Genomic DNA, 223062 nt, shown 5'->3' with positions numbered 1-223062 from the left:
CGACCAGCGCTACCAAGCCGCGATGGCCGACGGCACGCTGCTGCTCTTCGAAATTCACCTGTTGCAACGCAGTGTCGACGGCGAACTCGACGCCGCCGACACCCGGTGGGCGTTCGAAACGTTCAATTGGATGACGGCCTGGCAGCGCCTGGAACTGCCCGTTGCATTGATGCAAACCCTGGAATACCAACAACGCACCGCATTGCAAAAACCTCTGTACGAGGCCCTTGAGCAACAACACGACGGTGCATTCCTCGCCGCCTATGCCGCACGGAACGAGCGCACGTGGGTGAGCAAATACCCCCACGCCGACTGGTTCAACGAATGGCTGGCCAGGCTGCTGGCAAACAACCGTTATTGGTCGAGCGCGGTGTTTGACGCGGTCTGCGTCGGCCAGGGCTGGCACGGTGGCGCGGACCACAACTGCCCTGCCGATGAGTGGGCGTTGCTGCTGCGCCGCCAGCAGGCACCGCTGTTCCTGGCCCAGCAGCGTGCACTGGCCGTACAGCCGCCCTACAGCCCCCAGCAACGCGCCGCCCGCTTGCTGTTGGCACCGATGACACTCGGTCAGCGTCGGGCATTTGCCCAGCGCTTGGATGAAGACGACTGGCAGGCTTGCCAGGCACTCAGCGCGGACATCTACGCCGAACACGTCGCCGTGGCCGAAGCGATGCCCGGTGGCACCGTGTATTTCTGGCAAGGTTGGGACAAGAGCCTGGACACCTGGCCATGGTTGGTGGCGCTGCTGTTGGCGTGTGTGGTCGGCACCTTCGGGCAGGCCGACACCTTGCACGGCAACGTCGTCCCGACTGTCGGCCTAGGGCTGCTGTGGTCGCTGGCCTTTGCAATAGGCGCGGGTGTGGCATGGCAGGTCTGGCGGCCGCTGGCGCATCAATATCGCTTGCAGGACGAGCGCCTGAGCCAGCGCCTGCCGCGCTGGCTCAGCCCCACTCACCTGCCCTTGCTGCCGCTTCGTGATCTGCTGCCCGGTGGGGTGCTCGTCGCCGTCCTCGGTTACTGGTTCGGCCCCCTCGCCAGCCTGACCCTGGTGCTGGCACTGGCGTTGATCGGTGCAGTCAAGCGGCCGTTCATGAACCAACACACGCCGTGGTCCGTGCGCAACCCGCGCAAGACCAACCTCGCTATTGCGCTGTGCGTCGTCGGCGGCATCGCGCTGTACGGCGGCTTGAAGGTGCTCGACAACCACTACCTGGTCACTCGCAATCAAGGCCTGCAACAGTGGACCGAGCGTTTGTGCAGCCGCATGCCGCGCACCGCCGAACACTGCCAGGCCCCTGCGACGCAGGAGCAGTGGTATGGCCAGGAGGCTGCACAATGAATTCCAATTGGTTTATTGCCCTCGGCATTGCGCTGGTCATGGGCCTGTTTGGCCTCGCCGGTGCCGCCAGGCAAGTGCAACTGGTGGGGTTATGGTGGGACCAACGCGATGGCGCCGACACGGCAATGGCCAGCGCGCTGGCACCGCTCATCGATTGCGTCAACCGCGTCGACCGCGATACGCGGCTGGTGTACTACCGCCGCGCCAACCCGAACCTCAGCGATGGGCAGTCAACACTGTACCCCGCCGGCTATCCGCACAACCGCAGCGAATTCGGCGATACCACCGAGCCCGAGGCGCGGGTGATCCAGAAAGATGTCTGCGGTGAAAACATCGCGCTCAAACTCAAGAGCCAGCAACCCGGTAGCCGCTTGATCGGCGTAGCCGAGCGGTTCGTGCCGAGCCTGAATGCCATCACCGGGTTGATCTACGCGTCCAAGTCGTCCCAGCCACAGTCGGCGGCCTACGAACGATTGTTCAACGACAACATGTTGGCGCTGCTCAGGGAGAACATGCTCAAAGAAGGCGCGGCCTACACGTCGATCTCCGCCGAGCTGCGCCGCGCGCTGGAACGCGAGGAACAGCGCTTGCGACCCGCGCAACTGACCCTGCTAAAAGCTCGTTTCGGCGAGGACCTGCACTGGCACGTGCTCAATTACATGATCACAGCGCGCCAGGCAATCAACCAGGTCGACCAGGGCATGCGCAACGCCAGCCTCACGCCCCAAGCGCTGGCGACGCTGGCGGCCGCCGTACAAGTGGCTGGCGAGAACACTGAACGCTTCGCCAAAGGTGTCCCGCGCACCGCCCGCGACGAGGACGCGGCCTACCTCTGGTACAGCGTCAAACCGAGCGTCGACGCCTACCTTGAGGCGATGCATGCGTTGCTCAACGATTGGCTTGATCACGCGTCGCCGCAGCAACTGAGCGACGACTATTACGTCGTCGCCCGCCGCTATGACAGCCTGCTCAGCTACTACAATCGCCAGGCGCGCAACACGTTCTAGGGTCTTTTCAGCTTTAGATAAGATTGATGCAGGTCTGATGCCCAGCCATCGATCACACTCTTGACGTCATCGGCCTTCATTACCTGCGCGTCGTTGGCCAGCGGCTTGCCGGTGCCTTTGCGCACCACTTGGGCAAGCACCTTGCCGCTGGCCCCGTCGAGAAACTGTGCCTCAGTGCCCAACGTGGTTTCCTGGTCACGGATACCCGCGCCGGTACTCACCGCCGCCACGGCCAGCGCCACCGGAATGTACTCGTAAGGCTTGAGCGCTTCGGTCTTGCTGCTGACGGCGGTTATCGCTGCGCGTACCACGACCACCCCGGGGCCTGGGGCCTTGGCCAGCGGCAGGGATTTCTCCAGTTCACGCTTGAGCGCCTGGTTGTAGTAGGCGTTGATGCCATTGAGGGTGCTGTCGGGAATTTTTGCGCTGGCTTGGGGCTTGGGGTAGAACTGGGTCGGCTCGATAAACACCGCGTGGTAGCGGCTCAGGTCGAGCTTGGGATCGACCCAGCGCATCACTTCGGCGCCCGACGGCGACTTGGCCTCCTTGAGCTGGCTGTAGTCGGAAAGAAACCCGGAATATTCATCCGGTTGCGTGATTTTGCTGGCGCAGCCTGCCATTGCGATGGAGGCAACGCACAGCGCGCTGAGCATTAGTCTTGGTTTCATCACGGCACTCCTTGGCGATCATCACTGAAACATCGAGCTGTAGGTATAGCCAACTCTGGAGAAATAGCCGGCTCAGCTGCGTTCACGTGGAATCAGGCCCTGTAACTGCGAGGCCAGGAAATTCGCATCAAAGCCAAAGGTGTCCGGGTCTTTGAGGCCGTTGGTTTTCTTCCATAACCAGTCGTTTTTATCCGCCGGCAACACCAGCGAGACACTGCCGTGACGCGCGGCCGTCAGGCCCATTACCGCCACCGAGATCAAGCCGCCCGCACCCATGACATCCGGTACAAACTCCACGGTCTTGCCGGTGATCTGCACGTTCAACTTCTCGGTCTTGAAGGTCGAGGTCTCCACCGGGACGCTCGGGCCGCTCGCCACATAAGCTTCTCGGTGGACTTCAAGCAACCCGACTGTCTTGACCGGCTCCAGCCACTGCTCAATCTGCCCGAACAACTCGCCTAGCTTTTGCGCCCAACGGGCCGACTGCACATCAAATTGCTGTTTTTTGTGCGCTTCGGTGTTGGCGTAATGACGAAGCATCTCGCCCAGTTGCTGTACATCGTCCATTGCGGAACTCCTTGGGTGAGCCAGGTCGCGAGGGCTGATCATGGCAGATGCCGTCACACACCGTACGATTAAAGCCCGGGGCCATTGCGGTGCAGTGGGATAAAAGCGCAGGTCCCGCGATAAATAGCGGATCAGCGCCGCCAGTGGCCTTGTTTTCATAGCAAACAAACTGATCCGCATTAATGAGCTTTTACTGAGGCTGTTTTGTTTTTGTCACTCTTCCTACAGTGCCCGCCACTTGGAACCGTGGGAGGACTGAGCATGAGCACAGCAACAATCGGGCAGGCCTATAACTATAAAGTCGTCCGTCAATTCGTCATTGCCACCATCGCCTGGGGTGTTGTCGGCATGGCCATGGGCGTGTGGATCGCTTCGCAGCTGGTCTGGCCGCAAATGAACCTTGATCTGCCCTGGACCACCTTTGGCCGCCTGCGGCCCTTGCACACCAGCCTGGTGATTTTTGGCTTCGCCGGCAGCGCACAGTTTGCCGCCAGCTATTACGCGGTGCAGCGCACTTGCCAGGTGCGGCTGTTTTCCGACCGCTTGGCCGCGTTTACCTTTTGGGGTTGGCAGTCGGTCATCGTGATCATGCTGGTCAGCCTGCCGCTGGGCTACACCACCACCAAGGAGTACGCCGAAATCGAGTTCTCCGGTGCGGTGTGGATGGCGGTGGTGTGGGTAGCCTACGCGGTGGTGTTTTTCACCACCGTGGTACGGCGCAAAACCCGGCATATCTACGTGGGCAACTGGTTTTTCGGCGCGTTTATCCTGGTGATCGCCATGTTGCACGTGGTCAATCACCTGGCGATCCCGGTGGATTGGTTCAAGTCCTACCCGGTGTATTCCGGGGCGACCGATGCGATGGTGCAATGGTGGTACGGACATAACGCCGTAGGGTTTTTCCTGACGACGGGCTTCCTTGGGATGATGTACTACTTCGTGCCGAAACAAGTCGGGCGGCCGGTGTATTCCTATCGCCTGTCCATCGTGCACTTCTGGGCATTGATCACCCTGTATATCTGGGCAGGGCCCCACCATTTGCACTACACCGCGCTGCCGGACTGGGCGCAGTCACTGGGCATGGCAATGTCGCTGATCCTGCTGGCGCCGAGTTGGGGCGGGATGATCAACGGCATGATGACCTTGTCCGGCGGTTGGCATCAGTTGCGCACCGACCCGATCCTGCGCTTTTTGGTGTTGTCGCTGGCGTTCTACGGCATGTCCACGTTCGAGGGCCCGATGATGGCGATCAAGACCGTCAACGCCCTGTCCCACTACACCGACTGGACCATCGGCCACGTGCACGCCGGCGCGCTCGGTTGGGTGGCGATGATCACGTTCGGCTCGCTGTACCACATGGTCCCCAAGGTGTTCGGCCGCGAACAGATGCACAGTGTGCCGCTGATCAACCTGCACTTCTGGCTGGCGACCATCGGCACGGTGCTGTACATCGCCTCGATGTGGGTCAACGGTATTACCCAGGGCCTGATGTGGCGGGCGGTGAACGACGACGGCACCCTCACCTACTCGTTTGTCGAAGCCTTGCAGGCCAGCCATCCGGGGTTTGTCGTACGTTTCGCCGGTGGCGTGTTTTTCCTGACGGGCATGCTGCTGATGGCTTACAACACCTGGCGGACGGTGCGCAGCGCCGACGTGCGCATGGCCCAGCTAGATGCGCGAATCGCCTGATGTGGGGCTGGTTGCTGTTGATGTGCCTGTATGGCGCCGTGGAGTACTGCTTGCGCGGGCAATCCGAGCAGAGTCTGGATGACGCCAGCCTGCTCCCCTTCGCCGACGATCCCGAGGTGGCACAACGGGTGGAGCAGGCCACCGGCAAACAGGTCAACGCGGTTGCACCGGAACATGCCAAACCGGGCTGGATCAACCTCGACATGTGAAACTGCACCGGCGATTTGGTGGACAACTGCGTATGACTAATCCGTGGTCGATGGGTAAGGTGGGCCGACTACCCCTGTCAGGAGCATCGCATGCGCACCATCGGCCTTATCGGCGGCATGAGCTGGGAGTCCAGCGCCGAATACTACCGCCTCATCAACCAGCAGGTGCGTGAGCAACTGGGCCCGCTGCGCTCGGCGCAACTGTTGATGTACAGCGTGGATTTCGGCCCGGTGGCGCAGGCACAACACGCCGGGCGTTGGGACGACGCCGCGCTGATCCTCGAAGAGGCTGCGCGGCGCCTGCAAGCCGGCGGGGCCGACTGCGTCGTGCTGTGTACCAACACCATGCATCTGGTGGCGCCGCGTATCGAGGCGGCAGTGTCGATTCCGTTTCTGCACATCGCCGATGCGGCGGGGTTGGCCGCTGTTGCAGCAGGCACCTTGACCGTGGGTTTGCTGGGCACGGCGTTCACCATGGAACAGGACTTTCTCAAGTCACGCCTGGCCGACCACGGTTTGAGCGTGCTGGTGCCCGACGCGGACGAGCGCCAAGCGGTGCACCGGATCATTTACGAGGAGTTGTGTGTCGGCGTGATCAGCGAAGCCTCGCGCCAGGTCTACCAACGGGTGATCGAGTCCCTGGCCGCGCGCGGCGCCCAGGCGATCATTCTCGGATGTACGGAAATCGGCCTGCTGATCAAGCCGCAGCACAGCAAGTTGCCGCTGTTGGACACCACCGAGCTGCATGCGCAGGCTGCGGTAGTGTTCGCGTTGCAGGACTAGGCGGATTGGCGCAGGCGCGCCATGCTCACGGTGTCGACGAACGCGCCGTCACGCACGGCGTAATCGCGCATGCGCCCTTCCACCTCGAAACCGAACTTGCGGTACAACTGCTGCGCGGCTTCGTTGTCGGCGTACACCGTCAGCTCTACCCGGCGCAGGTTCATCCAGTTGTCGGCCACGTCCAGCGCGGCCGCCAGCAGGCGCGAGCCCACGCCCTTGCCCTGCCAGGCCGGGGCCACACCCATGCCGAACGATCCGACATGGCTGCGGCGCACACGCAGTTGTTGTTCCAGGCCGAGTTGGCCGATCACTTCCCCGCCATGCACCGCCACCAGCTGTAGGCGCCGCTCGTTGTCCATTTCCAGCTTGTTGCGCCACGCCTCAATCGATTGGAAAGGCATTTGCAGCACCTGACGGCACACGGCCGGTTCGTTATAGAGCGCGGCGACGCCCTCCAGGTGGGCCTCGGTAAAACGCTGGATGACGATATGGGGTTCAGGCGTGTGCATTGTGTTTCATCCTTTGAAAGACAAGTGGCCGCCCAGTGTAGAGGCCACGCCCGCCCGCTGGCTAGGGTGCCGGCTGAGTCGTCCACAACGACGGCCAATCGCCATAAGCCACGCCGGTGCAGCGCGGCATCACATGAAACTCGCTGAGCTGGAACGCCTTGCCGTCAAACACCCAGACGCCACCGCCACCGCAGTCTCCGATCCCACGCTGCTTGTAGAAGTAACTGAGGGTGCCGGTGCTTTCGTCGTAGCCAACCGAGCCTTGCAGTTCCGCCGCGTCCAGCGGCAATGGCTGCAGTTTCAACTGAGTTTGTTTGTAGGGCGCTTGTCGTTCACGGCGGCTGACATCGAACTCGCAGTTGTAGGCTGCGCAGTCATAACGCGTGACAGTCATCGCTTCCTTCTCTGACAGCGCGCCCACGTTGGCTTCGGCTTCACCCTCCTCCGGCGTGACCGCCTGCAATGCGGCGGCGACCAGCCCGGCTTGTTCTGTCGCGCTCAGCGGTGGCGCGGTTTGGAACCTACGCAGCACGGGGGGCGGCAAGCGCGGCGGCACTTCACTCGCGGCCCCCTTGCCCGGCCGTGCGAGTGCGGTAACGTTATCCACCCGCCCTTGTACCGCATCCATCAACAGCAACGCTGCACTCAGCCCGCTCAGCGATACGTGGGCCTCGTCTTCACCCGGCAACTGCAAGCGCTGGCCATTGCGCAAACGCTGCAACAGACGCCGCGCCGCGGCCTCTTCGATCACGCCGTAGGACTGCATGTCGGGATCGCCGCCCTGATCGTCCAGCTCGACGTGCAAGTCGCGGGTCAGGTCCGGCCCCAGCGGCTGACCGTCCAGCCGCAGGGTGGAAAGGTCCACGGCCTGGCCGCGATGGTCAAAGCGCAAACGCAGATAGCCTTCAGGCCCGGCCTGATGCCAGAGATGCAAGGTCAGCGAGCTGTAGTCCTCTTCGTCGACGCCGCTGGGCGCGCTGAGGGCGTGGCAATTGCGCAGGTTGTCGCAACCGATGACCCACTGCTTGATTTCCCGCACCAATGGCACGGTTTCCACAGGCGGTTGAGCCAAGGCTTGAGGGGTGATAGCGGCCAGCAACAGGGCCGGAAGTAAGCGGCGCAGCATGGGGACTCTCCGTGTCGAAAAGGCGCGGATTGTCCCATGTCTGGGGCGTTGCGTCAGCGTCGAGCGGCAGTGCGCCACACCCGCGCAATATCCGCGGCCCGTTCGCGCAACAACCGTGGTGCCTCGCTGCACGCCTGTTCCAGGCTCATCGGACCGGACGGCAAGGCGAACGCGGCATCGACACCGTGGGCATACATTTGCGCATAACCGTCGCCAAGGGTGCCCGCGATGACGATCACCGGCACATTGTGCCGCTGGGCGATACGCGCCACGCCAAACGGAGTTTTGCCGCGCAGGGTCTGGGCGTCGAAGCGGCCTTCGCCGGTGATCACCAGGTCGGCACCGCGTACGGCGGCGTCGAGGCCGACCAGGTCGGCGACGACTTCCACACCGGCGCGAAACTGTGCGCCGAGGAAAGCTTTGGCGGCGAAACCGAGGCCACCGGCCGCACCACTGCCGGGTTCGTCGCGTACGTCTTTGCGCAGGACTTGGGCGCAGTGGTCGGCGTAGTGACTGAGTGCGGCATCCAGTTGTTGCACTTGCGTGGGATCGGCACCTTTTTGCGGGCCAAAGATGGTCGAGGCGCCATGAGGGCCACACAGTGGGTTATTGACGTCGGCAGCGATTTCAAAGCGCACCTCGGCCAGGCGTGGGTCAAGCCGCTCGAGATTGATCCGCGCCAGGCGCGACAAGGCCAGGCCACCCGGTGGCAACGGCTGGTCCTGGGCGTCGAACAACTGCATGCCAAGCGCCTGCATCGCGCCGCCGCCACCGTCATTGGTGGCGCTGCCGCCAATCGCCAGGATGATGCGCTGTGCACCCAGGTCGAGTGCGGCGCGAATCAGTTCGCCGGTGCCGAATGTGGTGCTGCAACAGGCGTCGCGCTGCCCCGGTGGTACCCGTTGCAGGCCGCTGGCTTCGGCCATTTCGATGATCGCTGTGTGGCTGTCGGCCAGCCAGCCCCAACGCGCGTCAACCGTACCGCGCAGTGGCCCCTGCACTGTTTGGCTGCGCAGTTCGCCGTTACAGGCGGCGAGTACCGATTCCACCGTGCCTTCACCCCCATCCGCCATTGGGCACTGGAGCAACTGCGCATCCGGCCAGACGTCGGCCAAGCCTTGGGCAATAGCCTGGGCGACGCCTTCGGCACTCAGGCTGTCCTTGAACGAGTCGGGGGCGATGATGATCTTCATGGGCTTTCTCCGGTTTTTATAACGCCCATGCTGCCAGTTGGCAGCGCCGATGACGCCGGTCCGATGCACAAGTACGGCTGGGCTTTGTTGTTCATTCCGACAAAGCCTGGGGCAACAACTGAACACCGAGGTAGAGCGCGAGCATGCCGTCCAGGGTCAGTGGGTCGACGCCACTGAGTTCGGCGATGCGCTCCATGCGGTAACGCAAACTGTTGCGATGGATGCCCAGGGCATCGGCGCAGGCCTGGCTCTGGCCGTCGTGCTCGCACCAACTGCGCAGGGTTGCCTGCAATTGGCCGTTGGCGTCCTTGGCCAGCACCTTGCGCAGGGGGTTGAGCAACTCGTCGAGGGCATCATCGTTGCGGTGGCGCCAGAGCATGACCGGCAGGCGAAAGCGGTTGAGGGTCAGCAGCCGTGTGTGCGGCAGGACATCGCGGCCATAGGCGAGCAAATCGCCGACACGGCGGTAGCAACGGCGCAGCCCGGGCAAACCGTCGGCTTGCCCGCCGACGGCGACGCGCAGGATGTTCCAGCCCTGGCCTTCGAGCTTTTCCAGCAACCGTGGGTTATCCACCGGCAGGGCTGCCGGGCGGCACCAGAGCAGGGAAAACTGCGCCGAGCTGACACACCAGCTGTCGGGGTAGCGCGAGGTCAGCCAGGCATTCAAGGCTTCTGCCGATTGGCCCGGGCCCAGTTCAAACAGGTACGGCGTGCGTGCCAGTTGCGGTTTGAGCCCCAGTTGCTGGGCTTCGTCCACCAGACGGGGGGAGTCGCCGGTTTCGGCCAGCAGCAACGCCAGCAGATCGTCGCAACGCTGGCGCCGCCATTGTTGCTCGGCCTGCTGATGGCGATGGCTGACCAGCATTTCAGCGGTCATGCGCACCAGCTCGGCGTAGGTGCGCAAGCCTTCCGGTTCGCCGGTGATGCCGAGTACGCCGATCAGGCGCTGGTCATGCAGCAGCGGCAGGTTGATCCCCGGCTGCACGCCCTTGAGGTGCTTGGCGGTCTGCCCATCGATTTCCACCACACGCCCATTGGCCAGCACCAGTTGCGCGCCTTCATGACGGGTATTGATGCGCTCCGGCTCGCCGCTGCCGAGAATCAGCCCCTGACTGTCCATGACGTTGACGTTGTAGGGCAGGATGGCCATGGTGCGATCGACAATATCCTGCGCCAAGTCATGATCCAGCTCGAACATGGGGCTATTTTCCTGAAAAAGCGGGTTGTTCACCGGCACAGCGCAAAGGGAGGTTCACTGTGCGCGAGCACAAAGACAGTACCCCGTCACGTCACCGAGACTGTTTAGGCGATCAACGTTACCCTCGCATCGCGAAAAATCATAATAAAGAGAGACTGCCATGTCACAGAGCGCCACTGCCGCACTGGCTACCGATGACGATAAAAACGCCATCTACAAACGCATCACCCTGCGCCTGATCCCCTTCATTTTCATCTGCTATCTGTTCAATTACCTCGACCGGGTAAACGTTGGCTTTGCCAAGTTGCAGATGCTCGATGCCTTGAAGTTCAGCGAAACCGTGTACGGCCTGGGTGCCGGGATCTTCTTTATCGGTTACGTGCTGTGCGGCGTGCCGAGCAACCTGGCACTGACCAGGTTCGGGCCGCGGCGCTGGATTGCGCTGATGATGATCGTGTGGGGCACCTTGTCTACGTGCCTGCTGTTCGTCACCACGCCGACGCACTTCTATACCCTGCGTCTGTTTACCGGGGCTGCCGAGGCCGGGTTCTTTCCGGGGGTGGTGCTGTATCTCTCGCAGTGGTTCCCGACGTTCCGACGTGGGCGGATCATGGCGCTGTTCATGTCGGCGATTCCGGTCTCGGGCTTGCTGGGCAGCCCGTTCTCCGGCTGGATCCTCAATCACTTCGCCGCCGGCCAGGGTGGCCTCGCCGGCTGGCAATGGATGTTCCTGCTGCAAGGCATCCCGACCGTGATCCTTGGTGGCCTGGCTTACTTCCTGCTCAGTGACAGTTTCGCCAACGCCAAGTGGCTCAAGCCCCACGAGCGTGCGGTACTGGAGGCCGATCAGGCGACTGACCTGGCCAATAAGCCCAAGACCACCACCGACTCCCTCGCCGAAGTGTTCAAGAACCCGGCGATCTGGGCGTTTGGCCTGATTTATTTCTGCATTCAGAGCGGTGTCTACGCGATCAACTTCTGGCTGCCGTCGATCATCAAGAACCTGGGCTTCAGCGATAACCTGGTAATCGGCTGGCTCAGTGCAATCCCGTATCTGTTGGCGGCGGTCTTCATGCTGCTGGTGGGGCGCTCCGCCGACTTGCGCAAGGAGCGTCGTTGGCACCTGGTGGTGCCGATGTTGATGGGGGCGATAGGTCTGGTGATTGCGGTGAACTTTGCCACGACGCCAGCCATTGCGATTCTTGGCCTGACCATCGCAACGATGGGCGCCCTCACTGGCTTGCCGATGTTCTGGCCAGTACCGACCGCCATGCTCAGCGCAGGCGCGGCGGCAGGTGGCTTGGCGTTGATCAACTCCATGGGACAGATGGCCGGGTTCCTCAGCCCCTATATCGTCGGCTTTGTGAAGGATGCCACCGGGTCGACGGACATGGCGTTGTACCTGCTGGCGGCGGTGATTGTGGCCGGTAGCGTGCTGGCCCTGCGCATGACCCGCAGCCTCAAGGTTTAACGCGGCCTCTGTAGGAGATGGCGTGTGTGGGAGTGGGCTTGCTCACGAAAGCGGTGGATCAGTGAATACACCTTTGACTGATACACCGCTTTCGCGAGCAAGCCCGCTCCCACACAAGCCCACTCCCACAGGCCTATTGCGCAGTTACAACAGGCCGCCGCCGTCGATGTCGATGACACTGCCGGTGATGTAGCCGTTTTCCATGGCCAGCACGTAACCTGCCGCCACTTCTTCCGCCTGCCCTACCCGACCAACCGGCAACGCGCTGCCCGCCTTGGCGAACATCGCCAGTCGCTGCTCTTCGGCCAAGCCTGCATACGCGGGCGTATCAATCACCCCCGGGCTGATCACATTGACCCGACGCGGCGCCAGCTCCTTGGCCAATTGTTTGCCCAGTGCCTCTGTCGCGGCATTGATGCCGATCTTGATGAACTGCCCCGGCACCACTTTGCGGCCCAACTGCCCGGAAGTCAGGCTGATGCTGCCGTGCGCGTCAAGGAATGGCAGCGCCAGTTGGATCGCACGCAACGAGCCCCAGAGTTTGACGTTGAAATTGTCCTGGGCCTCGTGCAGATCGGTGTCTGTCAGGGCCTTGGCGCGTACGTTCGGTCCCGAGGTGTAGACCAGGTGATCAAAATGCCCGACGTTTTCGAACAGGCGCTGTAGCGAGGCTGCGTCGGTGACATCCACCGGCTCGCTGCGCAGGCCGTGTTCGGCGCTCGACGTCAGGCGGCGGCCAGCCAATACCACGTGGGCGCCTCGGGCGGCGGCGGCCTTGGCCACGGCCGCGCCTATACCGCTGCTGCCACCAATGACGATCACGGTTTTGCCGTTCAGGGGAGAAGTCATGAAGAACTGTCCTGGTTGAGAAAGTGAGCGTTCATCTTCTCAGCTTGGTAATCGGCGAAAAATCCCGGTAAAACGACAAGATCTTTAAAGGATTTTTATAAATGAGCTCGATCCTTGATCTGGAAGTCTTCGTGCGCACCGCCGACACCGGCAGCCTTTCGGCGGCTGCGCGAGGCCTGAACCTGACGCCTGCGGCCGCGAGCATCGCCCTCAAGCGCCTGGAGACGCGCCTGGGTTTTCGTCTGCTGGCCCGTTCTACACGCAGCATGCGCCTGACCGAAGAAGGCCGGCGCTACCTCGACAGCGTGCGCGTGGCGCTGGCCGCCTTGTCGGAGGGCGAGCAGGCGCTGAAGCAGCAAAACCAAGGCCTGAGCGGCCTGCTGCAAGTGGCCGCGCCATCGGACTTCGGGCGCAATGTGGTGCTCGGTTGGCTGGATGAGTTCAAGGCCCAACACCCCAATATCCGCCTGCAACTGATGCTCAACGACAGCAATGCCGACCTGTTCCGCGAAACCATCGACATCGCCCTGCGCTTTGGCGTGCCCCAGGACTCCAGCCTGGTGGCGCTGCCGATCGCCCCCGCGCATTGCCGCGTCGCCGTCGCCAGCCCCGCGTACCTTGCACGCCACGGTACGCCCCAGGCGCCCCTGGAGCTGTCGCAGCACAGCGCGCTGCGGTACATGCGCCAAGGCCAGATCAGCAAGACCTGGCGTTTTCGCCGCGCCAACGAGCTGCAAGACGTCGACGTGAGCGGAGATTTCCTCAGTGATGACGGCGAAATCGTACGCCGCTGGGCATTGGCCGGGCACGGTATTGCCTACAAGGCCAGGCTGGATGTCATCGGCGATATTCGCGCTGGCCGGCTGCTGGCGCTGTTCGAGGATTGGCAGGGAGAGCCCGCCCCCTTGAACCTGATGTGCCCACATCGGCTGCAAGTGTCGGAGCGGGTGAAGGTGCTGCATCGATTTCTCCAGGAGCGTTGCCAGGCCTTGCTGAGCACATGAAGAAACGCGTGCGGGGCTTGTTCCAGAGCCTGCGAGTCTGGTATTGCATAACCCACGTTTCACCGCCAGAAAGGAGCTATCCATGATCTACCGCACATTGGGCCAGTCCGGCTTGAAGGTCAGTGCCTTGACCCTGGGCACCATGATGTTTGGCGAGCAGACCAACACCGAGGACTCGCTGCGCATCATCGACAAGGCCTGGGACCAGGGCATCAATTTTATCGACACCGCTGACGTCTATACCGGTGGGCGCTCCGAGGAAATCGTCGGCGAGGCCATCGCCCGTCATCGTGACGATTGGATCGTCGCCTCCAAAGTCGCGATCGGCCCCACCGATGGCCTGCCCAACCGCAGCGGCCTGAGCCGCAAGCGCATCTTCAATGCCCTGGAAGCCAGCCTGACCCGCCTCGATACCGACTACCTGGACATCTATTACCTGCACCGCGAAGACCATGACACGCCGCTGGAAGTGACCATCTCGGCGATCGGCGACCTGATCCGCCAGGGCAAGATCCGTTACTGGGGGCTGTCCAACTACCGTGGCTGGCGCATTGCCGAAGTGATCCGGGTGGCCGAGCGCCTGGGTGTCGACAAGCCGGTGATCAGCCAGCCGCTGTACAACATCGTCAACCGTCAGGCCGAGGTCGAGCAACTCACGGCAGCGGCGGCCTATGGCTTGGGCGTGGTGCCTTACAGCCCACTGGCGCGGGGGGTGCTCAGCGGCAAGTACGCGCCGGATGTCACGCCCGAAGCCGGCAGCCGCGCCGCGCGCCAGGACAAGCGCATCCTCGAAACCGAATGGCGCGTGGAGTCGCTGCGCATCGCCCAGCAGATCCAGCAATACACCCAGGGACGTGGCGTGGGAATCGTCGAATTTGCGATCGCGTGGGTGTTGAACAACACCGCGGTGAGCTCGGCGATTGTCGGACCGCGTACCGAAGCACAGTGGGATGCCTACATTGGGGCGCTGGAGGTGAAGGTCACGGCAGCGGATGAGGCGTTTATTGATTCGCTGGTGACGCCGGGGCATTCGTCTACGCCGGGGTTCAATGATGTCGGGCATTTTGTGTCGGGCCGAGTCGCACGGACGTAACCGCACTGTGGTGACCAGGGCGCTTGCTGTGGCGAGCGCCCTTGGGACAGATTGGACGGGCGGGAGATTTTCCTGGAAAACGCCCCAAAACAGCGCACCTCTTTCACGCCAAAAGCACCATAATCCCCTCCTCTCTTGTCTCAATCGGTTTTCGCGAGGACTGCGTGTCTAAAGGTGTGGTGTTATCGGTGTTGGCCTCGGTGTTGTTTGCCGTGATGTATTACTTCACATCACTGCTCACGCCATTGAGCGGCCTGGAGATTTTCGGCTGGCGCATGCTGCTGACCGTGCCGTGCATGACGGTGTTCATGATCATCAGCGGCGAATGGCGACGGGTGTGGGAATTGCTGCAGATGCTTGCACACAAGCCGCGGCTGATCGGTGGTGTGCTGCTGTCTTCGGCGTTGCTGGGCGTGCAGTTATGGCTGTTCATGTGGGCGCCGCTCAATGGGCGCAGCCTGGATGTATCGGTGGGGTATTTCCTGTTGCCGCTGACCATGGTGCTGACCGGACGCCTGGTGTACGGCGAGCGCTTGTCGCGCCTGCAGCAGATCGCAGTGCTTTTTGCCGGGCTCGGGGTGTTGAACGAGCTGTATCAGGCCGGTGGTTTTTCCTGGGCGACCTTGGTGGTGATCATCGGTTACCCCGTCTATTTCATCGTGCGCAAGTACCTGACCACCGACCACTTGGGCGGGCTGTGGCTGGATATGGCGTTGATGCTGCCCGTGGCATGGTGGTTCGTGCAGCACGGCGAGCAAGGGTTTGCGGTGATGGACAGCCACCCCAAGTTGTATGGGTTGATTCCCATGCTCGGGGTCATCAGTGCATCAGCGCTGGTGAGTTACATCATTGCCAGCCGCTTGCTGGCATTCAGTTTGTTCGGGCTGCTCAGTTATGTGGAACCGGTGCTACTGCTGGGCGTGGCGCTGATCCTGGGTGAAGGGATCAAGGGCGGCGAATGGCTGACCTATATCCCCATCTGGCTGGCGGTGATGGTGCTGGTGTACGAGGGCTTCAAGCATCTGGTACGCCAGCGCAAGGCATGAATGACAGGCCTGAAAAAACCCGGTGAATACCGGGTTTTTTATTTTTCGAGGACGTCAGTCGGTGGCCAACACGCCACGACGCACCTGATCCCGCTCAATCGACTCGAACAATGCCTTGAAGTTGCCTTCGCCGAATCCATCGTCGCCCTTGCGCTGGATGAACTCGAAGAACACCGGGCCCATCAGGGTTTCCGAGAAGATCTGCAGCAGTAGGCGCTTGTCGCCTTCGATGGACGAACCGTCCAGCAGAATGCCACGGGCTTGCAGTTGGTCTACCGGCTCGCCGTGGTTCGGCAGGCGGCCTTCGAGCATTTCGTAGTAGGTGTCCGGCGGTGCGGTCATGAAGCGCATGCCGATATTCTTCAGCTTGTCCCAGGTCTTGACCAGGTCGTCGGTGAGGAATGCCACGTGCTGGATGCCCTCGCCGTTGAACTGCATCAGGAACTCTTCGATCTGCCCGGCGCCCTTGGAGGACTCTTCGTTCAGCGGGATGCGGATCATGCCGTCCGGGGCGCTCATGGCCTTGGACGTCAGGCCGGTGTACTCGCCCTTGATGTCGAAGTAGCGCGCTTCGCGGAAATTGAACAGTTTTTCGTAGAAGTTCGCCCAATAGGCCATGCGCCCACGGTAGACGTTGTGGGTCAGGTGGTCGATGACCTTGAGGCCGGCGCCTTGGGGGTTGCGGTCCACGCCATCGAGGAAAACGAAGTCGATGTCGTAGATCGAGCTGCCTTCGCCGAAACGGTCGATCAGATACAGCGGCGCACCGCCGATGCCTTTGATGGCCGGCAGGTTCAGTTCCATCGGGCCGGTCTCGATATGGATCGGCTGCGCGCCCAGCTCAAGGGCGCGGTTATAGGCTTGTTGCGAGTCCTTGACGCGAAACGCCATGCCGCATACCGACGGGCCGTGTTCGGCCGCGAAGTAGGACGCGATGCTGTGGGGTTCGTTGTTGAGGATCAGGTTGATTTCGCCCTGGCGATACAGGTGCACGTTCTTCGAACGGTGGGTCGCCACTTTGCTGAAGCCCATGATCTCGAAGATCGGCTCCAGGACGCCCGGCGTTGGTGATGCGAATTCGATGAATTCAAAGCCCATCAGGCCCATTGGGTTTTCGTATAGATCTGCCATGATTTGGCGCCTCATCATTTCTTGTCATTAACCATCGAGTTAGGTGCGAGCAAGGATGAGGTCTGACGGTGGCGCGCAGGAAAGGCCTCGCACACTGCGGGCGAGGAAGTCACCAAAGATGAGGGGGGAGCCGAGTAGCTTCATGGTTACATCAGTCTCTGACGGCCGAGGCTTGCGTGAGCGCAAGTCCATATTCTTGTATGCGTAAATCGATTCTACACAGCGTAACAGTATTTGTCCGTACTCTTATCAAATCCCCATTGCCCTGGGCTGCGCAAGGGGTTTGTTGCACAGGTAGATGCCCAGCAGGATCACTGCGCCGCCCAGCAGCATGGGCGACGTCAGTTGCTCGTCGAGCAGTAGTGCGCCGCAGATCACCGCGGTCAGTGGGTTGAGTGCAATAAAGACCCCGGCGCGGGTTGCACCGATGCGGCGGATACCGTCGTACCAGGCGATGTAGGCCAGTGCCGAGCCCAATACGCCGAGGTACAGCAGGCTTAGCCATTGCGGCAGATGGATCGCGGCCACCGCGGCCAGCGTGAGTTTGCCGCTGACGGCCGTGACGGTCGCGAGCATGGCGGTACCCAGCAGGATGGACCACGTTACTGTTTGCAACGGCCCCAGGCTTTGGTTGAGGGTTCGTGAATACAGGGAGTACACGCCCCACCCCACCACGCAGCCGAACACCAGCACGTCGCCCAGCCAGGCCTGGTCGGTGCTGATGAGTAGCTGTGGATTACGGCTGATGATGACCACACCCGCCCCGCCCAGGCACAAGGCAATCCCCAGGCATTTGCCGGCGCCCAAGCGTTCTTTGAACAGCAGCCACGCGGCCAGACCGATAACCGCCGGGTTCAGTGCAACGATCAGGGATGCCCGCGACGCATTGATGTAGTGCAGGCCGTAGAAAAAACACAAGTTGTAGAAAAAAATCCCGAAGAACCCCAGCACGGCCAACTGCAACAGTTGCCCACCGCGTGGCCGCACCAGGCGCACGCGGGTAGCGCCCATGAAGCCCAGCAGCGCGGCGCTGGCCAACATAAACCGCAGGGTCGCCGCCAGCAGCGGGTCGACGCCGGTAGCCAGGTAACGTCCGGCAACGAAAGTGGCGCCCCAGATCATGGTCACGGCGCAAAGCTTCAGGTAGGTCAGGCGGTCAGTCATCAACGGGGCTCTTTACGGTGGATATTGGCGTATCCTCCGGGTAATGACCGATCATCGTAAAATGAGTAAATACTCATGACACTCACGCAACTGGAAATTTTTTCGCGGGTGGCGGAGCTGCACAGCTTCACCAGCGCAGCGCATCGTCTGGGTATCAGCCAATCGGCGGTATCCCATGCCATCAAGGCCCTTGAGCAGGAACTGGGCGTCGAATTGTTTCGGCGGCATCAGGCCCAGATCGAACTCAGCGATATCGGCCAGCAACTGGTCATGCGCGCCCGCACGCTGCTGGGCGTGGCCAATACCCTACAACAGGAAGCTTCCGATGCCCGCGGCATGAAACGTGGCACGTTGCGCATCGGCTCTTTCGGCCCCACTGCGTCCAACCGCTTGCTGCCGCCCATCCTCACGCAGTTTCGCCACGAACATCCGGGGATTGAAGTGCACGTGGATGAAGGGCCGGACCGCCAGGTCCTGCAATGGCTGGACGAGCGGCGTGTCGATGTGGGTTTCGTGGTGCTCGAACAGGAGCGCCTCGATACCTTTGCGTTGTTCAAAGACCAGATGGTCGCCTTGCTGCCGGCGGCACATCCGCTGACTGCGCAGCCTAGCGTGGCGTTGAAGGCGCTGTGCAACGACCCGTTCATACTGACTGAGGCCGGTTCCTTGGAGTTGGTCTCACGGCTATTCAGCACTGCACGACTGACACCCAAAGTACGCTACCGCTGCGCGCAATTGCTCAGTACGCTGGAGGCGGTCAGTCGCGGTGATGGCCTGAGCGTGGTGGCCGAGGCTTCATTGCCGCCAACGCCGGACCCGCGTTATGTCGTGCGCGCCCTATCCCCACCGGTCGTACGCGAAATCGGCCTGGGGGTGCTGGATCAACGCCAGGCGAGCCCGGCGACCCTGGCGTTCATTCAGATTGCACAACGGATTTATGGGTAGGCGCCTACTGGCCGAACGGCCAGGTACAGCGAGCTTAATTGCGCCGCGCCATCTATCATCGATTTAATCTGAATTGCCATTCGGCGCTTTTCCCACCTTGCAACAGGCCGTTTCTTCCATGCCCCTGACCCTCAACGGCCCGCGAAAACGCGCCACCCGCTCTATGATCACCGTGCTCAGCGGGCTATTACCGATGGTTTTAGGCGGGGTCATTCTGTACTGGCAAGCCGAACGCACCCTACAGCAGAGTACTGCTCAGACCGCCCTTGAAGCGGTGCGTCAATTCGACCTGATGCTCGACAACACCGCCCTCGCCGCCCAGGCCCTGATTCCATTGGCCGGGCAGCCCTGTGATAACGCCGCGCAATTGGCCTTGCGTGAACAAGTCACGCGCCGCCCGTTTGTGCGTGCCACGACGCTGTCCTGGCAGAGAAACATCTATTGCAGCTCACTGTTCGGCGGTGAGTACGCGTCGCCGGTGAACCCGGATGACTACGTTGAGGGCAATCTGTGGTTGATGAACGGCAACCCGGTGACCCCCGATACGGCGCTCCTGGTGTATCGCCTGGTCGATGGCGACAAAGCCGCGTTTGCCTCGATTGACGGCTACCACCTGACCAACGCCCTGCGCCTGATCAGCCGCTACGCGCTGCTGGTCCTGCAAGTGGGGCCCAACTGGCTGGACGCCAGCGGCAAGGTGCATGACAGCGCCGTGCCGGAATTTGCCGTGGCGCATCATCATTTGGCCTCCACGCGCTATCACTACAGCGTCGAGGCCGGCATGCCGTCCGGTGAAGTGTGGCGCTACATGGAAGCCCGCTACCCGGCGTTGTTCAGCCTGCTGGTGTTCTTCGGGATACTGGCCGGCGTCCTCGCGCATTGGCTGCAAAAACGCTCCTGCGCGCCGACCCATGAGCTGCAACGGGCGTTGGGCGCCAACGAGTTCATACCGTATTTCCAACCCGTGGTGCGCGGCGATACCCGTGCGTGGGCCGGTTGTGAAGTGCTGATGCGTTGGCAGCATCCGAAGGAAGGCCTGGTGCGCCCGGACTTGTTCATTCCCCTGGCCGAGCACTCAGGCCTGATCGTGCCGATGACCCGCGCCCTGCTGCGCCAGACCGCCGCGCAGTTGGCACCGCACGCCGAGCGCTTCAGCCCGGGCTTCCATATCGGCGTGAACATCACCGCACGCCATTGCGAAGACCTGGCGCTGGTTGAGGACTGTCGCGAATTCCTCGGCGCCTTCGCGCCTGGCCAGGTCACGCTGGTGCTCGAATTGACCGAACGCGAGCTGATCAAGCCGACCGATACAACCCGACGCTTGTTCGACGCCCTGCATGGATTAGGGGTGATGATCGCCATTGATGACTTCGGTACTGGGCATTCCAGCTTGGGCTACTTGCGCAACTTCAATGTCGACTACTTGAAGATTGATCAAAGCTTTGTCGCCATGATCGGTGCGGATGCGCTCTCGCGGCATATTCTCGACAGCATCATAGAACTGTCCGGCAAGCTCGACCTGGGCATCGTTGCCGAAGGCGTGGAAACAGTCGAGCAATGCGAATACCTGGCGGCACAAGGTGTGGACTTCCTGCAAGGTTACCTGTTCGGGCGGCCGTTACCCTGTGATGAATTCATTAAATCGCTGGGCAGCCATTGAATAGCCGGCCACTAACAAGCTGAAATAATGTTGTTTACACAAAAGACGTGATTTACTCGTGGCGGATTAACTACTACAATTTTTCATGCCTGTGCAGAACTCGCAAAAAGCGCCACTTTCTTTAAGTCACCTTAAAGCCGTTGGCTCATAGCTTTGTCTGCAGTTGTATCCGCCAACTACACTATTGGAGTACAGATTTTGTCCAGACTCGCCGAATTTCGCGCAGCAGAAAAAGCCCTTCAAGAGCAGCTGGCCCAGCTGGAGTCGCTGAAGAACGACGCTGGCCTGAAGAAAGAAATCGAATTCGAAGAAAAGCTTCAAGCGCTGATGAAAAGCTACGGCAAAGGCCTGCGCGACATCATCTCCATCCTTGACCCGAACCCGGGCAAGGCCAGCGCTGCAACCGCCAGCGCCCCGAAACAGCGCCGTGCACGTGTGGTCAAGGTCTACCAGAACCCGCACACCGGCGAACTGATCGAGACCAAAGGCGGTAACCACCGCGGCCTGAAAGCCTGGAAAGAACAGTACGGCGCCGCCACTGTAGATTCCTGGCTTCGCGGCTGATCAACACGCACTAACAAAGAGCCCCGCACTTGCGGGGCTTTTTTTGCTTCAGGGTTCGAAAACGAACTTAACTAACATTTCATATTGTTCAAACGCGTTCGGTGTATCGCGCTCAAAGTTTCAAGCTGTCACGTACCGAACTGACTTCGTCCTTACTGGCGTCGTACGCTTGGGCTTGGCCTGCGTATGAAAAAACATACGCCTTATCCGCATCAATCGCGCCCACCAATGTTTGCGAAATCACGCGCCGGCCATTCTCGGTAATCACACAAGTAGTTTCCAGGGCGTCGAGGCGGCTCAAGGTCGTCGTGTGCATCTTGCTGCACACGCTTTGATAGCCGCTGCGGGCGAAATCTTTCTGGATGGATTTACGCATTTCCATCAATACGCCCTCAAGATTAACTTTATGCCCCTCTTCAATCGGTGTGCCGGTCAATTCCATGACCATCAGCGTCAAGCCATTTTCATCATTCTTGATCGCGCGCTGGCGCGACACTGCCTGAGGAGGAACGGGCGCTTCGCCGTCGGGTGTGACTTCCTCGACTTGCCAACCACTGGGCCAATGGATTTGCGGCTCGGTCGCCAATGCAAAGGGGCTGACCAGCAGCAAACACACAGCGCTCAACAACGCTTTACGTAATTCGATCATTGCAAAAAACACCAGAGGGCCAAGCGTTAAAGTTTGAGCCCCGCCCCTGCTGGTCGCAAGGCCTGCGTGGGCTTTTTAATTTGGCGCCGGGGTCGGGGCTTGCGTATCATGGCCCGGCTGCACGGATGCCGGCCGCAAGCCAAGGAACCGCTCCTTATAGGAGTTGCGTTTGCCCCATTTTTTTCTGGAGGGCCCATGAGCCTGCACGAACTGAACACCTTCCCGGGCGTCACCGCCCAACCTGATACCGCGACCGCGAACTTCGTGTTCAATCACACCATGTTGCGGGTCAAAGACATCACCAAGTCGCTGGATTTCTATACGCGCGTCCTGGGTTTCTCGCTGGTTGAGAAGCGTGACTTCCCGGAAGCCGAATTCAGCCTGTACTTCCTGGCCCTGGTGGACAAGTCCCAGATTCCAGCCGACGCGGCTGAGCGCACGCAGTGGATGAAGTCGATCCCGGGCATCCTGGAACTGACCCACAACCACGGCACCGAAAACGACGCCGACTTCGCCTACCACAACGGCAATACCGACCCGCGCGGCTTTGGCCACATCTGCATCTCGGTGCCGGATATTGTTGCCGCCTGCGAACGTTTCGAGGCCCTGGGCTGTGATTTCCAGAAACGCCTGAACGATGGCCGCATGAAGAGCCTGGCGTTCATCAAGGACCCGGATGCGTACTGGGTCGAAATTATTCAGCCAGCACCGCTGTAAACAAAAAACCCCATGATCACTCATGGGGTTTTTCATTTCAGCCAGGCAACTTACGACGTGCGGATCAAGTGATCAAAAGCACTCAGGGAAGCCTTGGCGCCCTCGCCTACGGCAATCACGATCTGCTTGTACGGCACAGTCGTTACATCACCGGCGGCGAACACCCCTGGCAGTGACGTCTCGCCACGGGCATCGACGATGATCTCGCCACGGGGCGACAGTTCGACAGTGCCTTTGAGCCAGTCGGTGTTGGGCAGCAAACCGATCTGTACGAAAATGCCTTCCAGATCGACCGTCTTGAACTCGCCGCTGTCGCGATCCTTGTAGGCCAGGCCGGTCACTTTCTGGCCATCGCCTTTGACCTCGCTGGTCAGCGCGCTGGTAATCACATCCACGTTGGGCAGGCTGTGCAGCTTGCGTTGCAACACCGCGTCGGCGCGCAGCTTGCTGTCGAATTCCAGCAAGGTTACGTGGCTGACGATACCGGCCAGGTCGATGGCCGCTTCCACGCCAGAGTTACCGCCGCCAATCACCGCTACGCGTTTGCCCTTGAACAGCGGACCATCACAGTGCGGGCAGAAGCACACGCCCTTGGCTTTGTATTCCTGCTCGCCCGGCACACCCATTTCACGCCAACGGGCGCCGGTGGCCAGGATTACGGTCTTGGACTTGAGGGTCGCACCGCTTTCGAAGCGGATTTCGTGCAGTTCACCGGGGTTCTTCGCCGGGATCAGGGCACTGGCGCGCTGCAAGTTCATGATGTCTACGTCGTACTGGCGCACATGCGCCTCAAGGGCACTGGCCAGTTTCGGCCCTTCGGTTTCCTGTACCGAGATAAAGTTCTCGATGGACATGGTGTCCAGCACTTGGCCACCAAACCGCTCGGCGGCGACACCCGTGCGGATGCCTTTACGCGCAGCGTAGATCGCAGCGGACGAACCGGCCGGACCGCCACCCACGACGAGCACATCAAACGCGTCTTTGGCGCTGATCTTCTCGGCGGCTTTTTCGAGGCCGCTGGTATCGAGCTTGGCGAGGATTTCTTCCAGGCCCATGCGGCCCTGACCGAAGTTCACACCGTTGAGGTAAACGCTTGGCACCGCCATGATCTGGCGCTCATCCACTTCTGCCTGGAACAGCGCGCCGTCGATGGCGACGTGGCGGATATTCGGGTTGAGCACGGCCATCAGGTTCAGCGCCTGGACCACATCCGGGCAGTTCTGGCAGGACAGCGAGAAGTACGTCTCGAAGTTGAACTCGCCTTTCAGGGCGCGGATCTGTTCAATCACCTCGACACTGGCCTTCGACGGGTGGCCACCGACTTGCAGCAGGGCCAGCACCAGCGAAGTGAACTCATGGCCCATCGGGATGCCGGCAAAACGCAGGCTGATTTCGGCACCCGGACGATTGATCGAAAACGATGGTTTGCGCGCATCATTGCCATCGGTTTTCAGGCTGATCAGCGTGGTGAGGCTGGTAACGTCCTGCAACAGGGCCAGCATTTCCTGGGATTTCGCGCCGTCATCGAGGGAGGCGACGATCTCAATCGGCTGGGTGACCCGTTCCAGGTATGACTTCAACTGAGCTTTAAGATTGGCGTCCAACATACGGGCGATTTCCTTTAATTCTGGGTAAAAAAAACGCCCGAGCGAATCTCGCCCGGGCGTTTTTGAGGGCGGTTGCAGCTGACTTAAGGTGCGGATACCCGCCCTGGATACTTCATTGACTTAGATCTTGCCGACCAGGTCCAGGGACGGAGCCAGGGTGGCCTCGCCTTCTTTCCACTTGGCTGGGCACACTTCGCCCGGGTGGGCAGCGACATACTGGGCAGCCTTGATTTTGCGCAACAGCTCGGAAGCGTCACGGCCAACACCGCCGTCGTTCAGCTCAACGATCTTGATCTGACCTTCTGGGTTGATCACGAAAGTACCGCGGTCAGCCAGGCCTGCCTCTTCGATCAGGACGTCGAAGTTGCGGGAGATGGTCAGGGTCGGGTCGCCGATCATGGTGTACTGGATCTTGCCGATGGCTGGCGAGGTGTTGTGCCAGGCAGCGTGGGCAAAGTGGGTGTCGGTGGAAACGCTGTAGATTTCGACGCCCAGTTTCTGGAATTCGGCGTAGTTGTCAGCCAGGTCTTCCAGCTCGGTTGGGCAAACGAAGGTGAAGTCGGCTGGGTAGAAGAACACGACGGACCATTTGCCTTTCAGGTCAGCGTCAGACACATCTACGAAGTTGCCGTTTTTGTATGCGGTAGCTTTGAACGGTTTTACTTGGCTGTTGATGATAGGCATCGTTGACTCTCCGTCAGGGGTTAAGAAGTTGATGAAGTGAATCCTACCCAGTCTCTGGGCCGATGGCTCATTGGCAAACCTGATGCTCGCGATTGGCTTTGTCTATCAGCTAACCGTATTAATAGAAGAAATCTTAAAGCAGCGGCTGCGTTGCCAGGGTCATCCCGAGAAAGGGTGTCGCTTCAACATAGCGCATGGCGGATTTCATGTCGCTCCAGCCGACGTAACTCATCAACGACTTCAAATCCCAGCCGCTGCGATGGGCCCAGGTCGCAAAGCCACGGCGCAATGAGTGGCTGGTGTACGCGTCGGCTGCAATACCCGCACGCTCCAACGCCTGGCGCAACAATGGAATTACGCTGTTGGGGTGCAACCCCTCCTCGCTCAGGTTGCCCCAGCGATCAATCCCGCGAAAAACCGGGCCACGCACCAGCGCCGAAGCGCTGAGCCACTCGCTGTAGGCCTGCACCGGGCATAGGCGCAGCAACGCTGGGGTCTGATAGGTCTTGCCAAGGTTGTCGCGATCACTTTTGCTGCGCGGCAGATACAGGCTGATGCCGGCGCCGGGGGTGGCCTGCACGTGTTCGATCGCCAGGCGGCAGAGTTCATCACTGCGAAAGCCACGCCAGAAGCCCAACAGAATCAGCGCGGTGTCGCGTTTGGCGCGTAACAGCCGTGGTTGATCGTGGTCTTGAGCGGCGGCTTGCGCTTGAGTCGCCAGGGACGCCACCACCTGTTCCAGGTGCTTTAGTTGCAGTGGCTCGGCCTGTTTCTCTTGTGCCGGATGCACAGCACGGATCCCCTTGAGCACCTTGCGAACCACCGGCGCTTTTGTCGGGTCAGGAAAGCCCTGGCTCGTATGCCACTGCGCCAATGCCGAGAGGCGCAGCTTCAAGGTGTTGATCGCCAGCACACCGGCATGCGCGACCAGGTAGCGCGCCACGCTGTCACTGGTGGCTGGCAGGAATCCGCCCCAGCTCACTTCGAAATGCTCGATGGCTGCGCGATAGCTGCGCCGCGTGTTGTCGCGGGTGGCGGCATTTAGATAACGGTCCAGATCGCTCATGGGAAGCCTATTCGTACCGCTTGCGTATGTACGCGCGGCTAAAACGTCGATGACACGGGATAATACGCCAATATCCCATCTGTTAATTGATGAATTTCAACAGGTTTTTATTCGTGATAAGGTATGTATCTACATACTACGTACCACAGTACTAAATCGACGGAGACCCCATGGCGCGCGGCGGCATTAATAAGGCAGTAGTTCAAACGGCACGCTTGGCGATTCTGGCTCGCGGCGAGAACCCCAGCATCGACGCTGTGCGCATCGAGATGGGCAATACCGGCTCGAAAACCACGATTCATCGTTATCTGAAGGAGCTGGACGAAAGCGAAAGCCGCCAGACCATCACCCAGGCCCCTATCGACGATGAGCTGGGCGAACTGGTGGCACGCCTGGCCCAGCGCCTGAAAGAAAAAGCCCAGGAGCCCATCGACCTGGCCCAGGCCCAGTTCGAGCAGCAGAAAACCGCCCTGCTCGCCCAGCTGGAAGCACTGGAAGAGGCCCACAGCCAGCTCAAGCAACAATTCGACATCCAAGCGGCCGCCCTGGCCGAAGAAAGCGCCGCGCTGCAAACCGCCAGTAGCAGCCTGCAGACCGAGCAGACCCGCAATGCCGGCCTTAGCCAGGCGTGTAGCGATTACGAGTTGCGCATTAACGACAAGGACGAGCAGATCCGCTCACTGGAAGACAAGCACCTGCACGCGCGCGATGCGTTGGAGCATTACCGCAATGCGGTCAAGGATCAGCGCGAACAGGAACAGCGGCGCCATGAAGGTCAACTGCAACAGGTCCAGGCTGAATTGCGCCAGGCCCAGCAGAGCGCCATGGTGCGCCAGGATGAAATCACTCAACTGCATCGGGACAATGAGCGCCTATTGATTGAGCAGCGCGTCATAACAAAGGAACTGGCGGCACTGCAGGAGCAAGCGCGCAAAGACCAGGTCCAGCAACTAAAACTGAGCGAGCAGGTGAGCGTGATAGAGAGTGAGCGCACCCTGCTTCAGGAGCGCCTGCGCGTTGCTGTGCTGGATAGCCAGTCCCGCCAGGAGGCCCTGACCGGATACCAGCACGCCAATAAGGCCCTGGAACTGGACCTTATCAAGGCCCAGGCGAGTATCGAGGCATTGCGCCTGGCGGCCGCCGTTGCAACGACCCCAGAGGCAACGCCAAACGCCTGATCAGTCCGCCACAGGCGTGCGCATGGTGACGAATTCTTCCGCCGCCGTAGGATGCACGCCGATGGTCTCATCGAAATGCCGCTTGGTCGCGCCAGCCTTGAGCGCGATCGCCAAGCCTTGCACGATCTCGCCGGCATCCGGGCCGACCATATGGCAGCCCAGCACCTTGTCGGTGTCGGCGTCGACCACCAGTTTCATCAAGGTTTTCTCCTGGCACTCGGTCAGGGTCAATTTCATCGGCCGGAAGCGGCTTTCGAAGACTTGCACCTTGTGGCCGTTTTGCTTCGCCTCTTCTTCCGTCAACCCTACGGTGCCAATGTTCGGCAGGCTGAACACTGCCGTCGGAATCATTGCGTAATCCACCGCGCGGTACTGCTCCGGCTTGAACAAGCGCCGTGCGACTGCCATGCCTTCAGCCAAGGCCACCGGCGTCAGTTGCACACGGCCGATCACATCGCCAATAGCCAGGATTGAAGGGTCGGCGGTCTGGTACAGGTCATCCACTTCGACGAAGCCACGCTTGTCGAGTTTGACGCCGGTGTTTTCCAGGCCCAGGTTGTCCAGCATCGGGCGACGACCAGTGGCATAGAACACACAATCGGCTTCCAGTACGCGCCCGTCTTTCAGGGTGGCCTTGAGGCTGCCATCGGCTTGCTTGTCGATGCGCTCGATGTCGGCATTGAACTGCAGATCCAGGCCGCGCCTGGTCAGTTCTTCCTTCAAGTGCGTACGCACTGCGCCGTCAAAGCCGCGCAAGAACAGGTCGCCGCGATACAGCAGCGAAGTTTTCGCACCCAGACCGTGGAAAATGCCCGCGAATTCAACGGCGATATAACCACCGCCAACGACCAACACGCGCTTGGGCAGCTCTTTGAGGAAGAACGCTTCATTGGAGCCAATGGCATGCTCGCGCCCCGGGATTTCCGGGATCTGCGGCCAGCCGCCCGTGGCGATCAGGATGTGCTTGGCGGTGAAGCGCTCGCCATTTATTTCCACCTGATGCGGATCAATCAGTCGCGCATGCCCTTCATGCAAGGTCACGCCACTGTTGACCAGCAGGTTGCGGTAGATGCCATTGAGGCGATTGATCTCGCGATCTTTATTCGCGATCAGTGTCGCCCAATCAAAATTTGCTTCGCCCAACGACCAGCCAAAACCACTGGCCTGCTCGAAGTCCTCGGAAAAATGCGCGCCGTACACCAACAGTTTTTTCGGCACGCAGCCCACGTTTACGCAGGTGCCACCCAGGTAGCGGCTTTCCGCAACGGCCACTTTGGCGCCAAACCCCGCAGCAAAACGCGCAGCGCGAACACCGCCGGAACCGGCACCAATTACATACAGATCAAAATCGTAGGCCATTTCACTCTCCTCGGCAGGCAATCAGCATACCGACTTACATGGGACTGAAAAACGAAAAAGCCACCCTAAGGTGGCTTTCTCTTGAAACAGGTTTGGCAACCGTGGATCAGTAAGCCTTGCCAGTCTTGTAGAAGTGCTCGTAGCAGAAGTTGGTTGCTTCGATGTAGCCTTCAGCACCACCGCAGTCGAAACGACGACCTTTGAACTTGTAGGCAATCACGCAACCGTCTTTGGCTTGCTTGAGCAAGGCGTCAGTGATCTGGATTTCGCCGCCCTTACCTGGCTCGGTTTCTTCGATCAGCTTGAAGATATCCGGAGTCAGGATGTAACGGCCGATGATCGCCAGGTTCGACGGGGCATCTTCCGGCGCTGGTTTTTCAACCATGTCGCGTACGCGGATCAGGCCATCACCAATGTCGTCGCCGGCGATTACACCGTACTTGTTGGTTTCTTGAGGATCAACCGCTTGAACGGCAACGATGGTGCAGCGGTACTTCTGATAAAGCTTGACCATCTGGGTCAGCACGCCATCGCCTTCCAGGTTGACGCACAGGTCATCCGCCAGGACCACGGCGAACGGTTCGTCACCGATCAGCGGGCGGCCGGTCAGGATGGCGTGGCCGAGGCCTTTCATCTGGGTCTGACGGGTGTAGGAGAACGAGCACTCATCCAGCAGCTTACGGATACCAACCAGGTATTTTTCCTTGTCGGTGCCTTTGATCTGGTTTTCCAGCTCGTAGCTGATGTCGAAGTGGTCTTCCAGTGCGCGTTTGCCGCGACCGGTCACGATGGAGATTTCGTTCAGGCCGGCATCCAGTGCCTCTTCGACGCCGTACTGAATCAGTGGCTTGTTCACCACCGGCAGCATCTCTTTAGGCATGGCTTTGGTCGCTGGCAGGAAGCGAGTGCCGTAACCGGCTGCTGGGAACAAGCATTTCTTGATCATATAAGTCCTTACAAAGGGCTGTGCGTACGGAATTCGGCGCAGTCTAATCAGGCCGCAGCCACCTTACAATGGGTCCTGCTGGCGTTGCGATGTCATCATAGAGAAAAAATCCCGACGTAAGTTCCACTTATCTTACAAAGAGCCCCCTCACCAGCAGTGAAAAAGCGGCTGGCGCCCCAGTATTTCTTGGGCCTGCATCCTATTTAGCACGTTTTTGCCCCTTGGACACTGACCGGCAATAACATGCGCGGCCCCGCGACATTTGGCGCTATCATTAGGCCCTTGAACCATACCCCCGAGATTGATAGATGTCAGAACCAAAAGGCGTAAACGGCTACCTGATCACCCAACGTGCGGACGGCTGGCACTTGATCAACTTTCATGGCGACAGCGTCGCGGGCGCATTTGCCACCGAAAGCCAAGCGATCGCGGTAGCGGAAGTGTTTGTGGATGAAGCGGGCCATGCGTCCAGCAAGCGACCGAAGGGCAAGTAAGCTGCAAGGCCCTGCACAAAAAAGCCCCGCTGAGCGGGGCTTTTTTGTGCGCATTCATTTTTCACAATCCAAGAATTTTATCACTCACGGCCTAGCGTCAGTTTGATAAAACTGCATGAGCCATTATTGTTTTCACAAGTCCGTAATCCCAGTCTTACAGCCAACGAAAAAAACAAAACGCCCTCACCAATTGCAATGTAGTAAAAATCCTACAGATGGATTTTAAGTTTTGGCAAATAGCCACATCCCTCTTACACATTCCGACATATTCAGGCCACGCCATTAGGCGAATCGGGCGACTTACTTTTTCAAGTGCAGCTCCAATAATTGCCGTGCTTTGAACAAACCCAGAACTGGCAATGCAATTAGTTGAAAAAAGCAATTTTTCATACTGATGCCGAGGGATGGCCCGAAGCAGTAACACCCGTTTGACAATGGCGCTGACCATTGTTTCAAGCCTGGAAGGTCCTGCCCGCAACTGCGAAAGGATTTATTCATGACACTTACTAATAGATGGGTCTTTGCAAATGAAAATTGAAATGAGAACTACGTTGTTGGCAATCAGTCTGCTCGCAGGTTCGATCGCCACTGCTCAAGCGGCGGATGGAACCGTTACATTTTACGGCTCTGTTCACTCCGGCGCCTGCTCTATCAAGCCTGAGTCCGTAGATCAATCCGTGAACTTGGGTGCCATTGCCAAGCACCAATTGCAAGATGGTGGAAGATCCAATGCCCGTCCTGTGTTGATCGAACTTGAAGGCTGCGATTTGACCGGCCTTACCGACAACACCGTGACCACGACGTTCACGGCTGCGCCATCAACCGCAGTGCCGGGAGCGATCGGTACAGTCGGGGGAGCGGGCAACATTGGCATCATGATGACACATGGTGGCGACGTTATTGAACTGGGCAAGCCAACTACCCCGCAGGCCATTGTCGCTGGTGATAACACGTTGCAATTCGGTGCCTATGTACAAGGTGCAGCTACGGGCGCCATCGTCCCTGGTGATTTCACCGCAGTCACCAATTTCACCCTGGCTTACCAGTAAGTGTTTCCCCCGCTACTTATATGTATGTGGCGGGGGTATTTGGCGGGAGATTACGGTGAACACATTCATACACCGCGCTATTGCCACTTCACTGCTGATGTTCATCTGCCCTGTTGTCTTTGCACAAGGTCAAGGCGATGGGATCGTCACATTAGGTGGAAACGTTGTTGATTCTGCCTGCGGGTTGGAATTGTCCAGTATCGATCAAACGATTGACATGCCAGCGGAACCCATCGGCCGACTCTTGAGAAATTCGCTGGGCGCGCCACACCCCTTCCAACTGCGCTTGGTCAACTGTTCACTGACTCGCCCTGATCCCAATCGCCCCGGTGCAACGTTGCCTGACTGGGAGCATATGCGCGTGACGTTTGACGGAGACCGCGACAGAGACGGCCGTTCCTTCGCCACGTCAGGCTTATCCCAAGGCGTGGCCTTGCATATTTGGGATTCCTTGGGTCAAGAGAGCGTGCCAGGCGAGCGGATGCCTCCACATCCGTTGAAAGAAGGCGACATGACGCTGAACTACACGCTTCGCCTGGTCGGCAACGGACTGCAGGTTTTGCCTGGCGCCCACACGGCTGCGGTGCGGTTCAAGTTGGAATACTTTTGAACATTGATGGATTGCTTTCATGTTGAATGCGTCGAAGGTCATAAATGCACTACGCCCAAGTTTACTCTTCGGCGGTTTACTCTCTGTGGCGGGAACTGCGTTGGGTGCCGGAGATATCGAGTTCAACACTGATGTTCTTGATCTCAGTGATCGTTCCAACATTGACTTGTCCCGTTTTGCCCGCAGTGGCTTTATTCTGCCGGGCACTTATTCAATGGTTATACAAATAAATAACCAGCCTACATCTGAATACTCGGTGGCATTTTACCCTCCCGATAACGACCCTAAAGGAAGCCTGGCTTGTTTATCGCAAGGTCTTGTATCGCAGTTGGGCTTGAAGGCGTCCAGCACCGCCAAACTGACGTGGTGGAAAGATGGACAATGCCTGGACATACAGAGCCTGCCTGGGATGGCAGTCAGTGGTGACTTGGCCACTTCCACGCTGAGCATCAACCTGCCTCAAGCTTACCTTGAATATAACGCGACCAATTGGGACCCGCCCTCACGCTGGGACGAAGGGGTGTCCGGGCTGCTGATTGACTACAACATGACGGCGCAAACCGGCCAGCAGAGAAATGACCGGGCGCGCAGCAACATCAGTGGTAACGGCACGATCGGGGCCAATGCCGGCGCGTGGCGCTTGAGGGCTGACTGGCAAGGCCGTGTCGACCAGGATCGCGAAGACTCGTCCGGGCGCGGGCAGCAGTTGGAGTGGAGCCGTTACTACGCTTACCGCGCAATACCGCAACTGCAAGCACGGTTGGTAGTGGGCGAAAACTATCTTTATTCGGACGTGTTTGACAGCTTCCGTTTCACCGGAGCCGCGATCAATTCGGACGAAAGCCAATTGCCGCCCAACCTGCGTGGCTATGCCCCGGAAGTGGTCGGGGTGGCCAAGACCAACGCCAAGGTCACCATCAGCCAGCAAGGGCGCGTGCTTTATGAAACGCTGGTCGCAGCGGGGCCATTTCGCATTCAAGACCTCAACGACGCGGTCACTGGCAGGCTGGATGTAAGGGTGGAAGAGCAGGATGGTTCGGTACATAGCTACCAGTTCGATACGGCTGGCGTGCCCTACCTGACGCGGCCTGGGCACGTTCGTTACAAAGTGGCGACGGGGCGACCGTCCAATCTCCAATATGGCGCCGATGGCGACTTTTTTGGAACGGGGGAGTTTTCCTGGGGGATCAACAACGGCTGGTCGCTGTATGGCGGCGGCATCGCGGATAACAACTATCGCGCATTATCTGTCGGGGTAGGCCGTGACCTGCTGGCCTTCGGCGCGCTCTCGCTGGACGTCACTCAAGCGCGCGCTGAGGTGTGGGGTGAAACGCTCTCGGGTAAATCATACCGACTTCAATACTCCAAACACTTCGAAGAATACGACAGCCAAATCACGTTTGCCGGTTACCGCTTTTCCGAGAAGAACTACCTGAGTATGAGTGAATACCTGGACGCTCGTCATTACGGCCTGAATGGCGAACTTGCCGAGCGTGACGCCAACGGTGATCTCTTAAGGAGCTGGCGACCTATCGGTGATAGCAAGGCGCTGTATACCGCGACCATCAATAAACAGTTTCGTGATTTAGGGGCCAGCGTGTACGCCAGCTACAACAAACAAACTTATTGGGGCCGTCCCGCCACGCAGCGTTGGAACTTGTCGGCGTCGCGCTATTTCAATATCGGAACCGTCAAAAACATGAACGCCTCCCTGAACGTGTATCGAACCCTGGATTACAACTATCGGGATAACGGCGTATCGCTGACGGTCAGCCTGCCGTTTGGGCACACCGGTACACTGTCGATGGACGCCAATAGAGCCGCAGGGAAGAACGGCTTGGGCACGCGCTACAGCGATCGCCTTGATGAGCGCAACAGTTACCAGCTCAGTGCCAGCGACAAAGGCGCCAGTGGTTATTTGAATCATACCGGCGACCAGGCTGACATCGACCTTGCCGCCAGCAGGCAGGAAGGCGGTTACTCCACGCTCAGCGTGTCGGCTCGCGGTGGTGGCACGCTCACGCGCTATGGCGCAGCACTGCATCGCACCAACAGCACCGGCGGAACCCGCCTGATGGTTGACACGGGTGGGGTCGCCGATGTGCCCGTGCGCGGTTACGGCGCACCGACCCGTAGCAATGTGTTCGGTAAAGCGGTGATTGCCGATGTCGGCAGCTATCTGCGCACAGCTGCCAGTGTCGACCTGGAAAGCTTGCCGAGCAATATCGAAGCCACCCAATCCGTCACGCAGCTGACACTCACCGAAGGTGCTATCGGTTATCGGTCCCTGTCCGTGATTGCCGGCGAAAAAGCCATGGCCGTTCTGCGCCTGCCCGATGGCAGCTCACCGCCCTTCGGCGCGACGGTGAAAAACGCGAAACAGCAGGATACCGGCATTGTGAATGACGGCGGCAATGTGTACCTGAGCGGCATCCAGGCCGGTCAACACATGATCGTCAGTTGGGGTGGCACCGAACGCTGCATCCTGACCTTGCCCAACGTCCTGCCTGCTGATGGTTTGACCGATGCCCTGCAACTGGGCTGCCGGATGGTAGCCACCGACCCCTCCTCGCCTGAGCCCGCCACCTTGACCGGCCAGCGCGCCGATACGGAGAAAACATCCTCATGAGGCTGAATACGCCACTCACCACGCTGTTGGCCCTGACCTTGAGTCATAACGCCAACGCCGCCGTTGGCCTAGACCGTACCCGAGTGATTTTCGATGGTGGCAAAGAAGCAACCAGCGTCAATATCACCAACAACAACACCCAGCTACCGTATTTGGCTCAAGGCTGGATTGAGGATGAAGAAGGCAAAAAAATCACTTCGCCCTTGATCGTGCTACCGCCGGTTCAACGCCTGGAACCTGGAAAACAGAGCCAGTTGAAAGTACAGGCATTACCGGCGGCCAAGTCGCTACCGCAGGATCGAGAGACGGTCTACTACTTCAACTTGAGAGAGATTCCGCCGCGCAGCGATAAACCCAACACCCTGCAGATTGCGCTGCAGACGCGGATCAAATTGTTCTACCGGCCGAAAGCTATTGCGCCCAGCCAGCAAGATCTCTCCAACCCCTGGCAGGAAAAGCTCACGCTGATCCGTGAGGGTGAACGCTACCAAGTCAACAACCCAACGCCTTATTACGTGACTCTGGTGGATGCGCGCACCACCAAGGACGGCAAAACCGTACCGGGTTTTGAACCGCTGATGATCCCCCCAAAAGGTTCGATGACCTTGGGGCCAACGGCCAAGTCGCTCGGTACAACTCCGCATTTGGCCTACGTGAACGATTACGGCGGTCGCCCACTGATGGCTTTCACCTGTGCTGGCAACACGTGCAAAGTCGACGCGCAAGCAGCAACGCCCAATGAATAACGCTTGTTGCCGGAGGAAGTCATGAAGTCGCACAACGTGAAGATCCTGGGTGCACTGCTGCTGGCCTCTATTGGGAGGGCACACGCTCAGGATGATGATGTTGAAGGCATGAGCGGCCTGCTGAACATCAACGGGTCCATGCATGAAACCCCCTGCATTCTGGAAATGACATCGATGCATCAAACGATCGATCTCGGGGCCATCTCGACTAGCCAATTACGACGCCCTGGTGACCAGGCAAGCCCGGTCGCCTTTCAACTGCGCTTTGCCGATTGCCAACGCAAAGCCGGTGGCATCCGCAGTGAACGCACGGGCAACCTGGTGTGGAGTGCCTTTCAACCCGTGGTGTCAGTGGCGTTTTACGCACCCGCCGATGCTGATGACCCCCGCTTGGTCAAGGTACAAGGCATCACGGGAATGGGCTTGCACCTGACCGACGCCTTGGGGCGCGATGTACAGCTGGGCTCCAGGGGCGAACCCTTGTTTTTGCCCCTGGGCAGCAATACCCAGACCTGGAATGTTCAAGCCACTCGCACCTCAGCATCCTTATCCAGCGGGGCGTTTCGGGCAGTAGTGGATTTCCGGCTCAATTATGAGTAAGCCCACAATGATAGTGAAGACAACCGGTCTTTGGGCCGTTCTGATAGGAGGTGGCCTGCAGTGGGCCGCCAGTCCAGGTGTGCAGGCTGAAACCAGCCTGGCTATCCGCGCAGTCATCATCGCGCCTCCGCCCTGTGTGATTAACGGCGGTATTACGTTGGATGTGCCTTTTGGCAACGACTTGCTGACGTCGCGGGTGGATGGGGTCAATTACCGGCGAAATGTGCCTTATACCGTCACCTGTGACTCCCCGTTCAGCAACGCGCTGAAACTGGAGCTCAAGGGCACGGCGGCCGGGTTTGACAATCGCGTGCTGAGCACTCGCAAAGCAGACCTGGGGGTAAAACTGTTCGTCAATGGCGGCGACTGGCCGCTGAATACTGCCGTGAATTTCACTTATCCGAACTTTCCAATGGTGCAAGCGGTGCCTGTCAAGCGTGTGGGCAGCAAACTGACCGGAGGGGCATTTGATGCGACCGCCACCCTGGTGGTCGATTATCAATGAAGAGGAATGATCAATGAGATGCTGGCAGCAGCGAGCGTTGCTCGCCTTGTGTTCCATCGGCCTGTGCAGCAGTGCGTTGGCCAACCTGACGTTCAGCGGAACCTTGAACGAGCCTCCGCCTTGCACCATTGATGCAGGCAACACGATTGAAGTCGACTTTGGCGATGTAGGCGTAAAGCGCGTAGACGGAGTGGAGTACCGCAAGGGAGTCCCGTACACCATCAACTGCAGCGCGGCTACCCTCCCCTGGATGCTGAAGTTGAGTGTCAACGGAACCCCCACGGCATTCGATGGTGCGGCGGTGCAAACCAGCGTGCCGGCGCTGGGTATTCGGATCTTTCAGAATGACGCGCCGTTTCCACTCAACACACCCATGGACATCGTCCTGTCGGCCCCGCCTACATTGGAAGTCGTGCCCGTCAAACAACCCGGCGCAACGCTGGCCCCCGCAAGCTTTGCGGCGGTGGCCACGCTGTTGGCTGAATACCAATAGGAGCCGTCCATGGGACATGCAAGGGAAAACAAAGGATGGACATGTGCCTGGCTGATCCTACTGCTGGCCTTCGCGCTGACACCCAAGGGGAATGCCGCGGACAACCTGCGTTTCAAGGGAAACCTGGTTGAAGAGGCTTGCACGATTCGTCCGGGTGATGAAGCAATCACGCTGGAACTTTGGGATGTGACCAGCAAGCACCTCTACATCAATACGCGCACTCAAGGTAAGGGGTTCAAGGTGCATCTGGAGAACTGTGATACCTCGATTGGAGACACGGTCAGCATCATGCTGGGCGGCACAGAAAACAGGAACCTGCCAGGACTGTTCGCACTGGATGGTAGCAGCGGCGCCACGGGCATCGGGCTCGGCATAGAGACACCGAATAACAAGCCGTTACCCGTGAACACCGTCAGCGACAAACAGGTGTTGAACAATGGCAGTAACGTCATTGAGCTCAAAGCCTACGTGCAGGGCGAACCGGACGCAATCAAGGACCAAACCATCGGGCACGGCAGGTACACAGTGACCTCCACGTTCACGCTGGACTATCCGTAACGACCTCAGATAAACCTCATCTCTCCCCGGTCGGCCTTAAAGAACGGACGGCGTGCTCGCCGAGCGAACCCCGGGTAGAGGGGCAAAAGAGAAGTACACATGAAACGACTATACGGAGCCATTGCGCTCCTCATCTTGACGGGCATTACGACGACGGTGAGCGCCGCAGACTGCCGCGTAAATAGTGGCGCTTGGCAGCATGTAGGCGCAGGCGGAACTTTAAACCTGCAGGTCCCCGTCACCGTCCGGGTGAGCGCTGACAGTGCCCGTCTGCTCCTTGAGGGGGCTAGGCTGGAGTGCCGATTCACGCCCGGCCAGCCATTTCCGACATTTTTAGACCTGTGGAGAACCTCGGCACTGGCCGGCGCGCCTTGGACACCCGGCCCCAAATTTGTCAGCCAAGGTACGGGCTTGCGAATAAATGGCACGCACTATAACACCCCAGTCCCCTATGAATTGTACTTGGCATCAATGCTCAATAACGGCATAGGTGTGCCAATCGACGTAACGCCCTATATCTTGATCCGCAACAACCCGACGAACCCTATCGACATTCGAATAGGGGACACCCTTGGGGTATTACGCTTGCGCCAGACAAACAACTACAACACTACGAGTACACTGCTGGTTGTCACATACACCGCAGCCAACAACTTTACCGTTTCCCCATCAACCTGCACGATCAACAACAATAATCCGATCGAAATCAACTTTGGCACCGTCAACCAGAGGGAAATCGGCACCGACCCATTGACCACGCCGATCCGCAGCAATCGCAGACTGACCTACTCATGCCCGGCCGGCGGGATTACCTCCCCCATCACCATTACCTATAAAGGTACGCCCTCTTCGTTTGATTCGCGGCTGCTGAGGATGACCAATACGGACGTCGGCACAGCGTTGATCCGGGCGGGATCAGCGGTGCAAGTCAACGGTAGATTCCTGACGCAGATCACCAACAGTGTCGGAGGGGACGATGTGACGTTCACGCTGGTTCGCCGAGCGGGTTCACTGCCTGCCGCTGGGGCCATTTCCGGTAGCGGCGTACTCGTGATGGGCGTGCCATGAGGCGCACAAAACGTTGAGCCACGATCATTCTGGTGCTTGCCGAGGGCGTGCAGTCGCAGCGTTTATTCTGTGACTGCGTGCCAGGTGGCAGTCCGCTATAATCTCGCCTCAACGCCCCACGACTGTGTCAGCGTCCCCTCCAACACCCTCAATGATGAGCCTCTATGAACAAGTTTCTGGCACTGATTGCAGTCCTGGCGCTCGCCGGGTGCACCACCACTTCTGACGTCTATCTGAAAAACGGCGAGCAAGGCCTGACCGTCGATTGCTCGGGCGAGGCCAACTCGTGGGCCAGTTGCTACGAAAAGGCCGACGCCTCGTGTGCAGGCACCGGCTACCGCATCGTCGGCACCGAGGGCACGCCGGCCTTGAGTGAAGACGACAAAACCCTAGGCAAAGACGTCGGCAACTATAAAAGCCGCAGCGTCGTGGTGGTGTGCAAATAGGCTACAGGTGAATCTCGGCGAACTTGATACCTAGCCCGCGCAGGGTTTCGGTCAGGTCATCGAGGCTGGCAAAGGACTCGACTTCATCGTGTTCGTCCACCAGAAAAAAACTGCGCCCGCCGCTTTTCTTGAAGAAGACGATCCACTCGCCAAGGTCGGCGGGATTCTGGATGACATGGGTGGCCGAGATCTGACCCTCGGCGTGACGGGCGGTGACGTGTTCACGTTTCATATCGAATATTCCGTAACGGCATCAGCCAGAAATGCAATCTTCCCCAGCCTTTTTCACATCACCCGGACGGATCGGCACATTGGACATGCTCTCGTAGAGCTTGATGCTACTGCCGCTGGAGCGTTCTTCAATTTCAAAAATCGCGGAAGGGTCGGCGGAAAACTTCTGCGGTACGATCACCCGTACACCATCCTTGTGCGGCTCGATCTGCGGCGGACGACGGGTGGTCGATAGTTTGCGCACCACACAAGCGGCATATTCCTGCGGCTTCTTGCCGGAAATGACCGCAAGGGTGGGCGGGGTCTGCTTGATATCGGCAACCGAAGCACAGCCACCTATCGCCAGGGCCAAAACCAACACACTCCACTTCATACAAAACCTCCGATAAAGATCCTACGACAGCGGGGATGGTAATTTTCTCCCGCCCACGTAGGATTTATCCCTGATAACTCGAGAAATAACTGTTTTAAATTGTCGATGTCATCGACAACGGCCCGATAATAAAAGCGCTGGGGCTGATAAACTCTATCTTAACCTACGTATCGTTCTGATTTTTCAGAAAAAGTCCTTCTGGAGACGCCCCCCATGAAATTCATCCACCAGCGCGAGCACCTCAATGAGGGAGACATTGTCGTCATCGAATGCTCACAGACTTGTAATATCCGTCTGATGAGCGACGCAAATTTCCGCAGCTTCAAGAATGGCGGCCGCCACACCTACCACGGCGGCGCGTTCGACAAGTTCCCAGCCAAGATCACCGCACCGAGCACCGGTTTCTGGAACATCACGCTGGATGTGGTCACCCGCCGCGCCATCAGCGTGACCCGCAAACCAGCGCTGTCCCACAAGATCCGTATCGTCCGTCGTACCAGCACCAAACTGAGCTGATCCGGGCCCTTCACAGGAAACAAGCAGTGACCACCACCAAATACGTCATCAAGTACAAACTCAACGGCGAGCGCCGTTTCGAGTTCGCCCAACTGCACAGCAACAGCGTGGAAGAAGCCAAGCAAGCCCTGGCCAAGATTCACGATGCCAGTGATGAAATTACCGACATCACTGTGAGCAAGGCGCTGTAAGCCGATGTCCGGCCCCACTGCTGACCTGTTTGCCGATGACGCCCTGCAACAACCCGCAGGGCGTGAACAAATCGGCGATGAGTCCTACGTGCTAAGGGGCTATGCCCTGCCCTGGATCGATCGCCTTCTGCCCGCGCTACGCGGCATTCTGGCGCAATCCCCGTTTCGGCAAATGGTGACCCCTGGCGGCTTTACCATGTCGGCAGCACTGAGCAGTTGTGGTGCGCTGGGCTGGACCAGCGCGCACCACGGCTACCGCTACACCTCGTTGGACCCGCGCAGCCAGCAGCCTTGGCCAGCGATGCCCGATGAGTTGCGTGAACTGGCCGTGCTGGCCGCGGCAGATGCCGGTTTCATCGACTTCAGCCCCGACGCCTGCCTGATCAACCGCTACGTTGCGGGTGCGAAAATGTCCCTGCACCAGGACAAGAATGAGCGGCGCTTCGACGCGCCCGTGGTATCGGTGTCCCTCGGTTTGCCGGCGATTTTCCTGTTTGGTGGCCATGAACGCAGTGACAAGACGCAAAAAATTTCGCTGTTTCATGGTGACGTGGTGGTGTGGGGCGGCGTTGACCGCCTGCGTTTTCACGGCGTGATGCCAATCAAGGAAGGCCTGCACCCGATCATGGGCCCGCAACGCATCAACCTGACGTTTCGCACGGCAGGATAATTCGAGCGCAAGCTTCAGAGTGTCAGGCCGGTGCGCTGCGTTTAATCTGCGCATCTCCATTCAGAGTGCAGAGGCCATGAAAACCGAACAAGACCCGCGCTGGGCCGCCGTCGTCGCCCGCGACCCCAAGGCCGATACGCTGTTCGTCTATGCGGTCAAAACCACCGGTGTGTATTGCCGCCCCAGCAGCGCCTCGCGGTTGCCACGCCCGGAAAATATCCAGTTCTTCGACACTCCGGCGCAAGCCGAGGCCGCAGGCTATCGCGCGAGTAAACGCGCGGCCGGCGATCAGACCCAATTGGCGGAACACCACGCGCACCTGGTGGCCGAGGCATGCCGCCAGATTGAGCAGGCCGACGCCCCGCCCAGCCTCAGCACGCTGGCCGCGCACGCCGGGCTCAGCCCCTACCATTTTCATCGCGTGTTCAAAGCCGTCACCGGCCTGACGCCCAAGGCGTACGCCAACGCCCGGCGCTCACGCAAAGTGCGCGAGGCGCTCAAGGGCCAGCATTCGGTCACAGATGCGCTGTATGACGCTGGCTTCAACTCCAACAGCCGCTTTTATGAATCTGCCGACCAACTGCTCGGCATGACGCCCAGCGACTACAAGGCCGGCGGTACCAACAGCGCAATGTTGTTTGCCGTCGGCCAATGCTCGTTGGGGGCGATTCTGGTCGCACAAAGTCGCCGTGGCGTCTGCGCGATCCTGCTGGGCGATGACCCGGACGCGCTGGTGCGTGATCTACAGGATCAGTTCCCCAAGGCCGAACTGGTGGGCGCTGACCGCGGCTTTGAACAGTTGATCGCGCAAGTCGTGGGTTTTATCGAAACCCCCGCCCTGGGCCTGGACTTGCCGCTGGACCTGCGTGGCACGGCCTTTCAGCAACGGGTATGGCAAGCCTTGCGGGACATTCCGCTGGGCAGCACCGCCAGCTATGCGCAGATCGCCGAGCGTATCGGCGCGCCCAAGTCGTACCGCGCGGTGGCCCAGGCGTGTGGGGCAAACAACCTGGCGGTGGCCATTCCCTGTCACCGCGTTGTGCGCAGCAACGGTGAGCTATCGGGTTACCGCTGGGGGGTGGAACGCAAGCGGCGCTTGCTGGAGCGCGAAGGCCAGCCTTGAGCATCACGAAAATGTACCTGCGTCCAGTGAATAAAACAGACTGGCCGACCGCCAAGGGCCCTGCTAAAACAGCGAAAAATCCTACTAAAGCTGGAGACGCACCCCATGAGCACCTGGCCAGACACCCGCCTTCTTGACCTGCTGGGCATTGAAGTGCCGATCATTCAAGCGCCGATGGCCGGGGCGACGACCGTTGCCATGGTCATCGACGCCAATGCGGCCGGCGCGCTCGGCTCGCTGCCGGCGGCAACCCTGAGCATCGAACAACTGCGTGAAGCCTTGACCACTATCCGCCAAGGCAGCACGCGCCCGATCAACGTCAACTTCTTCTGCCACCAACCGCCCGAACCGGATGAAGCCGGCGATCAGCGCTGGAAAGCACTGCTGGAACCCTACTACCGCGAGCTGGGCGCTGACTTCGAGGCGCCTACGCCGGTATCCAATCGTGCGCCGTTCAACGACGCCGCCTGCCAAGTGGTTGAAGAGTTCCGCCCCGAAGTCGTCAGTTTCCACTTCGGCCTGCCGGAAAAAGCCTTGCTGGAGCGTGTGAAAGCTACCGGGGCGAAGGTACTGTCATCGGCCACGACTGTCGAAGAAGCAATCTGGCTGGAACAACACGGCTGCGACGCGATCATTGCCATGGGCATTGAAGCTGGCGGGCATCGTGGGATGTTCCTGAGCGACGACCTCAACACTCAAATCGGTTTGTTCGCGCTGCTGCCGCAGATCGTCGACGCCGTGAATGTACCGGTGATTGCCGCCGGAGGTATTGCCGACGCGCGTGGGATTGTGGCGGCGTTCGCCTTGGGCGCTTCGGCCGTGCAGGTAGGAACGGCGTATCTATTTACGCCCCAAGCCAGCGTCAGCGCAGCCCACCGCCATGCACTGCGCCATGCCCAGGCAAGTGAAACCGCGCTGACCAACCTGTTCACCGGCCGGCCGGCACGCGGCATCCTCAACCGGGTCATGCGCGAGTTGGGCCCGATCAATATCCTGGCGCCGGCCTTTCCAAGGTCCGGGGGCGCGCTGATGCCGCTCAAGGCCAAGGATGAAGCGGGTTTCAGCAACCTGTGGTCAGGCCAGGCGTTGCGCCTGGGCAAAGAGCTGTCCACCTATGACCTGACGCGCCAATTGGCCGAACAGACCCTGGCCAAACTCAAGAAGAACTGACACCTGGGGCAACTTGGCACTGTACCGGCAATGGCCAACCGCTATATATTCCCGTAGATAGCGGTAAAGCCTTCTCCCTATAACAAGCCGTACACCCTTTAAGGAGCTGCTCTATGAAGATTCGGGTCTCACGCCTGGCCGCGTTGGTCGCCGCCCTCACCGTTGGTGCGGCCCACGCCGACGAAGTGCAAGTCGCCGTCGCCGCCAACTTCACCGCACCGATCCAGGCAATTGCCGCCGATTTCGAAAAAGACACCGGCCACAAACTGGTCGCGGCCTACGGCGCCACCGGCCAGTTCTACACCCAGATCAAGAACGGCGCGCCATTCGAAGTGTTCCTTGCCGCCGATGACACCACCCCGCAAAAACTGGAAACCGAAGGCGACGCCGTCAAAGGCTCGCGCTTCACCTACGCCGTCGGCACCCTGGCGCTGTGGTCGGCCAAAGACGGTTATGTAGACGCCAAGGGTGAAGTCTTGAAGAAGAACGAATTCAAGCACCTGTCCATCGCCAACCCGAAAGCTGCGCCATACGGCCTGGCCGCGACCCAAGTGCTGGCCAAAGAAGGCCTGACCGACAAGGTCAAGGACAAGCTCGTCGAAGGCCAGAACATCACCCAGGCCTATCAGTTCGTCTCCACCGGGAATGCCGAAGTGGGCTTCGTGGCCTTGTCGCAGATCTATAAAGACGGCAAAGTCACCAGCGGTTCGGCGTGGATTGTCCCTTCGTCCCTGCATGACCCGATCAAACAGGACGCGGTGATCCTCAACAAGGGCAAGGACAGCGTGGCTGCCAAGGCCTTGGTTGAATACCTGAAAGGGCCGAAGGCCGCGGCCGTTATCAAGTCCTACGGTTACGAGCTCTAAATGCCGCTAACGAGTGCCGATTTTTCCGCCATCTGGTTGACCATCAAGCTGGCGTCACTGACCACAGTGATCCTACTGGTCATCGGCACTCCGATTGCCCTGTGGCTGTCGCGCACCCGTTCCTGGTGGCGCGGCCCCATCGGTGCAATCGTCGCCTTGCCATTGGTGTTGCCACCGACGGTCATCGGTTTCTACCTGCTGTTGACCATGGGCCCCAACGGTTACTTCGGCCAGTTCACCCAATGGCTGGGCCTGGGTACCCTGACTTTCAGTTTCTCCGGGCTGGTGATCGGTTCGGTGATCTATTCCATGCCATTCGTGGTGCAACCGCTGCAAAACGCGTTCTGCGCTATCGGCACACGTCCTTTGGAAGTCGCCGCGACATTGCGTGCCAATCCTTGGGACACCTTCTTCAGCGTAATCCTGCCCCTGGCTCGCCCCGGCTTTATCACCGCTGCGATCCTCGGCTTTGCCCACACCGTGGGTGAGTTCGGCGTGGTACTGATGATCGGTGGCAATATCCCGGACAAGACCCGCGTGGTCTCGGTGCAGATCTACGACCATGTCGAAGCCATGGAATATGCCCAGGCCCATTGGCTGGCGGGCTCCATGGTGGTGTTCGCGTTCCTCGTGTTGCTGGCGCTCTACTCAAGCCGTAAAACCAAGATGGGTTGGAGCTGACCACGATGATTGATGCACGCCTGCAATTGAACTACTCGGGCTTTGCCCTCGACGTGAACCTGCAACTGCCCGGTCGTGGCGTGACGGCGTTGTTCGGGCATTCCGGCTCCGGCAAGACCACCTGCCTGCGTGCCATCGCCGGGCTGGAACGGGCCGAACACGGCTTTGTGAAGGTCAACGATGAAGTCTGGCAAGACAGCGCCAAGGGCCTGTTCGTACCGCCGCACAAACGCGCGCTGGGTTATGTGTTTCAAGAGGCGAGTCTGTTCCCGCATTTGTCGGTGCGCGCCAACCTGGAATTCGGCCTCAAGCGCATTGCACGTCAGCAACGTCGCGTAGACATGGGCCACGCCACCGCACTGCTGGGCATCGGCCACTTGCTCGAGCGCCACCCCCAGCACTTGTCCGGCGGCGAGCGCCAACGCGTCGGCATCGCCCGAGCCCTGCTCACCAGCCCCCGGTTGTTGTTGATGGATGAACCCCTGGCGGCCCTCGACAGCAAGCGCAAAGGCGAAATCCTGCCGTATCTCGAACGCCTGCACGATGAGCTGGACATCCCGGTGCTGTACGTCAGCCATGCCCAGGATGAAGTCGCCCGCCTGGCCGATCACCTTGTCTTGCTCAGTGACGGCAAGGCCCTGGCCGGTGGCCCCATCGGTGAAACCCTGGCACGGCTCGATCTGCCCATGGCCTCGGGCGACGACGCCGGCGTGGTGATCAATGGCACGGTCAGCGCCTATGACACACATTACCAACTGCTGACCCTGCAACTGCCCGCCAGTGCCTTGCACATGCGCGTGGCCCATGCGCCGCTGGCGGTGGGCAAGGCGCTGCGGATCAAGGTGCAGGCGCGTGACGTGAGCCTCAGCCTGCAGGCGGAAGAACACAGCAGCATCCTCAATCGCCTGCCAGTGACGGTCACCCAGGAAATCGGCGCCGACAATAACGCCCACGTGCTGGTACGCCTGGATGCCGCAGGCACACCGCTGCTGGCGCGCATCACGCGTTTTTCCCGCGACCAGTTGCAACTGCATCCCGGCCAGACGCTGTGGGCGCAGATCAAGGCGGTGGCGGTCCTCGCCTGAGCAAGCTTTTGGCACGACTGCACACGGCTGCGGTCAATCAGGCATACCGGCCTGATTGTTGCCAAGGAACCGCACCATGCCTGACACCGACCTCCCCAATGACCTGCATTACGTCGACGACACCCAGCCCGGCATCCGCCGCAAGACGCTGCGGGGCAAGTTCCAGTACTTCGATCCCCGCGGGGTACGCATCCGCGACGCCGATGAGATCCAGCGCCTGAACGCCCTGGCCGTGCCGCCCGCCTATACCGACGTATGGATCTGCGCCGACCCGCGTGGACATCTCCAGGCCACCGGTCGGGATGCCCGCGGGCGCAAGCAGTATCGCTACCACGCACGCTGGCGCGAAGTGCGCGACAGTGACAAGTATTCGCGCCTGCAGGCATTCGGCAAGGCCCTGCCCAAGCTGCGCAAGCAACTGCAAGCGCAAATCGCCGCGCCGGGATTCACCCGCGAAAAGGTCCTGGCCACGGTGGTGATGCTGCTCGACGCCACACTGATTCGCGTCGGCAACACCCAATACGCACGGGACAACAAATCCTACGGACTGACGACCCTGCGCAACCGCCATGTGGGTATCAAGGGCAGCGAGATCCGCTTCCAGTTCCGTGGCAAAAGCGGCGTCGAACATCAGGTCAGCGTCAAGGACCGGCGCCTGGCCACGGTGGTCAAGCGCTGCCTGGAGTTGCCGGGACAAAACCTGTTCCAGTACCTGGACGAAGACGGCGAGCGCCATACCGTCAGCTCCCAGGATGTGAACGCGTACCTGCACAGCCTCACCGGCGCCGACTTCACCGCCAAGGACTACCGCACCTGGGCCGGCACCGCACTGGCACTCGCGGTATTGCGTGAGTTGGAGTGGCAGCCGGAATCCGACGCCAAGCGCCACGTGGTGGCGACGGTCAAGGACGTCGCCAAGCAACTGGGCAACACCCCGGCGGTGTGCCGCAAATGTTATATCCACCCGGCTGTGCTGGAGCATTTCAGCCTGGGTGAACTGTCCAGGCTGCCCAAGCCGCGGGTACGCAAAGGGCTCAAGGCGGAAGAGGTGGCGCTTGCGATGTTTCTGGAGCAGCTAGCCGCAGACTTGCCGAAAAAAGCCCAGCCGGGTTAGGCTTTGCATCCCTTCTGACTCCCAGGGCGACCGCCGACGTGAACAACTAAGCCTTCCAAAATGTATCTGCAACAAGCCGCCCGGCGCGCTTGTTGGCCTGTTCGACATTTTTCTGGAGGTGCTGATGACTGACGTCAAACGCCTGCCCGCATTGGTTTCCCTGCAACACCTGTGCTTTCAGTTCGCCAATGGCGAAACATTGCTGCAAGACCTGACCCTGTCCATCGACCACACGCCAACCGGCATCGTCGGGCGCAACGGACGGGGCAAAAGTATCCTCGCCAAATTGATTGCCGGGCGGCTGCAGCCCTCCACTGGCACACTGAATCGTACGGCCAGCGTGGCCTACGTGCCGCAAAGCCTGGATGTCGCCCAAGGCGACACCATCGCCCATCTGACAGGCACAGCACTGACCTTGGCTGCACTTGAACGCATGGCCGAGGGCACTGCGCAGCTGCATGATCTAGAGCTGATCGATGATCGCTGGGACCTGCACGAACGCCTGCGCAGCGCGCTGGATAGCGCAGGGTTGGCGCACCTCGCGCCGCAAAGCCCGGCCGCTCAGCTCAGCGGTGGCCAATTGGCACGGGTCGCGCTGATCGGCGCGTTGCTGGCGGCCCCACAACTATTAGTGCTCGATGAGCCCACCAACCACCTCGACAGCAGCGGCCGCGACTGGCTGCTGCAACAGTTGGCGGGTTGGCGCGGCGGCCTGGTGGTGGTCAGCCACGACCGGCAACTGCTCAACAGCCTGGGGCGCATCATCGAACTCTCACCCCTTGGCGCCCAGGTCTATGGCGGCAACTACGATGCCTACCGCCTGCAACGCGACGCCGAACAGCAGGCGGCGGCCGCAGCCCTGGAACATGCCCGCCTGGCCCGCAGCCGCGAAAGACGGCGCCTGCAAACCGAGCATGACAGCCTGCAACGCCATGCCGCGCGCGCGCGCAAACAAGCCGAAACGGCTAACGTGGACCGCTTCACCAAGGCACGCTGGAAAAGTACCGCCAGCGAAATCGTCAGCACCGTGCGCAGCGCGCACTCGGTCCACAAGCACGAGCTCGACGCCCAGGTGCGTCAGGCCTACGAGCGGGTGCAAGATGAAACGCCGACCTTGCTGGCGCTGCCCGCCTCGACCGTGCCCAAGCGGCGACAGGTGCTGGACCTGGTGGATGTTCAACTGCCGTGGCTGCCGCACACCCGCCTCAACCTTCATCTTGCGGGCGCCGTTCGCGTCGCCGTGCGCGGGCCGAATGGCTGCGGCAAGTCCACGTTGCTCGCGCTGCTGGCGGGCGGTCAGTGGGGTCTGCCGCGTACATGTGCCCTGCGCCTATATTGATCAACACCTCGCGTTACTCGACGATCAACGCTCCGTCATCGAGCAGCTCCAACTACTCGGCACGCCGATGGCCGAAGCCGAACTGCGTAGCCGTTTGGCGCTGTTGCAACTGGACGCCTTGCGGGTGACTCAACCGCTTGGGCAGCTCAGTGGCGGCGAACGCATAAAGGCGGCGATGGCGGTTGCCTTATGGCGCGCAACGCCGGCACAGTTGCTGCTGTTGGACGAGCCGACCAACCATTTGGATCTGGAGTCGATACTCGCGTTTGAACGGGCGTTACACGGTTTTACCGGCGCAATGTTGGTGGCGTCCCACGATCAAGCGTTCATGCGTGCAATCCGGCCGACGCACTGCTTGACCTGGGAAAACGAGGGCTGGCGCCTGGAGTGTGTCTGAGGTCATTGCGCGGGGTGTCAAAGCGTCCTACCGTAGTGGCCGAATAATTTCACCCAGGAGCCCGGCCCCATGCTGCCTTCGTCCCCCAAGCCATACGTGAATGCTGCACTTGCCCACCGCCAGCGCTGGCGCGGTCGGGTCGGGATGATGCTGGTGGCCAGCCTTTCGGTGTTGGCGGGCATGACCGATGCGATTGGCTTTATGGCCAGTGGTGATTTTGTTTCGTTCATGAGCGGCAACACCACGCGTCTGGCGGTGGCAATCAGTGCGGGAGATCTGGGCTTGACGGGACGCTTGCTGTTGCTCGTCGCTACCTTTGTCATCGGCAACGCGTTGGGCGTGGTGGTCAGCCGCTTCAGCCGTCGGCATGCCCTGCCGCTGCTGCTGTGTATTGCTGCCTTGTTGTGCGTTGGCGCCTGGTTGCCGATGGTCGATGCACTACCCGCCCTGCTGGCGGCAATCCTGGCGATGGGCATGCTCAATGCAGCGGTCGAAGAGGTCAATGGTTTGCCGGTGGGGCTGACGTACGTAACGGGTGCGCTGTCGCGCTTTGGCCGCGGCCTGGGGCGCTGGTTGCTGGGAGAACGCCGCAATGGCTGGCGTGTGCAACTGATTCCGTGGACTGGAATGTTTGTCGGCGCGGTGATCGGGGCGGTGCTGGAGCAGCAGATGGGCCTCAAGGCGCTGCTGGTCAGCGGCGGATTGGCGGCGGCGTTAGGGGTATTGTCGCTGAAGATTCCCCGGCGCTGGCATTTGGGTTATATGCCCCGCTAGAGGAAAAAGATGCTCGTCCGACGCTTCGGCCTCGACGTCCGTGTACTGGTAAAGAGCCATCACGCCGAACGAGCGGGGGGAATGATAAGCCAATGTCCGGCGGCTGTCCCGCCGGGCAATTCCTAAATCCGCTAAGGCAATGGATTACAGGCAAGTCGCGAGTGCTGCCAGGCGACGCTTGGCAGGCATGTTGTCTTCAATGGCGTAATACTTGACGCTGGCACCCGCGCCCGCGCTTTGCACGTCGACAAAGTAGTCGCCACCGGTGGTGTACACGGTAAAACCGCCCGCCCCGTTCGGCTCCTTGAAGCCGCCGGCGTCCACGCCAAATACGCTCTCATCCTGCCAGCCGAACTGGATGCACTGCGCAACCACCAACGTGGCTTTGTCCGAAGCCAGGGTTTTGTAGGGCGTACCGGAGCGCGCCTCTTTCATCTTCGAACCTGCGCAACCGGCCAGCGCTGCCAGTACCAATGCGCCCATTACCACTTTGTGCATGCCATTGCTCCCCAGGAAAAAACGCGACTCTACCATTTGCGCGCGACGGCGGGGCCAAAGCTGGCGCGGTCTGGCACATGGCATTATGATGCCGCGGTTGATCTCACTGAGGAGGTCAACGGGATATTCTCTACAAGGAAGCGTCATGAAAGATTTCGTCATCAGCGTCAACAACACCGTTCTCTACATCGCCTTGGCCTTTGTTTGGCTGATTGGCCTGGTGTCGATGTTCAGTGCGAGCTTTCTATCGGGCCTGGCGGTCCTGGTCGGCGGTACGTTGACGTGGTGCATCATCTCCGGCTTCTGGTTCGTCCAGTCGGCCACGTATGAAGAACTGCGCAAGCTCAACGCCAAAAACTGATATGACAAGGCAGCCCCACACGGGGCTGCCTTGCTGTCGGCGGGATGAATTTAGTTTCACTGTGAAGGGAGAACGCGCCATCTATAGTGGCCGGGCTCATTTTTTTAAAGCCTCCCTTCTGCCCGCCCTCCCGCGGGCTTTTTTTCGCCTGGACGTCAGAGCAGCCAGCGCAACAGATAGAACAACGCCATGCTCAGCAGCACGGTGAGCAACACGTTGCGCGTCCAGTACATCAACGCCACCGCGCTGATGCCCGCGAGCAAGTACGGGTTGGCCGGGCTCAGGTTGAGTTGGTGGTCGGCGAGAAAAATGATCGGCCCGCAGATCGCCGTGAGCATGCCCGGCACCGCAAACCCAAGAAACTCTCGCGCGCCACGGTTAAGGCGCACCGGCAGGCGTGGCTCGATAAACAGATAGCGGTTGAGAAACACTGCCAGGCCCATCGCCACAATCATGATGAAGATCATTGCTGCCCTACCCCCAATCGCTTGCACGCATAGCCTGCGCTCATCCCCAGTACACCGGAGACCACCACCGCCGACTCCCAGTGCAGGAAGCTCAGCCAGACCGAAAACAGCAACGCCACGGCCACGCAGACCACGGTCGGCACATCGCGCACCACCGGGGTGATCAGCGCGATAAAGGTGGCGGCGATGGAAAACTCCAGGCCCAGTTGATCCAGGCCGGGAATGCTCTTGCCAAGCACGATGCCGGCCAGGGTGAACAGATTCCAGACGATGTAGAACGTCAGGCCGACCCCCAGTGCGTACCAGCGATTGAAGGTTTCGCGATCATAGTGGCTGACCAGGGCGAAGAATTCGTCGGTGAGCAAAAAGCCCAGGCTCATGCGCCAGCGCGTGTTGAGCGCCGACAGCGTGGGACGCATGTGCATGCCATAGAGCAGATGCTGGGAGGTCAACAGCACAGTGGTCAGCAGGATGGAAATCAGGCTCGCGCCGCTCTTGACCATGCCAATGGCCACCAACTGCGCGGCACCGGCGAACACGATGGCCGACAACCCTTGAGCTTCCAGCGGGGTGAATTGCGCATCGATGGCCATGGAGCCGGCCAGCAGCCCCCACGGCGCACAGGCCAGGGACAACGGAATGACGGCGATTGCGCCGCGTGCGAAGGCGTAATGAGGCAAGGCGGTAGGCATGGAAACAGCTCATCGACAGACAGTCGACAAGCATGCCAGCGCAACAAGGGGCTTGTCTTGAACGATCTTGCTCAGGCGAGCCGCACAGACACCTGTTCCACCGAGTCCCGCGCTTCGCGCAACTCGTGGGCGTCTTGATTCAGGCGATGAATAGTATTGAGCAAGCGCTGGCGCAGCACTTCATCGCCGAGTTTTTCGACGGCGCGCATCAGGTCGAACGCCGCGGTTTCGTTATTTTCCGCGACGGAATCGAGGGTCTTGCGCAGGTTGCGAGTGGCACGGGTCACGCGGGGGATTCCTTCATCAGCAATGGGCAGGCACTTTAGGACATTCGTGTTTCATTTTAATTTCAAACACTTGTGGCTGATTTGAGGAGCGTTGATCCATATCAATCGTAACCGGATTTGACCGATACATATGGAAATACGTATATTCGAATTTCCATATGTATAGGGCCAAGGCCATGTCCGAGCTCATCTCCCCTCCCACGCTGTTCAAATGCCTGGCCGATGCCACCCGCGCACGCATGACGTTATTGATCCTGCGTGAAGGCGAACTTTGCGTGTGCGAACTGATCCATGCCTTGGATGACAGCCAGCCGAAAATCTCTCGTCACCTGGCGCAATTGCGCAGTTGCGGGTTGATGCTGGATCGTCGCCAGGGTCAATGGATCTACTACCGCATCAATCCCGCACTGCCCGACTGGGTCACCCAAGTGCTGGAGATCACCTTGCAAGCCAACCTGCCGTGGTTGCAGACCGACGCCCAGCGTCTGGATGCAATGGGCGAACGACCACAACGGGCCAGCAGTTGCTGCTGAGCCATCGGAGTTTTTATTCATGCTTGTCGCCATTGGCATCTTTATTTTCACCATCGTATTGGTCATCTGGCAGCCCAAGGGCCTCGGGGTCGGCTGGAGCGCGACGATGGGCGCGATCCTGGCCCTTGTCTGCGGCGTGATCAGCCTGGGGGATATTCCGGTGGTGTGGCACATCATCTGGAACGCCACCGGCACGTTTGTCGCCTTGATCATCATCAGCCTGCTGCTCGATGAGGCCGGCTTCTTCGCCTGGACCGCGTTACATGTGGCGCGCTGGGGACGTGGGCGCGGGCGACGATTGTTCGCCTATATGGTGCTGCTCGGCGCGCTGGTCTCGGCACTGTTTGCCAATGACGGTGCGGCGCTGATCCTCACGCCTATTGTCATGTCGATGCTGCTGGCGCTGCGTTTCTCGCCGGCGGCGACCCTGGCCTTTGTCATGGGCGCGGGGTTTATCGCCGATACTGCGAGCCTGCCGTTGGTGGTGTCGAACCTGGTGAATATCGTCTCGGCGGATTACTTCAAGATCGGCTTCAACGAATACGCAGCGGTAATGGTGCCGGTGAACTTCGTCAGCGTGGCTGCCACCCTGGCCGTATTGTTGTGGTTTTTCCGCCGCGATATTCCGCAGGCCTACGACCCGGCCGACCTCGAAGAACCGGCCCATGCCATTCATGACCGCGCCACGTTCCGCGCTGGCTGGTGGGTGCTGGGCATCCTGCTGATCGGCTGTTTTGCCCTTGAGCCGCTGGGCATTCCCATCAGCGCGATTTCTGCCGCTTGCGCCCTGCTCCTGCTGGTCATTGCCGCCAAGGGTCATAAAATCTCCACACGCAAAGTGCTCAAGGAAGCCCCGTGGCAGATCGTGGTTTTTTCCCTGGGCATGTATCTGGTGGTCTACGGCTTGCGCAACGCCGGCCTCACCACGTATCTCGCGACCTGGCTCGACACCTTCGCCACCTACGGCGTATGGGGCGCCGCGATGGGCACCGGGGTTCTGACGGCGTTGCTGTCTTCGGCGATGAACAACCTGCCGACGGTGTTGATCGGCGCACTGTCGATCGAGTCCAGCCATGCCGTGGGCGTGGTCAAGGACGCGATGATCTACGCCAACGTGATCGGCAGCGACCTTGGTCCGAAAATCACCCCGATTGGCAGCCTGGCCACGTTGCTGTGGCTGCATATCCTCGCGCGTAAAGGCATCACCATTACCTGGGGCTACTACTTCAAGGTCGGCATCGTACTGACCTTGCCGGTGCTGTTGATCACCCTTGCCGCCCTGGCCTTGCGTTTGAGTATCTGAAATGAAAGTCCTGTTCATGTGTACCGCCAACAGCTGCCGCAGCATCTTGTCCGAAGCCGTGTTCAACCACTTGGCGCCGCAGGGTTTCGAAGCCATCAGTTCAGGCAGCTTCCCCAAGGGCCAGGTGCTCCCCCGCAGTTTGAGCACGCTGGAAGCAGCCGGCATCCGCACCGCGGGGTTGTACAGCAAAGGCAATGACGCGTTTGAAGGCTGCCCGCCGGATCTGGTGATCACCGTCTGCGACAAGGCCGCCGGTGAAGCCTGCCCGGTGTATTTCGGGCCAGCACTCAAGGCCCATTGGGGGCTTGAAGACCCTTCGGATGTGCAAGGCGACGAAGCCATGCTCAACGCCGCTTTCCAGGCCACGCTGGAAACCATCGAGTGCCGCTGCCGGGCATTTTTCGCCCTGCCCTTTGCGCGCCTCGGCGAGGCCGAATTGAAGGCGGAACTTGAGCGCATTGGATTGCTGTAACGGAAATCTGCAGCGTATGCTCTCGCACTTTCCTGAAAGGACGCGGGCATGCTGACGATCTTCTTTTACGCGCTGGTTTTTGGTTTTGTATTTTGCCTATCTCCCGGTGCCGTGCTGGCGGAGACCCTGCGTCGTGGCTTGCTCCAAGGTTTTACCCCGGCGCTGCTGGTACAAATCGGATCGCTGGTGGGCGACGCGGTATGGGCGGTGATTGGCCTTACGGGGATTGCACTGCTGATCCAGCATGACGCCGTGCGCGTGCCGCTGACCGTGGCCTGCGCGCTGTACCTGGCCTGGCTCGGCGTGCGCAGCCTGCTCGACGCCTGGAATTTGCCGGACGCCGACAGCGCGCCAGCCAGTTCGGCGAAGAATGCACTGGCCGTCGGCGCGACGATTTCCTTGGCCAACCCGAAAAACATCGTCTATTGGGGCGCCTTGGGCAGTGCGCTGTCGGGCATTGTCGGCGCGACGCCGAGCCACGGGCAGACGTTGATGTTCTTTGCCGGCTTCATGCTGGCTTCAGTGCTGTCGTGCTTCCTGATTGCCGCGCTGGTGAACCTGCTGCGCCAGAATGCATCGCCCACTTGGCAGCGCGTCAGTTATGGCGCCTGTGGCGTGGTGTTGATCTACTTGGCCATTCTCGCGGCACAAGGCATTTGAAGTTATATATCGACTAACTTCCAAGTGCCTCTTGTCTGAATGAACTCTGAACGCCGGGCATTTTAATTAATCATGCGTTGACATTTTGTAACTGCCTGAGTAGATTGCCCCTGCCCGCAACTGGGGCCTTTTTTAAACCTCACAAAAGAAGCCAATGGACACAGTATCTAGTCGCTGTCCGAGCACCGCGTTTGCGGGCATCGGGCGCCAAACCCAGAATATGACAGGACTCGCCTCCCCGGTCCGGTAAGCTGCGCTAGAGCTCGATGCTCCACCGTAACTGCCTCGCCGGTCGCCCGTCCGGTCCCGAGGTGTGTTATGACCTTCCAAGCCTTTGTTTTACATGATGTTCGCACCTTGGCCGCAGCCCTGCGCGCCAAGCTGTGCCGCACGCCTGGCGGTTTTTCCGCGGGCCGCTCGGCCTTTGCCACACCCTCCCCCAAAGTGCGTCCGGCGCATCCGCTGGCGCATTGGCGTATCTGCCCACACAGCGGCCAACTGGTGCAGCACTGGGATCACGCCGACCCTCAAGATCCACAGAGACCGAAGGTTTCCAGCCTGGGTCTTTACGTGAGCGCACGCGCCGCTTAAACCCGCTGGAAACAGCAACTAACTGATTATGACCCTGGAGTTCTTTATGAACTATTCCAGTTGTAACTCGCTGCGCGCTAATTAATTAAAGCCGCAACAACCGTTGTCCAGACACTTTATTTAAACCGATCGCGAAGTCCGCGGCTCGGCATGCTTTCGCTCGCCTGTCAGCAGGTAAGTACCGGGTATGTTTTGTCGAGAATTGGCGACAGGAGTACAGCAAATGAGCGCCGTAAAAAACACGCCACTGCACAACAAAAAAACCAGCGACGCCGACACCAGACTGTCGATGCGCGCCGCCCGCGAAGCCCACAACGGTCTGTCGGCCACACTCGCCAACGTACGCGCCACCCGGGACGGCCTGACCGAACTGGATGCCCAAGCGCGCCTGCAACGCGAGGGCTACAACGAAGTGGCCCATGACAAGCCGCCACACGCCATAGTCCAGTTCCTGCAAGCACTGAACAACCCGTTCATCTACGTGCTACTGACCCTGGGCGGCATCAGCTTTGTCACCGACTATTGGCTGCCGTTGCAAGCCGGTGAAGAGGTCGACCTGACCAAAGTCATCATTATCATGACCATGGTCATGCTCAGCAGCCTGCTGCGTTTCTGGCAGGAGCACCGCTCGGCGAAATCCGCCGAAGCCTTGAAAGCCATGGTGCGCACCACCGCCACCGTACTGCGCCGCGAACAGGTCGGCGCCCGACCGACCCTGCGCGAAGTGCCGATGCGCGATCTGGTGGCCGGCGACATCGTGCAGCTGTCGGCCGGCGACATGATTCCGGCCGACATCCGCCTGATCGAGTCCCGCGACTTGTTTATCAGCCAGGCGGTCCTCACCGGCGAAGCCTTGCCGGTAGAAAAATACGACACCCTCGGCGACGTCACACAAAAGTCCGCCGCGCCCCTGGCCGCCGACCAAGGCAACCTGCTGGACCTGCCGAACATCTGCTTCATGGGCACCAACGTGGTCAGCGGTCGCGCCACCGCCGTGGTGGTCGCCACCGGCTCGCGCACGTACTTTGGCTCCCTGGCCAAGGCGATTGTCGGCTCACGGGTGCAGACCGCGTTCGACCGTGGGGTCAACAGCGTCAGCTGGCTGCTGATCCGCTTCATGCTGGTGATGGTGCCGATCGTGTTCCTGCTCAACGGCTTCTCCAAGGGTGACTGGGGCGATGCGTTCCTGTTCGCCCTGGCGGTTGCCGTGGGCCTCACCCCGGAAATGCTGCCGATGATCGTCAGCGCCAACCTGGCCAAAGGCGCCACGGCGATGGCCAAGCGCAAGGTGGTGGTCAAGCGCCTCAACGCGATCCAGAACTTCGGGTCGATGGACGTGCTGTGCACTGACAAGACCGGCACCCTGACCCAGGACAAAATCATCCTCGAACACCACGTCAACGCCTTCGGCCAACGTGATGATGCGGTGCTGTCCCTGGCGTGGCTCAACAGCCATCACCAAAGCGGCATGAAAAACCTGATGGATCAGGCCGTCGTGCAGTTCTCGGAGCAGAACCCGAAGTTTCAGGTGCCGTTTGCCTACAGCAAGGTCGATGAATTGCCGTTCGATTTTGTGCGCCGTCGCCTGTCCATTGTGGTCAAGGATGCCGCCGATGATCAGTTGCTGGTGTGCAAGGGCGCGGTTGAGGAGATGTTGAGCATTTCCACCCACGTCATGGAGGGCGGTGACGCCATACCGCTGGATGAGCGCCGCCGCACCGAATTACTGGCGCTGGCCAACGACTACAACGAAGACGGCTTCCGCGTATTGGTGGTGGCCACGCGCAACATTCCCAAGGCGTTGGCCCGCCAGCAATACACCACCGCCGATGAGCGCAACCTGGTGATCCAGGGCTTCCTGACCTTCCTTGACCCACCAAAGGAAACCGCCGGCCCGGCGATTGCCGCGCTGCAACAAATCGGCGTAGCGGTAAAAGTGCTGACCGGCGACAACGCCGTGGTCACCAGCAAGATCTGTCGTCAGGTCGGCCTTGAACCTGGCCAGCCGCTGCTCGGCACGGAAATCGAAGCGATGGACGACGCCACCCTGTTGCGCCGCGTCGAAGAACGCACGGTGTTTGCCAAGCTGACCCCGCTGCAAAAATCCCGTGTGCTCAAGGCCCTGCAAGCCAACGGCCATACCGTGGGTTTCCTCGGTGACGGCATCAACGATGCACCGGCACTGCGCGACGCCGACGTGGGTATCTCGGTGGACAGCGGTACCGACATCGCCAAGGAATCAGCCGACATCATCCTGTTGGAAAAGAGCCTGATGGTGCTCGAAGAAGGCGTGCTCAAGGGCCGCGAAACCTTCGGCAACATCATGAAGTACCTGAACATGACCGCCAGCTCCAATTTCGGCAACGTGTTCTCGGTACTGGTGGCCAGTGCATTTATCCCGTTCATGCCAATGTTGGCGATCCATTTGCTCCTGCAAAACCTGATGTACGACATCTCCCAGTTGGCCCTGCCGTGGGACAAGATGGACAAGGAATACCTGGCCAAGCCACGCAAGTGGGATGCGAAAAACATCGGCCGCTTCATGATCTGGATCGGGCCGACCTCGTCGATCTTCGACATCACCACCTTTGCCCTGATGTGGTACGTGTTCAGCGCCAACAGCGTGGAAATGCAGACCCTGTTCCAGTCCGGCTGGTTTATCGAGGGCCTGCTCTCGCAAACCCTGGTGGTGCACATGTTGCGCACCCGCAAGATCCCGTTCTTCCAAAGCACCGCCGCCTGGCCGGTGTTGATGATGACCTGCGTGGTGATCGCGCTGGGGATCTACGTACCGTTCTCGCCCCTGGGCACCCTGGTCGGCCTGCAACCGCTGCCGCTGGCGTACTTCCCATGGCTGGTGGGCACCCTGCTCAGCTACTGCTGCGTGGCCCAACTGATGAAAACGATCTACATCCGCCGCTTCAAGCAGTGGTACTGATCCCCGCCGTTCAAACGGTGGCGGTCGCCCGGCCGTCACCGTGCATCACAAGGATTCGAATATGCGCGTGTTGATCTGTGCAGGTCGTCATTACGCCGACACCCGAAAGTCCCGCCAAGTGCTGGACGCTTACCACCGCCTGTACCCGGTGCAGGTATTGATCCACGGCGGCAACCAATTCCTTGGTAGTGACGTCGAGGAATGGGCGCGGGAACTCGGCATCGACGTGGTGCGCTACCCGCCCAACTGGCAGCGCCACGGCAAGCAGGCGGAACGCCAGCGCAACCATTTCATGCTGACCGACAGCCGCCCCAACGTGGTCATCGCCCTGCCGGGTGGTGACGACACCTCGGAGCTGGTGTGCCAGGCCAAAGCCAGCGGCATTTCGGTGCTGACCGTAGAAAGCTGAATTCAAGGGAGGTGCATCATGCACAACAAACACACCCCGAAGCGCCGGGACGGCTTCGCCAAATACCGCGCGCGTCATGCTCGCGACGTGCGTCACAGCTTGTTGCTGTTGCCGCCCGCAAAGCGCCGCGCGCTTCAACGCAACCTGATTTTCATCGGTTTGACCCTGGCCTTGCTGCTGATCATTGCGCTGCTGTCCAAGGCCCATGCCGCCGGCGGGGCTTATGTCGTCGACGATGGCGCGATCAATGCGCCGGGGGAATGCAACGTCGACGCCTGGTTCACTGCCAACCGCCACGACGGCAGCACGCACAGTGAAAGCCTATCGCCCGCCTGCACCTTCAGCGGCTTGCCGTCAGTGCAGTGGGGCGCGGCGCTGTCACGGGCCGGCGGTGAAACTCAGGCCAACCCGCAGCTCAAGGCGCAGGTGCTGTCGCGCAGTAGCGTGGAGATCGCCGTATCGGCCGGGGCGCACCTCGCCCTTGACCGTCGGCACGCGTTTGATGGCGCGGACCTGAACGTGCCGCTGACCTGGCAACCCGTGCAGGCGCTGCGCCTGAACCTCAACGCGGGCTGGACGCATGCCTACGACGACGGTGAGCAAAACCACCGCCTGACCTGGGGCACGGGGGTGGAGTACCAGACGGCGCAGTGGCTGACGCTGATCGCCGAGCGCTACGGTCAGCAAGGCGGCGATCAGGCCTGGCAGGCCGGGCCGCGCGTGCACCTCGGCGAGTTGCTCGATGTGGACCTGGTGGTCGGGCGCAGTCTGATCGGTGAGCGCGACCAATGGTTGACCACCGGCGCCACGTTGCGCTTCTAGGCTTTGGCCTGGCGCTCCAGGTGCAGTTGCAGTTGTGGGTCGAGTTGCAGCTGCGCCGCGAGGTCATCCAGATAATTGCGTTCGGCGTCCTGCTGATCGTCCACCAGCATCACACTGGCCAGGTACACCTCGGCGGCCACTGCCGGGTCGCCGGCAAATTCGGCAAAGTCCGCCGCATCCAGGGGCTTGGCGATTTCGGTGTCGAGCCACTGTTGCAGCTGCGTGTCGTCCGTATGCTGGCGCAGCTCATTGGAAATCATCTGCTGCTCCTTTTCATCGATGCGCCCATCGGCCTTGGCCGCCGCAATCAACGCGCGCAACACCGCATGGCTGTGGGCTTCGGCTTCAGGGCCGGCGAGTTGGTCGGCCGTCTGGAAGGCTGCCTGCGGTTTACTCGCTTGCTGGCTTTGCCACGCCTGATACGCCTGGAAGGCCATCATGCCCAGGGATGCCAGCGCCGCGTAATTCATCCCGCCGGCACGTCCCTGTGCCGGACGCGCCGTAGCGCCGCCCAGCATGCCGCCCAGGCCACCCAGCAAATCCCCCAGACCGCCGCCGGCCGAGGCATTGCCGGTGCGGGTGCCTTTCAGTAAGCCGCCGAGCAGTCCGCCCAGGCCTCCGCCCGAGGAGGCTCCGCCCGCTTGCCCGGCGCGCAACAGTTGTTCGAGTAGATCGCTGGTGTTCATGGTGTCACCCTCCGAGGGCGCAGTGTTGGCGTCTAACAACCATAGCCCGCGCCTGCCGGAACACCATGACCGCCGGGCGGGCACAGCTTATGATGGCGCCACCGCGCCTTCAGGAGAAAACCCACGTGAACCGGATCGAGCACATCGCGCTGATGGCCCGCTACAACCAGTGGATGAACCGCAAGCTCTACGATGCCGCTGGCACACTGAGTGCTGCGCAGCTGGCCGTGGATCGCCAGGCGTTTTTCGGCTCAATCCTCGGCACCCTCAACCACTTGGCCCTGGGCGACACGGTGTGGCTCAAGCGCTTTGCCCGGCACCCCGCACGCTACACAACCTTGGCTGCGCTGGACGGGGTAGCCACACCAGGCGACCTGAAACAACTGGCCTTTGCCGATCTGCGCGAACTCACTGCTCGACGTCGCTGGCTGGATCAGATGATCATCGATTGGGCGCACACCGTGCGTGAGCCCGATCTCGATCACCGCCTGCATTACCACAACATGCGCGGCGTGGCAGCGGACAAGGATTTCTTCAGCCTGCTGCTGCACTTTTTCAATCACCAGACCCACCATCGCGGCCAGGCCACCACCTTGCTGTCCCAGGCCGGCGTGGATGTGGGCGACACCGACCTGTTGGCGTTGATTGACTAGCGTCAGCGCGCCTTGAACACCGCGTAGGCTTGCAACAATCGCGGGAAGTCCTGGGGCTCGGGCAATTGCGCAAAACTTTCGACGGCCGGGATCGTTGCCCAGGCCAGTTTTTCGCAGGTCCAGGTCTCCATGAAGGGCGCGTAGCCACGGGTGTTATCCAACAAGGTCGCGCGCACGTTGACGAACTCGTCGATGCCATGGGGGCGTGTAAACAGCCAGCTCATGCAATGAGGGCAAAAGTAGTGGCGATCGACCCCGTGCAACCCACCAATGACCGGGCAACCCTGGGTCACGGTGAAGCCGCTGGCGGGAACCAAGGCACTCAGGGAAAACGCGCTGGAGGACATTTTCTGGCAACCGGTGCAGTGGCACGCCATGGTAATCACCGGTTCCAGGCCCAGGCTGAAACGCACGTGGCCACAGCGACAGCCGCCCTCTTGCGGCAGGGTTTCGACGCTCATCATTGTTTCCTTTTTATGATTGGGGGCGTGGCAGATTAACCCCATGCCCAAGGGTTGAACAGGCCTACCCGCGCGTATCGAGCGACCTTGGAGTCACGCCAAAAATCCTTTGTAGATCACTGATCTACCGAGGTTTTTTCTGGCCTCTCGGGTGTAACAAACCTGCTATTCGAACTTGCACCGAAGCGTCCGGGGCTATATATTCCCAACCCTGCTTCACCGCGCTACCGCCCGAATGGCGAAACTGGTAGACGCATGGGACTTAAAATCCCCCGCTCGTAAGGGCGTCCCGGTTCGATTCCGGGTTCGGGCACCATATATATCAAGGGCTTGCATGAGATACTTCATGCAGGCCCTTAGTGTTTTTGTTCCGCAATTTCTGAAGCTGTTCCGCAATTCCTGCCATCGGCGTCCTGCCGACGAACACCAACCCACAAACCTGACACATCCTGCGTTCGCTTGTAGAATCGCCCCGCTGTCGCAGGCAAGGCAGGCCGGCGGAAATAACCAAGCGCCATAGAGAAGGCGCCAAAGGGTCAGAGAATCAACGGAGCGACCAACAAAGACGCCGTTGTACTTAGCAAAAGATAGCGATACCATACCCACACAATCCTCATGGTGTAAGGGGATGATAGATAGAGAATAGGGACGTCGCATGTATGCAGTTGGGCTTATAATTTCTTTCAAAATCGCTCTGTTAATATCGCTTTTTTTAGTGTTATCGGGGCTAAGAGCTGAGGCAGAGTACTTCAGAAAGCTCGGAGTGAGCGACTCTAAGATCAAGCGATTCTACAGAGAAAATTTAGTTTCTTCGTCTGTGACAGTGGCCCAAGTTACTCTGGTTGTCGGGTTTGTATTCTCGTTTATTTCCCTAACTACGATCTGGACAATTTCCTGATACATATTGGGAAATGCCTTGGGCTCAGCCGTGACGAGCCCTTAACGCAATCACGGCCCCCCCCTCCAACGGCGTCCTGCCGAGAGAACACAATCCCTTATTGACGCATCGAATCAAAGCTTCGCTCACAAGCAAGTCCAGCTATTCTGGCGCGGTCATACGCGACCGCCAACTCTCCCGCTCTTTTGTCAGCCCGTTGGAGCAGGTCGGAGAGCACCATTGCGGCGCGGGTGGCTGACGCGCCTCGCTGGGCAGCTCCGGAATCGCCGCAGGCAGTGGCGGCAAACTGGGTGGCTTCGACATGCAGCCGGTCACCAGCAGCATCAGCGGTGCCAGCATCCACAGCTGCAGCCTTGTTCTGTTCTCGCGCATTGCTTGCCTCCTTGTTCACTGACGCCTGGCGGCGTTGTTCTTCTTTCCTGGCCTCGTCGCCGGCGCCTTTGAGTGCGACGGCATGGTCCCGCTCGATCTCTGCCAACTGTTCGCCGTAGCGCCAGTCCTGCACCTGCCAGGTGCCGCCGGCGCTGATCACCATCGCCAGCAGGATCGCGACCAAGATCTGCCAGGACGTCATGCCAACGCCCGCCGCACGCCTTCCGCCAGCACCGCGTCGGGATAGGCATACCCGGCGTTCTCGTGATGGATGATCGCCTTGACGAAGCCAGCCATCACCAGCGCCTGGGTCAGGTCGACATCCGCCCCAGGCCGGGTGCCGGTGTTCGCCTCCACGGCGCGCACGTAGGCAGCGGTATCGTTCTCCACCGCCGGTGCCCAGCGACTGATGATGGCCTTCACCGTCTTCAGTCCGTGCTTGCGCTGATAGGTCAGCAGCAACTTGCCCAGGGCGCGGATACCGTTCTCGGCAGTGTCGAACCGGGCGAAGCGCTTCTCGATGGCTGGGTCTGGCTTGAGTTGGCCCTGCCATTGGTTGACGGGGTTGTAGTCGATGTTGCCGGGGTTGCGGTTGCGCACCCCACGGGTTTCGGTGGTCGGCATGCTTTTCTCCAGACAAAAAAATACCCGCTCATGGCGGGTGTGGATGCGGTTTGAGCGTCAAGCTTCAATCGGGGCCGGGAGCGGGTAGCGCGCCTTGATTGTCGTCACCAACTCAACCCAGGCGGAAAAGTCCGGCACAGCACCTTGAACAAGCGCGTCGTAGGCGATCTCAAGTCTCAGTGGATCAGACTCTTGCTGATAGGCTGCGCGGCGCTGAGAGTGGGCGGTTGCAAGGGAGGACTGATATTCGACAGCGCGCTTCTGTTCGGCGGTCACTGCCTGGCTGAAGTCGATCATTGCGCGATCTCCTGGAGTGCTGGTTTCTGATCAAAGTCTGTTGGGAGCGAAACGCGCCCTTCCGGCGGGTTCGTGATACTGGCCGGGTACCATGAGGCCTGGCCTCCGCACGGGCCGACGGGCATGGTGATCGTTACGATCAGGTTCCCATTCACACGCTCGACGGCGTCGTTGATCCATTCACAATCCACGGCTTCGGCAGGAAGCGTTGCCCCGTCCGGCAGGGGGCCGAAATCAAGAGCAACACCATTGATGGTCAGCGAATCGCCGCGCTTGAAGATTTCCAGACTCGCATCGGAACGGGTTGATACCAGGTTAATGATCATTTCCATTTACCTATCGCCAAGTAATTGCAGCTGAAATTGCGAGAGGCCACGGAGGCAGACGAAAGCATCATAGGCACGCCAAGGCTTGTCGTACTGCCACCATTACCGTCCCATGTTAGAACCCCTGAACTGTAGGACTGGCACATAAATGTCGGCGCAGCGATAAAGGCAGATGGGAAGGTAATCGTCGCCGCGTAACCGTAGAAAAGCGACCCGGTTACGTTCGTTACAGCACAGGTGCGCGTAACCAATCCAAAGCAGATCTGCGTGCCATCTGCGAATCGGATGTAGGTACCGTTTGCGTTTGTACCTGTTTCGAATATCGCGCCAGACGTCACGATGCCGACCAGATCAGCATATGCACCAGTTTTCAGGCCGAGCGCGGCGCCGGCGCCTGCAGCTGTCGTTGATCCAGTACCCCCCTTTGTGACGGGCACAACATTCTCGGTGGACACCGAGCCCAGACCAGCCAGAGTACTGCCCCACTGCTGAATCATCGCCCGGGCCTGATCTGCCAGGTCCTTGGTGTACCCCTGCACAGGCGTGAGGGAGTAGCCCCCCGCCGCGTTCGTCGCTCCACGATAATTCGGTGAGATCGAAAGCACCGTGTTGCTGACAACGTTGGTGACCTCGTACCAGCCGCCATCAGGACCGAGAAACGCATCACCTACTCGGCAGTTGGCGACAAAGGATGTGCCGGTGCCTGTAACAGTATTGGAATTCAAAGTTACAGCAACGGTGCCGGTTCTATACCATGGCATGTTTTTCTCCAGACAATAAAAAACCGCACTTGGCGGATATTGAACATCAACAAGCCGTCTTACTTAGGACATTGGCTTGGCGAAAGATATTGGAATATAAAAATGCACAGAGTTTGATACGCCAACTATAAAGGGAACAATTCGATTACTCTCATACTCCCAAGTACAGTAGAGCTTTGCGTACCCCGAGGAAGACCCACAAACATCCATACCAATATTATTTATCAGCATATAGTCACCAGTATCAACTGGCGAATAAGCCGTCCAACTACTTTTCGTCTGTCCTTGCGAGGTGTTGCTTGAGCCAAGATACGTCCATTGCGTTATCGTTCTAGTGAATTGTGCGCAGGGCGTGCCACTATCAAAAAGAAGTTTCGACTGTCCATCCCAGATCCGAAAACCATAACCGGAAACTTCACGCGACTGAAATGCCGCAACAAAAAAATTCCCCGGCACATTCCCTATAAAGGTGAATCCCGTCCAGTTCCCAGGCGTCCCGCTGATAGTTGCATACTGAAAAGTGGATGATGCATCGGGCCTTACAAAAACCAGCGGAGGTTCATCGGTGGTGATTGGTGGTGAAAAAGTAGCACCGCCAGAGTATCTTCCTCTCTGCAAAACAACCAATCTTGAAAATTCAGAATCAAGAGTCACCACATCGTTGCTGTTCCTAAACTCAATGCCATAGGACATTTACCTATACCTCATAACCAGCAGCCTTTGGGAGCCGAGAGCCATATCTGAGTCGGTGAAATACCTATTACCAAACCAAACATAAACCCCACCCGAAACAACTTGGGGCTCAAATTGAGCAGCATATGGATTCTGTGCATTTGGGTCCTTCGGGTAAGCGCCGGAAGTTATGCATATTGCTGAATGGGTGCTTGGCTCGATACCAGGAATAGCTATATATACATTCCTTGGGCCGGATGAAATCGGCGGCCCTCTTGTAACTATCGAGGAATGAATAACCCTGACAGTAAAGGAGCTTTCATCCAGCTCAAGGAGGCCGGTCGGCCCCCAAGCTCTCACTCCATAGGTCATGCGGAAAGATCCCCCCACTGATACCGCTTCACTCCGTTTTCATCGAACACTTTGCCGCCGGCATTGTTAATGACCTGCCGCGCCTGCCCACCGAAAGCACTGTTGATTTCGAAGGTTCCGTCGAAGAACAGCTTCCAGCCACTCTGCCCCGCCACATAGTTGTTCGACTGGATGTAGCTGCCGATCTTGGCGTTGGTGATCGTGCCGTCCTGGATGAGCACCGAGTTCATGAAGACCTGACCGCCCTGCACCACAAAAGGCGTGGTGATTGCTCCACCAGCAAGCGTGTTCACCACTGCAAATCGATCAGCGCTGACCAGAAACTGGCTTTGCAACAAGCCGTCGGCGTTCTGCTCGATGCCCAGGCCGATCCCGGCCGCCACGTACTGGCCGTTGGCGTTGACCTGCATCTTCACTGCCCACATCGTGGACAACTTGCCGTCGGTGTCGGCTTGAGCCCTGGCGGTGACTTGGATTGACGCCTTGTTTTTCCACTCGTTGACTGCGCTGGCCAGATCCCCCTCATCAGTGCCGTCGCGAGCACCGCCAGCGATGGCTTCGAGCGTGGTGGACTGGGATGCAACCGAGTTGTTGGTATCCGCAAGTGACTGCGTGACGGTCTGCACGGCAGCAGTATTGGTATCTACGCTGCTTTTCAGCTGGTCGATACGCTCAGCGGTTGCCAGCTTGTCGGTGGCCACCACCTGCTCAAGCGTGGTCAATGCCGCCTTGTTCGCCCCCACCGCCGCATCCAGCGACGTAGTGCGTTCAACCATTGCCAGGTTATCGGAAGCCTGCAACTTCACCTGCTGTGCAAACTTCGCGGCGGCATCCCAGTTTTGCAGGGCGCCGGCAAGATCACCCTCCCCGTCATCCTCGCGCCAGCTTGCCTGGAGCGATTGCAGCGCCGAAGCGTTCGCCGTGACCTTGCCGTCCACAGCCTCGATAGAGGTCTTGTTCTGCTGGATCTGGAGCGCCATGGCCTGGGTTGTTTGGGCAATGGTGCCCATGTTGAACCAGAACTCGACAGCGGGCGGCGGGGTATCCACCGGCACCGTCTTGAGCGCCTGCCACAGGTTCTGCACGGTGCGAACAATCTGCCCGGCGCTGTAGGTCTTGGCCGGGTCGTAGACAAGGGCGTCCGTTACCTGGTCGATCAGAGCCTCCAGTTCCTGCTTGGTCTGCTCCAAACGATCATTGACCGAGCCGGGTCCGGACCCGGAAATCAGATCGATCTCGTCAAGGATCTCTTTGGCCAGTTCGGACTCGCCCACCTGGCCGGCGATCAGCTCCAGGATTGGACTGGCGCTTGAGCTGGCCTGCCCCAACACGCCATTGACCACCGGATAGAACGGACCGACGTTGCCGGTGCGGTCCACCAGGCGCGCCCAGAAGAAGAACTGCGCGCCGGCCTTGAGGGCCTGCATGCTGTAATTCGCCTGGGGATACGCCAAGTCGGCAAGCTTGGTAGCCGCCGACAGGTCATTGGCTGGGCCATACCACAGCTCGGTGCGCTGAGTGTCCTCGGCGCCGGGCGGGAAAGCCCAGCGGATGCCGATGCCGAACAGTTCGCTGGTGGTGGTCAAGAGCGCTACCGCCGGCGGCAGGCCGACTTTGCCTTCCAGGTTGGTCAGGTTGGAGCTCTTCCAGATCGACGAGATTTCAAAGGCACTCACCGAGCGAACACGAGCCAGATAGGCGCCCGAGTAGATGCCAGTGACATCCACGCTTGTCGCGCCCGTGCGCTGCAGCTTGATCCAGTTGCCGCTGTCCTTACGCCACTCCACGTCGTACGCGACCGCGCCAGGGACGGCAGGCCACGAGATGTTCATGGTGCTGATTGCCAGGCCTTGGTCAATTGATACGTTCGACGTGATCGTGACACTGTTCGGCGCTGGCACCACGGTGATCGGTATAACACTGATCGGGCGCTCTTCCAGGCGTGCGCCGGTGTCAATGCTGGCAAATTTGCTCGGCTCGTATTGCAAGGCGCTGATGTCGTAATCGCCCTCAGGCGTCCGCGCAGTTCTCATTACTCTATAGAGAGGGATCGCAAGGTCGTCAGCATCAATTGCCCACTGAAGTTGTGCAGCCGGCGCCTCGCTGTAGGCAACAGTCACGGTTACGTTGCGGCCGCTCACGCTCTCCACGGTTCGCCCCTCTGCGCGTCCTCCGGGAAGGTTAACCACCAGCCGGTCGCCGGGCTTTGCCAGGGTGTCGCGGTCCAAGGTGACGACCTTCCCCGCCGCCGCCGCAATGCGCCCGCCGATCTCACGGCCCGCCAGCAGCGAGTCAGCAACGGGGATAATGAACCCAGGCATCGGAATACGGCCTTCCATGCCGGTCCTGAAGCTGACGGTGCGGTCCTGGTTGTTGCTCAGCACCAACCATTTAGCGCGGCGCTGGGCTTCAGATGCCCGGGTGCAACCGATCGCACTGATTTCAGTCGGCTTGTCGCCAAGGCGGCGCTGCAGCGGCAGGTCTGCATAGACGGTAACATCGGTATCGTAGTTATTCAGCGGGTTATCGTAGCTGACCAGGCAGCGCGTGAAGCGAGTCTTCGCCGATGCGCTGCCGTACGAGATTTTTCCGTCAATGACGTTGGACCTGGTGAAGACGTAGTCGATGTCCTGCGACCGAGGCATATCAGCTTGCATGACCAACTGGCCCTGGGCCCAATACGTCATGCCGCGGTAAATGCCGGCAATGTCGCGTAGCAGGGACCATGCATCAGCCTTGCCCTGGAGGTTCATGTCGCACAGGAAGCGTGGCTCAGTGCCGCCGGCGCCATCCGGCACCAACTTGTCGCAGTACTGCGCGATGCGGTAAAGCTCCCACTTGTCCACCATCCAAGGCTTGATCCGGCGGCCCAGCCCAAAACGGTCCTGGGTGCAGATGCCGTACGTGATCCAGGCCGGGTTATTGGTCCAGGCATCCTTCATGGTCCCGTCCCAAGCACCGGTGTACGTCCTGGCCAACGGATCGTAGTTGCTCGGAACCTGCCAGCGGCGGGCCTTGCACTTCACGGTCGCGGCCGGAATGTTGGTGAACTGCTCGGCATCGAATTCGATGAAAAGCAGCGCCGTGTTCGGGTAGCGCAGCTTTGCGTCGATAACCTGGGTGTAGCCGGCGATGAACAGGCTGTCGGCGATCTTGTCGGTGTTCTGGTTTGGGGTGATGCGGCGAACCCGAATCAGCCAGCCACTGTTGGCCGGCGGGAGATCGATACGCATGGACTTTTCGTAGCGAGTGGTAGCCTTGCCTGTAATGGCTCCAACCAAAACCTCCTGATACGCCCCTCCGTCGGTAGCCACATCGACCGCGTATTGGATGCTGTAACCACCGATGTTCCCTTCGCCGTCCTGGCTCGCCAGTCGAGGCGTAGCCAGCCGAATTCGCGCCGCCGACAGTTGCAGGTTGGTCAGCGACTGGACCCAAGGCGTACCGCTGCGCAGCTCAATGTTCAGCGAAGTCTCATTGTCGACAGACGGGATTCCAGGGATGTAAGTCTGGTCAACAGAGCCTGGGCGCCAGTCCCACTTCACGTTGGTGAAGTTGTAGTTGCCGCTGGCATCTTGGATTGGGGTGTTGTCGAGGAAGATGTCGCGCGCGGTGGGCGTGCCGTCGAATTCGCCCTCGCCCACGGCGATCAGGATCTTGGCCACGTTGGTTGAGCGCAGGCTGTCAGGCGCCTCTACTGGAGACTTTGGCTTACTCTCGCCACCTTTAGCGCCGTGAATATCCAGCTTCTGTGTTGCGCCCATGCTTTCCTCCAGGCAATAAAAAACCGCCTCTTGGGCGGCTTGCTCGATGCGTCGCGGTTATGTCTTGTCTTCGGCGTAGATCGATGCCGAGATAATCGCCCCGCCCCACCGGCGCTCCCCGATGCAGATAGGGACAGGGTTGCCGCTGGCCGTGGTGTTCTTTGCGCTGCCGAATGCGTAGCTGGGCATGTTTTCTGGGGATGCGCTCTGCTTGAGGCCAGCGGCCTGTGGGCTGAGCATCTGGATAACGCCGCCGGCCAGCAGCGCGATACCCGCAGGCGCCGTCGGTGCGCCGAAGTAGCTCGCTGCGATCAGCACCACGCCCAAAACAATCTGCAAAATGCCGCCGCGCTTGCTGCCCTCGATCACTGGAACGATCCTTATCTCCCTGGCCCCGCCCATGCCAAACTCGTCCGCTCCGACGTTTTTTCGGTTGCGGAAGATGGCGAAGCGAAGGCCCAGGCGATCAAGACGGCGGATCTCGGCCTCAAATCCGTCAATGGTGGCCTTCAGCGCCCGGAAAACTTCCCACGTGTCGCCCGATGCGACCTGGCGCCGATGCAGCCGGCCGAACTTCTGGGCCAGCGAGCCGGACAGTTTGATGGTGGTCATCGGCGAATAGGCGATGGCACTCATCGGGCCTCCTTGTGTCGAAGAATTAAGCGGGTTCGCTGAAGCCACGGGCCGCCATAGACGATTACTTCTGATGGCCGGCCGTACAGGTGATGCAGGACGAAGGGTCCAGGACCGAACACGCCTGAATCTTCGCCTGGCAGTGTTGCGTCAGTGCCCAGGTATATCCCTGCATGGTTTGGATGCGCCGTGCGGCCTACCTCCATCACAAGCATGTCGCCACGTCGCGGACTATCCACTTGCTCGAAACCAGCGGCGGCGTAGTTCGCCTCATACAAGCTGGCGCTGTCTGCGCTCTCCCACCAGCCATCAGCCCGCTTGAAGTTCTCGAACTTAAGGCCCCACTCGCGCTGGTACCACTCTTCGCATACAGCCCAACAGTCCCACACACCATGAACAAATGGTCGCTTGAGCAGCGGCACGGCGCCAGAGGGCGTAATCGTGCGCATGTCGCCCTCGGGCCAGGACAGGATATGCCAGGGCAGCGCCGTCGCCTCGCACATGGCCAGATCGTGCGGTGAAGGCCTGCTGGTTGCGTCCGGGTGTGAATGGACAATGCCGATCACCTCGCCCAGGTCTTCCGCCGCGGCGTAGTCCTCGGGATCGAGCCGGAACTCTTCGCTCGGCTCCGTGGCGATATTCCGGCACGGAAAATACTTCTGCGCCCGGCCCACGGCAAGTACCAGCCCGCAGCACTCTTTCGGGTACTCGGCCGCTGCATGCGACTGGATGGCCGCAATGATGTGTTTGCGCATTTTTCAGCTCCGAGCAATAAGTGACACAGCTGGAAATCCACCGAATGAGGCGGGGTTTCCTACGCCGAAGCGCGGGTCGCAGCCTTTGCCGAGCGTTCCGTCGCACTCGTCGAGTTCCGGGTCATCTGTGACAACCCCGTCCTTTGTGACGTAGGGGCCGGTGTAGCCACAGTTTGGACCTCGGTAGCCACCTGTGAGGCACCAGTGGCACAGGGTGGTCATCTGCCGCCCAATCGTTTCGCCGCCGACGTCGCCCGGGCTGGCCAAGTCCCAACTGACCGTCTCGCCGTCTTCGTTGGTCTTCTGGTCGACGTACCAGACTTCGATCGACTCCTGAGTTGGATCTGCCGTCGGGTTGCCGTCTTCGAAGTTCACCGCATCGAGGAATTCGGCCAGGGTGTTGCGAATGGTCAGCTTGAACTCCAGCAGATCCTCGAAGGCCAGGCACAGCGCGGTGATCCTCCCGTTCACGTTGCCAACCGAAAGCTTGGGCCTTACCGCGGTGCCGTCGCCGTTTGCTTCGCTGCCTTCATAGTGCATGGGCCACGCGCCGTACTCTTCGCCCTTCCACCAGATCGACTTGGCCGGCAGCTGGTCAGCGTTCGGGCCGGCGGCCAGCAGTTCGGCGGGCGTGTGCGGTACGGCATGCCCGTGGAAGCGCAGCACGTCGGCGCCGTAATCGCTGCCGTCCAGTTCAAACAGCATGACTTCGTTGCCAGGCTCAAGAGTCTGGAGAGCATTGATCAGCGACATGGATAGACCTTTATGGGTGAAAGGCGCGCTCGAACGTCGCCGTCACTTTGAATACGCCCCCGCCCATAGGGGTGGGGGTTGGGTTCTTGCAGGTGAATAGGCCCAACTCCCCCAGCGGCGTAGTCCAGAGAAAGGCCTTTGCGCCTTTGTGCCGATCGAAGAAGGCCATCATTGCCGTTGCTGCCGAGGTACTTCCGGTGTGGGTTATCGGGTATGCATCTTCTTTATTGTTTGGCCCGTCGCCGACAACTTGCTTATAGCCCCCGCCAAAGCGCGATTCCCTGGTCCTATATTCAAGAGTCGGCGCCTCCCCGTGCTGGGTGGCCCAGGTGAACGTTTCAATCGCCATGGTTACCTCCCGTTGATGACGCGCCAGATTGATCCGCCAGGTTGTAAGCCTTTGGCGATAGCAGTTTCTGCCTCGGTTTTGGCTGCCTGCTGGATGCCCTTGCCCAGCTGAGTGGTGTCTTCCTGCGTCGGTGCGCTGCCGTCACCAGCCGTTTGCACGGAAACCGATACTGGGAAGTTGAAGGTATTGCCACCGCCCGCCCCGCCACCACCGCCACCCAGCGCACGGACACCAAGCTCGCCGCCGGCGGTCCTGGTCAGCGGCATGATTGCCTCCGGGCCGGCCTCGGCGAAGATGCCCGCGCCCTTGGCGAACGCAAACATCTGCGGCTTGTCGTGCACCTGGTTGCTGAAGCTCGAAAGGCTTGGGGAGTCGTACACACCGCCCTTGGCGTTCGCTGTGATGGCACCACCAATGTCAGACCCGAAGCTGGTAGCGCCAGCAGCCGCACCGCCACCGAAGTACGCGCCAATAGCGGTACCGGCCAGGCTCGAAAGCAAGCCAGACGCTGCTTGCCGAGTGGCGATACGGGCCATATCGGCGATGATCGACTTGGTGAAGTCCGAGAACGAAAGTTTGCCAGTGACAGCAAAATTCGCGACTGCGTCCTCCATGGAGCTGAAGGCATTGGTGAACAGGCTCTTGGTCTGTCCCGCCACATCGTTGGCAGATTGCAGGTAGTTCTGGAAGGCCGAAGAGGCTCCGCTACGCCAGTCACCCTGCGCCTCCGACATCTTGTCGTAGTTGTCGACCACGGTGTCGCGGTACTTCCTTTCCGCATCTTCCAGGCTGGCCAGGTCCCGCATGTAGTCTTCCTGGCTGTACTTGTCAGGCGCTGTCTTGCGGCGATCCAGAAGCTTGGCGCGCTCGTCGTTGAACTTGTCTGTGGTTGCGTCCAGGCTCGCTTGCAGTGCCGCCTGACGATCTCCCAAGCCCAGTCCGTTTGCTGCGCGGGAGCCAGCAGCTTCCAGTGCGGCACGCTGACGCTCTAGCTGATTGACATACGCCGCCGAGGCGGCCTTCAGCTGCTCCAGCCGCCCCTTCTCGCTTGTGGCGATGATCGTCAGCTGACTGTCGGAATCCTTTTGAGCTTTGACCATTCCGGTGCGAGCGTCGGCGATCTTCTGGTCAAGCTGGATACTTTGCGCCGCTGTGGTGGACTTCTTACCTTTCGCCGCCTCCAGGGCATCAATCTCGGCCTGGTACGCTGCGGTAACATCGTCCTTTTCCTGGTTGATCAGGGCCGACCGTTGCTTGGCATAGTCCGACAGCGATACCACACCGCGCTTCTGTTCAGCCTCCAGTTCCTTCTGGGCATTTTTGTATTCATTGACGATGTCGGACAGGTTGTTCTTGGCGTTGTTGAAGCTGGTCAGGTCGACTTGAGAGCTAGCGGCCTTGGGGTCTTTGTTTTTGTCGTTGAGCCCTTTCAGCAAGGTGTCGTAAGCACCCCCTGAGAACTTTTTACCGTCAAAATCGACGCCATCCAGAAGCTTGGACTTTTGGCCCGTCCTCTCAGAGTTCTCGTAAAGCGTTCTGAATTTATCGTTGAGCTTGTCCAGCCCCGCAGCGCGCTTGTTTAGAGGGTTAATCTCATCGAGCTGCGCATCCAGTTCTTTTTGGACCTTGATAGCTTTCTGGTTTGCGTCGGTGTTCTCGCCAGTGATGATTGCCAGATTGGCATTGGCTGCTTGCCTGGCCTTGAGGCTTGCGAGTTTCTTCTCCAGCGCTTCGGTTGAGTCGGTGTCCTCCAGTCCTAGCATCGAGTCAAATGCTGTGCTTGCCTTGCCCAGCCCTGCAGATATAGCCCCCGATACTCCGCCCGCCTTGCGTGTATCAAGCACGCGCTGGGTTAGCTCTATCTGCTTCGCGAGGTCTGGAAACGCTTCCGACCGAATGTAGGAATATGCGCGTTTTGTCGCGTTTCCGATGTCATCCCAATCTCGCTCAATATCGGAGAGCGAGCCTCGATAAGCCTTGAGGCGCTCTAGAGCCGCCTCATTCAAGTTTCCACTCAGGACATCAAGCGCGCGCTGATGATCGCCTTGGTCATCAATCCCCTTGATCACTTGGTACTGATCTAGGGTAAGCAACCCATACTGGCTGCTGATTTTTCCTGCAGCCTCTGTCGCTGTATCACCGGCAGTGGCGAAAGACTTCGCGAGTTCGCCAGCGCCCTGCCCCGTGATTTCGCTGATCGCTGCCGCAGCCTCAGCCAGGTTGCGCATCTGCGTGCCGCTTGTTGCGGCGCCCGACGCAAGCGACACAACCGCTTCACGCGCGCCGGATAGATTTCCAGTGATTCGCCCGGCGCCGTCGGCCATATCCTTCAAGCTGGCAATTGTCTGGCCGGCGCCATTGGTTCCGCCATTAATTGCGGCATTGAACTCGCGCGCCTGTTTCATTGCATCAAAATAGGCGTAGCCAAGCGACCCAAGAACGGTCACCAGCAGACCGGCTGGAATTATCATCCCCGCCAGACTTCGCGCTGATTCGCCGGCACCAGCACCCAATTGTGCAATGGCTCGCGCACCGCTCCCCAGATCGCCCGACTGCAGGGCGTTGGCAAGCTGCATTACGTTCTCTTGGGCTTGGCGAGTGCCGAGCTTCAATTTGTCGAACGCAGTCTCCGTCGCGGTCAGCCCGGCACGGTCCTTACCGATCTTGGCAAGGGCATCCTGGTATCGTTCGGCATCTATCTGACCTGTTTTGTGCAGGTCGTTTAGCGCTTTCTCTTGGGCCTCCAACTTCGCCAGCTTGGCGGTCACCGGGTCAATCCCGTTGACGGTGCGTTTCAGCGCCTCAATCTGGCGGTTTTCGGCGTCAATCAGCTTCTGTTTCTGCGCCAACTCCTTGGCTTCGGCCTTCTCGATTTTGTCGTAGGCCTTGCCCAGCTGATCTTGATACTTTGCCTGATCTTCGATAGTGACCAAGCCGCCTTTGCGAGCGCGCTCCAACAAACCCTCTGCCCGCACTAAGGATTCAATGCTGTCGATATTGCCCGTCATCGCCTTGTCGAGTTGGCTGATAACGGTGATCTCTGCGGCGGCGCTTTCAGTCGCTTTGCGGCTTGCACCGGACCTGCGATCTATCGCGGCAGTGGACTTCTCGACGCCCTGGGCTACCCCATTTTCTGCCTGAGTGATCTTCTTGCCCGTGTTGGCCAAGCCTTCACCAGTCTTGCCTAGGTCGTCGATCGCCTTCTGTGCACCTTCTGCCGAGTCGACCAATTTATCCAGGTCGTCAGCGGCCTTTGCTGCTTGCGAGGACTCAACGGCAATGCCCAGGGAGGCGAAGTTGGTGCTCATTATTTTTCTCCGGGCATAAAAAAACCCGCCGTAGCGGGTAGTGGTTGTACTGATGTTCAGCTTCGAAGCAGTCTTGCTTTTTCGGCTTGGAACTCATCTTCCGAAATAAATCCGCGCTCCTTCATGGACACAAGCTTTTCAAGGGCTTCGTATCTGTCGATTTCTGGAGCGGTGGGGCTGTTCTTCGCTTCCACAGGCTTGCTTATGGCGGATGCTGACCAGACCAGCGCTGCCACCCAGCCGATGAGGGTCCACCCTAAAAACAAGTTAAGGAGAAATATGGAGTCAATATTTGGATGCTTTCTGCTTTTGCCGTTAATAGTTGGCAAGAAATAAAGCACTGCGCCAATAAAAAACAGCATCACAGCGCCAACCATTCCCGATTCACTGCCCATAGACCCATCCTCTTGATCAAGGAAAGCAATCTACCATTTCCCGCAGGAACCGCCATATCCACCACGAACAACTTGCTATGGCGCCTTCGACGATTCGCTTAGAAGCTGCTCGGCTGCACGGCTATGGACCCGCCGCCAGCAGGGAGGAAAACCCTGAATTTCTTTTGCTGGCCCTGCTTCAAAACTACTGACGTTTCCATTCGCTCGGGGTTCGCTGCGCAAAGTGCCGAACCATCCAATGCGGCGCCTAACAACCACTCACCGGAAGGCACCTGGAAGACAGCCTTCTCGCCGGTGTCCAGCTTTGCCACGGGAGCACCATTTAGGAAGATGGTCGCGAAGCAGCCGCCGCCGAGAAAACCTGTGTCTCTCGTCACGATTAGCGAACTACCACCAGAAACTGGCTTTTGGTAGCCGCTTACCCTTTCGGATGGCGCTGGGCGAGCCTTGTCGGACGGAACTGGTGAAGTCGCACAACCAGCCAGCAACGCTACCGCCAGAGCACCTACGAATAATTTCATGTCGTTCCCTCGTTGAGATATTGCGGGACTTTATCATCAACGAGAGAGCAACACGAAAGCCCCGCATGGCCGGGGTTCTTCGGGCTGGCGGGGGTTGGCAGCTGTCCAGGCATCCAGCGTGGATGGAATGCCAGTAACTGGAGCGAGGTTCTCCGTAGTAGCTTTGTGCCTCCTACAGAGCCATTCGAGGGAATGAATATGGCAGAGGTTATCGCTAATACCGCCAACTACATCAAGCAAGTCATGCCGACAGTCCTTACCGGATCAGAGGACTGGAAGTACGTTTACCGCGTCGGGAGTGTCGTCCCAGCCTCCGGCATCTACCGATGCACAGGCTGCGGTCACGAAATCACCTCCAATAAAGACGATCACTTCCCTCCTCAAAACCGACACCAGCACGCCGACCCGAAGATCGAAGTACAGTGGCAATTGATCGTCAAGACTCAAACAAGAGGCTAAAGGATTCCCCCAGTCCTTCGCCTGCAAGCCCAAGGACTGGGATAGCGCCAATATCGGCGCGTTAATGACCTGGAGGTCAATGTGAGTGAACAGAAGACAGTAGACCAGCGTATCGCTGATCTAGAGTTAGCCCTTAAAACGTCAATCGTTTTCAACATGAATGCGGCGGCGGTATTGGGACGACGTCTTGCTTTTGGAAATGATGCAATAGCAAACGTCATTTCCCAAGACCTCAACAATCTGAAGGCAGAAAACTACGACGGCATCGATAAAGCGCTACATGACAGCTATCTCGACAGTTTGTCTCAGGCGATTACCGGACGAGCTTAATTCCGGCTGCGTAATAAACACCGGTTTGAGGGTGCTTGGTCATCAGCACCCTCCAATCGTTGCTTAGCACTTCACGGAGTGCCAAGACTGAAATGCCCAGCTGAACCTCCGAGCTCAAATCATTTTTCTTTTGCATGATGCACCTCTACGGCTTTGCCGCGTCACGTTGGATATTTTGCGTCGTTGTGCCTGAGGATCAGGCGCCCCTCGCGCTCTCCCTCTGTTCCGCCATCACCTGCAGGGCTTCAGCCTCCATACGGCGGAAGTCGCTGAAAATGGTTTGTCGCTGGCTGATCGGTACGCCACACATCCGAATCACACCGGAGAGAACGCTGTAGTCCATGCCTGTTGCGCCGCACGCGCCTGTGCGCCACTGGGTGCTCATGGCCTCGAAGACTTTGAAGGCCTCCCAGTTGTCCGGCCAGATGCCAACCTCCGCGACGTAGTCGTCCGCGGTGAAGCCGAAGGCATCCGTGCCCTCTAGCGTTGGCTCATAGAGCGCGCGTGCAGCGCTTAGGAGTTTCCCAGGCGGGCCTCATTGAAAGCTTCGGCGTAGGCATTCAGCACGGCCTTCGGCGCTGAGTTGATCGAGTTGACGAGGATTCGCACATTTTCAGGCGTAAACTTTTCCTCGATATCCCAGCCAACGACGACGTCAAGCAGCTGGTCCGCCTGCAGATCGATCTGAGCAGCGGTGAATGCCTTGAGGTCCATGCCCCCTACCTGTTTGCTCAACTCGTCGTGCCGCTCGTTCCAGCCGGTGTACAGCTCGGCGAGCGCTGTGCGGTCCAGGTACTTGAACTCGAACTCCACCTTCTCGGCGCTATAACCGGCACGCTGGATCATCACCGGTGCCTTGAAGGTAGGCTTCTGGATCAATTTGAACTTGGCCATGAGCCTTCCTATTACGCAGCGTAGCGAATGAATTTAGCGACCACAGCGAAAACGGCGGTCACCGCCATGATGTTGTTCTTGGTCAGCGACGGCACGTTGTCGAACGAGGCGTAAGCGTTATAGACAATGACTCCACCCGAGGCGAGGTTGATGCGCACTGCGCGCGGCTTCTTGTCGTCGTCAGCTTCCAGCAGTACCTCGTTGTGAGGTAGCGCCGGATCATCCGCCATGGTCAGCGTGAACGAAAGCGGGGATTTCGACGTCGGGATTTGGTGCTCGTCGTCTTCCTCGAGAAACGAGTACGTGACGTTTTGTTGCTCGCCGCCGGACTTGTTCGATTCCGTGACCTGGCTCACAGGCACCCAGGTCAGAATCTTGCGCACCGAACCGCCGCCTGCGCCGGCGATGAACCGCGCCGCATTGGCCGTGTTGATCGACTCAAGCACGAACGAGTCAGCGGTCACGGTCTTGATGCGAACAACCCGATTGTTCAGGCGCGCCCAGCCAGAGGTGACTTCGACAAAATCGCCGACCTCTAGGTCGTGGCCGGCCGACGAAACAACGGCTTCCGTTGCGTTGGTGATCGCGGTAAAAATGATCGGCGCGTCATACGAGGCGGCGATAGCGGCAGTCGAGCCATTGGGTAGAAAAACGGCCATTGGTGTTTCCTCTTTTCAGAAATGACAAAACCCGCTCAATGGCGGGTTCTTGGTTTGCCCAATGGGCGGAATCAGGCGGTGTCGGCTCGATATTCAAACGACACCGGCACAGTGTATGTCGGTGGATCAGACATGCCCGGTCCAGGATCTACTGGCGACATCGTAACTACGGTGAGGCCGGCCTTTGTATCCCGCGCATACAGCGGGAATAGCGCGGTCAGTTCAGCCACAAGCGGGTTCGTCTTGGTCTTGCCGGTATTGGCCGGGGCCACAATGCTGACCTGGTAGACGCCGATGAATGCTCGGTGGTCGCCAGCGAGCGTGCTGCTCGCGGTATCGCCCGGGAGCAAGAACGCCCGAAGATAGGTCTCGCCGTCTGCCGGGTCGTACTGGACATTCTCGAACACAACCTTGATCGGCTCAGCCCGGGCCTTGCTCCAGGCAATCAGCTTGGCCTCGTAAATGGACGCAATGATGGCGTGGCTCATACCTGGTTTTTCCTGATTGCATCGTCGACAGTCTTTTGGAAGTTGGCCAAGGTGACTCGAACCATCCCGTGCGGTGCTTGTTTGCTGTGCCCATACTCAAGCGGGATTGCGTACGGCAGGTTGTTCACGATGTACGCTGTCTGCCCCGCTGTCAGGGATTGAACCTGCGCTTTGAGCACAGCGATGCTGACGTTACCGCTGACATCGATCTGATCAAGCACTCCCTCGGCCGGCGTATCAATCGAAAACTGCCAGTTCCCGCGAAACCGCCCGCCGACGTAGCCCTTACCTGCAACCAGACCGTTCACATTGAAGTTTTGATCGCGCTCTGTCTTTGTCAGGGGCTTTGCGTACTTCACTCCTCGCCGCAGCTTGTCGGCCTTGGTGAAGTTCGATTCGTTGAGGTTGATGATCGTGTTGCGCACTGCGACCTTGAAGTCGTAGTCATCGGCGGCTCGCTTGTTCGCCTGGCGGTGAATGACGTTCGCTGCCCAGATCTCGGGGTTGCCCACCGGCGACATGCGGATGACGCTGCTACCGATTTCGATGACGATCTCTCGGATGGTTGCGTCGATTCCGCCCTTCGCTCTCTTAGCAAAGTCGCGAATGCTCTCGGCAAAACTGCCGTTCATGCTCGCGTATTTGTTCGTCATGACCGCACCTGCAGCTCATACAGGATCGGCGTACCGGCGGGGTTGACCTCTTTGAGTGGCGGGACGACTGACCAGGTTCGGCCTTGGGCCACGACTTTGTCGAGAAGACCAGGCACCCAGGCCAATCCCTGCGCGGCGATCTTGAGCTTCTTGTCGCCCTGCCTGATGAGGCTGTTGTTCTGGAATTCGAGGCCGGTGAAGTCGAGCAGGATGCCCTGGGCGATTTGCTCAACAGTGGCGCCTGGCGCTTCGCCACCAATATTCGGGTCGTACTCGCCGGGCTCAGTCTTGCTGATGGTCACGGGCTGGCCGAACTCTGTGATCATCTCCAGAGCCATCACGGCCATTTCATCGTAAAAGGCCATGATGGTCTCCATTACAGCTATGCGCGCACTGCGAACAGCCCGCGCTTTTGTAGGTAGTCGGCAAACTGCGTAGCGCTCGGTCGATCCGGCGCCGCCGGCAACAACCGGCCGCTGGCGTTGGAAATCGTGGCGTACTCGCGTGTTACCGCGCCTTCGACACGCTCCAGAGTCACAGCACCCTTGCGCTTCTCCACCGGGTCAATGTCGTCCTGATGGATCTCGGTGGCCAAGGCCATCTGTCCGTACTGGATCCGCGCTGGCAGGTAGTTGTCTGGCTTGATCTGGCAGTCCAACTCAATACCCCGACGCGGCCAGGCCAGCGCCTGCTCGCTGCTCATCTTGCGGCCTTTCCAGGTCTTGCCATCCATCGCCAACGCGGCCCGGCGTAGCAGAGCTTCCTGCTCGGGGACGCCCGCCGGGATAACTGCGCCGAACTTCACGGCATACAGGGCCAGGTCATCGGCGCTCGCGTAGCTTTCGGCGTCAGGCTTGCCGGTGCCGTCCTCGATGATGAGTGTCATGCGTTAACTCGCTGGAATGGTTTGAAGATTGGCCGCCGGGTCACCGGCAGCCAGCATTATCAGGCCTTGGGCAGATCAGCGACGAGCTTTCCCAAGGATTCTTTCGAGGCGTTGGCCCGGTATGGCACCTTCGCGTCGTCGAGCTTGGCCTTCAGGTCCGCGATTTCCTTCGCTTCGGTATCCACCTGACCGGCTTTGTCGGCCCGCTGGAGAAGATCATCTACCTGCAGTTGCAGAGTTTTCACCTTCTCGACTTCACCGTCACGCTCGCGAATGAGACTTTCAACACCGGTGTTTACCGCCTCGAAAACCTGAAACAGGCGATCAGCGATCGGGCCGAGATCGCCCTCGGGGCGCACCAGCGCTTGATCAGCGAATGACTCGACGATCAGGCCGACAGATTCAAGTTCCGCACGAAAGGCATCGATGTTGATGCTGGAGTTGCCACCATCGATCAGCAGTACCGTCGGCTGCTCCTTGATCGTCACTTCCGGCACTTCGTCGGCGGCATCTTCACGACTTTCGGTAACGCTTGCGTCGACGATACGCAGGCCGCTTGCTTTGGCGAGTGCCTTCACGTCTTCCTGGTACTGGTGGAACGGACCAGGCAGATACCAGATGTTTTTGTTACTCATGATCGTGTCCTCGCCAAGCCGGGCGCTGGGCCCGACTCAGCTGTCAGGGTTACTTGGAGGCGTCACCGATCAGAGCCACACCAGCGGTGTGCTTGATGCTGGTGGCGGTCTTGTCCCAGTTGGTACCGGTCGCCAGTTCGGCGTCGGTTGGCGACTTGCCGCCGGTGGTGGTGTCCCAGGTGTAGCCCTTCAGGCCCAGACCGAAGGTGTAGTCGGTTTGGAGCGTGGTTTCGATACGCTCCTTGCCGTTGGTGGTCTGGACGTTGCTGATGATGTCGCGGCCGTCGTGGACCAGCGCAGCGCCTTGCACCAGGGACAGGATAATTTCCTTGTTCGGGGTGCCGGCCTGCATCAACGCCGGTGCATCCGTCACGACGGAGATCTTGCCGAGGATGTCCACCACACGGACGTTGCCCGCCTGGAACAGCTGCTGCTGGTTCGCCAGGTTCTGGCCGACCAGTTTGTGGTAGCTGGTGCCCTGCATCACCTGGGTGACAAGGTTCTGGCTTGCGTCGCCGAACTTCGCATGTGCGTTGTTCAGGCCGGCGTAGGTGATGCCAGCGGTAGCCGACACATCGTTGACCGCGGCGGCCTGGGCAGTGATTGCAGCAACCAGGGCGGCGATCGCGGTGTTCAGCTGATCCTTCAGCAGGATTTCAGCGAACGCACGGCTCGCGACCTCGATGCCTTGCGCGGTTGGGCGCTCCAGCCAGGTCATCTGCGATGGCTCGTAGCGGATCGGGCCGAAGCCGCCGGCTACCTTCACCGAAGTGTTCTTCAGTTCGGTCAGGTCGGTGGCAGCGACAGCTGCGTTGGCGCTGTAACGATCAACGCGGCGCTGAGCAGCCGCCAGGGTCTGGAAGAACGACTCTTGCAGGAAGTCACCAGTGAAGCCGTCCGGGGACAGCACGATTGCGCCACGGCTTGCGGCGTTGAATGCGGCCAGGTACTGATCCAGCGTCTCGAGAGTCGCAGGCATGATGTACTGGTTGAAGACCTGCATTTGCGACAGGGACATGAGTTATTTCCTTACGATTGAGGGAGATCCGGGAACCGGCTCGCGATAGCGGCCTGTCGTTCCTCTTTGGTGCCGCCGATTTTTCCTTTTGCGGCCCCGCCGCCACCTCCAGCACCAGCGGCCCCGCCGCCAGATGCCTTGCTACCCGCGATCAACGGCGCGAAGGCCGTGTCGTTTGCGAATTCTGCTTTCAGCTCGTCCAGCGTTGCCGCCGAGAGCTTGCCCTGCTGATCGAGAACGACGACAACAGGCTTCCCGTCGCGCTGCTCGACGCTCAGACGGCGTTCGATGTGCGGCAACAGGGCTTTGGCGCTGCCTGGAATTGCCAGGGCAGACGCGATGTCAGTAGCGGTACGGCCAACGGTCAGATCCCGGATCTGAGTGCTCAGCGTTCCACGCTCCTGTTCCAGCATGCCGTTCAGCTCAGCTTCGCGGCGGTTGTACTTTTCAGACCAGGACTTCTCGAGCTCTTCGACGTTGCCTGACTTGCGAGCGGCTTCTTCACGCTCCAGTCGGGCCTGCTCTTCTGCATCCTTGCGGGCCTTCTCGGCGGCTTTCTTCTCGCCGAGCAGTTCATCAACCTTGGCCTTCAGGCCGGATACATCTTCTTGTTGCGGCAGACCTTCAATGCCGAGTACGAACTTGCCGTCCTTCTCGGTGTAAAGAGCGCGCACGGCTTCATCTACCCCTTCCAGGGTATCCAGTTGGAATTTCAGCATTGTTTGTCTCCCAGAGACGTTGATGCAGGCCCTGCCTGCGGGCATAAAAAAACCCGCGCTAGCGGGTCGGATTGCTTAATAAATTAGTATGTCAACTGCGCTGGCTGTGGCGGGATCGTAAAGATTATTGGGATAAGCAGCTCTGACCTCCCGGTGAATATCAGCAATCATTGGCGTAAGAAATTGCCGCGTATCCAATGTTTTTAGCAGGTCGGTGGAACCGGCGATAAACCAAACAATTTCCTTTAAATCCTCATCATCTAGGTTCTCGCGATTAAGTTGATCTGCAACAAAAGCCTCGATAAGTCCCTTATGAGTGAGTATTACATCTGGTTTGGTTCTTCTGTTTGCCTTCAAAATCGCCCAATACGAATGTAACAATTTCGATATTTTTTCTGGTGGAAGCTTAAATAATTTTGTCATCTGCAATCCTTAGCAATTACCAAAATACTAAAGACCCGCAGATTGAAATGCCAGAGGTTCGATAACTTTCATTTGAGCAAGTGTCAGAGGAGCAAAGTTGCGATCTAGCTGCAACTCAGAGAATCGCTCGATGCTCAGACCGCCTTCACGGAAAAGTTTCGCACGGACCGGGCCAATGGCCTTGTCCTGAAATGCCGCAGGCTGCTGCTTGAGCCAGTCGTAATAGCTGAGGTCAGCCCTAACCTGCTGGGCACCGCCTTCACCTATGGATGCCCGCGTGGCGTCCTTGGCGAACAAGGCGCTGAAGCGAGTCACCGCCACCACTGTGGAGCGACAGTTGATATGGATCGGTGGCCTGGGCCCCTCAGTCAGCCTGAACCGTTGCTTATCCAGCGTCCGGCACTGGCTGGTGGTCTTTGAATCCAGGGTGCTGACCCACTCCACCGACTGCACGACGTCGCTGTTTTCCTTGAGCGTCTCCATGCGCGCTTGGGTGGCGACGTGCTGCACTGCCGTCCGCACAATGGCGCCGGCGTTGCGGTTGGTAGTGGCCAGGATGCCGTCGTTGTACTGGAGCGCCTTGGTACCGCGAATGTTCTTGATGATCTGGAAGTTCGTCTGGCCCTCGAAGAAGCCCTGCCTGATCGCGCCAGTGAGGCGCTGCCGCTCCGTGGCGGTGAAGCCATCAATGAACGACTTGAGCAGCTTGCCGCCATCCGCACCGCGCACGCTGAGCGGATTGGTGAGGATTGCTGCCCTGATTGCCGCCGCACCTGGCACTGCCGCATCGAAGGTGACGCCCACCGGCGCCGCCCGGGTCAGGCTGGTCGCTTCAAACTCGGCCTCGTAGTTGGCGATGTCCACCAGGTCGAGGTTCAGCTTCTCGCTGTAACGGTCGAAGATACCAAGCAGCAGGCTATCGACCTCACTCAGCAGCCGCTCCAGGCGGGCGACGGTGTAATCCGTCAGGTCCGCGCGGGTCAGCCGCTCACGGATCGAGCGGTCAATCTCCTTGAGAAAAGGGGCGAACTTGGCCACCTCGCCCGACTTCAACTGCTCCAGAAACACAGCGTGCCGGATGGTGGCGTCAAGGATTGCTTGGTTTGCCGCCATTCAGGTTCGCCTCGTCGTCATCCAGGTCGGGGCCGGGATTCTCCGTTTCCAGTTCGTCGCGGATCTGGTCGTCGGTCTTCTCCGGGTCAATCACCCCACGGTCACGCAGGTACTGCCAGAAGTCACCCGCCGGCAGCTTGCCGCCCTGCACTGCGTTGAACAGTGCAACCAGAACCGTTGGGTCCAAAGTGATTTGGCTGAAGTCTTGGTTGAGTTTGTAGACCGCTTCACCGGTGGCGTTCACGAACTCGGCCATCCAGGCCAGGCACTGGCTATACGCCTCGCTGACGTTGCTCACCACCAGGGAGAGCACGCTGTGTTCGGCTGCGCTGTCGTTGTCAGCCTGGGTTGCGGTCTTTACCGCGCTACCGCGCTCGATCAACCGGGCACCGAGGGACACCATGTCTTCCTTCTTGGCGTCCATGGCCTCTTTCACCAGCGTGTTCGGCTCAGGCTGGGCGAAGCCGCACGATCCGTTGGCAGGAAGCGTCAGCGGCGCCCTGGAGCCAACATAGATGCCATTGGCTTCAAGGTGGTCGCGCCACGCTTCGTCCAGGCCGGAGATCCAGAATTGTGGCTGTCCTGAAAACCAGACCGAGTCTTCGTAGTCCGCACTGTTGCAGTAATGACCGATGTTCAGCACCGCCATGTCGTACAGCGGCGCGTCGTCGATGCTGGTGTCGTTGTTCTCGCTGCCGAGAAACTGGAAAGGGATCACGCGCCAGGGCTGGCCCAGCCCGTTCAGCGGCGTGAAGGGCGGGATAACCATCGTCGTTTCGCTAGAGCTCTCCTGCCACACCTCTTGGGTGTACACACCGGCTGGGTCTAGACGCAGCACACGGTATTGCACCACCTTTTCGCTACCGAAACCGTCATCGGTATCAACGTCCACCGATTCCTGCAGCACCACCAGGCTCAGCAGGTGCTGACCACCAACCTTGCGCGTCTTCCAGTTCCTGATCGCCTCAGCTGGATAGCTCGCAACACTCGCACGGGCGCGACCGGCCTGTTCGTCAGCCTTGCTCACCGTACCGGCCTGCACCGCGGCGTAGTCCACCAGCAAGCCGTGCCGACCAACCTCAAGCAGATGCCCGATGACCGACTGCGACTGCTGATAAACGCTCACGCCCTGCCCGTCGATGTCCGTGGCGACGTAATCCAGTGCACCGGGGACCGTCAGCGTTGGCCAGGTACGAAACACCGCACCAACCAGGCTGTGTTTCGTGCGCCCCGTGGCGTTGTAGTACACGGCCCGCTGCTTGTACGACTTGTACCGTTCAAGATTCTCAGGGCTGGTGTCGTGCTTGTTGGGCCTGGGCAGATAAACATCGCCGCGCCCCTTTACCGTCTCGGAGCCCTTGCACACGTCGCGCACCAGCCGCCAACGGGACTGTGCCGCGTCGTACTCCGGGCGGGTGTATGTGACGTCTGCCATTAGCGTGCGAATCCCATTTTGATTGATTTGACCGGCTTCTTCGCGCTCTTGGCGACAGCGAAGTACCGGAATGCGTCGGAGCCGTGAGACGTCCAGTCATGCAGCGGCTTGTCTTTCCAGCAGCCCTTCTTGTCGTCCCACTCCTTGCGATAGTTCTCGAGGCAGGCAATGCCCTCTTCGCACTTCGATTCGTCGAAGGCGCACTTGGATAGAATTTCCCGAGCCTGCTCGATGCCGTCGTCCACCCCGATTTTCGGGACGACCTGGAACGTCATCCGATAAACCTGCCCGTCGATTTCGTAACCTTCTCGGGCAATGTCCTTGCGCGTCTTCGCATCACTGCCGAACTCACGGTTCTCGATGTCGTGCGGCCCCCAGTGCTCGGAATAGGTGTAACCCTTGTCCTTGAGCACCTTCATGTAATGCCGCAGGCCTTCGCCTGAGTTCTCGTAGTAATCGATGACGTGGTACTGCTCGCCAACCTGGCGCACGAACCAAATGGCGGTGGAGTCGCTCACGCCGATGTCCCAAATGGTCATCACCGGCAGGTGGCTGTTGTCGGGCAGAGTGCCGATGCGCTGAGCGGCATACAGCTTGGTGAACTGCTGGGCGTAGTAAGCACCCTCGACCGACTGCTGGAAGGCTTCGACGGGGATCGACGGGTACTCCCGCTTCATGTCGTCGCCGAGTGTCTTCTCCTTGGCCGCATACCAGGCGCGCTGGCCCGGGCTGGTGTCGATACCATGCTTGGCGAACAACTCGTTGAAGTAGTCGGTCAGGCGCTGCGGCAGCACCACGTCGGTCGAGTTAAGGCTGTAGGCCTTGTTGTTCCACCAACTGAAGAAAAAGAACTTCCAGTCGAGCAGGCCAAGCGGAACACCGGCTAGTTGCTGGCGCTCTGCTGACTGACTGTAATCAAAGAAATACCCGGCCCGGCCTTCTGCCGTCGACTCGATGGTGACGAAACACTCAGCAGCGACAGCCTCGAAGGCGCCGGTGACGATCTCCCGCGCCTTGTGCGGAAACTTGGCGCAGATCTTTCCGAACTCGGATACGTGCAGGTAGCGCAGCGTGCCGCCACGGAACGAGGTACTGACGTACAGCGAACCGCCCTTGCTAAACACCAACTCACCGGCGGCGTCATTTCGTGCTGGGTTGGCAGCGCGAAGCTCTTTCGGCAGGTTGTCGTAGGCGTATTTGACCTTTTCCCTGAAAAGTCGCTTGGCATCGTTCAATGTGTGAGCGATCAAGGCGCACTTGGCAGCCTCGAACAGCGCCGCATCCAGCTGGACGATGCACACCAGCGTCGTGAAGCCAAGCTGACGCGCCTTCAGGATGATGTTACGGGTATGCATCCCCTGAAAGTAATCAATCTGCTCCTGCGTCATGCGGAAGCGAACCTTCTTACCCTGCTTGTCGGTGATGAAGTAGAGATTATTCAGTCGCCAGAACCGATCCCGAAGCAGTTTCATGTGCTCGGGCTTCATATCAGGCGTCCTGTGTTAATTCATCCATCATCTTCGAGATCTCGTCGGCGTCGTCCGTCTTCTCCTTCTCGTCCAGGCTGAATGCCTGACGCTCCAGAACTTGCAGGTTCTTCATTGCAGAGGAAAGCTGGAACAGGGTTTTGGAATTGCTGGGTAGCGCGACAGCAGCGAGCATCGAGGCCCGGCGCATGCCGTTATTGTCCTCGTCAGTCTCGTCGATGATCGCGTCTTCGATCTCTTCGCGCCGCTGGATGGTATTGAGCAGGTCATCCATCAGCAGGTTCGCAAGGTTCGTCGCCTTGCGAATGTCTCGGCGATGGCTGCGAACCACTCGAGCGCCTTCCTCTGCGGCCTCTTCGATGATCTCGGCGTCAAGTTCGCAGTTCGCGCCTTGGTCGTTGCGAACCTCTCCGCGAACCAGCTTGCTGCGAACCTCTTTGCGCACCTGGTCGGAAAGGTCTCTCGCCCATCCTTGAACCTTGGCTTTCTTTCGAATTGCCGTGTCGCTGACACCTTGGCGTTCGGCGATAGTTCTGATGGAAAGCGAACCAGCCCGGTAGGCGCGTTCGATTGCCTCCCAGTCGGGTTGCTTGGTTGTCATAAATTGTCTCAGCTAAGCCCAAAGGCAGGATTGAAATAATGGCGCGTTGCCGGTATTGGTAATAATTCACCCATCCAGCACAGGGAAGAAGCAATGGAACCGAGATACAAGGTAAAACGCCGAATTTCCGTAGAAATTGGCGGATCAAAAGACGGCCTGAGAACATCCACTTCCTCTCCGCCGGGCTTCTCCGTTTACGACACAAAGGAAAAGAAGAGCCTGCCGGAGTTCTATTCCTCGCAGCAAGACGCTGAAAACCAATGCGACCGTTTAAATAAGGATGAATGAATGCTGAATCTCGAACGAACTACCAGAAAGCTTCTGAGCATTCAGAAGGCCATCCATACGGATCCTTCCGGCCAAGAGGTTTTCGTCGGTTTAAGCCCAGAAGAATCAAAAAGATATGTTGAGCTATGGCACGAAGCGACCGATGAGCTAATAGACCTGCATCGAAAGCATGCGATAGCGCACTCTGGCATAGAAGACTTGTAGTCTGGCTACAGCAATCCGGTGTACCGCACTCACCTGCGGCACACCTACCCTTCCCCGTTATCCAGAAGGACATCAATCAGCTTCTGCTCACCCAACCGCATCGCGCCAAGGCATTGCAGGTCATCGCACTTGGGACCGAGACCGAACACCGTGACCTCCCCCTTAGCGCCGATCAGCGTCAAGGCACCCACGGTGCATTCAGGATGCTCACCCGCGTCGAGGTCATCGGCAATCTTGCGCAGGGTCTTGGCCGCGTCGCGCCAGTCCTCCCGCTTGAACTCCAGAACCTTGACAGTCATTCGATCACCATTTGGTGCGTCTGTGCGTGAGCGTGGCCTTGAAGCAGGCTGACTATCAGACCCTGGGGGAGCCCGGCTTCCTTGGCGGCGTCCACGGCATCGGCAATTGCCTTATCGAGAGCGCCGACCGCAGCGTTGATGTCCGGGCTCATTGGCAGGACGTACCGAAGGCGGGTTACGTTGCCCATCAGCTGAATGGATCAGCAGGTTTGGCGATGGAGCGCACGAACCACATGAAGCCCTGTTGCAGGTTGGTCTTTGCCAACGCCAACAGGCGTGGGTCAACGCCTTCAATCTGGCCGATCTGCTTGAACAGTTCGCCGGTGCCTGCTTCGAGCGCCTTGATGGAATTCATGCCATCGATCTCGGATTGAGTCAGGTCACGGTAACCGGTGATTTTCTTGTGCTGATTTTCCATGGGCGGATCCTCATGATTGCGCGCCACGATTTGGCGCATTCGAAAACGTGGCGCGGATTGACTCAATCCTTCAGCGGCCCGTCAGTCATCGCGACCACGCCAAGGCCGGCCACGGTAACCAGGTAGACATCCCAGCCAATACGATTATCGCGTCCATAGGGCCTTACCGAAACGTTTTGACCTTCTTGGATGCCATGGACCGCTAGATAATTCATGACCGCCTTGGCCGTAGGCTCGATCTGCTCAACCGTCTCCATCGAGCCCGCAAGGCTTCCTCTGTGCATCTTGATCTTCAATGTTTTATCGGACTGATCAATCCGCGACCCTGAGATGACTTCGCCGAGCGTCAAGCCATAGCGGCTGCGCTGAGATTTGATCCCGGCGGCGATGTCCTTGGCGACCATCCCGTCAGCAACGTCATCGGCGATGTGCCCATTGGCGAACTCACCAATGACACTCGATGCGGAGCCAGCCCGAGAACCGTCTTGATTCGACGCGACTTCGTAGCGGGTCACGACATAGCGGGTCACTGGGCGAACTTGGTATTCAGTACTCATAAAGCCTCCGGCCTGCGCACAGGCTGATTGTGGGTGAGCCATTTCTGTTACTTGCCCCGGCGCTCGACACCACCTGGCGCCTTGTCACAGTGCAGGCAGTGCTCGCAGTTCAGCGTTCGGCATAACCAGACCTTCACCCGCTGCCAGTACGTGACCATGAAGATGTGGCGGGCACCCGCCAGGGCAAGAGAGACATGCAGCGTCAGTCCAGCACTGGTCGGGCCGAAGAAGATGTTCTGGCTGCGCGCCATAACGACGAAGCCGCTGATGGCGATAGCCGAGTAGATCAGCTTCCCGAGAATGCCGTCCCTCACCTTCCCGCTCAGTACGCACCAGGCTGCCCACAACGCGATAAGGCCGCAGGCAATGGAGTTGATCAGTTCAAGATTCATGGTGGATTGCCTCCCCCGAACCGCTGGCGAATAAGCGCCCAGAGGTCAGCGGCTTTGATGGCTCGGTTGATTGCTGCCAGGAGCGAACCGCCGAACGTGCCAAGGAGAAAACCAATCCCGGCGACGATCTTGGGCTCGGTGACATTCAGATAGGCGCTGACCATGCTCGTCAGGTACAGCGAGCAGGCAACCCCCGTGATCAAGAACACCATCCAGGCGCGCCAGTCGGACAAGTCGTCCTTGTGCCACCAGCTCGCAACAACAGCCCCAATCAGGCCCGCAATCAACAATTCGAACCTGTCGATCTTGTCGAGCAGGCGCTGTAAATACTCCATGCGCTCGACTCCGTGGGGCATGTTTGAAATAGGTCAGCCCCGGCAGCACTCCCTGCTCAGTGCGAAAGGTGTGGCGGGGCCGAAAACAAAAAGCCCAGCTCGATGGCTGGGCTCGTTGAATAGCAGTGAATTCAGATCAACGGCTTTGAGCCTGGTGGATCCTGATCTTTCAAATCGGCATCTTTTAGCTTTCTTTCCAGCAACACCTTTAATGAGGACTGTGGCTGAGGCTTTTCACCCGCAACCAGCTGTAATTCGATTTTAGCGACCGCCTTAGCTGCTGCCATAACTGATGCATAAACGCCAAATAATCTGCCTTGGTAAAAAACCACCCAGACGGTGACAAGTTTAGGGTCTAAATTTTGCGCGACTTTCCGCCATTCTGGACTTAAGTCGTCTACATGAAACTTCGCCATTCCTAAATCAAACATGTGTCCATCTCCTTGATCATGGAGGCGAGATGTTGAGGTAAATTCAAGCCGAAGGACACTACTCAATAAAAAACCCGGCGCTTGGCCGGGTTCAGGGTCTCGTGTGCGTTTCGCGTTACTTGTGCACTATGGGAAAAGTACGCGCAAAACCCCGTCATGTCAATATGATTATGCCGCCTCTTGATCTTTTTCCGAGTGGATCACCTGCCATAGAGGTTGCTGAGCCTGAATATCCACTTCCTTTATCACGACTTTCAGGGATTCCCACAGGTCCAGCCAGTCGCGCGTCCAGTTCTTCGGGTCGATGGTGACGCCGAAGAACGCACTCATCTCGGCAGCCACACGCGCCGGCCCCCACTCGGCAGCACCGGCGACCTCCCCTTTGTACGATTGCAGGGCCAGGGTGACCAGGTACTGAGCCTTCACGCGCTTCGCTGAGGTCAGGTGAGGCAGTGCGGCCTTCGCGGTGACCAGCAACACCGCGTTCAGCAGGTGCTTCATGTTCATCGCCGGGTGGTACAGGTAGTGCCCGAACTGCTGCACCTGGAACGGAAGCGTGTCGATGGCGCGCAGTACTTTGCCGATGGTCGCCAGGTGCGCAGCGCGGGCAGTGGATCGGCCAACCGGTGTGCGGCGCGTCTCGCTGATGCTGATCTTCTGGCGAACGGCCTGGATGCGCTCTTCCTTGTCGTCACCGATAGCAGCAAACACCACCTCGTGCCGACGCATGCGGGCGCCCTTCTTGATCGGTGCCGATTCGGCCTTATCGATTGCCACAGCGCTGATCGACGCGTTCGATTCGTGCTGCGCCTCAGTCCATACCTGCCTTGCGTTGATCAGCTTCATGCGGCTTCCCCTTTTTTCAGTTCTCTGGTTTTTGCCCGGTATTCGGCCTTGATGGCCTTGATCTCTTCCATGTCTCTAGGCCCTCAAGTGCGGCAGGTCGTGAGCTGCCAAGTAATCGTTGCGCGCTTTAACTGCGTCCTTGATGTCCTTGAAGCGGCCGAGGTGTATTTGCTTTTTCTGCCACTGGACCTTTGCCGACCACCTGCCTCGATCCCAAGAAACCCCGACATGGCCGCTGGTGTTCTTGTCGGTCAGGCGACGATTTGCCGCCTGGACGTTGTAATCGGCGTACCGGCAGTTCCCCGGCTCATAACCCTTCGAGGGCTGGATTCGGTCAAGCGTCAGGTCATCGGTGTAGCCATTGGCAAGCGACCACTGCATGAATGGCTCGAAGCTCATCCACTCTTCACAGAGCGTCACGCCGTGGTACTTCTGGATTTCAGAACCGCGAGGCTTCAGGCAGCGGCGCTTCATGTTCGCCCACGTCACATGCAGTCGGCTGTTCGAGTTATTGAGGCCGTGGGTTGAGCGCTTTTGGCCACCGCGCTTGTTGGCACAAGGGATACAAAGCCCGGTCATGACCTTTGCTCGCTCAGTGCGCGTCTCAAACTCACCAAGGCAATCCAGGCACTGGAACACCCCGATAGATCGCCGGCCACCGGCGCGAATTTCGGTGAATTTCCGCAGAAGAATCACATCGCTGCACATGAGCCGAACCCCTCGTATCGTTTTTCAAGGCGCTTTGCCTTCTTCGTGAATACCGACTTCAAGCGCTTCAGATATAGGATTTCATGGCGGACCAGATCCTGATTGCACTCCAGCCATGCAACCTTTTCGGCGCCGATCTTCTCGACCAGGCGAGGCCGGTAAACCATGATGTTTCCGCTCAGGTGGGAATTGCACTGAGAGCAGGACTTATTCATGTTCCAGAGGTTGAAGCGGAGGTGTGCTGCGGCGCCGACGCTGCGGAAGTGCGAGCAGTGCCATTGACCACCCCAGCTCGCCGGCTTGTCACAGCTGATGCAGCCCAGATGAGCGTCACGTAAGCGGACATACCGGTTGATGACCGCCTGGGCATCTTTGGCGTGATCCGCTCTTGTCTTCAGCTTCTCCTTGCGGACCTTGATGTCGCGGCGCCCTACTTCGGCCAGAGCCTTACCGGCGATCGCTCGCCCCTTCTCCGACTTGCCGTGTGCAATGGCGCACTCAATCTCCCCGCAAACCGCCTGCGATTCGCGCGCTTTCGTGAACATCACACGGCACTCTGGGCAGCGCTTGCGACGTGGGCCACCGGACGTGATCGGGGTCTTGCGTTGCAGTGGAGTACGCTTCATGCAGCCTCCTTGAATGCTTCGAATTCGGCCATCTCGGTCAGGCGCTCTTCGGTGAGCGTCGGCCAGTCATGCAGCACCAGGTACGCGCAGCACTGGCGCCAGAAGTCTTGGAATGTCTCCTCCCCCATCGAGTCGTAGGAAAGGCTGCGGGGTGTCTTGCGGGTGAGCTGGCCCAGCCCAGGGATGTCGAACAGCTCCTCGTCGCAATACACACCCGACTCCAGTTGGAGGGCCTTGATCGCGTCATGGGAATGCTTGCCAGAGAACCGGTCGATGTTCTGACTCAGCACCCGGCCCAGGCCGTGGACCAAACCATTGAACCGTGGATTGCGCGGCTGTTTGAGGTCCGCACGGATCTTCGCGTTCATCTTGAATTCACGCTCGCGAAGGATCGACCGATCGGCGTCGGAGGACGGCACGAACGCTGCCACCTCTTTGCCGGTGGCCGGATCGACCAGGCGGCGCAGCACCAGGTAAACAGGCGTCGGACGGGGTTTGGCCGGCTTGGTCATGGCTTCACTCCCGTCGTCTTGCTCACCTTCCCTTCCGCCTCAAGCTGACGCATGGTCGCGCGCAAGGTTTTCAGGTCCCAGTAGAACTGCAGGTATTTGCCGAGCAGGTTGATTTTTGCGTTAAGAACCACAGCGACGACTATCAGCATCATCAGCACTAAAAGGGAGCCGCCCACCAACATGGAACCGTAGCCGAGCCACAAAGCGATTGAATCCAGGGTCATGACTGCTCTCCCTTGCCCATGGCGGCGTCGAGCAGTGCGTCCAGGTCTTCGCCGGTCATCCCTGTCGCGTGCGGGCCGATCCACTCCACGACCTCGATGTAGCCGCTACGAGCCTCGCGCAACCACTGATACCGCGCGGCATTCTTGCGCAGCACCGCCAGTTCTTCGGCGAAGCCCGGCCCCTTCAGGCGATCAAGCTCATCCTGAACGCCCTTCAGCGACAATTCATGCACGTTGCGCTCAGCCTCGATGCTGAGGCGCCAGGATTGAATATCGGACCGCAGCGCCTCGTTCTCGGCCAGCAGCTGCAGCGCCACCTCCTCCACGGTCTTCTCGCCGAGGAATTCACCAAGCACTTCAGCGTTCTGCTTCCACTCACTGCAGTCAGCCTTCCAAGAAGCGACTTCACTCCACAGCAGTTTCTGAAGCTTCTGCTTGTCGATGGTCATGCTCGAGCCTCCAATTCCTGGGCCTGCTTGATCAGCAGCGCCCGGCGATCCGCCAACTCGTTGGCCGCTTCAATGCGCATTTCGGTTTTTCGTTCGGCACTGGCCTTGCGCATTTCCAGCATGGAGTTTTTGACCAGTTCCAGCTTCTGGCGCAGAACTGGCGCAGGCTGGGTGACGGCACCGGTGAGCAAACCGGCAATGGCGCGGCCATCCTCGGTAACTGGAACAATGCTCAGGTCAGCCAAATACTTCTGGCCGCGCTCTTGGGGAATGCGTTTCAGCTCCAACGCCTTGGTGACGGCCTGGATTCGGCGGTTGGAGTCGAAGCCCACGGACACGTGCCAGTTGACCGGTTTCGCATCCTCGCGGGCCTGGCCCACGAACCTTTGGTAGGCGTCGATGAACGCCATGCGGGCGCCGACTTTATCGCCGCCATCCAAGATTGGTTTCGCAGCGGCCAGGGCCAGTTGGATTTCATCGGTCAGCACCACGGTTTCAAATTCGTCGTTGGTGGTCATGGCGATAGCCCAGGCCTCATCCTTGCCGGGACGGCCGTCGGAGGACTGGACGCGCTGCAGGATGTCAGCCATTGCCAGCTTGCCCTTCACCTCGAAGCGGCAGGCCTTCAGCGCGGCTTTGACGACCGGCACCGGATAGGCGCAAAGGTCTTCGGCCATCATTGCGGCAGTGCCTGGGTTCATTTCCTGGCCCATGGCCTCGGCGGTGGCACAGATGGCGGCGGCCAGCCCGGCAACCTGCTGGTCGTTCATTTCAGAGGTATTCATTGCGGTCACCTGCTTGGCGTTTGGCCAGAACCATCTGGGCGGCCTGTTCTGCTGCGGAGTGGTTCGCTTCTGTCCGTTCCATCTGGCGGGCGGTCGTGCCGTTGATGCGCTGCCCGGTCACCCACTGGGTGTGATAGCTCTCGGCGTTGGCCAGCAGCTCGTTGAGGCTGTGGCACTTGCGCAGCACAGCGGCATCGCTAGTTTTCAGGAAGTGGGCAGCGACGTGGTGGGCGACGTCGGCGCCGAGACGGTCTACCAACTGTCCGAGCTGGCCACCGACCTTGGCATTCCACACAGGCCAGGCACTGTAGCGCTTGCGGTAAGCCATGGCGTAGTTCGCCCAGACCTTGAAGGTTTTGCAGGCCTGGTCTTTGGGGCCAGGCATGTCGGCGGGAATCTCGACCCGTGGAGTGTCGGTGCGATCAACCACCAGCACCAAGCCGCGGGACTGAGCCGGCTTGCCGGTGGCGTCCTGCAAGTTCTGACTGGTGTCCTGATTGGTATCCTGATGATTGGTATCCTGATTTGTCGGAGATTTATCCGACCCTTGCCCGGATTTTTTTCCGACCTTGCTCGGAGATTTGTCCGAGGTAGATCGGATATTTTTCCGATCTTTGTTTTTTGGTGGGGTCGGATATTTTTCCGATCCGTCCAGCTTCTGATTCCACTCGACGGCCTTCTCGGTCAAGCGAAAAAGCGTGATGTTCGACGTGCTGGAAAGCTCAATCAAACCGGCCTCTTCTAGGGCCTTCAGCATGCGGTAAGCGGTGTCCGGCTTATCAGTGAGCAGCGGCAGCTCCTCGATGATCTTGGCCTTGCTCAGCGCGAAGAAGATCCCGTCATCAGTCTTGATTGGCTTGGTCCAGCTCGGGCAGCCGTAGACGAAGGCGAACAGCAGGGCCTGCTGAGAATTCAGCCCCCACTCCAGCGCCTTCACCTGGTTAATCGTGACGGTGTATTGCATGTCAGGCCTTCCCGACCTTAGCGGCCAATTCAAGGAAGCGGTCCACGTACCAATGAGGCTGCGTCTCGCGGGGGCATTGAGGGCTGGTGAGGTTCTTGCCGTAGGCCAGGCCCTTCTCGGTCACGGACCAGAAGTCGACCATTTCCTGCTTGGAGTTTTTGCGCTGCAGGACCTTGAGGAAGCCATGGGCCTCAAGTGCAAGGTTGAAGGCGCGGGCTGTGCTGGCGATGGCGTGATCTTTGATAAGGGCGGTGATTGCCTTGGTAGGCATCGAAGATCCGCCAGCGGCATCTGTCGCGGCGTCCACGGCATAACCTGGGAGGAATTTAGCGTCCAGGCCGTTGTTGGAAGCGATCTTGGCCAGCATCATCATCTTGCTGGAGTTCGCAGGCTTCAGCAGACGGTCGAAGCACTCCAGAATGGCGAGCTCGCCGATGATCTTGGGGTTGCTCGGCAGTGCGCGGGCGCGCTCACGATCCTCAAGCGCCGTCATGCGATCGAACACCAATGCCTGAAGCTCGTAGCTGTACGACATGGCGATCAGACAGGCTTCGCGCTTGGGGAACACAAAGCACTTTTGTACGCGGCTACGGACATCAAGGTAATCGGCTGAAAATTTAGCCGATTGATCGGCGCCAAGAACACGTGGCACTTTGGCGATCAGGTTCTTGTGCGTCAGGGTCGGCTGGCTTTTCTCGCGCTTGGAGTTGATGAAGTCAACCAGCTCAAGGCTGGACATGGAAACTCCGCGCGCCACGTTTTCAGATTGCGAAAAACGTGGCGCGAGATTGTTGGGACTATTGATCGATTCTGTGTGTTGGTGCATGATTCGCTCCAGTTGTTTACCGCTGTAGAAAAAGCCGACCTCGTACGTCGGCTTTTTTGTGCCTGAAATTCAGGCGATGGATTTCAATGGCCGCGCCCCGGCGAGCAACTGCTCCGCACGACGCCCCAACTCCCCCGCCTTCGCTTCAACCTGACGGCATTGCTTGGCGAACGCCGGCAAATGCGGCAGATCCAGTTCGCACATCACCTGGTCGTCAAACACTTCGCTGCCGGTATCGATCACATCGCCGAGCGCACGGATCAGCGCGCCGAAGCTTTTGTTCGCACATTGGTCGCTGATCATCTGCCGAGCACCGGTCAAGCCGTGGCGGCTCGCCAGCTCGTTCAGGCAGTGATCGCGGTATTCAGGCTCTAGGGCGTTGACCCACGACTCTTCCAGCCAGGAAGGCATCTCCTGGTCACCGGACAGCCAGCGCTGAACACGTTTGAGCCAGCGGCCGGTCGCCTTCACGAACTCATTCACGTCGCCGGTCAGCTCAGCAGAGTTGAAGTCCGGGACGTCTTTCTTCTTGGCGCGATCAGGGATCGACAGGTACAGCTCACGGCTCAGCGCCTGGGCGAAGTCGTCCTGGCTCAGGCTGGTGCGTGCGATCTGGTTTGCAGCGTGGGCGACCAGCACCTGATCACGGGTTTGTACGGTGTGTCTGGAACTGGACGTTTGCATGGGGACTGCTCTCTTCTAATCTGGCTTCAATGGAACGGCGGACAGGGATGTCAGGCGGCGCCGCGTAGGACTTTGTGCGCCAGGTCGAGAAGATCCGGTCGCAAACCTGCGATGGTGATCTCTCCACCTGATGCGTCCTGAAGGCGCTCTGCCAGGTCGGCCGAGGCTTTTCGGTGACCGCCTGCCAGCTGCCACAGGTGCCCTACCGTCGTCTTGGCAGCAGCAGCCACTGACTGGCGCCGTTCGTTTGAAGCGCTGGCGAGCCAGTCACGCAGATGGTCATTCATGGGATCTCTCCTTAAACATAGGAGAAATTTAGCTTATGGCTAATATATCAGCAAGGAATATTTAGCTTTGAGCACATTTAGCATTGAGCTAAACGCTGGCATTCTTGCTCGCATGGATATTTATGCGATTCGCAAGCAGAAACTGATCAGCCTCATAGGAACCCAGCGGAAAGGCGCGTGCGCCGAGCGCTGGGGGATGGCCCCTGCGCACCTGAGTCAGATTTTGTCGGACAAGACTGCGAAGAATTTGGGAGACGACGTAGCGCGGAGAATTGAGGCGATCGAGAAGCTACCCAGAGGTTGGTTCGATTCCATCTCTCTGGGCGAGTCGATGACTCTGGGCGACGATCAGATATCGGGCGACGAACCAGGTGAGGCTTCAGCGCAGACCGCAGCGGACCAGATAAAGCAGATGCTTTCGAGGGTCAAAGGATTAACTAGCACCGCTCGTGACCGGATCATCGCGGCGGCTGACGAGACAAGCAACGTCATTACCGTCGACTTCTCTCGCCCCGGCCAGGTTGGCGATGAGGTGTGGATTGCCCACTATGACGTGCGCGCAGCGATGGGCGGCGGGCAGATCCCGCACGAATTCCCAGAGATGCTTCAGGACATACGGGTCAGCCCAAAACATCTGCGCGAGATGGGCGTCACTTTCAAAGAACACTTCCACCTCAAGATGATCACCGGCTGGGGACAGTCGATGGCCCCGACGATCAAGGATCGCGACCCCCTGCTCGTGGACATCACGATCCGGGAGTTCACAGGAGATGGCATCTACCTGTTCTCGCACGACGACATGCTGTACGTGAAGCGCTTGCAGAAGAAAGGTAAGGACCGCTTCAAGATGATTTCGGACAACAAGCACCACGACCCCGAGGACATACGAGTGGATGACACCCACATCCTGGCTCGGGTGCTTTACGTGTGGAATGGACAACCGGTGTAACGCCATGCCCCTGACCAAACCCAACCAGCAGCTACGCCGCGATCTGAAAGAGGCTACGGCCCTGCTCAAGTGGTCAGGCGTCGATCTGCTTGTCTTTGCCAAGCGCCTTCTGGCGGCAGGTGATGAGCAAGGCGCCAACGATCTGATGAAGATCGCCTTCTCCTTTCAGGAAACCGAGGACAGGCTGGCGGGGTATGCGGATGAGGTGAAGGACGGCCGGATAATTCGGACTGCGGAACAGCGGAAATGACTGCATGGCGCGAGCAGAGCTTCTGGAGCAAGGTTGGGGTCATTGCCTGGCTGGCGCTGCTTATGATGATCCCCGGATACTCCGACGCAGTTGGTCTTAGCTGGGGTTCATCCGGCCGCAAGCGAGTCTTCAGCCCTGGCTTCGTTGTGCTCTGCACTATCGTGGCGGTGGTTGAGCTGATAGCGCTGAACCACTTCTATGGCCTGCGAGGATGAGGTAAAAGAAGAGGCATGCACGGGTGGAAAGGCCCATCGGCGATCATATTGATGAAAATAGCACTTTAATAGAACTCTAATAATCACTGCTGACAATTGTAACAACGGAGATGCCATGCACAGGACTGCGACATTTTACGACTTGAAAATATCGGCAATGGGGATCTCTAGAGCTGCAGCAAATCCGGCTTGCTTTGACGCCACACCAAAAACACTCAGAGAGCTTCATAGCGATATTAGCCTTCTTTTTACCAGCGGGGATAAGATAGTAAAAAAGGGAAGAACAGACACCTCCGCTAAATTATACCTTTCTGACTTACAGCTTAAAGGCGACAAGTTAATCCTACTAATCAACAGAAGCGACCCTAGTGCGCCTGATGCAGTCTCCAGCGACCCCGACCTCAAGAGTAGAGTTGTCCATTCAAAACCCCCAGGCCACGGCGGCGACTATTCAGCTCATGTTATACTAGATTTAAACCCTGTAAAGGGTGACAATTATTATCTTTGCGTTATCGAAACAGTGTTTGGTTCCGGCTTGCACGCAAGCAGCATTAGCGACTACATTAGATTTCTTTTCCGCGCATGTAAGAAACAATTCCCTGCCCAATACATGATCCCAAATGCTAACGGATCCAGAGACTCGAAGGGCAATCCCGCCTTGGTTCATTTGCTTCATCATATTGAGTTCCAGGGACACCCTTCGGCCGAATTCGAGAATGATTTAAACGGTGGTACGCTTTCTTCAATACAACTTCTAAGCTTTTCGGAGGAAGGGGCGACTTGGGACGACAGCGGTGCGGTCAAGGAAAGACTTCGCACAATTGAGTTAAAACCAGAGCCTGGGTTGATAGCCTCAATATCATCGTCGGTGAGGCAAATCAGAAACAAAATCATCAAGAAAAACGTTGAATATAAACAAATGCGTCTACGCTTCAAGAACGTCGACGGCGAGCCAAGAGAAGCTACAATATCGGCCGACTCGGGAAAGCTGATAGATAACGACAAGTACATTAAGCGACACACAATTACGGCACCTCTAGTAAATACTAATAGCTTTGATAAGGCCAACAACTTTATAATCAAGGAAGTTCTAGCGCTCATGGAGTGAAAAATGTTAATAGGTCAGCTACTAAAGCCGTTTGGCTATTTGGCAATCAAACACCCATATAAATGGGTGGTAGATTGGCTTTATCCATTACTCCTCTCACTTATAACAATCACACTTATAATCAGCCTATCTTCCGCCAAATCACTTCTATCGCCCGGCGGAATGATCTCAATGATTCTTTCATTCGTGCAATCGCTGCCTGGATTTTACATAGCCGCATTAGCAGCTATAGCAACATTCGGAAGATTGGATATTGATGATATTTTACCGGAGCCAACACCAAAAGTAGTTGTTAAGCTCAGAGGGCTGGAAAACACGATAGACCTAACTAGACGTCGCTTCCTTGCTATGTTATTTGCTTTCCTTACAGGAGAGAGCATTGCGATAGTCTTTTTTTGCATTGCTCTACTTTCGTTCGGGCCGGCAATTGATGACTTCACTTATAGCCAAGCGCCTATTGGTCACTACTTGATAGTTGTAGCATTGTTTTTCTTTTTTACTTCGGTTTATCAGATGCTCCTCGCTACGTTCTGGGGCCTTTACTATCTTGGTTATAAGCTACAAGAATGATACAGGCCCGGCCCAGTGCCGGGCTTCTTGTATCTGGCATCTGAACTGATAAAATCTTCGCCCCTCTCGAACGGACTCGTTTTCATGCGCCTATCCTCGATCCCACTGGCCTTCTGCGCCATCTTCACCTGCATTTCCTTCACCGCCCAAGCCGAAACCCAAAAAGAGAGAGACCTCCACTGCGCGGCCTACTACGAAGTGCTTTCAGTAGCTGGTGACCAGCCAGACATAAGCCGCAGTCAGTCCTCAAGAGCCTCCTATGTACTATTGGTGCATGCTGGCTATACCCCGGAGGCTCAGGAAGAAGTTGCGCAAAAAATGGTGGAATTGCACAAAGAGACACCAGGGCGGATGACGCCAGCTAGCACTGCCAAGCTGCGTGAAAAATACGACGCCGAATGCAAAGTCCTTCTGAAGGCCGCCATGTGAAGATCCTGGTACTTGTGAGAGCTGTTACCCTGGCGGTAGCAGCATAAGCAGCCATCATCGAGCCCGGCCCTGCGCCGGACTTCTTGTATCTGGCGAACGCTCTGCTCTGCTATTGTGGCGCCCTCTTGATGCAATGGAAGCAAAGAAGAATGGACTCATGGAAGACTCTGGCGATCGCACTGCTGGCATCGGTCAGCACGCAGGCCGTATCAGGTGATGGCGCCAACCCTATCGCTGCCGCGATATTTCTCACAATCTCCGCGCCAACTATTTTAGTTGGATTCACCACGTCTCTCACGACCGAGCCGCCAAAGGTTTTCAAGTCAGCTAAGACCGACGCCCTGGCCTTCATTGGTTCAGACGGCGAGATTCGCGGCGCGGAGTTTGAGCAGGCTTCCAGATACTACCAGTCGACCCATCCTTCTCCGCTCATGTCAGACATGCAACTGGCGCAGGCTATAGCGACCTCGTTCTGATGTCGACCTAGAGCTACCCGCAGTTCCGGCCCCCTAGTCTCCCCGCAGCAACCCAATCTGGTGGTGTGGCGCCCTACTCTAAATGCAATGGAAGCACCAAAAATGTACTCATGGAAGCTTGTAGCTGCAGCCCTCATCGTATCGATCAGCGCTCATGCCTCTGAGGGGTCCGATGACTCCTATAATAACTCGATGCTATCAGTGCTAATGGCTCCAACCTACACCGTTGCGGGAACCACCGGGCTTACTATGCTTGCATCGAACAACTTCAAGCCAGCAAAGGCTGACGCGCTCGCCTTTATTGGCTCAAACGGTGACATACGCGGTGCCCAATTTGAACAGGCGGTGCGCTTCTACCGTACGACTTATGCACCACCGTTGATGAATGATCATCAACTCGCCTTAGCAATCGCGACTTCATTCTGAGCTCGACCTTCAAACTAACCGCCGCACCATACCTTTCGTTTCGGCGACATCCTTTTCACCTGGTATTTACAAGAGCGGGGCCAAACTCCCTCTACTCCTTTGAAGAATTCCCTTTAGGTCCGCCCACAAGCGGGCTTTTTTTTGCCTGCTGCTACGCTTTCCATGCCCTCTATGGAGACAGAGTCATGCCCTCCCCCGAATACTCCCTTACAAACACCCTGGAACGCATTTATGAGAACCAACTCGCCCTAGAAGCTGCGCTGATGGAGTTGACGCTGTTCGTCGAAAGCCAAGGCCATGCCAAGGTCGGCGAGAATGTGCGCGGCGCCCTTGAGGCGATCGGGGAGAATGCCGGGCATATCAAGCAGGGCTTGGCCAAGCTGAAGTCGCATGGGCAAGATTGAACGCCCTCCACCCAAATGGTGGCTGTACGCCACGAATGGTAAAGTGCGGGCTTTCATATGGAGAGCTTAGGGATGAAGGCTTCAATTATTACGGGCACTATTGCCGTTCTCGTCGCGGCTGGCTGTTGGTTTGGATGGGGCGCATACCAGAGCCACCAAGAGAGCGGTCGAGCATTAAGTGCAGTTCAGGCGTCAACAGCTTTATTTGAGAGGCAGATTTCTGCTCGGAATGAGGACGGCATAACCCTTGCCGAGTACTCGAGTCGCGCATCCGGCACCTTGGAGTCACTGGATAAAGAGGCTGGCAAACTGGCCTCGGCGGACTGGTCTCACCGCCCTGCCGACAGAGATGTGGCGCTCGCATTCATTGAAGGGTGCAAGGCAATGACAAGGCTTGCTTCCGCTAGAGTCCGCCTTATGGTGGAGGAGAGTAACGCCCAAGAGGCATATGATCGCGCAACCAAGGAACTCCACGAGGCCTCATCTTCAGAAAGGGAGTGGAAGCATAAAAGGTTCGCCTCTGCTTCAGATGATCTGATAGCCACGCTTCAGAAGAAGATCGACGAATCGAAGGAAGCAAAAGGGAAAATAGAGAAGTTTCTTGCCGCTGATGATGCCGTAAAAACTGCCTTTGGCGAGAACAAAGGGCTCTCCAAGCCCGTAGCCGAAGACTTCAGGAAAAGCATCTCACCGTCACCACCTAAAGGGGATGATGCGAAAAGCTAGACATTAGATAGAGATTAGAGCCCGCCACTGAGCGGGCTTTTTGTGTCTGTCAGAAAGGCGCCGCCTCTTCTTCTGGCTCAAACTCGACCTCTGCCCTCCCGGCTTCGTCGACTTCCTGCTGCTCCCACCTAACCGTCACGCTGCCATCGTCATTGAGTGTCAGCTCAAGCTCGTCGGTTTCGGCGATTACGCTCAGCACTTCTTCCCATTCCCGATCACCGTCCGTGTCCAGGCGATGGATGGTCACCCAGCGCTGCGCCTGCGCCACGGGGTGGTTGATCATCGATGAGACGCGCAGCCCCAGCCGCTCCATGCCGCTCATTTCCTGCCGTACTGCCGCTGCCGCCTGCTGATTCGCCATGAAATTCCCTCCATTTTAAATACTGTATATACATACAGCTTATCGAAAATCATAGCTCACTGCTAAGTGCCGCGTAAAGCGCATATAGAGCCCACCTGCCGGCAGAGAGTCGTCGCAGGCCTCAAGATTGTTTTCGCCCATCGCTAAATATTTAGCTTGGAGCTATTGACGATATTTTAGCTTGAGGCTAAATTAACTACATCGCAGCGACACACAGCCACTGCGAAGGGCATCCGCCCACCGCTCTTTGGTTTCACCCCTTGCCGGATCACCACCGGCCCAGATTCAAAGGCAGCGATGAACCGGCCTAAACGGTTCAGAGGGTTGGCAACTGACCCGGGCGTGCAGCGTAAAGCGCCAAGAACAGTTATCCAGCGGGAGAACAAGCCGAAAGGCCCGCGGCTGGAGTGACATTTGATTCAAGCCGGTGACCGACGCCAGTAGCGGGCCACGGCGGAAAGCATCACTGAGCCGCCTTCTCGCGAGGGCTGCTTGGGATGACAACCGAGGAATGGGCGATGAGCAATTTAGTTTTCGAAGCAAGCGATGAGCTGGTCAACGAGGCAGCCGCATCGTGCGCCAGGCTGCTGGAGAAGTGGTTCGGCGGTATCGACGAGGCAATTGCGGCGCTCGAAGCCGACCAGGCTAATTTGGCGGATCTCGCGCTGCGCAGCCACATCAAGCAGCGCAAGGCTATGACGGTCAGCGCGCACATGAACATCCAGGGCTTCAGCCGTGAAGTTTTCGGCCAGGTCGCATGAAGATTTCACTGGCAGGCCTCCGCAAGAGGGCCTGACGGGAAATCAACCCGGAGACAGCAGCATGCAAATCAATCAGCAGAAAACGGTGCAGGTCGACGTGACTGAGCTGCACCTGCACATCAAGGTCCGCGACGGGTTCGCTGCTGGCCTGAAAGACGCCCAGGGCGAAGAGGTCGGCAGCTATGAAGGCTATGTGCCGGACTTCTTCCCAGGCCAGCACTACGGCGACTACCTGATCCTGAACATCGACCTGGAGACAGGCCAGATCAAGAACTGGCAGAAGCCGGCCGCCGCCGACATCGAAAAGATGATCGAAGCGGAAGCGGAAGACTGAACAACCAGCGCCACGACAGCCTGTCGTTAACTGCCCGAGACCCTGGTACTCCCCAGCACCAGGCTGCATCGGAGTGTGATCTGAGTACGCCAGCCAGCGCGACAGCGAAGGCAGACAAACGTCATGCAGGTCACACCCAGATGCAGATTCGACAGGTGGCCACTGCCTTCCCAGTGAGCGAACGTTAGGAGTAACCGCCATGAAGTAAATCAACGATACACCCGCGTGGCGTAGCAAGCCTGAAGGCTTCGCCCAACACCCTAACAGGCAGCTGAAAGCAGGGCCGACGATGTGACCGCGCATCAGCTGAAAGGTAGGCCCAACCCAAACGAAGAAGAACACCGCAGGCGAGTCCGAGGGCATAGCTGGCCAGACTCGACACATCCCGGGAAGTGCCGGGCGCCTGCACCCTTCCCCGCCTCTACCCGTCAGCACTCATCCCCCGCGCCCATCGGCAACCAGCGGGAGGAGTGAGTGTTGACGAATACAGGTGAACCAACGAATGGAGTTGACCATGAATCAAAGTCAGCACGCTTACTGCGATGTAGCGCTCGCAATGAATCAGCGCCGCAATATGGCCTTGGCGCTTTGCCTCGGCCTGGTCGGCTCCAGTGCACCCAAGACCTCGCCGCTTTATCGCGTCATCCCGGCAGGCAATGAGTTCTTCCACGTCGTCGATTCCACCACCGGCAAGGTGAAGGGGTTTCGCGGGAACCACAACGAAGCCTGCGCCCTCGCCCGGAGCCTGGAGACTCGCCATGCCAACCAGCTGCGCGGATAGCGCCCAGGCCAGAGAATCCGACAGACGCTGGGACTTGCCCAACTTTGGCAAGAAGCAGCACGTCGACCTGTTCCACGAGTACACGGCTGACGACCTCGCTGAGCGCGAGGCTCGGCGCATCAAAGAGCGCGCCAGCCTCAAGCTGCGCATAGGTGCCGTCATGGCTCAGATGGAGCTTATCTGCCCGCCAGTAGGAGGTGCCGAATGAACGTCGCACAGCGAGATCATCAGAACGCTGTGAGCTGGATTGAGGGCGAGATCGACAACATGATTCACGACCTCGGCAAGGCCAATGCCAGTGCGGCGGCAACATCCTGCGTCACCTTGGCCTTCATGCTGCGGGTTATCGACGACAGTGAACATCGCTACTTCCGGGCGCGCATCGACAAGATTTACGCCGACTACAACGCCTCTATCGTTTCCGCCGCTTAACGGCACAACCCCACCACAACACTTCAATGCTGCGCCAGGCGCGGCGAGGGATCGTCATGTCCACCAATCCTAAAAAAGCACCCGCACAAGAATCGCTCGAAATGAGCGAAACGGAAGAATCCAAGAAGTCCATTGCCCCCGCTGTCGCCGTCACCGACATCGCGGAGTATCGGCCACACGAGGAGCAAATCGTTCGCCTGGAAACAACTTACGCGAAGCTGGTCGTTGACTGCTCGACGAGCGAAGGCTTGGCGAGCGCGAAGGAAGTTCGCGTCGACATCCGCGATGTGCGCTACGCCCTGGATAAGACCACCAAAACCGCATTGGTGCCTTATCAGCAAAAGGTCAAAGAAGCTCAGGCTCGCGTCAACCAAGTTAAAGAGTTCGGTGAAACGCTCAAGACTCGTGTGCTGGCGATTGAAGAGCCTGTCGATGAAGCGATCAAGGCAGAAGAAAAGCGTATCGCCGACGCGAAGGCCGAGCGCGAGCGTGTCGAGGCTGAGCGTGTCGAAGCCATCCGGGCCAAGATTACCCGCTTCAGCTCTGTCGCTGCCGCATACGCAAGCCGCAGCGCTACCGACGTCTCAAGCGCTCTCCAGAATGTCAAAGACTCGGTAATTCTGCCTGAGGAATACGGCGAGTTTGAAGCCGAAGGCACCATCGCTCGCGACAACGCAATTGAGCAGTTGGAAGCGCTACACAAGGCTGCCATTGATCGAGAGGAAGCTGCTGCCAAGCTGCTGGCTCAGCAGAAAGAGCTGGACGAACTGCGCGAGAAGCAACGCATCGCCGACGCTGAGGCTGAAGAACTGCGTAAGCAGCGGGCCGAGGAAGATCGTCTGCGCTTGAAAAAGCAGCAGGACGAGTTGGACCAGCAGCGCCGCGACATGGAAGCCCAGCAACGCCAGCAGCGCGAACGCGACGCGCAGTATCAGCGTGACCAGGAAGAGCTGGCACGTCTGCGCGCCCAAGCTGCCGCGCCGGCCCCGGTCATCGCTACGGCTCCTGACTTGATCGAGACGAAGGCCGATGTCGCACCAGTCAGCGCACAGGCGACCAGCGCTGAACAGGACGATTTGACTACGACCGCGCCAGCAGTTGACGACATTGTCGAGGTTGTAGCGCTGGGCTTTGACGTAGACCTCGAAACCGCTCGCGCCTGGCTTCGCGCCATCCGCTTCTAACCACCCTTTCCATCTCACAGCCAGCGAATCTCATGCTGGCTACGGAGGGCGCTATGACCGATACAGATCCCCAAGCACAGACAGGCCTCGCCACGTACCACGATCCGTCGCACAACGCGGCAGCGCTCATCCTTGACCCAGGAACCATGCGGTCGATGAGTGACCTTGCAATGATGATGTCTAAGGGAGTGACCACCGTCCCGAAACATCTCAAAGGTAACCAGGCCGACTGCATGGCGGTGGTGCTTCAAGCCATGCAATGGCAAATGAACCCCTTCGCCGTGGCGCAGAAGACATTCATCGTCAACGGCGGCGCATTGAGCTACGAGGCGCAGCTCGTTAACGCAGTGATCATCGCCAAGGCGCCAGTCACGAGTCGATTGAACTTCGAATGGTTTGGCCCTTGGGGAAACGTCATCGGGAAGATGCGTGAAGTCACCAGCAAGACCAAAAAGGACGAGGACACTGGCGAGTTTAAAAAATACCGCGTCCCGGCCTGGAGCTTTGAAGACGAAAAAGGGATCGGCATTAAGGTTTGGGCGACCTTCCGGGGTGAAGACGAGCCCCGCACCCTGGAGCTTTTGCTAACCCAGGTCCGCACCCGCAACTCTACGCTCTGGGCGGAAGACCCCAAGCAGCAAATCGCGTATCTGGTTACCAAGAAATGGGCACGCCTCTTCTGCCCTGACGTGATCCTTGGCGTTTACACGCCCGACGAATTTGAAGATTCGTACGGTGGAGAGATCGACATCACCCCAGCCAAACAGACCGCGAACACCGCCGCCGCTGCTGGCGTGTCATTCGGCCCTAAATCCCCGTCGCCAGAAATCGACGGTGTATTTGCAGACCTTCTGGTTGTCGCGAAGCAGCAAGACATCGAGGCCTATGCGGCAGCCTGGGCAGGTCTGAAGCCGAAGCAGCGCGCAGCAATCGGCCTGGAATGCCATGAAGCGCTCAAGAGCATGGCGGCGACAGTCGATGCTGACTTCACCGACATGACCAGCTCTAACGCCGACCAACCCCACACTGAGGAGGCCGCGTAGTGAGAACTGAGCTTCAGGGCACAGAGAAGTGGCATGCGGACCGATCTGGACGCGTGACAGCCAGCCGCTTCAAAGATGTGATGGCGTGGGGAAAGCCTGACAAAAGCGGCAAGCGCGAGCCAATGGGTGCCCGGACCTCGTACATGCGTGAGCTCTGCTTTGAGCGGCTGGCAAAGAAATCCAAGCACAACGTTAGTAGCGCGTCGATGAAGTGGGGTCACACCGAGGAGCAAAAAGCCCAGGACGCCTACGAAATGTTAACCGGCAACATCGTCCTGCCCTCGGAGTTCATCGTTCATCCCAAGTACGACTGGTTGGGCTGCTCACCCGATGGCCTCATCAACGATGACGGGGGCACCGAATCGAAGTGCCCTTTCAACGAAGCGATACATGTCAGGACCTGGCTTGAAGGCATGCCCGAGGAACACATGCCGCAAGTCCAAGGCTGCATGTTCGTGACCGGACGTAAGTGGTGGGACTTCCTGTCGTTCGATTCGCGCCAGGATGAAGAGTGCCAGCTCTACATCGAGACGATTTACCGCGACGAAGACTACATCGCCAACCTGCACAAAGAGCTGGTCCAGTTCAACCTGGAGCTGAATCGCATGGTTGACGAGGTAGCGGACAAAGCTCGGGCGCAAGCCCATCGTTTAGGAGCCTGATAATGATCAGCAACCACCGAAACCTGGTCGAGGCGCTGCGCCCAGCCTCGGATGAACTGGCGGCCCAGGTCGCCGAGTTTGTAGCAGCCGGCGGCGAAATCGAAGAGATCGAGCCTGCCCCGCCACCGACGCCCGTCGTATATGTACCCCAGGAGCTGCCCGCGCCAAAGCCGTTTGTTCGGCGGAAGGCTGGAGCAGATGCCTTACCCCTCGACAAGGACGACATCCGTACCCAAGCCCGCCTCAAGCTGGTAGAGCAGATACGCCAGCTAGGTATCACGCACACCCAGACCGAAGTCGCCGCAGCCTTGGGCGTTAGTCGGCGGCTGATCTACAACCATGCCTCGCGGTACGACATCACGTTCAAGGCACCAACCCGAGGTGGTGCACGCAACCTGGTGCACAACGTGATTGATACGGAGCGGGATGCGAAGTTCGCCGAGCGCATCAGGGCATTTATGGAGCTTGGCATCAGCCGGCGCCAGTGCTGCGGGAAGCTGGCAATCGGCAGCAAGGCCTTTGAGCGGATTATCGCCGCCCACGGCATCGACTATCCCAAAGCACGCCAGGGCGGAACTTCATTCGCCGCATAGCCCGGACCCAGCAACGCAAACGTCAAACCTGGCTCGCACTGCCGGCCAGCGGAATAGAAGAGGTAGGCAATGGCTGCAACTCAACAGCAGCGATCTGCAAAGAGCGCGGCGAAACGCAAGGAGCGCGGAACGGAGGACCTTCGGCTCCGCGTTTGCAAGGGCGAGAAAGACTGGCTCTTGCAGTTGATGGAGTGGACCGAGGACACCGAGCAGGGATCCGTGATGGCCGGCTGCCTGCGTCATGTTCACTCGCTGGGCCGAGAAGGCGCGATTGAAGCACTGTGTTTGCGCCACGAAATCGTGATTAGCGAAAACGTGGCGCGAGAGTTTCATAAAAAAAGTTTGCAGGAGATCCGGAAAAACTCAGGTGACGAGATAGTCGAGCCCTGAGTACTCAAAGGAAATACACATCCTCAGGCTTGAACTCACGTCTTATGGAATGTGATTCGGACGGACAGTCAGAATGCCCCACAAGCCCCTTCCAAAACTCATCATCAAACCAATCCAGAAGATAGAAGTAATGACAAGCGGAGATTAGTGAACCTCTATCCCACTCTGGGCCAGGATGTCCAGACCCATGAATATCGTAGTGATCCTCTAGCTCGTAAAAAGAAATTTTTTCCTTTTGTATCCACTTATCATCCAGAAGCTTTGCAAGCTCAGCAATCTGCTCTTCTCCAACTGAAAACAAATCCTTATAGGGTTCGTGCCAGACCGCCGATTCGTTTCCGTACGGATAAATTCCATTGTCCCAAGCGTATGCGTAAGCCGGCGTGATGTTCTTGGTAGCTGACTCACTTGTGAACAACGCAAGCAGGTGAAATTTCTGAAGGTTGAAAAGCATTTCCGCAGTAGCTGACATTTCTGCTCCCTAATCCGGCTCCATGCCGGTCACCCGTAATACCCCAACCCAAACCAAATTGCCACCACCGGTCACGGAGGTCTAGTCGACTTTGATCTTCACAGTCGGCTCTGACTCCATTGTTGGGCGGCGTAGCTCTGGATCGTTCACATCAAGGCAACGGAATTGCAGTTCGGCATTCGCATATCGGCCATAACCAGAATCGCGAGACGCCTCTTTCACTGGCATCAGTTGCTTACCTTTCTTTTCGCAATAAGTGTTGGCTTCCTGATAGAGCTCAGCTTTCACGGCGGCACCGCCGAAAGTTGTGAAGCTTCCGTCCTTCGCAATCATGTAGGTATCCCGCCCCATCGGCACAACGCCGGGTCCTGAGCAGCCAGCAATAAGTAAAGCGATCGTAGGAATCAGTAAACGCCACATCGGCAACGCTCCATGCGTGATGGTGAGAAATATGGCCATCACTCTGCCACACCCCCAAAAACTCAGCCACCACCGGTCACGGAGGGCGGCGCCTGACTGGAGATAATCCATGAGCAACTACATGTACAAGACCACCGCCCCGGCCGTGGTTGCCGCGGTAATCGCCTGGGAAGCCAAACGCAAGGAGTGGGACGCCCAACGCTCTAAACTTGGCCAGGTGTTTGGTGGTGCGGCCTCGCCGATGCGGTCGGGTAATCGAAGCTATGTCGGTGGCGTGAAGCTCAGTGATAGCCGCGAGCTGGACGTGCACTGGTGCCGCCCCGATCAGTACGACTACCGCGCTCTGCGATCCAGCCCCAAGCACGCGAAAGGGACGCCGAAGGGAGCGCGCGCTGCCCAGGTCGCCGAGCATGAGCGCCTGTCGGCTCTGTGGAAGGAGCATTGCCCCGCCAGCATCGACATGGATGAGGCCTGGGAGGCAATTGGCCTGAACCCTGGCGCGCTGTGGATGTGCGGCGGCGTGTTCTTCGAGCTGGATGGGGTTGTGTACCTGAACCTCGGCCTCAGGCTTGAGGACGGCAGCGAGAAGATCGAGGGTGCCGCCGAGATCCTCGGCAGCGAATTTGAAGCTGCACGCCAGGAAGTGCTGGGCCAGCGCAAGGCCGCTTGAGATTGCGCTTAGCCTATCTCAGGCATTAAGAACGTGAAGCTCCCAGTCAGGCCTTTGCGCAAAGCTACAGGCATCTGGTATCCGAAATAGATGAGCCATCGACCGTCAGGCCTCAGATCGGAGTTGACACGATAGGTGCCGACCTCGTTCTCGGTTATGCCAATCAGCTTAGCCACTTCACAGTCTGAAGGCTTCTCGCTCATCTAGCTCTCCTTAATCCGGCTCCATGCCGGTAACCCTTAATACCCCATATCAATCTCGGACGCAGATATTTTTAGATTCTAGCTTGAGCGAACTATGAAAACTGCCGCTATCGCAATCACAGCGACGACTCCAAACACCATCCGTGCGAGCCAAGGAGCTGTTAGCCAGACGCCGGTAACCCCGGCAATCTGCCCAATGTTTTTTTCGCTGAAATAGCGGCCAGATGGCGGCTCGCGAAAAGGATTTCCGCAGTGGGGGCAGGAGTAGGCTTTATCAGAGATTTTTGCAGAGCATTCAGGGCAGTCAATTAGGCTCATGATTTTTTGTCCGTTTTAATTAATGGCTGCAAACCAATATGAAGACTTCATTTTCTGATTTTGGTTCTGCGGGAAATCATATGAGCCCACTCATTAACGAATCACGCCAGCCGGCTCAGTAGCAGGCAGGCCGGCGAGGTCACGCCACTTCGCCAGGTCAGCGATCAACTTAAGGCCTGGGCGCACCTCAGCTTCGAGCGCTTCATCAGGAAGGCTCAGCAGGCGGACAACCTCAGCGCCGATCAGGCGTATCGCTTCCACATCGGTTTTCGTGCTCATCGCAGTCACCGTCAGGTTTTTGCTGAGTGCAAATCATCAACCCAATTTACGAATCACGCCAGCCGGCGAGGCAGACGGCTGTCTGGAGCAATTATGAACCCCTTCCTGATAACGGGCCCGGCCCAGATCGGCGTCTCCGGAGGCCGAACCAGCGGGCAGATGCTACGTAAGATCCTCGACGCCCACGGCGGAAAGCTCCCTACTGATGTTCACGCCTTTTTCCAGAATACCGGCAAGGAGAGCGAAAAAACGTTGGTGTTCATTGATCAGATCGACAAACGATGGAACGTCGGCATCGTCTGGATGGAGTGGTGCCGAGTATACGGCCAGCCTGACGATGCACCGTGGTACAAGCTGGTGAATTTCGAGACGGCCAGCCGTAACGGTGAGCCCTTCACGATGATGCTCGAGTACTACGCGGCATACCGAAAAGACGTGAAGAACCTTCCGCCGGTGTTGCCGAACTTCTCGAACAACATGTGCACGGCGTACCTGAGGGTGAAAATTGGCGAAAAGCACATGCGCGCCCTGGGCCACGACGAATGGGATTGCGTAGTCGGTATCCGCTACGACGAGCCGAAGCGCTACCACCGCATGATGGCTGCCAATGACCGCGGCGGCACCCGTTGGGACAACGTCTGCCCTTCCTACACCGCCGGCATAACGAAGGAAGACGTCGCCGAGTTCTGGGCCGACCAACCGTTCGACCTCGGCATGAACTCCGACTTCGGCAACTGCGACCTGTGCTGGAAGAAGAGCGAAGGCAAGCTGATCAAGACCATTATGGATGATCCATCACGGGTTATCTGGTGGTCAGGTACCGAAGAGCGCTTTGGCCAGGTGTTCCGGCAAGATCGCGCTGATTACAAGACCATGGGCTGGTCCGCCGAGCAACGATCCCGGCAAACCGACTTCAACTTTGAATATCTCGCAGAGGATATCGACTGTTTCTGTGGAGACTGACTACGCTTCTGCGATCCGAAATGCTTTGGGCAAAAGTGTCGTAACTCCAAGCATGTCAGTAACGAACATGACTTCCATCGCCATAAGTATCAAGGGCATAAGGTATGGATAAAAAGAGTACCAATAAGTCGCCGTCAAAAATCTAAGACGCGGAATGCCGGTTAAAAAATAGTCATTGCGCATATCAAGCCATGTGCGCCTGTAATCGACGCGAGCGTGATTCTCCACATCAGTTGTGATGCGCGAATATTCCCTTTCGAGCCGCTCTAGCTCAGCGGGGTCATTCCCCTCCGCGGTGCCCTTAAAACGATTCATCTCCCTAATCAGCTCCTTGAGTCGATTTCCGCACTCCGTTAAGAGCTCTGATCGCAGTTCGTACTTTGCAGTACCGATGACAACCGAAAATACCAATACGGCTACAGCCAAGAAGATTTGCATCATGTTTAGAACAGATGGTGCTACGGAAAGCGTGACCTGAGAGTTTTGAATGAGCGGAATGAGGATCAGGCCAAGCGATAAGACAGTAGTAGTAAAAAAAGAAAACCGTGCATAGTTCTTGAGCCTGTCAGCTGCAGCGAAGCGACATTTCACCGTAGTTCGCATGCTCATGTGTAGCTTATCAAACGCAGTTGACGCAGCTTTTTCCCTCGGCCCCAAAGACCAAAGCCAAGTCCAGCCATCCTTCAACAATTTCCAATCCGACACGGCAGCAAGCTCCTAATCCTGGGTGCGTGCTGAGCATACGAAATCCCCAACCTGAAAGCGACATGCAAACCTGCCAATGGATGCCCCCAGGCCCACGCTAACAGGCGATCGGCGACAGCAAGGCCGTCACCGTGGTTCGCTGAATCGGCCGGCGCCTGCTACAGCAGCTTTAAGCTCGCTCAGCAATCATCCTGGCTCCAACCTCACGCCCAGCAACCTGCGCCAGACCACGGTCAACATAGGTTTGGTCACCAGCAACAACCGGCACCACCACCTCACCACCGCGCTTCACCTCGACGTTGATACGCCAGGTCTCCCGGCCTTCCTCGTCCTTGTCGCACTCCATGTAGTTCCAAACCTGAAAGCCTTCGATCTCATCGTAAATATCGTGCTTTGTCATGGTCCAGCCCATTTAGAGGAAGGGGCCATCGTAGCTCAAAGCCAGCCGGTACGGATGATCGCGGCGACAAGGCGAAGGATGGCAGTTATCAGGTTGATCCACTCGGTCAGTCGTTTCATGTGTTGGGTTCCTAAAAACCAAGAAATCCGAAATGACTTCTTTGGTTATAGGTGCCCCATTAATTAAACAGTCACTCCACCGCCAGGGCATGGCCCGGCAAGGACTTCCCATGCCTACAGAAAGCAATGCGATCTCTTTCCATCGCGAAGATCGATACAACGTCATCAAATACACCGATTTAGACAAGCTTTCGCACGCCGAGAGGCGCGCCGTAAGCGGATTCCTGCGGAGAATTCATGAGTCGGTGTTGAGGGAGGGTGCTCCTGCTCGCTCGTTCCTGGTTATTGAAAGCGACTGGCCCGAGTACGAACCCGCCTGGCAGATGATCGAGCGCCGAATGACCGGGCAACCGGAAGTGTCAGCCGCCGAAGAACTAGACGCCGTGCTGCACTGGCGCGGCAAGCATGCAGTGGCGATCAAAGAGCGTGACGCCCTGCAACAGCGCCTGACCGCAGCGGATGAGCGCATTGATCAGTTGACCAAGCCACAGGGCGTGCAGGTGACCTGCATGCCAGTTGAGCGCTGCTACGACGTCCGGGCGAAGATGATCATCGCCTTCAACGAAGCCAAAAAGGCCGGCGGTGATTTGGATGACGCGCTCGACGCCGCATACAAGTCAGCCCTCCGCTATTCGCCTAACCCACTGAGCGCCGAGCAGCTCGCGCCGGCATCGGTTGCTCTGCCTGTCGATCCTGAGCGCGAGCGCCTGATGGAAATCGTTCAGCAATACCCAAACGTCGACCCGCTCAAGTACGACGCCGCAGTTCGAACACTCCGCAAGTAACCCCTCCCCCTTCAAAGTCAGCCGCTATAGCGGCAAGGACGAAGTCATGCCTGAAGAAACTCAAAAAGCCGGGCCGGATCACTTCCGCTACATCGACACCATCGGCCCGGATGGTCTTGAGGTTCACTGCATCACCTACCACGTGATCGGCGAAACCGCGCAGTGCTACTACATCGGCGACACCTACACCTGCGACCTGATCAAGGGCCCGCAATACAGCTGGACCGTTGATGCAGTGAAAAAGCGCCGCAAGCGCGTACTGAAAGACGGCGGCAGCTGGGGTAAGCGCTTCGCCTATACCGACAAGGCGCTGGCACTTCGCTCCTACAAGGCCCGCAAGTCCTGGCAGTTGCGACACGCCCAGCTGTCGATGGAGCGCGCTCAGGCAGCTATCGGATATTTCGGTGACACCCAAGTCGAAAGCGCAATACCCGACGCAGCCGTGACCATCCCGAACGAATACATCCAGAGCATGAACCGGGAGGGCTATTGATGACCACCTCACCGCAACCGAAAGAACGGCCCATCCTGTTCTCGGCGCCGATGGTGCGCGCCATCCTGGAAGGCCGGAAGACGGTCACGCGCCGGGCAGTGAAAGGTTTCCAAATCCCCACCGAGAACGCCGCCATTCCGATTGGCGATCGTCAGCGCTGGAGCGCAATAGGCCAGCGAGACCCGCGCTATGGCTTCTGCGTATTTGGATCGACCGAAGCGGCGTGCGCCAAGGAGCTTGAAGAATACGCACCTTGCCCGTATGGCAAGCCCAGCGACCGGTTGTGGGTGCGCGAGACGACAGAAGCGGATGAGGATAGCAGTGACACCGTGGTTCTTTCGCGATATGCCGCTGACCGAGCACCGGTGCTGTACGCAGGCAGCAAAGACCCTGAATACGACGGCTCAGTTGCTCACTGGGATTATCCGAGACGATCCAGGCCAAGCATCCACATGCCGCGCTGGGCCAGCCGCATCCTACTGGAGATAACCGACGTGCGCGTCGAGCGGCTGCAGGACATCAGCGAAGAGCAGGCCAAGGCCGAAGGATGCTTCTTCACCGACTACGGACAGCAGTGCTTCCACGGCGGTACCGGATGGAAAGACGTCGGTGATTGTCCGGCGCAGGCCGGCCACCAGCAGCGCAACGGTTGGGCGTGGGACAAGACCACCAGCCACGAACAATGCCTTTTCACACCGCGCTTTGCGTTCGCCAACCTGTGGAGCGCCACCGGCGGCTACTGGAGCGCCAACCCGTGGGTCTGGGTGGTCGCGTTCAAGCGGGTGAAGCCATGATCGCCACCCTCCGGTTCGCCTACGTGTTCATCTACAAGGGGCCAAGGCCATGATCCCGCGAGACGGATTCATCCGGCGAAAATTCGAGGCAGCCATGATCCGACTGGCTATCGCAATCCTCATGGGCCGGAATGTTCAGCGCTCCCTTGTCGTGTCACGCAGCGACAACAACCACATGTGGAGCATGGCCGAAAAGCTTGACGCCATCGCAACACGCATCAGCAAAAACTACCCCTAACCCAAACCCCTACGTGCCTGCCGGTGAACGGCGGGCAAGGACATCCCATGTTCGCAATAAAGCTCACCCTGATCCTCGCGGGCTTCATCCTGTATCTGTTCGGCACGGTTGTTGGCTTTGTAGTAGGCATTCCCGCACTACTGAGTTCAGGCGAAACGCAAGACATCATCACGGCCTTCGGTGGCTTCATAACCTGGCTGCTGATCAGCTTCGGTTTCATCATCCACATCATCAAGACTGCGCGGCCCACCACGGGCGGCGGGAGGTAGGTATGGACGGAATTCACTTCCTGTCGCACGAAGACGTTTGCGAACTCACAGGTGCCAAGACAAAGGCAGGACAGATTCTGGTCCTGTCCCGCAATGGCATCCGCCACACTATCAAGCGAAATGGCTGGCCCTGCGTTATCTCGGCATCGTTGCTGGCCGGAAAGAAAGATCGGCAACCCGAAAAGACCGAATGGCAACCACGGATGGGAATTCAGTAAATGGCGCGACGGCCCACCAACCCCGGCAGCATCCCCCGGCTGCGCAAGCGCCTGCGATCCGGGGGAAGGGTTTATTACTACTACGATGCAGGCGATAAGCCCAGGAAGGAAATCGCCCTTGGCTCCGACTATGGTGCCGCGATAGTTGAGTATGCGCGCCTCGAAAAGAGCCGGGCAGCGAATGCGCTGGTCGCCGCGGCGCTGACCTTCGAGTACGTCGCAAACAAGTACGTGGAAGAGGTGGTGCCTACGAAGTCGCCGGCCACACAGAAGGACAACGCGCGAGAGTTGAAGCAGCTCCTGATCTTTTTCAACGACCCGCCAGGTCCATTGGAGGCAATCGAACCAAAGCACGTGGTTCAGTACCTGCGCTATCGCTCAAAAACCGCGAAGGTACGCGCCAATCGGGAAAAGGCTCTGCTCAGTGCGATCTGGAACTTCGCCCGCCAGAGCGGCTACACGTCGCTCGCCAACCCATGCGCGGGCATCAAGGGGAACAAGGAGACCGGCCGGGACACCTACGTCGAGGACGAAATGCTAGCGGCTGTATACCTGCACGCCGATCAACCGCTCAAGGACGCATTGGATCTGTTCTACCTCACCGCCCAACGCATTGGCGACACCCTGAAGATGGATGAGCGCCACTTGCTGGATGATCAACTGCTGATCACGCAGGGGAAGACCAGCATGAAACGACGAATCGAGGTTGTTGGGGAGCTGAAGGTCGTGATCGACCGCATACTGGAAAGGAAGAAGGGGCACAAGATTCGATCAACCAGGCTCGTTGTAATGGACAACGGCCAGCCGATGACAGCAAGCATGCTGAGGGGGAGATTTGACGCGGCCAGGATGAAGGCCGGGATTGAAAAGTCTGCGTTTCAGATGCGTGACCTTCGCGCTAAAGCTGCCACGGACAAAGAGGAATCGACAGGTAGCATTCGTGACGCTCGGGACCAATTGGGCCACACGACCGTCGGGATGACAGAGCAGTACATTCGGCGTCGCAAGGGCCTGAAAGTGCTCCCAACCAAGTGAAAATCCGTTCCGCAATAAAAATGGACCCCTTGAAAACAAAGGGCTACAAGCGAGCCATTGCAGAACTATTGCGGACCGGAAATAGCCATAAGCTATTGATTTAAAGCACTTTATTGCCGGACTTAAAATCCCCCGCTCGTAAGGGCGTCCCGGTTCGATTCCGGGTTCGGGCACCATATATATCAAGGGCTTGCATGAGATACTTCATGCAGGCCCTTAGTGTTTCTGTTGTGCAATTTCTTAAGCTGCTCCGCAATTCCCCTTCCCCGGCGTCCCGAGCTTTCTGCCAACCGCCGGCGCGAATCGCTGCCTGATCGGCTGGATGCTGGCGGCGCTGGTCTGTTCACACGCCCTCCTTGAAGATTCTCAAAACGCGCACGCCGGGCTATTGAGGCACCGTCTAGCGTCGGGCACACTTGCGTGGACTCATCGCCAAAAAAGGAATTTACGATGCCGTTTTCATCAGATGAAAGGACCGCTTTGCTCGCGCTCAAAGGCGTAGGACCAACCGTCATTACACGGCTTGAGCAAATGGGTATCGAATCGCTCGCAGAACTCCGAAAATCAGATGTTGGTGACATCCTGGCTCAAGCATCAGCGGCATTAGGCTCGACCTGCTGGAAGAACAGCCCTCAAGCCAGAGCGGCCATCACCGCTGCAGTGGCGCTCGCGAGGCGCTCTGCAGAGCAAATCCCGGCCAGGTAGGTTCGTTCGATTGTCTCCCAGTCGGGTTGCTTGAATGGTCGAGCACGTGAACTACCCCACTCTGATTGAATCCATTACAGCAATGGAAACTCAGACAACTGCAATCACGGAAGAACCGCCTTTGAAACTTCGTCTTTCAGTCCTCCTTTTCAGCATCGCTCTGTGTGCTGAGGTGCAGGCTGTGCCAAGCCCCGAAACCGAAGCTGTCTTTGAACACGCAATGCTGTTAGGTGATGCCATACAACAACGAGCCGATCAGCTGGTTGAAAGAGAACAGCAGGGAAAAATTGACAAGGGCACACTGAGCCAGTCAATACAGGAGGCAACCAAAGGGCTTGAGACTTATGAGGACGAGCTGCGTAAAGCTAGCGCCGGAGGGCACGGTGTAGCGACTTTCATGTTGGCGAATATGCAAGAGGTTAAAGCGGCAACCTTTTTAAGTGGCTATAAGGCTATGCATGTAGAGGCTTGCGCGCTTTACCAGAACGCCGCGGATCAAGGCTTGGTTGCCGGAGCGATAATGGTGTTGCGCGACTGTGACGATGCATTCCTGCGATTCAAGCTCGATGACCCCGAGTCTCTTCGCAAGTATAGCCAGCTAGCCAGTGCTCTAGAGCAGCCGGATCTGTACGCTGACCATTATCCACTGCCGGCAGTACGCTCGTACTGCTTCAAAGATTCACTGAAAGCCGAAGCCAATCGCGAACTACCGTTGGCCACTATGAGGGACTTCCTCAAGCCGGTTTCTCTGAGCCTGGAACAGTTTCGCGCCGACGGGTATTACCTGTTAGCGCTCAAGGGCGATTTCGCGAACCCGAAAATTCAGGCCTATTTCAAGCAGTCACAGACAATAGCACCTGACTGCCTAGACCCTTCCAATCTCAAGGCACTGTTCAAAAATAGAGAGGGGAAAAACCACTGACGTTAGCCCTCTTTCAACACGATTTGGCACATTAGAAAACGTGGCGCTGATAAACGTAGCGGCCGGCAGCGACTCCTAGTCAGACGCCTCTGAATCCAAGGGTATCGGTGTAGGTATTTGCCATGCGGGCTTTGTGTGATCCTGACTGTCGAAAATACGCCGCGCTTCACGAAAATCCTCAACGTTCTCGACAACCCAAGTCCAGATAGGCGACATGCGGGTCAACAGGCCCATCCCCAGTGGCGTCAGCTCATACTCGACCCGTGGTGGAACTTCCCCGAACTCGCGCCGAACCACGAGGCCATCGCGCTCCATGGAGCGTAAGGTCTTGGTCAACATCCGTTGAGTCACCCCGGTCATCTGCCTTTTTATTTCGGCATGACGCATGGTGCCGTACACCCCCAGGGCATGCAGGATACCCAACGACCAGCGGCTGCCTGCGTGAGCAAGCACTTCCCGCCTGACGCCATCATCGTCTTCCCTAAGCGTTCGGCAGATTGTCTCTGCCTGGCGGAGAGCCTCCTGAGCGGTCATTTCTATCTCTGGTATCACAGGTGTGCCTTCTTACGAGCGGTGCTGAATCGTGCAAGCATTTGGTCATCTTACAGGCAACAGATCTCAGGAGAAATCATGACCGAAGTGACCCAGTCCGCCCCCCAATCCATTCTCGTTCTAGGCGCCGGGGAGCTTGGGCTGCCGGTTTTGCGCAATCTTGCGCGAGTGGCAAAGCGCGCTCCCGGTTCCACCATCAGCGTGCTGCTCAGGGATTCGACCATCAATACTCAGGTGCCCGAGAAAAAGCGCGAAATCGATGAGCTTCGGGGCCTCGGCATCCAGATGGTGGCCGCAGACCTTGTGAATGACTCAATCGATCAGTTGGCTGCAGTATTCGCACGTTTTGATACCGTAATCGGCTGTGCAGGTATGGTGGCAGGTCGGGAAACCCCGATGAAGCTGGCTACCGCTGCACTGAAGTCCGGGGTGAAGCGCTACTTCCCGTGGCAGTTTGGCGTCGACTTCGAAGTCATCGGCCGGGGCAGTCCTCAGGATCTGTTCGATGCCCAGCTTGATGTGCGCGAATTGCTTCGGGCCCAGGATAAAACTGAATGGGTCATCATCTCGACGGGTATGTTCACCAGCTTCCTTTTCGAGCCTGTATTCGAGGTGGTGGACTTCGAAAACGATACCGTGAACGCGCTAGGCAGTCTTGAGACCAGCGTGACGCTGACGACTCCAGACGACATTGGCACGTTGACAGCACAAATCGTTTTCTTCGAGCCTCGCTTGCGCAATCAGATTGTGTACCTCTCGGGAGACACTGTGACGTACGAGGAGGTTGCGAGTCTCCTCGAACGTGTACTGGGCCGCCCATTCAAACGGAATGTCTGGACGGTGCCGTACTTGCTCGAAGAATTGCACAAAGACCCCACCCATCACATCAAGAAGTACCGCGCTGTGTTCGCTCAGGGCAGAGGTGTGGCCTGGCCTAAAGCAGATACCTTCAACGCGCAGCAGTCGATTCAGGTCACGACCGCTGAGCAATGGGCCCGGGCCAATCTGACCACCTCTGATGAATAACAACCGGTTATTCACCGGCCCGTTCAGCGCACCTCCTGGTGAGTGAGCAAGAAACGATCGAGCACATTTTTAGTGATCATCACGGTGTAAGTGTCAGCTTGTATGAGCCCATGTACCCATTCGCACGTGGCGGCGGTAAAGACCTCACCTCGGCCTTTGTGGAAGTGCACCACCATACCGGCCCCACGGCTGTGTAAAGCGATGCTGGCGTCACTAAGGTCAGGCGCCAGGATGGAAGCACGAAACCGGGCATCGCCATCGCCGAGCATGAATGAATAGGCATCTTCGCTGCGGCCATGCTCGGCATTGGTCGCCCAGCCCATTGCGAGGATTTGCAATCGGCAAGGCGCACCGTCTGTGCCGAGCGGTTCTGGGAGGCCGTCGACGAACGTGTATTCGAGGCCATCGACTTCATAGCCAAAGATGTTGGCTTCGTCTCCGAACATGTCCGCGTAGCCGAGGCCTGTTCCCATAAACGCCCAGTGCTGAGGCCTGAAGACCGCGTATCCGCGCGGGTTGCGCGGTGCCATTGCGCCAAAGCTAGCGTATATCCCACGCAGAGCATTCACCCCGAACGTCGATGCTCCGGGGTGATTGACCCTCGGATCTTCCCAGGCCCCCGTTAGCCGATGAGGCTCGGTAGCCGCCACAGGATCGAGTGCACCGGCATCGTACTTGTAGGCCACCTGCCGCCGGCCCTCCTCCTCCAGGCGAATCTGCCACATGAAATTGCCGGCGAAGCGCGCGACCTTGCCGCCCTCCTCGACAAAGGCGTCGACGTGGTCGCGCATTTCTCGCGTCCAGTATTCGTCGTGCCCGGCAAAGACGGCGCAGGCGTAGCCCTCCAGCGCGTGCGGGTCGTGATGCAAATCGTCCTGGGTCAGGATATGGACCCTATACCCCTGCTGTTCGGCCCAGACCACAAAAGGCCTCTCGAACGAAGCCCAACCCGCCAAGGCGTAGTACTTGGCATAGCCGTTAAGAGCGGCCCATTCGATGAACTCATAACGCGCCGGGCCTGGCTTGCGGGGCCGGGTCGTGTTGATGCAACGGGGCGCACCCTCCGGCAGCCAGACCTGCCCGCGCGCCCAGGGCCGTTGTGCCGAGAGTAACGGTGAGCGGCCACGCGGCGTGCCGGGGTGGAGGCCAAAGTAATGATTGGCACCGCCCCAGTCGTTATAAGCGGCCCAGGTCGATGTGGCTGCAACGAGCACCAAGGCATCGGCGCGCTTGAGCAGCGCCTTGACGATAAACAGATGATGCCCCAGCACGCTGTCAGCGCCATCCCGTACTTCGACCATATAGCCACCCGGCTCGGCCTCCACCGGGATTGTCCATCGCATGAAGACTGGCCACTGGCAGCCATGCTCATAGGCACGTTCGGGTATGGGGTGGAAGCAAGCATCCAGGCTGTCGGTGGTATGCACCGTACAGGTGTTGGCTCCATCACGATAAATCCGCAGTCTCACTTGCGCGCAGTTCGACGACAGATACAGGCAAACCGTATCACCCGGGCTGTAGGCACGGCGGTCCGAGTAGCACCAAGCGGCAGCCGGGCCCGACTCGCAAGGCACTTCCACCCAGGTCTCGCGTGCGGCCTGACGTGGGCCCGAAGCCTGGCTGACGGTCACGTTGGCGCCCGGGCGTTCACCTCGTGCAGCGGCGTTTTGCGGGGCGGCTGAATTCATTGAGTCATACTCCTTGGTTCGGCGGATTCTGCGGATCGAGCAGCCAATGCATTTACGCGGACTCGCGCGCCAGGCGCCCCGATATGCGCAAGGTCAATGCCCGCCGTTTCTTCGATAAGAAACCCAGCCATTACGGTGACAACGCCCAAGCCAATGACATAGCTGACATACAGGTAGCCAAGGTCGGCGCCGCTGAGATAGTTATGTAGATAGGGGGCAGTGCCGCCAAAGATCGCCACCGAGATCGAAGACACCAGGCCGACGCCCTGCGCCCGTGCCTGGGTCGGCACTTGTTCGGACAGCACCGCAGGGAAAATCGCCGCGATCAGCGACCAGGCGCCAAGCCCCAGAACCTGGGCCAAAAACAGCGTGTAGGGCTCAGTGGTCACCATTATCGAGATGGGATAGGTCAGCAGGATCACGCCCAGGCCCCAGGCAATGACCATGGGCCGGCGCCCTACCCGATCAGACAACATTCCGCAGACCGGCAACCAGCACACGCAGAGGACCTGCGCGAGAAGACTGGCCATGTAGGCACCCGTGGCGTCCATACCCTGGGCGATCGCGGTCGAAGCGCCGAACGTGACCCAGGCGTAGTAAGTGACATTAGCGGCCGCGGCCAGCATGACGATGTTACGCGCAACGCGCAGCATCTCCGCCGTGGACAGCTTGCGCGGCGGCCGCGCCTGCCCCTGCTGCGCTACAAATACATGAGATTCCTGCGCACCGCGGCGCAAGAACAGTGCGTAAAAACCAAGCACTCCCCCCATGGCAAAACCGATCCGCCAGCCATACTCACCCATGGCCTGCGCGCCCAGCAGCCAGGTCAGCGCCGCCGCCACCGCCGTCGCGGCCATGACCCCTAGCGTCACGCCCACATAGACGGTACTCGACCATAAGCCACGGTGTTTGCTCGGGGCGACTTCGGCGACATAGGTGTAGGACACCCCGGTCTCGCCACCATGGGCGAGCCCCTGCATCAGGCGGAAAAACAGCAGCGCGACCGAGGCGTACAGGCCAATGCTCTGGTAGCTGGGAATCAGCGCGATGCCCAGGCTGCTGATCGCAAGCAGCAGCATGGTGATCACCATGATGGTCCGACGCCCCAGTCGGTCGCTCAGCCGGCCAAACAACCAGCCGCCGACCGGGCGTGCAACAAAGCCGACCGCAAACACAGCAAGGGTCGCGAGCATCGCCGAGCGCGCATCGGTCTTGTCGAACAGATTGCTTGCCAGGTACACCGAAAAGGTTGCGTACAGGGTCCAGTCAAACCATTCCAGCGCATTGCCGATACTTGCCGCGCGCAACGATTTGAGGCGTCCTTGGTGAGACGTCGTATTGTTCATGGAGTATCTCCTGGTTACGGAAGGGATCGCGGTTTGGCAAACCGGATCAAAGGTGCAACGCGGGCTTGGGCTGGCCTAAACCCTGGGCAACCGGGACGCGGACACGCAGCGCAATCAGCAATGCGGCCAGCAGCATGAGCACGGCCGCCGCAATGAATACGCCTGCGCTGCCACCGAGGTTGAACACGGCACCGCCAGCGGCGGCGCCGGTTGCGATAGCCGACTGCACAGATGCCACCACCATGCCCCCGGCGCTTTCGGCCTGATCAGGGACTGCGCTGGCAACCCAGTTCGACCACGCCACCGGCACACCACCAAAGGCCAAGCCCCAGATGCTCAGCAGTACTGCCTGCCCCGCAATCGAGGCCGGCAACAGCACCAACGCCAGTGCTGCAACGCCGACCAACGCGGGCATCAACACCAGAGTGGCCAGCGGGTAGCGCTCCAGCAGCTTTCCGGCCAACAGCGTGCCAACGAAGTTCGCCACACCGAACCCCAACAGCATCAGCGACAGCCCCTGCGTACCGATGCCGGGCGTCCCCTCAAGAAATGGCCGAACATAGGTGAACATCGCGAAGTGCCCGCTGTGCACCAGCACACACCCGAACATCCCCATGGCGATGCCCGGGCGCTGCAGCACGTCGAGGATGGTGCGCAGACGTGCCGGCCGGCGCGGCGCCAGGCGCGGCAGAGTGAACGACTGGAACGCCAGAGTGGCCATGCCGACCGCTGCCGCCGCAAAGAATGCACTGCGCCAGCCATACAGCCCGCCCAGGTAGCTGCCCAGCGGCACTGCTACGACAGTGCCGATGGCAATGCCGCTGAAAATGATCGAAAGCGCCCGTGGCAACAACGCACTCGGTACCAAGCGCATCGCGACCGCCGCCGCCATGCTCCAGAACCCGCCAAGGGCAATGCCCAGCAAGATACGCATCAACAACAGCACCGCGAAGCTGGAGGAAACGGCGACCAACAGATTGGAGGCAACCATCAAGGTGGAAAACCCCAGCAACACCCAACGGCGGTCGATGCCGCGGGTCAGGCCCGGGACCAATAAGCCCGCGAACAGCGCCACTACCGCAGTCACTGTGACCGCTTGGCCCGCCAGCGCTTCGGACACTCCCAGGTCGTTCGCCATCAGCGTCAACAAGCTGGCCGGAAGGTACTCGGCGGTCAGTAATCCGAACACGCCCATTGCCAGCGAAAACACGGCCATCCACGCGGGGGTGGCAGGCTCCACGTCCGGGACGACGCCGGGATGGCGGTCGGATACGGAATTACACACACAGTCAGTCATTGCACGGATCTCCCAATCTTCATGGCGATCCGCAGTCTAGGCGCAGGAATCCGGATGATCTATGATCTAAAGTCTCCACTTTTTGACCAAAACACCTGAACAATGCCTACAGATCAGTTTGCGCTCTCCTCGGACCTCATCACCGAACTGTTACGCGGCATGCGCCTGCGCGGCGTCGAATACCGGCGTATTCAAGCGGGACCCACCTTCGGTTTGGGCTTTGCTGAAAAACCTGGGCATGCCTGGTTCCACTTCATGGCCGTCGGCAATGCGGTGCTGCGGATGGAGGACGGAACCACCTACGCGCTGGGTGCGGGCAACGCCGTGTTCATTTCCCATGGCGCGGCCCATCAACTGTTTTCCGATCCTCACGTGCCTGTTCAAGACATCGACCTTCTAGACGGCGCCCCCCTCGGCGAAGCCGTCAGCGCGGTGGATACCGGAACCGGTGGCAGCCCCACGCCGAGCACTATTGTGTTCAGTGGCTGCATGGAGTTTGAACTGGGCAGTCTCCACGGCCTTGGCCGGCTGATGCCGGGCCTGATGTTGATCGACGCCGGCGGCCAGCGTTACCCCGGACTGGTGCCTATCCTGGCCACCATGGAACGCGAGGTCAGCGCTGCACGTATCGGCTTCGCCGGTATCCTCGCGCGCTTGGCCGACGTGGTGGCGGCCATGGTCGTGCGCGGCTGGGTGGAGTGCGCCTGCGGGAATGCCTCTGGCTTGGTCGCCGCCTTGCGCGATCCACGCTTGGCCGGCGCCCTGCTTGCACTGCACCAGCAACCGGGCCGTGACTGGACCGTTGCGCAGTTGGCAGAGCAATGCAATACCTCACGCTCGGTCTTCGCGGACCGCTTCCAGGTAACGATCGGCATGAGCCCGCTGCGCTATGTCACCGAACTGCGAATGCGCCTTGCAAGCCAGTGGCTGACCCTCGAACGGCTGCCGATTGAAGAGGTAGCGCAGCGTTTGGGCTACACCTCCCAGGCCGCGTTCAGTCGCGCCTTCAAACGCATTACGGGCAACACACCTGGCTTGAGTCGCAAGGTCAGGTAGGCGACTGCCCGTTGAAGCCGAGCGCACGCAGTCGCTGATCCGTGGCGCTGGCTTATTTACCACCCGTCACGTCGAGAAATGTGCCGGTGACGAATGATGCCTGCTCGCTGGCAAGCCATAGAATCGCCTGTGCCACTTCCTCCGGCTGGCCACCCCGCCCCATGGGGATCGAGTCCTTGACCCGATCGACCCGGCCCGGCTCGCCACCACTGGCATGCATGTCGGTGTAAATATGCCCGGGGCGAATACCGTTGACGCGTATGCCTTCCCGGGCCACTTCCTTTGCAAACCCAATGGTAAACGTCTCCAGGGCGCCCTTTGAGGCCGCATAGTCGATGTATTCATTGGGGCTGCCGAGACGCGCCGAGGCCGAAGAGACATTGATCACCACGCCGCCCGGGCCGTTGTGACGGTAAGACATGCGCTTCACCGCCTGCTGGGCACAGAGTATCGGCCCAATGGAATTGACCGCAAAAATGCGCTGCATCCGCTCGAAGCCAAGGCCTTCCAGGCGTGACTGAGGCGCCAGCATCCCGGCGTTGTTGACCAGTACGTCAATACGTCCGAACGAGCGGTCGATGGCTGCGAACAAATCGGCCACCTGTTGCGGGTCCGCACTGTCGGCGCGCACCGCCAACGCCCTGCGCCCCAGTGCTTCGACATCCCCAACCACTGCCAGCGCGGCGGCCTCGTGGGCGACGTAGCTGATGGCGACGTCATAACCGCGTGCGGCAGCCAACCGGGCGGTGGCCGCCCCCACGCCACGACTTCCTCCGGTGATCAGAATCAGCGGTGCCTTTGAGACGTTGATCATTGAACCTACCTCCTGGCCAGTCGGCCGTATCAGCCGATAATGAGGGTACCGCTGGCGATCACGACGCACGCCAGTATCCGGCGCGCTGTAAGCGTCTCGCCGAGGAACACATAACCGATCAACAACGCAAACAACACGCTGGTTTCGCGCAACGCGGAGACCGCGCCCAGGGGCGCTTCGTTCATGGCGTAGATGACCATTGCATACGCAAGCAAAGAGACCAGTCCGCCGCCCATGGCGGTAACCATTCCTGGCCGAACCGAGAACAAGCTGCGCGGACCACGCAGACCGATGTAAACCACCGGCATCAGCACGCCCCACAGGGCGCACATCCACACGGCGTAGGACAACGGTGCACCGGATAGCCTGGCGCCTATGCCGTCGACAACGCTGTAGGCCGCAATGAAGCAGCCTGTTCCCAGCGCATAGGGCAAGCTGGGAACCGACAGACTGCGCCCTTTGAAGGCCAGCGAAACAATCCCGCCTGACACCAGCGCCACACCGAGCAACTCGCCAGGGCTGATGCTTTCTCCGGCAAAAACCGCGGCCCCCAAGGTAATCAGCACCGGCGACGATCCGCGTGAAATCGGATAGATCTGCCCTAGGTCGCCAACTCGGTAACTGCGCACGAGGAACAAGTTGTATCCCACATGCAGTAACCCCGAAAGCAGCGCGTAGCTCCAGCTTTCCATGGCCGGTGGGACCATGAAGGCGGCGGCGACGGCACAGACTATTGCAATGGCAATGCACATCACCGTCATGGACCACAGGCGATCGTTACCACTGCGCAGCAGCGCATTCCAGCTTGCATGCAGGAGCGCGGCGAAAAGAACCAGCAAGACGATATGAATAGGCATGCGCCACTCTAGGCAATCCGTTTTCGAGACAAAAGCGAAGTATCCTCATTGCAGCATGAACGGATACTCATGCATTACGCTTGCACTCGCTGTACTTTCAGCGCTTCGCTGACTAGCCATTGGCGAAAGCTGGCGACATGCGGTTGCGATTCGATGCCCTTGGGGCAGACGAAGTAGTACGCAAGCGGCGATGGAAGCGGCACGTCGAACAGCCGAACCAAACGGCCATCGGCGATTTCGTTCTCGACATGCCCGCTGCGCACCAACGCCACGCCTTGGCCGAGCAAGGCCGCCTCGACCGTCATGTTGGTGTCGCCAAATCTGACGCTTTCCTTGAGCGGCAAATAGGCCAGCCCGACGGCTTGAAACCACGCCTCCCATTTAGGTACCAGCTCGGCACCATCACGCGTCAGCAGTGGAAAATCCAGCAACTGTGCAGGGCTCTGCGGTGTCCCGACGCGTCGCAGCAGTTCAGGGCTGGCCACAGGAAATACCTGCTCTCCAAACAAAAACTCCGAATACAGACCTGGGTAAGCACCCTTGCCGAGCCTGATCGCAACATCCGCCTGGCCGTGAGAGAAATGGATGATTTTGTCCGTGGTATCCAGCGAGACCAACAGCTCGGGGTGCTGGCGAGAGAGCAGCGGCAAGCGTGGCAGCAGCCATTTGAGCGCGAAGGAATAGGTGGTGCTGACGCGCAGTCGAACCCGGCCTTTTTGCTCGCGCAGGTGGCCCAAAGTCGCCTCCAGGCTGATGAAGAATTCGCGCACGATGGGCGCCAGCGTTGCCCCCGCGGCCGTCAGGCGTAACGCCTTGCCACGTTCGAACAACTGCAGCCCCCAAAGCGCCTCAAGATGCTTGAGTTGGTGGCTGACGGCGCTCTGGGTCACATGCAGTTCCTGCGCGGCTGCGGTGAATGTCGGGTGGCGCGTGGCAACTTCGAACGCACGCAATGTCGCGGTGGGCGGCAAATCTCTCATAGGGGCGGTATCCGGCGAAGTATCAGAAAGACGCTTGCATGAACGCTAGCTCATAAGGGCGCTGAATTCACTCTAACCGTCGCCGCCCTGCCGTGACAGGGGTGCACCGGAAACTGGCAGCTCAACGACGCCCAGGCTTCTCGATGGGCTGGGTGGGTGAGTCGTTGCGCTTGGAAGCAGCGTCTTGCCGGGGAGCTGTCTGTTGCCGGTGTTGTTCTTTATGGAATGCCTCATGCCACCGCATCAGTGCTTCCGCGCCGTCAGAAGCCAAGGCCGAGAGTGGCGCGCAGGCTATCCACGCGGTTGCCATTACGAGTGTCAGTTTTTTCATTACGTATCACCTGGGTTGGTTGAAATCCAAATAGTCGGCGCGCAGAAGCCTACGGCGCCCGTGTGGTGCCATGCGGTCATGCCTGGGTGTATGACTCAGGGCGTGGAACGCGCGAGCTGCGCGTATTGCTCCAGCAGCCAGGCCAAGTCGTGGTAACAGGTCGCTAAAGCGTGCGCGCCAAGCCTTCTCATCGACCTTGATGTGCGGCGAGCCTGCGCCGCGCAGATCGCCGGGTCACCCGCCCAACGAGCTATCCGCCGGGCGCCGCTTTGTGCGCAACGGGCGACGGGCGAGCCCGGCTCAACACGCTTCGCCTTACCCTGTAACCGGCGCAATTGCTTACTCAATTGCAGGGACAAGTAGCCCGCCCGGTAATCGTGCCTGTTATCGGCGCCGAGCAAATTGATCAACGCGACGATTCGAGATTGCTGCCTGGCCTGCCATTTAGCGTGGTCGATCGTGCTTGCAAGACGAAGTAGCTGGCGTGTGTGCTTATGCAGTGAACGTTTCAACGCCCGAATATGTTTGACCGGATCTCTGGGCAAGATCTGGAACGCCAATAAGCAGATCAGCATTGCAACAATCCACGCCAGCGCCTGGTTCGCAAAGTCGGCGAAATCATAGGAGGCGATGGCACCCGTGCTCACCAGGGTGTTGAACCCGATCAGGTAGGCGATGCCTTGCAAGGCGTGACGCGGTTGGCTCGTCGCATGGATCCCGAACGACCAGAACGCCGCCAGCAGCATAAATAACAGCGGGAAACCGTTGATCTGTGGCATCAACAGGAACTTGCACAGCGCGGCAGCCACAATGGCGTAGAGCGTGCCACGTATAAAACTGGCCATACCCTGCGCCGGCGCCGCGGCCGTGGCCAGCAGCGTGCAACCTGGGCCCAAGACTGCCAGCAGCGTCGGCCCTTGATTCCAGCCGCTGAAGTACCAGACCGCCCCCGTGGCCAGGGTTGCGAGCACGGCCCGGATGCCGTTTCGTGCCGCGTCCGCGTAATGGCGGTGGTAGCCCACGGCGCGGACCTGCGCCGGGCGTCGCTGATCGAGGCTGGAGAAGTTCAGCAAGGCCTCAGTCAAATCTGTCAATTGCTCGTGCAAGCGTTCGCTGAACAACCGCGAGCCTTGAGTTGAGTCTGCATGCTCATCCGCCAAGCGACGCAGTTGCCCTACCGTATCGGCCGCCACCTGGAAGGTGCAGCGGCTGCCCGCCAGGCGCTCACTCAGTTGCAGTAGCGCGCTGGCATTGTCCGCCAGCAGCACGGGATCGACGCCACGGGCGGCATCGTCCAGGTGCACGTCCAGCACCGCCGATTGCAAATGCGCCAGGCCTGCTTGAATCGCCAGTTGCCGGGAGCGAATCAGCGCCGACTCCCCACGGGCGAGTCCCAGTTGATCGTCCACCTTGCCGATGTCCATCGCGAGCTGGTGACGTTGTGCCGTCAACGCCGCGATAGGCTCGCCGGTGAGTCGCGCGGCGAGCAGTCGGGCACTGCGGGCACAGATGCCGACCAGCGCGCTGCGCACCTTGTCCTCCATGGTCTTGGCACTGAACAGCGTGACCACCAGGCTCAAGCTCAGCACCCCCAATGCGACCGCCGTACCACGGGTGATGATGTGCTCAAACCCCAGTTGCGGCGCAACGATTGCAGGGCCCAGCGCCAGGCAGACGGTATAGCCCGCCACCACCGCCGCCGTGGCCTGATAATGGCGCAAAACGGTCATTGCACTGACGCACAGGCCCAGCCACAGAGCGATACCGAGCAGGAACAACAGCATCTGTTGTGCGAACAGGCCTGTCAGCACTACCGCCGCGACCAGGCCGACCAGGGTACCCAGCATCCGGTAGACACCCTTGCCACGAACCGCCCCCTGGATGGGCTGTAGCAACAACAACACGGTGGATGCGCCCGCGAACGGGGCGTCCAGATGCAGTTCAAAGCCAAGCCACAGCGCCAGACCTGCAGCCAAGATACTGCGCAACACGTAGAAGAACGTGACGGACGTCCAGGGCCGCGCAATGCTCGCGAAAAGGTGTGTCAGCCGGTTCGTCATCACAGGAACGCCTGCAGCCATTGGGTGAGCCGCCAGCGTGGCGCAGCGTTCGACTCCTTGACTTCGACACTGGCGGTCATGCCCGCCACCAATTCCACGCCCTCCGGCACCTGATCCAACTCAATGCGCACGGGTACGCGCTGGGCCAACCGAATCCAGCTGAAGGTCGGGCTCACCTCGGGCAAGCCGTTGGCATTACGCACTTCATTAACATCGGCGATCCCCCTGCCCATGCTTGCCACGTGCCCTTCCAATAGTGGGGCAAACCCCATCAGCTTGATGGAGACCGGGGAGCCGACCCGCACGGCCGGCAGCTTGGTCTCCTCAAAATAGGCCGTGACCCAGAAACTATGGCCATCGACGACGAACAGGTTGGTAATGCCAGCCTGTGCGTAGTCACCGGGTTGCAGGCGCAGTTGAGTGACGTAGCCGTCTACCGGCGAACGAATGGTCGTGCGCTCCACGTCGAGCTGCGCTTGGGCGACCTGGTGGGCAGCTGCGTCCAGGCGCGCTCGGGCAACGGCCAGGTCGCGGGCGGCGTTATCAATCTCTTCCTGGGCGATGGCCCCGGCCAACTGGGCTCGCCGCTTGAGTTGGGCGCTGCGTTGCTCGAACACGCTGCGCGCCTCGGCAAACTGCGCGGTGCGCTGCTGTAGGGCCAATTGATAAGCGCGCGCATCGATGCAATAGAGCAAATCGCCCTTTGCCACCCATTGATTGTCCCTGGCTGGCAACCGATCGACTTGGCCGGACACCTCGGGAGCGATACGGATAACCTGCGCACTGACCCTCCCGTCACGCGTCCACGGGGCCAGGACGTACGCCCGCCATAGTTGCAGGCAGAACACCAGGGCCAGCAAACCAAGCAACAGGGTAAGCGTCGGTTTGAGGATTTTGACGATAGACATGACCTGCCCCACTCAACAATTGACGACCATCGTCGACAGGACGATGAGCGAGACAAAAAAACGCGCCAGTGCCGGGTGCCAGGCCCAATCCAGCCAGCGGCGGGTCAGGTTCTCGATAAGCGTGTAGGCCAGGACCGACACGCCCAGGTAGATCAACAAAGGTGGGAAATACAGGTTGGCGATGGAGACTTCGCTAAACATGGCAAATACCGGGTTCAAGGGGCTGTAGCATCTCCCCTTCCTACAGGGGGCTTGTTGATGATGCTAAGCAATTACCACCACTGCCGATATTGAGTAGACTGCCAGAATATAATCAAATCCAGACAACCTCACGATTGCATGCCATGGCCGAAATCCAACCTTTACACGTCGATCAGTTCGAGTACGACACGCTTGTTCAACCTGCCGTCGCACTGAGGCTGGAAACACAACGCAACGACAGTGAGTCCGCGGTACACAAGCACCGCAAGGGGCAACTGGTCGTGGCGTATGGCGGTGGCATTGTGTGTACGGGCGAGGACGGCGTGTGGATGGTCCCGTCGGGTTTTGGCGTGTGGATACCAGGGGGCGTGGCCCACAGCAACCGTGTGACAGCCAACGGGCAGGTGTGCTTTCTGTTCGTAGAGCCCGGCGTTGCGTTACTGCCAGACCACTGCTGTACGCTGGCGCTGTCGCCCCTGATCCTCGAGCTGATCCTCCACCTCAGCGACCAGGCCCAGAATTACCCTCCACACTCGCGCACTGCGCGGCTGGCCAACGTGTTGCTGGAAGAGCTTGAGCTGGCCCCCACCGAACAGCTGTACCTGCCGTTGCCGGCATCAACCGCGCTTCGCACAATCGCTCGGGCGCTGGCGCAAGATCCAGCCAACCGCGCCACCATGGCGAGCTGGGCGCACCATGTGGCCATGAGTGAACGCTCGCTGTCGCGCCTGGTAAAAGGTGAAACGGGCCTGACCTTCGGCCAGTGGCGCAAGCAGTGGCAGATCATTGTCGCGCTGCAAAGCCTGGCCGAGGGGTTGTCGGTACAGAGGACGGCCGAAGCCCTCGGCTACGAGTCAGTCAGCTCGTTTATCTCCATGTTTCGTAAAACCCTGGGCACCTCTCCAGCACGCTACCTGCGCAACACTGCTCTTCCCGCCAAGAACTCCGGTCATCGCGCTTCTGCCGTTGCGTCGGTTCCCAGGTGATCAACCTTACGTCCCACTTTTGACCTTGCTCCAGATCCGCGTACGCACGCGCGCTCATTTGAGGAGTGGAGAACGTGCACGAAGTCTAGGTTGCGAGGCAGCCGGTGACGATAACCCGCTGTTGCTACCCCGAAAGCGTTAAGCTACGCCCCCCGAGCGACGGAGCCCCCGGATGACACAATGGCGAAAACAAGGCACATCGAGCAAGGCGTGGACCTATGCACTCCTGGCCTGCGTGCTCCTGTTTACCTGCTTCACGGGGGCGATCTGGCCGGACGGCTACACGTCCAATCGCAAGCGGGTGTTCACCCCGGGCTTCCTGGTGGTCTGCACGATGGTGGCGGTGGTTGAGTTGTTAGTGCTGAACCACTTTTACGGCGTGCGTTAAAACCGCTGGGCCGAGCACTCTGATGAAATCCAGCCTCAGGCGGTGGTACTGACCAACGTACCCGACGTGTCGCTACCCTCAGCGGTCACTGCCTGCAACAACGCTGCGGTAGCGGTCTGCAATGCCGCCGTCGTCGCAGCAATCTGCACCTGGGCCGCGGCAACCGCAGCTGCCTTGGCCTCTTCACTTAGCTTGGCGGACTGGGCTTTTTGCAGCGCCTGCTGCTGGGCCTGAAGTTGCTTTTGCAACTGTTCAATCTGTTTTTTCAGTTGTTTGACGGTGTCGGACGTTTGCGTCGATGAACTGCCGGAAGCCCCGCCACCTGCAGCAGTTGCGCGTTTGCTGGCACTGGTGGCGGTAGTCGCGGTGGTGCTGCTCGACGACTCGGCAGTCGTGTCTGCGCTCGCGGGACTGGTGGCCGCTGGCGTGGTAGGGACTGCGCTTGGAACAGTGGCGACATTGACGATCATGCTGAGTACTCGGTTGCGACTGGAAGAGCTGCTGCGGATATTTCAATTTGTTTCTGGGCCCTGCAGGGCAACTTTATACGCCGCACTGCCATCATCACGCCAGCCCTGTTGGGCTGAACGTGGCGTAAGAAGGCCGTATCTCTGATTCAGATCAGATTCTTGCCCCGCCGGTGGCGTACAAAAGAAGCGTCTACAGGGTGTGCTGTGCGCGCCCGTGTTTTAACCGAACAGAGGGTTTACTCATGCTTAGCGTCAAAGAGCACAACGAACGGGCCGCCACGATCTATGCCACGAGCACCGGCCAACACTGGATTGAAGCGCTCACGGACGGCCGCCACGTGCTGATCAGGCCCTTGAGCGAAAAGGATCGGGAGCGTGAATACGCTTTCATCAAACACTTGTCGCCCGAATCGCGGCACATGCGTTTTCTGGGGCAGATCAGCGAGCCGTCCGGGACCTTGCTTAATCAATTGATGGACACCGATAACCGGCTGCGCATGGCCTACGTGGCGTTGGTGCATGACAATGGTCAACTGATCGAGATCGGTGTAAGCCGCTATGCCGCCACCGGCGAGCATGAATGTGAGTGTGCCGTGACCGTCGCGGATGAATGGACGCATCTGGGGTTGGGGACGTTGCTGATGAAGCACCTGATCAAGGCGGCGCACAACAATGGTATGCGCCGGATGTATTCAGTCGATGCCGCCAGCAATGCGCCCATGCGCGACCTGGCCCAGGCGCTGGGCTTTGCGCGGCAGGCTGATCCTGCAGACCCCCACCAGGTGATTCACAGCCTACGCTTGTAACGTCTGGCCCCGACGAGCGTCGGGGCACTCGCCGGCTGCGGCCGCTATAGCCCTCGGCCCGGCTTGATCGCCAACAGGCTACAAGGCGCACGGTGCAGGAGCTGTTCGGCAGTGGTGCCCAACAGTTTGCTCAGCCCTTTGTGTTGCACCGTACCCGCCACAATTACATCGACTTGGTGTTGTTCGACGAATTGGCAAATGACCGGCACCGGCACACCCTCGATGAAGTGACGGCAGTCGGCCGCAACGCCATGGCGCTCGGCTATCGCCGCGAACGCTTCACGCTGTGCCACGCCCTCGGCTTCGTAAATGCCGGTGGCCAGGGGTAAGGCGCCGAAGCCCATGTCCATCGTGTACGCAGCCGTCCAGTCGTACGCATGCAGCACTTCAACCTGAGCATTGCAGACCTCGGCCAGTTTCGACGCGGCGGCGAGAATCTGATCGTTGAATACCAGGTCCTGGTCTTCGCTGCGCAGCACATCAATGATCGCCAGGATACGACGGGGGTGCGGGTTCTGGGCGTTGGTCACCAGGTGCACCGGGACCGGGCAATCCCGCAACAGTTGCCAGTCCAGTGGGGTGTAGAACACCCGTTTCAGCACCGACTCCTCGCGGGCATCCTTGATGATCATCGTCAGCGGCATTTCCTTGATGAAGTGCAGGATCTCCGCATACGGATCGCGCACCCACACCACCTCGCTGGTGACCGTGACACCGTATTCGCGCATCCGGCTCGCCTGTTCTTCAAGCCAGTGGCGGTGCTTTTCCAGATACGCATCGCGGACCGCGGCGATCTGTTCGGGCGCGAACAGGTCGGCCACCGCCAGCGCCTGTAAATAATCAAACGCCACGATATGCAGGGGTTGTCGCAAGGCTTGCGCCAACGCCGCTGCACGTTCGAAGGCCGGCGTATGGGTCATGGCTGACGGGGCGATCAAGAGTAAACGCGGTATCTGTGACATGGTGCACCTCGGCACTTGAGCGATGGCTAGGAATACTCCAAGGCTGATCCCCTCGCCCGACGACCCACTTGATCTTTGTCAGTCATCGGGCAAATCATCGTTCAATGCACCAGCAGCGCGACCCACATGGCCGAGGTCAGCAGAATCTGCCCGGGGATGACATACGTGGCAAAGCGTCGCCCACCGCTGATCCAGGCCAACAGGCATTTGCTCAGCGCATTGCTGCTGACCGCCAACAGCACGGGCGGGGCAACGGCGCTATAGGCCAGGTGCCCGCCTTTGGCCAGCGAGGCAATCGAGGCCGTGGACGAATGGGCGTCGGCCAAGCCGCTGAAGATGGCCGTGAGCATCACGCCCGCCTGACCAAAACGATCAAGCATCAGTGACGATAAAAACGTCATTCCGGCCATGGTCAACGTGACCGCCAGCGCAAGTTTGAGGTTGAACGCACCGCCGACCTTGATCGGCCGGCTGGCGATACCCGCGGTTTTCGGGAAGAGCAGGCAAGCGCTGAACAGCAGCGTGACGCCAAGCCCGGCCAGCAGCGGCCCCCACACGTACGGCAACAAGGCGGTATCGACCGCGCCGAGGATCAGCGCAACCTGGGCCACCGTGGCCAGATTCGACAGAATGGCCGCCGCACTCAATACCTTGAGGTTATCCGGCTCTTTGCGCGCAATGTGCCCCATCGCCGCGATGGTCATGGTGCTGGAAGCAAAGCCGGAGGCGATGGCGCTGACGACATAGCCGTAGCGAACACCCAACGTGCGCACGGCGATATGGCCAATGGCCCCCACCGCCATCAGCATCACGGTCAATGTGCACAGGGTGCGCAAGTTGAGCGCCGAGTAGGGACCGATGAAGCGATCAGGGGTCAGCGGCAACACCACCAGCGCAGCGATCAGCAACACCAGGCCGTCGCGCATCTCGGCTTCGGTCAACTGGCTACGGGCAAAGTGATGGAGTTTCTCTCGGTAAGCCAGCAACCCCGCCATCACCACGCCAATGGCAATCGCCTGTTCCGGTGCTGTACCGCACAGTGCGCCAAGCAACAACACAGTGAGCAAGGCCACTTCGCTGGTCACGCCCGGATCGCTGCCCAGGCTGCGCCAATAGGCCACACTGACCAGCAATGCCAGGCAGCCGCCCACGATCCCCAGCAATAGCGCTCCGCCAACCTGCATCGCCACGTAACCCAGCAACGCTGTGATCGCAAACGTGCGCAACCCGGCACAGGCACGGCTGTCGCCCCGACCTTTATGCCGTTCACGCTCAAGACCGATCAACAGCCCGATCCCCAGCGCCGCGGCGGCGCCCGCCAGCCCCGGTGTTTCATGCATGGCGGCGCAACCCCGGCGGTTGCGTCGGGCCGGGCGTGGCATTGGCCGAAAACCGTCTGCGCGGCGTCCTGGTTATCAACATTCACCTCCGGCTGATGGTCGTGTCTGGCCCATATTCAGGGCGCCCAAGACGTTTGCTGCAAGGCTCTCCCGCTGATCCAGACTGCGCCGGGCGACGTTGCCGGGAGTTGATCATGATCAACAATCCGGGTGGGACACCCTCACGTCCTGGATGACGACGTGCGTCGCGGCGGCCCGAAAACACCGCGTGTTTACACTTTCTGACTTAAATCAAACGATGGCTGAGGCTTCACGGGGACATTGGAGCCAGCATTCACACCACCCTACGCGGTGAGTGTAGAAACCCTCGTTTCGTGGAGGCTTCTATGACTACGCACCTGCAAGACACCCACTCAACCCTTCCTCCCGCAGGGCAACCCATCGCAGGCAGTTTGCAAAGAGCCGACTCCCGGCGGCTCTCCCTGAGCCTGCTGGTGGCCCTCGTGATCGGTTCGATGATTGGCAGCGGCATTTTCAGCCTGCCGCAGAACATGGCCGCCCATGCGGGTGCCGGAGCGATCCTGATAGGTTGGGTGATCACCGGCATCGGCATGCTTTCGTTGGCGTTGGTTTATCAAACCTTGTCCAACCGCCAGCCGGCGCTGGACAACGGCGTATTCGCCTACGCCCGGGTCTTGGGGGGCGAGTTCCTCGGGTTCAATTCCGCCTGGGGCTACTGGATCAGTGCCTGGATCGGCAACGTCAGCTACCTGGTGATTCTGTTTGCAGCCTTGAGTTACTTCTTCCCGATGTTCGGCGAAGGCAATAACGCCGCCGCCGTTGCCGGCGCCTCGATACTGCTGTGGTCGCTGCATTGGATGATTTTACGAGGCATGCGCACCGCGGCCCGCGCCAATGCACTGACGACGCTGGCCAAAATCGTGCCCTTGTTGCTGTTCATCGGCCTGGTGATCGTGGCCTTCCGGCGTGAAACCTTCGCCGTCGGCTTCTGGGGCTCGCCTGATTTGGGCAGCACCCTCGATCAAGTCAAAAGCACCATGCTGGTGACCGTTTGGGTGTTCATCGGGATCGAAGGGGCCAACGTTTTCTCGGCGCGTGCGGCCGAACGCAAAAATGTCGGGCGTGCCACCGTGATCGGGTTCGTCATCACCTTGTTGCTGTTGATTGCGGTGTCCCTGTTGTCACTGGGCATCCTCAAGCAACCCGAGCTGGCGACCTTGAAGAACCCATCCATGGCCGGTGTGCTTGAGGCTGCGACCGGCCCTTGGGGCGCGGTGTTGATCAGCATCGGCTTGATCATCTCGGTGGGAGGTGCACTGCTCGCCTGGACGCTGTTGGCCGCCGAGTCGGTCTTCACGCCGGCCAAAGAGAACGTCATGCCTGGGATGCTGGCAACGGAAAACGTGCACGGTGTGCCCAGCCATGCGCTGTGGATCACCAACGGCTGCATTCAGCTGTTTCTGTTGCTCACGCTTTACTCAAGCGCCAGCTATCTCGCGCTGATTTCCCTGGCGACCTCAATGATTCTGCTGCCGTACCTGTTCAGCGGCCTCTATGCCTTGAAACTGGCCTGGCAAGGCCTGACGTACGAGGGCCATCCTGGTCTGCGAGCCCGTGACGCGGGCATTGCCTTGGTAGCCACGGTGTATTGCGTGTGGCTGCTGTATGCCGCCGGCCCCAAATACATGCTGCTCAGTGCCTTGCTGTACGCGCCAGGCTCATTGATTTATCTGGCCAGCATGAAAGCCCGTCAGGGCCAACCCCTCAACGGCGCCGAAACGGGCCTGTTGATCATCATCTGGGCCGCCGCGGCCTTTGCCGGCCGCATGTTGTGGACGGGGGCACTGACCTTGTGAGGAGCGCGCTCACACCGTGTTTTTTTCAGGGCGGCCTGGCGTACCGGGAGTGTGCCGCCTGCCCTTCACCCAAGAGGAGTCGTCAAGATGAGCAATTCCGAGAAAAAAATGCCGATCCCGACCGAGGCCAAGTCGAATCAGCATCCCTTGTCGTCAGACCTGTGGCAGCCCTTTGAAAAACTCCGGCAGCAGGTCGATCACCTGTTTGCCGATTTCAATCGCGGTTCAGGGCTGTCACCCTTCAGTCGCGGCTTGTTTGATCTCGAACCACTGTGGCAGCACGAACGGATCGGCCAGCGCCGGCCCGCCGTGGACATCACCGAGAAGGACAAAAGCTTTGAAATCAGCGCCGAACTGCCCGGCATGGATCAGAAGAGCATCGAGCTCAAGCTGTCCAACGGCAACCTGATCATCAAGGGGGAAAAAAAAGCGGAGAAGGTTGAAAAAAACAAAGGCTACCACCTCAGCGAGCGTCACTACGGCGCCTTTGAACGGGTATTCAGCCTGCCCAAAGGCGTGGATGCCGAGAAGATCGAAGCCAGCTTCAGCAATGGCGTACTGAACATCTCGTTGCCCAAGAAGCCCGAAGCCATGAAGGCGGACAAGGTCGTACCCATCAAGGCCGACTGAGGCTTGGCCCACTCGCCCCTGCCGGAATAACGACAGGGGTTTTCTTTGATGACAGGGTTCACGTCATCATCGGAGGACCGTTCGTCGCTTTTTATTGAATTAAATTGAACCAAACGAACGTATAAACTTTTGCGCCGCTACTCTTAACTGACTTTTACAGGGAGGGCGCAAGGTCAGCCATGTCTGAAGTCAACTATCAGCGCCGCTCCGTCAAGGCGGCCTGCGCCAATTGCGGCGTGCTGGAGTTGTGCCTGCCGCTCGGGCTTACAGGGCAAGAGGTCGAACGCCTGGACCAAATGATCTTGCAGCGCATCAAGGTCAAAAAAGGCAATGCACTGTATCGCACCAGCGATCCATTCAGTGCGCTGTACGCAGTGCGCATCGGCTCCTTCAAGACCACCGTACTCACGGTTGATGGTCGCGAGCAGGTCACGGGCTTCCAGATTTGCGGCGAGATGCTCGGCCTGGATGCCATCAGCAGTGGTGCACACGCCGGAAATGCCTTTGCCTTGGAGGACAGTGAGGTCTGCCCTATTCATTACCGGCATCTGGAGCGACTCGCGCGGGACCTGCCTTCGCTGCAACAAAACCTGAACAAGATCTTCAGCCGCGAAATCGTTCGCGATCACGAGGTGCTGATGATGCTGGGCAACATGAGTTCAGATGAACGCCTCGGCGCTTTTCTGCTGAACCTGTCGCAACGCTTGAGTATGCGCGGGTACTCGTCCAGCCATTTTGTGCTGAAAATGTATCGGGAGGACATCGGCTCCTACCTGGGCCTGCGCCTCGAAACCATCTGCCGGAGCATCGCTCACCTGCGTGAACTGGGACTGGTGGAAATAAGCGGGCGCGAGGTCAATATCCAGAATATGGAGGGGCTCAGACAACTGATCACAGGCTGCCATCATCTGCGCTGACAGCCGATGCGGCTCACTCAACGACGCAATCGAGTGAACCGCACGTCGATGCCACGCCCCCGGTTCACGGCGTGATTGCAACTTTCATGACCCCGTCCCGCTGATGTGCAAACAGGTCGTAGGCCGCTTCAATGTCGTCGAGACGGAATCGGTGAGTGACCAGCGGCGACAGATCCACCAACCCGCTACGCACGACGGCCATCAAGCGGCGCATACGTTCCTTGCCGCCAGGGCACAGCGTCGTAACGATGCTGTAATCGCCCAGCCCTGCCGCAAAGGCATCGAGCGGTATGTGCAGGTCTTTGGAATACACGCCCAGGCTCGACAGGCGACCACCGGGACGCAACACGCGCAACGCCGATTCAAAGGTGCCCTGGGTACCGAGCGCTTCGATCGACACATCCACCCCGCGCCCGTCGGTCAGGGCCATGATCTGTTCGACCACATCGCCGTCCTTGAAGTTGACCACATGGGTAGCCCCCAATCCACGCGCCACCGTCATGCGCTCGGCCACGGCATCCACACCTATGATGGTGCTGGCGCCTTTGAGCCGGGCACCGGCAATTGCACACAAGCCAATCGGCCCCAGGGCAAATACGGCTACGGTATCGCCGATCTTCACTTCACCGCGCTCGGCGCCGGAAAAGCCGGTGGACATGATGTCCGGGCACATAAGCACCTGTTCATCACTCAGGCCGTCGGGAATCGGGCACAGGTTGGCCAACGCATCAGGCACCAGCACATATTCAGCCTGGCAGCCGTCGATGGTGTTGCCGAACTTCCAGCCGCCGATAGCCCGAAAACCATGGCGAGTATCCGGGCCATCCTGGGAACCACAGCCACACAGGCAGGCGTAACTCTGGCCGCTGGGGGTGATGGCGCCGGCAATCACGCGCTGCCCTTCCACAAACCCACGCACCTGGGACCCCAGCCGCTCGATGATGCCCACCGGCTCGTGACCCACCGTCAGGCCCTTGGCCACCGGGTATTCGCCTCGCAGGATATGCACATCCGTACCGCAGATGGTGGTGGTGGTTATTCGAATCAATGCGTCCAGCGGGCCGACTTCCGGAATCGGCTTGTCTTCGAGCACGATGCGATTGTTTTCGACGAATATCGCCGCTTTCATAGTGGCCATTACCTTCTCCTGGTGGGTTCGACGCTTGGCCCAGGCTGCACCGGACTGCGTGGCCCGGGTTTGATAATGATCAATAAAGCGTGACGTACCGCCGGGTGGACCACCTGTCAGGCCACCGGATGCGGGTATGCGTTGTTTGACAAAGATCAAGCACCCGGATCGCGCCAGGCGCAGCCTGTTGGCATCGACTCGACATACCTTGCCAAGGGAGCTTCGCCATGTCCGGACAACCGCGTTTCATGCTGATCATCTCACCGCTGATGGAACACAGCCCCGCCTTGGATCGGGCCGCGGCACTCGCCAAGGCGTCGGATGCGGCCCTGCATATTGTGGCTTTCGACTACCTTGACGGGCTGGCGACAGCCGGTATGGTCAACGAGCAGGCACTGGAACAGATGCGCATCGGCTACGTCGAACGTCATCGCCAATGGTTGGAAGACCAGGCGCGGCCACTGCGCAACATCGGTATCCCCGTCACCACCGAGGTGGTCTGGGTGGAACGAGCGCTGCAGGAAATTCTCACTCATCTGAGGGAGCAGCCCATGGCGGTGCTGATCAAGGCCTTGGTCCCGGAGTCGTTCATGTCGCGCCTGATGTTCACGCCGCTGGACATCCACTTGTTACGCGAATGCCCGGTGCCGCTGCATTTTGTCAGCCACGCCAAGCATGCCCTGCCGCGCAAGATCCTCGCCGCTGTGGACCCGTTTCACCGCGACGGCCAATACGCCGACCTCAACGACAGAATCCTGCACGAAGCGGTGAAACTGGCCAGCGCCTGCAATGCTGAGCTGGATGTGGTCTACGCCCATGACCTGTCATCGAGCAGCGCCAATGAACTCGGCATCGATAAGGCCATGGCGTTTTTCTCCTCAGGTGCCGCCAAGTCACTGTTGGATGCCCAGGCCGATGCTTTGCGCACGCTGGCCGAACGCAACGGGATTCCAGAAGAACGCCGGCACCTGGTCATGGGCAACCCGGCCAAGGTGCTCTGCAACTACGCCGCCAGCTACGACATCGACATGGTGGTCATGGGTCGGGTCGGCCACCGGGGTATCAGCCAGTTGATCGGCAGCACGGTGGAACGTGTGTTGTACAAAATGCCGTGCAGCGTATGGGTAGTTTCACCGCAACCCCTGTCGGACTGAACATCCAGGCCCCTACTAAGAGCGCTCACGCCCACCCAGCATGCGGTCCAGGGTGTTGTCCCGCACCCAATAGTGATGCAGCAACCCTGCCGCCGCATGCAGACCGATCAGCCAATAGCCCGCACTGCCAAGCCATTCGTGCCACCCCTTGAGCTGCTTGGCCAGGTCGGGGTCGACCGCCACCAGCGCCGGCAGATGAAAGCCGAAGTACGGAAAGGCTTTGTCGCCGGCGGCGAGCATCAGCCAGGCCAGCACCGGGGTGACGATCATCAACACATACAGGGCCAGGTGCATCAGGTGCGCGAGTGCGGTCTGCCACGCCGGCGGTGTCGGCGTGATCGGCGGGCGCGGCGACAGGCGTGCGAGCAGGCGAACCCACACCAGGACGAAGATGCTCGCGCCAAACACCCCGTGCAATCCCATGAACAGGCTTCGCGCCTCGCTGCCTCGGGGCAGCAAGCCCTTGATTTCAACGCAGGCATAGACACCGACAAACAACACCAGCATCAGCCAGTGCAAAGTGATCGACAGTTTTCCATAACGGGTGACAGCGGTGTCGCGGGTCATAATAGCCTCGTGATGATCGTAAGCGACGGCCGATTCGTTCGGCAGTCTCGAGTCGGTTGCCACCCTGCTCTGATAGTCTTAAGACAATCTGAAGATCGACGGTTACGTCGGTTTTTTTACCTTCAGCCTTGGTTAAGAAATGGCCCGGATACTCCACGCGCCGCCTCCCTTGGGAGCGGCGTTGCGCCCATGGCCGGTGGGCGTGAACAACAATCCCGACTCAAAGGAGTCCGTGTGCGTCTCTTACTGATCGAGGATGATGTGGCCCTCGGCGAGGGCGTTCAGCAGGCGCTGGGGCGCGAAGGCTATACCGTCGACTGGCTCAAGGATGGCGCCAGCGCGCTGCACGCCTTGCTCAGTGAAACCTTTGACCTGGCGGTACTCGATCTCGGCCTGCCGCGCATGGACGGTCTCGACGTATTACGCCGCCTGCGTGACAGCGGTTCAAACCTGCCGGTGCTGATTCTCACCGCCCGTGATGCCACCGAAGACCGCATCGCAGGGCTGGACGCCGGCGCCGACGACTACCTGATCAAGCCCTTCGACCTCGCCGAACTCAAGGCCCGCCTGCGCGCCTTGCTGCGACGCAGTGCAGGGCGCGCGCAGATGCTGATCGAACACGCCGGTATCAGCCTCAACCCCGGCACCCAGCAGGTCAGCTACCTCGGCCAGCCGGTGGTGCTCACGCCCAAGGAGTATCAACTGCTGCACGAGCTGCTGTCGCCACCGGGCCGGGTCATGACCCGCGATCAACTGACACAGCTGCTCTACGGCTGGAACGAGGAAGCCGAAAGCAACACCCTGGAGGTGCACATCTACCACCTGCGCAAGAAATTTTGCGCCGACCTGATCCGTACCATTCGCGGCGTAGGCTACCTGGTGGAGGAGCGCCCATGAGCTCGATCCGCCGCCGTAGCCTGACCCTGGTCATCGGCCTGATGCTTGCCGGCCTGGCAGTGCTCAGCCTTTTCAGCCTGCACGACAGCAACCACGAGATCGCCGAGGTCTACGACGCGCAATTGGCGCAGAACGCGCGCCTGCTGCAAGGCGTCATGCGCATGCCGTTGGCCGGGCAGGAACGCGCCAACCTGTATCAAGCCTTCAACTCGGCGCTGGCTGAAGCCGTGCCTCGGGGTGATGGCCATCGCTACGAAAGAAAGATCGCCTTTGAGGTGTGGAGCCCCCAAGGCGAAGTCCTGGTGCGCACCGCCAGCGCACCTTCCTTCTCCACGCCACCCGCCCAGCCCGGCTTCAGTGATGCGCTAGACCTGAACAAGCACCACTGGCGGTCCTTCCTCCTGGAGGATAAACAGAACGGTTTGCGCATCTGGGCCGGCGAACGCTATGACGTGCGTGCGGAACTGGTCAGTCGCATCGTCCGCCATACGTTGTGGCTGAACCTGATCGGCAGCCTGGTGCTTGCCACAATGATCTGGTTCGCCATCGGCTGGGGCCTCAAACCCCTGGCCAACATGGCCGCGACCCTGCGCGCGCGGCACAGTGGCGCCCTTGAACCGCTGCAACTGACGCCGCTGCCCAGCGAGCTGGAGCCGATGCAGACCGCACTCAACCGCATGCTCGCGCAGATCCAGGAGGTGCTGGGGCGTGAACGGCGCTTCATTGCCGATGCCGCCCACGAAATGCGCACGCCCCTGGCGGTACTGCGGGTTCACGCGCAAAACCTGCTGGAGGCCGGCACCGAACAGGAGCGCCACGAGTCACTCGAATTTCTGATCGCCGGCGTCGATCGTACCAGCCGCCTGGTCAGTCAATTGCTGACCATGGCCCGACTCGAACCCCAGGCCACCGCGCCCGCCTACAAACCCATCGACCTCGGCGAAACCGTCCGCAACAGCCTGGTGCAGCTCACGCCATGGCTACTGAGCAGACACCTGGAACTGGCTTTTGACGTCAGCGACCACCCCTTCAACACCCTCTCCGATCCCATTGCCATCGACATCGCCCTGAATAACCTGATTAGCAACGCTGCCAACTTCTCCCCGGAACATGGCGTGATCACCGTGCAACTGACCCAGGCTGACGGGTTTTACCACTTGAGCGTCGACGATCAAGGTCCAGGTATCCATGAGGCGGACCGGGCGCGGTTGTTCGAACGCTTCTACAACCGGGGCAACCCTAAGGGCGCGGGGTTGGGGCTGACCATCGTCAACACCATCGCAACCCGATTGGGTGGGCGAATCGAGCTGGCTAACCGAGCAGAAGGCGGCCTGCGGGCGACATTGTCGATTCCGATCAACGCGTAAGCCGCCCCTACGTCGCTCAGGGAACAATACGCCAGCGCCGCTGGGGTGAACTTGGCATAAGAAAGCCTTAACATGCGGCGTTCGGCTACACACCCCAAGGAAGAAATCACTGATGAGCACGACCGTTTACTGGCTACGTCTATTGGCCTCCATCCCGGTTTATGGCTTATCCATCTTGGTGTGGGTCCAAACCCCCAGGTCTATCCTGGATGCCATCCGGCTATGGCGCCGGGGCTACCTGAGTTCGTACGAGATCGGCCTGACGATTGGCTATGTGGCCGGTAGCCTGTTGACTGCGGTGGTTGCCTACGGCATCTGGCGATTGGCGCGCTACTTGCGCACTGCCTACTTCAGGAAACAACCCAAACCCGCCCCAACCCCCTGGCCCTAAACCTCGTAGTGCGCGGGCTTGCCCGCGCCGGGGGGCGAAGAGGTGTGAGTGTGGGCGACCTGTTGTAGTGAGCGGGCTTGCCCCCCGCTGGGTGGCGCAGCCGCCCCAAATCCAGGCACCTCGGTCTTTCTGATGCACCGCGGCGTACCGTTTGGGGCGGCTTCGCCGCCCAGCGCGGGCAAGCCCGCTCACTACATGGGGGTAGTGCTGACGATTCGTAAGGCCAAGCCTTCGTATGCATCCAGGGTAATGGTGAATTCACCCTCCTGCGTCAGATCCCCCTCGACCCGTTCATTGATAATGTCCACCACCGGCCCTGGCGCAATGCCGGGCAGGCGCAGGGTTTCGGTAAGCGGTGTGGCGCCGAAGTTGAGCGCGGTGATCTGGGTGCCTTTGCCCGCCGGCAGTTCGTGGACCATGATCAGCAACCCCGGGTGCTGCACATCCGGCACCAGGATCTGGCGGCTCGCGGCAATGTCGTAAGCGCGGCGCACCGCGAGGATTTTTTGCAACTGCGAGGCAAACGATTCAGGGTCCTGCAATTGGCTGTTCAGGCTGCCGTACAAGCTGTGCGCACGGGGCATGTGCCCGGCCGACTGCTCGGCGGCGGGGTTCAAGTCCACCAGGTCGTAGGCGCCACGGTGAATCCAGCGCGTATCACCATCGCCCATCAAATGCGCCACCTCATCCGCCGGCAACGGCAACGCCCCCACCAGATCCCAGCCGGACAAGGCAAACACCCCCGGCTGCATGGCGTTGTACATCACCAGCAGCAGATGGATCTGACGGATTTGCTCCACATCCTGCGGCGTGATCGCCGCCAAGTCGCGAATCCCCAGCGCCGCCGTGATGATGCTGGCCGTGGTGCAGGCCACGCCATTGGTGACGAACTTGAGATTGTACGGCGCCTGTTCACCCGTCAGGCGTTCATACATCTGCTCGCGGATGTGTTCGCGCAGGCTGTTGCCGGGAAAGGTCTGGCCCTGGTAAACGAAGCTGTCGTGGGCATGCAACGTCCAGAAGTGCACCAGTTCCAAGGTCAGTTCATCGTGGTTTTGCAGCGCATGGATCAACGAACCGGGGTCGATGCCCAGGCTGTGCATCTGGCGCAGCATCAGGCGCAGGAACTCGGTGTCCCCCATCAGCAAGGCGTGCTGGTAGGCAGGCCGGGTAATGAAATCGTAGGACAGGTCCGCACCGCCATGGGACATCGCTGCAATGTCGTCCACGGTCAGGTTCAGCTCCTGGAAACTGAAACCACCGGCCTTGCGGATCGCGCCGCCGAGCAATTGGTTGCCGGTGATCGACAGCGGATGGCTTTCCGACCAGGCCGTGCCGTCGGCCTTGCGCTCCACGCCAAGAAAACCATTGGCGTCGAGGCGCAGGATCTTCGCGCCCATTACGTCGATGGCATGCAAGGCGTCGCCGATGATCATCTGCTGCGCGGCGAAACTGGGGTCCAGCCAGTTCAACGACGGTTGGCCTGCCTTGAAGTAATGCAGGTACACCCAGCGACGCGGTTTGCCGTCCACGCCGATGACCACGGGCGTGGCGCTCCAGTCGGTTTCCTTGACCCCAGGCTCGAAGAAAATCACCCGCTGCAACTGGCCGACGATGTAGTGCTTGTCGCGGAGTGCATCCACCTGCAGCGGGCTGAGGTTGTGCGCATCCTGGCCGTCGACGACCTCGGGCAGCAGTGGCCAGTCTTCTTCGCGGATCTCCACCATGTGGTACAGCCCGGGATAGTCCTCGTAGGCCATCTCGGCCAGGCGGAAGTCGGCTCCTTTGCCGGTGTGGGACGGGATCACGTCGTCGATGATCACCGCATTGTGCGCAGCCGCCATGCGCGTCAGCGCCTGCAACTGCGCCTCGCTGCCCAGTTGCGGGTCGATCTGGAAACTGATGCGATCGAAATTGCCGTCGATGGTCGGCGTGTGCCGTGTGCCGCTCAAGCCGCCGGACATCTTCAGCGGGCCGTTATGGATGCCCTGGATGCCGATCTTCGACAGCGCCTGCCACAGGCTTTCATCGCCCAGCGCCTCGAGCACCGTGCCGCCCTCGCGCGTCACGATCGACGCCGGGTACGCGGTGAACCACACCGACGACAACGCTGATGCATCCCGTGGCCGGGTTTGTGCGTAGGGCTGTTGCCACAGGCGCCCGTGCCCGGAATAGAGCCGCGCACGCTGGCGTGCCGCGTGCAGCATCGACTGTTCAACCAGCCAGTTCACATGATCGTTGTCCGGCGCCGTCATAAGCTCAGTCCCTGTCGTGGTGAAATGTTGCTTGTAGACATATGAGGGGGCTGCGCGCCAATCGTTGCATTGCGATGCGCAGTTCGAAATCGGGCGGGTGTTGTTGCGATGCGCAATCACGCGCGGCGATCAGCCTGTAGCCAATACACACGGTCAACAACACCAATACGCATAGTCAACACACTGTAGTGAGCGGGCAAGCCCGCTCACTACAAGCCGTCGCGGTACTGCCGTGGGGTGAATCCGGTGGATGCCTTGAACTGGCGGGTGAACGCGCTGTGGTCGGTGTAGCCGCACTGCAAGGCCACTTCGGTAATCGGCAGGTCGGTGTGCAACAAGCGGTGGGCGTGTTCCAGGCGCACTTTCTGGATCATCTGGCGGGGCGTGAGGTGGAACACGCGCTTGCAGTAGCGCTCCAGTTGCGCCACGGAAATCCCGGCGATCTGAGTCAGCTCACCCAGGGTTACGCGGCGGTTGAAGTGCGTGCGGATGTATTCGTCCACCGCAGCCAGGCGCTGATACGCCGGGTGGGTTTCACTCGCCGATTGCAGGTCCACCGAGATACCGCCAAGGCCGATGATCGCGCCCTCGTGGTTGTACAGCGGCCATTTGTGGGTCAGGCACCAACCCGGTTCGCGAGTGCCGTACAGGTGCAGTTCCAACTGGTCTTCGAGGACAAATCCCTGCTCCAGCACGCGCCGGTCCTGTTCGGTGTAGACCGGCCCCAGTTGTGCGGGAAACACTTCGGCGCTGGTCTTGCCGAGCAGCGGTTGCAACTGCTTGAGGCCGCAACGTTGCACCAATGTACGGTTGGCGAGCACGTAGCGGGCCCTGGTGTCCTTGATGAAAATCGCCGCATTGGGGATCACATCCAGCATCGGCAACAGTTGCACCATGCCGGCCAATAACTGCTCGATGGTGTGGGGACGATTCACCTCACTGCCTTGGCAAAGGGTCGCAAACGCGGTCGGCATCATCTGTGTTTATCCCCTCGTTGAACCCCTCGACGCGTAGCAGATTGCACCATGCCTGGAGCGCTGTCGAGGGACGCCAACTGTGCCGATTTCGTCATTCATGCACGCAAAAAACATCAATCGCGCCGCCCCTCGTGAGTTCACGCTATGGCCACTGCATGCCTATCCAATAACTCACAAGAAGGCGACGCTATGTCAGGTCAAGGCAAGTTCAAGAAGCAACTTTCACTGATGGATCTCACCTTTATCGGCTTGGGGGCCATCTTCGGCTCCGGCTGGTTGTTTGCGGCCAGCCACGTGTCGGCCATCGCCGGTCCTGCCGGAATCATCTCCTGGCTGATCGGCGGTTTCGCGGTGCTGCTGTTGGGCATTGTGTACTGCGAACTCGGCGCCGCCCTGCCCCGCGCCGGTGGCGTGGTGCGTTACCCGGTGTATTCCCACGGCCCGTTGCTGGGCTACCTGATGGGCTTTATCACGCTGATCGCGTTTTCCAGCCTGGTGGCGATTGAAGTGGTCGCCTCGCGTCAATATGCGGCGGCGTGGTTTCCCGAGCTGACCAAAGCCGGTTCCAGCGACCCGACCACCCTCGGCTGGTTGGTGCAATTTGCCCTGCTGTGCGTGTTTTTCATCCTCAATTACCGCAGCGTGAAGACCTTCGCCATCGCCAACAACCTGGTCAGCGTATTCAAGTTCATCGTGCCGCTGTTGGTGATTGGCGTGCTGTTCACCTTCTTCAAGCCGGCGAATTTCCAGACGCATGGCTTCGCGCCGTTTGGCCTGTCGGGTATCGAGATGGCCGTGTCGGCCGGTGGGGTGATTTTCGCTTACCTGGGGCTGACGCCGATCATCTCGGTGGCCAGCGAAGTGAAGAACCCGCAACGCACGATTCCCATCGCGTTGATTCTCTCGGTGCTGCTGTCGACGGCGATCTACGTGCTGCTGCAAACCGCGTTCCTCGGCGGCGTGCCTACCGAGATGCTCGCCGATGGCTGGGCCGGGATCAGCAAGCAATTGGCCCTGCCGTACCGCGACATCGCCCTGGCCCTGGGTGTCGGTTGGCTGGCGTACCTGGTGGTGGCCGACGCGGTGATCTCCCCCAGCGGCTGCGGCAATATCTACATGAACGCCACGCCGCGGGTGGTCTACGGCTGGGCGCAGACCGGCACGTTTTTCAAGATCTTCACGCGTATCGATGAAAAGTCCGGCATCCCGCGCCCGGCGCTGTGGCTGACGTTCGGCTTGTCGGTGTTCTGGACCCTGCCGTTCCCCTCCTGGGAAGCGTTGATCAATGTGGTCTCCGCCGCGCTGATCCTCAGCTACGCCGTCGCCCCGGTGACCGTCGCCGCGCTGCGCCGCAATGCCCCCGATATGGCGCGTCCGTTCCGGGTCAAGGGCATGGCAGTGCTGGGCCCGCTGTCGTTCATCATCGCTGCGTTGATTGTGTACTGGTCCGGCTGGAGCACGGTGTCCTGGCTGCTGGGCCTGCAAATCCTGATGTTCGTGGTGTACCTGCTGTGCGCCCGCTGGGTGCCGACCGCGCACCTCAATCTCAAGCAGCAAGTGCGTTCTTCCGCGTGGCTGATCGGCTTTTACGCGGCCATGATCCTGCTCTCCAAACTCGGCAGTTTTGGCGGCATCGGCGCCATCGGTCACCCCCTCGACACCGTTGTGGTCGCCGTCTGCGCCCTGGGCATTTACTACTGGGGCGCGGCGACCGGCGTACCGGCGCATCTGGTGTACCTGGAGTCCGACGACGCTGAAAGCGAAACCGTCGGCGACGCTCACTACGCCACCCCGCTGGCCCCGGCCACTCACTGAATGGAGGCTTTTATGAAGCGCTTGCACGTCATCGACTCCCACACCGGCGGCGAACCCACGCGCCTGATCATGGACGGCTTCCCGGCCCTGAGCGGCAGCACCATCGCCGCGCAGTTGGACAACCTGCGCAGCGAGCACGATCAATGGCGTCGCGCCTGCCTGCTGGAACCGCGCGGCAATGATGTGCTGGTCGGCGCGCTGTATTGCGCGCCGGTCACACCCGGCGCGACCTGTGGTGTGATCTTCTTCAACAACGCCGGTTATCTGGGCATGTGCGGCCACGGCACCATCGGGCTGGTGGCGTCGTTGCATCACCTGGGGCGCATCGCCCCCGGCGTGCACACCATCGACACGCCGGTCGGCCCGGTCGCCGCCACGTTGCACGCGGACGGCGCCGTCACCCTGCGCAACGTACCGGCGTATCGGCATCGTCAGCAGGTGGCGGTCGATGTGCCGGGCCATGGCCGGGTCCTGGGCGACGTCGCCTGGGGCGGCAACTGGTTCTTCCTGGTCTCGGAACACGGCCAACGCTTGCAGATGGACAACGTCGACGCCCTCACCGACTACACCTGGGCGATGCTCAAGGCCCTCGAAGCCCAGGGCATCCACGGCGCCGACGGGGCGCTGATCGACCATATCGAACTGTTCGCCGATGACGCCACGGCCGACAGCCGCAATTTCGTGATGTGCCCCGGCAAGGCTTACGACCGCTCGCCCTGCGGCACCGGCACCAGCGCCAAGCTGGCATGCCTGGCCGCCGATGGAAAACTCGCACCCGGTGAAACCTGGCTGCAAGCGAGCATCACCGGCAGCCAATTCGAAGGCCGCTACGAATGGGACGGCGAACGCGTGCGCCCATTCATCACCGGCCGCGCCTACATGACCGCCGACAGCACCTTGCTGATCGACGCACAGGACCCTTTCGCCTGGGGCATCTGAGGCCCCATCCACTTGAACGTTCCAAGGAGTTAGAACAATGAGCGACAACATCTTCACCGGCTGCATTCCCGCGCTGATGACCCCGTGCACCGCTGCGCGCAAGCCGGACTTCGACGCGCTGGTCGCCAAGGGCCGTGAGCTGATCGACGCTGGCATGAGCGCGGTGGTGTATTGCGGCTCGATGGGCGATTGGCCGCTGCTGACCGAGGCCGAGCGCCAGGAAGGCGTGGCGCGCCTGGTGGCCGCGGGCGTACCGACCATCGTCGGCACAGGTGCGGTGAACAGCCGTGAGGCAGTGGCCCATGCGGCCCACGCGGCCAAGGTGGGCGCCCACGGCTTGATGGTGATCCCGCGTGTGTTGTCCCGCGGCGCGTCCGCCACGGCGCAGAAAGCGCACTTCTCGGCGATCCTCAAGGCCGCGCCCAACCTGCCGGCAGTGATCTACAACAGCCCGTACTACGGTTTTGCGACCCGCGCCGAGCTGTTCTTCGAACTGCGTCGTGAACACCCGAACCTGATCGGCTTCAAGGAGTTCGGCGGTGGCGCGGACCTGCGCTACGCGGCGGAACACATCACCTCCCAGGATGACAGCGTGACCTTGATGGTCGGCGTCGACACCCAGGTGGTGCATGGTTTCGTCAACTGCAACGCCACCGGCGCCATCACCGGCATTGGCAACGCCCTGCCCCGCGAAGTCCTGCAACTGGTGGCCCTGAGCAAACAGGCGGCCAAGGGCGATGCCAAGGCCCGGCGCCTGGCCCGCGAGCTGGAGGCCGCACTGGCGGTGTTGTCATCCTTCGATGAAGGTTGCGACCTGGTGCTGTACTACAAGCACCTGATGGTGCTCAACGGTGACCAGGGCTACGCGCTGCACTTCAACGAGACGGATGTGTTGAGCGACGCCCAGCGCCGTTATGCCGAGAACCAGTACGCACTGTTCCGCCAGTGGTACGCCAACTGGTCGGCTGAGCAGAACTTCAACTGAAGCCTTGTGCGCCGCTGTGCTTTGCGCAGCGGCCAACCCTCTTTTTTTCAGGACGACCCCATGACTCTGACGGGCACGATGCTGATAGGTCAGCACTCCCTTTGCGGCAATCGCGATGCGATCCGGGCGATCAACCCCGCCACCGACACCCCCTTGGAGCCGGCCTATGCCGGTGGCAATGCTGAACAGGTGGCCCAGGCCTGCGCGTTGGCGTGGGCCGCCTTTGATGGTTATCGCGAAACTTCACTGGAGGCGCGCGCCCGTTTTCTGGAAGCCATCGCCGCGCAAATCGAAGCGCTGGGCGATGCCTTGATCGAGCGCGCCATGGCCGAAACCGGCCTGCCGCAAGCGCGTATCAGCGGCGAACGCGGGCGCACTTGCGCGCAGCTGCGTACCTTCGCCCGCACCGTGCGTGCCGGGGAATGGCTGGATGTGCGGGTCGATAGCGCCCAGCCGCAACGCCAACCCCTGCCGCGCCCGGACCTGCGCCAGCGGCATATCGCGCTGGGCCCGGTGGCGGTGTTTGGCGCGAGCAATTTCCCCTTGGCCTTTTCGGTGGCGGGCGGCGATACCGCCTCGGCATTGGCCGCCGGTTGCCCGGTGATCGTCAAGGCCCACGGCGCCCACCCCGGCACCAGTGAGCTGGTGGGGCGTGCCGTGGCCCAGGCGGTCAAGGACTGCGGTTTGCCTGAGGGCGTCTTTTCGCTGCTGTACGGGGCCGGGCGCGAAGTGGGGATTGCGCTGGTCACCGACCCACGTATCAAGGCGGTGGGTTTTACCGGCTCGCGCAGCGGCGGCGTGGCGCTGACCCAGGCGGCCCAGGCGCGGCCCGAGCCGATTCCGGTGTATGCCGAGATGAGTTCGATCAACCCGGTGTACCTGTTTGCTGCGGCGCTTGAGGCACGGGCAGAGAACTTGGCCAAAGGGTTTGTGGCGTCGCTGACCCAGGGCGCCGGGCAGTTTTGTACCAATCCCGGCCTGGTGGTGGCCGTCCAGGGCCCGGCGCTCGAGCGCTTCGTCAGCACCGCGCGGGCCTTGCTCCCGCAATGCCCGGCGCAGACCATGCTCACGCCCGGTATTTTCCAGGCTTACGAGGCAGGTGTCGGCGCCCTGGCTGAACACGCCGAGGTGGTTGCCAGAGGTCTGGGGGCGACTGGGCCGAACCAAGGCCAGGCGCACCTGTTTGTGACCCAGGCGAGCGAGTTTTTGAGCAATGCGCAGTTGCAGGCCGAAGTGTTCGGTGCGGCGTCGCTGGTGGTGGTGTGTGCCGACGATGAGCAGGTGCGCCAGGTCAGCGAACACCTGGAAGGCCAGCTCACCGCGACCTTGCACCTGGATGAGGCCGACCTGGCACGTGCCAAGGCCCTGCTGCCGGTACTTGAACGCAAGGCCGGGCGCCTGCTGGTCAATGGCTGGCCGACCGGCGTGGAGGTGTGCGACGCCATGGTCCACGGCGGGCCCTTCCCGGCCACGTCGGATTCGCGCAGCACGTCGGTGGGCACCGCGGCGATCCAGCGGTTCCTGCGCCCGGTGTGCTACCAGGATTTTCCCGACGAGTTGCTGCCCTGCGCGCTCCAGGCAGGCAACCCGCTGCTGTTGCGCCGCCTGCTCGACGGTTCGAGGGAGGTCTAGGCCATGCCCGAACCCGACATCATAGTGGTCGGCGCCGGTATCGTCGGCGTCGCCTGTGCCCTGCAACTGGCGCGTCAGGGCCAGCGTGTGGTGGTGGTCGACCAGCAGGCCCCGGGCATGGGCGCCTCGTGGGGCAACGCCGGCCACTTGGCGACCGAGCAAGTCTTCCCGATTGCCGACGTGTCGATCCTCAAGCGCCTGCCCGCGATGCTGCTGGACCCCATGGGCCCGCTGCGCCTGGACTGGAAATACCTGCCCCGCGCGCTGCCGTGGTTTATCCGCCTGCTGCTCAACCTGCGTCCGGCCAGCTACCGGCGCACCGTGGCGGGCATCCGCGCGCTGAACGAAGGCAGCCTGGGCGCCTGGCAGCGTTTGTTGCAGAGCATCGAACGCCCAGGGTTGTTGCATGAAAATGGCTCGTTGCTGGTATCTGAACGCGCCGAATCCCAAGCCGCCCTCGACGCGCTGCAACAGCGTATGCAACAGCAAGGCGTACCTGTGCAGGCGTGGACCGGCAGTGCCATACGCGAGGCTGCGCCGCAGTTGAGCGAGGGTATACGCGGCGGGTTGTTTTTCCCGGCGACCGGGCACTTTGTAGACCCTTATCGGGTGGTGTGCGAGTTGGTGGAGGCGGCCAAGGCCAGCGGTGTGACGTTTCTCCAGCAGCGTGTAATGGATGCCCGCCTTGAAGGCGCAGGCGTCGCGCTGCTGACCGACCAGGGCAAGCTGACGGCGCGCCAGGTGTTGATCGCCTGCGGTGCGCATTCGGCCAAACTGACCGCGGCCTTGACCGGTAAACACGTCCCGCTGGACACCGAGCGTGGCTATCACCTGATGCTGCCCCAGGAAGCGCAGCGCCTGCCGTTTGCGGTCACCTCGCTGGAACGCAAATTCATCATGACGCCGATGGCGGGCGGCTTGCGCCTGGCCGGCACGGTGGAATTCGCCGGGCTTGATCGCCCCGCGAACATGCAGCGCGCCTGGCAGTTGCATCGGTTGAGTGACGGGTTGTTCCGCCAGCCACTGAGCGTGACGGATGCCACGCCGTGGATGGGTTTTCGGCCTTCGCTGCCGGATTCTCTACCGATTATTGATCGGGTGTGTGAGGGCAAAGTGCTGCTTGCGTTTGGGCATCAGCATTTGGGGCTGACGCAGGCGGCGGTGACGGCGGAGTGGATGGTGAAGCTGTGGAAAGGTGACTCAGCGCAGTGTGGGGCTTACCGGTTGGGGCGGTTCTGAGGGGGATGTATTACCTGATGCATCGCTTTCGCGGGCAAGCCCGCTCCCACAGTTGATTGGTGTTGCTGGGCTGTCAGCGCTCGGCTGGAGATCGCCCAGACACTGCTGGTCCTCTGTGGTGTCGAGCTTTAGCGAGGCTGCGAAGGCGGCGGTACTGTTGGTAAAGACATTTCCCTTCAACCATGGAATCTGCAACATCTGCTCTACTTGACCAGCCGCTTCTCCTTGGACGGGCGGTAGCCAAAGTAGGAGCTGTAGCACTTGCTGAAGTGGCTCGGCGATACAAACCCGCACGCCACCAACACTTCCACCTGGGACAACTCCGTGTGCTGCAGCAACCGCCGCGCCTCGGTGACGCGCAGTTCCATGTAGTAGCGCTGCGGCGTGGTGCCCAGTTGTTCCTTGAACAGGCGCTCCAGCTGGCGTCGCGAACGACCGGCGTAGACAGCCAACTGGTCGAGTTCCAGGGGCTCTTCGAGGTTGGCGTCCATCAGCTTGACCACCTCGCGCAACGGTGCGCTGACGCTGATGTTTTCAGTCGGCTTGATGCGCCGGTAGCGTGACTCTTCAAACGCCAGGATGTCCTCGATACCTTCGACCAGCGCTTTGCCGTGCAGGCTTTTGATCCAGTCCAGGGCCATGTGGAAGGCCCCCGAAGGGCTGGACGCGGTGAGCCGGTCGCGGTCGATCACAAAGGGTTCGCTGGTGACCTGCGCCGCTTTCGACACTTCCGCCAACGCGGGACGGTGCTCGGGGTGGATGGCGCAGTGATAGCCCTGCAGCAATCCCGCGCGGCCAAGGAACCACGAGCCATTCCACAGTCCCGCCAGACCCACCCCGTGTTCGGCAGCCGTGCGCAACACGTGGATGAAGTCTTCGCCAGCCTTGAGTTCGGTGCGAAAGCCACCGCAGATAACCAACAATTCCAGGTCGTGCAACGCCGCCACATCCAGACGCGCATCCGGGCGGATCACCAGGCCCAGGTCGCTGACCACTTCGCCGTCGCCCCAGCCAAAGGTGCGTGAGGCAAACAAGTCGGGGCGCAGCAGGTTGGCGGTGACCAGGGTGTCGAGGGTCTGGGTGAAGGCCGGCAGGGAAAAATGTTCGAGCAGCAAAAAACCGACGCGGGTGACCGGCGACGGCTGTTGGGAGGGGTCATTCAGGTAGCGCAGGTTCTTGCCTTTCATGCCACCGCTGAACTGGCGTCTTTCCATCGAGGGTTAGCCCACTTTTATTGTTGATGCAGTGGGCGCCATCTTAGAGGATTGGCGCACCAAAACGGCGAAATCGTGGCATCCAGTGATCCAGGATCTGCGCGGACGCCAGGATAGGCTGCGCGCGGCCGATCAGCAATCGGCGCGGTACATACAACGATTTAAACAGCCGGTTTATGCCTGATCTTGAGAAAACCGCCTGCCCGCAAAACCCGTGGCCGAGCGCTCGCAAGTGCATCTGATACGGTTTTTTCTTTGCTATCTGCCTCTGTATCGAAAGCGCCTGCGAAGAGACAATGGCGCCACTCCCGACACCCTTGTCGAGCGCGGCAGGACTCTTCCTGACGCCCCCTTCCCTTCGGAGGCCTTATGACCAAGATGGCAATTTTCCTGTTCGGCTTTTTAGTGCTGACCATCGGCATCGGCCTGTTGGCGACTATATCGCCGGTCTAACGCGCTCAGCTGGCAAACAGCATCGGGTACAACGACAGTACCAGCAGCCCGGCCATTGACCCGTTGAACACCCGCAACAGGCGCGGCTCGCGCAACACATTGCGCAGCCCGCTGCCGCAGACGACCCAGACGCACACACTGGGCAGGTTGACCACGGCAAACACCAGGGCAATCACCAGCACGTTGGCGATATAGCCCTCCGCTGGCGTGTAGGTGGTGATCGCGCCCAGCGCCATGATCCACGCCTTGGGATTGACCCACTGAAACGCCGCGGCGCCGAGAAAAGTCATAGGTTTGCCGTGCTCGTCATTGCTTTCGGACATGCCGCCGGACGTCGCAATCTTCCACGCCAGGTACAACAGGTACGCCGCGCCCACATAGCGCAGCAACGTGTACGCCCACGGCAACACCTTGAACACTTCCCCCAGCCCCAGGCCGACCGCAATCACCAGCAACATGAAGCCGATACTGATCCCCAGCGCATGGGGCATCGAGCGACGAAAGCCGAAGTTCACCCCAGACGCCAACAACATGGTGTTGTTGGGACCGGGTGTAATCGAAGACACAAAGGCGAACAGCACAAAGGCTGACAGCAGGCTGGTAGACATGAACATGACAGAGCATCCAGGCGCGGGGTGACAGGCCTGTGACAGTAGAGGTTTGCAGCGCCGACCGCCCCGTACAGCTGGGGGTGGATCGGGGAATACACTTTGGTCACATGAAAAAGGGAGCAAGCCATGACAGCGTGCTCCCTTGACTGGCTACTTAACGCGGACCACCGCCACCCCCAAAGCCTGGGCCACCATGCCCACCACCTTGACCGTGCCCACCACCACCACCACCACCACCACCACCACCTGGTGGTGGCATGAACATCCAGCAACCCGATAACGTGGACAACAAGGCGACCACGACGGCGGCCTTGGTCAGGTAATTCAACTTCATGACAACACTCTCACTTGGCAATATTTGTTTCGCGAGTGTTATGACAACCGCAAGTCGAGGGCGTCACGGCTATCGTGTAACGCGTTGGTAGGGTTTGTATTTGAATGAATACACATTGATCAAGGCTTACTTTTCGGGGATAGCACTGGCGAGGCTCACTCAATGGAAGCCATTTACATATCACACCAGACCTTGTATTCGAAGAGCATAAAATTCTCGCAATTCAGTTTGATTAGAGAATCCTTGAGTGGATATATCACGGGCCAGCACCTCTAGCTTAGCGATCCTCCCGCTACACACTGACATTTCGTTATTAACCGCGTCATATAGGCTCCCCGCTATACCATCTCCTCGGCGACTGTTGTTTTCATAATCCTTGTAGCGCTCATAACGACTAAAGGCCCTGCCATATCGATTATCATATATAAGAATAACTCTATCTATCGAACTAAGAAGCGTGTCTTTCAAGCGCTCAACGCTTTCAATTTCAGAAGAAATCTTTGCGTCATTTATTTGATTTTGCTGCGACTGAAAGGTCTTTTTTTGCAGCTCCTGCATAGATGTGAATTCACGTTGCTGCGTATCTAATAGCTCTTTTTGTAAGCCTATGGTTTTCAGGATAGCCAGAAGCGTAACAAAAGACACTACGGGACCAAATAATCCGCCTATATAACTACCGAAGGCTGACCAATCTGAAGCCTCATCCGAAAAATCTCCAGAAAACTTTTCACGATAATAATAAATTGCTACCGCTACACATATAACTACAACCAAAGGGGACATCTCTAACGTCCTTGAGAAAAACGCTCTAAAAAAACGAGAGACCCCATCCCATATATCACTCACAAAATCCCCTCCATGATAAATAAGGCATTGTGCCATCTCTACGTAGCAGGTTCTAGCCATACCCACAGCGCCAGCCGCCAAAGGGACTACTTGAAAAGCCTCAAACAACTACGCAATGCGATCAAATCAGCCCAAGTAGACGCGGTCACCCCACGAGTGATCGCCCCTTATCGTGACGCCAGAACAACAATGGTGCGCGCAAACCGCCGTCGGCTATCAGATTCCGTCCAAGCAAATCCAGTGGCTGACCTCCAAAGTCTGGGCGTTTGTTGTGACTGGCGCGCACTGCACTGTCGTGGGTCGCGTATACGCCCGTCTGAAACTGGCGGGTGTTAAGCCATCTGCAGTAAAGGCGGTCGCCGAAACTTGGTCACTCGGCCTGGCGAATGTGAGCTAATCAATGCGCCAGAAATCCACAGCAAACCGAGATCTGCCCCCGCGCATGATCCGTCGGCGCCAGAAACGAAAGAACGGAACAATCTGGATCGGGTACTACTACAACGGCAGGGATGCCGAAGGCAAACGCAAAGAGATCCCCCTGGGCAGTGACCTTGACGACGCAAAAGTTGAATGGGCGCGCCTGGAGCGCAAAGCAGTGCCGTCTCCTGCGCACCTAATAGACCGACTGTTCGAAGAGTACGAAAAGAAAGTGATGCCCAAGCTGACCAAGGGCACTCAGGACGACTATCAGAAAGGTCTCCGACAGCTGAAAAAAGGCGTTTACCGGTGCCCCACTCGACGCTATGACACCACAGATCATTGCTCAATACCGCGACGCCAGGAGGGCCAAAGTGCGTGCCAACCGAGAGATCGCGCTTCTATCAACTATGTTCACGTTCGCCCGGGAATGGGGCCTGACTGACAAGGCAAACCCGTGCTTCGGCCTTCGCCGCAACAAGGAAACGCCACGGGACTACTACGCGGGCGAGATCGTTTGGAATGCCGTCTATGATCAGGCACCGCAGGAACTCAAAGACGCCATGGACCTTGCCTACCTAACTGGCCAGCGACCAGCCGACGTACTCAAGGTGGCCACCACCGACCTGAACGCGGGTTTCTTGATGGTCAAACAAGGCAAAACCTCAAAGAAACTCCGCTTACGGTTGGAGGATGAGGGCGTGCAATCCGGGCTCAGCGCCTTTATTGATGACCTCCAAGAGCGCCGCGCGATCAGGGGCATTAAGACATCGAGGCTCATCACCAACACTTCCGGCCTGCGGATGAGTCAGCAGATGCTGTGCAATCGATGGGATGAAGCACGCGAGAACGCGGCCATTAAGGCCGGCGCCGATGGGGACTCTGCCCTGGCCGTACTGATTCGCCAGTTCCAGTTCAAGGACATCCGCCCGAAAGCTGCCAGCGAGATCGAACTGGGACATGCCAGCCGATTACTAGGACACTCCACAGAGGAGATGACCAAGAAGGTTTACCGAAGAGTTCGGCGAGATCGTAAAGCCCACGAAGTAATCAAATCAATTCTAAGAAAGCTTTATGGGCCAACTACGTTTGAGGCCAAAAACCGAGAGCTAAATTCGTAGTCATCCTTTCAGGCCACCGCGTGTTTCTAGAATAAAAAACAAATACCCAGACAACGCTCCAATTAGGATCCCCAGGTACACATTTAGCGGCACGTCAACTCCCTTATACAGGGGTTCATCCTTAATCATGGGAGACAAAAGCTTTATGAGTTTATTCTTTTTTTCTTCAATCAGTAATAGGTTCGGATCCAACTCATGCGCATAGCTGTTTCTTAGGCCATTCAAAAGATCTATCGCGCCCCACATCCAGCTAACATCGAGATCTTTAGGCTCTTCTATGAGCGCCCTTGCCAAGCTCACAACATGAGAAAACTGAAATCGCTTACCTTTAAGATGAGACGGATTAAGAACGCTCGCATTGCAGAAGTCTCTGAGATTTTGTTCGATTAGCAAGTGGCACTTTAGTAGCGCGGACAATTCATCGACACCATCTTTGAAATGCTCTTCTAAAACCTTATTATTCCTTTTGAATGTTTCAGAAGAAAGCAACCCCAACAACATACTTGACATATCACTCCTCCTCCCACGCAACATACCAACCGCGAAAATCAGGGTCGGGCATACCAGTATGAATTTATCTCTACGCGCCCGAATATATCATCTTCTAATGCTTGGGCGTCTCTCTGAAAATGAACGATAGCCTCCTCGCGCCTGATGCTGCCCCCTCCCCTAAATTGTGGTCATAAAGGAGGGTGGTTGCGGAAGGCCTCCCGAAAGTTGCGGAATGGCTCATAAATCGCAGGCAATAAAAAACCCCGTAGACCATTGATCTACGGGGCTTTAAGAGTGGAGGCCGAGGTCGGAATCGAACCGGCGTAGGTGGATTTGCAATCCACTGCATAACCATTTTGCTACTCGGCCTCAAACGATCAATGCCCTGAACACTGGCACTCACCGCATGCAAACTTGAGTGGGCTAATGAAGCCTGCCTCTACTCTAACTCATTGAATACATTGAAGTTTTTAATGCTTCGTTGCGTTCGATGGGCGCCATTATGTACGTATTTACCAAAGCGTGCAACCCCTTGATTTCAAAAATATTTCGCAGTGCTATCAAGGAGTTGCGCGCCTGCCCTACTCCTGGATCAGTTGTTGCCGGTACTGCGGGTCGGCCTTGATCTGAGCGTCGGTGAACGGCAGCGGGCTGAGTTTTTTCTGCGAGAAAGCCTGGGTCTGGTCCTTGGCGTACGTGGATGCAGGGTCGCTGGACAGGGAGAACGCGAGCAAGCCCTGGGCATGGGGGCCGGTGTCGTCGAAGGTGACGATTTGCAGGTAGCTGCTGCCACTGACCACTTCCCGTTTGCCATCGGCGCGCGGCACGGTTTGCATGGCGTTGTAGATGCCCAGCGCCTGGGGGCCGCCGTGGATCGGGGTCTGTCCGCTGACTTGCACATCGCCCCAGCGGCTGTTGGCCGTCAAACCGAGCTTGGCCACGTCGGCGGTGGACGCCAGCATCGCTTCGCGCAGCGCCGTGGCGACGGGTGCACGCTCGATGGCCACGCCGCGGGGCGTGGTCAACGGCTGCGTCGGGTCAAAGGCGACGCGCCAGGCGTCGGGGATCTGCTGCAGGTGTTCCATCAGGTTGATGAAGTGCACCAGGCCCACGCCGCTGTCGAGGTTGGCGTGCTGGTCCCAGTTTTTCAGGCTGGTGCACAGCGGCTGCAAGGCCACGGCATCGGCGCCCAGGTGTTTGGCGCAAAACGCCATCAGGTCGGGCATCACCTGGCCGGCCAGGTACACCTCATTGTCCATCACCATATGTTGCAGGTCAGCGACGCCGATGGGCTTGCTCTCCAGCGATTGCAGGCGTTGCACGGCGAAACGCGCACGCGGGCCGAGGCCGATGTGGTCCTGGCTGATCACTGGCGAAAAGCCGCTCAACGGCGCCTTGGGGTTGGCCAGCCAGGCCGAGTCATTGGAGTGCTGCACATAGTCGCTGCGTTCCAGTTGCGGCAGTTGATCGGCGGCGAAGATCCCGGCCTGGGCTGCACGCGGGTCGATGTCCCAGGCGCAGGCGCTGTGGGCACCGTCGAGCACGATCAGTTGCAGGCCAGCACGCGGATCGCTGCATTGGGCGAGCTTGGCCTGGCTGACGTTGGGTACTACCGACAGGTTCATGTACAAGCTCTGACCCTGGTCGTCCGCCGCCACCGTGTTGACCCACGGGATACCCTGCAGGGTATGCACCGAGGTTTGCAGTTCCTTGAGATTGGCGGCGCGGTTCATCGCGTACCACTGTTGCAGCACGCGATCATTGCCGAGGTTGGCATCACGCAGGCTAAAGGCGTGGCGCTGGTCCCAATCAAGCTTGCCGGGCCATTGCACCACCGGGCCGAACTGGGAACTGTAAAGCGTCTGGGACACGGCTTTAAGGCTGCCATCGGCCTGCCTGGCCTGCACGGTTACCGTCGTTTTATCCAGCGCGACCGATTTGCCATCCAGCAGATAGCGCGTCGAATCCTTGGGGTCCAGGCTCAGGCGATACAGGGTGAAGTGCTTGGACGTGTCGACCGTATGGGTCCAGGCCAGGTGCTGGTTGAAACCGATATTGATCAACGGCAGGCCGGGCAATGCTGCGCCCATCACGTCCAGTTGTCCGGGGATGGTCAGGTGCATCTCATAAAAACGCATGCCACCCACCCACGGAAAGTGCGGGTTGGCCAACAACATGCCGCGGCCATTGAACGAACGGTCACGGCCGACCGCTACCGCGTTGCTGCCACGGTCCAGGGCAAAGCGTTGTTGATTGGCGGCGACCCGCTCAAAGCCCAGGGCACGGGTCTGAATCCCGGCGGTCACGGCAGGCGGCGTGGCACCCGCCAACGCTTCGGCAAACTGCCCCACCCCACCTTCGACCAGCAAACGCCGGGTGAGCTTCACCACGTCTTGCGCGGTGATCGCCCGCACCCACGCCGCCTGGCACTGGGCCGGCGCACCGTGCTCTTTCAGATAACGGTTGTAGCCCGCCACGTACCCCTCGACCCGCTGCCGGATCTGCGGGGTTTGTGCGTTCCAGAAGGCCGCGACGGCCTCTGGCGTGTTCAGCCAGGTGAAAAACACATCGCTGGCCAGGTTGTTGCGTTCCTCCAGCGTCGCCTGGTCCGGGCCGAAGAAGCGTGACCGCTCGCCGTTCACCGTGACCACTTCGTTGGCCAGCAGGCACAGATTGTCCTGGGCATACGCATAACCGATGCCGTAGCCCAGGCCACGTTCATCATTGGCACGGATATGGGGCACGCCGTACCCGGTACGCCGGATCTCTGCCGACGCCGGCGTCACCGCCTCCCGTGCCGATGCCGCCAGGCTCAACCCCAGCAACACCCCTGCCACACATACCCTGGACAACCCGTTGGACATAATCACGCCGACTCCACAGTCAAATTGAACACCCTCGCAAGGGGTAGTTACCCCACCGTAAGGACGCAAAAAACCCGTGACAATTTAGGCGACAACGAGGTTTATCGAAGAAGGCCGTAGTGTGACAAAAGCGATACCGACAAAATTTCTACATCTGGAACTTCATGATTTCTGTCGCTCGTACGTCTTATTAACCAAGAGCGCTCATTTTCCTGATCAGGCTCTGATAAGGAGTTTTATTGCATGTACAACTCGCAACTGCCCACGGATGGACATTCACCCGCCGCCGATGCCTCGTTCGGCCGCGGCGGCCAAGCGTTCGGCAAGGCGCCCGAACAGCACGGCAACCAGCGTATCCGCCACTTGCTCAAATATTTTGGCCTGCGTACCAGCCTGATCCGGCTGAAGGTCATCGACGCCCTGCTCACCGCTGCCGACAACCAGCGCACCCTCGGGGTACGCGGCGTGCACAGCCATTTGCTGGAGTTGGGCATTCCGCTGTCTTTTCTCAGCGTGCGTGAAGTGCTCAAGCGCCTATGCAGCGAGGGCGTGATCACCCTCAATGCGGACAAGAGCTACAGCCTCCACGAAGAGGCTGCCAAAGTACTCGAAGGCCGCGCCTGACTCAGAAGTTGGGCTTGACCTTGCGGCGCATGATGCCGTTGATCACCACCACGGTGACGGCCACGCCGATCGCGATGTACTGGAACGTCTTCTCGCTGATCACCCCAGTGTTCTGCAAGTAGGACAGGCCAAACATCGTCCCCAGCACCACCAGGGAAATCAGAATCGAATATTTCAAGCGTTGCTTTTGAGTCATGACAGTTCCTGAATCTTGAGAATGTATCCGCGGTGTATCACCACACATGCCCACTCGCGGGCATAGGCCGCAGTTAGCAGGACACCATGTTACAGGCGATGACAGGCTTTGGCATATCGGCTGCCTGATTGATGCACCTGAGAGCCCTTCAGCCTGCGCGCCCGCATCAAACATTCGAAACGCCTTCTGACCGTTTGCGCGGAACCGTCCTCCCTCCTGCACTCACCTAGCTAGAGCCCATCACGGAAAGAAGCTACACACTCCAATCCCACGGATGTTTGGGCACTACGCCATTGAGTCATCCACATGATCCTCTTTCCCCTCTCTCCGTACAGTCCGGGTGTTATGACGAACGCCGCAGCGTCAGCCCACCAACCGAACCGTGCACAGTCTCCCGTCCGCCACGCCGATACACCGACCCACATTCCGCCCGCAGAAGGCTTTAAAATCGCAGCCGCCGACCAGGAGAACCTGCGCCAACTGGCCAACCACATCCGTGGTATTGCGCTGCTGTGGACCGATTCAACCTCCGCGCAAACCATATCCAGTGCGTTGCACAATTGGACGATGCCGATTGCCCCCGACTCGTCCTATCCCGACAAACCGCTTTCCAACCCCAGCGTGGCGCAAGTCATCACCCGCCTGGGCTTCCAACTCCCGACCAGTCTGGCGCAGGCCATTGCCCTGCGAGACAGTTTGGATCAAAAAGCGCTGGCCCCCTTGGTAGGCAATGCCGGCGGCGGCCTGTCCTGGCCCGTGCCGCTGGATGCCGCCCAACAACAGGCGATCAGCGACACGATAGACCGCAACAGCGCCGGGCTTGCGGGCCTGCCCCTGGCCGACCGACGCAAAGGGGCGCTGGATTACTTGCTGGAGCAGACGCCGCTCTCCAGCCAGGAGCTGCAGGACCCGCACAACGCGATCGAAAAACTGCTCAAGTCACCAAGGGCCGAGGCGCTGGGCCTCGCGATCCAGACAAAGTTGGGGGGTATTGCCACCCCTGACAGCCTGTCCGAATACGTGCTGAGCGCTATCCAACTGGGGCTCGATCGCGAGTCAGTCCGCCAGCCCGACAGGACCCGCGTGGCCGGTTTCGACTGGGCACAAGAGCAACACTGGGGCAAGCCGGTCTCGAGCGTGCTTGAAGGCCTGAAAAACCACCTCGTTGCCACCGGCAAAGCCACCCCTGCCACGGCACCGTTGGCCGCACACCTGTTGCTCAGCCGCGTTGCGCCGGCATTTCTGGTCAAGGACATCCCCGATCAGATCGTATACGGCAGCCAAGCCCACGCCACGTTCTGCATGGCGGTGGCAAAGGTGGAGCAAGAAGCGCTTGGCGCGTCGGCAAAGATGACCTACGCGCAGGTCATGCAGCGCGCCGATCAAATTCCCGGGCCCGCCCCCGAGCATGCGCTGCAAGCGAACTTGATCGAGTGGGGAATAGTCAGCGGCGTGTTGCAAAAATCAGTCGATGGCGTTTACACCCCGCAGCAACTGGAGAGGGTCAGGGCCGCCTTCGATGACCAGCAAAACCAGCGCCTGGCCGCCAGTGAGTCAATCAATACCGACCTCCCCACGCGCAAAGGGGTCGCGCTGGCAAAGCTGAAGCAAGCGTTTCCCGAAATGGACCCGGCACTGTTTGAAAAACCGCTCCTGCAACTGGACGAAGCATACAAGCATGGCCCACAGCCACTTTATGACCCCAACCGGCGGCCCGTAGGCCTGTATTTTTCAATGCTCGATGTGGCTATGGGGCAAAGCCCCCTGGGCAAATGGAAGACCTCCGATAAGCGCATCCCGCTCGACAAGTTCAACAATAGCCCGGCACGCAGTTCGTTCCAGGCGTTCGACAGCGAGTTCACCAAGGCCATCGACACGCGCAAAAGTGCGATTGCCACCACGGTACGCCACCTGATTTCACAACTGCCACTGGAAGACCGCAAGCGACTGGAGACGGGAAACATCAGGTTTTTCCACGAGTCCACCTACGACGGCAACAAGGTGACAGCCAAAAACCTGGTGCTGAGTTTCAAGGTCGAGCAAGAGGGCCAACGCTCGATTTACCAGTTGGACATCCAGAACCTCAAGATCACGCGCAAAGACAACTACATCGACTTGAAAGAGGTGACGTGGCAAGACGGCAACCGGCGAATCCGGCAAACCGAGTTCAAACCCAAAGCCGGCGGTGACGTCGCGCAAGCTGAACGCCCCTCGACAGGACCTGCACTGCCTGACAGTTTTTCCAGCGCCCGCAGCCACCTCATCGCCAATGCCTTTGTCGAGCACCTTGACTACGACAACCCCGCAATCAAACAGGAAGCGATGGGCACAACCCCCCACGAGCGGCAACTACAGGCACAAGACAACGCGCGCGAGTTCTTTCTGAACCTGATCCCGTTCAGGTCCGCGATCGTCAACTTTTCCCAGGGCAATATCGCCGACGGCGCATTGGATCTGGGCCTGGACCTCTTCAGTTTCTTGACCGCCGGTGCGGGCACTGTGGGCAAGTTAGGCAAATTGGGGTCCGCCGCCGTGTCTGCCGGTACGAAATATATCAAGGGCGCGAAGGTGATCGGGGCCGCGGCCTTCGGCGCCCTCAACCCGCTGGATGGCATGGGCGACCTGCTGATAGGTGCCGCACGAATAACCGGTAAAAGCGGCAAGCAGTTGTTCAAGGGCGCGCAAGCGCTGGGCAATGCCACCGGAGCATTGGCCGAAAAAACCATGAGCACACTCAAAGGCGCAAACGGCAGTTACGATTTGATCAAGGCCAGCCAGGCCCATGGCGCGGCCTCAATCGGCACGTTCAAGTCGGCCGACCGAACCATTGAAACCGTCGCGATTCACCGCAACGACAACTGGTACGCCTATGACCCAGTAAAAAACCAACCCTACGGCGGGCCGATCCAGGACTTCCAGCCCTCGTACACACTGGCGCCGTCGCCCGTCGCCTCTCCCCCATCGCGCAAACACCGCGTCACGCCGTACAGCTTCAGCCAACGCCCGCCGCGTGCCAGGAAGCCGTTACCCGTCGGGGAATACGCCACCGCCATGAAAGGCAAGCTGGAACCTGATCACTTCAAGCCCGATACCAAGTTCGAAACGATGAAAAAGTTCGTCGAGGAGCTGTTTGACCATTACGCCAAGATCGGCACCAACATGCCCCCGCGCCCGCCTATTCCAATGGTCACCAAGCCGATACCGCCGGCTGAGCTGCTCTCGCAAGCACTCAAGACCTCGAACGGCGTGGTACTGGGCGAACTGCATCACGAAATGGCCAGCTTCAAGACGCTGTTCGATAATGCGCAAACGTTGAAAAAAGAGGGCGTCAAGCGCGTGTATATGGAAGGGCTGCTGTCTCGGCCGAATTTTCCCGACGGCCTTCAGGATGACGGTATCAGCATGCTCGGACGCACAGGCAAGCCGCGTACATCGCCAAGCTTCAAGGAACTCAAGGCCAAGTTGGAGGCCAACGGCATCGAGATCGTGCCACTCGACCACTATTACCTCACCCGGCACAAGGATGTTAAGGCACTTTACGGCCCCACCCAGACCGGCTTCGGCTCTGAACAACGGCTTCGAGAGTTCAACTATTACGCGACCAAAACCATCGAAGCCACGTCCAACGGCGAAAAATGGGTGGCCCTGGTAGGCATGTCGCACATGAAGACATCCGAAGCGGTGCCGGGGCTGGCCGAAATGACGGGCAGTACGGCGATCGGCGTGTTCAATAACGTCAAACCCATGCCAAGCATGGGCTACGCCGCGAAGGTTCCAGCCCCTGACCCGAGCAAGCCGTTGGGCCACAAGGACTATCCAGGCGACTTGCGCATATTCGTGTAGCCGCCAGCGGCGCCGGAGTCATCGCCTCAGTCCAAGGCCTGGAGTGGCGCATAGCTCCACCAGCCAATCCACAAACACGCGTACCCGCAGCGACAGCTGGCGGTGCGGCGGATACAGCGCCGTCAGTGCCATTGCGGGTACCGTCAACCGGGGTAACACCTCGACCAGCCGCCCCTCGGCCAACTGGCGCAGGGCATGGTAATGCGGGGCCTGGATCAAGCCATACCCGGCCTCACATGCCGCAAAGTAACCGTCGGCGCTGTTGACCGAGACGCTCTTGGCCAGATTGATCGGGCGCAACTCGGTCCCCACTTCAAATTCCAGGCCATAGCGCTTGCCAGTGGTGCTCGATACGTACTCGACCATCTGGTGATGCATCAGGTCTTCAACGCACTCGGGCACGCCCATGCGCGCCAGATAAGCGGGGCTGGCCAGGGTTACCTGCTCGAGCATCGCCAAGGGCCGCGCCACCAGCGACTCATCCAGCGCCGGGCCACCGCGCAGCACACAGTCCACACCTTCACGGATCAGATCCACCGGGCGATCATTCAGGCCGATTTCCAGTTCGATACGCGGGTAGCGCGCCGTGAACGTCGGCAACGCGGGAATCACGATGCAGCGCCCAATGCCCGACGGCATGTCCACGTTCAAGGTGCCGCGTGGGTCTTGCCGACGGGTGGAAAATACCGCCTCGGTCTCCTCCAGGTCGGCCAGCAAACGCACGCAACGCTGGTAATACGCAGCGCCGTCCAGCGTGGGGCTGACCTGGCGCGTGGTGCGTTGCAACAGTTGCACCCCCAGATACGCCTCCAATTGCTTGATCAGCACCGTCACCGAAGCGCGCGGCATTTGCAGGCTGTCTGCGGCCTTGGCGAAGCCGCCCAGTTCGACAATCCGGGTAAACACGCGCATTGCATTAAAACGGTCCAAAACCCGGGCCCCCTCGCTGAGGATTATTTAGATAATCCGAATAGTGATAACTGTTTTAGCCGGTTTATCCCAATTCTGTCGAGGATAACAATGGAGCCCTTCCCACCCCAGGCGTTTAACACATGCACACACGTCAACTCGGTAAAAACGGCCCCCACGTCTCTGCCATCGGCCTCGGCTGCATGGGCATGACCGATTTCTACACCCCCGGCACCGACACCACAGAGGCCACCGCGACCCTGCATCGCGCCCTGGAGCTGGGGGTGAACTTCCTCGACACCGCCGACATGTACGGCCCGCACACCAACGAAGCGCTGATCGGCAAAGCCATCGTCGGCAAGCGCGACCAGGTGTTCCTGGCCAGCAAGTTCGGCATCGTGCGCGACCCGGCCAACCCGACGCTGCGCGGTGTCGACGGGCGCCCCGAGTACATCCGCAACGCCATCGATGGCACCTTGCGCCGCCTCGGCGTGGAGACCCTCGACCTCTACTACCAACACCGCATCGACCCCGAAGTGGCGATCGAAGAAACCGTCGGGGCCATGGCTGAACTGGTCAAGCAAGGCAAGGTGCGTTACCTGGGCCTGAGCGAAGCGTCGGCGGCCACCCTGGAGCGGGCGCACAAGGTCCACCCCATCAGCGCCCTGCAAAGCGAATATTCGCTGTGGAGCCGCGACCAGGAAGACAACGGCTGCCTCGCCGCCTGCCAGCGCCTGGGCGTTGCGTTTGTGCCCTACAGCCCGTTGGGCCGCGGCTTTCTCACCGGCGCGCTGCAAAGCCCGGACGATTTCGACGCCGACGACTATCGCCGCCAAAGCCCGCGCTTCCAAGGCGAGAATTTCGCGAAGAACCTGCAACTGGTGACACAGGTGCAGGCCCTGGCGCGGGACAAGGGGGTCAGCGCCGGACAGTTGGCGCTGGCCTGGGTGTTGGCGCAGGGCGACTACATCATCCCCATCCCGGGGACCAAGCGACGCAAGTACCTGGAAGAGAACGTCGCGGCGCTGTCGGTGCGCCTCAGCCCGAGTGAATTGGCGGCGCTGGAGGCGGTGTTTGCGGCCGATGCCACAGTCGGCCTGCGTTATCCCGAAACGGTGATGGCGATGCTGAACATCTGAACACCCCGGAGCGCCCAGAAGCGGCGCTCCAACTTTCTTGTACGAACGTACCTAAAGCTCTGGATCGCCAAGCCGATAGCCCGACGAAGCTCTAATAAAGCCGCGTGAATAACAAACGCTTCGTAAGGACGATCCCATGCCCCCACTGCGCTCTATCCAAGCCCGCTATACCGTGTTTCTGGTGCTGTTCGTCCTGGTGCTGTTTGTGTTGACCATCGTCGGCATCGGCCAACTGGTCGCACCCACGCTGCGCCATACCGAAGAACAAGTGGTGCTCAACCGCATCAGCGAAGTCGCCGAACAGATCCAGGGCGAACTGAACAAGGTTCAGGCCCAACAACGCAGCATCACCCAAACCATTCCCCTGCTCGACAGCGATGCCATCGACAAGGTCCTGCCTGGCCTGGTCGACCAGTACGGCGAGCTGAAAGTCTTCGGTGGTGGCATTTGGCCGCTTCCCAACCAGCGCACCCCCGGGCGCAACAAACACAGTACGTTCTGGCACCGTGATGCTTCGGGCAAGCTGACGGTCAATACCTTCTGGAACAGCGACCCGGCGCCCAATTACTACGACCAGAGCTGGTACAAAGGCGGGCTCGCTTCACCTCGCGGCCAGTGCGCCTGGGCGGCGGCCTACAAGGATGACGCCAGCCAGGAGCCACGCACCAACTGTGCCATGGCGATCCAGCGCGACGGTGCCGCTTATGGCGTGGCGACCATCGATGTGACCCTGGGCTTCTTCAATGAGTTGGTGGCCAGCAAGGAAAAAGACATCGGTGGGCAAATGCTGATCGTTGAAGGCGACGGCAAGATCATCAGCAACAGCTCGCGCATCAGCGGCCCGGTGGTGTTGAAAAACATCAGCGAGCTGACTGGCACGTCGGCCTTCGCCGCCCAGGTCAGCAAAGCCCTGGCCCAGCGCAACCAAGCCTTGCAGCGCAGTGAGTTCGACAACGGCGGCGTCGCCAGCACCTTTTACATGCGCCCGATTGAAGGCACCCCGTGGTTCCTCGCCACCGCCCTGCCCACCTCGCTGATCACTGCCCAGCGCGATGATGTACTGGGCACCCTGGCCCTGCTGCAAATCCCTATGGTGTTGCTGCTGGTGCTGCTCGCGGTGTACGCGATCCGCCAATTGGTGCAGCGCATGACCACGCTGAAAAGCAATATCGATGCATTGTCTGCCGGCGACGCCGACCTGACCCGACGCATCACCATCCGCGCCGAAGACGAACTGGGCGCCATCGGCCACTCGGTCAACCGGTTTATCGTCTACCTGCAAAACATGATAGGCGAAGTCACCCAGGCCACGGGCGCCATGTCCTCGGGCCTGGAGCAATTGCAACAGACCTCGGTGCAGACCAACCAGATCCTGCTGCGACATGCCTCGGAGACCGACCAGACCGTCACCGCCATCACCGAAATGAGTTCCACCGCCGACACCGTCGCGCAAAACGCCGCCGAAACCGCGGCCTTTACCCAGCGTGCCAACGAACACGCCGACCGTTCCCGTGTGGTGGTGGGTGAGGCGTCCAACAGTGTCAGCGCGTTGATCGGCGAAGTTTCCAGTGCCACCCAGAGCGTGGAAAACATGCGCCAGGACGCCGCGCGTATCACCGAGACCCTGGGTGTGATCGGCGCGATTGCCGGCCAGACCAACCTGTTGGCGCTCAACGCCGCCATCGAGGCGGCGCGGGCTGGCGAGCAAGGCCGTGGGTTCGCGGTGGTCGCCGACGAAGTGCGCGCACTGGCGGCACGGACCCAGGCCAGCACGTCGCAGATCAACGAGATGCTGGTGCGCCTGACCACGGGGGTCAGCACGTCCGTCGCGGCCATGGAAAACACCCAGGCCAGTTGCCAGTCGGCCGCCGACGCCACGGCGCGGGTGAACACCGGCCTGGACGAAATGGCGGGCTCGGTCAGCCACATCAACAACCTCAGCACCCAGATCGCCACGGCCGCCGAGCAGCAAAGCGCAGTGACCGAGGAGATCAACCGCAGCATGGTGCACATTCGTCATATGGTCGAAGAGTTGGTGCAAAGTGGTCACGCCACCGAAGCCAATACCCAAAGCCTGCTCGACGCCAATGGCCGGGTTATTGCACTGATGAGTCGCTTCAAAGTCCGTTGATCAACTCGCCAAGGTCTCCCGTGCAAAGCGCGGGAGTCGGACTATTCTGACAGCTCAAGGTGTTTAGCCACGCCACACAGGAGGTGTGTCATGCGCGCTGTCGAGCAGTCGGTCCGGTTGGAGCGGATCAGTCAGGAACGCTTTATCCAGGCCCCGACCGAGGCCGTCTACGACTACGTGACCCAACCGGACCGCTGGCACGAATGGCACCCCACTTCCCTCGGCGCCGAGACCGGCACCTGCGGTTCCCTCCCCGTCGGCGCCCGCTTCACCGAATTCATCGACCTGTTGGGCATCCGCGTCCCTATGAGCTATCGCGTGCAGATCGCCCGACGCCCCGACGAATTCAAGACCGTGTTTACCTCCCTGGCCGTCGACGGCTCGATTCACTATTTCTTGCAGGCCCACCACGATGGCACGCTGTTCAAGCGTGTGCTGATCTACGAGACCGAGTTGCAACTGGCCAGCCTGCATGAACGCATGATTGAGCTGTCGTCCGTTGCCCTGGACCAGCTCAAGCAACGACTGGAAAACCCACCCTCTGTATAATTTAGAAACATTATCGCCGCGTACCCTTGCAAAAAGCAGGGAAAATGCCGGGCTTACTGCTCGGAACCGGATGACAACCCATGAAGACCCCATTGCGCGTGGCCCTGCTTTCGGCCCTGTTCACCGCCACCCTGGCCCAGGCGGCCGACCTGATCCCTATCGACGTGCACCGCGACGCCAATTGCGGCTGCTGCAAGAAGTGGATCAGCCACCTGGAAAGCAACGGTTTCAAGGTCAATGACCATGTGGAAACCGACATGAGCGCGGTCAAGCAACGCCTCGGCGTCGCCCCACGCCTGGGTTCGTGCCACACCGCCGTGATCGACGGCAAGTTCGTCGAAGGCCACGTGCCCGCCGAGCAGGTACTGGCTTTGCGCACACGCGACGACCTGCTCGGCGTCGCCGCACCGGGTATGCCCATGGGCTCGCCTGGCATGGAAGTCGAGGGTCGCAGCGAAGCCTTTGAAGTGATCGGTCTGACCCGTGATGGCAAGGACGTCGTGGTGGCTGAATACCCGGCGCAATGATCGCGGGTTACCTGGGACTGTTCGTCGCGGCGTTTGGCGCCGCGACCTTATTACCCCTGCAATCGGAAGCGGTGCTGGTCGGCCTGCTGCTCAGTGGGCATTACAGCCTGTGGCTGCTGCTGGGCGTCGCCACCCTCGGCAACGTGCTCGGTTCAGTGGTGAACTGGTGGCTGGGGCGCTGGGTGGAGCACTTCAAGGGGCGACGCTGGTTTCCGGTCAATGACCGGCAACTGGACAAGGCCCGGCGGCATTACCAGCGCTGGGGGCATTGGACGCTGCTGCTCAGTTGGCTGCCGGTCATCGGGGACCCGCTGACCCTGGTCGCCGGCGTGATGCGCGAGCCCCTGTGGCGTTTCTTGCTGTGGGTGACCGTGGCCAAAAGCCTGCGCTACGCCGTGCTCGCCGCGCTGACCTTGCACTGGGTGTGAATCCCTGTTTAATTTCTCGCCAACATTAAACGCCGTTTAATCCAACCTTTTTCGGGGCACTCGTTGATGTCGGTACAGATCGCAGTGATTGATGATTGGCAGAACGTGGCCAGTGGCGTGGTGGACTGGTCGCCGCTTGCAAGCGTCGGCCAGGTGCACTTCCTGCACGATTACCCGGCGGACACCGCCACCATGATCCAGCGCTTGCAGGGCTTCGAGGTCATTTGCGTGATGCGCGAACGCTCGACCTTCGACAAGGCCCTGCTCCAGGGCTTGCCCAGGCTCAAGCTGCTGGTGACCGGCGGCATGCGCAACGCGGCCATCGACATTCCCGCCGCCAAGGCACTGGGGGTTCAGGTGTGTGGCACTGACAGCTATAAACAGGCAGCACCGGAATTGACCTGGGCATTGATCATGGCGTCTACCCGCAACCTGCTGGCCGAAGCCAACTCGCTGCGCGCCGGGGGCTGGCAGGTTGGCCTGGGGGGCGACCTGCATGGCAAGACCCTGGGGATTCTCGGGCTCGGCAGCATCGGTCAAAAGGTCGCCCAGTTCGCCCAGGTGTTCGGCATGCGCGTGATCGCCTGGAGTGAAAACCTCACGCCGGAGCGCGCGGCCGAGTCGGGGGTGACGTGGGTCAGCAAGCAGGCGCTGTTCGAACAGTCCGACATTCTCAGCGTGCACTTGGTGCTCAGCGAGCGCAGCCGAGGCCTGGTGGATGCCGAGGCGCTGGGCTGGATGAAACCGTCTGCGCGCCTGGTGAACACTGCCCGCGGGCCGATCGTGGACGAGCAGGCGCTGGTGCGTGCGCTGGAAACCGGCAAGCTGGCCGGCGCGGCACTGGATGTATTTGCCGATGAGCCACTGCCGTTGGACCACCCGTTCCGCCGCCTGCCCAATGTGCTGGCCACCCCCCATGTGGGCTATGTAAGCGAGCAGAACTACCGGCAGTTCTATCAGCAGATGATCGAAGACATCCAGGCCTGGGCCTGCCACGCCCCCATTCGCACGCTGAACTAACGCGCCTGTAGTGAGCGGGCTTGCCCCGCGCTGGGGGGCGAAGCCGCCCCAAATCCGCACACTGCGGTCTTCCTGATACACCGCGGCGGGCCATTTTGGGGCGGCTTCGCCCCCCAGCGCGGGGCAAGCCCGCTCACTACAAACACCTATCCGCGTACTTTCTGGGCATGCTTTCAAAGCGGTATAGGGTTACAAGTTTTTTGTCCTACAAAAATTCCTCACAAACCCTACGGGCTCTGGGATCTGTCCTAGACTGATGACCGATGGGTCCGTTTCAAAACAAAAACCCCGCAAAAAATCGAAACTTTCCAACTCTGCCGTAGGTCCAGTTTTAAGGTGAGGCGAGCACGTGGAGTTCATCCGCAATGCCCGTCCATCCAATCTTTTCGAGCCAAATGTGCATCTGGCATACGCCTTGCCAGTTTGTACAGTGCTTGTGCGCCTGACCGCAGGAAGCGGTCATCGGAGCTGATGGCAGCGGGCCATTAGCCAACCAACATGTGGGAGTGAATTATGATCAATGCCGCTGTAGTTGTTCAGGGAGAGCGTGTCAGTCAGCCGGTAGGGGGGCCATCATTGGTCGACCTGCCCACCACTGTGCGGCAGGTCGTGAACGAAAATCCCAACCGCAAGAAAGTCTTGTTTGTCACCTCTGAATTCGCCGACCTGGTCAAGACCGGCGGCCTCGGCGACGTGTCCGCCGCCCTGCCCCGCGCCATGGCCCATCTGCACGATGTACGCGTGTTGATCCCCGGGTACCCACAGGTGATGGAAAGCGATAACCCGATTCATATCGTCGGCGAGCTGGGCGGCCACGCTGCGCTGCCGCCGTGCAAGATCGGGCGCATGGACCTCAAGGACGGCCTGGTCATCTATGTGCTGATCTGCCCCGAACTGTACGAACGTGAAGGCACGCCCTACGGCGCCAACAACGGTCGCGACTGGCCGGACAACCATATCCGCTTCGCCCGCCTCGGCCTGGCCGCCGCCGACATGGCCGCCAACCTTGCGCAGATCCACTGGTGCCCTGACCTGGTGCACGCCCACGACTGGCCCGCTGGCCTGGCGCCGGCCTATATGCACTGGCGTGGGTCACGCACGCCGACGCTGTTCACCATCCACAACCTGGCCTATCAAGGCGTGGTCAGCCTGGCCTCCACGCCGGAGTTGGGCATTCCGCCCCACGCCCTGCAACAGGAAGGCATGGAGTTCTACGGCAAGATGTCGTTCCTCAAGGCTGGCATGGCGTATTCCAGCCATATCACCACGGTGAGCGCAACGTACGCCCAGGAGATCACCACCCCAGAATTCGGCTGCGGCCTCGATGGTTTCCTGGCCAGCAAGACCCAGCAAGGCCTGCTCAGCGGCATCCCGAACGGCATCGATGAAAGTTGGGAAACCTCCACCGATACGCACCTGCAACATAATTTCAATATTGGCGACTGGGACGGCAAGGCCATCAACGCCGGCCACGTGCGCCGCCTGTTCGGCCTGCACGACTCCAAAGGCCCGCTGTTCGCAGTGGTCTCGCGCCTGGTCTACCAGAAAGGCCTGGACCTCACCGAAGCCGTAGCCGGCTTTATCGTCGAAAACGGCGGCCAGATCGCGATCATCGGCCGTGGCGAGCCGGAAGAAGAACAGGCCATGCGCGAACTGGCGCTGCGCTTTCCCGGCCAGGTCGGCGTGCGCATCGGCTTCAACGAAACCGACGCCCGGCGCATGTTTGCCGGCAGCGATTTCCTGTTGATGCCCTCGCGCTATGAGCCGTGCGGCCTGAGCCAGATGTACGCGCAACGTTTCGGCTCGCTGCCGGTGGCGCGCAACACCGGCGGGCTCGCAGACACCATTGAAGATGGCGTCACCGGCTTCCTGTTCAATGAATCCAGCGTAGAAAGTTACCGCGAAGCCCTGAGCCGAGCGTTCAGGGTCTTCGCCTTCCCGGGCCTGCTCAATGCCATGCGTTCGCGCGCCATGACCCAACCCTTCAACTGGTGCCAGGCGGTGGAACCCTACGCCGAACTGTACGAACAGCTTGTGGCCAAGGCCCTGGGGAAATCCGCCAATAAATAGACATGGGAGGTCTCTGTAGATGCCGTCACGGACTCTGGAAACCTGGCCCCACGGCGCAATCATGCTGGACGCGCAACACACGCGTTTTGCCTTGTGGGCGCCAGACGCGTATTACGTCAGCGTTGAATTGGAACACGGTAAGTCCGTCGCCATGCTGCCCCAGGCAGATGGCTGGTTTGAAACTGAAATAGCCTGCCCGGCAGGCACGCGCTACCGCTTCAATATCGATGGGGAAAAGGATGTCCCCGACCCGGCGTCCCGGGCCCAGGCCACGGACGTGCATGGCTGGAGCCGGGTCGTCGACCCCCTCGCCTATCAATGGCGACACAGCCAGTGGCACGGCCGTCCGTGGCACGAAGCGGTGATCTATGAACTGCACGTCGGCGCGTTGGGCGGTTACGCCGCCGTAGAGCAACACCTGCCGCGCCTGGCCGAGCTGGGCGTGACTGCGATCGAGCTGATGCCATTGGCGCAGTTCCCCGGCGAACGCAACTGGGGCTACGACGGGGTTTTGCCCTATGCGCCCCACGCCAGCTACGGCACGCCCGAGCAGCTCAAGCACCTGATCGACAGCGCCCATGAACACGGCCTGGCGGTGATCCTCGACGTGGTCTACAACCACTTCGGCCCCGACGGCAATTACCTGGGCCAATACGCCCAGGGTTTCTTTCGCGAAGAGGTGCACACGCCTTGGGGCGCCGGCATCGACTTCGAACGCCGTGAAGTGCGCAACTTCTTCCTCGACAACGCGCTGATGTGGCTACTTGAATACCGCTTCGACGGCCTGCGCCTGGACGCTGTGCACGCCATCGACAACCCGGGGTTCCTCAAGGAGCTGGCGCAACGGGTGCGCCAGCAAGTCGATACCGGCCGCCACGTGTGGTTGGTGCTGGAGAACGAATTCAACCAGGCCAACCTGCTCGAGCACGATTTCGACGCGCAGTGGAATGACGACGGCCACAACGCCCTGCACGTGTTGCTCACCGGCGAGACCGACGCCTATTACAGTGACTTCGCCACCGACACCACGGCCAAGCTCGCCCGCTGCCTGGGCGAAGGCTTCATCTACCAGGGCGATACCACCCGCCACGGCCACACACGCGGCGAACCCAGCGGCCATCTGCCGCCGACCGCGTTTGTGCTGTTCTTGCAGAACCATGACCAGATCGGCAACCGCGCCCTCGGTGAACGCTTGCATCAACTCTGCTCACCCCAGGCACTTCAGGCGGCAACCACGTTGCTGCTGCTGTCACCGATGATCCCGCTGCTGTTTATGGGCGATGAAGTCAACGCCAGCGAACCGTTTCTGTTTTTCACCGACCACCACGGCGAACTGGCCGAAGCGGTGCGCGAAGGCCGACGCAATGAATTTGCCGACTTCGCCGCATTCAACGAACCGGCGCTGCGCAAACGCATTCCCGACCCGAACGCCCTGCGCACCTTTGAACACTCGACACCGACCTTCACCGACCACCCCCAGGCCCGGCTCTATCGCCAGTTGCTCAGCCTGCGCCACCGCCACCTGGTGCCGCACCTGCCCGGCAGCGTCGCATTGGGCGCACAGGTGCTGGCCGAGGGCGCCGTCAGTGCACGTTGGCGCCTGGGCAACGGCAGCCTGCTGCAGATCGACCTCAATCTGAGCGCCACCGCACTCGCGTATCACCGCGCCGAACACCTGCTATTCGAAACGCCTGCCGACCAAGGCGCACAACTGCCGCCGTACAGCGCACGCGTCACCCTATCCCCTGTTGGAGAGCACTCTTGAGCGAAGCGAACCTGGAAATCCTCGCCAGCCGCGCGGGCCTGGCCGTCGATTGGATCGACGCCAACGGCCGCCCACAACGCGTCAAACCCGAGGCCCTGCGCGCCGTGCTCAAGGGCCTGGGCCACCCCGCCGACAGCGACGCCGAGGTCGACGCCAGCCTGCTGCAACTGGAGCACGCCCAACAGGACAGGCAATTGCCGCCCTTGATGACAGTCGACAGCGGCGACAGCCTCAACCTGGCGCATTACTTCGAACCCGACACCCTGTGCCGGGTCAGCCTTGAAGGCGGCGACACCCTGGAGCTGCGCCTCGACGGCAATGCGCTACTGCCCGGCGTCATCGCCCTCGGCTATCACCACGTGCACATCGCTGGCCAGACCTTCACCCTCGCCGTCGCGCCTACCCACTGCTACAGCGTGGCCGAAGCGGTGCATAGCCAACCCGCGCGTGCCTGGGGCATCAGCGCCCAACTCTATGCCCTGCGTCGCTTGGGCGACGGCGGCTTTGGCGACACCCTGGCCCTGGAACACCTGGCGCGCGCGGCCGCCGAACGCGGGGCCGATGCCTTGGCGATCAGCCCGATGCACGCGATGTTCAGCGCCGATACCGGGCGCTACAGTCCGTATTCGCCGTCCAGCCGCTTGTTCCTCAACAGCCTGTACGCCTCGCCCGCCTGCATCCTCGGCGAACGCGAAGTGCGCAGTGCCATCGAGGCCCTGGGCCTGACGGAAGAACTGCACGACCTGGAACAACACAGCCTGATCGACTGGCCCAGCGCAGCCAAAGCCAAGCAACGCCTGCTGCGCGCGCTGTATGAAGACTTCCGCCACGGCCATCACCCGCAACACGCCGACTTCCTCAGCTTCCGCCAGGCTGGCGGCGAAGCCCTCGAAAACCACTGCCGCTTCGAAGCCGTACAAGCCGCGCGCGCCGCAGCCGGTGAGGATCTCGACTGGCGCCACTGGCCCCAGGATTGGCGCGACCCACAAAGCCCGGCACTGGCACAATTTGCCGCAGAGCACGCCAGCGAGATCGGTTATTTCGCCTTCAGCCAATGGCTGATCGCCCGTTGCCTGGAACGCGCACAACAAGCCGCGCGGGGCAGTGGCATGGGCGTCGGCCTGATCGCTGACCTCGCCGTGGGCGCCGACGGCGGTGGCAGCCAGGCCTGGAGCCGTCAGGATGAACTGCTCGCCGACCTCACCGTCGGCGCACCACCGGACATCCTCAATCGTGCCGGCCAGGGCTGGGGGATTTCCGCGTTTTCTCCGGAGGGTCTGCAACGCAACGGCTTTCGCGCCTTCATCGAGATGCTGCGCGCCAACTTCGCCCACGCCGGCGGCTTGCGCATCGACCATGTGATGGGCCTGCAACGCCTGTGGGTGATCCCCATGGATGCCTCGCCACGGGACGGCGCTTACCTGTATTACCCTGTGGACGACCTGCTGCGCTTGCTCGCCCTCGAATCCCACCGCCACCAAGCCATTGTCCTCGGCGAAGACCTCGGCACCGTGCCCGATGGCCTGCGCGAAAAACTCATCGGCCGCTCGATCCTGGGCATGCGCGTGCTGCTGTTCGAACAGGGTCACGACGGCCAGTTCAAGCCAATCCTCGACTGGCCCGACAACGCCCTGGCCACCACCAGCACCCACGACCTGCCAACCCTCAACGGCTGGTGGCACAGCCGCGACATCGAGTGGAATATCCAGCTCGGCCTGATCGACGCGCCCACTGTCGAGCAATGGAGCGAACACCGCCTGCGCGAGCGCCAGGCGCTGCGTCAGGCCTTGAGCCAGGACCCGCAGAATTTCGTCGATGAGATTCGCAACGAAACCGACCACATGATCGACGCCAGCGTGCGTTACCTGGGCCACACTCGTGCGCCGCTGGTGCTGCTGCCGCTGGAAGATGCCCTGGCCGTGGACGAGCAAGCCAACCTGCCGGGCACCATCGACACCCACCCCAATTGGCGCCGACGCTTGCCGGGCGAAGCCTCCAGCCTGCTCGACAACGCCGGTGCCGCACGCCGCCTGGAACTGCTGGCCGTGGCGCGCAACCAGGCCTACGAGCGTGACCGATGAAAACACTGCCGCTACGCGCGACCCAACGCCTGCAATTTCATCGCGGCTTTACCCTGGATGATGCGGTGCCGCTGGTGCCGTACTTCGCCGCGCTGGGAATCAGTCATCTGTATGCTTCGCCGCTGCTCAGCGCCCGCGCCGGCTCCATGCATGGCTACGATGTGGTCGACCCCACGCGTGTCAATCCCGAGCTGGGCGGTGAAGCGGCATTGCGGCGCCTGGTGGGCGCTTTGCGCGAACACGACATGGGGCTGATCCTCGATATTGTCTCCAACCACATGGCCGTCGGCGGCGCCGATAACCCCTGGTGGCTGGACCTGCTGGAGTGGGGGCGCTTGAGCCCCTACAGCGAGTTTTTCGACATCCAGTGGCACTCGCCAGACCCGTTGCTCAAGGGCCAATTGCTCATGCCGTTCCTCGGCAGCGATTACGGCGAAGCTTTGCAGAGCGGCACTGTGACCCTGCAATTTGATGCGGCCCACGGCGCGTTTTACGTCGCGCATTACGAACACCACTTCCCGATCTGCCCACGGGATTACCCCGCGATCCTCGGCACCGACCCATTGCTCCAGCCGCTGGCCGAGCGCTTCAGCGCCCTCGCCTATCAAGACGACGCCTACCATGAGGCCGCACGGCTCAAACAGTTACTGGCCGAACGCGCCAGCGAGGACCAGGTCCTGCGCGCCATCGAGCAACAGTTGGCCAGGTTCGACTTCGACCGCCTGCATCATCTGCTGGAACAACAAGCCTACCGCCTGGCCAGCTGGCGTACGGCGGCGGACGACATCAACTGGCGGCGCTTCTTCGACGTCAACGAGCTCGGCGGCCTGCGTGTCGAACGCAGTGCGGTGTTCGAAGCCACCCACGGCAAGATCTTCGAACTGATCAGCGAAGGCCTGGTGGACGGCCTGCGCATCGACCATATCGACGGCCTGGCCGACCCACGCGGCTACTGCCGCAAGCTGCGCCGACGCGTGGACTCGCTGGCGCCCGGACGGCACTTGCCGATCTTTGTCGAGAAGATCCTCGGCGACGGTGAAACTCTGCGTGAAGACTGGCAGGTGGACGGCACCACCGGCTACGAATTCATGAACCAGCTGTCGTTGCTGCAACATCACCCGGACGGCTTCGCCCCACTGGCAGAGCTGTGGACGCGCCACAGCGAGCGCCCGTCGGCGTTCATCGAGGAAGCGCGCCTGGCCCGCCAGCAAATCCTCAACGGCTCCCTCGGCGGCGACTTTGAAAGCGTGGCCCAGGCCCTGCTGCAAGTGGCCCGCGACGACGTGATGACCCGCGACTTGACCCTTGGCGCAATCCGCCGTGCCTTGCAGGAATTGATCGTGCATTTCCCGGTGTACCGCACCTACATCAGCGCCCGCGGCCGCAGTGCCGCCGATGAGCGTGTGTTCCAGCAGGCCATGGACGGCGCCCGCAGCACCTTGGGCGAAGGCGACTGGCCGGTGCTTGACCACCTGGCCAACTGGCTAGGCGGCCAACCCTGGCGCGATCGCCCGCTGGGGCGTGAGCGCAAGATCCTCAAGCATGCCTGCGTACGGTTCCAGCAACTGACCTCGCCGGCGGCGGCCAAGGCGGTGGAAGACACCGCGTTCTATCGTTCGGCGGTGCTGTTGTCGCGCAACGATGTGGGCTTCAGCACCGAGCACTTCAGTGCGCCGCTGGCCGAGTTTCATGCGGTCAACCGGCAGCGCTTGCAGAGCTTCCCCGACAACCTGCTGGCCACCGCCACCCACGACCACAAGCGCGGCGAAGACAGCCGCGCACGCCTGGCGGTGCTGAGTGAATGCGCACCGTGGTTTGCCGAGCAAGTGGAACACTGGCGCAGCCTTGCCGCGCCGTTGCGCAGCGACACCAGCCCCGCCGCAGGCGATGAACTGATCCTCTATCAAGTGCTGCTGGGCAGTTGGCCACTGGACCTCGGTGCAGACCTCGAGGGTTACCAACAACGCCTCTGGCAGTGGCAACAAAAAGCCTTGCGCGAAGCCAAGTTGCACAGCAGTTGGAGCGCGCCCAACGAGGCCTACGAGCGCGGCGTCGAAACCTTTCTGTCGCGCTTGCTGCTGAGCGCTGAAGGCCACGCCTTGCGCAGCGCCATCGGCAACGCCGCCCAGGTCATCGCCCCGGCTGGCGCGATCAATGGGCTGGCGCAATCCTTGCTTCGCATCACCGTGCCGGGGGTGCCGGACCTGTACCAGGGCGCCGAGTTCTGGGACTTCAGCCTGGTGGACCCGGACAACCGTCGCCCGGTGGATTTCAACGCCCGGCAACAGGCGTTGCGCACCCCACCGGACATCGGCGAACTGTTGTTCCACTGGCGCGACGGGCGTATCAAACAGGCGGTGATCGCCCAGGCCTTGGCCCTGCGCAAGGCCTACCCCGAACTGTTCCACAGTGGCCGCTACACGCCGCTGCAAGTGCTGGGCAAACACGCCGCGCACGTTGTCGCGTTCGCCCGCGAACACCAGGGCAAATACCTCGTGGTGGTGGTGCCACGCTGGTCCCATTGCCTGCTTGAAAACGGTGTGTTTCCCCAGATCAATGCGCAGGTTTGGGGCGATACACGGGTCACACTACCGTTCGCCGCCACGACACAAAAATGGAAGGGACTTTTCCACACAGGCGCAGTCACACCAAACAAGGAGCTGCCGCTGAGCACTGCCCTGGGGGATTTCCCGGTCAACGTCTTTATTAATCCTGATGATCAAGAGAGCTGAACATTTTCTGTGAGGAGCATTGCGATGAGTACTGAAGACAAACGCATACGGGAACTGGCACACCAGATCTGGGAGTCGGAGGGCAAACCCCACGGCCAGGACACGCGCCATTGGGAGATGGCACGCAAGCTGGCGGAAGCCGAAGCTTTGACGCCGAGCAAGCCTAAGCCGGCAGCCAAACCGAAAGCGGCGGCCAAGCCCAAGCCAGCCGCCAAGCCGCCCGCCGAGAAAAAACCCAAGGCCCCGCGCAAACCGGCCAGTTGAGCGCACTTCCCTGTGGGAGCGGGCTTGCCCGCGAATGCGCTGGGTCAGCACCGATGCACTGACTGACACTCGGCATTCGCGGGCAAGCCCGCTTCCACAGGGGGCGCATTTCACTCTGAATTCAATGCTCACCTGACCACCGTCAGCACGGCCGCGTTCGTCCCGAAAAAATTCTGCAGGAGCAACTCAATGAGCAAACCCGACAACACCCCATCGACGCCTAAAAACGAGCCGTCGCGGATTCGTGAAGGTTTGCCCTTCCCCCTCGGCGCTACCTGGGACGGTCTGGGCGTCAACTTTGCGCTGTTCTCGGCCAACGCGACCAAGGTCGAGCTGTGCCTGTTCGACGACAGCGGCGAGGTGGAGCTGGAGCGCATCGAGCTGCCCGAATACACCGATGAAACCTTCCACGGCTACCTGCCTGACGCCCACCCGGGGCTTATCTACGGCTACCGCGTGTACGGCCCGTATGACCCGGCCAACGGTCACCGTTTCAACCATCACAAATTGCTGATCGACCCTTATGCCAAGCAATTGGTCGGGGCGCTCAAATGGTCCGAGGCGCTGTTCGGCTACACCATCGGCCACCCGGACGACGACCTCAGTTTCGACGAACGCGACAGCGCGCCCTTCGTGCCCAAGTGCAAGGTCATCGACCCGGCGCACACCTGGGGCAACGACCAGCCGGTGCGGGTGCCGTGGGACCGCACGATCATCTACGAAACCCACCTGCGCGGCATCAGCATGCGCCACCCCAGCGTCGGCGAATCCGTGCGTGGCACCTGCGCAGGGTTGATGGAAGATGATGTGCTCAAGCATATCCGCCAGCTCGGCGTGTCCTCCGTCGAACTGCTGCCAGTGCACGCGTTCGTCAACGACCAGCACCTGCTGCAAAAAGGCATGACCAACTATTGGGGCTACAACAGCATCGCGTTTTTTGCCCCCGACCCGCGTTACCTGGCCAGCGGCAAGATCGCCGAGTTCAAGGAAATGGTCGCGCACCTGCACGAGCAGAAGCTCGAAGTGATCCTCGACGTGGTCTACAACCACACCGCCGAAGGCAACGAGCGCGGCCCGACCCTGTCCATGCGCGGTATCGACAACGCCTCGTACTACCGCCTGATGCCGGATGACAAGCGCTTCTATATCAACGACTCCGGCACCGGCAACACCCTCGACCTGAGTCACCCGTGCGTGCTGCAAATGGTCACCGACTCGCTGCGCTACTGGGCCAACGAGATGCACGTCGACGGCTTCCGCTTCGACCTGGCGACGATCCTCGGGCGCTACCGCGAGGGGTTCGACGAGCGCCACAGTTTCCTCGTCGCCTGCCGCCAGGACCCGGTGTTGCGCCAGCTCAAACTTATCGCCGAACCCTGGGACTGCGGCCCCGGCGGTTATCAAGTCGGCAACTTCCCGCCGGGCTGGGTGGAATGGAACGACCGTTTCCGCGACACCGTGCGCGCCTTCTGGAAAGGCGATGACGGCCAACTCGCCGACTTCGCCGCACGCATGACCGCCTCCGGCGAGATGTTCAACCATCGTGGCCGCCGGCCCTATGCCTCGGTGAACTTCATCACCGCCCACGACGGTTTCACCCTGCACGACCTGGTGTCGTACAACGACAAACACAACGAGGCCAACGACGAGAACAATCAGGACGGCAGTAACAACAACCTGTCCTGGAACCACGGCGTCGAAGGCCCCACCGACGACCCGGAAATCAACGAGCTGCGCCTGCGCCAGATGCGCAACTTCTTCGCCACGCTGCTGCTGGCCCAGGGCACGCCGATGATCGTCGCGGGTGACGAGTTCGCGCGTACGCAACATGGCAACAACAACGCTTATTGCCAGGACAGCGAAATCGGCTGGGTCAACTGGGACCTGGACGAAGACGGCAAGGCCCTGCTCAAGTTCGTCAAACGCCTGATCAAGCTGCGCCTGGCGTACCCGATCCTGCGCCGTGGGCGTTTCCTGGTGGGCGACTACAACGAAGACATCGGCGTCAAGGACGTCACCTGGCTCGCGCCGGATGGCAATGAGATGACCACCGAGCAGTGGCAGGACAGCCATGGCCGCTGCCTGGGCATGCTGATGGACGGCCGTGCCCAGGAAACCGGCATTCGTCGGCCAGGTGCCGATGCCACCTTACTGCTGGTGGTGAATGCGCACCACGACATGGTCAACTTCCGCCTGCCGCCGGTGCCTGAAGGCGGCTTCTGGACGTGCATGGTCGACACCAACCAGACCGCCGTGCGCGGCCAGGAACGCTTCGAGTTCGATCACGAGTACGCGGCCACTGGGCGTTCGCTGCTGTTGTTTGAGCTGCAATACGAGGAGGAGGTGTGACCCAGCCACCAAGTCGGTAAAAAAACGACATCCCAAGATGTAAAAGCGACCAATCGTTGACTATGCTCAAGTCGCCTTGCCGGCACTCCAGGGTTGGAGTGCCGTGCAGTCACGCCAGCGGAGCCTGGAGTGAATAAAAGAGTGTCGTCCCGTCAACGGGGTACGACCCGCATCAATCGACAAGGATGTGACACCCATGAAGCCTGCCTCCTTAAGCGACGGCCGCCGCGGCCCGGCGCAAATCTGGAACAGCGCCCCGCAACTGGCGCAAATCCCCGTAATCAATCCGACTTCGCTGGTACCACGGGACACCCGCGTGGTGGTGGTCGCCCCGCATCCGGGCGATGAAGTGCTGGCTTGCGGCGGTCTGCTGCAACTGCTGAGCACCCTGGATCATCCGCTGCAACTGATCTCTGTGACCGACGGCAGCGCCAGCCACCCCGGCTCCAGCGTGTGGCCGGCAAGCCGCCTGAGCGTGGTGCGGCCCCAGGAAAGCGTCGAGGCGCTGCGCCGCCTGGGCATGCCATTGCATAGCCTGAAGTGGATTCGCGGCGGCTTTTGCGACAACGCCCTGGCCGCCCGCGAGCAACCGTTGGGCCAGTTCATTGCCCGCTACCTGCAGCCAGGGGATGTGGTCTTCACCACGTGGCGCAACGACGGCAACGACGACCATGATGCAGTCGGTCGCGCCACCGCCCATGCATGCAACCTGGTGGGGGCGCGCCTGTACGAGCTACCGATCTGGGCGTGGCACTGGCCAACGCGGGAGGCGTCTGTGATCCCCTGGCAACGGGCGCGCAAGGTACGCCTGGATACCTGGAGCGTGGCGCGCAAGCTGCACGCTGCCCACGCCTACGCCAGCCAGTTGGTGGGCGACCCCGAGATCGGCTTGGCGCCCATGCTTGCGCAAGTGTTGCTGGAACGCATGCGCGACCCGTATGAGATCGTGTTTGTCTAGGCACGCACTCGTCTATACCTGTCAATTCTCACAGTGGCGGGCGCTGGAATCTGCTACTAAGGTGGCAACAGCGCTGCACAGGTTGAGGTGCAGTCGAGAAAGCCATGCCAACCCCTTGCATTGGCCGGTGTTTTTGAGCAGGTACCCCGTATTCCCTGATCCATATCGCGCATCACGTTGTCATGGTTTGAGCCGCATTGCTCATTCATGAGGACGGATTATGCGTATACGCACTTGCCCCCCGCTGTACTTCGGCCTCGCCACGTCGGCGATCCTCGCGGCATGGCCGCTGCTGTCCCAGGGCGCCTGTGTCGTCAGCGGCAGCCCTGCCACCGGCCAGGTGTTTACCTGTACCAGTGGCACCGACCCCGGCATCAACGCAGCGACCGGCGACAACCAAGTGTTGTTCCCCAGTGGCAACAGCGTGATCAATGGCAATGTGACCCTGGGCCCAGGCAACGATCTGGTGCAACTGGACGCACCGGACACGCAGATCAACGGCGCGGTGAACATGGGGGATGGCGCGAATATCTTTCGCTTGAACAAGGGCACGATCACCGGGGCTGTGAACCAGGGCTCGGGGACCGATGTTGCGCAGGTCAGCGGTGGCCAGGCAGGCGCGATCAACCAGGGGGCCGGCGTTGACGATTTCTCCATGAGTGGCGGCACGATTGACTCATTGGCCCAGGGCGACGGGCACGACAAGTTCTCCATGAGTGGCGGCACGATTACCCGTGCGTTCGAGGACGGTGATTATGCCAAGATGACCGGCGGCACGATCGGTCGGGTGGACATGAAGCTCGACAAGAACCTGTTCGACATGAGTGGCGGGACCATCATCAACAACCTGGTGACCGGCTTTGATGACGACACCATTTTGATCTCGGGCACCGCCTACATCGGCGGCAATGTCAGCACCAGCGGTGGCGTGGACACGATCACCGTCACTGGCGGCACCATCAACGGGCAAATCCTCGCCAGTACCGGCAACGATCGTTTCAGTTGGATCGGTGGCGGCAAAATCAACGGCTTCATTCTGCTCGGCCCCGACAACGATACGGCGCTGCTACAGAACTTGAATGAACCCCTTGTGTCTTCTACCTCACTGATTGACGGCGGTACGGGCACCGACACGCTGACATTCGACAACACCCAGGCGACCACTCCCGGACGCTATACCAACTGGGAACAGGTGACGCTGGACAACAACGCCACCTTCACCCTTAGAGGCACCTTTGTACTGGGCGATGCCGGTACGGGAACCGGCGCCATGACGCTCAACGGCAGCAGCAGACTGCTGGTCAACACCGGTGCCATCAGCGCATTTGACAGCAACCAGTTGGCAACCCTGACTAACCGCGGAATGATCGACATGACCACCGGCAGTACCACTGCCACGGACGTCCTGACCGTCAACGGCAATTACATCGGGACCGGCGGCACGCTCGCCCTGCAGACCGTATTGGGGCCGGATAACTCAGCCAGCGACAAGCTGGTGGTCAGCAAAGGCACGATCCAGGGCTCCAGCAAGATCGACATCACCAACCTCGGCGGCGCGGGCGCAGGCTCGTTGCAAGACGGGATACAGGTAGTGCAAGCCACCAACGGTGCGACCAGTAGCGCCGGTGCCTTTAGCCTGGCCCATTCCGTTTCCGCAGGGGCATTTACCTACTATCTGTTCAAGGGTGGCGTCACCGACGGCACCGCAGAAAACTACTACCTGCGCTCCACGGTACCGGTTATCCCACCACCGGACCCGGTGATCGTCACGCCGCTCCCGGAACCGGTGCCAGGTACACCGCCGCTGCCGCCCAACCCGGTCATCACCCCGATTCCAATCTACCGCTCCGAAGTATCGATCTACGCCGCACTGTTTCCGGCCGCCCAGCAAATTGTCCAAGGCATGCTTGGCACTTACCACGAACGCATGGGTGACCAGAACCAGCAACAGACCGACCTACCTCACACGGGATGGGGCCGGGTCTACGGCAGCAGCAGCCGGCAAAGCTTCGCCGGCACGGTAAACCCCACGTTGGACAGCTCCACAACCGGGTTTCAAGTGGGCACCGACCTCTTTACCCTCGCCACCGACGACGGCCAGGTGCACCACGCCGGGTTCTTCGTCGGCCATAGCCGTTTGAAGGGCGACATCAAGGGTTTCAACGACGGCTGGCAGGATAAGGACGCCGGCAGCACCACCCTGCGCAGCGACAGCCTCGGTGTGTATTGGACACTGATCGGCGCCAACCGGGCTTATCTGGACCTGGTGTTGATGGGCTCGCGCCTCGACGGCCACAACGAGTCGGACCGTGGCGTGAAGATGAAAACCCGTGGGCATAACGTGTCTGCTTCGGCGGAAGTGGGTTGGTCTTTCCCGGTGGTAGCCAACTGGGTCGTCGAACCCCAGGCCCAACTGATCATCGGCAAGACCAAACTGGACAGCCAAAACGACGGTATCTCCGACGTTGCGTATAAAGCCGACACCACCGTCACCAGCCGCCTCGGCGCACGTCTGCGCGGTGATTACCAGGTCAGTGGCATGCCATTGCAACCCTATGCCCGTGCCAACATCTGGCACACCCGTGGAGGTAAAAACACGGTGACCTTTGCCGATGTCACCGACATCGATACCGAACAGAAATCCACTACGATGGGCGTCAGCCTCGGCGCCGACCTCACGGTGGCGCCGGGCATCAGCCTGTACAGCGAAGTGGGCTTCAACCGCAACCTGGACAGCAATGCCTTCAACGGTCGGCAAGGTACGCTGGGACTGAGAATGGCGTTCTGAGGTGCTGTGTTGTATCGCAGCGGATACGTGCGCCGCTGCGATACCCCCCGCTTGAAATGCACGTTCGCAGTGCCCCGCCAAATGTGAAAATTTTATTAACTATCTCTCTGCTAAGGCTTTTATTACAGGACGTAAGCTGCCAACCTAATGCGAATAATTATCAACCGTTTTATTATTTGCCAGGGACGGCATTTTGGGGAGAGCAACCTGCATGTCCATACAACCCTCCGTCAGCGGCCGTTTTTCACCCTGCCTGCTGACCCTGGCCATTTGTATCGCCAGCCCTCAAGCCGCGTTCGCGGCCGCCGCTGACACCCACGCAGCACCGCTGGAACTCGGCGCCACCGAAATCTCCGGGCAACAACTGGGTGAAACTACCGAAGGCACCCAGTCCTACACCACCGGCGAAATGGCCACAGCCACCAAGCTGAAGCTCACCCCGCGTGAAACCCCGCAAGCCAGCACCGTCATTACCCGCCAACGCATGGACGACCAAGCCATGACCAGCGTCAACGACGTGGTCAAGAACACCCCCGGCCTGTTCCTCAGCCAGGCCAGCGGCCCGGGCCGCCAGACCTACAGCTCGCGCGGCTTCGACATCGACAACATGATGTTCGACGGCCTGCCCAGCGCCTACTCCGGCTACAGCAACAGTGTGCAGCCCAACCTGGCAATGTTTGACCGCGTGGAAGTGATTCGCGGCGCCACCGGCCTGGTCACCGGCGCTGGCAACCCGTCGGCGGCGATCAACTTCGTGCGCAAGCGCCCCACCGCCACGCCGCAAGTGTCGATCACCGGGGCCGCCGGCAGCTGGGATGATTATCGCGGTGAACTCGATGCCTCCGGCCCGCTGAACGACAGCGGCACCTTGCGCGGGCGTATGGTCGGTTCGTACCGCGACGCCAACAGCTTCCGCGACGGTGAAGAGAGCAACCACGGTCTGTTCTACGGCATCACCGAAGCCGACCTGAGCGAAGACACCACCCTGACCCTCGGCCTGTCGCGCCAGGAAGACCAGACCAACCTCTTCTGGGGCGGCCTGCCCATCGGTACCGACGGCCATCACCTGAACCTGCCCCGCTCCACCAACCCCGGCACCGATTGGGAAAACAAGAAACTGACCATCGACACCGTATTCGGCGACGTCGAACAGCGCTTCGAAAACGGCTGGAAACTCAAGGTCGCCGGCTCCGCCTCGCAACTCGACGGTGTGTTCAGCGGCAGCTATCAGTCGCGCTACCAGACCACCCTGGCGCGCACCGTCTACCAATCGCACCAGGACGACCAGCAATACGCTTTCGACACCTTCGCCAGCGGCCCGGTCGAAGCGTTCGGCCGCACTCACGAAGTGGTGGTCGGCACCAGCAAGCGCATCTACGACGCCACTTCCAAGGAATACAGCCCGTATGACACCAACTACCCGCTCAATGGCGCCAAGCCCGACTTCGTACGCGACGGCAAGACCCACGCCATCACCACCCAGGACGGCGTCTACCTGACCACCCGCCTCAACCTTGCCGACCCACTCAAGGTGATCCTCGGCGCGCGCGTCGACTGGTATGACTACGACGACCGCCAGGGCGACGGCGACTACAAGGTCACCCGCAACCTCACGCGCTATGCCGGTGTGATCTACGACCTCGACGACCACCACTCGGTCTACGCCAGCTACACCGACATCTTCACCCCGCAAAGCAACAAGGATTTTTCCGGTAAGGTGCTGGAACCCATCGTTGGTGAAAACTACGAGATGGGCATCAAGGGCGAGTACTTCAACGGTGCGCTGAACGCCAGCCTGGCGGTGTTCCAGATCGACCAGAAAAACCGTGCGACCGATCCTGCGACCCAGGCAGGCTGCCCGCAACAGAGCTGCTCCGAAGCCTCCGGCCTGGTGCGCAGCCAAGGTATCGACCTGGAACTGCAAGGCGCCCTCACCGAAAACTGGCAAGTCGGCGGCGGCTTTACCTACACCCGTGCGCACTACGTCAAAGACAGCGCCAGCAACAAAAACCAGCGCTTCGACACCGATACCCCGGAACGCCTGTTCAAGCTGACCACCTCGTACCGCTTCCAGGGCCCCCTGGAAAAACTGCGGGTCGGCGGCAACCTCTACTGGCAGAGCCGCATGTACAACGATGTCGCCCTCGCAAACGGCAGCACCTATCGCCTGGAACAAGGCAGCTACGCCGTGGCCGACGTGATGGCCGCTTACCAGCTCAACAAGCACCTGGACCTGCAACTGAACGTGAACAACATCTTCGACCGCACCTACTATTCGGCCATTGCCACCAGTCCGACCTGGGGTTCCACCGACACCTACGGCAACCCGCGCAGCTTCGGCGTCACCGCCAAATACACCTTCTGACCGCGCTCCGACCTACGGCTACCCGCCCGGAAACGCATGCGTTGGAGCCATTGCAGTCCCAACGCACGCGTTTCTGAATAGCCCCTATACTGGCCACCCCAGGATGGAACCTCGCGTGCAACTATGCCTATCACCCCCAATCCCCCTGCCCTGTTAGTCCCTGCACAACACAGCGACCTGGACGATCTCGTTGCCATTCGAATTGAAGCCATGCGCGACAGCCTGGAGCAGGTCGGACGCTTCGATCCGGTGCGTGCCCGCGAGCGGTTTGTTGGCAGTTTTGAAGCCCGCGACACGCGCTATATCGAAGTGTCGGGAGAAAAGGTCGGCTTTGTAGTGGTCCGACAGCGTCCGAGCGAATGGTTGCTCGACCACTTGTATGTGCGACCCAACGCACAAGGGTCGGGCATCGGCTCTGCGGTACTGGCCCAGCTATTCAACGAAGCGGATGCCGTTGCACTACCAATTAAAGTCGGCGCGCTGAAACAGAGTGCCTCGAATCGTTTTTACACCCGCCACGGTTTCCAGTTCGTCGAAAGCGGCGAGTTCGACAATTACTACGTTCGTCTGCATGCGCCAGCGGGCTAGTTGGGTGCGAGCGCACAAGGACATTTGCATGTTGACCGGCCACCGCTTTGTGTTGCCAAGGAAGAGGAACGATTCATGAGTCTTGATCTGTGCCTGGAAGCTGACAGTACGCTCACCATTTCGACGCTGAGCAAAGCACTTGCGCAGGCTGGTGCTCTGGAAATCGAGGTCACAGCAAATGGGCTGTACGCTGAATTTACCTCGGGACTCAAATTGAGCACCCATGGCGTACGCGATGACCCAACGATTTATGCCGAGCATAAAATGGGGATCGACTTCCCTGTCGCTGTGCGTTGCACCATTAGAATCAAAGGGCCCGAACCAGAGGGGGAATCGGCAATGGAAGATTTGGATAAACTCGCTCAATCCATATTCCAGTCGTGTTCGGCGCTCTTTCTCATTAGCTTTCAGTTCGAGCAAACCTTGTACTGGCGGAATGCGACAGGGTTGTATCGTCCTTGAGGTGGGTGCCTGCGCGCCCTCTTTCAGACATTTATGAATGGCGTTTTTTTCCGGACGAAAACGCTGCGGTGTTGAGGGGCGGATTTCGGCCAGAAGCAGACGTTCACCAAGGCTCTATTTTGAGATTTGGAGGCCCCTACAGAGCCCGGGACAATTCATATAGATATGGCGATTATCGCACCGAGGCAGAAGCTCTTGAACCGGCGTACCACCAAGCACGCCGGCTCATGATCAAGCGACTCAGAATGGGATATCAGTACCCGAACCATCGGCCCCAGCTGAGAATGGCTTAGGAGACTGCGCTACAATGGGGATTACCAAGGACGCAGCAGTGCGCAATGGCTCGACAGCGCCTACGTCACCAGACTCCCCTGAAACAACGATAAGTGCATCCTCCCCAACTGCAGTGCCGCCAACATTTCCGAACAACGCCTCATCTTCTGGTTCATCCTCTACAGGATCTAAATCGACAAAGTCTCGGCCCATCATCATTTTATAATGAGGCATATGTTCCATAGCCTTAAAGACCTTGAAGAAGATCTTCATATAGCTGTGTGCCATACCATCGCTTATTGCCACGTAGAGATCATCTGGCGAATAGTGGGATCCGTCGTTCACCCAGCTAATTAATGATTGACATTGAACCTTCTCTTGCCCTTCGAACTTGTCGATGATGACATGCGTATCTATGTTTCCTAGAATCTTGAAGTAATTCTCCAAGATCCTACGCATGGTATTTTGAATGGTAAGCGCCGGCAATGGTTTTTTCGTCAACTCTGCCCACAGCAACTGGTAGGACGTCTTAATGGGATTATTCTCAAAGCACTCAATCTTCGAGAAATGATCGGGCTTGCGTACTACCCAAAACGTCTCATCCTTAATAGAAGCATCTCCAGTCCTCTGGGGATTAAAGGTAATTTCTTTATGAAAGTGGACGTTATGGGTCAGGATAAAGATCTGTTTTAGGTTATTGCCCTTCTGGCGAACCTCGTGAAAGAGCTTTTTGATCAAACTGCTCACGATGAACAGCACATCGCTATCCAGGCTTGAAACCGGGTCATCAATGACGACTATTCGATCAGTACTGATACCTGAGGTCGAGATACTTCCCCTAAGCAAGTGATAGAAGTACAGGAAAGTAACGAAGGTCTTTTCGCCTTCGCTGAGCGTTGCTTTAGCATCAGTTCCATCGCTTCTGATCAGGCGATATGAATTATCGGCACACGCAGGATCTAGGGAGAAGCTCCGAAACCCAAAGTCTTTCAGGATTTTATTGATCGCAATGACAGTAGGTTTCACACTTGTCAGCAAAGTTTCAATCTTTGCAATTTCTGCGTCAGCTGTGGATATATCTACCGTCGCTTTATCCACGCTTGCAGTGATGCCATCAATTGCTTTGCCGACACGACCCACATCTTTAGTGTAATCAGCAAGAGTGTCTTTAAGTTCAACATCAAGAAGATACCGCCATACTGCATCTGTTAACTTATTCTGCTCAACGGAGAACCCTGAAACAAGACGATTATGTTCAGATACCTTGAGGTTAGCTGAATTGATCAGCTCAGAAACTCTAAGTGGAATCTCTGCAAGACCTGCCAGCTCCACGGCAACACTGGGGCTAGCCACCTTGTGGTCGATGCGTTGCCTGTTCACCAACATGATTGCATTCAGGGCCTGCAATTCAAGATCAAGTTTCTCTTTATCTAGATGCGAACAATCCGTGGCCAGGATTATTTGAGCCTGGGCTAACAGACCATCTGCTATTGCGTAATAAGTATCCCGAAACTGCGAAAGAGCTCTAGTTTCAGCTTCGAATGTTTCGTCGAAATAATCCTCAAGGCTTTTTTCGAATTCATGCGGCAATTTCTGTTGACAGAAAGGACAGTCATCGTCGGTATGGCCCAAGTACTTCATACCTTGTCTAATCCAGTCACTGTTTCCCAAGTGCTGGATCATCGCAGATATATTGACATCCTCTTTGCCGACGACTTTCTTACCCAGGACAGTGTTTTGCTCAAGCGCGACCAAGCGAGACAGGTCAAGATCGGAGACAGCATTCATGGGTAATGGTGCGTCACCATAAAGTACGCTTGCGCGTTTGCGCAGGTCTTCGATATCAACCAACTGGGAGGTGTTACTTTTGCTCTCCTGCAAAACCCTATTTTTGAAGGCCTCCCGGTTATTTCTTAGGCCTTTAAAAGCCCCGTGAAACTCATCATCGTGCTTCTGCTTTTGTTCCCAACACCGTCCTACAAGCTTTTCTTCCAGGGCATTTTTTTCGGCGATCTTCCCGCTCTTACCGTCTGGGCCATTCAGGTTTTCTTGCGCTCTGGTTTTGAATAGCGCGTGGCGGTCTCTTTCCTTCTTGAGCTCTTCCAGGTGATCAAGTTGCGACTGCTCGGCCTGGCCCAGCGTAAACACACCTTTGAACTGCGTCGAGTCAGTGAAATTCGAAGCGATGAAATCGTTGTTGTAGACCATTGCCGGAATCGGATCGCCCTTCGCCCACGTGACCCTGGAGGTAGCTGAAAGCGCTGGGTTGTTTATCAGCCTGCTGATCGTCGTCTTGCCTGCTCCGTTTGCACCGTAGAAGTAGTTCACAGCCTTCAGGTTTTGAATCGTTTCGGGGGTTACAGGGCTGTAGGTTGCTATGCCGGAAAGGGTGATCGATTCAATCATGTCTCGCATCCGTGGAGAGGAAACGTTAGGGAACAAGCCAAGGGGCGGCCTTAGATATGGCGCACGTCATCCTAGAACCCTGAGTAGGCAGTGGCCTTTTGCCGCCTCAGCGTAGACCAATACACCAGCTTGTGAAGGCGGTAGCAATCGAAAACTCCCACCGCGAACCCAGCTGTTCTGTTTTTTGGCACTCTGGGGAGTGGTCAAGCGCGCCCTACGCACCTCGACAACAGCTAGCCATTCTGCATCCTCAACATGCGCATCATCTAAAAGGGAACCATCTCAGATTTATTTTTCAATCATTGTCCGCTTTTGGCCGATTGCAGACTGTCATGAACGACTGCAATCGACCCACAGTGTGTAAAAACGCTTTATTGCCAATGAGCGTTGTAGCCCTGGCGACTCGGCTTGCGCCTAGGCATGGGTGAGCCCGGTCAACGTATCCGCAATGGTTTTAGTGCGTTGCGCCGTACCCTCGGTCGCGCGGCTCGATGCCTCCAGTGCATCGAGCATTTCGCGCAACGCGCCGACGCCGGTGGATTGGTCTTCGATCTGTTGGGCAACGCGCTGGATCTCACTGGACAGCAGGTCAATATCCACGCCGATTTCCGCCGCATTCTTACGGGTGATTTCCGCCAGTTTGCGCACTTCATCCGCCACCACCGCAAAACCCCGGCCCAGGTCGCCCGCGCGCGCCGCTTCAATGGCGGCGTTAAGCGCCAGCAGGTTGGTCTGCCCGGCGATCTGCTGGATCACCTGCACAATCGACTGGATACGCAAACTCGACCCGGCCAGCGTGCGCGCACCTTCTACCGCCACATCCGCCTGGCTGGAAAGCCCTTCCACCGTTGTTCCGGCCTGGGCAGACACGGCGTTCTGCTGGTCGATCGTACCCACCAGTTCATCCATCGACGCGTGCAACTCACCCGAGTAATGCTTGAGCTGCGCGGCGATGTCCTCCTGCTGACGCTCGGCATGGGCCAACACCATGCCTAAGTCTGCCAAGCCTTCGAACACCGGCAGGATATTGCGGTCCAGCCCACGGGTATTGAGGGTATTGCTGAAGTCATTGTTCTTGAACGCGGTAATCTGCTTGACCACCACATGGTTCAACCCCGCCAACTTCTTCACCTGGCGCCGTAGGAAAAATGCCTTGAACTCGCCGTAATGGGCGATGAAATTGTCCACGTACTCATCACTGAAACTCGCACCCTTGGCCACCCGAAAGAAGAAAATCGCCGTCAACGTCTGATTCAGGTTCAAGCCCAAAATCTCCCCAAAGGTCGAAAAACCCGCCAACGGTACATCACCAAAAATGCCGGCCATGCTGCCCAGCTCGGCGCCGTTGTTCAGCCGGCGCAAAATGCAGTCATTCAAAATCCCCGCCACCGGCTGGCCACCCTTGCCGCGCAGGAACTGCTCATAGTCCAGGCGCGTCGCCTCACGCAACGGCGTACGCCGCACCATCACCAATTCCTCGCCCGGCGCCACGTCGCAAAACAACTGCACGATCTGCTGCTCATAATCGATACGCGCGATGGATCGTACAAACAACTCACTGCCCACCCGAATCGCAAACGAATAGTCCGCCAGCTTCGACTCCAGCGCCTGGGGCGCGCAACTGAAAGCATCACACAGTGCTTGCACCATGCTCTTGATATTGCCGTTGCTGTCGATCACCTGGTCAATCGTGCGGTCCTCAACCGACGCGGTCAGCACACTGAAGGTCAAATCCGCCGGTTTAAAGTTCTGGCTCTTGAACACCCCAAATCGCACATGCGCCGCCGTCTTCAGGAACACAATCTGTGCATGGTTCTGATAGCTGCGCTGACCGTCATGAATCAGCGTCTTCTGGAAATCCGACTTACCCCCGGCCGATCCCCCTACAAACAAACACGGAAACCGCCCCGACTCATAAAGCGCCTCCATAAAAAACGACTCCGACGCCGACAACCCGTCGAACACCACATACGCCAACGTATCGCGATGATCAATCGACGTGCGTACCTGCACTCGCTTGATATTGGACACCAACTTGGCAATTCGCTCCTGCATTCCCAACCGCTTACCGCCACCGCGAATGTCCTCACACTCCAACGGCACCATCGCCACCTCGGCCGAGGCGATCAGACTGTCGTCGAACAACTGCAACACGATCCGATCCCAGCGATCGCCGGTGGCGCAATACAACGAATTGGGCGCATTGCAGAGTTCGCCGGAGGTGGTGCAGAGGCTGATGGTGGATTGGGGGAAGCGGCGTTTGAGCTTGGCGGCGATTACGTCGATGTCCAGATGCGGCGAGATAAAGCCGGTGATCAGGGTGGGGGTGATGCGTAAGGCGGTGAGTGCGGCGTCCAGGTCGTTGGCAGTACTGGTGAGCGTGGCGGTGCCTTGACGATCGGCCCGGGCTTTTTTTAGAAGGGTAAGTGGGTTCATGTGGTCGACTCGATCAAGGGTGGGCAGGTATAGGCATGCGAATAGTAGGGTTATCGGCAGGTTGGGCCGGGGCTAAAGCTGGGATGTGACGGATGGATGCTGTTTTAGGGAGTTTCCCCGTTATTGACAGGCTGCTTTCAACCGAGAGTGAATCGCCCCGGCTTTCGTAGACGCTGTTGGTGTCCGCTCTTGGCCGATTCTCGCCCGCCATGAGAGCCAGAACGCAGCCCAAAACGAACCCGTTCAACGGAACCCCATCATCAACCAACATCCGTTAAAATCCGCAGCCTATTTCGACAACGCTTGCGACAACCGAGGAAAATTCATGGCAAGGATGGCCGCTGTTTTCACTGTTCTGAGTTGCATGGCGTCGGCCTCTGCATGGGCGGCGTCTGATTGTCCGTTTCCGCAGGGAATGCAGGCCTCCATCGGTGCGTCGAAACAAGCTATTGAGGCCAGGCAAGCGGGCGTCGCCAAGGATGAGCTGCTCTCCAGGATTTCCCCTGCGGTCAACGGGCCGATGTCCCAGATGTTGAAGAGTATCGTCGACGAGGTTTACGACTACCCGGCCTTGCTGCCCGAGGTGTATGCCGCCTTCCGGTTCGAGCACTGTTTTGTTTCGCAGCAGCACCCCGAACAGGTGGCGGCTATGAAGTTTGCCGATGCCTATCCGTTGCTGAAGCAATGCGAGCAGGTCGAACCGCAAGGGGCGCGACCTCCTTGTGCAATGCGCGTAGTGCATACGGTGAGCGGAATTCCCGAATAAGCGATCCGTCAATTCAATTGCGACCTGAGCAAACACGGCTAGGCACGGGCACGCCGATCTCGTCGACTCTACTGCCTACCGTATCTTCCGGAGCCTCCATCCAGTGCCTGACTTGCCGAGCAACGCCGCCTACACAAAACGCTTCGACCTGGTGCTCGCCTACATCGACGCCAATCTTGAAGGTGACTTGTCGGTGAACACGTTAAGCCAGGTCGCGAATTTTTCGGCGTTTCACTTCCACCGACAATTCACCGCGTTCGTTGGCGTGCCTGTTTCGCGTTATGTGCAACTGATGCGACTACGACGCGCAGCGCATTGCTTGTCTTCCGGCGCGGACTACTCGGTGCTGGACGCCGCGTTCGGTGCGGGTTTCGAAAGCCCCGAAGCGTTTTCCAGGGCGTTCAGGCGCGCGTTCGGTACGACGCCGAGTGCCTTCAGGAAACAACCGAATTGGCAGGTCTGGAGTGCGGTGTTCACCATCCCTCATTTTTCCAGGAACATCATCATGCAGATACGAATCGTCGAGTTTTGCGCAGTCCGGGTTGCAGCCTTGGAGCATCGCGGAGCGCCCGCGCTCGTGGGAGAGAGCGTGCGTAAATTTATCGAATGGCGCATGCAGAGCGGGCAGTCGCCGGTGGCCTCCAGTCGCAGCTTTGGTATTCCGTTCGGCAACCCCGATACGACCCCGGCCGAAGAGTTCCGGTTTGCAATCTGCGGCGAGATTCACGAGGCCGTCGCCGCGAATGAGTTCGGCGTAACCGAGCGGGTTATCCCTGGCGGGCGTTGCGTGGTGGTGCGTCACGTGGGCTCGCCGGATCATATCGGCGAATCGATCTATCCGATCTATCGCGACTGGCTGCCTACCAGCGGCGAGGAGCTGCGGGACCAGCCGCTGTTCTTCGAGTATCTGAGCATTTTCCCCGAGACACCGCAGGATCAATGGCAGACCGATATTTATGTGCCTTTGCAGTAATGCGCGCTGCCTCTCGCCAAGGGGCAGCCATATCACACGCCTCTGAATGTGCTGGATGCGCTGCGCAGGTTTGCCCCACTCCTGGGTCAACCCCACGCCCGACATCACCACCAAACGCTGCCCCGCCCGATGCGTATGCCACGCCGAGCGGGCGCCCAATAGGTCTCGATGTGCGTGGCACCCTCGATCTTGAACAACTGCTTGTCCTGGGTACCGGTGGCCTTGGCGAAGGCTTGCTCAGACATGTAAAGGCTGTCGGCCTTGCTGCCTGCGATCATTAGCAGCGGTTTGTCGATCAACCCGATCTGGTCGGTGGCGTCGAAGCTCATCAGGTCCAGCAGACTGCTCAAGGTGTACTTGAAGGTTGAATTCGGGTGCGCGTGGGTCTTGCCGTAATACTCAAAGCCTTGGCGATACAGGTCATACGGCAGTTTGGCGACTTGTTCATCGGTCAATTTGACGTCGCCGGTGTACACCACTGCGCCACCGCCGGCTTCCTGGGCGCGGGCGGCCGAGGCTTGTTGCAGGCGCTCCTGGATGGTCGCGACTTGGGAGTCCTGGTAGCCGTTGCGCCGTACCAGGCCATTTCTTAGCCGCGTCATAGTTCGCCGGGGTGTAGACGTTGGCGGCTATCTACAGGCCATCTTGTAGTCTGCCGCCTGGAGTTCAGCGCCGGACATGCCGATCATCGCCGCCATGAGGCTGGTTTTCAGTGTGGATCTCATCGTGCGGAGTCTCCCGAAAAATCAGTGCGTGATTGCTTTGAGAGCAAACTACCTGCTCACGCATTGATGGATAAACCGGGTGAATCGCATAGGACTGATACCAGAACCCCATAAGTGTGTGGCTGGTTAACGGCATTTGGGCTGCTCGGGCAACAATTGTGACTCCACTCCTCTGCCTCTGGTACAACGGCACCGCCCTGGAAGCCGCAACCTTCTACGCCAAGACCTTCCCCGACAGCGCCGTGCAAGCGGTACACCTCGCCCCCGGCGACTACCCGGCAGGTAGGCAAGGCGATGTGCTGACCGTCGAGTTCACCGTCATGGGCATCCCCTGCCTGGGCCTCAACGGCTGACCGGCCTTCCCCCACAGCGAAGCGTTCTCGTTTCAGGTGGCCACCGATGACCAGGCCGAAACAGATCGCTACTGGCACGCCATCATCGATAACGGCGGCCAGGCCAGCGCTTGTGGCTGGTGCAAGGACAAGTGGGGGCTGTCGTGGCAGATCACGCCACGGGCACTGACCGCAGCGGTCACCCACCCCAACCCGGCCACCACCAAGCGCGCTTTTGACGCGATGATGGGCATGACCAAGATCGACATTGCCGCGATTGAAGCCGCCGTCGCCGGGGCTTGACACATTCGTTCACATCCCCTGAAGATGAGCGCCTCATTCAGGGTGTGACAATTCATGTCTGCTAAGTCGCTGGTTAACCTTTCCGTCATTGGCTCCGTGGCCAAGGCGCAAGGTTGCGTGGCGCACGCCCTCAAATCGAAGAAACAGTCGCTCATGTGACCGGGGCGCGCTGTCCCGTCAGATGAGCTGACAGGACATTGAGCGCGACGGTCTCCCCCCTCTGCACAATTGCCTCTGCCCTTCTGACGGTGACTTGATCGGTCAATCATCAGGAGAAAGTGCATGTCAGCGTTTCAAGGTATCTGGGTTCCCGTGGTCACGCCGTTCCAGGACGGTGCCATCGACTTTATCGGCCTGCGCCGCCTGGTCAGCCATCTGCTGGCAAAGCATGTAGCCGGGATCATGGTGTGCACCACCACCGGCGAAGCCGCCGCGCTGAGCCGCCAGGAACAATTGGCGGTGCTGGATGTGGTGTTGCAGTTGGTGCCCGCGCAGCGTGTGGTGATGGGGTTGTCGGGCAACAATCAGATTGAATTGCTGCAGTTCCAGCAGGCCATCCTCCAGCGTCCGGTCGCGGGTTTGCTGGTGCCGGCGCCCAGTTATATCCGCCCATCCCAGGCAGGGTTGGAGGCGTTTTTCCGCACGGTGGCGGATGCGTCCAGTGTGCCGATCATCTTGTACGACATTCCCTACCGCACCGGCGCGACCTTCGAACAAGCCACCTTGCTGAATATCGTCGCGCACGAGCGCATCGTCGCGATCAAGGATTGTGGCGGCAACCTGGCCAATACCCTGGCATTGCTGGCGAGCGGTCAGGTGGATGTGTTGTGCGGCGAAGACCTGCACATCTTCAACGCGCTGTGCCTGGGCGCCAGCGGCGCGATTGCGGCGTCGGCCCATGTGCACACCGAGCAATTCGTCGCGCTGTGGCAACAGGTGCGGGATAACCAATTGGCCGAAGCCCGTGCGACCTTCTTCCAACTGCTGCCGCTGATCAACACGATGTTTATCGAGCCGAACCCGGCGCCGGTCAAGGCTGCGCTGGCCCTGGAAGGCTTGATCAGCCGCGAGCTGCGCGCGCCGATGCAAGCGGCCAGTGACGCGGTGGTCAGGCGCTTGCAGCAGGTGTGCAAGCTACCCGGCTGATGCGCCAAAAACAGACATGCGGCGGGCCGCCCGGTTGCGACCGGTGCGATCCCGGCCTATGGTCCAAGGCACGCTTTGCACTTTGTTGTCCCACCTACGTCAACCCGTAACAGGTGACACCATGCCCAGCCTCCCACGCCCCGCCGTGCTCGAACTGATCGGCAACACGCCGCTGGTTCGGGTCAGCCGTTTCGATACCGGCCCCTGCACACTGTTTCTCAAACTGGAGTCGCAAAACCCCGGCGGTTCGATCAAGGACCGCATCGGCCTGGCCATGATCGACGCCGCCGAGCGCGACGGCCGTCTGCGCCCCGGCGGCACCATCATCGAAGCCACCGCCGGCAATACCGGCCTGGGCCTGGCGCTGGTCGGCCGGGCCAAGGGCTACCGCGTGGTGCTGGTGGTGCCCGACAAGATGTCCACGGAAAAAGTGCTGCACCTCAAGGCCATGGGCGCCGAGGTGCATATCACCCGCTCCGACGTGGGCAAGGGCCACCCCGAGTATTACCAGGATGTCGCTGCGCGCCTGGCAGCGGACATCCCGGATTCGTTTTTCGCCGACCAGTTCAACAACCCGGCCAACCCGCTGGCCCACGAGACAGGCACCGCGCCGGAGATCTGGGCGCAAACCCAGCACGACGTCGACGCAATTGTGGTGGGCGTCGGCTCGGCCGGCACCCTCACCGGCCTGAGCCGTTTTTTCCAGCGCGTGCAACCTGCGCTTGAGATGGTGCTGGCCGATCCGGTGGGTTCGGTGATGGCTGAATATAGCCGCAGTGGCACGCTGCAGCCGCCGGGGTCGTGGGCGGTGGAAGGCATCGGTGAAGACTTCATCCCGTCGATTGCCGACCTCTCCAGCGTGCGCCACGCCTACTCCATCAGCGATGAAGAGAGCTTCGACCACGCCCGCCAGTTGCTCAAGGCCGAGGGCATCCTTGGCGGCTCATCTACTGGCACACTGTTCGCTGCCGCGCTGCGTTACTGTCGCGAACAGACCTCGCCCAAGCGTGTGGTCAGCTTTGTCTGCGACACCGGCACGCGCTACCTGTCGAAGGTCTACAACGACCAGTGGATGAAGGATGCGGGGCTGCTGCACTACACCCATTACGGCGACCTGCGCGACGTGATTGCCCGGCGCTTTGAAGACGGCCGCGTGATCAGCGTAGGCCCCGACGACACCCTGCTGACGGCCTTCCAGCGCATGCGCCTGGCGGATGTGTCGCAACTGCCGGTGCTGGTGGATGGCAAGCAACTGGTTGGTGTGATCGATGAGTCCGACATTCTGCTGGGCCTGCACCACGATGCGGCTGATTTCAACATGGTCGTCGCCAGCGCCATGACCGAAGCCCTCGAAACCCTGCCTCCCAGCGCCAGCCTCGCCGAACTCCAAGAAGAACTGGACCGCGGCCTGGTCGCGATCATCGCCGACGCCTCGGGCTTCCATGGCCTGATCACCCGCGTCGATCTGCTCAACCATTTGCGGAGATCTCTTGCATGAGCCAGCCCGATAAAAGCGCGTTCGCCACCCGTGTCATCCACGCCGGGCAAGCCCCCGACCCGACCACCGGCGCGCTGATGCCGCCGATCTACGCCAACTCCACCTACCTGCAAGACAGCCCCGGCGTGCACAAAGGCTTCGACTACGGGCGCTCGCACAACCCGACCCGCTTTGCCCTGGAACGCTGCGTGGCAGACCTGGAGGGCGGCACCCAGGCGTTCGCGTTCGCCTCGGGGCTGGCGGCGATCTCGACGGTGCTGGAACTGCTGGATGCGGGCGCGCACGTGGTCTCCGGCAATGACCTGTATGGCGGCACCTTCCGGCTGTTCGACAAGGTGCGCCAACGCAGCGCCGGGCACCGTTTCAGCTTTGTCGACCTGAGTGATGTGCGGGCGTTTGAAACAAGCTTGCAGGACGACACGCGCATGGTCTGGGTCGAAACGCCGAGCAACCCGCTGCTGAGCCTCACCGACCTTGGCGCCATCGCGCGCATCTGCCGGGCGCGCGGGATTCTCTGCGTGGCCGACAACACCTTTGCCAGCCCCTGGGTCCAGCGACCGCTGGAACTGGGTTTTGATGTGGTGGTGCATTCCACCACCAAGTACCTCAATGGCCATTCGGATGTGATCGGCGGCATCGCGATTGTCGGGGATAACCCTGAACTGGCGCAGCGCCTGGGTTTCCTGCAGAACTCGGTGGGCGCCATCGCCGGCCCGTTCGACGCCTTTCTCACCCTGCGCGGCGTGAAAACCCTGGCGCTGCGCATGGAGCGTCATTGCAGCAACGCACTGGAGTTGGCCACCTGGCTGGAACAGCAACCGCAAGTCTCTCGGGTTTACTACCCAGGCCTCGCGTCCCACCCACAGCACGAACTGGCACGTCGGCAGATGTGCGGCTTTGGCGGGATGATTTCAGTGGACTTGAACAGTGACCTGGCTGGCGCCACACGCTTTCTGGAAAACGTGAAGATCTTCGCCCTGGCCGAAAGCCTGGGGGGCGTGGAAAGCCTGATCGAACACCCGGCGATCATGACCCACGCCAGCATCCCCGCCGCCACACGGGCCCAATTGGGCATTGGTGATGGGTTGGTGCGGCTGTCGGTGGGCGTCGAGGACGTGGAGGATTTGCGTGCGGACCTGGCGCGAGCCTTGGCCCACATCTAAGGCCTGCCTGGGAGCTGGCTTGTGTGGGAGCTGCTTGTTGCGGGAGCTGGCTTGCCTGCGATGCAGGCACCTCGGTGTATCAGGTCAACCGAAGTGATGCTATCGCAGGCAAGCCAGCTCCCACAGAAAAGCCAGCGCCTACACGTGTCGGGATCAGCTTGAGGTGATGTTGGCCCGCGCCGCGTGCAACTTCTTGTAGCTTTCGATCAGGCGCTGATGGCGATCCAGGCCTTCGAGCTTCATGCTGGTCGGCGTCAAACCGTAGAAACGCACACTGCCATTGACCGAACCAATCACCGCATCCATCCGCTCATCGCCAAACATGCGGCGGAAGTTGGCTTCGTAGTCCGCCAACTCCAGGTCGTCGTCCAGTTGCATCTCCAGCACCGCATTCATCGCCTGGTAGAACAAGCCACGATCGGCGGTGTTGTCGTTGTACTGCAGGAACATCTCCACGCACTCCTTGGCTTCCTCGTGCTGCTGCAAGGCGAGGAAGATCAGCAGTTTCAACTCCAGGATGGTCAACTGGCCCCAGGCCGTGTTGTCGTCGAACTCGATGCCGATCAAGGTGGTGATATCGGTGTAGTCGTCCAGCTCGCTTTCGATAAGACGCTCGACCAGGGCGTTGAGCTCGGCATCATCCAGGCTGTGCAGGTTGAGGATGTCGGCGCGGAAAAACAGCGCCTTGTTGGTGTTGTCCCAGATCAGGTCGTCCACCGGGTAGATTTCCGAGTAGTCCGGCACCAGGATGCGGCAGGCGGTTGCGCCGAGGTGTTCGTACACCGCCATGTAGGACTCTTTGCCCATGCCTTCAAGAATGCCGAACAGCGTCGCGGCTTCCTCGGCGTTGGAATCTGCGCCTTTACCTGTGAAGTCCCACTCGACAAATTCGTAGTCCGACTGTGCGCTGAAGAAGCGCCACGACACCACACCGCTGGAGTCGATGAAGTGCTCGACGAAGTTGTTCGGCTCTGTCACCGCCTGGCCTTCGAAGGTCGGCGCCGGCAGGTCGTTCAAGCCTTCAAAACTGCGGCCTTGCAGCAGCTCGGTGAGGCTGCGTTCCAGCGCCACTTCCAGGCTCGGGTGGGCGCCGAAGGAAGCGAACACGCCGCCGGTGCGCGGGTTCATCAGGGTCACGCACATCACCGGGAATTCACCGCCCAGGGACGCGTCCTTGACCAGCACCGGAAAGCCCTGGGCTTCCAGGCCCTGGATACCGGCAAGAATCCCCGGGTACTTGGCCAACACCTCGGCCGGCACATCCGGCAGGGCGAATTCGCCTTCGATGATTTCCCGCTTCACCGCCCGCTCGAAAATCTCCGACAGGCACTGCACCTGGGCTTCGGCCAAGGTGTTGCCCGCGCTCATGCCGTTGCTCAGGTAAAGGTTTTCGATCAGGTTGGATGGGAAGTACACCACCTCACCGTCGGACTGGCGCACAAACGGCAGCGAAACAATACCGCGTGCTTCATTGCCCGAGTTGGTGTCGAACAGGTGCGAGCCACGCAACTCGCCGTCGCGGTTGTAGACCTTGAGGCAGTGGGCGTCGAGGATCTCAGGCGGCAGCTCATCGTTGGGCCCGGGCTGGAACCAGCGCTCATCCGGGTAATGCACGAACTGCGCGTTGGCCAGTTCTTCACCCCAGAATTGATCGTTATAGAAGAAGTTGCAGTTGAGCCGTTCGATGAACTCGCCCAACGCCGACGCCAGTGCGCCTTCCTTGGTGGCACCCTTGCCGTTGGTAAAGCACATCGGCGAGTGGGCATCGCGGATATGCAGCGACCACACGTTGGGCACGATATTGCGCCACGACGCGATCTCGATCTTCATGCCCAGCCCGGCCAGAATCCCGGACATATTGGCGATGGTCTGCTCCAGCGGCAGGTCTTTGCCGGCGATGTAGGTGCCCGCCGCTGACGTCGAGTGGGGCATCAGCAAGGCCTGGGCGTCGGCATCGAGATTTTCGACTTCTTCGATGACGAACTCAGGGCCGGCCTGTACCACTTTTTTGACCGTGCAACGGTCGATGGAACGCAAGATGCCTTGGCGGTCTTTATCGGAAATATCCGCCGGCAACTCGACCTGGATCTTGAAGATCTGGTTGTAGCGGTTCTCCGGGTCAACGATGTTGTTCTGTGACAAACGGATATTGTCCGTGGGGATATTGCGGGTTGCGCAATACAACTTCACGAAGTACGCCGCACACAACGCCGACGAAGCCAGGAAGTAATCGAACGGCCCCGGCGCCGAGCCATCGCCTTTATAGCGGATGGGCTGGTCGGCAATGACCGTGAAGTCGTCGAATTTGGCTTCAAGTCGAAGGTTGTCGAGAAAGTTGACCTTGATTTCCATGCGGGCACACCAGAATAACGGGCTAAACAAAAATGGCCGCCATTATGAAGTCTTTCACCGAGAAGTTTCAGGCTTTTGACCAGCGGATGGCGAAATATCAAATGTGCATTAATCTTTTTGCTGCTGTGGCCGATTGGCTAAGTGCAACCATGGAGTAGTCGGAATGCGCAATAACCAGCCTGTTACACAGCGTGAGATTTCACTCGCGCCGCAGCAAAAACTTATTTCCGCCACCGACGTTCAAGGTGTGATCACCTACTGCAACGACGCCTTTGTCGACATCAGCGGTTTCGAGCGGGCCGATCTGATCGGCGCACCGCAAAACATCGTGCGTCACCCCGATGTCCCACCTGCGGTCTTTGCCCATATGTGGAGCGCCCTCAAGCAGGGCCTGCCGTGGATGGGCATCGTCAAGAACCGCTCAAAGAACGGCGATCACTATTGGGTCAACGCTTACGTCACGCCGATCTTCGACGGCAGTACGGTGGTCGGCTTCGAGTCGGTACGGGTCAAGCCCAGTGCCGATGAAATCCGCCGCGCCCAGGCGCTGTACCGGCGCATCAGCGCAGGCAAGCCCGGCGTGCCGCGTCAGGATGCGTGGCTGCCGGCCGTAGTGAGCAGCGTGCCGTATATGGCCACCGCGATGATCGGCGGCGTGGCGGGGCTGTTCTTCAGTGCTCCGCTCGCCATCGCCGTGGCCGTCGCCGTTGCCTTGCCGGTGGGCGTGCTCTGCGCGCGCATGCGCCAGGGCAGCACGTTGGGTCTGTTGCAGGGGGTTGACCCGTCGACATCGGATGCCTTGATCGCGCAGATGTACAGCGACGCACGCGGCCCCCAAGGGCGCCTGGAAACGGCGTTCCTCAGCCAGGATGCGCGCCTCAAGACCTGCCTCACGCGCCTGCAGGACAGCGCCGAACAGCTCAGCGCCCTCGCCAGCCAATCCGACCAGTTGGCCAGCGCCAGCGCCCAGGGCCTGGACCGCCAGCGTGTGGAAACCGAACAAGTCTCCGCCGCCGTCAACCAGATGGCCGCCACCACTCAGGAAGTCGCCAGCCACGTACAGCGTACGGCCGATGCCACCCAGCAAGCCAATGCCCTTACCGGGCGCGGCCGTGAGGTGGCGCGCGATACCCGCGAAGCCATCGAGCGCCTGTCGGCGGTGGTCGGCGAAACCGGCGTGACCGTGGCGCAATTGGCCCGCGACAGCGACGAAATCGGCAGCGTGGTGGATGTGATCAAAGGCATCGCCGATCAAACCAACCTGCTGGCCCTCAACGCCGCCATCGAAGCCGCCCGCGCTGGCGAGCAAGGCCGAGGGTTCGCGGTGGTCGCCGACGAAGTGCGGCAACTGGCCCAGCGGACCTCGCAGTCGACCACCCAGATCCACGCGCTGATCACCCAGTTGCAAGCGTCGTCCAACAACGCCGTGCACAGCATGGAAAACGGCCAGCGCCAGGCCCAGGAAGGCGTGGCATGGGTACTGGAAGCCGACCAGGCCTTGGTCGGCATCAGCGAAGCGGTGTCCCATATCACCGAGATGACCACCCAGATCGCCGCCGCAACCGAGGAACAAAGCGCGGTCGCCGAAGAAATCAGCCGCAACATCACCACCATCGCCGGGCTGGCGGACCAAACCTCGATCCAGGCCCATCAGTCCACCGACCTGAGCAAAGAACTGACCAACACCGCCGCTACCCAATACGCGTTGGTTGAACGCTTCAACCGCTGACCCACCCTTCTCACGCGCCCTTTTACAGGGCGCCTCCGCTTGCGCTAACGTCCACCTTCGCATCAAGACGAGGGAATGTGATGGGATTTTTTGCTCGCTTGTTCGGGGGGCGCTTCACGATGCCACCGCCCGACGAAACCGACGCCAGCCATGCGGCGATCATGCGCGAGATGCGTTCGCCGCAATACGCCGCGCAGAAGCAGGCCCTCAAGCTGTTCACGCAAACCCTGCTGGCCCGTACGCCGGAAGAAGAAAGCGCGCGGCTCGTGCGCCGCGTCCTGCGTAAATATGCCGCCGACCAGGACCCCGCCAGCGCGTTGACCCATGGGCTACTGGACAGCTCAAGGGGCCAGAAGCTGGCTGACCTGGCGCTGCTCGGTGTCGATTGGCGCGGCTTCGACGTATTCGAATACCACGCGCCCTACCTGGTGGCCGCGAGCGGCGTGCAAGCGCCCTATACCTATGAGCACACGGGCACCCGGCCGATGCAGGAGGTGCTGGAGAACTTCGACCAATGGCTGGCCGGGTTCGGCAAGCGCTACCTGCATCTGGATTCTGGCGATGACGACTACGTGGGGTTTATCGTCGACGCGCACAGCGTCGAATCGACCCTGGAGCTTGCGCAACAGGCAGGCTTGCACGTCACTGTGCAGAGCGCTGCTTGCGATACATCCCCGTGAAGTACTCCATGTTGTCCGGCGCCGAGTTGTGGCTGATCACCGCAAAGTCCCTGACCAGTTGGATGTGATATGGCCCGTTGCCCTTGGGCGCCAGGGGTTCACGCACGATGATCAGGTTGTCGGTTTCCATCGGCACGCGGTGGTGTGCGCTGAGGATCTGCTTGCCGGTCTTGGCGTCTTTGAGTGTCACGGTGAATTCCGCGACCTCCCTGCCCTCGGCGTCACGTTCGGGTAGCACGTTCACGTCCAGGTCGCCATCGCGGCCGAGGAAGTCGTCTCGCATCTGGTAATGGCCGCTGCGCTGCTCGCGCGGGACGTCGCCGAGTTTGTCCAGGTCCGGCTCGCGGTCTGAGCGCCCCAGCTGAATCGCCAGTTCAGGGGTATTACCCTTGGCGCCGCTGACCCAGGTGCCGGAGAAGTTGTAGGGTTCGACACTTTCCCGGGTCATGCGCCAGATGCCGGTCTGGCGCCCATCGTCGGCATATTCATGCAGGTAAGTGAAGGGTTTGTCGTCGTAGTCGCTCTGGTCACCCACCAGCTTGATCGGCTTGCCGCTGCCACTTTTGCTGTAGCGCACTTCGCCGATCAACACCGCGCCCTGCTGCTGATACCAGATTTGCACCGGGATCTTGCCGTCGAGGGTGCCGTGGAGCATCTCCGGGTCTTCGGTAACCGGCCCTTCCAGACGTGGGGTTTCCTGCCATTGGCCGTCCTTCCATTCGCCGGTGGTGCGCAGCATATAGCCGCTGGGCATGCTGGAGTTTTCGCCGTCCTCGGTCGGTGGCACTTCTGCTTGGGTGTAGGAACCCAGCCGCACCAGCTCTGCGTCGCGCATTTGCCATTGCGACGAGCGCGTCCAGCAACAGCCACGATCGGTTTGCGAATGGATCACGCCGTCCCTGGGGTTGACCGAAAACATCCCGCCGCTGGATTCATTGGCCAGGTCGGTCAATGGGCGATTGAGCACCCACTGGGGCTTCTGCGGGTCTTGCAGGTAGACGTCATAGCTGGACTGGAAATTTGCATCGGCGCCATTGCCGTTGCGGATCGCCAGGTCGATACGGCCGTCGCGGTCGATATCGGCAAAGTACAACACGCCGTACTCGCCCACCAGGCGCCAATCGAGGGTTTTGCCGTCTGCGTTGAGCGGCACCTGCGCGGCGGGGGTTTGCAGTTGCTGGAGGATTTCCAGGGTGTGTTTGTCACGGATCGTGACCAGTGCCCGGGTCAATTCCTCAAGGTCTTGCGGCACCTGCGCAAACAAGACTTCGACCAGATAGTGACCACTGGGCTCATCGACCGAAAACGAGCGGGGTTCGGCCATGACCGGGGTGGCCAGGGCCAGAGAGATGAGCACACCGTTGAGGAGCGAACGCATCCAGCGCTTCCTTGCTGCAAATGGGGGCGCGCAGTGTATTCGAACAAATCGCTGTTTTGCCAACGGCAATGGCTGGTATGTTGCGCGGCTGCAACCGGCCACACCGCCAAGGACCATCACGCATCATGGAAGAAGCCGCCACACCGAAAGCCCGTCGCAACTATTTTATTCGCCACTGGCAAGGGGAGTTCCCGCTGGCGCACGCATTCTGGATCAATGAAGTATTGATCAGCCTGCTGTGCCTGCTCGCCACGACGCCGTTGTACGTGCTGTTGGTGCGTGACCCTCCAAGCCCCGCCACCCTGTTGCTGGCAGGCGTGCCGTTCATGCTTATCGCGCTCGCCATCACAGTTTGGCAAGGCGTTGGCGTTTGGCGCTCGGCCAGGCATCACCGCCAACGCGGTGGCAAACACCGCTGGGTCATGGTGGTTCGCGTGCTGGTGGTGGTCGGGGCGGTGCAGACCGTTTACTCGGTGCTCGACGTGGTGCCGGCGTTCAAGTCTGCGCTGCGCCTGGCCATGAACCCCAACGCGATGCCGCCCTACCGGATCACTGCGCTCAGCGATACTGAGCTCCAATTCAATGGTGGCATCGGCTCCGGCAGTTTCTCTGCCTTCGAGCAGGCATTGGCCGCTCACCCCGCTGTCACCACGCTCCAGCTGGACAGCCCGGGCGGCCTGTTCGGCGAAGCCCGGGCCATCGCGCGGCTGATCGAAGAAAAGGCGTTGACCACCTACACCAACAGCGCATGCATGAGTGCCTGCGCGCTGGTGTTCATGTCGGGCAAACAACGGTTGCTAGGCGTGGAAGGCAAGCTGGGGTTCCACGCCGCGACGTTGTTCGATTCGGACAATCAATCAACGCTAGTCGTCGCACAGTATCGCGAGGCACTGCTTAAGCACGGCGCGTCCAGACAATTCGTCGATAAAGTGCTGGCGACCGCACGCGAAGACATGTGGTTTCCGGACATCGATGAACTCAAGCGTGAGCACATCGTATCGGCCACCGTAGACGCCCGGGGCTTCACCGATGCACGCCTTGCGCGGCTACGGGAAGCGGGGCAACTGGATGTCTACTTGCGCACGTTTTTCCAGTTCAGAACGCTGGCCGAAGAGGTGCCTGCGCAGTACGAAGTGCACAAGGCCAAGGCACAAAAAGCCTTGGATGAGGCCACAGCCTACAGCGCGTTCGATAAGCTCACGCGCGAGCACGACACTTGGCTGATCCAGGACGCTCTGCGCAAGGCCCCGGCCCCGCAACTGTTGCGGTTCTGGCAAGCCCAGGCGTCGCTCGTGGACGCCGCGGTGCAAGGCGGTGAACAGGCCTGCGCGTTCTACCTTACAGGCGTTTACCCCGGGGGTTACGGCGCTATGCCAGACGTCTTGCAGGCGCTGTTCACAAACGCACGCGACAGCCGGCGCGAACTGGTCAAAGCAGCCGCCGAGGTCAACCAGAACATTGCTCCGACCGCCCAGGCCCGGGCCGACTTGAACCGTGTGTTCACGCACGTCCAGCCCGGCACCTACGAGCGCTATCGGTCCCCGAGCAAACACGCACCCGCACAGGTGTGCACTGCCCACCAGGAGTTGTACCGACGTGTGCTCGCACTGCCCAACCCAACGCGCGTCGCCGAGGCGTTTCGGTTGTTGCCGGGCTACACGCGCTGAGGGGCGTCAAACACCGGCGTCTAGCAGCATCTGGATCAGCGCTTCAGGCCAAACCGTATCGGCAGTGGTTTTCAGCTCGTTGACAGTCCACCAATGGTGGTCGGCCATGACCTGGGTTTCTGCCAGGGTCCACTCGGCTTTGGAAAGCGTCTTGCTGTGCGCGTGAACGACAAAATACTGTTCGATGGCCATCACTGTTTCGCCGCTGGGCAGCATCAAGGCAAAGCGCCGATCCGCCACGCAGGCGCCAACGCTATCGCGCACAACGCCGGTCTCCTCGCGCAGTTCGCGTATCACCAGGCAGGCATCCGCAGCTTGTCATCCGGTTCCGAGGCATAGCGCGGAAAGATATGGCAATGCAGTTCCGGCTCAGAGTTGCCGAGGCGGGTCATGTCCAGCAGATAGGTGGCGCGGGCTTCAGCATCCAGGTCGTTAAGGCTGGCAACCACTGGATCGGCCCACACCTACACCGCGAACCAAGAGCAGATACCAGACAATCCATCTTTTCTGTTGTACACAAAAAAGCCTTAAAGATTCTCGACACCCCCGCCGACATAGCGGTGATAGCAAATCGCCGCGTCACACACAGCAGCGACGATTTGGCCGCCCTCCACGCTGATGGTTGTCTCGATGAAAATAAAAAATAAGCTGGTCCTTGCTTTCGTTTCCGTCGCTTTTATCCCGGTCAGCCTGGTCGCGGTGATCTCCGTCATGAACACGCGGACCCAGGCAGTCGAACAGTTTATCGACGGCAGCACCCGTGAAATCCGCCAGATCGATGGCAACATCCGCCAGTTTTTCGATGGCACGACGCAGAACGTCGATCAAATGTCCGCCGATCCTGTATACACTTCCGTGAACACGCTCAAGGACTACCAGCCCGCCAATGCCGCCAGCCAGCCGATGCCGGCGCCGGCACAAGAGGTCATTGAGCACTTTGCGCGTTATGGTGCAACCCACCCCGCCGCTGCGATTCTGTCCATCGGCCTCGAAGATGGCACCTACGCCAAATGGCCGGATGACCCGCAACTGGCCAAATACGACCCGCGCGCGCGCCCATGGTACAAGGCCGCGATGGCGAGCCCCGGCAAGACCGTGCGCACCCCCGCGTATTACTACGACAAGGACGACGTGGCCCTGGTGGGCACTGCGCGCGCCTTGCTGGACAACGCCGGCAAACCCAAAGGCGTGTTCGTGGTCAGCGTCTCGCTGAAGAACCTCACCGAGCTGGTCAAGAGCATCAAACTGGGCGCCAGTGGCTATGTGATGTTGATCGAAGATGGCGTGGTGCTGGTTGACCCGCGTGACAATACGCACAACTTCAAGCCGCTCAAAGACCTCGGCGACCCCTACGCACAGCTGGCGAACACCGCCCAGGGCTCGACCGATGTGGTAATCAATGGCGTGCGCTACATGGCCAATATCTGGACCTCCCCCGGCCTCGGCTGGCGTTATGTCGGCCTGATCGAATACAACGAAGTGATGGCCGAAGCCACGCGCATGACCTATCTCACCAGTGCGATCGTCGCGGTGCTGGTGCTGATCTTCGGGTTGGTCGCGGCGGCGTTCTCCAAGGTCATCGTCAAACCCATCGGCCAGGTTAGTACCGGCTTGCAATCCATCGCCCAGGGCGAAGGCGACTTGCGCCACGAACTGCACGTGCAGGGCAAGGACGAAACCGCCGAACTGGCCGGCTGGTTCAACAAGTTTCTCGCGGCGATCCGCCAGTTGATCCAACACATCGGCGCGGCCTCGGCCAATTTGCAGAACGCCTCGCGGGTCAACAGTGAAGTGGCCAACAACATGAACGAAGCCGCCGGGCGCCAGCGTGAGGCGGTGGAGTTGGTCTCCACCGCCTTCAACGAGATGGTCGCCACCGCCAACGAAGTCGCGCGCTCGTGCAGCGGTGCGGCAGAGTCGGCAGAGAACGGCCACCGCCGGGTCGCCGAGGGCAAGCAGCAAATCGAAGTGACCACCGACAATGTCAACCGCCTCGGCCGCCGCCTCACGGAATCGTCACAAGCCATGGTCGAACTGGAAGCCGGTAGCCGCAGCATCAACCAGATCCTCGGCACCATCCGCGCGATTGCCGAGCAGACCAACCTGCTGGCGCTCAACGCCGCCATCGAAGCCGCCCGCGCCGGCGATCAAGGCCGTGGTTTTGCCGTAGTGGCCGACGAAGTCCGGGCCTTGGCCAAACGCACCTCGGACTCCACCGGCGAGATCGAACACCTGCTCGGCACCCTGGAAAACAAGACCCAGGAAGTCACCCAGAAAATGGGCAGTTGCCTCGACCTGTCACGGGCCAGCGTGTCGTCCATTGAAAGCGCGCGGGACAGCTTTGAAGGCATCCAGTTGTCGGTGAACGAGATCCGCGACCAGAACCTGCAGATCTCCGCCGCAGCCGAGGAACAGCACAGCGTGGCGGAAGAGATCAACCGGCATATCCAGCAGATCTACGACGAGGCACGGTTGGTGGAAAGCCTGGCGAACTCCGCGCAGGATGACTCGGGACGGTTGTCGAACCTGTCGGATGAGTTGAATGGGTTGGTGGGACGGTTCAAGTCATAGGGTCACAAATGGGAGAGCGGTACCTGCTTTCGTTTCATGAAAGCAGGCACCACTCAACCGCTTGTTCACGCTGCGTGACGTTGTCGGAGAACGGCCACAGGCGGGACTGATAGCGTTCGACCCATACCGTCGGAAATACATCGCCTTGCTTGAAATACCGTGCGCCGTTTCCGTCTCTCAGCGAATCGCCCCAGGAGAGCAAACCGACCTCCCAATAGCCGCTCAATGGGCAAATTTGACCGCTGTAGCCGTTGGGCGCGGACAGATGGGATTGGCTGAATGCCGGCGAACCCGGAAGGCCCTGGCCGGTGGCGGGATCGAGGAGTTTGGCGTTGGCCAGTTGGGTGATCAGTGCTTCGCTGGGCTTGGGGGGTGGAACGTTGGCCAGGTGAGCTTCCAACCAGTGAAGTTTGCCGTCCCAGGCGGGCAGTTTGGCTGGGGGCAAGGGGAGGATTTCGTTGATTTCGGGGACTTTTGGGTTGGCGTAGGAGTAGTTGGCGAGAGTCCGCCAGATCTTTTCGTAGCGCTCGGCGCGTTCGAGGTCTTTCTCCTGATTGAGGTAATACAATGTATCGGTGAGTGGAGGACCGCGAAAAGTCCGTCTCAACCAGCCGGCAGAGGTTTCATCACCAGCAGCCACCCCTAGTTGGAAAACCTCAAGTGCCTCTTGAAACAGTCCCTTCCCTTTAAGGTTGACACCTAGGTCAGAGGCCGCTTCGCGATGCCCCTGTTCGGCCGCGCATCGGCGCATTTGTCGGGCTATATCCGGTGCAACGTCGCTCGGTGCCAGTCTTTGTGCAACAGAGTACTGAGCTTCAGCACTACCTTGATCAGCCGCTTTGCGGAAATAACGCAACGCCATTTCCGAATCCTGCTTCAGCCCGGTTGAACCGTTTTTCAGAAAAATGCCAATAAAGTAGTAGCCCGTCGCCACGCCTCCATCGATCAATGTCTGGCTCAGCCGCAAATGCTCATCACTCCGGAGCTTGAAATGACCGCGCATGCTGCCGTTTTGCAGGTTGATATTGGCCTTGTAATGACCATTCTCGGCGGCAATCCGGTACAGCCGTTCAATCTCCGCATCTACGGCCTCATCTTGTTTGAGTAAATTGTTTTTCTGCAACCAACGAGCGTATTGAAACAGTTCATCGACCTGGGCAGTTGGCGCAGAAATTTGCTCATGCACGCAAGTAAAGGCCAGCTTGGCTTTAATTTCGGTCAGTGGATTCATAGAAACACTCTGAGCAGGGCGAGTAGGAGCTAAGCCGCTATCACAGGCAACCAGCAGGAGGGATGTCAGCCATATGAGAATTCGCATTAGTCGAGGTCCTTAGGCGTTCTTTCTTCGTAATAAAACCCGATGAGCGGCGTAGCGGGTATACCGTTGTACTTATTATCCTGGCGGTCTTTGTTTTCTTTGATGAGCCCTGTCCATACATCAAACGCCTGCGCCGCATCATCCTGATCCCCCCGCCCATCCGTATGCAGCCCCCACAACCGCCGCCTCAACCCCTGCGTCACACTCCCCCACTCATGCGCAATATTCAGTTCACTATCCACCTGCATACTCCGTGTATTGATATTCGCCGAGCCGTGGGTGGTGAACACGTCGTCAACGATCATCAGCTTCGAATGGATATACACCGGCATCCACGGCTTGCCCGCCGGCGAGTCCTTGGCCACCAGCGAACACACATGCACCTTCAGCCCCGGCCGTGGTTCCGGGGCCAGTGTGCTGTTCTCGATGGCCTGGATCTGTTGTTCGAGCGCGGCTTCGCGTAGCTCATTGCGCAGTTTGGCGTCGCGCTGCGCGTCCTCGGCTTTTTCGCTGATTGCGCCGCCGCTCAGCGCATCGGTCAGGCGCGTCAAGGCGATCAATGCTCGGCGTTCGAGCAGTTCACTCTTCACGAAAGCAGGCACCACTCAACCGCTTGTTCACGCTGCGTGACTTTGTCGGAGAACGGCCACAGGCGGGACTGATAGCGTTCGACCCATACCGTCGGAAATACATCGCCTTGCTTGAAATACCGTGCGCCGTTTCCGTCTCTCAGCGAATCACCCTAGGAGAGCAAACCGACCTCCCAATAGCCGCTCAATGGGCAAATTTGACCGCTGTAGCCGTTGGGCGCGGACAGATGGGATTGGCTGAGTGCCGGTGAACCCGGAAGGCCCTGGCCGGTGGCGGGATCGAGGAGTTTGGCGTTGGCCAGTTGGGTGATCAGTGCTTCGCTGGGCTTGGGGGGTGGAATGTTGGCCAGGTGAGCTTCCAACCATTGAAGTTTGCCGTCCCAGCCGGGCAGTTTGGCTGGGGGCAAGGGGAGGATTTCGTTGATTTCGGGGACTTTGGGGTTGGCATAGGAGTAGTTGGCGAGAGTCCGCCAGATCTTTTCGTAGCGCTCGGCGCGCGCTAAATCTTCTTGTTGAGCAAGGTAGTAAAGTTCGTCGCTGGGAGGAGGAGCACGGAACGCTCTCTCAAGTCGACCAGCAGCATTTTCATCGCCAGCCATAACGCCCATTTGCAAAATCCCCATTGCTTCGTCGTACTTCTCTTCATCCTGGAGATAGATAGACAACATAACGGCAGCTCTACCATGTCCCTGTTCCGCGGCGCATCTACGCATCTGCTTTGCAACACTCGGGGCAATGTTACGAGGCGCTAACTTATCCGCTACATAAGCCTGGGCCTCGGAGCTGCCCTGATCAGCAGCCTTGCGGAAGTAACGCAAAGCCATCTCCGGATCCTGTTTCAACCCAGCCGTTCCACTCTTCAGGAAGATGCCGATAAAGTAATAGCCGCTTGCTACACCTGAATCAATCAGGTCTTGGCTCAACCTTAGATGTTCACGCCCTCGGAGGTTGAACTTTCCACGCAAGGCGCCATTCTGCAAGTTTATATTGGCCTTGTAATGACCGTTTTCGGCAGCAATTCGGTACAACCGCTCGGTCTCGACATCTACAGCGCCGTCTTGCTTTAGAAGATTGTTCTTTTGCAACCAGCGAGCGTACTGAAACAACTGGTCTGCTTCTGCGGAAGGCGTTGAAATCTGCTCGTGCGCACAAGTGAAGGCCAGCTTGGCCTTGATTTCAGTAAGTGAGTTCAAGGAGGTCTCCTTCGTCGGAAAAGCATGAGCACTGCTAGTGCAGTAAACGTTTAACAGCAGGCTTGCTAGCATGAGGTTCAAGCGCATTAATCAAGGTCCTTCAAGATAGCTTCTCCGTAATAAAACCCGACGAGGGAGGCCCAAGGAGCCTCATTGTTTTCTTGACGCTTCATGTTTTTATCAATGATGTCTTGCCAAGCCTTAAACGCCTGCGCCGCATCATCCTGATCCCCCCTCCCATCCGTATGCAGCCCCCACAACCGCCGCCTCAACCCCTGCGTCACACTCCCCCACTCATGCGCAATATTCAGTTCACTATCCACCTGCATACTCCGTGTATTGATATTCGCCGAGCCGTGGGTGGTGAACACGTCGTCAACGATCATCAGCTTCGAATGGATATACACCGGCATCCACGGCTTACCCGCTGGCGAGTCCTTGGCCACCAGCGAACACACATGCACCTTCAGCCCCGGCCGTGGTTCCGGGGCCAGTGTGCTGTTCTCGATGGCCTGGATCTGTTGTTCGAGCGCGGCTTCGCGTAGCTCATTGCGCAGTTTGGCGTCGCGCTGCGCGCCCTCGGCTTTTTCGCTGATTGCGCCACCGCTCAGCGCATCGGTCAGGCGCGTCAAGGCGATCAATGCTCGGCGTTCGAGCAGTTCACTCAAGGTCGGTGCCTGTGCACTCGTGTGGGCCTTGGCCTGTTCGATGCGCTGCAGCTTGGTGATCTGCGGGATGGCATCACCGCGCCCAAGGCTTTCGAGCATGCGGTAGGTGTTCAGCGCACCTGGGCCAACGCCATCTTCGCTGGCGTTGGTGATCACGAACAGGTGCAGGCTGCCATGCAACCCCGGATCGCGTCCGGCGCGGGTCTGGACGGCGGCGGCCTTGTTGATCGCTTCGGCGAGGGGCGGCCAGCGGAAATACTGGTTCTACTGGTTCTCGATGTAGATGAACTGGGTCGCGTTGTTGACCGCTTTCAGGTAAAGCTTTTCGATGTCGCGCTTGCCGTCTTGCGCCTGGGTGCGCACCAGCTGGGCCAGTTGGCGCGTCGCGCCGGGGGTGCATTGCAGTGTGGGGCCGATCTGCTTGGCCTGGCGCAAGGCAAACAGGTCTTCAGCGGTCTCCCTGCGCCAGGCGGTCGCGAAGTTGTGGTGCAAGTGCTCAAGGATCGGCCCGCTGACCTGGCTGGAAATATCCTGACGCGGTGTATCACCACGCGGCCCGCGATTGGGTGCGGGTTTACTGCCTTCGGCGCGGTTCTGCGCCGTATGCTCGTCCGTGTCCCAGTACTCGTCGAGCATGTTGTGCCCCATCACAAAACCGACGGCATGCTCGGCCCGTTCATAGTCGACCAGTACGGTTTTTTGATGGTGGGTCACAGCCACTGCCAGCGCGCCCAGGGTGCCGACGCTGAGCTGTGGGTCGAGGCTTTTATATTTGGCTTGATGGGCGATTTCCGCGCGTTCAAACAGGCTGAAACCACGGCTGACAAACACCGGCACATTGCGCGCTACGCGCATGGCAGGCGCCAGATGATCGGCAAAGGCACAGCGGGAAAACCACTGCTGGTCGTAGGCATATTGATCATCCGTGGCCGGTTGCAGCGCCCGGTCCTGGATCCGGTACGGTCCTTTGCCAGGCAGATTGGCCTCGCCGGCTGCGCCAGCGCTATTAAACGGTGACTCCCAACCCAATATCCGGACCTCAACGCCTTCTCTTGCTTTTGCCATGAGCAGTTCGCCGATACTTGGGCTCTCGCCGTCGCGAATGAAATACATCGACGGCTGGAACCCCCAGCAAATGATATCGATGGTTCTCGTGGCGTTGGCGATTGCCAAATGCACGGCCTTGAACGCTTCTTCACCGTTGATCAGCGGCTGGTAGGTGGCCTCGACCGGGTGATACTCAGTGCACTGCAGGTACCAGGGCGCAGTGCAGGTTGCCTGTTGGGTGTGTTGCAGGGCCACGGGCACGACGGTGCAAAGGTCATTCATGGGGTTTTCCCTTCCTGGTCGTTGGACGTGCGGATCACCGCAGCGTATTTGGCGCGGTGCTCGGTATGCGAGGTGGGCTGGCTCAGCTCACTGCAAGGCAGCAGGTGATGGTTGTGCAAACCGCCATTGGCCAGCACCGCTTGCTCGGCGTTGCGATATTCACTGGGCACCGGTATCTCGTAGCTCACGCCATTGGCCATTTCGATTCGGTAGTGCTGGGTCACGACTTGATGATCGATGCGCACATGCCCGCTCTTGTCGAACACACCCTGCTCGATCGCAGCGTTGTCGGCGTAGAGGGTGTATGGCATGCCTGCCCAGCCCTTGCCGACGGTGTTGGGGGTTTGCGCTACCGTGAAGCGCAGCGGTTGCCTGTAGAGACTGCGCGGATACTCCGGGTGCGCGGCTTTCAGGCTGCCGGGGCCCAGGTAATCAAAGTTTGCCGATTTGATGTTGTGGTTACCTTGGGTGCCGGACTCTATGCAACTTGGATCAAGGGTGATGTAACTACCACCTGCATTCAGGCTGATTTTCTTTTTCGCGACGATGCGGATTTCATCTTCAGCACTGATGATTTCCAAGCCATTGCGCGCCATCAGTTCCAACGTGTCGTTCTGTGCCTGAATACGCACAGGGCCGGCGTTGGCGATCAACTTGATCCCCAACTTGCGCACAAACAGACTGACGCCCTGCCCCACACCGATAAACAAGCGCTTGACCACACTGACATCCGCCTCAGCCCCGGCGTTGATCATCACGTTGCCCTGCGCAGCCAGTTGCAGGTGCTCCCCGCTGCTCAGGGCAATGCCCTGGGGAGCGCTGAGTAGAAGCACGGACGACTTGAGTCGTTCCAGGTCTTGCTTGAGTAAAGTCAACTGCGCCTGCACGTCCGCCGGATCGGCATTCGCCGCCAGAGCGTCAGTGGAGAGCGCGTCCAACTGCTCATTCGCTTGCTCCAAGCGGGCCATCGCCGCGCCCATTTCAAGCTGCTGCCCCTGCGCCTTACCCTGCTCATCCGCACTGATAAACACCCCCTTCCCACCCCGGATCGCGCCCCACCCATCCGTG

At 59.7% G+C, this 223062-nt stretch carries 233 protein-coding genes, 2 tRNA genes and 13 pseudogenes (1 of these 248 only partly in view); 130 read left to right on the top strand and 118 right to left on the bottom strand.

Features of this window, described 5'->3' with window-relative positions; translation table 11 throughout:
- Positions 1-1339 carry the 3' portion of a J domain-containing protein gene (locus OPU96_RS05465; protein WP_498558797.1) on the top strand. The gene continues 212 nt to the left of window position 1, outside the view, so 1339 of the gene's 1551 nt are visible here — the last part of the coding sequence; its start codon lies off the left edge, out of view; its stop codon occupies positions 1337-1339.
- Complete coding sequence (locus tag OPU96_RS05460) at positions 1336-2346, top strand: DUF3829 domain-containing protein (RefSeq protein ID WP_498558796.1); 1011 nt, start codon at positions 1336-1338, stop codon at positions 2344-2346. The genes OPU96_RS05465 and OPU96_RS05460 overlap by 4 nt, the downstream gene beginning before the upstream one ends.
- Here OPU96_RS05460 and OPU96_RS05455 read toward each other — a convergent pair.
- Both OPU96_RS05455 and OPU96_RS05450 read right to left on the bottom strand, forming a co-directional pair.
- Positions 2343-3014: a DUF3313 domain-containing protein gene (locus tag OPU96_RS05455; protein WP_226456812.1), complete on the bottom strand. Its 672-nt coding sequence runs from the start codon at positions 3012-3014 to the stop codon at positions 2343-2345. The two genes, OPU96_RS05460 and OPU96_RS05455, sit on opposite strands and share 4 nt — an antisense overlap.
- A gap of 72 nt (positions 3015-3086) precedes the next feature.
- Positions 3087-3581: a hypothetical protein gene (locus OPU96_RS05450; RefSeq protein WP_226456813.1), complete on the bottom strand. Its 495-nt coding sequence runs from the start codon at positions 3579-3581 to the stop codon at positions 3087-3089.
- Positions 3582-3842: 261 nt separating this feature from the next.
- Between OPU96_RS05450 and ccoN the strand changes: the two genes are divergently transcribed.
- The 3 genes from ccoN (at position 3843) to OPU96_RS05435 (ending at position 6262) form a co-directional block, all read left to right on the top strand.
- The gene (ccoN, locus tag OPU96_RS05445) at positions 3843-5270 is read left to right on the top strand and encodes a cytochrome-c oxidase, cbb3-type subunit I (protein ID WP_498558795.1); all 1428 of its coding nucleotides are present in this window, start codon (positions 3843-3845) and stop codon (positions 5268-5270) included.
- A complete protein-coding gene (locus OPU96_RS05440; protein ID WP_192300035.1) occupies positions 5270-5479 on the top strand; it encodes a cbb3-type cytochrome c oxidase subunit 3 in 210 nt (69 codons plus the stop codon). Before ccoN ends, OPU96_RS05440 begins: the two co-directional genes overlap by 1 nt.
- 90 nt (positions 5480-5569) lie before the next feature.
- Positions 5570-6262 carry an aspartate/glutamate racemase family protein gene (locus tag OPU96_RS05435; protein ID WP_498558794.1) on the top strand — a complete coding sequence of 231 codons (693 nt, stop codon included), beginning with the start codon at positions 5570-5572 and terminating at the stop codon, positions 6260-6262.
- Here the strand turns inward: OPU96_RS05435 and OPU96_RS05430 are convergent.
- The 4 genes from OPU96_RS05430 to OPU96_RS05415 form a co-directional block, all read right to left on the bottom strand.
- The gene (locus tag OPU96_RS05430; protein WP_226456817.1) at positions 6259-6771 is read right to left on the bottom strand and encodes a GNAT family N-acetyltransferase; all 513 of its coding nucleotides are present in this window, start codon (positions 6769-6771) and stop codon (positions 6259-6261) included. The genes OPU96_RS05435 and OPU96_RS05430 overlap by 4 nt on opposite strands.
- Before the next feature lie 61 nt (positions 6772-6832).
- Positions 6833-7897, bottom strand: coding sequence for a DUF1176 domain-containing protein (locus OPU96_RS05425; protein ID WP_498558793.1), 1065 nt, complete (start codon positions 7895-7897; stop codon positions 6833-6835).
- Between the two features lie 53 nt (positions 7898-7950).
- A complete protein-coding gene (locus OPU96_RS05420) occupies positions 7951-9090 on the bottom strand; it encodes a glycerate kinase (protein ID WP_498558792.1) in 1140 nt (379 codons plus the stop codon).
- Between the two features lie 91 nt (positions 9091-9181).
- Positions 9182-10288 carry a sugar diacid recognition domain-containing protein gene (locus tag OPU96_RS05415; RefSeq protein ID WP_192300030.1) on the bottom strand — a complete coding sequence of 369 codons (1107 nt, stop codon included), beginning with the start codon at positions 10286-10288 and terminating at the stop codon, positions 9182-9184.
- 160 nt (positions 10289-10448) lie between these two features.
- On the opposite strand from OPU96_RS05415, the gene OPU96_RS05410 reads away from it, so the two are divergent.
- Entirely contained in the window at positions 10449-11759 is a 1311-nt protein-coding gene (locus tag OPU96_RS05410; RefSeq protein WP_226456821.1) for an MFS transporter, read from the top strand.
- A gap of 144 nt (positions 11760-11903) precedes the next feature.
- On the opposite strand, the gene OPU96_RS05405 is transcribed toward OPU96_RS05410, so the two are convergent.
- Entirely contained in the window at positions 11904-12608 is a 705-nt protein-coding gene (locus tag OPU96_RS05405) for an SDR family oxidoreductase (RefSeq protein ID WP_226456823.1), read from the bottom strand.
- Positions 12609-12709: 101 nt separating this feature from the next.
- Here OPU96_RS05405 and OPU96_RS05400 point away from each other — a divergent pair, with 101 nt between their 5' ends.
- From OPU96_RS05400 to rarD, 3 genes are all read left to right on the top strand, one after another.
- A complete protein-coding gene (locus OPU96_RS05400) occupies positions 12710-13612 on the top strand; it encodes a LysR family transcriptional regulator (RefSeq protein WP_305390704.1) in 903 nt (300 codons plus the stop codon).
- Positions 13613-13694: 82 nt separating this feature from the next.
- Positions 13695-14705, top strand: a complete 1011-nt coding sequence (locus OPU96_RS05395; protein ID WP_498558791.1) for an aldo/keto reductase — start codon at positions 13695-13697, stop codon at positions 14703-14705.
- Between the two features lie 164 nt (positions 14706-14869).
- The gene (gene rarD, locus OPU96_RS05390) at positions 14870-15751 is read left to right on the top strand and encodes an EamA family transporter RarD (protein WP_305390706.1); all 882 of its coding nucleotides are present in this window, start codon (positions 14870-14872) and stop codon (positions 15749-15751) included.
- 54 nt (positions 15752-15805) lie between these two features.
- Here the strand turns inward: rarD and hppD are convergent, their stop codons facing one another.
- Both hppD and OPU96_RS05380 read right to left on the bottom strand, forming a co-directional pair.
- Positions 15806-16882 carry a 4-hydroxyphenylpyruvate dioxygenase gene (gene hppD, locus OPU96_RS05385; protein WP_192300024.1) on the bottom strand — a complete coding sequence of 359 codons (1077 nt, stop codon included), beginning with the start codon at positions 16880-16882 and terminating at the stop codon, positions 15806-15808.
- A gap of 249 nt (positions 16883-17131) precedes the next feature.
- Entirely contained in the window at positions 17132-18046 is a 915-nt protein-coding gene (locus OPU96_RS05380) for a DMT family transporter (protein ID WP_305390708.1), read from the bottom strand.
- 75 nt (positions 18047-18121) lie between these two features.
- Between OPU96_RS05380 and OPU96_RS05375 the strand changes: the two genes are divergently transcribed.
- The 3 genes from OPU96_RS05375 to OPU96_RS05365 all read left to right on the top strand — a co-directional run bounded on the left by OPU96_RS05375 (position 18122) and on the right by OPU96_RS05365 (position 21215).
- On the top strand, positions 18122-18991 hold the full coding sequence (locus tag OPU96_RS05375) for a LysR family transcriptional regulator (RefSeq protein ID WP_305390710.1): 870 nt from the start codon (positions 18122-18124) through the stop codon (positions 18989-18991).
- A gap of 118 nt (positions 18992-19109) precedes the next feature.
- Positions 19110-20651, top strand: a complete 1542-nt coding sequence (locus OPU96_RS05370) for an EAL domain-containing protein (RefSeq protein WP_498558790.1) — start codon at positions 19110-19112, stop codon at positions 20649-20651.
- Positions 20652-20849: 198 nt separating this feature from the next.
- Positions 20850-21215 carry a histone-like nucleoid-structuring protein, MvaT/MvaU family gene (locus OPU96_RS05365; protein WP_192300020.1) on the top strand — a complete coding sequence of 122 codons (366 nt, stop codon included), beginning with the start codon at positions 20850-20852 and terminating at the stop codon, positions 21213-21215.
- 112 nt (positions 21216-21327) lie between these two features.
- On the opposite strand, the gene OPU96_RS05360 is transcribed toward OPU96_RS05365, so the two are convergent.
- Entirely contained in the window at positions 21328-21864 is a 537-nt protein-coding gene (locus tag OPU96_RS05360; protein ID WP_226456831.1) for a DUF4946 domain-containing protein, read from the bottom strand.
- A 195-nt stretch (positions 21865-22059) separates the two neighbouring features.
- On the opposite strand from OPU96_RS05360, the gene gloA reads away from it, so the two are divergent.
- Positions 22060-22581: a lactoylglutathione lyase gene (gene gloA, locus OPU96_RS05355; protein ID WP_498558789.1), complete on the top strand. Its 522-nt coding sequence runs from the start codon at positions 22060-22062 to the stop codon at positions 22579-22581.
- Positions 22582-22631: 50 nt separating this feature from the next.
- On the opposite strand, the gene ahpF is transcribed toward gloA, so the two are convergent.
- The 3 genes from ahpF to OPU96_RS05340 all read right to left on the bottom strand — a co-directional run bounded on the left by ahpF (position 22632) and on the right by OPU96_RS05340 (position 25938).
- Positions 22632-24188, bottom strand: a complete 1557-nt coding sequence (ahpF, locus tag OPU96_RS05350; protein WP_226456832.1) for an alkyl hydroperoxide reductase subunit F — start codon at positions 24186-24188, stop codon at positions 22632-22634.
- Between the two features lie 120 nt (positions 24189-24308).
- Positions 24309-24872, bottom strand: a complete 564-nt coding sequence (ahpC, locus tag OPU96_RS05345) for an alkyl hydroperoxide reductase subunit C (protein WP_010210361.1) — start codon at positions 24870-24872, stop codon at positions 24309-24311.
- 133 nt (positions 24873-25005) lie between these two features.
- Entirely contained in the window at positions 25006-25938 is a 933-nt protein-coding gene (locus OPU96_RS05340) for a site-specific integrase (protein ID WP_305390715.1), read from the bottom strand.
- Between the two features lie 170 nt (positions 25939-26108).
- On the opposite strand from OPU96_RS05340, the gene OPU96_RS05335 reads away from it, so the two are divergent.
- Positions 26109-27116 (top strand): DNA-binding protein, encoded by a 1008-nt coding sequence (locus OPU96_RS05335; protein ID WP_498558788.1) that lies wholly within the window; start codon positions 26109-26111, stop codon positions 27114-27116.
- On the opposite strand, the gene gorA is transcribed toward OPU96_RS05335, so the two are convergent.
- Complete coding sequence (gene gorA, locus OPU96_RS05330; protein WP_498558787.1) at positions 27117-28475, bottom strand: glutathione-disulfide reductase; 1359 nt, start codon at positions 28473-28475, stop codon at positions 27117-27119.
- 106 nt (positions 28476-28581) lie between these two features.
- On the bottom strand, positions 28582-29421 hold the full coding sequence (galU, locus tag OPU96_RS05325) for a UTP--glucose-1-phosphate uridylyltransferase GalU (protein WP_498558786.1): 840 nt from the start codon (positions 29419-29421) through the stop codon (positions 28582-28584).
- 308 nt (positions 29422-29729) lie between these two features.
- On the opposite strand from galU, the gene OPU96_RS05320 reads away from it, so the two are divergent.
- The 11 genes from OPU96_RS05320 to OPU96_RS05270 all read left to right on the top strand — a co-directional run bounded on the left by OPU96_RS05320 (position 29730) and on the right by OPU96_RS05270 (position 38619).
- Positions 29730-29915 (top strand): hypothetical protein, encoded by a 186-nt coding sequence (locus OPU96_RS05320; protein WP_049713265.1) that lies wholly within the window; start codon positions 29730-29732, stop codon positions 29913-29915.
- Between the two features lie 539 nt (positions 29916-30454).
- Positions 30455-30964 (top strand): fimbrial protein, encoded by a 510-nt coding sequence (locus tag OPU96_RS05315; protein ID WP_370694915.1) that lies wholly within the window; start codon positions 30455-30457, stop codon positions 30962-30964.
- A 55-nt stretch (positions 30965-31019) separates the two neighbouring features.
- Positions 31020-31574: a fimbrial protein gene (locus OPU96_RS05310; protein ID WP_226456840.1), complete on the top strand. Its 555-nt coding sequence runs from the start codon at positions 31020-31022 to the stop codon at positions 31572-31574.
- Between the two features lie 19 nt (positions 31575-31593).
- On the top strand, positions 31594-34203 hold the full coding sequence (locus tag OPU96_RS05305) for an outer membrane usher protein (protein ID WP_226456841.1): 2610 nt from the start codon (positions 31594-31596) through the stop codon (positions 34201-34203).
- Complete coding sequence (locus tag OPU96_RS05300) at positions 34200-34949, top strand: fimbria/pilus periplasmic chaperone (RefSeq protein ID WP_226456842.1); 750 nt, start codon at positions 34200-34202, stop codon at positions 34947-34949. The genes OPU96_RS05305 and OPU96_RS05300 overlap by 4 nt, the downstream gene beginning before the upstream one ends.
- Before the next feature lie 21 nt (positions 34950-34970).
- Positions 34971-35549 carry a fimbrial protein gene (locus OPU96_RS05295; protein WP_226456843.1) on the top strand — a complete coding sequence of 193 codons (579 nt, stop codon included), beginning with the start codon at positions 34971-34973 and terminating at the stop codon, positions 35547-35549.
- The gene (locus OPU96_RS05290; protein ID WP_226456845.1) at positions 35542-36054 is read left to right on the top strand and encodes a fimbrial protein; all 513 of its coding nucleotides are present in this window, start codon (positions 35542-35544) and stop codon (positions 36052-36054) included. The genes OPU96_RS05295 and OPU96_RS05290 overlap by 8 nt, the downstream gene beginning before the upstream one ends.
- Positions 36055-36067: 13 nt before the next feature.
- On the top strand, positions 36068-36547 hold the full coding sequence (locus OPU96_RS05285) for a fimbrial protein (protein ID WP_226456846.1): 480 nt from the start codon (positions 36068-36070) through the stop codon (positions 36545-36547).
- Positions 36548-36556: 9 nt separating this feature from the next.
- On the top strand, positions 36557-37105 hold the full coding sequence (locus OPU96_RS05280; RefSeq protein ID WP_226456847.1) for a fimbrial protein: 549 nt from the start codon (positions 36557-36559) through the stop codon (positions 37103-37105).
- Between the two features lie 99 nt (positions 37106-37204).
- Positions 37205-38173 (top strand): fimbrial protein, encoded by a 969-nt coding sequence (locus OPU96_RS05275; protein WP_305390724.1) that lies wholly within the window; start codon positions 37205-37207, stop codon positions 38171-38173.
- A 164-nt stretch (positions 38174-38337) separates the two neighbouring features.
- The gene (locus OPU96_RS05270) at positions 38338-38619 is read left to right on the top strand and encodes a hypothetical protein (protein WP_226456849.1); all 282 of its coding nucleotides are present in this window, start codon (positions 38338-38340) and stop codon (positions 38617-38619) included.
- A 1-nt stretch (position 38620) separates the two neighbouring features.
- Here the strand turns inward: OPU96_RS05270 and OPU96_RS05265 are convergent, their stop codons facing one another.
- The gene (locus tag OPU96_RS05265) at positions 38621-38851 is read right to left on the bottom strand and encodes a hypothetical protein (protein WP_192300013.1); all 231 of its coding nucleotides are present in this window, start codon (positions 38849-38851) and stop codon (positions 38621-38623) included.
- Positions 38852-38872: 21 nt separating this feature from the next.
- Positions 38873-39223, bottom strand: a complete 351-nt coding sequence (locus OPU96_RS05260) for a hypothetical protein (RefSeq protein ID WP_192300012.1) — start codon at positions 39221-39223, stop codon at positions 38873-38875.
- Positions 39224-39436: 213 nt separating this feature from the next.
- On the opposite strand from OPU96_RS05260, the gene OPU96_RS05255 reads away from it, so the two are divergent.
- The 11 genes and pseudogenes from OPU96_RS05255 to OPU96_RS05205 all read left to right on the top strand — a co-directional run bounded on the left by OPU96_RS05255 (position 39437) and on the right by OPU96_RS05205 (position 49149).
- Positions 39437-39739: a DUF1883 domain-containing protein gene (locus OPU96_RS05255; RefSeq protein ID WP_003173824.1), complete on the top strand. Its 303-nt coding sequence runs from the start codon at positions 39437-39439 to the stop codon at positions 39737-39739.
- A 26-nt stretch (positions 39740-39765) separates the two neighbouring features.
- Positions 39766-39930, top strand: a complete 165-nt coding sequence (locus OPU96_RS05250; protein ID WP_017734220.1) for a hypothetical protein — start codon at positions 39766-39768, stop codon at positions 39928-39930.
- A gap of 4 nt (positions 39931-39934) precedes the next feature.
- Positions 39935-40600 carry a DNA oxidative demethylase AlkB gene (gene alkB, locus OPU96_RS05245; RefSeq protein WP_226456850.1) on the top strand — a complete coding sequence of 222 codons (666 nt, stop codon included), beginning with the start codon at positions 39935-39937 and terminating at the stop codon, positions 40598-40600.
- 76 nt (positions 40601-40676) lie between these two features.
- Positions 40677-41723: a bifunctional DNA-binding transcriptional regulator/O6-methylguanine-DNA methyltransferase Ada gene (gene ada, locus OPU96_RS05240; protein ID WP_226456851.1), complete on the top strand. Its 1047-nt coding sequence runs from the start codon at positions 40677-40679 to the stop codon at positions 41721-41723.
- Positions 41724-41828: 105 nt separating this feature from the next.
- A complete protein-coding gene (locus tag OPU96_RS05235) occupies positions 41829-42893 on the top strand; it encodes an NAD(P)H-dependent flavin oxidoreductase (protein WP_498558785.1) in 1065 nt (354 codons plus the stop codon).
- Positions 42894-43006: 113 nt separating this feature from the next.
- Positions 43007-43759: a molybdate ABC transporter substrate-binding protein gene (gene modA / locus OPU96_RS05230; protein WP_498558784.1), complete on the top strand. Its 753-nt coding sequence runs from the start codon at positions 43007-43009 to the stop codon at positions 43757-43759.
- Positions 43760-44440: a molybdate ABC transporter permease subunit gene (gene modB, locus OPU96_RS05225; protein WP_192300007.1), complete on the top strand. Its 681-nt coding sequence runs from the start codon at positions 43760-43762 to the stop codon at positions 44438-44440.
- A gap of 5 nt (positions 44441-44445) precedes the next feature.
- A complete protein-coding gene (gene modC, locus OPU96_RS05220) occupies positions 44446-45525 on the top strand; it encodes a molybdenum ABC transporter ATP-binding protein (protein ID WP_498558783.1) in 1080 nt (359 codons plus the stop codon).
- 76 nt (positions 45526-45601) lie between these two features.
- Entirely contained in the window at positions 45602-46639 is a 1038-nt protein-coding gene (locus OPU96_RS05215; protein WP_498558782.1) for a DNA topoisomerase IB, read from the top strand.
- Positions 46640-46763: 124 nt separating this feature from the next.
- Positions 46764-48375, top strand: a pseudogene (locus OPU96_RS05210) (ABC-F family ATP-binding cassette domain-containing protein).
- A 69-nt stretch (positions 48376-48444) separates the two neighbouring features.
- A complete protein-coding gene (locus tag OPU96_RS05205) occupies positions 48445-49149 on the top strand; it encodes a YoaK family protein (protein WP_192300003.1) in 705 nt (234 codons plus the stop codon).
- Between the two features lie 144 nt (positions 49150-49293).
- Here the strand turns inward: OPU96_RS05205 and OPU96_RS05200 are convergent, their stop codons facing one another.
- Positions 49294-49647: a hypothetical protein gene (locus tag OPU96_RS05200; RefSeq protein WP_192300002.1), complete on the bottom strand. Its 354-nt coding sequence runs from the start codon at positions 49645-49647 to the stop codon at positions 49294-49296.
- A 145-nt stretch (positions 49648-49792) separates the two neighbouring features.
- On the opposite strand from OPU96_RS05200, the gene OPU96_RS05195 reads away from it, so the two are divergent.
- On the top strand, positions 49793-50008 hold the full coding sequence (locus tag OPU96_RS05195) for a hypothetical protein (protein ID WP_034098026.1): 216 nt from the start codon (positions 49793-49795) through the stop codon (positions 50006-50008).
- Between the two features lie 155 nt (positions 50009-50163).
- On the opposite strand, the gene OPU96_RS05190 is transcribed toward OPU96_RS05195, so the two are convergent.
- The 3 genes from OPU96_RS05190 to OPU96_RS05180 form a co-directional block, all read right to left on the bottom strand.
- Complete coding sequence (locus tag OPU96_RS05190; protein ID WP_192300000.1) at positions 50164-50475, bottom strand: AzlD domain-containing protein; 312 nt, start codon at positions 50473-50475, stop codon at positions 50164-50166.
- Entirely contained in the window at positions 50472-51167 is a 696-nt protein-coding gene (locus OPU96_RS05185) for an AzlC family ABC transporter permease (protein ID WP_226456860.1), read from the bottom strand. The genes OPU96_RS05190 and OPU96_RS05185 overlap by 4 nt, the downstream gene beginning before the upstream one ends.
- Positions 51168-51238: 71 nt before the next feature.
- Complete coding sequence (locus OPU96_RS05180) at positions 51239-51454, bottom strand: hypothetical protein (protein ID WP_025856028.1); 216 nt, start codon at positions 51452-51454, stop codon at positions 51239-51241.
- Positions 51455-51630: 176 nt separating this feature from the next.
- Between OPU96_RS05180 and OPU96_RS05175 the strand changes: the two genes are divergently transcribed.
- From OPU96_RS05175 to OPU96_RS05140, 8 genes are all read left to right on the top strand, one after another.
- Entirely contained in the window at positions 51631-51987 is a 357-nt protein-coding gene (locus OPU96_RS05175) for a metalloregulator ArsR/SmtB family transcription factor (protein ID WP_305390741.1), read from the top strand.
- 19 nt (positions 51988-52006) lie between these two features.
- Positions 52007-53290 (top strand): arsenic transporter, encoded by a 1284-nt coding sequence (locus OPU96_RS05170; RefSeq protein ID WP_498558781.1) that lies wholly within the window; start codon positions 52007-52009, stop codon positions 53288-53290.
- A 1-nt stretch (position 53291) separates the two neighbouring features.
- On the top strand, positions 53292-53762 hold the full coding sequence (locus OPU96_RS05165; RefSeq protein WP_305390743.1) for an arsenate reductase ArsC: 471 nt from the start codon (positions 53292-53294) through the stop codon (positions 53760-53762).
- Positions 53763-53810: 48 nt separating this feature from the next.
- Positions 53811-54422 carry a LysE family transporter gene (locus OPU96_RS05160; RefSeq protein ID WP_192299995.1) on the top strand — a complete coding sequence of 204 codons (612 nt, stop codon included), beginning with the start codon at positions 53811-53813 and terminating at the stop codon, positions 54420-54422.
- A gap of 318 nt (positions 54423-54740) precedes the next feature.
- Positions 54741-55013 carry a hypothetical protein gene (locus OPU96_RS05155; RefSeq protein ID WP_192299994.1) on the top strand — a complete coding sequence of 91 codons (273 nt, stop codon included), beginning with the start codon at positions 54741-54743 and terminating at the stop codon, positions 55011-55013.
- Positions 55014-55236: 223 nt separating this feature from the next.
- On the top strand, positions 55237-57951 hold the full coding sequence (gene mgtA / locus OPU96_RS05150) for a magnesium-translocating P-type ATPase (RefSeq protein WP_498558780.1): 2715 nt from the start codon (positions 55237-55239) through the stop codon (positions 57949-57951).
- Positions 57952-58012: 61 nt separating this feature from the next.
- The gene (locus tag OPU96_RS05145) at positions 58013-58360 is read left to right on the top strand and encodes a DUF2493 domain-containing protein (RefSeq protein WP_192299992.1); all 348 of its coding nucleotides are present in this window, start codon (positions 58013-58015) and stop codon (positions 58358-58360) included.
- A gap of 18 nt (positions 58361-58378) precedes the next feature.
- Positions 58379-59182, top strand: a complete 804-nt coding sequence (locus OPU96_RS05140; protein WP_305390748.1) for a PA4824 family protein — start codon at positions 58379-58381, stop codon at positions 59180-59182.
- On the opposite strand, the gene OPU96_RS05135 is transcribed toward OPU96_RS05140, so the two are convergent.
- Positions 59179-59868, bottom strand: a complete 690-nt coding sequence (locus OPU96_RS05135) for a tellurite resistance TerB family protein (protein ID WP_498558779.1) — start codon at positions 59866-59868, stop codon at positions 59179-59181. The genes OPU96_RS05140 and OPU96_RS05135 overlap by 4 nt on opposite strands.
- 125 nt (positions 59869-59993) lie before the next feature.
- Here OPU96_RS05135 and OPU96_RS05130 point away from each other — a divergent pair, with 125 nt between their 5' ends.
- Entirely contained in the window at positions 59994-60521 is a 528-nt protein-coding gene (locus tag OPU96_RS05130) for a DinB family protein (RefSeq protein ID WP_192299989.1), read from the top strand.
- Between the two features lie 2 nt (positions 60522-60523).
- Here the strand turns inward: OPU96_RS05130 and OPU96_RS05125 are convergent, their stop codons facing one another.
- Complete coding sequence (locus OPU96_RS05125) at positions 60524-60982, bottom strand: GFA family protein (RefSeq protein WP_498558778.1); 459 nt, start codon at positions 60980-60982, stop codon at positions 60524-60526.
- 229 nt (positions 60983-61211) lie between these two features.
- On the opposite strand from OPU96_RS05125, the gene OPU96_RS05120 reads away from it, so the two are divergent.
- Positions 61212-61298 (top strand) — tRNA-Leu (locus OPU96_RS05120).
- 679 nt (positions 61299-61977) lie between these two features.
- Here the strand turns inward: OPU96_RS05120 and OPU96_RS05115 are convergent.
- From OPU96_RS05115 to OPU96_RS05050, 14 genes are all read right to left on the bottom strand, one after another.
- Entirely contained in the window at positions 61978-62454 is a 477-nt protein-coding gene (locus OPU96_RS05115; RefSeq protein WP_226456089.1) for a DUF2514 family protein, read from the bottom strand.
- The gene (locus OPU96_RS05110; RefSeq protein ID WP_226456090.1) at positions 62451-62876 is read right to left on the bottom strand and encodes a structural protein; all 426 of its coding nucleotides are present in this window, start codon (positions 62874-62876) and stop codon (positions 62451-62453) included. The genes OPU96_RS05115 and OPU96_RS05110 overlap by 4 nt, the downstream gene beginning before the upstream one ends.
- Positions 62877-62933: 57 nt before the next feature.
- A complete protein-coding gene (locus tag OPU96_RS05105) occupies positions 62934-63173 on the bottom strand; it encodes a hypothetical protein (protein WP_226456091.1) in 240 nt (79 codons plus the stop codon).
- The gene (locus OPU96_RS05100; protein ID WP_226456092.1) at positions 63170-63499 is read right to left on the bottom strand and encodes a hypothetical protein; all 330 of its coding nucleotides are present in this window, start codon (positions 63497-63499) and stop codon (positions 63170-63172) included. The genes OPU96_RS05105 and OPU96_RS05100 overlap by 4 nt, the downstream gene beginning before the upstream one ends.
- A complete protein-coding gene (locus OPU96_RS05095) occupies positions 63496-64260 on the bottom strand; it encodes a phage tail protein (RefSeq protein ID WP_305390756.1) in 765 nt (254 codons plus the stop codon). Before OPU96_RS05095 ends, OPU96_RS05100 begins: the two co-directional genes overlap by 4 nt.
- Before the next feature lie 63 nt (positions 64261-64323).
- The gene (locus OPU96_RS05090) at positions 64324-64953 is read right to left on the bottom strand and encodes a hypothetical protein (RefSeq protein WP_498558777.1); all 630 of its coding nucleotides are present in this window, start codon (positions 64951-64953) and stop codon (positions 64324-64326) included.
- 347 nt (positions 64954-65300) lie between these two features.
- On the bottom strand, positions 65301-69068 hold the full coding sequence (locus OPU96_RS05085; RefSeq protein ID WP_498558776.1) for a TipJ family phage tail tip protein: 3768 nt from the start codon (positions 69066-69068) through the stop codon (positions 65301-65303).
- Positions 69069-69125: 57 nt separating this feature from the next.
- Positions 69126-69704 carry a tail assembly protein gene (locus tag OPU96_RS05080; RefSeq protein ID WP_498558775.1) on the bottom strand — a complete coding sequence of 193 codons (579 nt, stop codon included), beginning with the start codon at positions 69702-69704 and terminating at the stop codon, positions 69126-69128.
- On the bottom strand, positions 69701-70456 hold the full coding sequence (locus OPU96_RS05075; RefSeq protein ID WP_339496940.1) for a C40 family peptidase: 756 nt from the start codon (positions 70454-70456) through the stop codon (positions 69701-69703). Before OPU96_RS05075 ends, OPU96_RS05080 begins: the two co-directional genes overlap by 4 nt.
- 3 nt (positions 70457-70459) lie before the next feature.
- Positions 70460-71209 (bottom strand): phage minor tail protein L, encoded by a 750-nt coding sequence (locus OPU96_RS05070; RefSeq protein ID WP_498558774.1) that lies wholly within the window; start codon positions 71207-71209, stop codon positions 70460-70462.
- Between the two features lie 10 nt (positions 71210-71219).
- On the bottom strand, positions 71220-71558 hold the full coding sequence (locus OPU96_RS05065) for a phage tail protein (protein ID WP_498558773.1): 339 nt from the start codon (positions 71556-71558) through the stop codon (positions 71220-71222).
- 2 nt (positions 71559-71560) lie between these two features.
- The gene (locus OPU96_RS05060; protein WP_498558772.1) at positions 71561-74866 is read right to left on the bottom strand and encodes a phage tail tape measure protein; all 3306 of its coding nucleotides are present in this window, start codon (positions 74864-74866) and stop codon (positions 71561-71563) included.
- A gap of 56 nt (positions 74867-74922) precedes the next feature.
- Complete coding sequence (locus tag OPU96_RS05055; RefSeq protein WP_498342571.1) at positions 74923-75261, bottom strand: superinfection immunity protein; 339 nt, start codon at positions 75259-75261, stop codon at positions 74923-74925.
- A 98-nt stretch (positions 75262-75359) separates the two neighbouring features.
- Entirely contained in the window at positions 75360-75782 is a 423-nt protein-coding gene (locus OPU96_RS05050; RefSeq protein ID WP_124407328.1) for a hypothetical protein, read from the bottom strand.
- A 540-nt stretch (positions 75783-76322) separates the two neighbouring features.
- On the opposite strand from OPU96_RS05050, the gene OPU96_RS05045 reads away from it, so the two are divergent.
- Positions 76323-76571: a hypothetical protein gene (locus OPU96_RS05045; protein WP_498558771.1), complete on the top strand. Its 249-nt coding sequence runs from the start codon at positions 76323-76325 to the stop codon at positions 76569-76571.
- Positions 76572-76767: 196 nt separating this feature from the next.
- Here the strand turns inward: OPU96_RS05045 and OPU96_RS05040 are convergent.
- The 15 genes and pseudogenes from OPU96_RS05040 to OPU96_RS04970 all read right to left on the bottom strand — a co-directional run.
- Positions 76768-77037 (bottom strand): annotated as a pseudogene (locus OPU96_RS05040) (DUF1799 domain-containing protein); the annotation flags it as partial.
- A gap of 47 nt (positions 77038-77084) precedes the next feature.
- Positions 77085-77465, bottom strand: coding sequence for a phage tail assembly chaperone (locus OPU96_RS05035; protein WP_498558770.1), 381 nt, complete (start codon positions 77463-77465; stop codon positions 77085-77087).
- A gap of 11 nt (positions 77466-77476) precedes the next feature.
- Entirely contained in the window at positions 77477-78124 is a 648-nt protein-coding gene (locus OPU96_RS05030; RefSeq protein ID WP_073842680.1) for a phage tail protein, read from the bottom strand.
- A gap of 71 nt (positions 78125-78195) precedes the next feature.
- On the bottom strand, positions 78196-78612 hold the full coding sequence (locus OPU96_RS05025) for a phage tail terminator-like protein (protein ID WP_498558769.1): 417 nt from the start codon (positions 78610-78612) through the stop codon (positions 78196-78198).
- Entirely contained in the window at positions 78609-79265 is a 657-nt protein-coding gene (locus OPU96_RS05020; RefSeq protein WP_498558768.1) for a hypothetical protein, read from the bottom strand. Before OPU96_RS05020 ends, OPU96_RS05025 begins: the two co-directional genes overlap by 4 nt.
- Positions 79262-79630, bottom strand: coding sequence for a hypothetical protein (locus OPU96_RS05015; RefSeq protein WP_498558767.1), 369 nt, complete (start codon positions 79628-79630; stop codon positions 79262-79264). Before OPU96_RS05015 ends, OPU96_RS05020 begins: the two co-directional genes overlap by 4 nt.
- Before the next feature lie 17 nt (positions 79631-79647).
- Positions 79648-80151 carry a DnaT-like ssDNA-binding protein gene (locus tag OPU96_RS05010; protein ID WP_498558766.1) on the bottom strand — a complete coding sequence of 168 codons (504 nt, stop codon included), beginning with the start codon at positions 80149-80151 and terminating at the stop codon, positions 79648-79650.
- 59 nt (positions 80152-80210) lie between these two features.
- The gene (locus OPU96_RS05005) at positions 80211-80786 is read right to left on the bottom strand and encodes a hypothetical protein (protein ID WP_498558765.1); all 576 of its coding nucleotides are present in this window, start codon (positions 80784-80786) and stop codon (positions 80211-80213) included.
- Positions 80787-80835: 49 nt separating this feature from the next.
- The gene (locus OPU96_RS05000) at positions 80836-81804 is read right to left on the bottom strand and encodes a major capsid protein (protein WP_170045135.1); all 969 of its coding nucleotides are present in this window, start codon (positions 81802-81804) and stop codon (positions 80836-80838) included.
- 11 nt (positions 81805-81815) lie between these two features.
- Positions 81816-82523: a hypothetical protein gene (locus OPU96_RS04995; RefSeq protein WP_187601371.1), complete on the bottom strand. Its 708-nt coding sequence runs from the start codon at positions 82521-82523 to the stop codon at positions 81816-81818.
- 75 nt (positions 82524-82598) lie between these two features.
- Positions 82599-82946: a hypothetical protein gene (locus OPU96_RS04990; protein ID WP_498558764.1), complete on the bottom strand. Its 348-nt coding sequence runs from the start codon at positions 82944-82946 to the stop codon at positions 82599-82601.
- Between the two features lie 27 nt (positions 82947-82973).
- On the bottom strand, positions 82974-84059 hold the full coding sequence (locus OPU96_RS04985) for a minor capsid protein (protein ID WP_489324286.1): 1086 nt from the start codon (positions 84057-84059) through the stop codon (positions 82974-82976).
- The gene (locus OPU96_RS04980) at positions 84034-85494 is read right to left on the bottom strand and encodes a DUF4055 domain-containing protein (RefSeq protein WP_498558763.1); all 1461 of its coding nucleotides are present in this window, start codon (positions 85492-85494) and stop codon (positions 84034-84036) included. Before OPU96_RS04980 ends, OPU96_RS04985 begins: the two co-directional genes overlap by 26 nt.
- Positions 85494-86981: a terminase large subunit gene (locus OPU96_RS04975; protein WP_226456115.1), complete on the bottom strand. Its 1488-nt coding sequence runs from the start codon at positions 86979-86981 to the stop codon at positions 85494-85496. The genes OPU96_RS04980 and OPU96_RS04975 overlap by 1 nt, the downstream gene beginning before the upstream one ends.
- Before the next feature lies 1 nt (position 86982).
- On the bottom strand, positions 86983-87582 hold the full coding sequence (locus OPU96_RS04970; RefSeq protein WP_012724048.1) for a hypothetical protein: 600 nt from the start codon (positions 87580-87582) through the stop codon (positions 86983-86985).
- 93 nt (positions 87583-87675) lie between these two features.
- Here OPU96_RS04970 and OPU96_RS04965 point away from each other — a divergent pair, with 93 nt between their 5' ends.
- Positions 87676-87870: a hypothetical protein gene (locus OPU96_RS04965; RefSeq protein ID WP_498558762.1), complete on the top strand. Its 195-nt coding sequence runs from the start codon at positions 87676-87678 to the stop codon at positions 87868-87870.
- A 248-nt stretch (positions 87871-88118) separates the two neighbouring features.
- Here the strand turns inward: OPU96_RS04965 and OPU96_RS04960 are convergent, their stop codons facing one another.
- The 18 genes from OPU96_RS04960 to OPU96_RS04875 all read right to left on the bottom strand — a co-directional run bounded on the left by OPU96_RS04960 (position 88119) and on the right by OPU96_RS04875 (position 97417).
- On the bottom strand, positions 88119-88373 hold the full coding sequence (locus OPU96_RS04960) for a hypothetical protein (RefSeq protein ID WP_198792932.1): 255 nt from the start codon (positions 88371-88373) through the stop codon (positions 88119-88121).
- A complete protein-coding gene (locus tag OPU96_RS04955) occupies positions 88370-88561 on the bottom strand; it encodes a hypothetical protein (RefSeq protein WP_498558761.1) in 192 nt (63 codons plus the stop codon). The genes OPU96_RS04960 and OPU96_RS04955 overlap by 4 nt, the downstream gene beginning before the upstream one ends.
- Positions 88561-88791: an Acb2/Tad1 domain-containing protein gene (locus tag OPU96_RS04950; protein WP_498558760.1), complete on the bottom strand. Its 231-nt coding sequence runs from the start codon at positions 88789-88791 to the stop codon at positions 88561-88563. Before OPU96_RS04950 ends, OPU96_RS04955 begins: the two co-directional genes overlap by 1 nt.
- A 62-nt stretch (positions 88792-88853) precedes the next feature.
- On the bottom strand, positions 88854-89348 hold the full coding sequence (locus OPU96_RS04945) for a hypothetical protein (protein WP_498558759.1): 495 nt from the start codon (positions 89346-89348) through the stop codon (positions 88854-88856).
- A 47-nt stretch (positions 89349-89395) separates the two neighbouring features.
- Positions 89396-89740, bottom strand: a complete 345-nt coding sequence (locus OPU96_RS04940; protein WP_338568747.1) for a hypothetical protein — start codon at positions 89738-89740, stop codon at positions 89396-89398.
- Entirely contained in the window at positions 89737-90075 is a 339-nt protein-coding gene (locus OPU96_RS04935) for a hypothetical protein (protein WP_010211438.1), read from the bottom strand. Before OPU96_RS04935 ends, OPU96_RS04940 begins: the two co-directional genes overlap by 4 nt.
- 131 nt (positions 90076-90206) lie before the next feature.
- Positions 90207-90506 carry a hypothetical protein gene (locus OPU96_RS04930; protein WP_498558758.1) on the bottom strand — a complete coding sequence of 100 codons (300 nt, stop codon included), beginning with the start codon at positions 90504-90506 and terminating at the stop codon, positions 90207-90209.
- A 168-nt stretch (positions 90507-90674) separates the two neighbouring features.
- On the bottom strand, positions 90675-91352 hold the full coding sequence (locus OPU96_RS04925) for a bacteriophage antitermination protein Q (RefSeq protein ID WP_498558757.1): 678 nt from the start codon (positions 91350-91352) through the stop codon (positions 90675-90677).
- 75 nt (positions 91353-91427) lie between these two features.
- The gene (locus OPU96_RS04920) at positions 91428-92060 is read right to left on the bottom strand and encodes a hypothetical protein (RefSeq protein ID WP_498558756.1); all 633 of its coding nucleotides are present in this window, start codon (positions 92058-92060) and stop codon (positions 91428-91430) included.
- Complete coding sequence (locus OPU96_RS04915; protein ID WP_498558755.1) at positions 92045-92686, bottom strand: recombination protein NinG; 642 nt, start codon at positions 92684-92686, stop codon at positions 92045-92047. Before OPU96_RS04915 ends, OPU96_RS04920 begins: the two co-directional genes overlap by 16 nt.
- Positions 92683-93198, bottom strand: coding sequence for a hypothetical protein (locus OPU96_RS04910; RefSeq protein ID WP_498558754.1), 516 nt, complete (start codon positions 93196-93198; stop codon positions 92683-92685). The genes OPU96_RS04915 and OPU96_RS04910 overlap by 4 nt, the downstream gene beginning before the upstream one ends.
- A complete protein-coding gene (locus tag OPU96_RS04905; RefSeq protein ID WP_177028238.1) occupies positions 93195-93422 on the bottom strand; it encodes a hypothetical protein in 228 nt (75 codons plus the stop codon). Before OPU96_RS04905 ends, OPU96_RS04910 begins: the two co-directional genes overlap by 4 nt.
- Positions 93419-93871: a hypothetical protein gene (locus OPU96_RS04900; protein WP_498558753.1), complete on the bottom strand. Its 453-nt coding sequence runs from the start codon at positions 93869-93871 to the stop codon at positions 93419-93421. Before OPU96_RS04900 ends, OPU96_RS04905 begins: the two co-directional genes overlap by 4 nt.
- Complete coding sequence (locus tag OPU96_RS04895; RefSeq protein ID WP_498558752.1) at positions 93868-94656, bottom strand: hypothetical protein; 789 nt, start codon at positions 94654-94656, stop codon at positions 93868-93870. Before OPU96_RS04895 ends, OPU96_RS04900 begins: the two co-directional genes overlap by 4 nt.
- Positions 94643-95620, bottom strand: coding sequence for a phage replication protein (locus OPU96_RS04890; protein ID WP_498558751.1), 978 nt, complete (start codon positions 95618-95620; stop codon positions 94643-94645). Before OPU96_RS04890 ends, OPU96_RS04895 begins: the two co-directional genes overlap by 14 nt.
- Position 95621: 1 nt before the next feature.
- The gene (locus tag OPU96_RS04885; protein ID WP_498558750.1) at positions 95622-96446 is read right to left on the bottom strand and encodes a BRO-N domain-containing protein; all 825 of its coding nucleotides are present in this window, start codon (positions 96444-96446) and stop codon (positions 95622-95624) included.
- A gap of 69 nt (positions 96447-96515) precedes the next feature.
- The gene (locus OPU96_RS04880) at positions 96516-97130 is read right to left on the bottom strand and encodes a DUF8585 domain-containing protein (protein ID WP_498558749.1); all 615 of its coding nucleotides are present in this window, start codon (positions 97128-97130) and stop codon (positions 96516-96518) included.
- A gap of 50 nt (positions 97131-97180) precedes the next feature.
- A complete protein-coding gene (locus OPU96_RS04875) occupies positions 97181-97417 on the bottom strand; it encodes a helix-turn-helix domain-containing protein (RefSeq protein ID WP_017479602.1) in 237 nt (78 codons plus the stop codon).
- Between the two features lie 112 nt (positions 97418-97529).
- Here OPU96_RS04875 and OPU96_RS04870 point away from each other — a divergent pair, with 112 nt between their 5' ends.
- From OPU96_RS04870 to OPU96_RS04825, 10 genes are all read left to right on the top strand, one after another.
- On the top strand, positions 97530-98366 hold the full coding sequence (locus tag OPU96_RS04870) for a S24 family peptidase (protein WP_498558824.1): 837 nt from the start codon (positions 97530-97532) through the stop codon (positions 98364-98366).
- A 4-nt stretch (positions 98367-98370) separates the two neighbouring features.
- On the top strand, positions 98371-98616 hold the full coding sequence (locus OPU96_RS04865) for a hypothetical protein (RefSeq protein ID WP_498558748.1): 246 nt from the start codon (positions 98371-98373) through the stop codon (positions 98614-98616).
- Positions 98613-98831: a hypothetical protein gene (locus tag OPU96_RS04860; protein WP_498558747.1), complete on the top strand. Its 219-nt coding sequence runs from the start codon at positions 98613-98615 to the stop codon at positions 98829-98831. Before OPU96_RS04865 ends, OPU96_RS04860 begins: the two co-directional genes overlap by 4 nt.
- Before the next feature lie 115 nt (positions 98832-98946).
- Complete coding sequence (locus tag OPU96_RS04855) at positions 98947-99939, top strand: hypothetical protein (protein ID WP_498558746.1); 993 nt, start codon at positions 98947-98949, stop codon at positions 99937-99939.
- A gap of 3 nt (positions 99940-99942) precedes the next feature.
- Positions 99943-100509, top strand: coding sequence for a hypothetical protein (locus tag OPU96_RS04850; protein WP_498558745.1), 567 nt, complete (start codon positions 99943-99945; stop codon positions 100507-100509).
- An 84-nt stretch (positions 100510-100593) separates the two neighbouring features.
- Positions 100594-100938, top strand: a complete 345-nt coding sequence (locus tag OPU96_RS04845; protein ID WP_498558744.1) for a hypothetical protein — start codon at positions 100594-100596, stop codon at positions 100936-100938.
- A 149-nt stretch (positions 100939-101087) separates the two neighbouring features.
- A complete protein-coding gene (locus tag OPU96_RS04840; protein ID WP_498558823.1) occupies positions 101088-101414 on the top strand; it encodes a DUF2388 domain-containing protein in 327 nt (108 codons plus the stop codon).
- 102 nt (positions 101415-101516) lie between these two features.
- Positions 101517-101840, top strand: a complete 324-nt coding sequence (locus OPU96_RS04835) for a DUF2388 domain-containing protein (protein ID WP_498558743.1) — start codon at positions 101517-101519, stop codon at positions 101838-101840.
- Between the two features lie 185 nt (positions 101841-102025).
- The gene (locus OPU96_RS04830) at positions 102026-102244 is read left to right on the top strand and encodes a hypothetical protein (protein ID WP_498558742.1); all 219 of its coding nucleotides are present in this window, start codon (positions 102026-102028) and stop codon (positions 102242-102244) included.
- Between the two features lie 72 nt (positions 102245-102316).
- Positions 102317-102970, top strand: a complete 654-nt coding sequence (locus OPU96_RS04825) for a tetratricopeptide repeat protein (RefSeq protein ID WP_498558741.1) — start codon at positions 102317-102319, stop codon at positions 102968-102970.
- Between the two features lie 49 nt (positions 102971-103019).
- Here OPU96_RS04825 and OPU96_RS04820 read toward each other — a convergent pair whose 3' ends face one another.
- On the bottom strand, positions 103020-103331 hold the full coding sequence (locus OPU96_RS04820) for a DUF1654 domain-containing protein (RefSeq protein WP_498558740.1): 312 nt from the start codon (positions 103329-103331) through the stop codon (positions 103020-103022).
- 518 nt (positions 103332-103849) lie between these two features.
- On the opposite strand from OPU96_RS04820, the gene OPU96_RS04815 reads away from it, so the two are divergent.
- The 10 genes from OPU96_RS04815 to OPU96_RS04770 all read left to right on the top strand — a co-directional run bounded on the left by OPU96_RS04815 (position 103850) and on the right by OPU96_RS04770 (position 109511).
- A complete protein-coding gene (locus OPU96_RS04815) occupies positions 103850-104092 on the top strand; it encodes a hypothetical protein (RefSeq protein WP_223496443.1) in 243 nt (80 codons plus the stop codon).
- Positions 104093-104153: 61 nt separating this feature from the next.
- Positions 104154-104426, top strand: a complete 273-nt coding sequence (locus OPU96_RS04810) for a hypothetical protein (RefSeq protein WP_223496445.1) — start codon at positions 104154-104156, stop codon at positions 104424-104426.
- A gap of 514 nt (positions 104427-104940) precedes the next feature.
- A complete protein-coding gene (locus tag OPU96_RS04805) occupies positions 104941-105207 on the top strand; it encodes a hypothetical protein (protein ID WP_498558739.1) in 267 nt (88 codons plus the stop codon).
- On the top strand, positions 105185-105415 hold the full coding sequence (locus OPU96_RS04800; RefSeq protein WP_498558738.1) for a hypothetical protein: 231 nt from the start codon (positions 105185-105187) through the stop codon (positions 105413-105415). The genes OPU96_RS04805 and OPU96_RS04800 overlap by 23 nt, the downstream gene beginning before the upstream one ends.
- A complete protein-coding gene (locus OPU96_RS04795) occupies positions 105412-105639 on the top strand; it encodes a hypothetical protein (RefSeq protein WP_152750180.1) in 228 nt (75 codons plus the stop codon). Before OPU96_RS04800 ends, OPU96_RS04795 begins: the two co-directional genes overlap by 4 nt.
- Before the next feature lie 56 nt (positions 105640-105695).
- Positions 105696-106823, top strand: coding sequence for a coiled-coil domain-containing protein (locus OPU96_RS04790; RefSeq protein ID WP_498558737.1), 1128 nt, complete (start codon positions 105696-105698; stop codon positions 106821-106823).
- Between the two features lie 53 nt (positions 106824-106876).
- The gene (locus tag OPU96_RS04785) at positions 106877-107866 is read left to right on the top strand and encodes a RecT family recombinase (protein ID WP_498558736.1); all 990 of its coding nucleotides are present in this window, start codon (positions 106877-106879) and stop codon (positions 107864-107866) included.
- Positions 107866-108528, top strand: coding sequence for a lambda exonuclease family protein (locus OPU96_RS04780; RefSeq protein ID WP_058419773.1), 663 nt, complete (start codon positions 107866-107868; stop codon positions 108526-108528). Before OPU96_RS04785 ends, OPU96_RS04780 begins: the two co-directional genes overlap by 1 nt.
- A gap of 2 nt (positions 108529-108530) precedes the next feature.
- Positions 108531-109121 (top strand): hypothetical protein, encoded by a 591-nt coding sequence (locus tag OPU96_RS04775; protein ID WP_498558735.1) that lies wholly within the window; start codon positions 108531-108533, stop codon positions 109119-109121.
- A 69-nt stretch (positions 109122-109190) separates the two neighbouring features.
- Entirely contained in the window at positions 109191-109511 is a 321-nt protein-coding gene (locus OPU96_RS04770; protein WP_498558734.1) for a hypothetical protein, read from the top strand.
- Between the two features lie 4 nt (positions 109512-109515).
- Here OPU96_RS04770 and OPU96_RS04765 read toward each other — a convergent pair whose 3' ends face one another.
- On the bottom strand, positions 109516-109983 hold the full coding sequence (locus OPU96_RS04765; protein WP_498558733.1) for a hypothetical protein: 468 nt from the start codon (positions 109981-109983) through the stop codon (positions 109516-109518).
- A gap of 81 nt (positions 109984-110064) precedes the next feature.
- The gene (locus tag OPU96_RS04760; protein ID WP_498558732.1) at positions 110065-110403 is read right to left on the bottom strand and encodes a hypothetical protein; all 339 of its coding nucleotides are present in this window, start codon (positions 110401-110403) and stop codon (positions 110065-110067) included.
- Between the two features lie 109 nt (positions 110404-110512).
- Here OPU96_RS04760 and OPU96_RS04755 point away from each other — a divergent pair, with 109 nt between their 5' ends.
- Positions 110513-111073, top strand: coding sequence for a Mu-Gp12 family protein (locus tag OPU96_RS04755; RefSeq protein ID WP_498558731.1), 561 nt, complete (start codon positions 110513-110515; stop codon positions 111071-111073).
- Positions 111074-111081: 8 nt separating this feature from the next.
- Here OPU96_RS04755 and OPU96_RS04750 read toward each other — a convergent pair whose 3' ends face one another.
- Entirely contained in the window at positions 111082-111276 is a 195-nt protein-coding gene (locus OPU96_RS04750) for a hypothetical protein (protein ID WP_017528191.1), read from the bottom strand.
- 411 nt (positions 111277-111687) lie between these two features.
- Entirely contained in the window at positions 111688-111873 is a 186-nt protein-coding gene (locus tag OPU96_RS04745; protein WP_078825168.1) for a hypothetical protein, read from the bottom strand.
- A gap of 93 nt (positions 111874-111966) precedes the next feature.
- Here OPU96_RS04745 and OPU96_RS04740 point away from each other — a divergent pair, with 93 nt between their 5' ends.
- Positions 111967-112836, top strand: coding sequence for an adenine nucleotide alpha hydrolase family protein (locus OPU96_RS04740; RefSeq protein WP_498558730.1), 870 nt, complete (start codon positions 111967-111969; stop codon positions 112834-112836).
- Here the strand turns inward: OPU96_RS04740 and OPU96_RS04735 are convergent, their stop codons facing one another.
- Complete coding sequence (locus OPU96_RS04735; protein ID WP_226456143.1) at positions 112837-113541, bottom strand: SLATT domain-containing protein; 705 nt, start codon at positions 113539-113541, stop codon at positions 112837-112839.
- Positions 113542-113710: 169 nt separating this feature from the next.
- Positions 113711-113941, bottom strand: a complete 231-nt coding sequence (locus OPU96_RS04730) for a hypothetical protein (RefSeq protein ID WP_226456144.1) — start codon at positions 113939-113941, stop codon at positions 113711-113713.
- A 229-nt stretch (positions 113942-114170) separates the two neighbouring features.
- Between OPU96_RS04730 and OPU96_RS04725 the strand changes: the two genes are divergently transcribed.
- The 8 genes from OPU96_RS04725 to OPU96_RS04690 all read left to right on the top strand — a co-directional run bounded on the left by OPU96_RS04725 (position 114171) and on the right by OPU96_RS04690 (position 119519).
- Positions 114171-114845: a hypothetical protein gene (locus OPU96_RS04725; protein ID WP_226456145.1), complete on the top strand. Its 675-nt coding sequence runs from the start codon at positions 114171-114173 to the stop codon at positions 114843-114845.
- A gap of 46 nt (positions 114846-114891) precedes the next feature.
- Positions 114892-115338, top strand: a complete 447-nt coding sequence (locus OPU96_RS04720) for a hypothetical protein (RefSeq protein WP_498558729.1) — start codon at positions 114892-114894, stop codon at positions 115336-115338.
- Complete coding sequence (locus tag OPU96_RS04715) at positions 115338-116132, top strand: hypothetical protein (RefSeq protein ID WP_498558728.1); 795 nt, start codon at positions 115338-115340, stop codon at positions 116130-116132. The genes OPU96_RS04720 and OPU96_RS04715 overlap by 1 nt, the downstream gene beginning before the upstream one ends.
- 285 nt (positions 116133-116417) lie before the next feature.
- The gene (locus OPU96_RS04710) at positions 116418-116639 is read left to right on the top strand and encodes a hypothetical protein (RefSeq protein WP_305390865.1); all 222 of its coding nucleotides are present in this window, start codon (positions 116418-116420) and stop codon (positions 116637-116639) included.
- Between the two features lie 2 nt (positions 116640-116641).
- Positions 116642-116857 carry a DUF4224 domain-containing protein gene (locus OPU96_RS04705; protein WP_305390866.1) on the top strand — a complete coding sequence of 72 codons (216 nt, stop codon included), beginning with the start codon at positions 116642-116644 and terminating at the stop codon, positions 116855-116857.
- The gene (locus OPU96_RS04700) at positions 116858-117892 is read left to right on the top strand and encodes a site-specific integrase (protein ID WP_305390868.1); all 1035 of its coding nucleotides are present in this window, start codon (positions 116858-116860) and stop codon (positions 117890-117892) included.
- A 450-nt stretch (positions 117893-118342) separates the two neighbouring features.
- Positions 118343-118597 carry a helix-hairpin-helix domain-containing protein gene (locus OPU96_RS04695; protein WP_225595626.1) on the top strand — a complete coding sequence of 85 codons (255 nt, stop codon included), beginning with the start codon at positions 118343-118345 and terminating at the stop codon, positions 118595-118597.
- 46 nt (positions 118598-118643) lie between these two features.
- Positions 118644-119519 carry an aldo-keto reductase family protein gene (locus OPU96_RS04690; protein ID WP_498558727.1) on the top strand — a complete coding sequence of 292 codons (876 nt, stop codon included), beginning with the start codon at positions 118644-118646 and terminating at the stop codon, positions 119517-119519.
- Positions 119520-119594: 75 nt separating this feature from the next.
- Here the strand turns inward: OPU96_RS04690 and OPU96_RS04685 are convergent, their stop codons facing one another.
- Positions 119595-120053: a winged helix-turn-helix transcriptional regulator gene (locus tag OPU96_RS04685; RefSeq protein WP_498558726.1), complete on the bottom strand. Its 459-nt coding sequence runs from the start codon at positions 120051-120053 to the stop codon at positions 119595-119597.
- Positions 120054-120149: 96 nt separating this feature from the next.
- Here OPU96_RS04685 and OPU96_RS04680 point away from each other — a divergent pair, with 96 nt between their 5' ends.
- Positions 120150-121097 carry an aromatic alcohol reductase gene (locus OPU96_RS04680; protein ID WP_226456878.1) on the top strand — a complete coding sequence of 316 codons (948 nt, stop codon included), beginning with the start codon at positions 120150-120152 and terminating at the stop codon, positions 121095-121097.
- A 23-nt stretch (positions 121098-121120) separates the two neighbouring features.
- On the opposite strand, the gene OPU96_RS04675 is transcribed toward OPU96_RS04680, so the two are convergent.
- Genes OPU96_RS04675 through OPU96_RS04665 form a run of 3 tightly spaced genes read right to left on the bottom strand, consistent with a single transcriptional unit; the run spans position 121121 to position 125428 of the window.
- Positions 121121-122785 (bottom strand): N,N-dimethylformamidase beta subunit family domain-containing protein, encoded by a 1665-nt coding sequence (locus OPU96_RS04675; protein WP_498558725.1) that lies wholly within the window; start codon positions 122783-122785, stop codon positions 121121-121123.
- Positions 122782-124131, bottom strand: a complete 1350-nt coding sequence (locus OPU96_RS04670) for an MFS transporter (protein ID WP_498558724.1) — start codon at positions 124129-124131, stop codon at positions 122782-122784. Before OPU96_RS04670 ends, OPU96_RS04675 begins: the two co-directional genes overlap by 4 nt.
- A gap of 46 nt (positions 124132-124177) precedes the next feature.
- Entirely contained in the window at positions 124178-125428 is a 1251-nt protein-coding gene (locus OPU96_RS04665) for an MFS transporter (RefSeq protein WP_498558723.1), read from the bottom strand.
- Positions 125429-125530: 102 nt separating this feature from the next.
- Between OPU96_RS04665 and OPU96_RS04660 the strand changes: the two genes are divergently transcribed.
- Positions 125531-126484, top strand: a complete 954-nt coding sequence (locus tag OPU96_RS04660) for an AraC family transcriptional regulator (protein WP_226456882.1) — start codon at positions 125531-125533, stop codon at positions 126482-126484.
- 52 nt (positions 126485-126536) lie between these two features.
- Here OPU96_RS04660 and OPU96_RS04655 read toward each other — a convergent pair whose 3' ends face one another.
- The 6 genes from OPU96_RS04655 to OPU96_RS04630 form a co-directional block, all read right to left on the bottom strand.
- Positions 126537-127298 (bottom strand): SDR family oxidoreductase, encoded by a 762-nt coding sequence (locus OPU96_RS04655; RefSeq protein WP_498558722.1) that lies wholly within the window; start codon positions 127296-127298, stop codon positions 126537-126539.
- 29 nt (positions 127299-127327) lie between these two features.
- The gene (locus OPU96_RS04650; RefSeq protein ID WP_226456884.1) at positions 127328-128155 is read right to left on the bottom strand and encodes a DMT family transporter; all 828 of its coding nucleotides are present in this window, start codon (positions 128153-128155) and stop codon (positions 127328-127330) included.
- Positions 128156-128229: 74 nt separating this feature from the next.
- The gene (gene gcvA, locus OPU96_RS04645) at positions 128230-129135 is read right to left on the bottom strand and encodes a transcriptional regulator GcvA (protein WP_498558721.1); all 906 of its coding nucleotides are present in this window, start codon (positions 129133-129135) and stop codon (positions 128230-128232) included.
- 426 nt (positions 129136-129561) lie between these two features.
- Positions 129562-131526, bottom strand: a complete 1965-nt coding sequence (locus tag OPU96_RS04640; RefSeq protein WP_498558720.1) for an FUSC family protein — start codon at positions 131524-131526, stop codon at positions 129562-129564.
- Positions 131526-132434 (bottom strand): efflux RND transporter periplasmic adaptor subunit, encoded by a 909-nt coding sequence (locus OPU96_RS04635; protein ID WP_498558719.1) that lies wholly within the window; start codon positions 132432-132434, stop codon positions 131526-131528. Before OPU96_RS04635 ends, OPU96_RS04640 begins: the two co-directional genes overlap by 1 nt.
- 12 nt (positions 132435-132446) lie before the next feature.
- Positions 132447-132635, bottom strand: a complete 189-nt coding sequence (locus tag OPU96_RS04630; protein WP_192299975.1) for a DUF1656 domain-containing protein — start codon at positions 132633-132635, stop codon at positions 132447-132449.
- A 143-nt stretch (positions 132636-132778) separates the two neighbouring features.
- On the opposite strand from OPU96_RS04630, the gene OPU96_RS04625 reads away from it, so the two are divergent.
- A complete protein-coding gene (locus OPU96_RS04625; RefSeq protein ID WP_192299974.1) occupies positions 132779-133621 on the top strand; it encodes an AraC family transcriptional regulator in 843 nt (280 codons plus the stop codon).
- Between the two features lie 172 nt (positions 133622-133793).
- Positions 133794-134009 carry a hypothetical protein gene (locus OPU96_RS04620; protein WP_226456890.1) on the top strand — a complete coding sequence of 72 codons (216 nt, stop codon included), beginning with the start codon at positions 133794-133796 and terminating at the stop codon, positions 134007-134009.
- A gap of 35 nt (positions 134010-134044) precedes the next feature.
- Here OPU96_RS04620 and OPU96_RS04615 read toward each other — a convergent pair whose 3' ends face one another.
- Positions 134045-134479 (bottom strand): hypothetical protein, encoded by a 435-nt coding sequence (locus OPU96_RS04615; RefSeq protein WP_226456891.1) that lies wholly within the window; start codon positions 134477-134479, stop codon positions 134045-134047.
- A 242-nt stretch (positions 134480-134721) separates the two neighbouring features.
- On the opposite strand from OPU96_RS04615, the gene OPU96_RS04610 reads away from it, so the two are divergent.
- Positions 134722-135285, top strand: a complete 564-nt coding sequence (locus OPU96_RS04610; protein WP_498558718.1) for a GNAT family N-acetyltransferase — start codon at positions 134722-134724, stop codon at positions 135283-135285.
- A gap of 44 nt (positions 135286-135329) precedes the next feature.
- Here OPU96_RS04610 and OPU96_RS04605 read toward each other — a convergent pair whose 3' ends face one another.
- Together OPU96_RS04605 and OPU96_RS04600 are read right to left on the bottom strand one after the other, a co-directional pair.
- Entirely contained in the window at positions 135330-136247 is a 918-nt protein-coding gene (locus OPU96_RS04605; RefSeq protein ID WP_226456893.1) for a universal stress protein, read from the bottom strand.
- 101 nt (positions 136248-136348) lie between these two features.
- A complete protein-coding gene (locus OPU96_RS04600) occupies positions 136349-137587 on the bottom strand; it encodes an MgtC/SapB family protein (protein ID WP_498558822.1) in 1239 nt (412 codons plus the stop codon).
- 386 nt (positions 137588-137973) lie between these two features.
- Between OPU96_RS04600 and arcD the strand changes: the two genes are divergently transcribed.
- From arcD to OPU96_RS04585, 3 genes are all read left to right on the top strand, one after another.
- Positions 137974-139464 (top strand): arginine-ornithine antiporter, encoded by a 1491-nt coding sequence (arcD, locus tag OPU96_RS04595; protein WP_226456894.1) that lies wholly within the window; start codon positions 137974-137976, stop codon positions 139462-139464.
- Between the two features lie 87 nt (positions 139465-139551).
- Entirely contained in the window at positions 139552-140094 is a 543-nt protein-coding gene (locus OPU96_RS04590; RefSeq protein WP_498558717.1) for an Hsp20/alpha crystallin family protein, read from the top strand.
- A gap of 179 nt (positions 140095-140273) precedes the next feature.
- The gene (locus OPU96_RS04585) at positions 140274-141011 is read left to right on the top strand and encodes a helix-turn-helix domain-containing protein (protein WP_305390883.1); all 738 of its coding nucleotides are present in this window, start codon (positions 140274-140276) and stop codon (positions 141009-141011) included.
- A gap of 64 nt (positions 141012-141075) precedes the next feature.
- Here the strand turns inward: OPU96_RS04585 and OPU96_RS04580 are convergent, their stop codons facing one another.
- Entirely contained in the window at positions 141076-142149 is a 1074-nt protein-coding gene (locus OPU96_RS04580) for an NAD(P)-dependent alcohol dehydrogenase (RefSeq protein ID WP_226456897.1), read from the bottom strand.
- 218 nt (positions 142150-142367) lie between these two features.
- On the opposite strand from OPU96_RS04580, the gene OPU96_RS04575 reads away from it, so the two are divergent.
- Positions 142368-143294 (top strand): universal stress protein, encoded by a 927-nt coding sequence (locus OPU96_RS04575; protein WP_498558716.1) that lies wholly within the window; start codon positions 142368-142370, stop codon positions 143292-143294.
- Positions 143295-143309: 15 nt separating this feature from the next.
- On the opposite strand, the gene OPU96_RS04570 is transcribed toward OPU96_RS04575, so the two are convergent.
- Positions 143310-143861 (bottom strand): cytochrome b, encoded by a 552-nt coding sequence (locus OPU96_RS04570; RefSeq protein WP_192299964.1) that lies wholly within the window; start codon positions 143859-143861, stop codon positions 143310-143312.
- 234 nt (positions 143862-144095) lie between these two features.
- Between OPU96_RS04570 and OPU96_RS04565 the strand changes: the two genes are divergently transcribed.
- The 3 genes from OPU96_RS04565 to OPU96_RS04555 all read left to right on the top strand — a co-directional run bounded on the left by OPU96_RS04565 (position 144096) and on the right by OPU96_RS04555 (position 146516).
- Positions 144096-144758 carry a response regulator gene (locus OPU96_RS04565; protein ID WP_192299963.1) on the top strand — a complete coding sequence of 221 codons (663 nt, stop codon included), beginning with the start codon at positions 144096-144098 and terminating at the stop codon, positions 144756-144758.
- Positions 144755-146125 carry an ATP-binding protein gene (locus OPU96_RS04560; protein WP_226456900.1) on the top strand — a complete coding sequence of 457 codons (1371 nt, stop codon included), beginning with the start codon at positions 144755-144757 and terminating at the stop codon, positions 146123-146125. Before OPU96_RS04565 ends, OPU96_RS04560 begins: the two co-directional genes overlap by 4 nt.
- 112 nt (positions 146126-146237) lie before the next feature.
- Positions 146238-146516, top strand: a complete 279-nt coding sequence (locus OPU96_RS04555) for a hypothetical protein (RefSeq protein ID WP_226456902.1) — start codon at positions 146238-146240, stop codon at positions 146514-146516.
- A 191-nt stretch (positions 146517-146707) separates the two neighbouring features.
- On the opposite strand, the gene treS is transcribed toward OPU96_RS04555, so the two are convergent.
- Together treS and OPU96_RS04545 are read right to left on the bottom strand one after the other, a co-directional pair.
- Complete coding sequence (treS, locus tag OPU96_RS04550) at positions 146708-148771, bottom strand: maltose alpha-D-glucosyltransferase (RefSeq protein WP_226456904.1); 2064 nt, start codon at positions 148769-148771, stop codon at positions 146708-146710.
- 209 nt (positions 148772-148980) lie between these two features.
- Positions 148981-149748, bottom strand: coding sequence for a PAS domain-containing protein (locus OPU96_RS04545; protein ID WP_498558715.1), 768 nt, complete (start codon positions 149746-149748; stop codon positions 148981-148983).
- 189 nt (positions 149749-149937) lie between these two features.
- On the opposite strand from OPU96_RS04545, the gene OPU96_RS04540 reads away from it, so the two are divergent.
- Genes OPU96_RS04540 through OPU96_RS04520 form a run of 5 tightly spaced genes read left to right on the top strand, consistent with a single transcriptional unit; the run spans position 149938 to position 156358 of the window.
- On the top strand, positions 149938-151563 hold the full coding sequence (locus tag OPU96_RS04540; RefSeq protein WP_498558714.1) for an APC family permease: 1626 nt from the start codon (positions 149938-149940) through the stop codon (positions 151561-151563).
- 12 nt (positions 151564-151575) lie between these two features.
- Positions 151576-152502 (top strand): 4-hydroxyproline epimerase, encoded by a 927-nt coding sequence (locus OPU96_RS04535; RefSeq protein WP_226456906.1) that lies wholly within the window; start codon positions 151576-151578, stop codon positions 152500-152502.
- Between the two features lie 37 nt (positions 152503-152539).
- Positions 152540-153487 (top strand): dihydrodipicolinate synthase family protein, encoded by a 948-nt coding sequence (locus OPU96_RS04530; RefSeq protein ID WP_305390893.1) that lies wholly within the window; start codon positions 152540-152542, stop codon positions 153485-153487.
- A gap of 60 nt (positions 153488-153547) precedes the next feature.
- On the top strand, positions 153548-155119 hold the full coding sequence (locus OPU96_RS04525; protein ID WP_498558713.1) for an aldehyde dehydrogenase (NADP(+)): 1572 nt from the start codon (positions 153548-153550) through the stop codon (positions 155117-155119).
- Positions 155120-155122: 3 nt separating this feature from the next.
- Positions 155123-156358, top strand: a complete 1236-nt coding sequence (locus OPU96_RS04520) for an NAD(P)/FAD-dependent oxidoreductase (RefSeq protein ID WP_498558712.1) — start codon at positions 155123-155125, stop codon at positions 156356-156358.
- A gap of 203 nt (positions 156359-156561) precedes the next feature.
- On the opposite strand, the gene OPU96_RS04515 is transcribed toward OPU96_RS04520, so the two are convergent.
- The 5 genes and pseudogenes from OPU96_RS04515 to OPU96_RS04495 all read right to left on the bottom strand — a co-directional run bounded on the left by OPU96_RS04515 (position 156562) and on the right by OPU96_RS04495 (position 159753).
- Positions 156562-157545: a GlxA family transcriptional regulator gene (locus tag OPU96_RS04515; RefSeq protein ID WP_498558821.1), complete on the bottom strand. Its 984-nt coding sequence runs from the start codon at positions 157543-157545 to the stop codon at positions 156562-156564.
- 70 nt (positions 157546-157615) lie between these two features.
- Positions 157616-157726: pseudogene (locus OPU96_RS04510) on the bottom strand (signal peptidase I); the annotation flags it as partial.
- A 304-nt stretch (positions 157727-158030) separates the two neighbouring features.
- Positions 158031-158639, bottom strand: coding sequence for a LysE family translocator (locus tag OPU96_RS04505; RefSeq protein WP_498558711.1), 609 nt, complete (start codon positions 158637-158639; stop codon positions 158031-158033).
- Positions 158640-158790: 151 nt separating this feature from the next.
- On the bottom strand, positions 158791-158970 hold the full coding sequence (locus OPU96_RS04500) for a hypothetical protein (RefSeq protein WP_192300437.1): 180 nt from the start codon (positions 158968-158970) through the stop codon (positions 158791-158793).
- Positions 158971-159150: 180 nt separating this feature from the next.
- A complete protein-coding gene (locus OPU96_RS04495) occupies positions 159151-159753 on the bottom strand; it encodes a hypothetical protein (protein WP_498558710.1) in 603 nt (200 codons plus the stop codon).
- A gap of 232 nt (positions 159754-159985) precedes the next feature.
- Here OPU96_RS04495 and OPU96_RS04490 point away from each other — a divergent pair, with 232 nt between their 5' ends.
- Together OPU96_RS04490 and OPU96_RS04485 are read left to right on the top strand one after the other, a co-directional pair.
- Entirely contained in the window at positions 159986-160213 is a 228-nt protein-coding gene (locus OPU96_RS04490; RefSeq protein WP_498558820.1) for a DUF4224 domain-containing protein, read from the top strand.
- Between the two features lie 3 nt (positions 160214-160216).
- Positions 160217-161283: pseudogene (locus tag OPU96_RS04485) on the top strand (tyrosine-type recombinase/integrase).
- Between the two features lie 71 nt (positions 161284-161354).
- On the opposite strand, the gene OPU96_RS04480 reads toward OPU96_RS04485, so the two are convergent.
- The 3 genes from OPU96_RS04480 to pvdQ all read right to left on the bottom strand — a co-directional run bounded on the left by OPU96_RS04480 (position 161355) and on the right by pvdQ (position 164716).
- Positions 161355-161864, bottom strand: coding sequence for a hypothetical protein (locus OPU96_RS04480; protein ID WP_124527652.1), 510 nt, complete (start codon positions 161862-161864; stop codon positions 161355-161357).
- Between the two features lie 277 nt (positions 161865-162141).
- Positions 162142-162215, bottom strand: a tRNA-Cys gene (locus OPU96_RS04475).
- Between the two features lie 212 nt (positions 162216-162427).
- Positions 162428-164716, bottom strand: coding sequence for a bifunctional acylase PvdQ (gene pvdQ, locus OPU96_RS04470; protein WP_498558709.1), 2289 nt, complete (start codon positions 164714-164716; stop codon positions 162428-162430).
- A gap of 237 nt (positions 164717-164953) precedes the next feature.
- Here pvdQ and OPU96_RS04465 point away from each other — a divergent pair, with 237 nt between their 5' ends.
- Positions 164954-165334, top strand: a complete 381-nt coding sequence (locus tag OPU96_RS04465) for a fe2+ zn2+ uptake regulation protein (RefSeq protein WP_192300439.1) — start codon at positions 164954-164956, stop codon at positions 165332-165334.
- A gap of 1 nt (position 165335) precedes the next feature.
- On the opposite strand, the gene OPU96_RS04460 is transcribed toward OPU96_RS04465, so the two are convergent.
- Positions 165336-165530: a hypothetical protein gene (locus OPU96_RS04460; RefSeq protein ID WP_192300440.1), complete on the bottom strand. Its 195-nt coding sequence runs from the start codon at positions 165528-165530 to the stop codon at positions 165336-165338.
- Between the two features lie 306 nt (positions 165531-165836).
- Here OPU96_RS04460 and OPU96_RS04455 point away from each other — a divergent pair, with 306 nt between their 5' ends.
- Positions 165837-169373 (top strand): membrane-targeted effector domain-containing toxin, encoded by a 3537-nt coding sequence (locus tag OPU96_RS04455; protein ID WP_498558708.1) that lies wholly within the window; start codon positions 165837-165839, stop codon positions 169371-169373.
- A gap of 18 nt (positions 169374-169391) precedes the next feature.
- Here the strand turns inward: OPU96_RS04455 and OPU96_RS04450 are convergent, their stop codons facing one another.
- Positions 169392-170303, bottom strand: coding sequence for a LysR family transcriptional regulator (locus tag OPU96_RS04450; protein ID WP_226456912.1), 912 nt, complete (start codon positions 170301-170303; stop codon positions 169392-169394).
- 122 nt (positions 170304-170425) lie between these two features.
- Here OPU96_RS04450 and OPU96_RS04445 point away from each other — a divergent pair, with 122 nt between their 5' ends.
- From OPU96_RS04445 to OPU96_RS04360, 18 genes and pseudogenes are all read left to right on the top strand, one after another.
- Positions 170426-171421 (top strand): aldo/keto reductase, encoded by a 996-nt coding sequence (locus OPU96_RS04445; protein WP_226456913.1) that lies wholly within the window; start codon positions 170426-170428, stop codon positions 171419-171421.
- 136 nt (positions 171422-171557) lie between these two features.
- Positions 171558-172691, top strand: a pseudogene (locus OPU96_RS04440) (HAMP domain-containing protein); the annotation flags it as partial.
- 15 nt (positions 172692-172706) lie between these two features.
- Entirely contained in the window at positions 172707-173552 is an 846-nt protein-coding gene (locus OPU96_RS04435) for a methyl-accepting chemotaxis protein (protein ID WP_498558819.1), read from the top strand.
- A 90-nt stretch (positions 173553-173642) separates the two neighbouring features.
- The gene (locus OPU96_RS04430) at positions 173643-174101 is read left to right on the top strand and encodes an SRPBCC family protein (protein WP_226456916.1); all 459 of its coding nucleotides are present in this window, start codon (positions 173643-173645) and stop codon (positions 174099-174101) included.
- Positions 174102-174181: 80 nt separating this feature from the next.
- Entirely contained in the window at positions 174182-174628 is a 447-nt protein-coding gene (locus OPU96_RS04425) for a DUF411 domain-containing protein (RefSeq protein ID WP_498558707.1), read from the top strand.
- A complete protein-coding gene (locus OPU96_RS04420; protein ID WP_192300447.1) occupies positions 174625-175056 on the top strand; it encodes a YqaA family protein in 432 nt (143 codons plus the stop codon). The genes OPU96_RS04425 and OPU96_RS04420 overlap by 4 nt, the downstream gene beginning before the upstream one ends.
- A 66-nt stretch (positions 175057-175122) precedes the next feature.
- Entirely contained in the window at positions 175123-176076 is a 954-nt protein-coding gene (locus OPU96_RS04415) for a D-2-hydroxyacid dehydrogenase family protein (RefSeq protein WP_498558706.1), read from the top strand.
- A 513-nt stretch (positions 176077-176589) separates the two neighbouring features.
- Positions 176590-178146 (top strand): glycogen synthase GlgA, encoded by a 1557-nt coding sequence (gene glgA / locus OPU96_RS04410; protein ID WP_192300449.1) that lies wholly within the window; start codon positions 176590-176592, stop codon positions 178144-178146.
- A gap of 19 nt (positions 178147-178165) precedes the next feature.
- Positions 178166-179911, top strand: coding sequence for a malto-oligosyltrehalose trehalohydrolase (gene treZ / locus OPU96_RS04405; protein ID WP_305390907.1), 1746 nt, complete (start codon positions 178166-178168; stop codon positions 179909-179911).
- Positions 179908-181992, top strand: a complete 2085-nt coding sequence (malQ, locus tag OPU96_RS04400; RefSeq protein ID WP_305390908.1) for a 4-alpha-glucanotransferase — start codon at positions 179908-179910, stop codon at positions 181990-181992. Before treZ ends, malQ begins: the two co-directional genes overlap by 4 nt.
- Positions 181989-184724: a malto-oligosyltrehalose synthase gene (locus OPU96_RS04395; RefSeq protein ID WP_498558705.1), complete on the top strand. Its 2736-nt coding sequence runs from the start codon at positions 181989-181991 to the stop codon at positions 184722-184724. Before malQ ends, OPU96_RS04395 begins: the two co-directional genes overlap by 4 nt.
- A gap of 24 nt (positions 184725-184748) precedes the next feature.
- Complete coding sequence (locus tag OPU96_RS04390; protein ID WP_192300453.1) at positions 184749-184988, top strand: DUF2934 domain-containing protein; 240 nt, start codon at positions 184749-184751, stop codon at positions 184986-184988.
- A 189-nt stretch (positions 184989-185177) separates the two neighbouring features.
- A complete protein-coding gene (glgX, locus tag OPU96_RS04385; RefSeq protein WP_226456925.1) occupies positions 185178-187337 on the top strand; it encodes a glycogen debranching protein GlgX in 2160 nt (719 codons plus the stop codon).
- Positions 187338-187533: 196 nt separating this feature from the next.
- Complete coding sequence (locus OPU96_RS04380; protein ID WP_226456926.1) at positions 187534-188295, top strand: PIG-L deacetylase family protein; 762 nt, start codon at positions 187534-187536, stop codon at positions 188293-188295.
- Positions 188296-188515: 220 nt separating this feature from the next.
- Entirely contained in the window at positions 188516-191083 is a 2568-nt protein-coding gene (locus OPU96_RS04375; protein ID WP_498558704.1) for an autotransporter family protein, read from the top strand.
- A gap of 211 nt (positions 191084-191294) precedes the next feature.
- Positions 191295-193448: a TonB-dependent siderophore receptor gene (locus OPU96_RS04370; RefSeq protein WP_498558703.1), complete on the top strand. Its 2154-nt coding sequence runs from the start codon at positions 191295-191297 to the stop codon at positions 193446-193448.
- A gap of 123 nt (positions 193449-193571) precedes the next feature.
- A complete protein-coding gene (locus OPU96_RS04365) occupies positions 193572-194036 on the top strand; it encodes a GNAT family N-acetyltransferase (RefSeq protein WP_226456930.1) in 465 nt (154 codons plus the stop codon).
- A 75-nt stretch (positions 194037-194111) separates the two neighbouring features.
- Positions 194112-194498, top strand: coding sequence for a hypothetical protein (locus OPU96_RS04360; protein ID WP_498558702.1), 387 nt, complete (start codon positions 194112-194114; stop codon positions 194496-194498).
- A 240-nt stretch (positions 194499-194738) separates the two neighbouring features.
- On the opposite strand, the gene OPU96_RS04355 is transcribed toward OPU96_RS04360, so the two are convergent.
- A complete protein-coding gene (locus OPU96_RS04355) occupies positions 194739-197177 on the bottom strand; it encodes an AAA family ATPase (RefSeq protein WP_226456934.1) in 2439 nt (812 codons plus the stop codon).
- Positions 197178-197591: 414 nt separating this feature from the next.
- Positions 197592-199613: a methyl-accepting chemotaxis protein gene (locus OPU96_RS04350; protein WP_226456935.1), complete on the bottom strand. Its 2022-nt coding sequence runs from the start codon at positions 199611-199613 to the stop codon at positions 197592-197594.
- 325 nt (positions 199614-199938) lie between these two features.
- Here OPU96_RS04350 and OPU96_RS04345 point away from each other — a divergent pair, with 325 nt between their 5' ends.
- Positions 199939-200379 (top strand): hypothetical protein, encoded by a 441-nt coding sequence (locus OPU96_RS04345; RefSeq protein ID WP_305390918.1) that lies wholly within the window; start codon positions 199939-199941, stop codon positions 200377-200379.
- Positions 200380-200482: 103 nt separating this feature from the next.
- On the top strand, positions 200483-201352 hold the full coding sequence (locus OPU96_RS04340; protein ID WP_498558701.1) for an AraC family transcriptional regulator: 870 nt from the start codon (positions 200483-200485) through the stop codon (positions 201350-201352).
- Between the two features lie 54 nt (positions 201353-201406).
- On the opposite strand, the pseudogene OPU96_RS04335 reads toward OPU96_RS04340, so the two are convergent.
- Positions 201407-201508: pseudogene (locus OPU96_RS04335) on the bottom strand ((R)-mandelonitrile lyase); the annotation flags it as partial.
- Positions 201499-201939 (bottom strand): annotated as a pseudogene (locus OPU96_RS04330) (alpha/beta hydrolase); the annotation flags it as partial. The pseudogenes OPU96_RS04330 and OPU96_RS04335, both read right to left, overlap by 10 nt.
- 293 nt (positions 201940-202232) lie before the next feature.
- On the opposite strand from OPU96_RS04330, the pseudogene OPU96_RS04325 reads away from it, so the two are divergent.
- The 4 genes and pseudogenes from OPU96_RS04325 (at position 202233) to OPU96_RS04310 (ending at position 206519) form a co-directional block, all read left to right on the top strand.
- Positions 202233-202712 (top strand): annotated as a pseudogene (locus OPU96_RS04325) (VOC family protein).
- A 282-nt stretch (positions 202713-202994) separates the two neighbouring features.
- Positions 202995-203858 (top strand): 4-hydroxy-tetrahydrodipicolinate synthase, encoded by an 864-nt coding sequence (gene dapA, locus OPU96_RS04320; protein WP_498558700.1) that lies wholly within the window; start codon positions 202995-202997, stop codon positions 203856-203858.
- Positions 203859-203979: 121 nt separating this feature from the next.
- Positions 203980-205356 (top strand): pyridoxal-phosphate dependent enzyme, encoded by a 1377-nt coding sequence (locus tag OPU96_RS04315; RefSeq protein ID WP_463984784.1) that lies wholly within the window; start codon positions 203980-203982, stop codon positions 205354-205356.
- Positions 205353-206519 (top strand): cystathionine gamma-synthase, encoded by a 1167-nt coding sequence (locus OPU96_RS04310; protein ID WP_498558699.1) that lies wholly within the window; start codon positions 205353-205355, stop codon positions 206517-206519. Before OPU96_RS04315 ends, OPU96_RS04310 begins: the two co-directional genes overlap by 4 nt.
- A 153-nt stretch (positions 206520-206672) precedes the next feature.
- Here OPU96_RS04310 and OPU96_RS04305 read toward each other — a convergent pair whose 3' ends face one another.
- Positions 206673-208871 (bottom strand): OsmC domain/YcaO domain-containing protein, encoded by a 2199-nt coding sequence (locus OPU96_RS04305; protein ID WP_498558698.1) that lies wholly within the window; start codon positions 208869-208871, stop codon positions 206673-206675.
- 163 nt (positions 208872-209034) lie between these two features.
- Between OPU96_RS04305 and OPU96_RS04300 the strand changes: the two are divergent.
- The 3 genes and pseudogenes from OPU96_RS04300 to OPU96_RS04290 all read left to right on the top strand — a co-directional run.
- Positions 209035-209307 (top strand): annotated as a pseudogene (locus tag OPU96_RS04300) (PAS domain-containing protein); the annotation flags it as partial.
- 348 nt (positions 209308-209655) lie between these two features.
- A pseudogene (locus tag OPU96_RS04295) lies at positions 209656-210600 on the top strand (methyl-accepting chemotaxis protein); the annotation flags it as partial.
- An 80-nt stretch (positions 210601-210680) separates the two neighbouring features.
- A complete protein-coding gene (locus tag OPU96_RS04290) occupies positions 210681-211280 on the top strand; it encodes a DUF6630 family protein (protein ID WP_498558697.1) in 600 nt (199 codons plus the stop codon).
- Here OPU96_RS04290 and OPU96_RS04285 read toward each other — a convergent pair.
- Positions 211243-212658, bottom strand: coding sequence for an XAC2610-related protein (locus OPU96_RS04285; protein WP_498558696.1), 1416 nt, complete (start codon positions 212656-212658; stop codon positions 211243-211245). The genes OPU96_RS04290 and OPU96_RS04285 overlap by 38 nt on opposite strands.
- Before the next feature lie 125 nt (positions 212659-212783).
- Here OPU96_RS04285 and OPU96_RS04280 point away from each other — a divergent pair, with 125 nt between their 5' ends.
- Complete coding sequence (locus OPU96_RS04280) at positions 212784-214325, top strand: COG3904 family protein (protein ID WP_498558695.1); 1542 nt, start codon at positions 212784-212786, stop codon at positions 214323-214325.
- Between the two features lie 6 nt (positions 214326-214331).
- Here the strand turns inward: OPU96_RS04280 and OPU96_RS04275 are convergent, their stop codons facing one another.
- From OPU96_RS04275 to OPU96_RS04265, 3 genes and pseudogenes are all read right to left on the bottom strand, one after another.
- Complete coding sequence (locus OPU96_RS04275) at positions 214332-214589, bottom strand: NUDIX hydrolase (protein ID WP_498558694.1); 258 nt, start codon at positions 214587-214589, stop codon at positions 214332-214334.
- Positions 214590-214621: 32 nt separating this feature from the next.
- Positions 214622-214780, bottom strand: a pseudogene (locus tag OPU96_RS04270) (HIT family protein); the annotation flags it as partial.
- A gap of 72 nt (positions 214781-214852) precedes the next feature.
- Entirely contained in the window at positions 214853-215038 is a 186-nt protein-coding gene (locus OPU96_RS04265; protein ID WP_498558828.1) for a hypothetical protein, read from the bottom strand.
- Between OPU96_RS04265 and OPU96_RS04260 the strand changes: the two are divergent.
- Both OPU96_RS04260 and OPU96_RS04255 read left to right on the top strand, forming a co-directional pair.
- A pseudogene (locus OPU96_RS04260) lies at positions 214956-215993 on the top strand (cache domain-containing protein); the annotation flags it as partial. The gene OPU96_RS04265 and the pseudogene OPU96_RS04260 overlap by 83 nt on opposite strands.
- Before the next feature lie 135 nt (positions 215994-216128).
- Positions 216129-216896, top strand: coding sequence for a methyl-accepting chemotaxis protein (locus tag OPU96_RS04255; protein ID WP_412547885.1), 768 nt, complete (start codon positions 216129-216131; stop codon positions 216894-216896).
- Positions 216897-216930: 34 nt separating this feature from the next.
- Here the strand turns inward: OPU96_RS04255 and OPU96_RS04250 are convergent, their stop codons facing one another.
- From OPU96_RS04250 to OPU96_RS04230, 5 genes and pseudogenes are all read right to left on the bottom strand, one after another.
- Positions 216931-218214 (bottom strand): SEL1-like repeat protein, encoded by a 1284-nt coding sequence (locus tag OPU96_RS04250; protein ID WP_498558693.1) that lies wholly within the window; start codon positions 218212-218214, stop codon positions 216931-216933.
- Positions 218214-218804 (bottom strand): phospholipase D-like domain-containing protein, encoded by a 591-nt coding sequence (locus tag OPU96_RS04245; RefSeq protein WP_498558692.1) that lies wholly within the window; start codon positions 218802-218804, stop codon positions 218214-218216. Before OPU96_RS04245 ends, OPU96_RS04250 begins: the two co-directional genes overlap by 1 nt.
- Before the next feature lie 152 nt (positions 218805-218956).
- Complete coding sequence (locus OPU96_RS04240) at positions 218957-219997, bottom strand: SEL1-like repeat protein (RefSeq protein ID WP_498558691.1); 1041 nt, start codon at positions 219995-219997, stop codon at positions 218957-218959.
- Positions 219998-220083: 86 nt separating this feature from the next.
- Positions 220084-221994, bottom strand: a pseudogene (locus tag OPU96_RS04235) (phospholipase D-like domain-containing protein).
- The coding region (locus tag OPU96_RS04230; RefSeq protein ID WP_498558690.1) for a DUF2345 domain-containing protein at positions 221991-223062 on the bottom strand (1072 nt) is incomplete at its 5' end. The gene OPU96_RS04230 and the pseudogene OPU96_RS04235, both read right to left, overlap by 4 nt.

Source organism: Pseudomonas sp. RP-B7, assembly GCF_059803535.1.
This window is presented reverse-complemented; position numbering and strand designations above follow the sequence as displayed.

What these genes read in the sequence shown, in the direction of transcription:
- OPU96_RS04940 (WP_338568747.1), bottom strand. Translation starts at nt 89,740, where the DNA reads ATGAATCTTGAACTGATCAACTCCATTGCCTGCGGCCTTATCGCGTTG.
- gorA (WP_498558787.1), bottom strand. Translation starts at nt 28,475, where the DNA reads ATGGCCTACGATTTTGATCTGTATGTAATTGGTGCCGGTTCCGGCGGT.
- OPU96_RS04515 (WP_498558821.1), bottom strand. Translation starts at nt 157,545, where the DNA reads ATGAAAGGCAAGAACCTGCGCTACCTGAATGACCCCTCCCAACAGCCG.
- OPU96_RS04465 (WP_192300439.1), top strand. Translation starts at nt 164,954, where the DNA reads ATGTACAACTCGCAACTGCCCACGGATGGACATTCACCCGCCGCCGAT.
- OPU96_RS04880 (WP_498558749.1), bottom strand. Translation starts at nt 97,130, where the DNA reads ATGCAAACGTCCAGTTCCAGACACACCGTACAAACCCGTGATCAGGTG.
- OPU96_RS05030 (WP_073842680.1), bottom strand. Translation starts at nt 78,124, where the DNA reads ATGGCCGTTTTTCTACCCAATGGCTCGACTGCCGCTATCGCCGCCTCG.
- OPU96_RS05205 (WP_192300003.1), top strand. Translation starts at nt 48,445, where the DNA reads ATGCTGCCTTCGTCCCCCAAGCCATACGTGAATGCTGCACTTGCCCAC.
- OPU96_RS04770 (WP_498558734.1), top strand. Translation starts at nt 109,191, where the DNA reads ATGGCTGCAACTCAACAGCAGCGATCTGCAAAGAGCGCGGCGAAACGC.
- OPU96_RS05145 (WP_192299992.1), top strand. Translation starts at nt 58,013, where the DNA reads ATGCGCGTGTTGATCTGTGCAGGTCGTCATTACGCCGACACCCGAAAG.
- OPU96_RS04355 (WP_226456934.1), bottom strand. Translation starts at nt 197,177, where the DNA reads ATGATTGAATCGATCACCCTTTCCGGCATAGCAACCTACAGCCCTGTA.
- OPU96_RS05280 (WP_226456847.1), top strand. Translation starts at nt 36,557, where the DNA reads ATGGGACATGCAAGGGAAAACAAAGGATGGACATGTGCCTGGCTGATC.
- OPU96_RS04620 (WP_226456890.1), top strand. Translation starts at nt 133,794, where the DNA reads ATGACACAATGGCGAAAACAAGGCACATCGAGCAAGGCGTGGACCTAT.
- OPU96_RS04810 (WP_223496445.1), top strand. Translation starts at nt 104,154, where the DNA reads ATGCAAATCAATCAGCAGAAAACGGTGCAGGTCGACGTGACTGAGCTG.
- OPU96_RS04845 (WP_498558744.1), top strand. Translation starts at nt 100,594, where the DNA reads ATGCGCCTATCCTCGATCCCACTGGCCTTCTGCGCCATCTTCACCTGC.
- OPU96_RS05260 (WP_192300012.1), bottom strand. Translation starts at nt 39,223, where the DNA reads ATGAAGTGGAGTGTGTTGGTTTTGGCCCTGGCGATAGGTGGCTGTGCT.
- OPU96_RS04815 (WP_223496443.1), top strand. Translation starts at nt 103,850, where the DNA reads ATGAGCAATTTAGTTTTCGAAGCAAGCGATGAGCTGGTCAACGAGGCA.
- OPU96_RS05095 (WP_305390756.1), bottom strand. Translation starts at nt 64,260, where the DNA reads ATGCCATGGTATAGAACCGGCACCGTTGCTGTAACTTTGAATTCCAAT.
- OPU96_RS04455 (WP_498558708.1), top strand. Translation starts at nt 165,837, where the DNA reads ATGATCCTCTTTCCCCTCTCTCCGTACAGTCCGGGTGTTATGACGAAC.
- OPU96_RS04775 (WP_498558735.1), top strand. Translation starts at nt 108,531, where the DNA reads ATGATCAGCAACCACCGAAACCTGGTCGAGGCGCTGCGCCCAGCCTCG.
- OPU96_RS04885 (WP_498558750.1), bottom strand. Translation starts at nt 96,446, where the DNA reads ATGCACCAACACACAGAATCGATCAATAGTCCCAACAATCTCGCGCCA.
- OPU96_RS04570 (WP_192299964.1), bottom strand. Translation starts at nt 143,861, where the DNA reads ATGACCCGCGACACCGCTGTCACCCGTTATGGAAAACTGTCGATCACT.
- OPU96_RS04965 (WP_498558762.1), top strand. Translation starts at nt 87,676, where the DNA reads ATGGAACCGAGATACAAGGTAAAACGCCGAATTTCCGTAGAAATTGGC.
- OPU96_RS04825 (WP_498558741.1), top strand. Translation starts at nt 102,317, where the DNA reads ATGAAGGCTTCAATTATTACGGGCACTATTGCCGTTCTCGTCGCGGCT.
- OPU96_RS04700 (WP_305390868.1), top strand. Translation starts at nt 116,858, where the DNA reads ATGGCGCGACGGCCCACCAACCCCGGCAGCATCCCCCGGCTGCGCAAG.
- OPU96_RS04740 (WP_498558730.1), top strand. Translation starts at nt 111,967, where the DNA reads ATGAACCCCTTCCTGATAACGGGCCCGGCCCAGATCGGCGTCTCCGGA.
- OPU96_RS04520 (WP_498558712.1), top strand. Translation starts at nt 155,123, where the DNA reads ATGCCCGAACCCGACATCATAGTGGTCGGCGCCGGTATCGTCGGCGTC.
- OPU96_RS04585 (WP_305390883.1), top strand. Translation starts at nt 140,274, where the DNA reads ATGTCTGAAGTCAACTATCAGCGCCGCTCCGTCAAGGCGGCCTGCGCC.
- OPU96_RS05450 (WP_226456813.1), bottom strand. Translation starts at nt 3,581, where the DNA reads ATGGACGATGTACAGCAACTGGGCGAGATGCTTCGTCATTACGCCAAC.
- modA (WP_498558784.1), top strand. Translation starts at nt 43,007, where the DNA reads ATGAAGATTCGGGTCTCACGCCTGGCCGCGTTGGTCGCCGCCCTCACC.
- OPU96_RS04670 (WP_498558724.1), bottom strand. Translation starts at nt 124,131, where the DNA reads ATGAACAATACGACGTCTCACCAAGGACGCCTCAAATCGTTGCGCGCG.
- OPU96_RS04430 (WP_226456916.1), top strand. Translation starts at nt 173,643, where the DNA reads ATGCGCGCTGTCGAGCAGTCGGTCCGGTTGGAGCGGATCAGTCAGGAA.
- OPU96_RS04535 (WP_226456906.1), top strand. Translation starts at nt 151,576, where the DNA reads ATGAAGCGCTTGCACGTCATCGACTCCCACACCGGCGGCGAACCCACG.
- OPU96_RS04600 (WP_498558822.1), bottom strand. Translation starts at nt 137,587, where the DNA reads ATGCATGAAACACCGGGGCTGGCGGGCGCCGCCGCGGCGCTGGGGATC.
- OPU96_RS04420 (WP_192300447.1), top strand. Translation starts at nt 174,625, where the DNA reads ATGATCGCGGGTTACCTGGGACTGTTCGTCGCGGCGTTTGGCGCCGCG.
- OPU96_RS04755 (WP_498558731.1), top strand. Translation starts at nt 110,513, where the DNA reads ATGAGCAACTACATGTACAAGACCACCGCCCCGGCCGTGGTTGCCGCG.
- OPU96_RS04290 (WP_498558697.1), top strand. Translation starts at nt 210,681, where the DNA reads ATGGGATTTTTTGCTCGCTTGTTCGGGGGGCGCTTCACGATGCCACCG.
- OPU96_RS05155 (WP_192299994.1), top strand. Translation starts at nt 54,741, where the DNA reads ATGACCTTCCAAGCCTTTGTTTTACATGATGTTCGCACCTTGGCCGCA.
- OPU96_RS05265 (WP_192300013.1), bottom strand. Translation starts at nt 38,851, where the DNA reads ATGAAACGTGAACACGTCACCGCCCGTCACGCCGAGGGTCAGATCTCG.
- OPU96_RS04725 (WP_226456145.1), top strand. Translation starts at nt 114,171, where the DNA reads ATGCCTACAGAAAGCAATGCGATCTCTTTCCATCGCGAAGATCGATAC.
- OPU96_RS05395 (WP_498558791.1), top strand. Translation starts at nt 13,695, where the DNA reads ATGATCTACCGCACATTGGGCCAGTCCGGCTTGAAGGTCAGTGCCTTG.
- OPU96_RS04990 (WP_498558764.1), bottom strand. Translation starts at nt 82,946, where the DNA reads ATGACAAAATTATTTAAGCTTCCACCAGAAAAAATATCGAAATTGTTA.
- OPU96_RS05135 (WP_498558779.1), bottom strand. Translation starts at nt 59,868, where the DNA reads ATGAACACCAGCGATCTACTCGAACAACTGTTGCGCGCCGGGCAAGCG.
- OPU96_RS05315 (WP_370694915.1), top strand. Translation starts at nt 30,455, where the DNA reads ATGAGAACTACGTTGTTGGCAATCAGTCTGCTCGCAGGTTCGATCGCC.
- OPU96_RS05165 (WP_305390743.1), top strand. Translation starts at nt 53,292, where the DNA reads ATGAAAGTCCTGTTCATGTGTACCGCCAACAGCTGCCGCAGCATCTTG.
- OPU96_RS04695 (WP_225595626.1), top strand. Translation starts at nt 118,343, where the DNA reads ATGCCGTTTTCATCAGATGAAAGGACCGCTTTGCTCGCGCTCAAAGGC.
- OPU96_RS04760 (WP_498558732.1), bottom strand. Translation starts at nt 110,403, where the DNA reads ATGTGGCGTTTACTGATTCCTACGATCGCTTTACTTATTGCTGGCTGC.
- OPU96_RS05015 (WP_498558767.1), bottom strand. Translation starts at nt 79,630, where the DNA reads ATGGCCTTTTACGATGAAATGGCCGTGATGGCTCTGGAGATGATCACA.
- OPU96_RS04370 (WP_498558703.1), top strand. Translation starts at nt 191,295, where the DNA reads ATGTCCATACAACCCTCCGTCAGCGGCCGTTTTTCACCCTGCCTGCTG.
- OPU96_RS05175 (WP_305390741.1), top strand. Translation starts at nt 51,631, where the DNA reads ATGTCCGAGCTCATCTCCCCTCCCACGCTGTTCAAATGCCTGGCCGAT.
- gloA (WP_498558789.1), top strand. Translation starts at nt 22,060, where the DNA reads ATGAGCCTGCACGAACTGAACACCTTCCCGGGCGTCACCGCCCAACCT.
- OPU96_RS04985 (WP_489324286.1), bottom strand. Translation starts at nt 84,059, where the DNA reads ATGGCGGCAAACCAAGCAATCCTTGACGCCACCATCCGGCACGCTGTG.
- OPU96_RS05005 (WP_498558765.1), bottom strand. Translation starts at nt 80,786, where the DNA reads ATGAGTAACAAAAACATCTGGTATCTGCCTGGTCCGTTCCACCAGTAC.
- OPU96_RS04765 (WP_498558733.1), bottom strand. Translation starts at nt 109,983, where the DNA reads ATGTCAGCTACTGCGGAAATGCTTTTCAACCTTCAGAAATTTCACCTG.
- OPU96_RS04860 (WP_498558747.1), top strand. Translation starts at nt 98,613, where the DNA reads ATGACTGCATGGCGCGAGCAGAGCTTCTGGAGCAAGGTTGGGGTCATT.
- OPU96_RS04610 (WP_498558718.1), top strand. Translation starts at nt 134,722, where the DNA reads ATGCTTAGCGTCAAAGAGCACAACGAACGGGCCGCCACGATCTATGCC.
- alkB (WP_226456850.1), top strand. Translation starts at nt 39,935, where the DNA reads ATGTCCGGCCCCACTGCTGACCTGTTTGCCGATGACGCCCTGCAACAA.
- OPU96_RS05020 (WP_498558768.1), bottom strand. Translation starts at nt 79,265, where the DNA reads ATGACGAACAAATACGCGAGCATGAACGGCAGTTTTGCCGAGAGCATT.
- OPU96_RS05110 (WP_226456090.1), bottom strand. Translation starts at nt 62,876, where the DNA reads ATGCCGACCACCGAAACCCGTGGGGTGCGCAACCGCAACCCCGGCAAC.
- OPU96_RS04635 (WP_498558719.1), bottom strand. Translation starts at nt 132,434, where the DNA reads ATGTCTATCGTCAAAATCCTCAAACCGACGCTTACCCTGTTGCTTGGT.
- OPU96_RS05455 (WP_226456812.1), bottom strand. Translation starts at nt 3,014, where the DNA reads ATGAAACCAAGACTAATGCTCAGCGCGCTGTGCGTTGCCTCCATCGCA.
- OPU96_RS04545 (WP_498558715.1), bottom strand. Translation starts at nt 149,748, where the DNA reads ATGATGCCGACCGCGTTTGCGACCCTTTGCCAAGGCAGTGAGGTGAAT.
- OPU96_RS04955 (WP_498558761.1), bottom strand. Translation starts at nt 88,561, where the DNA reads ATGGGCAACGTAACCCGCCTTCGGTACGTCCTGCCAATGAGCCCGGAC.
- OPU96_RS04905 (WP_177028238.1), bottom strand. Translation starts at nt 93,422, where the DNA reads ATGACCCTGGATTCAATCGCTTTGTGGCTCGGCTACGGTTCCATGTTG.
- OPU96_RS05000 (WP_170045135.1), bottom strand. Translation starts at nt 81,804, where the DNA reads ATGTCCCTGTCGCAAATGCAGGTCTTCAACCAGTACATCATGCCTGCG.
- OPU96_RS05060 (WP_498558772.1), bottom strand. Translation starts at nt 74,866, where the DNA reads ATGAGCACCAACTTCGCCTCCCTGGGCATTGCCGTTGAGTCCTCGCAA.
- OPU96_RS04795 (WP_152750180.1), top strand. Translation starts at nt 105,412, where the DNA reads ATGAACGTCGCACAGCGAGATCATCAGAACGCTGTGAGCTGGATTGAG.
- OPU96_RS05140 (WP_305390748.1), top strand. Translation starts at nt 58,379, where the DNA reads ATGCACAACAAACACACCCCGAAGCGCCGGGACGGCTTCGCCAAATAC.
- OPU96_RS04250 (WP_498558693.1), bottom strand. Translation starts at nt 218,214, where the DNA reads ATGCGAATTCTCATATGGCTGACATCCCTCCTGCTGGTTGCCTGTGAT.
- OPU96_RS04625 (WP_192299974.1), top strand. Translation starts at nt 132,779, where the DNA reads ATGGCCGAAATCCAACCTTTACACGTCGATCAGTTCGAGTACGACACG.
- ada (WP_226456851.1), top strand. Translation starts at nt 40,677, where the DNA reads ATGAAAACCGAACAAGACCCGCGCTGGGCCGCCGTCGTCGCCCGCGAC.
- OPU96_RS04350 (WP_226456935.1), bottom strand. Translation starts at nt 199,613, where the DNA reads ATGAACCCACTTACCCTTCTAAAAAAAGCCCGGGCCGATCGTCAAGGC.
- OPU96_RS04560 (WP_226456900.1), top strand. Translation starts at nt 144,755, where the DNA reads ATGAGCTCGATCCGCCGCCGTAGCCTGACCCTGGTCATCGGCCTGATG.
- OPU96_RS04525 (WP_498558713.1), top strand. Translation starts at nt 153,548, where the DNA reads ATGACTCTGACGGGCACGATGCTGATAGGTCAGCACTCCCTTTGCGGC.
- OPU96_RS04685 (WP_498558726.1), bottom strand. Translation starts at nt 120,053, where the DNA reads ATGACCGCTCAGGAGGCTCTCCGCCAGGCAGAGACAATCTGCCGAACG.
- OPU96_RS04750 (WP_017528191.1), bottom strand. Translation starts at nt 111,276, where the DNA reads ATGAGCGAGAAGCCTTCAGACTGTGAAGTGGCTAAGCTGATTGGCATA.
- OPU96_RS05400 (WP_305390704.1), top strand. Translation starts at nt 12,710, where the DNA reads ATGAGCTCGATCCTTGATCTGGAAGTCTTCGTGCGCACCGCCGACACC.
- OPU96_RS04710 (WP_305390865.1), top strand. Translation starts at nt 116,418, where the DNA reads ATGTTCGCAATAAAGCTCACCCTGATCCTCGCGGGCTTCATCCTGTAT.
- OPU96_RS05425 (WP_498558793.1), bottom strand. Translation starts at nt 7,897, where the DNA reads ATGCTGCGCCGCTTACTTCCGGCCCTGTTGCTGGCCGCTATCACCCCT.
- OPU96_RS05430 (WP_226456817.1), bottom strand. Translation starts at nt 6,771, where the DNA reads ATGCACACGCCTGAACCCCATATCGTCATCCAGCGTTTTACCGAGGCC.
- OPU96_RS04900 (WP_498558753.1), bottom strand. Translation starts at nt 93,871, where the DNA reads ATGACCATCGACAAGCAGAAGCTTCAGAAACTGCTGTGGAGTGAAGTC.
- gcvA (WP_498558721.1), bottom strand. Translation starts at nt 129,135, where the DNA reads ATGAGAGATTTGCCGCCCACCGCGACATTGCGTGCGTTCGAAGTTGCC.
- OPU96_RS04970 (WP_012724048.1), bottom strand. Translation starts at nt 87,582, where the DNA reads ATGACAACCAAGCAACCCGACTGGGAGGCAATCGAACGCGCCTACCGG.
- OPU96_RS04835 (WP_498558743.1), top strand. Translation starts at nt 101,517, where the DNA reads ATGTACTCATGGAAGCTTGTAGCTGCAGCCCTCATCGTATCGATCAGC.
- galU (WP_498558786.1), bottom strand. Translation starts at nt 29,421, where the DNA reads ATGATCAAGAAATGCTTGTTCCCAGCAGCCGGTTACGGCACTCGCTTC.
- OPU96_RS04380 (WP_226456926.1), top strand. Translation starts at nt 187,534, where the DNA reads ATGAAGCCTGCCTCCTTAAGCGACGGCCGCCGCGGCCCGGCGCAAATC.
- OPU96_RS04265 (WP_498558828.1), bottom strand. Translation starts at nt 215,038, where the DNA reads ATGACGGAGATCACCGCGACCAGGCTGACCGGGATAAAAGCGACGGAA.
- OPU96_RS04870 (WP_498558824.1), top strand. Translation starts at nt 97,530, where the DNA reads ATGGATATTTATGCGATTCGCAAGCAGAAACTGATCAGCCTCATAGGA.
- OPU96_RS05080 (WP_498558775.1), bottom strand. Translation starts at nt 69,704, where the DNA reads ATGAGTGCCATCGCCTATTCGCCGATGACCACCATCAAACTGTCCGGC.
- OPU96_RS05100 (WP_226456092.1), bottom strand. Translation starts at nt 63,499, where the DNA reads ATGATCATTAACCTGGTATCAACCCGTTCCGATGCGAGTCTGGAAATC.
- OPU96_RS05285 (WP_226456846.1), top strand. Translation starts at nt 36,068, where the DNA reads ATGAGATGCTGGCAGCAGCGAGCGTTGCTCGCCTTGTGTTCCATCGGC.
- OPU96_RS05255 (WP_003173824.1), top strand. Translation starts at nt 39,437, where the DNA reads ATGAAATTCATCCACCAGCGCGAGCACCTCAATGAGGGAGACATTGTC.
- OPU96_RS05415 (WP_192300030.1), bottom strand. Translation starts at nt 10,288, where the DNA reads ATGTTCGAGCTGGATCATGACTTGGCGCAGGATATTGTCGATCGCACC.
- OPU96_RS04255 (WP_412547885.1), top strand. Translation starts at nt 216,129, where the DNA reads ATGAACGAAGCCGCCGGGCGCCAGCGTGAGGCGGTGGAGTTGGTCTCC.
- treS (WP_226456904.1), bottom strand. Translation starts at nt 148,771, where the DNA reads ATGACGGCGCCGGACAACGATCATGTGAACTGGCTGGTTGAACAGTCG.
- OPU96_RS04910 (WP_498558754.1), bottom strand. Translation starts at nt 93,198, where the DNA reads ATGACCAAGCCGGCCAAACCCCGTCCGACGCCTGTTTACCTGGTGCTG.
- mgtA (WP_498558780.1), top strand. Translation starts at nt 55,237, where the DNA reads ATGAGCGCCGTAAAAAACACGCCACTGCACAACAAAAAAACCAGCGAC.
- OPU96_RS04800 (WP_498558738.1), top strand. Translation starts at nt 105,185, where the DNA reads ATGCCAACCAGCTGCGCGGATAGCGCCCAGGCCAGAGAATCCGACAGA.
- OPU96_RS04715 (WP_498558728.1), top strand. Translation starts at nt 115,338, where the DNA reads ATGACCACCTCACCGCAACCGAAAGAACGGCCCATCCTGTTCTCGGCG.
- OPU96_RS05410 (WP_226456821.1), top strand. Translation starts at nt 10,449, where the DNA reads ATGTCACAGAGCGCCACTGCCGCACTGGCTACCGATGACGATAAAAAC.
- OPU96_RS05295 (WP_226456843.1), top strand. Translation starts at nt 34,971, where the DNA reads ATGAAGTCGCACAACGTGAAGATCCTGGGTGCACTGCTGCTGGCCTCT.
- OPU96_RS05185 (WP_226456860.1), bottom strand. Translation starts at nt 51,167, where the DNA reads ATGCCTACCGCCTTGCCTCATTACGCCTTCGCACGCGGCGCAATCGCC.
- OPU96_RS04315 (WP_463984784.1), top strand. Translation starts at nt 203,980, where the DNA reads ATGCCCAGCCTCCCACGCCCCGCCGTGCTCGAACTGATCGGCAACACG.
- glgA (WP_192300449.1), top strand. Translation starts at nt 176,590, where the DNA reads ATGATCAATGCCGCTGTAGTTGTTCAGGGAGAGCGTGTCAGTCAGCCG.
- OPU96_RS05105 (WP_226456091.1), bottom strand. Translation starts at nt 63,173, where the DNA reads ATGATCGACTTCAGCCAGGCAGTGACCGCCGAACAGAAGCGCGCTGTC.
- OPU96_RS04950 (WP_498558760.1), bottom strand. Translation starts at nt 88,791, where the DNA reads ATGGAAAATCAGCACAAGAAAATCACCGGTTACCGTGACCTGACTCAA.
- OPU96_RS04460 (WP_192300440.1), bottom strand. Translation starts at nt 165,530, where the DNA reads ATGACTCAAAAGCAACGCTTGAAATATTCGATTCTGATTTCCCTGGTG.
- OPU96_RS05335 (WP_498558788.1), top strand. Translation starts at nt 26,109, where the DNA reads ATGGCGCGCGGCGGCATTAATAAGGCAGTAGTTCAAACGGCACGCTTG.
- OPU96_RS05405 (WP_226456823.1), bottom strand. Translation starts at nt 12,608, where the DNA reads ATGACTTCTCCCCTGAACGGCAAAACCGTGATCGTCATTGGTGGCAGC.
- OPU96_RS05370 (WP_498558790.1), top strand. Translation starts at nt 19,110, where the DNA reads ATGCCCCTGACCCTCAACGGCCCGCGAAAACGCGCCACCCGCTCTATG.
- OPU96_RS04390 (WP_192300453.1), top strand. Translation starts at nt 184,749, where the DNA reads ATGAGTACTGAAGACAAACGCATACGGGAACTGGCACACCAGATCTGG.
- OPU96_RS05075 (WP_339496940.1), bottom strand. Translation starts at nt 70,456, where the DNA reads ATGCGCAAACACATCATTGCGGCCATCCAGTCGCATGCAGCGGCCGAG.
- OPU96_RS04285 (WP_498558696.1), bottom strand. Translation starts at nt 212,658, where the DNA reads ATGCGTTCGCTCCTCAACGGTGTGCTCATCTCTCTGGCCCTGGCCACC.
- OPU96_RS04360 (WP_498558702.1), top strand. Translation starts at nt 194,112, where the DNA reads ATGAGTCTTGATCTGTGCCTGGAAGCTGACAGTACGCTCACCATTTCG.
- OPU96_RS05300 (WP_226456842.1), top strand. Translation starts at nt 34,200, where the DNA reads ATGAGGCTGAATACGCCACTCACCACGCTGTTGGCCCTGACCTTGAGT.
- OPU96_RS05420 (WP_498558792.1), bottom strand. Translation starts at nt 9,090, where the DNA reads ATGAAGATCATCATCGCCCCCGACTCGTTCAAGGACAGCCTGAGTGCC.
- OPU96_RS04345 (WP_305390918.1), top strand. Translation starts at nt 199,939, where the DNA reads ATGGCAAGGATGGCCGCTGTTTTCACTGTTCTGAGTTGCATGGCGTCG.
- OPU96_RS05055 (WP_498342571.1), bottom strand. Translation starts at nt 75,261, where the DNA reads ATGGGCAGTGAATCGGGAATGGTTGGCGCTGTGATGCTGTTTTTTATT.
- OPU96_RS04935 (WP_010211438.1), bottom strand. Translation starts at nt 90,075, where the DNA reads ATGGAGTATTTACAGCGCCTGCTCGACAAGATCGACAGGTTCGAATTG.
- OPU96_RS05050 (WP_124407328.1), bottom strand. Translation starts at nt 75,782, where the DNA reads ATGAAATTATTCGTAGGTGCTCTGGCGGTAGCGTTGCTGGCTGGTTGT.
- OPU96_RS05340 (WP_305390715.1), bottom strand. Translation starts at nt 25,938, where the DNA reads ATGAGCGATCTGGACCGTTATCTAAATGCCGCCACCCGCGACAACACG.
- OPU96_RS04975 (WP_226456115.1), bottom strand. Translation starts at nt 86,981, where the DNA reads ATGAAGCCCGAGCACATGAAACTGCTTCGGGATCGGTTCTGGCGACTG.
- OPU96_RS04830 (WP_498558742.1), top strand. Translation starts at nt 102,026, where the DNA reads ATGCCCTCCCCCGAATACTCCCTTACAAACACCCTGGAACGCATTTAT.
- OPU96_RS05305 (WP_226456841.1), top strand. Translation starts at nt 31,594, where the DNA reads ATGTTGAATGCGTCGAAGGTCATAAATGCACTACGCCCAAGTTTACTC.
- glgX (WP_226456925.1), top strand. Translation starts at nt 185,178, where the DNA reads ATGAGCAAACCCGACAACACCCCATCGACGCCTAAAAACGAGCCGTCG.
- OPU96_RS05025 (WP_498558769.1), bottom strand. Translation starts at nt 78,612, where the DNA reads ATGAGCCACGCCATCATTGCGTCCATTTACGAGGCCAAGCTGATTGCC.
- OPU96_RS04435 (WP_498558819.1), top strand. Translation starts at nt 172,707, where the DNA reads ATGATAGGCGAAGTCACCCAGGCCACGGGCGCCATGTCCTCGGGCCTG.
- OPU96_RS04655 (WP_498558722.1), bottom strand. Translation starts at nt 127,298, where the DNA reads ATGATCAACGTCTCAAAGGCACCGCTGATTCTGATCACCGGAGGAAGT.
- OPU96_RS04920 (WP_498558756.1), bottom strand. Translation starts at nt 92,060, where the DNA reads ATGTGCAGCGATGTGATTCTTCTGCGGAAATTCACCGAAATTCGCGCC.
- OPU96_RS04890 (WP_498558751.1), bottom strand. Translation starts at nt 95,620, where the DNA reads ATGCAATACACCGTCACGATTAACCAGGTGAAGGCGCTGGAGTGGGGG.
- OPU96_RS05440 (WP_192300035.1), top strand. Translation starts at nt 5,270, where the DNA reads ATGTGGGGCTGGTTGCTGTTGATGTGCCTGTATGGCGCCGTGGAGTAC.
- OPU96_RS04530 (WP_305390893.1), top strand. Translation starts at nt 152,540, where the DNA reads ATGAGCGACAACATCTTCACCGGCTGCATTCCCGCGCTGATGACCCCG.
- OPU96_RS04640 (WP_498558720.1), bottom strand. Translation starts at nt 131,526, where the DNA reads ATGACGAACCGGCTGACACACCTTTTCGCGAGCATTGCGCGGCCCTGG.
- OPU96_RS05235 (WP_498558785.1), top strand. Translation starts at nt 41,829, where the DNA reads ATGAGCACCTGGCCAGACACCCGCCTTCTTGACCTGCTGGGCATTGAA.
- OPU96_RS05375 (WP_305390710.1), top strand. Translation starts at nt 18,122, where the DNA reads ATGACACTCACGCAACTGGAAATTTTTTCGCGGGTGGCGGAGCTGCAC.
- OPU96_RS04665 (WP_498558723.1), bottom strand. Translation starts at nt 125,428, where the DNA reads ATGACTGACTGTGTGTGTAATTCCGTATCCGACCGCCATCCCGGCGTC.
- ahpF (WP_226456832.1), bottom strand. Translation starts at nt 24,188, where the DNA reads ATGTTGGACGCCAATCTTAAAGCTCAGTTGAAGTCATACCTGGAACGG.
- OPU96_RS04395 (WP_498558705.1), top strand. Translation starts at nt 181,989, where the DNA reads ATGAAAACACTGCCGCTACGCGCGACCCAACGCCTGCAATTTCATCGC.
- OPU96_RS05275 (WP_305390724.1), top strand. Translation starts at nt 37,205, where the DNA reads ATGAAACGACTATACGGAGCCATTGCGCTCCTCATCTTGACGGGCATT.
- OPU96_RS04365 (WP_226456930.1), top strand. Translation starts at nt 193,572, where the DNA reads ATGCCTATCACCCCCAATCCCCCTGCCCTGTTAGTCCCTGCACAACAC.
- OPU96_RS04850 (WP_498558745.1), top strand. Translation starts at nt 99,943, where the DNA reads ATGTTAATAGGTCAGCTACTAAAGCCGTTTGGCTATTTGGCAATCAAA.
- OPU96_RS04875 (WP_017479602.1), bottom strand. Translation starts at nt 97,417, where the DNA reads ATGAATGACCATCTGCGTGACTGGCTCGCCAGCGCTTCAAACGAACGG.
- OPU96_RS04590 (WP_498558717.1), top strand. Translation starts at nt 139,552, where the DNA reads ATGAGCAATTCCGAGAAAAAAATGCCGATCCCGACCGAGGCCAAGTCG.
- OPU96_RS05215 (WP_498558782.1), top strand. Translation starts at nt 45,602, where the DNA reads ATGCCTGACACCGACCTCCCCAATGACCTGCATTACGTCGACGACACC.
- OPU96_RS05125 (WP_498558778.1), bottom strand. Translation starts at nt 60,982, where the DNA reads ATGAGCGTCGAAACCCTGCCGCAAGAGGGCGGCTGTCGCTGTGGCCAC.
- OPU96_RS04605 (WP_226456893.1), bottom strand. Translation starts at nt 136,247, where the DNA reads ATGTCACAGATACCGCGTTTACTCTTGATCGCCCCGTCAGCCATGACC.
- OPU96_RS04445 (WP_226456913.1), top strand. Translation starts at nt 170,426, where the DNA reads ATGCACACACGTCAACTCGGTAAAAACGGCCCCCACGTCTCTGCCATC.
- OPU96_RS05010 (WP_498558766.1), bottom strand. Translation starts at nt 80,151, where the DNA reads ATGACACTCATCATCGAGGACGGCACCGGCAAGCCTGACGCCGAAAGC.
- OPU96_RS05195 (WP_034098026.1), top strand. Translation starts at nt 49,793, where the DNA reads ATGAAAGATTTCGTCATCAGCGTCAACAACACCGTTCTCTACATCGCC.
- OPU96_RS04840 (WP_498558823.1), top strand. Translation starts at nt 101,088, where the DNA reads ATGGACTCATGGAAGACTCTGGCGATCGCACTGCTGGCATCGGTCAGC.
- OPU96_RS05380 (WP_305390708.1), bottom strand. Translation starts at nt 18,046, where the DNA reads ATGACTGACCGCCTGACCTACCTGAAGCTTTGCGCCGTGACCATGATC.
- treZ (WP_305390907.1), top strand. Translation starts at nt 178,166, where the DNA reads ATGCCGTCACGGACTCTGGAAACCTGGCCCCACGGCGCAATCATGCTG.
- OPU96_RS04915 (WP_498558755.1), bottom strand. Translation starts at nt 92,686, where the DNA reads ATGAAGCGTACTCCACTGCAACGCAAGACCCCGATCACGTCCGGTGGC.
- OPU96_RS04505 (WP_498558711.1), bottom strand. Translation starts at nt 158,639, where the DNA reads ATGTTCATGTCTACCAGCCTGCTGTCAGCCTTTGTGCTGTTCGCCTTT.
- ahpC (WP_010210361.1), bottom strand. Translation starts at nt 24,872, where the DNA reads ATGCCTATCATCAACAGCCAAGTAAAACCGTTCAAAGCTACCGCATAC.
- OPU96_RS05065 (WP_498558773.1), bottom strand. Translation starts at nt 71,558, where the DNA reads ATGGCGATTGAAACGTTCACCTGGGCCACCCAGCACGGGGAGGCGCCG.
- OPU96_RS05270 (WP_226456849.1), top strand. Translation starts at nt 38,338, where the DNA reads ATGAACAAGTTTCTGGCACTGATTGCAGTCCTGGCGCTCGCCGGGTGC.
- OPU96_RS05070 (WP_498558774.1), bottom strand. Translation starts at nt 71,209, where the DNA reads ATGTCGCTGATCAATGCTCTCCAGACTCTTGAGCCTGGCAACGAAGTC.
- OPU96_RS04675 (WP_498558725.1), bottom strand. Translation starts at nt 122,785, where the DNA reads ATGAATTCAGCCGCCCCGCAAAACGCCGCTGCACGAGGTGAACGCCCG.
- OPU96_RS04425 (WP_498558707.1), top strand. Translation starts at nt 174,182, where the DNA reads ATGAAGACCCCATTGCGCGTGGCCCTGCTTTCGGCCCTGTTCACCGCC.
- OPU96_RS04555 (WP_226456902.1), top strand. Translation starts at nt 146,238, where the DNA reads ATGAGCACGACCGTTTACTGGCTACGTCTATTGGCCTCCATCCCGGTT.
- OPU96_RS04480 (WP_124527652.1), bottom strand. Translation starts at nt 161,864, where the DNA reads ATGTCAAGTATGTTGTTGGGGTTGCTTTCTTCTGAAACATTCAAAAGG.
- OPU96_RS04630 (WP_192299975.1), bottom strand. Translation starts at nt 132,635, where the DNA reads ATGTTTAGCGAAGTCTCCATCGCCAACCTGTATTTCCCACCTTTGTTG.
- OPU96_RS05290 (WP_226456845.1), top strand. Translation starts at nt 35,542, where the DNA reads ATGAGTAAGCCCACAATGATAGTGAAGACAACCGGTCTTTGGGCCGTT.
- OPU96_RS04680 (WP_226456878.1), top strand. Translation starts at nt 120,150, where the DNA reads ATGACCGAAGTGACCCAGTCCGCCCCCCAATCCATTCTCGTTCTAGGC.
- dapA (WP_498558700.1), top strand. Translation starts at nt 202,995, where the DNA reads ATGTCAGCGTTTCAAGGTATCTGGGTTCCCGTGGTCACGCCGTTCCAG.
- OPU96_RS04980 (WP_498558763.1), bottom strand. Translation starts at nt 85,494, where the DNA reads ATGGCAGACGTCACATACACCCGCCCGGAGTACGACGCGGCACAGTCC.
- OPU96_RS05170 (WP_498558781.1), top strand. Translation starts at nt 52,007, where the DNA reads ATGCTTGTCGCCATTGGCATCTTTATTTTCACCATCGTATTGGTCATC.
- OPU96_RS04310 (WP_498558699.1), top strand. Translation starts at nt 205,353, where the DNA reads ATGAGCCAGCCCGATAAAAGCGCGTTCGCCACCCGTGTCATCCACGCC.
- OPU96_RS05160 (WP_192299995.1), top strand. Translation starts at nt 53,811, where the DNA reads ATGCTGACGATCTTCTTTTACGCGCTGGTTTTTGGTTTTGTATTTTGC.
- OPU96_RS04500 (WP_192300437.1), bottom strand. Translation starts at nt 158,970, where the DNA reads ATGAAGTTGAATTACCTGACCAAGGCCGCCGTCGTGGTCGCCTTGTTG.
- OPU96_RS04705 (WP_305390866.1), top strand. Translation starts at nt 116,642, where the DNA reads ATGGACGGAATTCACTTCCTGTCGCACGAAGACGTTTGCGAACTCACA.
- OPU96_RS05190 (WP_192300000.1), bottom strand. Translation starts at nt 50,475, where the DNA reads ATGATCTTCATCATGATTGTGGCGATGGGCCTGGCAGTGTTTCTCAAC.
- OPU96_RS04785 (WP_498558736.1), top strand. Translation starts at nt 106,877, where the DNA reads ATGACCGATACAGATCCCCAAGCACAGACAGGCCTCGCCACGTACCAC.
- OPU96_RS05435 (WP_498558794.1), top strand. Translation starts at nt 5,570, where the DNA reads ATGCGCACCATCGGCCTTATCGGCGGCATGAGCTGGGAGTCCAGCGCC.
- OPU96_RS04375 (WP_498558704.1), top strand. Translation starts at nt 188,516, where the DNA reads ATGCGTATACGCACTTGCCCCCCGCTGTACTTCGGCCTCGCCACGTCG.
- OPU96_RS04925 (WP_498558757.1), bottom strand. Translation starts at nt 91,352, where the DNA reads ATGAAGCTGATCAACGCAAGGCAGGTATGGACTGAGGCGCAGCACGAA.
- OPU96_RS04960 (WP_198792932.1), bottom strand. Translation starts at nt 88,373, where the DNA reads ATGACTGTCAAGGTTCTGGAGTTCAAGCGGGAGGACTGGCGCGACGCG.
- hppD (WP_192300024.1), bottom strand. Translation starts at nt 16,882, where the DNA reads ATGGCAGATCTATACGAAAACCCAATGGGCCTGATGGGCTTTGAATTC.
- OPU96_RS05460 (WP_498558796.1), top strand. Translation starts at nt 1,336, where the DNA reads ATGAATTCCAATTGGTTTATTGCCCTCGGCATTGCGCTGGTCATGGGC.
- OPU96_RS04730 (WP_226456144.1), bottom strand. Translation starts at nt 113,941, where the DNA reads ATGACAAAGCACGATATTTACGATGAGATCGAAGGCTTTCAGGTTTGG.
- OPU96_RS04945 (WP_498558759.1), bottom strand. Translation starts at nt 89,348, where the DNA reads ATGAGTACTGAATACCAAGTTCGCCCAGTGACCCGCTATGTCGTGACC.
- OPU96_RS04495 (WP_498558710.1), bottom strand. Translation starts at nt 159,753, where the DNA reads ATGTCCCCTTTGGTTGTAGTTATATGTGTAGCGGTAGCAATTTATTAT.
- OPU96_RS04995 (WP_187601371.1), bottom strand. Translation starts at nt 82,523, where the DNA reads ATGCTGAAATTCCAACTGGATACCCTGGAAGGGGTAGATGAAGCCGTG.
- OPU96_RS04790 (WP_498558737.1), top strand. Translation starts at nt 105,696, where the DNA reads ATGTCCACCAATCCTAAAAAAGCACCCGCACAAGAATCGCTCGAAATG.
- OPU96_RS05115 (WP_226456089.1), bottom strand. Translation starts at nt 62,454, where the DNA reads ATGACGTCCTGGCAGATCTTGGTCGCGATCCTGCTGGCGATGGTGATC.
- OPU96_RS05085 (WP_498558776.1), bottom strand. Translation starts at nt 69,068, where the DNA reads ATGGGCGCAACACAGAAGCTGGATATTCACGGCGCTAAAGGTGGCGAG.
- OPU96_RS04820 (WP_498558740.1), bottom strand. Translation starts at nt 103,331, where the DNA reads ATGGCGAATCAGCAGGCGGCAGCGGCAGTACGGCAGGAAATGAGCGGC.
- OPU96_RS05320 (WP_049713265.1), top strand. Translation starts at nt 29,730, where the DNA reads ATGTCAGAACCAAAAGGCGTAAACGGCTACCTGATCACCCAACGTGCG.
- OPU96_RS04540 (WP_498558714.1), top strand. Translation starts at nt 149,938, where the DNA reads ATGTCAGGTCAAGGCAAGTTCAAGAAGCAACTTTCACTGATGGATCTC.
- OPU96_RS04650 (WP_226456884.1), bottom strand. Translation starts at nt 128,155, where the DNA reads ATGCCTATTCATATCGTCTTGCTGGTTCTTTTCGCCGCGCTCCTGCAT.
- OPU96_RS04660 (WP_226456882.1), top strand. Translation starts at nt 125,531, where the DNA reads ATGCCTACAGATCAGTTTGCGCTCTCCTCGGACCTCATCACCGAACTG.
- OPU96_RS04305 (WP_498558698.1), bottom strand. Translation starts at nt 208,871, where the DNA reads ATGGAAATCAAGGTCAACTTTCTCGACAACCTTCGACTTGAAGCCAAA.
- OPU96_RS04615 (WP_226456891.1), bottom strand. Translation starts at nt 134,479, where the DNA reads ATGATCGTCAATGTCGCCACTGTTCCAAGCGCAGTCCCTACCACGCCA.
- OPU96_RS05090 (WP_498558777.1), bottom strand. Translation starts at nt 64,953, where the DNA reads ATGTCCTATGGCATTGAGTTTAGGAACAGCAACGATGTGGTGACTCTT.
- OPU96_RS04720 (WP_498558729.1), top strand. Translation starts at nt 114,892, where the DNA reads ATGCCTGAAGAAACTCAAAAAGCCGGGCCGGATCACTTCCGCTACATC.
- OPU96_RS04865 (WP_498558748.1), top strand. Translation starts at nt 98,371, where the DNA reads ATGCCCCTGACCAAACCCAACCAGCAGCTACGCCGCGATCTGAAAGAG.
- OPU96_RS04745 (WP_078825168.1), bottom strand. Translation starts at nt 111,873, where the DNA reads ATGAGCACGAAAACCGATGTGGAAGCGATACGCCTGATCGGCGCTGAG.
- OPU96_RS05200 (WP_192300002.1), bottom strand. Translation starts at nt 49,647, where the DNA reads ATGCACAAAGTGGTAATGGGCGCATTGGTACTGGCAGCGCTGGCCGGT.
- modB (WP_192300007.1), top strand. Translation starts at nt 43,760, where the DNA reads ATGCCGCTAACGAGTGCCGATTTTTCCGCCATCTGGTTGACCATCAAG.
- OPU96_RS04805 (WP_498558739.1), top strand. Translation starts at nt 104,941, where the DNA reads ATGAATCAAAGTCAGCACGCTTACTGCGATGTAGCGCTCGCAATGAAT.
- OPU96_RS04415 (WP_498558706.1), top strand. Translation starts at nt 175,123, where the DNA reads ATGTCGGTACAGATCGCAGTGATTGATGATTGGCAGAACGTGGCCAGT.
- modC (WP_498558783.1), top strand. Translation starts at nt 44,446, where the DNA reads ATGATTGATGCACGCCTGCAATTGAACTACTCGGGCTTTGCCCTCGAC.
- OPU96_RS04930 (WP_498558758.1), bottom strand. Translation starts at nt 90,506, where the DNA reads ATGTTTGATTTAGGAATGGCGAAGTTTCATGTAGACGACTTAAGTCCA.
- OPU96_RS04580 (WP_226456897.1), bottom strand. Translation starts at nt 142,149, where the DNA reads ATGGCCACTATGAAAGCGGCGATATTCGTCGAAAACAATCGCATCGTG.
- OPU96_RS04575 (WP_498558716.1), top strand. Translation starts at nt 142,368, where the DNA reads ATGTCCGGACAACCGCGTTTCATGCTGATCATCTCACCGCTGATGGAA.
- OPU96_RS05035 (WP_498558770.1), bottom strand. Translation starts at nt 77,465, where the DNA reads ATGGCCAAGTTCAAATTGATCCAGAAGCCTACCTTCAAGGCACCGGTG.
- OPU96_RS04855 (WP_498558746.1), top strand. Translation starts at nt 98,947, where the DNA reads ATGCACAGGACTGCGACATTTTACGACTTGAAAATATCGGCAATGGGG.
- ccoN (WP_498558795.1), top strand. Translation starts at nt 3,843, where the DNA reads ATGAGCACAGCAACAATCGGGCAGGCCTATAACTATAAAGTCGTCCGT.
- arcD (WP_226456894.1), top strand. Translation starts at nt 137,974, where the DNA reads ATGACTACGCACCTGCAAGACACCCACTCAACCCTTCCTCCCGCAGGG.
- OPU96_RS04895 (WP_498558752.1), bottom strand. Translation starts at nt 94,656, where the DNA reads ATGAATACCTCTGAAATGAACGACCAGCAGGTTGCCGGGCTGGCCGCC.
- OPU96_RS05360 (WP_226456831.1), bottom strand. Translation starts at nt 21,864, where the DNA reads ATGATCGAATTACGTAAAGCGTTGTTGAGCGCTGTGTGTTTGCTGCTG.
- OPU96_RS04280 (WP_498558695.1), top strand. Translation starts at nt 212,784, where the DNA reads ATGGAAGAAGCCGCCACACCGAAAGCCCGTCGCAACTATTTTATTCGC.